The sequence below is a fragment of the Amycolatopsis sp. QT-25 genome (assembly GCF_029369745.1).
Classification (GTDB): domain Bacteria; phylum Actinomycetota; class Actinomycetes; order Mycobacteriales; family Pseudonocardiaceae; genus Amycolatopsis.
In genome coordinates, this window is sequence record NZ_CP120210.1 from 3,543,957 (window position 1) to 3,772,873 (window position 228,917).

At 69.6% G+C, this 228,917-nt stretch carries 214 protein-coding genes, 1 tRNA gene, 12 pseudogenes and 1 riboswitch (2 of these 228 cut by a window edge); of the genes and pseudogenes, 130 read left to right on the forward strand and 97 right to left on the reverse strand.

Translation table 11 applies throughout. The annotated features are described in order from the left end of the window. A protein-coding gene (locus P3102_RS16405; protein ID WP_276370271.1) for a hydroxyacid dehydrogenase crosses the window boundary here: on the forward strand, positions 1–871 show its 3' portion. 137 nt of this gene lie to the left of the window's left edge; only the last 871 of its 1,008 coding nucleotides appear in the window; its start codon lies beyond the left edge, outside the window; it ends in the stop codon at positions 869–871. 243 nt (positions 872–1,114) lie between these two features. On the opposite strand, the gene P3102_RS16410 is transcribed toward P3102_RS16405, so the two are convergent. Then, a complete protein-coding gene (locus P3102_RS16410) occupies positions 1,115–2,278 on the reverse strand; it encodes an epoxide hydrolase family protein (protein WP_276370272.1) in 1,164 nt (387 codons plus the stop codon). An 82-nt stretch (positions 2,279–2,360) separates the two neighbouring features. Here P3102_RS16410 and P3102_RS16415 point away from each other — a divergent pair, with 82 nt between their 5' ends. Together P3102_RS16415 and P3102_RS16420 are read left to right on the forward strand one after the other, a co-directional pair. Then, positions 2,361–2,927, forward strand: a complete 567-nt coding sequence (locus tag P3102_RS16415; protein WP_276370274.1) for a CGNR zinc finger domain-containing protein — start codon at positions 2,361–2,363, stop codon at positions 2,925–2,927. A 1,548-nt stretch (positions 2,928–4,475) separates the two neighbouring features. Next, positions 4,476–4,721, forward strand: coding sequence for a hypothetical protein (locus P3102_RS16420; RefSeq protein ID WP_276370275.1), 246 nt, complete (start codon positions 4,476–4,478; stop codon positions 4,719–4,721). Between the two features lie 6 nt (positions 4,722–4,727). Here the strand turns inward: P3102_RS16420 and P3102_RS16425 are convergent, their stop codons facing one another. From P3102_RS16425 to P3102_RS16440, 4 genes are all read right to left on the reverse strand, one after another. Next, positions 4,728–5,729 (reverse strand): LysR family transcriptional regulator, encoded by a 1,002-nt coding sequence (locus P3102_RS16425; RefSeq protein ID WP_276370277.1) that lies wholly within the window; start codon positions 5,727–5,729, stop codon positions 4,728–4,730. Next, positions 5,726–6,367 carry a sigma-70 family RNA polymerase sigma factor gene (locus P3102_RS16430; protein WP_276370278.1) on the reverse strand — a complete coding sequence of 214 codons (642 nt, stop codon included), beginning with the start codon at positions 6,365–6,367 and terminating at the stop codon, positions 5,726–5,728. Before P3102_RS16430 ends, P3102_RS16425 begins: the two co-directional genes overlap by 4 nt. Beyond that, positions 6,352–7,707 (reverse strand): alpha-lytic protease prodomain-containing protein, encoded by a 1,356-nt coding sequence (locus P3102_RS16435; protein ID WP_276370280.1) that lies wholly within the window; start codon positions 7,705–7,707, stop codon positions 6,352–6,354. Before P3102_RS16435 ends, P3102_RS16430 begins: the two co-directional genes overlap by 16 nt. Positions 7,708–8,107: 400 nt before the next feature. After that, entirely contained in the window at positions 8,108–9,304 is a 1,197-nt protein-coding gene (locus tag P3102_RS16440) for an MFS transporter (RefSeq protein WP_276370281.1), read from the reverse strand. A 55-nt stretch (positions 9,305–9,359) separates the two neighbouring features. On the opposite strand from P3102_RS16440, the gene P3102_RS16445 reads away from it, so the two are divergent. Together P3102_RS16445 and P3102_RS16450 are read left to right on the forward strand one after the other, a co-directional pair. Beyond that, positions 9,360–9,905, forward strand: a complete 546-nt coding sequence (locus P3102_RS16445; RefSeq protein WP_276370283.1) for a hypothetical protein — start codon at positions 9,360–9,362, stop codon at positions 9,903–9,905. Positions 9,906–10,016: 111 nt separating this feature from the next. Further along, positions 10,017–11,402, forward strand: coding sequence for a PepSY-associated TM helix domain-containing protein (locus tag P3102_RS16450; protein WP_276370285.1), 1,386 nt, complete (start codon positions 10,017–10,019; stop codon positions 11,400–11,402). On the opposite strand, the gene P3102_RS16455 is transcribed toward P3102_RS16450, so the two are convergent. Beyond that, positions 11,392–12,288: an SDR family NAD(P)-dependent oxidoreductase gene (locus tag P3102_RS16455; protein ID WP_276370286.1), complete on the reverse strand. Its 897-nt coding sequence runs from the start codon at positions 12,286–12,288 to the stop codon at positions 11,392–11,394. The two genes, P3102_RS16450 and P3102_RS16455, sit on opposite strands and share 11 nt — an antisense overlap. An 82-nt stretch (positions 12,289–12,370) precedes the next feature. Here P3102_RS16455 and P3102_RS16460 point away from each other — a divergent pair, with 82 nt between their 5' ends. Continuing rightward, on the forward strand, positions 12,371–12,946 hold the full coding sequence (locus tag P3102_RS16460; RefSeq protein WP_276370288.1) for a TetR/AcrR family transcriptional regulator: 576 nt from the start codon (positions 12,371–12,373) through the stop codon (positions 12,944–12,946). A 171-nt stretch (positions 12,947–13,117) separates the two neighbouring features. On the opposite strand, the gene P3102_RS16465 is transcribed toward P3102_RS16460, so the two are convergent. Further along, a complete protein-coding gene (locus P3102_RS16465) occupies positions 13,118–13,759 on the reverse strand; it encodes a TetR/AcrR family transcriptional regulator (protein WP_276370290.1) in 642 nt (213 codons plus the stop codon). 363 nt (positions 13,760–14,122) lie between these two features. On the opposite strand from P3102_RS16465, the gene P3102_RS16470 reads away from it, so the two are divergent. Further along, positions 14,123–15,337 carry an HNH endonuclease signature motif containing protein gene (locus P3102_RS16470; protein ID WP_276371200.1) on the forward strand — a complete coding sequence of 405 codons (1,215 nt, stop codon included), beginning with the start codon at positions 14,123–14,125 and terminating at the stop codon, positions 15,335–15,337. A 1,084-nt stretch (positions 15,338–16,421) separates the two neighbouring features. Here the strand turns inward: P3102_RS16470 and P3102_RS16475 are convergent. Genes P3102_RS16475 through P3102_RS16485 form a run of 3 tightly spaced genes read right to left on the reverse strand, consistent with a single transcriptional unit; the run spans position 16,422 to position 19,658 of the window. After that, entirely contained in the window at positions 16,422–17,597 is a 1,176-nt protein-coding gene (locus P3102_RS16475) for a 4-hydroxybenzoate 3-monooxygenase (RefSeq protein ID WP_276370291.1), read from the reverse strand. Positions 17,598–17,629: 32 nt separating this feature from the next. Further along, positions 17,630–18,400, reverse strand: a complete 771-nt coding sequence (locus P3102_RS16480) for an IclR family transcriptional regulator (protein WP_276370293.1) — start codon at positions 18,398–18,400, stop codon at positions 17,630–17,632. A gap of 25 nt (positions 18,401–18,425) precedes the next feature. Continuing rightward, positions 18,426–19,658: an SLC13 family permease gene (locus P3102_RS16485; protein WP_276371202.1), complete on the reverse strand. Its 1,233-nt coding sequence runs from the start codon at positions 19,656–19,658 to the stop codon at positions 18,426–18,428. Between the two features lie 284 nt (positions 19,659–19,942). Between P3102_RS16485 and P3102_RS16490 the strand changes: the two genes are divergently transcribed. After that, complete coding sequence (locus P3102_RS16490; RefSeq protein WP_276370294.1) at positions 19,943–21,109, forward strand: PLP-dependent aminotransferase family protein; 1,167 nt, start codon at positions 19,943–19,945, stop codon at positions 21,107–21,109. A gap of 7 nt (positions 21,110–21,116) precedes the next feature. Here P3102_RS16490 and P3102_RS16495 read toward each other — a convergent pair whose 3' ends face one another. After that, positions 21,117–22,070 carry a helix-turn-helix domain-containing protein gene (locus P3102_RS16495; RefSeq protein ID WP_276370295.1) on the reverse strand — a complete coding sequence of 318 codons (954 nt, stop codon included), beginning with the start codon at positions 22,068–22,070 and terminating at the stop codon, positions 21,117–21,119. Between the two features lie 101 nt (positions 22,071–22,171). Here P3102_RS16495 and P3102_RS16500 point away from each other — a divergent pair, with 101 nt between their 5' ends. Beyond that, positions 22,172–23,173, forward strand: coding sequence for an NAD(P)H-binding protein (locus P3102_RS16500; protein WP_276370297.1), 1,002 nt, complete (start codon positions 22,172–22,174; stop codon positions 23,171–23,173). On the opposite strand, the gene P3102_RS16505 is transcribed toward P3102_RS16500, so the two are convergent. Then, the gene (locus tag P3102_RS16505) at positions 23,163–23,663 is read right to left on the reverse strand and encodes a D-alanyl-D-alanine carboxypeptidase (protein WP_276370299.1); all 501 of its coding nucleotides are present in this window, start codon (positions 23,661–23,663) and stop codon (positions 23,163–23,165) included. The genes P3102_RS16500 and P3102_RS16505 overlap by 11 nt on opposite strands. Positions 23,664–23,816: 153 nt before the next feature. Between P3102_RS16505 and P3102_RS16510 the strand changes: the two genes are divergently transcribed. The 14 genes from P3102_RS16510 (at position 23,817) to P3102_RS16575 (ending at position 45,701) form a co-directional block, all read left to right on the forward strand. Next, entirely contained in the window at positions 23,817–23,996 is a 180-nt protein-coding gene (locus P3102_RS16510; protein ID WP_276370301.1) for a hypothetical protein, read from the forward strand. Positions 23,997–24,029: 33 nt separating this feature from the next. After that, entirely contained in the window at positions 24,030–24,779 is a 750-nt protein-coding gene (dhbA, locus tag P3102_RS16515) for a 2,3-dihydro-2,3-dihydroxybenzoate dehydrogenase (RefSeq protein ID WP_276370303.1), read from the forward strand. Positions 24,780–24,924: 145 nt separating this feature from the next. Further along, entirely contained in the window at positions 24,925–26,118 is a 1,194-nt protein-coding gene (locus P3102_RS16520) for an isochorismate synthase (RefSeq protein WP_276370304.1), read from the forward strand. Next, entirely contained in the window at positions 26,115–27,746 is a 1,632-nt protein-coding gene (locus tag P3102_RS16525) for an AMP-binding protein (protein WP_276370306.1), read from the forward strand. The genes P3102_RS16520 and P3102_RS16525 overlap by 4 nt, the downstream gene beginning before the upstream one ends. Beyond that, positions 27,743–28,414 (forward strand): isochorismatase family protein, encoded by a 672-nt coding sequence (locus tag P3102_RS16530; RefSeq protein WP_276370308.1) that lies wholly within the window; start codon positions 27,743–27,745, stop codon positions 28,412–28,414. The genes P3102_RS16525 and P3102_RS16530 overlap by 4 nt, the downstream gene beginning before the upstream one ends. Further along, positions 28,411–28,644 (forward strand): phosphopantetheine-binding protein, encoded by a 234-nt coding sequence (locus tag P3102_RS16535; RefSeq protein ID WP_276370309.1) that lies wholly within the window; start codon positions 28,411–28,413, stop codon positions 28,642–28,644. The genes P3102_RS16530 and P3102_RS16535 overlap by 4 nt, the downstream gene beginning before the upstream one ends. Next, on the forward strand, positions 28,641–29,495 hold the full coding sequence (locus tag P3102_RS16540) for a siderophore-interacting protein (RefSeq protein ID WP_276370311.1): 855 nt from the start codon (positions 28,641–28,643) through the stop codon (positions 29,493–29,495). Before P3102_RS16535 ends, P3102_RS16540 begins: the two co-directional genes overlap by 4 nt. Positions 29,496–29,544: 49 nt before the next feature. Further along, positions 29,545–30,549, forward strand: coding sequence for an ABC transporter substrate-binding protein (locus tag P3102_RS16545; RefSeq protein ID WP_276370312.1), 1,005 nt, complete (start codon positions 29,545–29,547; stop codon positions 30,547–30,549). Continuing rightward, positions 30,546–31,529: an iron ABC transporter permease gene (locus P3102_RS16550; RefSeq protein WP_276370314.1), complete on the forward strand. Its 984-nt coding sequence runs from the start codon at positions 30,546–30,548 to the stop codon at positions 31,527–31,529. The genes P3102_RS16545 and P3102_RS16550 overlap by 4 nt, the downstream gene beginning before the upstream one ends. A 14-nt stretch (positions 31,530–31,543) precedes the next feature. Then, positions 31,544–32,566, forward strand: coding sequence for an iron chelate uptake ABC transporter family permease subunit (locus P3102_RS16555; protein ID WP_276371204.1), 1,023 nt, complete (start codon positions 31,544–31,546; stop codon positions 32,564–32,566). Beyond that, the gene (locus tag P3102_RS16560; protein ID WP_276370316.1) at positions 32,563–33,339 is read left to right on the forward strand and encodes an ABC transporter ATP-binding protein; all 777 of its coding nucleotides are present in this window, start codon (positions 32,563–32,565) and stop codon (positions 33,337–33,339) included. Before P3102_RS16555 ends, P3102_RS16560 begins: the two co-directional genes overlap by 4 nt. Next, positions 33,333–43,289, forward strand: a complete 9,957-nt coding sequence (locus P3102_RS16565) for a non-ribosomal peptide synthetase (RefSeq protein WP_276370317.1) — start codon at positions 33,333–33,335, stop codon at positions 43,287–43,289. Before P3102_RS16560 ends, P3102_RS16565 begins: the two co-directional genes overlap by 7 nt. Beyond that, the gene (locus tag P3102_RS16570) at positions 43,286–44,692 is read left to right on the forward strand and encodes a DHA2 family efflux MFS transporter permease subunit (protein WP_276370319.1); all 1,407 of its coding nucleotides are present in this window, start codon (positions 43,286–43,288) and stop codon (positions 44,690–44,692) included. Before P3102_RS16565 ends, P3102_RS16570 begins: the two co-directional genes overlap by 4 nt. Then, a complete protein-coding gene (locus tag P3102_RS16575; protein ID WP_276370320.1) occupies positions 44,685–45,701 on the forward strand; it encodes a 3-deoxy-7-phosphoheptulonate synthase in 1,017 nt (338 codons plus the stop codon). Before P3102_RS16570 ends, P3102_RS16575 begins: the two co-directional genes overlap by 8 nt. Before the next feature lie 114 nt (positions 45,702–45,815). Here P3102_RS16575 and P3102_RS16580 read toward each other — a convergent pair whose 3' ends face one another. The 5 genes from P3102_RS16580 to P3102_RS16600 all read right to left on the reverse strand — a co-directional run bounded on the left by P3102_RS16580 (position 45,816) and on the right by P3102_RS16600 (position 49,835). After that, a complete protein-coding gene (locus P3102_RS16580) occupies positions 45,816–46,439 on the reverse strand; it encodes a hypothetical protein (protein ID WP_276370322.1) in 624 nt (207 codons plus the stop codon). A 143-nt stretch (positions 46,440–46,582) separates the two neighbouring features. Further along, entirely contained in the window at positions 46,583–46,933 is a 351-nt protein-coding gene (locus P3102_RS16585) for a hypothetical protein (RefSeq protein ID WP_276370323.1), read from the reverse strand. Positions 46,934–47,033: 100 nt separating this feature from the next. After that, complete coding sequence (locus tag P3102_RS16590) at positions 47,034–47,690, reverse strand: response regulator transcription factor (protein WP_276370325.1); 657 nt, start codon at positions 47,688–47,690, stop codon at positions 47,034–47,036. Continuing rightward, on the reverse strand, positions 47,669–48,739 hold the full coding sequence (locus P3102_RS16595) for a histidine kinase (protein ID WP_276370326.1): 1,071 nt from the start codon (positions 48,737–48,739) through the stop codon (positions 47,669–47,671). The genes P3102_RS16590 and P3102_RS16595 overlap by 22 nt, the downstream gene beginning before the upstream one ends. Continuing rightward, entirely contained in the window at positions 48,732–49,835 is a 1,104-nt protein-coding gene (locus tag P3102_RS16600) for an ATP-binding protein (RefSeq protein WP_276370328.1), read from the reverse strand. The genes P3102_RS16595 and P3102_RS16600 overlap by 8 nt, the downstream gene beginning before the upstream one ends. A gap of 407 nt (positions 49,836–50,242) precedes the next feature. Here P3102_RS16600 and P3102_RS16605 point away from each other — a divergent pair, with 407 nt between their 5' ends. Next, positions 50,243–51,826, forward strand: a complete 1,584-nt coding sequence (locus tag P3102_RS16605; protein WP_276370329.1) for a choice-of-anchor A family protein — start codon at positions 50,243–50,245, stop codon at positions 51,824–51,826. 459 nt (positions 51,827–52,285) lie between these two features. On the opposite strand, the gene P3102_RS16610 is transcribed toward P3102_RS16605, so the two are convergent. Both P3102_RS16610 and P3102_RS16615 read right to left on the reverse strand, forming a co-directional pair. After that, positions 52,286–52,957: a GntR family transcriptional regulator gene (locus P3102_RS16610; RefSeq protein WP_276370331.1), complete on the reverse strand. Its 672-nt coding sequence runs from the start codon at positions 52,955–52,957 to the stop codon at positions 52,286–52,288. Further along, positions 52,954–54,387: an aldehyde dehydrogenase family protein gene (locus P3102_RS16615; RefSeq protein WP_276370333.1), complete on the reverse strand. Its 1,434-nt coding sequence runs from the start codon at positions 54,385–54,387 to the stop codon at positions 52,954–52,956. Before P3102_RS16615 ends, P3102_RS16610 begins: the two co-directional genes overlap by 4 nt. Before the next feature lie 138 nt (positions 54,388–54,525). Here P3102_RS16615 and P3102_RS16620 point away from each other — a divergent pair, with 138 nt between their 5' ends. Continuing rightward, on the forward strand, positions 54,526–55,971 hold the full coding sequence (locus P3102_RS16620; protein WP_276370334.1) for an FAD-dependent oxidoreductase: 1,446 nt from the start codon (positions 54,526–54,528) through the stop codon (positions 55,969–55,971). On the opposite strand, the gene P3102_RS16625 is transcribed toward P3102_RS16620, so the two are convergent. From P3102_RS16625 to P3102_RS16635, 3 genes are read right to left on the reverse strand one after another with little or no spacing between them, the layout of a single operon-like run. Continuing rightward, on the reverse strand, positions 55,955–56,878 hold the full coding sequence (locus P3102_RS16625; RefSeq protein ID WP_276370336.1) for an alpha/beta hydrolase: 924 nt from the start codon (positions 56,876–56,878) through the stop codon (positions 55,955–55,957). The genes P3102_RS16620 and P3102_RS16625 overlap by 17 nt on opposite strands. Beyond that, complete coding sequence (locus tag P3102_RS16630; RefSeq protein WP_276370337.1) at positions 56,875–57,834, reverse strand: aldo/keto reductase; 960 nt, start codon at positions 57,832–57,834, stop codon at positions 56,875–56,877. Before P3102_RS16630 ends, P3102_RS16625 begins: the two co-directional genes overlap by 4 nt. Before the next feature lie 8 nt (positions 57,835–57,842). Continuing rightward, the gene (locus tag P3102_RS16635; protein WP_276370339.1) at positions 57,843–58,946 is read right to left on the reverse strand and encodes a zinc-binding dehydrogenase; all 1,104 of its coding nucleotides are present in this window, start codon (positions 58,944–58,946) and stop codon (positions 57,843–57,845) included. Positions 58,947–58,996: 50 nt separating this feature from the next. Between P3102_RS16635 and P3102_RS16640 the strand changes: the two genes are divergently transcribed. Beyond that, the gene (locus P3102_RS16640) at positions 58,997–60,376 is read left to right on the forward strand and encodes an amidohydrolase family protein (RefSeq protein WP_276370341.1); all 1,380 of its coding nucleotides are present in this window, start codon (positions 58,997–58,999) and stop codon (positions 60,374–60,376) included. On the opposite strand, the gene P3102_RS16645 is transcribed toward P3102_RS16640, so the two are convergent. Continuing rightward, positions 60,293–61,009, reverse strand: coding sequence for an SDR family oxidoreductase (locus tag P3102_RS16645; protein ID WP_276371205.1), 717 nt, complete (start codon positions 61,007–61,009; stop codon positions 60,293–60,295). The genes P3102_RS16640 and P3102_RS16645 overlap by 84 nt on opposite strands. Before the next feature lie 69 nt (positions 61,010–61,078). On the opposite strand from P3102_RS16645, the gene P3102_RS16650 reads away from it, so the two are divergent. Then, the gene (locus tag P3102_RS16650; RefSeq protein ID WP_276370342.1) at positions 61,079–62,020 is read left to right on the forward strand and encodes an aldo/keto reductase; all 942 of its coding nucleotides are present in this window, start codon (positions 61,079–61,081) and stop codon (positions 62,018–62,020) included. Positions 62,021–62,240: 220 nt separating this feature from the next. Here P3102_RS16650 and P3102_RS16655 read toward each other — a convergent pair whose 3' ends face one another. The 5 genes from P3102_RS16655 to P3102_RS16675 form a co-directional block, all read right to left on the reverse strand. Beyond that, on the reverse strand, positions 62,241–62,894 hold the full coding sequence (locus P3102_RS16655) for an alpha/beta fold hydrolase (protein ID WP_276371207.1): 654 nt from the start codon (positions 62,892–62,894) through the stop codon (positions 62,241–62,243). Between the two features lie 75 nt (positions 62,895–62,969). After that, positions 62,970–63,890 (reverse strand): ABC transporter permease, encoded by a 921-nt coding sequence (locus P3102_RS16660; protein WP_276370344.1) that lies wholly within the window; start codon positions 63,888–63,890, stop codon positions 62,970–62,972. After that, entirely contained in the window at positions 63,887–64,831 is a 945-nt protein-coding gene (locus tag P3102_RS16665) for an ABC transporter permease (protein WP_276370346.1), read from the reverse strand. Before P3102_RS16665 ends, P3102_RS16660 begins: the two co-directional genes overlap by 4 nt. After that, a complete protein-coding gene (locus tag P3102_RS16670) occupies positions 64,828–66,408 on the reverse strand; it encodes an ABC transporter substrate-binding protein (protein WP_276370347.1) in 1,581 nt (526 codons plus the stop codon). The genes P3102_RS16665 and P3102_RS16670 overlap by 4 nt, the downstream gene beginning before the upstream one ends. Continuing rightward, on the reverse strand, positions 66,405–68,165 hold the full coding sequence (locus P3102_RS16675; protein WP_276370349.1) for an ABC transporter ATP-binding protein: 1,761 nt from the start codon (positions 68,163–68,165) through the stop codon (positions 66,405–66,407). The genes P3102_RS16670 and P3102_RS16675 overlap by 4 nt, the downstream gene beginning before the upstream one ends. A 234-nt stretch (positions 68,166–68,399) precedes the next feature. Here P3102_RS16675 and P3102_RS16680 point away from each other — a divergent pair, with 234 nt between their 5' ends. Together P3102_RS16680 and P3102_RS16685 are read left to right on the forward strand one after the other, a co-directional pair. After that, on the forward strand, positions 68,400–69,386 hold the full coding sequence (locus P3102_RS16680; RefSeq protein ID WP_276370350.1) for a methyltransferase dimerization domain-containing protein: 987 nt from the start codon (positions 68,400–68,402) through the stop codon (positions 69,384–69,386). After that, positions 69,383–70,318: an alpha/beta hydrolase gene (locus tag P3102_RS16685; protein WP_276370352.1), complete on the forward strand. Its 936-nt coding sequence runs from the start codon at positions 69,383–69,385 to the stop codon at positions 70,316–70,318. Before P3102_RS16680 ends, P3102_RS16685 begins: the two co-directional genes overlap by 4 nt. A 91-nt stretch (positions 70,319–70,409) precedes the next feature. Here the strand turns inward: P3102_RS16685 and P3102_RS16690 are convergent, their stop codons facing one another. Genes P3102_RS16690 through P3102_RS16705 form a run of 4 tightly spaced genes read right to left on the reverse strand, consistent with a single transcriptional unit; the run spans position 70,410 to position 75,445 of the window. After that, complete coding sequence (locus P3102_RS16690) at positions 70,410–70,997, reverse strand: TetR/AcrR family transcriptional regulator (protein WP_276370353.1); 588 nt, start codon at positions 70,995–70,997, stop codon at positions 70,410–70,412. A gap of 41 nt (positions 70,998–71,038) precedes the next feature. Further along, on the reverse strand, positions 71,039–72,673 hold the full coding sequence (locus P3102_RS16695) for an amidohydrolase (protein ID WP_276370355.1): 1,635 nt from the start codon (positions 72,671–72,673) through the stop codon (positions 71,039–71,041). 3 nt (positions 72,674–72,676) lie between these two features. Then, on the reverse strand, positions 72,677–73,468 hold the full coding sequence (locus tag P3102_RS16700) for a molybdenum cofactor biosynthesis F family protein (RefSeq protein WP_276370356.1): 792 nt from the start codon (positions 73,466–73,468) through the stop codon (positions 72,677–72,679). Positions 73,469–73,528: 60 nt separating this feature from the next. Continuing rightward, the gene (locus P3102_RS16705) at positions 73,529–75,445 is read right to left on the reverse strand and encodes a primary-amine oxidase (RefSeq protein WP_276370358.1); all 1,917 of its coding nucleotides are present in this window, start codon (positions 75,443–75,445) and stop codon (positions 73,529–73,531) included. 114 nt (positions 75,446–75,559) lie between these two features. Here P3102_RS16705 and P3102_RS16710 point away from each other — a divergent pair, with 114 nt between their 5' ends. Next, positions 75,560–76,279, forward strand: a complete 720-nt coding sequence (locus P3102_RS16710) for an SDR family oxidoreductase (RefSeq protein WP_276370359.1) — start codon at positions 75,560–75,562, stop codon at positions 76,277–76,279. A gap of 14 nt (positions 76,280–76,293) precedes the next feature. Further along, entirely contained in the window at positions 76,294–77,094 is an 801-nt protein-coding gene (locus P3102_RS16715; RefSeq protein WP_276370361.1) for an SDR family oxidoreductase, read from the forward strand. Between the two features lie 155 nt (positions 77,095–77,249). On the opposite strand, the gene P3102_RS16720 is transcribed toward P3102_RS16715, so the two are convergent. The 10 genes from P3102_RS16720 to P3102_RS16765 all read right to left on the reverse strand — a co-directional run bounded on the left by P3102_RS16720 (position 77,250) and on the right by P3102_RS16765 (position 87,109). After that, entirely contained in the window at positions 77,250–78,446 is a 1,197-nt protein-coding gene (locus P3102_RS16720; protein WP_276370363.1) for an IS30 family transposase, read from the reverse strand. Between the two features lie 102 nt (positions 78,447–78,548). Beyond that, the gene (locus P3102_RS16725; protein WP_276370365.1) at positions 78,549–79,244 is read right to left on the reverse strand and encodes an ATP-binding cassette domain-containing protein; all 696 of its coding nucleotides are present in this window, start codon (positions 79,242–79,244) and stop codon (positions 78,549–78,551) included. Continuing rightward, a complete protein-coding gene (locus tag P3102_RS16730) occupies positions 79,241–80,944 on the reverse strand; it encodes an ATP-binding cassette domain-containing protein (RefSeq protein ID WP_276370367.1) in 1,704 nt (567 codons plus the stop codon). The genes P3102_RS16725 and P3102_RS16730 overlap by 4 nt, the downstream gene beginning before the upstream one ends. Then, positions 80,931–81,791, reverse strand: coding sequence for a branched-chain amino acid ABC transporter permease (locus tag P3102_RS16735; protein WP_276370369.1), 861 nt, complete (start codon positions 81,789–81,791; stop codon positions 80,931–80,933). Before P3102_RS16735 ends, P3102_RS16730 begins: the two co-directional genes overlap by 14 nt. A gap of 124 nt (positions 81,792–81,915) precedes the next feature. Further along, positions 81,916–83,094 (reverse strand): ABC transporter substrate-binding protein, encoded by a 1,179-nt coding sequence (locus tag P3102_RS16740; RefSeq protein WP_276370371.1) that lies wholly within the window; start codon positions 83,092–83,094, stop codon positions 81,916–81,918. Further along, positions 83,091–83,483, reverse strand: coding sequence for a nuclear transport factor 2 family protein (locus P3102_RS16745; protein WP_276370373.1), 393 nt, complete (start codon positions 83,481–83,483; stop codon positions 83,091–83,093). The genes P3102_RS16740 and P3102_RS16745 overlap by 4 nt, the downstream gene beginning before the upstream one ends. Positions 83,484–83,531: 48 nt before the next feature. Continuing rightward, the gene (locus tag P3102_RS16750; protein WP_276370375.1) at positions 83,532–84,299 is read right to left on the reverse strand and encodes a MoaF C-terminal domain-containing protein; all 768 of its coding nucleotides are present in this window, start codon (positions 84,297–84,299) and stop codon (positions 83,532–83,534) included. A gap of 40 nt (positions 84,300–84,339) precedes the next feature. Next, positions 84,340–85,320, reverse strand: a complete 981-nt coding sequence (locus P3102_RS16755) for a helix-turn-helix domain-containing protein (RefSeq protein ID WP_276370377.1) — start codon at positions 85,318–85,320, stop codon at positions 84,340–84,342. A 77-nt stretch (positions 85,321–85,397) separates the two neighbouring features. Then, the gene (locus P3102_RS16760; RefSeq protein ID WP_276370378.1) at positions 85,398–85,553 is read right to left on the reverse strand and encodes a hypothetical protein; all 156 of its coding nucleotides are present in this window, start codon (positions 85,551–85,553) and stop codon (positions 85,398–85,400) included. A gap of 221 nt (positions 85,554–85,774) precedes the next feature. After that, complete coding sequence (locus P3102_RS16765; protein ID WP_276370380.1) at positions 85,775–87,109, reverse strand: cytochrome P450; 1,335 nt, start codon at positions 87,107–87,109, stop codon at positions 85,775–85,777. A 128-nt stretch (positions 87,110–87,237) separates the two neighbouring features. On the opposite strand from P3102_RS16765, the gene P3102_RS16770 reads away from it, so the two are divergent. From P3102_RS16770 to P3102_RS16780, 3 genes are all read left to right on the forward strand, one after another. Next, complete coding sequence (locus P3102_RS16770; RefSeq protein ID WP_276370381.1) at positions 87,238–88,533, forward strand: hemolysin family protein; 1,296 nt, start codon at positions 87,238–87,240, stop codon at positions 88,531–88,533. A gap of 63 nt (positions 88,534–88,596) precedes the next feature. Beyond that, positions 88,597–90,276, forward strand: a complete 1,680-nt coding sequence (gene ilvD / locus P3102_RS16775; RefSeq protein WP_276370383.1) for a dihydroxy-acid dehydratase — start codon at positions 88,597–88,599, stop codon at positions 90,274–90,276. Between the two features lie 239 nt (positions 90,277–90,515). After that, positions 90,516–91,640 (forward strand): helix-turn-helix domain-containing protein, encoded by a 1,125-nt coding sequence (locus P3102_RS16780; protein WP_276370384.1) that lies wholly within the window; start codon positions 90,516–90,518, stop codon positions 91,638–91,640. A 3-nt stretch (positions 91,641–91,643) separates the two neighbouring features. Here P3102_RS16780 and P3102_RS16785 read toward each other — a convergent pair whose 3' ends face one another. Next, on the reverse strand, positions 91,644–93,956 hold the full coding sequence (locus tag P3102_RS16785; RefSeq protein WP_276370386.1) for a LuxR C-terminal-related transcriptional regulator: 2,313 nt from the start codon (positions 93,954–93,956) through the stop codon (positions 91,644–91,646). Positions 93,957–94,336: 380 nt separating this feature from the next. On the opposite strand from P3102_RS16785, the gene P3102_RS16790 reads away from it, so the two are divergent. The 3 genes from P3102_RS16790 (at position 94,337) to P3102_RS16800 (ending at position 96,854) form a co-directional block, all read left to right on the forward strand. Next, positions 94,337–95,521 carry a histidine kinase gene (locus P3102_RS16790; RefSeq protein ID WP_276370387.1) on the forward strand — a complete coding sequence of 395 codons (1,185 nt, stop codon included), beginning with the start codon at positions 94,337–94,339 and terminating at the stop codon, positions 95,519–95,521. Beyond that, positions 95,522–96,193, forward strand: a complete 672-nt coding sequence (locus P3102_RS16795) for a response regulator transcription factor (protein WP_276370389.1) — start codon at positions 95,522–95,524, stop codon at positions 96,191–96,193. A gap of 85 nt (positions 96,194–96,278) precedes the next feature. After that, positions 96,279–96,854, forward strand: a complete 576-nt coding sequence (locus P3102_RS16800) for a dihydrofolate reductase family protein (protein WP_276370391.1) — start codon at positions 96,279–96,281, stop codon at positions 96,852–96,854. A 79-nt stretch (positions 96,855–96,933) separates the two neighbouring features. Here the strand turns inward: P3102_RS16800 and P3102_RS16805 are convergent, their stop codons facing one another. Beyond that, complete coding sequence (locus P3102_RS16805; RefSeq protein WP_276370392.1) at positions 96,934–97,347, reverse strand: ATP-binding protein; 414 nt, start codon at positions 97,345–97,347, stop codon at positions 96,934–96,936. A gap of 154 nt (positions 97,348–97,501) precedes the next feature. Between P3102_RS16805 and P3102_RS16810 the strand changes: the two genes are divergently transcribed. Next, positions 97,502–97,852, forward strand: coding sequence for an STAS domain-containing protein (locus P3102_RS16810; protein WP_276370394.1), 351 nt, complete (start codon positions 97,502–97,504; stop codon positions 97,850–97,852). A gap of 12 nt (positions 97,853–97,864) precedes the next feature. On the opposite strand, the gene P3102_RS16815 is transcribed toward P3102_RS16810, so the two are convergent. Further along, a complete protein-coding gene (locus tag P3102_RS16815; protein ID WP_276370395.1) occupies positions 97,865–98,305 on the reverse strand; it encodes an STAS domain-containing protein in 441 nt (146 codons plus the stop codon). 230 nt (positions 98,306–98,535) lie between these two features. Then, positions 98,536–98,874, reverse strand: a complete 339-nt coding sequence (locus P3102_RS16820; RefSeq protein WP_276370397.1) for a helix-turn-helix domain-containing protein — start codon at positions 98,872–98,874, stop codon at positions 98,536–98,538. A 69-nt stretch (positions 98,875–98,943) separates the two neighbouring features. On the opposite strand from P3102_RS16820, the gene P3102_RS16825 reads away from it, so the two are divergent. After that, complete coding sequence (locus tag P3102_RS16825) at positions 98,944–99,501, forward strand: carboxymuconolactone decarboxylase family protein (protein ID WP_276370398.1); 558 nt, start codon at positions 98,944–98,946, stop codon at positions 99,499–99,501. On the opposite strand, the gene P3102_RS16830 is transcribed toward P3102_RS16825, so the two are convergent. Then, the gene (locus P3102_RS16830) at positions 99,498–99,710 is read right to left on the reverse strand and encodes a hypothetical protein (protein WP_276370400.1); all 213 of its coding nucleotides are present in this window, start codon (positions 99,708–99,710) and stop codon (positions 99,498–99,500) included. The genes P3102_RS16825 and P3102_RS16830 overlap by 4 nt on opposite strands. 357 nt (positions 99,711–100,067) lie before the next feature. On the opposite strand from P3102_RS16830, the gene P3102_RS16835 reads away from it, so the two are divergent. From P3102_RS16835 to P3102_RS16845, 3 genes and pseudogenes are all read left to right on the forward strand, one after another. Further along, positions 100,068–100,667 carry an XRE family transcriptional regulator gene (locus P3102_RS16835; protein WP_276370401.1) on the forward strand — a complete coding sequence of 200 codons (600 nt, stop codon included), beginning with the start codon at positions 100,068–100,070 and terminating at the stop codon, positions 100,665–100,667. A gap of 78 nt (positions 100,668–100,745) precedes the next feature. Continuing rightward, a complete protein-coding gene (locus tag P3102_RS16840; protein WP_276370403.1) occupies positions 100,746–101,918 on the forward strand; it encodes an FAD-dependent oxidoreductase in 1,173 nt (390 codons plus the stop codon). Positions 101,919–101,925: 7 nt separating this feature from the next. After that, a pseudogene (locus P3102_RS16845) lies at positions 101,926–102,825 on the forward strand (proline racemase family protein); the annotation flags it as partial. Between the two features lie 76 nt (positions 102,826–102,901). On the opposite strand, the gene P3102_RS16850 reads toward P3102_RS16845, so the two are convergent. Genes P3102_RS16850 through P3102_RS16860 form a run of 3 tightly spaced genes read right to left on the reverse strand, consistent with a single transcriptional unit; the run spans position 102,902 to position 105,941 of the window. Continuing rightward, entirely contained in the window at positions 102,902–104,116 is a 1,215-nt protein-coding gene (locus P3102_RS16850; RefSeq protein ID WP_276370404.1) for an amidohydrolase family protein, read from the reverse strand. Beyond that, positions 104,113–104,553, reverse strand: coding sequence for a GAF domain-containing protein (locus P3102_RS16855; RefSeq protein ID WP_276370406.1), 441 nt, complete (start codon positions 104,551–104,553; stop codon positions 104,113–104,115). Before P3102_RS16855 ends, P3102_RS16850 begins: the two co-directional genes overlap by 4 nt. Beyond that, positions 104,550–105,941: an MFS transporter gene (locus P3102_RS16860; protein ID WP_276370407.1), complete on the reverse strand. Its 1,392-nt coding sequence runs from the start codon at positions 105,939–105,941 to the stop codon at positions 104,550–104,552. The genes P3102_RS16855 and P3102_RS16860 overlap by 4 nt, the downstream gene beginning before the upstream one ends. 144 nt (positions 105,942–106,085) lie before the next feature. Here P3102_RS16860 and P3102_RS16865 point away from each other — a divergent pair, with 144 nt between their 5' ends. From P3102_RS16865 to P3102_RS16885, 5 genes are all read left to right on the forward strand, one after another. Then, positions 106,086–107,012, forward strand: coding sequence for a MurR/RpiR family transcriptional regulator (locus P3102_RS16865; protein ID WP_276370409.1), 927 nt, complete (start codon positions 106,086–106,088; stop codon positions 107,010–107,012). Positions 107,013–107,092: 80 nt separating this feature from the next. After that, positions 107,093–107,257: a hypothetical protein gene (locus P3102_RS16870; RefSeq protein ID WP_276370410.1), complete on the forward strand. Its 165-nt coding sequence runs from the start codon at positions 107,093–107,095 to the stop codon at positions 107,255–107,257. Positions 107,258–107,352: 95 nt separating this feature from the next. Continuing rightward, positions 107,353–107,646: a hypothetical protein gene (locus tag P3102_RS16875; protein ID WP_276370412.1), complete on the forward strand. Its 294-nt coding sequence runs from the start codon at positions 107,353–107,355 to the stop codon at positions 107,644–107,646. Continuing rightward, positions 107,639–108,730, forward strand: coding sequence for a VanZ family protein (locus tag P3102_RS16880; protein WP_276370413.1), 1,092 nt, complete (start codon positions 107,639–107,641; stop codon positions 108,728–108,730). The genes P3102_RS16875 and P3102_RS16880 overlap by 8 nt, the downstream gene beginning before the upstream one ends. Before the next feature lie 159 nt (positions 108,731–108,889). Continuing rightward, positions 108,890–109,291, forward strand: coding sequence for a hypothetical protein (locus P3102_RS16885; protein ID WP_276370415.1), 402 nt, complete (start codon positions 108,890–108,892; stop codon positions 109,289–109,291). Here P3102_RS16885 and P3102_RS16890 read toward each other — a convergent pair whose 3' ends face one another. Then, a complete protein-coding gene (locus P3102_RS16890) occupies positions 109,292–110,386 on the reverse strand; it encodes a S1 family peptidase (protein WP_276370416.1) in 1,095 nt (364 codons plus the stop codon). It lies immediately after the preceding gene. A 461-nt stretch (positions 110,387–110,847) separates the two neighbouring features. Continuing rightward, entirely contained in the window at positions 110,848–111,159 is a 312-nt protein-coding gene (locus tag P3102_RS16895) for a hypothetical protein (protein ID WP_276370418.1), read from the reverse strand. 314 nt (positions 111,160–111,473) lie between these two features. Here P3102_RS16895 and P3102_RS16900 point away from each other — a divergent pair, with 314 nt between their 5' ends. Then, positions 111,474–111,617: a hypothetical protein gene (locus P3102_RS16900; RefSeq protein WP_276370420.1), complete on the forward strand. Its 144-nt coding sequence runs from the start codon at positions 111,474–111,476 to the stop codon at positions 111,615–111,617. A gap of 384 nt (positions 111,618–112,001) precedes the next feature. Here P3102_RS16900 and P3102_RS16905 read toward each other — a convergent pair whose 3' ends face one another. Further along, positions 112,002–112,277 carry a hypothetical protein gene (locus tag P3102_RS16905; protein WP_276370421.1) on the reverse strand — a complete coding sequence of 92 codons (276 nt, stop codon included), beginning with the start codon at positions 112,275–112,277 and terminating at the stop codon, positions 112,002–112,004. A gap of 257 nt (positions 112,278–112,534) precedes the next feature. Between P3102_RS16905 and P3102_RS16910 the strand changes: the two genes are divergently transcribed. From P3102_RS16910 to P3102_RS16920, 3 genes are all read left to right on the forward strand, one after another. After that, complete coding sequence (locus P3102_RS16910) at positions 112,535–112,972, forward strand: DUF6292 family protein (protein WP_276370423.1); 438 nt, start codon at positions 112,535–112,537, stop codon at positions 112,970–112,972. 235 nt (positions 112,973–113,207) lie between these two features. Continuing rightward, positions 113,208–114,125 (forward strand): diiron oxygenase, encoded by a 918-nt coding sequence (locus tag P3102_RS16915; RefSeq protein ID WP_276370425.1) that lies wholly within the window; start codon positions 113,208–113,210, stop codon positions 114,123–114,125. 1 nt (position 114,126) lies between these two features. Then, positions 114,127–115,626, forward strand: a complete 1,500-nt coding sequence (locus P3102_RS16920) for an FAD-dependent oxidoreductase (protein WP_276370427.1) — start codon at positions 114,127–114,129, stop codon at positions 115,624–115,626. A 369-nt stretch (positions 115,627–115,995) separates the two neighbouring features. On the opposite strand, the gene P3102_RS16925 is transcribed toward P3102_RS16920, so the two are convergent. Next, positions 115,996–116,811: a serine hydrolase gene (locus P3102_RS16925; RefSeq protein ID WP_276370428.1), complete on the reverse strand. Its 816-nt coding sequence runs from the start codon at positions 116,809–116,811 to the stop codon at positions 115,996–115,998. Between the two features lie 105 nt (positions 116,812–116,916). Here P3102_RS16925 and P3102_RS16930 point away from each other — a divergent pair, with 105 nt between their 5' ends. Next, positions 116,917–117,858 carry a serine protease gene (locus tag P3102_RS16930; protein ID WP_276370430.1) on the forward strand — a complete coding sequence of 314 codons (942 nt, stop codon included), beginning with the start codon at positions 116,917–116,919 and terminating at the stop codon, positions 117,856–117,858. 89 nt (positions 117,859–117,947) lie between these two features. On the opposite strand, the gene P3102_RS16935 is transcribed toward P3102_RS16930, so the two are convergent. Next, positions 117,948–118,262 carry a hypothetical protein gene (locus P3102_RS16935; protein ID WP_276370431.1) on the reverse strand — a complete coding sequence of 105 codons (315 nt, stop codon included), beginning with the start codon at positions 118,260–118,262 and terminating at the stop codon, positions 117,948–117,950. A 135-nt stretch (positions 118,263–118,397) separates the two neighbouring features. Between P3102_RS16935 and P3102_RS16940 the strand changes: the two genes are divergently transcribed. From P3102_RS16940 to P3102_RS16960, 5 genes and pseudogenes are all read left to right on the forward strand, one after another. Then, a complete protein-coding gene (locus P3102_RS16940; RefSeq protein WP_276370433.1) occupies positions 118,398–118,508 on the forward strand; it encodes a PhzF family phenazine biosynthesis protein in 111 nt (36 codons plus the stop codon). 50 nt (positions 118,509–118,558) lie between these two features. Further along, positions 118,559–118,612: pseudogene (locus P3102_RS16945) on the forward strand (hypothetical protein); the annotation flags it as partial. 41 nt (positions 118,613–118,653) lie between these two features. Beyond that, positions 118,654–118,863, forward strand: a complete 210-nt coding sequence (locus tag P3102_RS16950) for a hypothetical protein (RefSeq protein ID WP_276370434.1) — start codon at positions 118,654–118,656, stop codon at positions 118,861–118,863. 108 nt (positions 118,864–118,971) lie between these two features. Beyond that, positions 118,972–119,796 carry an SAM-dependent methyltransferase gene (locus P3102_RS16955; RefSeq protein WP_276371208.1) on the forward strand — a complete coding sequence of 275 codons (825 nt, stop codon included), beginning with the start codon at positions 118,972–118,974 and terminating at the stop codon, positions 119,794–119,796. A 1,360-nt stretch (positions 119,797–121,156) separates the two neighbouring features. Continuing rightward, a tRNA-Pro gene (locus P3102_RS16960) sits at positions 121,157–121,230 on the forward strand. Between the two features lie 165 nt (positions 121,231–121,395). Here P3102_RS16960 and P3102_RS16965 read toward each other — a convergent pair. Together P3102_RS16965 and P3102_RS16970 are read right to left on the reverse strand one after the other, a co-directional pair. After that, positions 121,396–121,545: a hypothetical protein gene (locus P3102_RS16965; protein WP_276370436.1), complete on the reverse strand. Its 150-nt coding sequence runs from the start codon at positions 121,543–121,545 to the stop codon at positions 121,396–121,398. An 11-nt stretch (positions 121,546–121,556) separates the two neighbouring features. Next, positions 121,557–123,773, reverse strand: coding sequence for a glycosyl hydrolase family 18 protein (locus tag P3102_RS16970; protein ID WP_276371210.1), 2,217 nt, complete (start codon positions 123,771–123,773; stop codon positions 121,557–121,559). A gap of 221 nt (positions 123,774–123,994) precedes the next feature. Between P3102_RS16970 and P3102_RS16975 the strand changes: the two genes are divergently transcribed. Further along, a complete protein-coding gene (locus tag P3102_RS16975) occupies positions 123,995–124,597 on the forward strand; it encodes an RNA polymerase sigma factor (protein WP_276370438.1) in 603 nt (200 codons plus the stop codon). Then, positions 124,590–125,498, forward strand: a complete 909-nt coding sequence (locus tag P3102_RS16980; RefSeq protein WP_276370439.1) for a CU044_5270 family protein — start codon at positions 124,590–124,592, stop codon at positions 125,496–125,498. The genes P3102_RS16975 and P3102_RS16980 overlap by 8 nt, the downstream gene beginning before the upstream one ends. A 4-nt stretch (positions 125,499–125,502) precedes the next feature. Here the strand turns inward: P3102_RS16980 and P3102_RS16985 are convergent, their stop codons facing one another. Both P3102_RS16985 and P3102_RS16990 read right to left on the reverse strand, forming a co-directional pair. Further along, positions 125,503–126,282, reverse strand: a complete 780-nt coding sequence (locus P3102_RS16985) for an enoyl-CoA hydratase/isomerase family protein (protein ID WP_276370441.1) — start codon at positions 126,280–126,282, stop codon at positions 125,503–125,505. A gap of 35 nt (positions 126,283–126,317) precedes the next feature. Beyond that, entirely contained in the window at positions 126,318–127,208 is an 891-nt protein-coding gene (locus tag P3102_RS16990) for a PaaX family transcriptional regulator C-terminal domain-containing protein (protein ID WP_276370442.1), read from the reverse strand. Positions 127,209–127,354: 146 nt separating this feature from the next. Between P3102_RS16990 and P3102_RS16995 the strand changes: the two genes are divergently transcribed. Continuing rightward, positions 127,355–128,992: an ABC-F family ATP-binding cassette domain-containing protein gene (locus P3102_RS16995; protein ID WP_276370444.1), complete on the forward strand. Its 1,638-nt coding sequence runs from the start codon at positions 127,355–127,357 to the stop codon at positions 128,990–128,992. Positions 128,993–129,369: 377 nt separating this feature from the next. On the opposite strand, the gene P3102_RS17000 is transcribed toward P3102_RS16995, so the two are convergent. The 3 genes from P3102_RS17000 to P3102_RS17010 form a co-directional block, all read right to left on the reverse strand. Beyond that, positions 129,370–129,807 (reverse strand): PPOX class F420-dependent oxidoreductase, encoded by a 438-nt coding sequence (locus tag P3102_RS17000; protein ID WP_276370445.1) that lies wholly within the window; start codon positions 129,805–129,807, stop codon positions 129,370–129,372. Between the two features lie 4 nt (positions 129,808–129,811). Next, entirely contained in the window at positions 129,812–130,774 is a 963-nt protein-coding gene (locus P3102_RS17005; protein WP_276370447.1) for an RNA polymerase subunit sigma-70, read from the reverse strand. Positions 130,775–130,874: 100 nt separating this feature from the next. Beyond that, a complete protein-coding gene (locus P3102_RS17010) occupies positions 130,875–131,822 on the reverse strand; it encodes a methionyl-tRNA formyltransferase (RefSeq protein WP_276370449.1) in 948 nt (315 codons plus the stop codon). A gap of 138 nt (positions 131,823–131,960) precedes the next feature. Here P3102_RS17010 and P3102_RS17015 point away from each other — a divergent pair, with 138 nt between their 5' ends. The 6 genes and pseudogenes from P3102_RS17015 to P3102_RS17040 all read left to right on the forward strand — a co-directional run bounded on the left by P3102_RS17015 (position 131,961) and on the right by P3102_RS17040 (position 136,324). Further along, the gene (locus P3102_RS17015; RefSeq protein ID WP_276370451.1) at positions 131,961–133,304 is read left to right on the forward strand and encodes a SidA/IucD/PvdA family monooxygenase; all 1,344 of its coding nucleotides are present in this window, start codon (positions 131,961–131,963) and stop codon (positions 133,302–133,304) included. Positions 133,305–133,400: 96 nt separating this feature from the next. Continuing rightward, entirely contained in the window at positions 133,401–133,610 is a 210-nt protein-coding gene (locus P3102_RS17020) for an MbtH family protein (RefSeq protein WP_276370452.1), read from the forward strand. Positions 133,611–133,755: 145 nt separating this feature from the next. Next, positions 133,756–134,775 (forward strand): DUF4073 domain-containing protein, encoded by a 1,020-nt coding sequence (locus tag P3102_RS17025; RefSeq protein ID WP_346660194.1) that lies wholly within the window; start codon positions 133,756–133,758, stop codon positions 134,773–134,775. Positions 134,776–134,967: 192 nt separating this feature from the next. Further along, positions 134,968–135,369 (forward strand): annotated as a pseudogene (locus tag P3102_RS17030) (iron chelate uptake ABC transporter family permease subunit); the annotation flags it as partial. Between the two features lie 72 nt (positions 135,370–135,441). Continuing rightward, positions 135,442–135,924, forward strand: a pseudogene (locus tag P3102_RS17035) (iron chelate uptake ABC transporter family permease subunit); the annotation flags it as partial. A 109-nt stretch (positions 135,925–136,033) separates the two neighbouring features. Continuing rightward, positions 136,034–136,324, forward strand: a complete 291-nt coding sequence (locus P3102_RS17040) for an iron chelate uptake ABC transporter family permease subunit (RefSeq protein ID WP_276371212.1) — start codon at positions 136,034–136,036, stop codon at positions 136,322–136,324. Here the strand turns inward: P3102_RS17040 and P3102_RS17045 are convergent. After that, entirely contained in the window at positions 136,260–137,156 is an 897-nt protein-coding gene (locus P3102_RS17045) for a DMT family transporter (protein ID WP_276370456.1), read from the reverse strand. The genes P3102_RS17040 and P3102_RS17045 overlap by 65 nt on opposite strands. Positions 137,157–137,198: 42 nt before the next feature. On the opposite strand from P3102_RS17045, the gene P3102_RS17050 reads away from it, so the two are divergent. From P3102_RS17050 to P3102_RS17060, 3 genes are all read left to right on the forward strand, one after another. Then, on the forward strand, positions 137,199–137,723 hold the full coding sequence (locus tag P3102_RS17050; RefSeq protein WP_276370457.1) for a DinB family protein: 525 nt from the start codon (positions 137,199–137,201) through the stop codon (positions 137,721–137,723). Positions 137,724–137,740: 17 nt separating this feature from the next. After that, a complete protein-coding gene (locus P3102_RS17055; RefSeq protein ID WP_276370459.1) occupies positions 137,741–138,451 on the forward strand; it encodes an MBL fold metallo-hydrolase in 711 nt (236 codons plus the stop codon). 112 nt (positions 138,452–138,563) lie between these two features. After that, positions 138,564–139,667 (forward strand): LLM class flavin-dependent oxidoreductase, encoded by a 1,104-nt coding sequence (locus P3102_RS17060; RefSeq protein ID WP_276370461.1) that lies wholly within the window; start codon positions 138,564–138,566, stop codon positions 139,665–139,667. A 3-nt stretch (positions 139,668–139,670) separates the two neighbouring features. Here P3102_RS17060 and P3102_RS17065 read toward each other — a convergent pair. After that, positions 139,671–140,430 (reverse strand): annotated as a pseudogene (locus P3102_RS17065) (IclR family transcriptional regulator). A gap of 110 nt (positions 140,431–140,540) precedes the next feature. Between P3102_RS17065 and P3102_RS17070 the strand changes: the two are divergent. Continuing rightward, positions 140,541–141,034, forward strand: a pseudogene (locus P3102_RS17070) (4-hydroxy-2-oxovalerate aldolase); the annotation flags it as partial. Here the strand turns inward: P3102_RS17070 and P3102_RS17075 are convergent. After that, a complete protein-coding gene (locus tag P3102_RS17075) occupies positions 141,028–141,621 on the reverse strand; it encodes a TetR family transcriptional regulator (RefSeq protein ID WP_276370463.1) in 594 nt (197 codons plus the stop codon). The pseudogene P3102_RS17070 and the gene P3102_RS17075 overlap by 7 nt on opposite strands. Before the next feature lie 91 nt (positions 141,622–141,712). Between P3102_RS17075 and P3102_RS17080 the strand changes: the two are divergent. The 11 genes and pseudogenes from P3102_RS17080 (at position 141,713) to P3102_RS17130 (ending at position 152,394) form a co-directional block, all read left to right on the forward strand. Continuing rightward, a pseudogene (locus P3102_RS17080) lies at positions 141,713–142,633 on the forward strand (oxygenase MpaB family protein). Between the two features lie 166 nt (positions 142,634–142,799). Then, a pseudogene (locus P3102_RS17085) lies at positions 142,800–143,081 on the forward strand (LLM class flavin-dependent oxidoreductase); the annotation flags it as partial. Between the two features lie 174 nt (positions 143,082–143,255). Further along, positions 143,256–145,271, forward strand: a complete 2,016-nt coding sequence (locus P3102_RS17090) for a neutral/alkaline ceramidase (RefSeq protein ID WP_276370465.1) — start codon at positions 143,256–143,258, stop codon at positions 145,269–145,271. Between the two features lie 17 nt (positions 145,272–145,288). Beyond that, the gene (locus P3102_RS17095) at positions 145,289–146,248 is read left to right on the forward strand and encodes a sphingomyelin phosphodiesterase (RefSeq protein ID WP_276370466.1); all 960 of its coding nucleotides are present in this window, start codon (positions 145,289–145,291) and stop codon (positions 146,246–146,248) included. A gap of 34 nt (positions 146,249–146,282) precedes the next feature. Then, entirely contained in the window at positions 146,283–147,587 is a 1,305-nt protein-coding gene (locus tag P3102_RS17100) for an MFS transporter (protein WP_276370468.1), read from the forward strand. Next, positions 147,584–148,984: an aminotransferase class V-fold PLP-dependent enzyme gene (locus P3102_RS17105; protein ID WP_276370469.1), complete on the forward strand. Its 1,401-nt coding sequence runs from the start codon at positions 147,584–147,586 to the stop codon at positions 148,982–148,984. The genes P3102_RS17100 and P3102_RS17105 overlap by 4 nt, the downstream gene beginning before the upstream one ends. Positions 148,985–149,059: 75 nt before the next feature. Continuing rightward, positions 149,060–149,491: an SRPBCC domain-containing protein gene (locus P3102_RS17110; RefSeq protein WP_276370471.1), complete on the forward strand. Its 432-nt coding sequence runs from the start codon at positions 149,060–149,062 to the stop codon at positions 149,489–149,491. Then, positions 149,481–149,816 carry a metalloregulator ArsR/SmtB family transcription factor gene (locus P3102_RS17115; RefSeq protein ID WP_276370472.1) on the forward strand — a complete coding sequence of 112 codons (336 nt, stop codon included), beginning with the start codon at positions 149,481–149,483 and terminating at the stop codon, positions 149,814–149,816. Before P3102_RS17110 ends, P3102_RS17115 begins: the two co-directional genes overlap by 11 nt. Continuing rightward, the gene (locus P3102_RS17120; protein WP_276370474.1) at positions 149,813–150,262 is read left to right on the forward strand and encodes an SRPBCC domain-containing protein; all 450 of its coding nucleotides are present in this window, start codon (positions 149,813–149,815) and stop codon (positions 150,260–150,262) included. The genes P3102_RS17115 and P3102_RS17120 overlap by 4 nt, the downstream gene beginning before the upstream one ends. Continuing rightward, positions 150,259–150,951 carry a DUF899 domain-containing protein gene (locus P3102_RS17125; protein WP_276370475.1) on the forward strand — a complete coding sequence of 231 codons (693 nt, stop codon included), beginning with the start codon at positions 150,259–150,261 and terminating at the stop codon, positions 150,949–150,951. Before P3102_RS17120 ends, P3102_RS17125 begins: the two co-directional genes overlap by 4 nt. A 21-nt stretch (positions 150,952–150,972) precedes the next feature. Further along, positions 150,973–152,394: an AMP-binding protein gene (locus P3102_RS17130; RefSeq protein WP_276370477.1), complete on the forward strand. Its 1,422-nt coding sequence runs from the start codon at positions 150,973–150,975 to the stop codon at positions 152,392–152,394. Between the two features lie 294 nt (positions 152,395–152,688). Here the strand turns inward: P3102_RS17130 and P3102_RS17135 are convergent, their stop codons facing one another. Genes P3102_RS17135 through P3102_RS17150 form a run of 4 tightly spaced genes read right to left on the reverse strand, consistent with a single transcriptional unit; the run spans position 152,689 to position 155,463 of the window. Beyond that, complete coding sequence (locus tag P3102_RS17135) at positions 152,689–153,786, reverse strand: GTP-binding protein (RefSeq protein ID WP_276370479.1); 1,098 nt, start codon at positions 153,784–153,786, stop codon at positions 152,689–152,691. Beyond that, a complete protein-coding gene (gene rpmF / locus P3102_RS17140; protein WP_276370480.1) occupies positions 153,783–153,956 on the reverse strand; it encodes a 50S ribosomal protein L32 in 174 nt (57 codons plus the stop codon). Before rpmF ends, P3102_RS17135 begins: the two co-directional genes overlap by 4 nt. Further along, positions 153,956–154,213 (reverse strand): type B 50S ribosomal protein L31, encoded by a 258-nt coding sequence (locus P3102_RS17145; protein ID WP_276370482.1) that lies wholly within the window; start codon positions 154,211–154,213, stop codon positions 153,956–153,958. Before P3102_RS17145 ends, rpmF begins: the two co-directional genes overlap by 1 nt. Beyond that, the gene (locus P3102_RS17150; RefSeq protein ID WP_276370483.1) at positions 154,210–155,463 is read right to left on the reverse strand and encodes a GTP-binding protein; all 1,254 of its coding nucleotides are present in this window, start codon (positions 155,461–155,463) and stop codon (positions 154,210–154,212) included. The genes P3102_RS17145 and P3102_RS17150 overlap by 4 nt, the downstream gene beginning before the upstream one ends. Before the next feature lie 84 nt (positions 155,464–155,547). Between P3102_RS17150 and rpmB the strand changes: the two genes are divergently transcribed. The 6 genes from rpmB to cobA all read left to right on the forward strand — a co-directional run bounded on the left by rpmB (position 155,548) and on the right by cobA (position 158,263). Next, positions 155,548–155,784, forward strand: a complete 237-nt coding sequence (gene rpmB, locus P3102_RS17155; protein ID WP_005149951.1) for a 50S ribosomal protein L28 — start codon at positions 155,548–155,550, stop codon at positions 155,782–155,784. Beyond that, positions 155,784–155,951, forward strand: a complete 168-nt coding sequence (gene rpmG, locus P3102_RS17160; protein ID WP_005149953.1) for a 50S ribosomal protein L33 — start codon at positions 155,784–155,786, stop codon at positions 155,949–155,951. The genes rpmB and rpmG overlap by 1 nt, the downstream gene beginning before the upstream one ends. Then, entirely contained in the window at positions 155,951–156,256 is a 306-nt protein-coding gene (gene rpsN / locus P3102_RS17165; RefSeq protein WP_276370496.1) for a 30S ribosomal protein S14, read from the forward strand. The genes rpmG and rpsN overlap by 1 nt, the downstream gene beginning before the upstream one ends. Next, the gene (gene rpsR / locus P3102_RS17170; RefSeq protein WP_276370497.1) at positions 156,253–156,501 is read left to right on the forward strand and encodes a 30S ribosomal protein S18; all 249 of its coding nucleotides are present in this window, start codon (positions 156,253–156,255) and stop codon (positions 156,499–156,501) included. Before rpsN ends, rpsR begins: the two co-directional genes overlap by 4 nt. A 64-nt stretch (positions 156,502–156,565) precedes the next feature. Further along, positions 156,566–156,973, forward strand: coding sequence for an ankyrin repeat domain-containing protein (locus tag P3102_RS17175; RefSeq protein ID WP_276370499.1), 408 nt, complete (start codon positions 156,566–156,568; stop codon positions 156,971–156,973). Between the two features lie 54 nt (positions 156,974–157,027). Continuing rightward, positions 157,028–158,263 carry a uroporphyrinogen-III C-methyltransferase gene (cobA, locus tag P3102_RS17180; protein WP_276370501.1) on the forward strand — a complete coding sequence of 412 codons (1,236 nt, stop codon included), beginning with the start codon at positions 157,028–157,030 and terminating at the stop codon, positions 158,261–158,263. On the opposite strand, the gene P3102_RS17185 is transcribed toward cobA, so the two are convergent. Together P3102_RS17185 and P3102_RS17190 are read right to left on the reverse strand one after the other, a co-directional pair. Next, positions 158,233–158,793, reverse strand: a complete 561-nt coding sequence (locus P3102_RS17185; RefSeq protein ID WP_276370502.1) for a GNAT family N-acetyltransferase — start codon at positions 158,791–158,793, stop codon at positions 158,233–158,235. The two genes, cobA and P3102_RS17185, sit on opposite strands and share 31 nt — an antisense overlap. Continuing rightward, positions 158,783–159,670 carry an alpha/beta fold hydrolase gene (locus P3102_RS17190; RefSeq protein ID WP_276370504.1) on the reverse strand — a complete coding sequence of 296 codons (888 nt, stop codon included), beginning with the start codon at positions 159,668–159,670 and terminating at the stop codon, positions 158,783–158,785. Before P3102_RS17190 ends, P3102_RS17185 begins: the two co-directional genes overlap by 11 nt. A 118-nt stretch (positions 159,671–159,788) precedes the next feature. Between P3102_RS17190 and P3102_RS17195 the strand changes: the two genes are divergently transcribed. From P3102_RS17195 to P3102_RS17205, 3 genes are all read left to right on the forward strand, one after another. Continuing rightward, complete coding sequence (locus tag P3102_RS17195; protein WP_276370506.1) at positions 159,789–160,631, forward strand: crotonase/enoyl-CoA hydratase family protein; 843 nt, start codon at positions 159,789–159,791, stop codon at positions 160,629–160,631. Between the two features lie 37 nt (positions 160,632–160,668). After that, positions 160,669–162,372 (forward strand): AMP-binding protein, encoded by a 1,704-nt coding sequence (locus P3102_RS17200; protein ID WP_276370508.1) that lies wholly within the window; start codon positions 160,669–160,671, stop codon positions 162,370–162,372. Between the two features lie 234 nt (positions 162,373–162,606). After that, a complete protein-coding gene (locus tag P3102_RS17205) occupies positions 162,607–163,365 on the forward strand; it encodes a D-Ala-D-Ala carboxypeptidase family metallohydrolase (RefSeq protein ID WP_276370510.1) in 759 nt (252 codons plus the stop codon). A gap of 5 nt (positions 163,366–163,370) precedes the next feature. Here the strand turns inward: P3102_RS17205 and P3102_RS17210 are convergent, their stop codons facing one another. From P3102_RS17210 to P3102_RS17225, 4 genes are read right to left on the reverse strand one after another with little or no spacing between them, the layout of a single operon-like run. Further along, the gene (locus tag P3102_RS17210) at positions 163,371–164,003 is read right to left on the reverse strand and encodes an NUDIX domain-containing protein (RefSeq protein WP_276370512.1); all 633 of its coding nucleotides are present in this window, start codon (positions 164,001–164,003) and stop codon (positions 163,371–163,373) included. Beyond that, positions 164,000–165,193, reverse strand: coding sequence for an adenylosuccinate synthetase (locus P3102_RS17215; RefSeq protein WP_276370514.1), 1,194 nt, complete (start codon positions 165,191–165,193; stop codon positions 164,000–164,002). The genes P3102_RS17210 and P3102_RS17215 overlap by 4 nt, the downstream gene beginning before the upstream one ends. Next, complete coding sequence (locus P3102_RS17220; RefSeq protein WP_276370516.1) at positions 165,190–166,164, reverse strand: hypothetical protein; 975 nt, start codon at positions 166,162–166,164, stop codon at positions 165,190–165,192. Before P3102_RS17220 ends, P3102_RS17215 begins: the two co-directional genes overlap by 4 nt. A gap of 2 nt (positions 166,165–166,166) precedes the next feature. Further along, positions 166,167–167,135 (reverse strand): adenylate cyclase, encoded by a 969-nt coding sequence (locus tag P3102_RS17225; RefSeq protein ID WP_276370518.1) that lies wholly within the window; start codon positions 167,133–167,135, stop codon positions 166,167–166,169. 110 nt (positions 167,136–167,245) lie between these two features. On the opposite strand from P3102_RS17225, the gene P3102_RS17230 reads away from it, so the two are divergent. Together P3102_RS17230 and P3102_RS17235 are read left to right on the forward strand one after the other, a co-directional pair. Then, positions 167,246–168,181 (forward strand): hypothetical protein, encoded by a 936-nt coding sequence (locus tag P3102_RS17230; RefSeq protein WP_276370520.1) that lies wholly within the window; start codon positions 167,246–167,248, stop codon positions 168,179–168,181. A 17-nt stretch (positions 168,182–168,198) separates the two neighbouring features. Then, on the forward strand, positions 168,199–168,633 hold the full coding sequence (locus P3102_RS17235; protein WP_276370522.1) for a hypothetical protein: 435 nt from the start codon (positions 168,199–168,201) through the stop codon (positions 168,631–168,633). 82 nt (positions 168,634–168,715) lie between these two features. Here the strand turns inward: P3102_RS17235 and P3102_RS17240 are convergent, their stop codons facing one another. Together P3102_RS17240 and P3102_RS17245 are read right to left on the reverse strand one after the other, a co-directional pair. Further along, on the reverse strand, positions 168,716–169,093 hold the full coding sequence (locus tag P3102_RS17240) for a hypothetical protein (RefSeq protein ID WP_276370524.1): 378 nt from the start codon (positions 169,091–169,093) through the stop codon (positions 168,716–168,718). Between the two features lie 23 nt (positions 169,094–169,116). Then, positions 169,117–169,335, reverse strand: coding sequence for a hypothetical protein (locus P3102_RS17245; RefSeq protein WP_276370526.1), 219 nt, complete (start codon positions 169,333–169,335; stop codon positions 169,117–169,119). Here P3102_RS17245 and P3102_RS17250 point away from each other — a divergent pair. The 7 genes from P3102_RS17250 to P3102_RS17280 all read left to right on the forward strand — a co-directional run bounded on the left by P3102_RS17250 (position 169,328) and on the right by P3102_RS17280 (position 173,341). Beyond that, positions 169,328–169,783 carry a hypothetical protein gene (locus P3102_RS17250; protein WP_276370528.1) on the forward strand — a complete coding sequence of 152 codons (456 nt, stop codon included), beginning with the start codon at positions 169,328–169,330 and terminating at the stop codon, positions 169,781–169,783. The genes P3102_RS17245 and P3102_RS17250 overlap by 8 nt on opposite strands. Before the next feature lie 150 nt (positions 169,784–169,933). Beyond that, complete coding sequence (locus P3102_RS17255; protein WP_276370530.1) at positions 169,934–170,167, forward strand: hypothetical protein; 234 nt, start codon at positions 169,934–169,936, stop codon at positions 170,165–170,167. Between the two features lie 62 nt (positions 170,168–170,229). Continuing rightward, the gene (locus tag P3102_RS17260; protein ID WP_276371214.1) at positions 170,230–170,841 is read left to right on the forward strand and encodes a CDP-alcohol phosphatidyltransferase family protein; all 612 of its coding nucleotides are present in this window, start codon (positions 170,230–170,232) and stop codon (positions 170,839–170,841) included. Between the two features lie 62 nt (positions 170,842–170,903). Continuing rightward, positions 170,904–171,287: a glycine cleavage system protein GcvH gene (gene gcvH, locus P3102_RS17265; RefSeq protein ID WP_276370532.1), complete on the forward strand. Its 384-nt coding sequence runs from the start codon at positions 170,904–170,906 to the stop codon at positions 171,285–171,287. 125 nt (positions 171,288–171,412) lie between these two features. Continuing rightward, positions 171,413–171,880 (forward strand): glycogen accumulation regulator GarA, encoded by a 468-nt coding sequence (gene garA, locus P3102_RS17270; RefSeq protein WP_276370534.1) that lies wholly within the window; start codon positions 171,413–171,415, stop codon positions 171,878–171,880. After that, positions 171,877–172,647, forward strand: a complete 771-nt coding sequence (locus tag P3102_RS17275; protein WP_276370536.1) for a MerR family transcriptional regulator — start codon at positions 171,877–171,879, stop codon at positions 172,645–172,647. Before garA ends, P3102_RS17275 begins: the two co-directional genes overlap by 4 nt. A 220-nt stretch (positions 172,648–172,867) precedes the next feature. Further along, on the forward strand, positions 172,868–173,341 hold the full coding sequence (locus P3102_RS17280) for a bifunctional nuclease family protein (protein ID WP_005150031.1): 474 nt from the start codon (positions 172,868–172,870) through the stop codon (positions 173,339–173,341). Between the two features lie 281 nt (positions 173,342–173,622). Here the strand turns inward: P3102_RS17280 and P3102_RS17285 are convergent, their stop codons facing one another. Further along, positions 173,623–174,267, reverse strand: coding sequence for a TetR/AcrR family transcriptional regulator (locus P3102_RS17285; protein ID WP_276370540.1), 645 nt, complete (start codon positions 174,265–174,267; stop codon positions 173,623–173,625). Positions 174,268–174,533: 266 nt separating this feature from the next. On the opposite strand from P3102_RS17285, the gene P3102_RS17290 reads away from it, so the two are divergent. Beyond that, positions 174,534–175,115: a MerR family transcriptional regulator gene (locus tag P3102_RS17290; RefSeq protein WP_276370542.1), complete on the forward strand. Its 582-nt coding sequence runs from the start codon at positions 174,534–174,536 to the stop codon at positions 175,113–175,115. Positions 175,116–175,161: 46 nt separating this feature from the next. After that, positions 175,162–175,263: riboswitch (glycine riboswitch) on the forward strand. Between the two features lie 170 nt (positions 175,264–175,433). Then, positions 175,434–178,313: an aminomethyl-transferring glycine dehydrogenase gene (gcvP, locus tag P3102_RS17295; RefSeq protein WP_276370544.1), complete on the forward strand. Its 2,880-nt coding sequence runs from the start codon at positions 175,434–175,436 to the stop codon at positions 178,311–178,313. A gap of 3 nt (positions 178,314–178,316) precedes the next feature. On the opposite strand, the gene P3102_RS17300 is transcribed toward gcvP, so the two are convergent. Continuing rightward, positions 178,317–178,679 carry a nuclear transport factor 2 family protein gene (locus P3102_RS17300; protein ID WP_276370546.1) on the reverse strand — a complete coding sequence of 121 codons (363 nt, stop codon included), beginning with the start codon at positions 178,677–178,679 and terminating at the stop codon, positions 178,317–178,319. 114 nt (positions 178,680–178,793) lie between these two features. Between P3102_RS17300 and P3102_RS17305 the strand changes: the two genes are divergently transcribed. Next, on the forward strand, positions 178,794–179,621 hold the full coding sequence (locus P3102_RS17305; protein WP_276370547.1) for a helix-turn-helix transcriptional regulator: 828 nt from the start codon (positions 178,794–178,796) through the stop codon (positions 179,619–179,621). A 141-nt stretch (positions 179,622–179,762) separates the two neighbouring features. On the opposite strand, the gene P3102_RS17310 is transcribed toward P3102_RS17305, so the two are convergent. The 5 genes from P3102_RS17310 to P3102_RS17330 all read right to left on the reverse strand — a co-directional run bounded on the left by P3102_RS17310 (position 179,763) and on the right by P3102_RS17330 (position 184,591). Then, positions 179,763–180,449 carry a hypothetical protein gene (locus tag P3102_RS17310; protein WP_276370549.1) on the reverse strand — a complete coding sequence of 229 codons (687 nt, stop codon included), beginning with the start codon at positions 180,447–180,449 and terminating at the stop codon, positions 179,763–179,765. A gap of 93 nt (positions 180,450–180,542) precedes the next feature. Next, a complete protein-coding gene (locus P3102_RS17315; protein ID WP_276370551.1) occupies positions 180,543–181,454 on the reverse strand; it encodes a 3-methyladenine DNA glycosylase in 912 nt (303 codons plus the stop codon). Beyond that, positions 181,451–182,494, reverse strand: coding sequence for a hemolysin family protein (locus tag P3102_RS17320; protein ID WP_276370553.1), 1,044 nt, complete (start codon positions 182,492–182,494; stop codon positions 181,451–181,453). The genes P3102_RS17315 and P3102_RS17320 overlap by 4 nt, the downstream gene beginning before the upstream one ends. Next, positions 182,491–183,837, reverse strand: a complete 1,347-nt coding sequence (locus P3102_RS17325) for a hemolysin family protein (RefSeq protein WP_276370555.1) — start codon at positions 183,835–183,837, stop codon at positions 182,491–182,493. Before P3102_RS17325 ends, P3102_RS17320 begins: the two co-directional genes overlap by 4 nt. A gap of 157 nt (positions 183,838–183,994) precedes the next feature. After that, positions 183,995–184,591 (reverse strand): TetR/AcrR family transcriptional regulator, encoded by a 597-nt coding sequence (locus P3102_RS17330; protein WP_219152136.1) that lies wholly within the window; start codon positions 184,589–184,591, stop codon positions 183,995–183,997. A gap of 202 nt (positions 184,592–184,793) precedes the next feature. On the opposite strand from P3102_RS17330, the gene P3102_RS17335 reads away from it, so the two are divergent. The 5 genes from P3102_RS17335 (at position 184,794) to pip (ending at position 189,108) form a co-directional block, all read left to right on the forward strand. After that, positions 184,794–185,192 carry a hypothetical protein gene (locus tag P3102_RS17335; protein ID WP_276370557.1) on the forward strand — a complete coding sequence of 133 codons (399 nt, stop codon included), beginning with the start codon at positions 184,794–184,796 and terminating at the stop codon, positions 185,190–185,192. A gap of 11 nt (positions 185,193–185,203) precedes the next feature. Then, positions 185,204–185,821: a DUF3558 domain-containing protein gene (locus P3102_RS17340; protein ID WP_276371216.1), complete on the forward strand. Its 618-nt coding sequence runs from the start codon at positions 185,204–185,206 to the stop codon at positions 185,819–185,821. A gap of 2 nt (positions 185,822–185,823) precedes the next feature. Continuing rightward, complete coding sequence (locus P3102_RS17345; protein ID WP_276370559.1) at positions 185,824–187,221, forward strand: hypothetical protein; 1,398 nt, start codon at positions 185,824–185,826, stop codon at positions 187,219–187,221. A 24-nt stretch (positions 187,222–187,245) separates the two neighbouring features. Then, positions 187,246–187,977 carry an ESX secretion-associated protein EspG gene (locus tag P3102_RS17350; RefSeq protein ID WP_276371218.1) on the forward strand — a complete coding sequence of 244 codons (732 nt, stop codon included), beginning with the start codon at positions 187,246–187,248 and terminating at the stop codon, positions 187,975–187,977. Between the two features lie 183 nt (positions 187,978–188,160). Continuing rightward, complete coding sequence (pip, locus tag P3102_RS17355; protein ID WP_276370560.1) at positions 188,161–189,108, forward strand: prolyl aminopeptidase; 948 nt, start codon at positions 188,161–188,163, stop codon at positions 189,106–189,108. A 46-nt stretch (positions 189,109–189,154) separates the two neighbouring features. On the opposite strand, the pseudogene P3102_RS17360 reads toward pip, so the two are convergent. Then, a pseudogene (locus tag P3102_RS17360) lies at positions 189,155–189,856 on the reverse strand (glutamate dehydrogenase); the annotation flags it as partial. Here P3102_RS17360 and P3102_RS17365 point away from each other — a divergent pair. From P3102_RS17365 to P3102_RS17405, 9 genes and pseudogenes are all read left to right on the forward strand, one after another. Then, a pseudogene (locus P3102_RS17365) lies at positions 189,845–190,372 on the forward strand (LysR substrate-binding domain-containing protein); the annotation flags it as partial. The pseudogenes P3102_RS17360 and P3102_RS17365 sit on opposite strands and share 12 nt — an antisense overlap. 130 nt (positions 190,373–190,502) lie before the next feature. Next, the gene (locus P3102_RS17370) at positions 190,503–191,765 is read left to right on the forward strand and encodes a glutamate-cysteine ligase family protein (protein WP_276370562.1); all 1,263 of its coding nucleotides are present in this window, start codon (positions 190,503–190,505) and stop codon (positions 191,763–191,765) included. Next, positions 191,762–193,111 carry an ergothioneine biosynthesis protein EgtB gene (gene egtB / locus P3102_RS17375; RefSeq protein WP_276370564.1) on the forward strand — a complete coding sequence of 450 codons (1,350 nt, stop codon included), beginning with the start codon at positions 191,762–191,764 and terminating at the stop codon, positions 193,109–193,111. Before P3102_RS17370 ends, egtB begins: the two co-directional genes overlap by 4 nt. A gap of 5 nt (positions 193,112–193,116) precedes the next feature. After that, entirely contained in the window at positions 193,117–193,899 is a 783-nt protein-coding gene (gene egtC / locus P3102_RS17380; RefSeq protein ID WP_276370565.1) for an ergothioneine biosynthesis protein EgtC, read from the forward strand. Continuing rightward, a complete protein-coding gene (egtD, locus tag P3102_RS17385) occupies positions 193,896–194,873 on the forward strand; it encodes an L-histidine N(alpha)-methyltransferase (RefSeq protein WP_276370567.1) in 978 nt (325 codons plus the stop codon). Before egtC ends, egtD begins: the two co-directional genes overlap by 4 nt. A gap of 46 nt (positions 194,874–194,919) precedes the next feature. After that, positions 194,920–195,339, forward strand: a pseudogene (locus P3102_RS17390) (nitroreductase/quinone reductase family protein). Positions 195,340–195,498: 159 nt separating this feature from the next. After that, positions 195,499–197,106 carry an alpha/beta hydrolase gene (locus P3102_RS17395; RefSeq protein ID WP_276370569.1) on the forward strand — a complete coding sequence of 536 codons (1,608 nt, stop codon included), beginning with the start codon at positions 195,499–195,501 and terminating at the stop codon, positions 197,104–197,106. A 244-nt stretch (positions 197,107–197,350) separates the two neighbouring features. Continuing rightward, positions 197,351–198,058 carry a nucleotidyltransferase domain-containing protein gene (locus P3102_RS17400; protein ID WP_276370571.1) on the forward strand — a complete coding sequence of 236 codons (708 nt, stop codon included), beginning with the start codon at positions 197,351–197,353 and terminating at the stop codon, positions 198,056–198,058. Positions 198,059–198,365: 307 nt separating this feature from the next. Then, positions 198,366–198,797: pseudogene (locus P3102_RS17405) on the forward strand (MgtC/SapB family protein); the annotation flags it as partial. 289 nt (positions 198,798–199,086) lie between these two features. Here P3102_RS17405 and P3102_RS17410 read toward each other — a convergent pair. Next, entirely contained in the window at positions 199,087–201,897 is a 2,811-nt protein-coding gene (locus tag P3102_RS17410; RefSeq protein WP_276370575.1) for an aconitate hydratase, read from the reverse strand. A 431-nt stretch (positions 201,898–202,328) separates the two neighbouring features. Here P3102_RS17410 and P3102_RS17415 point away from each other — a divergent pair, with 431 nt between their 5' ends. The 5 genes from P3102_RS17415 (at position 202,329) to P3102_RS17435 (ending at position 207,624) form a co-directional block, all read left to right on the forward strand. Then, a complete protein-coding gene (locus P3102_RS17415) occupies positions 202,329–203,684 on the forward strand; it encodes an NlpC/P60 family protein (RefSeq protein WP_276370576.1) in 1,356 nt (451 codons plus the stop codon). Positions 203,685–203,686: 2 nt separating this feature from the next. Continuing rightward, positions 203,687–204,229 (forward strand): NTP transferase domain-containing protein, encoded by a 543-nt coding sequence (locus tag P3102_RS17420; protein WP_276370578.1) that lies wholly within the window; start codon positions 203,687–203,689, stop codon positions 204,227–204,229. Positions 204,230–204,622: 393 nt separating this feature from the next. Continuing rightward, positions 204,623–205,693 (forward strand): MoxR family ATPase, encoded by a 1,071-nt coding sequence (locus tag P3102_RS17425; RefSeq protein ID WP_005150115.1) that lies wholly within the window; start codon positions 204,623–204,625, stop codon positions 205,691–205,693. Positions 205,694–205,762: 69 nt separating this feature from the next. Next, positions 205,763–206,647, forward strand: a complete 885-nt coding sequence (locus P3102_RS17430; protein WP_276371220.1) for a DUF58 domain-containing protein — start codon at positions 205,763–205,765, stop codon at positions 206,645–206,647. Beyond that, positions 206,644–207,624 carry a VWA domain-containing protein gene (locus tag P3102_RS17435; RefSeq protein WP_276370581.1) on the forward strand — a complete coding sequence of 327 codons (981 nt, stop codon included), beginning with the start codon at positions 206,644–206,646 and terminating at the stop codon, positions 207,622–207,624. The genes P3102_RS17430 and P3102_RS17435 overlap by 4 nt, the downstream gene beginning before the upstream one ends. 82 nt (positions 207,625–207,706) lie before the next feature. On the opposite strand, the gene P3102_RS17440 is transcribed toward P3102_RS17435, so the two are convergent. Further along, positions 207,707–208,168: a tRNA (cytidine(34)-2'-O)-methyltransferase gene (locus tag P3102_RS17440; protein WP_276370583.1), complete on the reverse strand. Its 462-nt coding sequence runs from the start codon at positions 208,166–208,168 to the stop codon at positions 207,707–207,709. 111 nt (positions 208,169–208,279) lie between these two features. Here P3102_RS17440 and P3102_RS17445 point away from each other — a divergent pair, with 111 nt between their 5' ends. Further along, positions 208,280–209,875 (forward strand): alkaline phosphatase D family protein, encoded by a 1,596-nt coding sequence (locus P3102_RS17445; RefSeq protein WP_276370585.1) that lies wholly within the window; start codon positions 208,280–208,282, stop codon positions 209,873–209,875. Here the strand turns inward: P3102_RS17445 and P3102_RS17450 are convergent. From P3102_RS17450 to P3102_RS17475, 6 genes are all read right to left on the reverse strand, one after another. After that, complete coding sequence (locus P3102_RS17450) at positions 209,863–210,294, reverse strand: thioesterase family protein (RefSeq protein WP_276370587.1); 432 nt, start codon at positions 210,292–210,294, stop codon at positions 209,863–209,865. The genes P3102_RS17445 and P3102_RS17450 overlap by 13 nt on opposite strands. A 64-nt stretch (positions 210,295–210,358) precedes the next feature. Next, positions 210,359–211,645: a lipase gene (locus P3102_RS17455; protein ID WP_276370589.1), complete on the reverse strand. Its 1,287-nt coding sequence runs from the start codon at positions 211,643–211,645 to the stop codon at positions 210,359–210,361. Positions 211,646–211,744: 99 nt separating this feature from the next. After that, complete coding sequence (locus P3102_RS17460; RefSeq protein WP_276370591.1) at positions 211,745–212,686, reverse strand: TAXI family TRAP transporter solute-binding subunit; 942 nt, start codon at positions 212,684–212,686, stop codon at positions 211,745–211,747. After that, positions 212,683–214,086 carry a HAMP domain-containing sensor histidine kinase gene (locus tag P3102_RS17465; RefSeq protein WP_276370593.1) on the reverse strand — a complete coding sequence of 468 codons (1,404 nt, stop codon included), beginning with the start codon at positions 214,084–214,086 and terminating at the stop codon, positions 212,683–212,685. Before P3102_RS17465 ends, P3102_RS17460 begins: the two co-directional genes overlap by 4 nt. 3 nt (positions 214,087–214,089) lie before the next feature. Beyond that, complete coding sequence (locus P3102_RS17470; protein WP_276370595.1) at positions 214,090–214,752, reverse strand: response regulator transcription factor; 663 nt, start codon at positions 214,750–214,752, stop codon at positions 214,090–214,092. A 16-nt stretch (positions 214,753–214,768) separates the two neighbouring features. Beyond that, complete coding sequence (locus tag P3102_RS17475; protein ID WP_276370596.1) at positions 214,769–216,124, reverse strand: MFS transporter; 1,356 nt, start codon at positions 216,122–216,124, stop codon at positions 214,769–214,771. Positions 216,125–216,316: 192 nt separating this feature from the next. Here P3102_RS17475 and P3102_RS17480 point away from each other — a divergent pair, with 192 nt between their 5' ends. Together P3102_RS17480 and fabI are read left to right on the forward strand one after the other, a co-directional pair. Continuing rightward, positions 216,317–217,021 (forward strand): beta-ketoacyl-ACP reductase, encoded by a 705-nt coding sequence (locus tag P3102_RS17480; protein WP_276370598.1) that lies wholly within the window; start codon positions 216,317–216,319, stop codon positions 217,019–217,021. Between the two features lie 48 nt (positions 217,022–217,069). Further along, positions 217,070–217,837, forward strand: a complete 768-nt coding sequence (gene fabI / locus P3102_RS17485) for an enoyl-ACP reductase FabI (RefSeq protein WP_276370599.1) — start codon at positions 217,070–217,072, stop codon at positions 217,835–217,837. A 326-nt stretch (positions 217,838–218,163) separates the two neighbouring features. Here the strand turns inward: fabI and P3102_RS17490 are convergent, their stop codons facing one another. Continuing rightward, positions 218,164–219,345 (reverse strand): Cmx/CmrA family chloramphenicol efflux MFS transporter, encoded by a 1,182-nt coding sequence (locus tag P3102_RS17490; RefSeq protein WP_276370601.1) that lies wholly within the window; start codon positions 219,343–219,345, stop codon positions 218,164–218,166. 72 nt (positions 219,346–219,417) lie between these two features. Continuing rightward, entirely contained in the window at positions 219,418–220,002 is a 585-nt protein-coding gene (locus tag P3102_RS17495; RefSeq protein WP_276370603.1) for a TetR/AcrR family transcriptional regulator, read from the reverse strand. Between the two features lie 85 nt (positions 220,003–220,087). On the opposite strand from P3102_RS17495, the gene P3102_RS17500 reads away from it, so the two are divergent. Further along, a complete protein-coding gene (locus P3102_RS17500) occupies positions 220,088–221,134 on the forward strand; it encodes a ferrochelatase (protein WP_276370605.1) in 1,047 nt (348 codons plus the stop codon). Positions 221,135–221,356: 222 nt separating this feature from the next. Here the strand turns inward: P3102_RS17500 and P3102_RS17505 are convergent, their stop codons facing one another. Further along, the gene (locus P3102_RS17505; RefSeq protein WP_276370607.1) at positions 221,357–221,926 is read right to left on the reverse strand and encodes a TetR family transcriptional regulator C-terminal domain-containing protein; all 570 of its coding nucleotides are present in this window, start codon (positions 221,924–221,926) and stop codon (positions 221,357–221,359) included. Positions 221,927–222,012: 86 nt separating this feature from the next. Between P3102_RS17505 and P3102_RS17510 the strand changes: the two genes are divergently transcribed. Next, positions 222,013–222,897 (forward strand): alpha/beta hydrolase, encoded by an 885-nt coding sequence (locus tag P3102_RS17510; protein ID WP_276370609.1) that lies wholly within the window; start codon positions 222,013–222,015, stop codon positions 222,895–222,897. Next, positions 222,894–223,514, forward strand: a complete 621-nt coding sequence (locus tag P3102_RS17515; RefSeq protein WP_276370611.1) for a VC0807 family protein — start codon at positions 222,894–222,896, stop codon at positions 223,512–223,514. Before P3102_RS17510 ends, P3102_RS17515 begins: the two co-directional genes overlap by 4 nt. Before the next feature lie 4 nt (positions 223,515–223,518). Here P3102_RS17515 and P3102_RS17520 read toward each other — a convergent pair whose 3' ends face one another. Next, on the reverse strand, positions 223,519–224,316 hold the full coding sequence (locus P3102_RS17520; RefSeq protein ID WP_276370613.1) for a hypothetical protein: 798 nt from the start codon (positions 224,314–224,316) through the stop codon (positions 223,519–223,521). 134 nt (positions 224,317–224,450) lie between these two features. Between P3102_RS17520 and P3102_RS17525 the strand changes: the two genes are divergently transcribed. The 3 genes from P3102_RS17525 to mshC all read left to right on the forward strand — a co-directional run. After that, positions 224,451–225,848: a sigma 54-interacting transcriptional regulator gene (locus P3102_RS17525; RefSeq protein WP_276370615.1), complete on the forward strand. Its 1,398-nt coding sequence runs from the start codon at positions 224,451–224,453 to the stop codon at positions 225,846–225,848. Continuing rightward, positions 225,845–227,803: a VWA domain-containing protein gene (locus P3102_RS17530; RefSeq protein ID WP_276370617.1), complete on the forward strand. Its 1,959-nt coding sequence runs from the start codon at positions 225,845–225,847 to the stop codon at positions 227,801–227,803. Before P3102_RS17525 ends, P3102_RS17530 begins: the two co-directional genes overlap by 4 nt. Positions 227,804–227,905: 102 nt before the next feature. Then, positions 227,906–228,917, forward strand: partial view of a cysteine--1-D-myo-inosityl 2-amino-2-deoxy-alpha-D-glucopyranoside ligase gene (gene mshC, locus P3102_RS17535; RefSeq protein WP_276370619.1) — the 5' portion only. It continues 227 nt past the right edge of the window; only the first 1,012 of its 1,239 coding nucleotides appear in the window; the start codon lies at positions 227,906–227,908; its stop codon lies off the right edge, out of view.

A 228,917-nucleotide genomic window follows, 5' to 3' on the forward strand; every position in this document is an offset into this window, starting at 1 on the left:
GGTGGAGGATCCGGCGGCCATGCTAGGCGTGGAGATCCTGCTGTCCGGCTGGGGTGCCCCGGTGCTGGACTCCGCCCTCTTGGGGCACGCGCCGGACCTGCGCGCGGTGCTCGTCGCCGCCGGATCGGTCCGGCCGCTCACCACGCCCGAGTTCTGGGCGCGCGAGGTGCCGATCGTGTCCGCCGCGGCCGCGAACGCCATGCCGGTCGCCGAGTTCACCCTGGCCCAGGTCCTCTTGGGACTCAAGCAGGTGCACCGGATCTCCCGGGAGATCCGGGAGCGGCGGGCCTATCCGCCGGACCCGAGGGTCGCGGGCGCCTACCGGTCCCGGGTCGGTCTGCTCGGCCTCGGCGAGATCGGTGCTCTCGTCGCGTCGCATTTGCGTGGTTTCGACGTGGACGTGCTCGCGAGCGACCCCGTCGTCGACCCGGCGACCGCCGCCGAACTGGGCGTGCGGCTGGTGGATCTGGACGAACTGTTCGCCACGTGTCCCGTGGTCAGCCTGCACGCGCCGCTGCTTCCGGAGACCGAGGGACTGGTGAACGGGGAGCTGGTGGCCAGGATGGGCATCGGCTCGACCCTGATCAACACCGCCCGCGGCGCGGTCGTCGACGAACCGTCGGTGATCCCGGTGCTGCGCGACCGCCCGGACCTCACGGCCGTCCTCGACGTCACCTGGCCCGAACCGCCCGAGCCGGACTCGCCGTTGTACACATTGCCGAACGTGGTGCTCACCCCGCATCTGGCCGGCGCGCTGAGTGCCGAGCGAGCCCGGATGGGCGAACTCGTCGCGCGAGAGCTGCGGCGCTTCGTCCTCGGGGAGTCGCTTCAGCACGCCGTCGCCCCGGACCGGGCACATTTGCGGGCGTGACGCTCGCTGTTCGAGAGACCGGTCCGCGGGGCGGTGTACCTGTGGTACTGCTCTGCATGCCCCGGGCAGCGAAGCGGGCACTGGGGACGAGTTCGTGCCACGACTGACCGGTCGTCGTGTGCCGGTCGTCGACCTGCCGGGGCGTGTCCGGGGGAGTTCCTCGGGGCGGGATCGGTTTCGCCGGACGCCGACGCCGCTCGTGCCGCGACACGTTGACGGGCGCCCCCCGGTTCGTATAACGCCCTATACCGCGTGCCCGTTGGCGGCCAGCACTGCCGCGAGGCCCTCCTGCAGGTCTTTGACGAAGTACCCCGGCACCTCCAGTGACGGGAAATGCCCCCCGGCCTCGGGTGACCGCCAGCGGACGATCTGCCGGTATCGCTCCTGTGCCCAGGGGCGCGGATACTTCTCGATGTCGCGGGGATAGACGGTGATCGCCGACGGAACGTCGACCCGGAGATCGGGATCGAGCGAGTTGTGACTCTCGTAGTAGATGCGTGCCGACGAGGCGCCGGTCCGGGTCAGCCAATACAGGGTGACGTCGTCGAGGACGCGGTCTCGGGAGATCGTCTCGAACGGGCTGTCTTCGGTGTCGGACCACTCGGCGAACTTATCGAGGATCCAGGCGAGAAGCCCGACCGGTGAGTCGACGAGCGAGTAGCCGATGGTCTGCGGCCGCGTCGCCTGCTGTTTCGCGTACGCCGCCCGGTGATGCCAGAAATGGTGGGTTTCCTCCGCCCACTCTCGCTCGATCGCCGTCAGCCCGTCCGTGGTCAGCCCGGGCGGCCCCTGGGCGAACGTCGTGTGGATGCCGAGCACGTGCGCCGGGAACCGGCCGCCGAGAACCGTGGTGATGTTGCCGCCCCAGTCGCCGCCGTGGGCGGTGAACCGGTCGTAGCCGAGTCTGCCCATCAGCTCCACCCACGCGGCCGCGATCTTCTCGGTGCCCCATCCGGTGGTGGACGGCTTGTCGCTGTAACCGAAGCCGGGTAGCGAGGGAACCACGACGTGGAAAGCCGGCGCGCCCGGGTTTTCGGGAGCCGCCAGCTCGTCCACCACATCGACGAACTCGGCGATGCTGCCCGGCCAGCCGTGCGTCAGGACCAGGGGAACGGCATCCGCGCGCGCGGACCGGCGATGCAGGAAGTGGATGCCCAGACCGTCGATGGTCGTGCGGAACTGGCCGATCCGGTCGAGGCATTCCTCGAAGGATCGCCAGTCGTACCCGGTGCGCCAGTAGTCCACGACATCGACGAGGTCGGCGAGCGGAACGCCCTGTCCCCATCGGCGATCGACCGTCTCGGCCTCCGGTAGGCGCGCCGCGGCCAATCGTGCGCGCAGATCGTCGAGGTCGGCCTCGGACGCGTGGGCTTCGAACGGCCGGACATCGCTGGTCGGCTCGGACATGGGGACCTCCTGTCGAAGTGGAACCGGCTAAGGCGGTTCTAACAGATTTTCCGGCGCGTGTGCAACCGGCTAAGGTGGTTCCATGCCTGCTGGGTTCCCTGACTTCCGCCTCGGCACCGTGCTCGCGACCAGCTTCACCGCGACTCTGACGGAGCGTTGCGGTGACGCGGTGGAACGCATTCCCACGCCGCACCGCCTCGTCGACTGGCTCGCGGTGAACGGCCTCGCCGTGGACTCCTGCACCACCGCCCAGCTCGAACTCGCCCGAGAGCTGAGGGAATCGATCCACGCCGCGGCGACCGGGGCCGCGCTCGGAACCGCGCTCCCCGCTTCCGCCGTCCGAGTCATCAACGACCGCAGCACCGAGGGCAGGGCCGCGGCCGTCCTGACGCCCGAGGGCAAGCGGCGATGGCGGCTCGGCTCGGATTCCCGCGTGGAAGACGCCCTCAGCGTGATCGCCGCCGACGCGGTCAGCGTCGTCGCGGGCGAACGCGACGGGAAGCTGGCCCTGTGCGCATCGCCGACCTGCCGAGCCGCCTTCTTCGACACCAGCCAAAGCCGCACCCGCAAGTGGTGCGACATGAACACTTGCGGGAACCGTCAGAAGAAGGCGCGGTTCGCTGCCAACCAGCGGAAGAAGTCTCTCTGAGGACAATCGCCAATCGGTGCCGCCATCCCGCCTGACGCGGTGATTCTCGGACGGGTGCAGTCAGGCGGCGGGCCGAACCGCGCGGGACCACGTGAGGAGTTGCCGCCGGTGCGCACAACGTTGGCCGTGCCACCTCGGGCTGGGAACTGTCTCACCAGAGGCGAACGATCTCCGCGGACGACGGCTCAGCCGTCGTGAGTGAAGCGTGTCGGCTCGTGGCCGACGCGAATGCCTCGCTTCCGAGTTGCTTCACGTCGAGATGGCCCGAACCAGGATCGTTCGACCACGGGAACCATGATCGATGCCGAGGTTCCCTCGGATATGTGGTCACGGGTTACGTGCTCGAGTTCCCGCTCGTCTCGCTATGGAATTCCTCCGCCCCGAAGCCGGTCTCCGTAAAGTTCGATCCGTGGTCGACCTATGTTGTTGAATGCGGTCAGTCTTGCCGGGAAAAGGCGACAGTGCTCGGAGGCGTTGGTGGCGTGATATGACCGCCCGAGTCGTTGTCGGGAAACGGCGACAAGCCGGGGCGAGGTTGGCTTCGTGACATCGCTGTCTTGGTCGTTGCCGGAATATGACCACGGCTTCGGAGGCAGTGGTGGTGTGAGATGGGTTTCGGCGCGCGGCCGCTCTGCCTGTTGCCGTGGATTGGCGACAAGTCCGCGGCGATGGCGCGAGGTTGTTGAGAGGTAAGTCGACCTGTCGTGTGTAGGGCGCGTGGTCATTCTGTGTAGGCGGTAGTTGGTCGCCTTCGCTATCTTCAGATGTGCTCCCTGGTGGCAGTGGGACGGCTGTGACGCCAGCGCCGGGTTCGCGAGTCCGTGAAGGCCTCCTTGAGGGACCCAGGGTCCCTCAAGGAGGCCTTCACGGACTCGCCACCCGACACGACAGCGTTGCCTTACTCCTCAGTAATGTCGGTGGCATCGCTGTCTGGTTCGTTGCCGGAAAACGGCGAAAGGGCTCAGAAGTGGCGTGAGGTCGGTTCGCGGCGTGGAAGCCGCTCGTACCGAGTGAGATAAGCGCGGTCCGGAACAGACGAGCAGGTAGTACTGATCCGCCATCGTGAAAGAAACTCAAGGGTTCAGAGGTGTCCACGGTGGACGGGCACGGCGAAGTCCGCCGCCTTCTGGTCGAGGATCTTGTGCGTCCGATCGGCGAGACCGCTCCACACCTTGTGTGGCCCCCGCCGGCAGCGACTGGATGATCAGCGGTTCCCCGCTGCCGTCCGCCCGGTGTCACGCCGCGTCGTCGACCGTCACGTGAATGCGGGCGAGACGTCCAGGGCGGCGGGTCCGTAGACCGGCACGATCCGGAGATTTCCGCTCGGTACCGCAGCACGACCAGGCCCATCGCGAGCTGCTCGGGCAAGGACGTGTCCACGACCAGCGACGGCGGCACCACCGGGACGGCCGAGGAGGCCGCCGCGCCCGTCGGACGACGTCACAGGTGTACGTCGCCGTGACACTTTCCGGTGACGGCCCGGTGAGCAGGCCGGATCCGGGGAATACACGGGTGTCGACCCGTCGGGTGGAGGAAAAGGAGAGAACGATGAAGTCACGTATGGCCGCGCTGGCGGCCGCAGTCACGTTCATGGTCTCCGCGGGAGCCGTCACCGCCTCGCCCGCCGGCGCGGACCCGGTGCCGGGCAACCCGCAGCAGTTCTACGTGTCGTGCGCCGTCGACCTGCTGGGTAGCCCGGTGAGTTGCCTGGAGTCCGACGAAGCACACGCGACACACGTCTGCCAGTACGTGTTCACGATGTTCGGGATCGGCCTCGACTGCATTCAACGCTGAGCCGGCTCAGGTACCGAGCCAGCCGGGGTTCGCCGCGGCCCAGCCGGGAAGACGATGGCGGATCGCGCCGGGCTCCGAGATCGCCTGCGTCAGTCCACTTCGGACAGCGGCGACATCGACGGGTGAACCGTCGCGCCACAGCAGAAGATACCGCGTCCTCAACGGAACGCCGCGCAGGGCCACCACCGGACCGGGCATCGTGGTACCGGAATCGAGGGACGGGACCGGCGCGACCGCACGGGGATCGTTCCGGACGGTCTGCCACAACGCCGTCGGTTCCACTTCCCGCACGGTGATCGCACCGAGGCCGGCGCGAGCGCACTGATCGGTCAGGTGAACGCGGAACCCCTCGTCCACCCCCGCCACTGTCCACCAGGCCGAGCCGACCAGTTCGGCCAAGGACACCTCGCCGCGTTCGGCGACGGGATGGTCCGGGGACACGAGCACGAACACCGGCTCCGTTCCGACGGGAAGCAGGTGAACGCCCTCCGGCGGAACGATCTCCTGTCCGGGGTGGTCCACGTACAGCGCCAATTCCACCGTGCCGTCGAGGAGCGCGGTGAACAACGCGGTCCTGCCGGTCATCGTGTCCAGTTCGACCGGACGACCGGGGGCAGTGGCGGCGACCACGCCGCTCAACGTCTCGGTGAAGACGGTCGGGAACGCGCCGATCCGGAGCGGACTTGCAGGCGGTGTGCGGTGGAACCGGCGGATCGCCGATTCGAGTTCGTCCGCCGCGGCCAAGACCCGTTTCGCGTGTTTCAGCAGCACGACGCCGAGCGCGGTGGGGCGGATGCCGTGCCGATCGCGTTCGAACACCGTCCGCTCCAGCGCCCGCTCCACCCGGTGCAGTTGCGCGCTCAGCGCGGGCTGGGAGAGTCCGAGTGCGGTCGCGGCCGTCGCGAGACTGCCCGCCGACGCGATCGCGTCGAGAAGGCGCAGATGCCGGACATCGATCTCCGACGGCCAGGAATGGCCGTCCCCGGGACCGATCAGGGGGCTGATCACAGGTCGTCCTCGTCGATGATCGTGCGGAGCTTGTGCAGCGCGCGGTGCTGGGCGACCCTGACCAGGCCGGGGCTCACCCGCAGGATCGCGCCCGTCTCGGGCGCGGTCATGCCGATCATGATCCGCAACCGGAGGATCTCCTGCTGGATGCCGGGCAGGGTGCTCATCAGGCGCGTCAACCGGTCGTGGCCGTCGGCGGCGAGGGCGTGGCGCTCGGGTTCGTTGGGCTCGGGCGTCGCGCGGTCGGGCGGATCGGACGTGGGCTCCGATCGGTCCCGTGCTCGCCATCGGAAGGCGGCGGTGACCTTCCGGGCGGCGATCCCGAGGACAACGGTGAGGAAGGAGCCGCCGGTGGTCCGGGCGGTGGGCAGCGCGGCGAGCACGGCGAGGCAGGTTTCCTGGGCGACGTCCTCGGCGGCGATCACCCGCGCGTCGGTTCCGTCCATCCGGCTCCGGCAGTAGTTCGCGACCACCGGCTGGACGATGCTCATCAACTCGTCGGTCGCCGCGGGATCACCGCGGCGGGCGCGGGGGACGAGGGATTCGAGCTCCGCCGCCTCCGCGCCGCCGTCAGGGGAAGGAGCCGCCCCCGGCGAGGTGAGTTCGCCGGGGGCGGTCCAGGTCAGGCGAGTTCCCAAAGCGCGGGCACGTTCGGCGGTTCCCAGCCGGGCATGGAGGTGTGCGGCTGGATCACCCGGTAGTTGCTGCCGTCGTAGCTGGCGGTCGCGCCGGAGCCGTAGTAGGTGTACGGCGCCCAGGTGCCGCCCGGCGGGTTCGACGTGGTCGGGCTGGTCGGAGTGGTCGGGGTGGTGGTCCTGGTCGGCGTCGTGGTGGTGCTGGACGGCGGGTTCCCGCTGACCGTCAAACGAAGGTTGTAGACGCTCAGGATCTCCGAGATCGGCTGGAAGTAGATGGTGCCGCCGGAGGTGCAGTTGCCGGAGCCACCGGAGGTGACGCCCTGCGCCTGGTCTCCGGTGAGCCACGAACCGCCGGAGTCACCGGGCTCGGCACAGGCGTTCGTGCGGGTCAGGCCGGTGATGGTGCCCTCGGGATAGGTGACCGAGGTGTTCTTCTGCAGGATGGTGCCGCAGCGCCAGCCGGTGGTGGAGCCGGAGCGGCACACCGAGGAGTTGACCGGGGCCTCGGTCGAACCGGCGACCGGCACGGTGCCGGGGTAGCGGTTCACCAGCGGACGCGGGGTGTTGCCCGCGTCGGTGCGGACCCAGGCGTAGTCGTTGCCGGGGAAGCTGGAGCCGGCGACGGTCCCGCTCGGGTTCGAGGTGCGGGTGCCGGTGGTGCCGCAGTGCCCGGCGGTCACGAAGCCACCGTCGACGGCGAAACCGATGGAGCAGCGGCCCGAGCCGAAGGTGTAGGCGTTGCCGCCGATGATGTCGATCAGCGGGCGCGGGTCTTCGGTGCTGGCTTCGACCCGGACCAGGTCGGACGGCACGCCGGAGTCGGCCGCCCACGACTTCGCGGCGGCTTCCCCGCCGGCGTTGGCGAGCACCACGATCGAGTTGGTGGTGACGTCGGTGAACCAGCCGGGCACGGTGTTCGGTGCCTTGCCGGACTTGGCGTCCAGCCGCAGCTTCGCCGCGTCGAGATCGGTGGCACTGCGGGCGACGGTCTTCGGGATCGCGCCCGCGGCGCGCACCAAGTCGGCCTGGGCGGCGTCGGTGACCGCCACGGTGAGCGTGGCCCCGGTGCCGTCCAGCCACGAACCGGCGTACGACGTGCCGAGCTGCCTCTTCAGCGTGTTGTCGGCGACCGCGGCGCGCTGTTCGCTCGCGAGCCGGAGCTTGGCCTGCTCGGGGCTGATCTTCAGGTCGCGGGCCATCGCGGCCAGCATTTCGGACTGGGCCTGGTCGCCGGCGGTGGCTTGCTGACCGGCGCTCGCACTGGGGGTGAGGGCGATGGCGGTGACCAAGCCTGCCCCGGTTATGGCCGCGGCAGCCGCGGCTAAGATCTTTCTGTTCATGTCGGCGCTTTCCTCGAAACTGGCGGGGGAGGGGGATTCGTCCCCGACCGTACGAGGCGCCTCACTCGACTGGTACATACCATTTGGGTCATATCGCCCGGCTTGAACGTGGGATGATATGGCGGGATTTCCTGGCGATCCGGCCGATGAATCCGTTGCGGTGCAACGGTTCAGTCATCAGCGGAAGAAGCCGGAGCCAGCCGCCCGAGCCGATCCGGCACGGCGTTCCCTGTCGTCAATACCGTACTTTTGAGGGGTAGGGCAAAGGGAAGACCGGAACTTCTCACAGAGTGAGGAAGTGCCCGTCGTGCCGGAAGGGCCGGCCACGCACGGATGCGCGGCCGGATCAGCCGGGTCACCACCGGGCGGTGATCAGGTGCGCGGTCACAGCGGCGGCGAACTAGACATGCTTGATCGGGGCCGCGACCCGGAAATCTCGCGAAGAGGGAACGAGTGCGGCGGCCGCCGGAGCGGCGAAGCAGACGACCGCGCAGACCGCCAGAACCGGCGCCGCCCCGAACCGGTCGATCGCGGGCGCGATGAGGGCCAGCCCGGCGGGCGCCAGGCCGTAGGAGAACAGGAAGTCCAAAGAGGACACCCGGGCGAGCTTGCCCGGCTCGACCTCCCGCTGGGTCGCGGTGAACCAAGGGACGTTGAACAGTTCGATACCCAGCCCGGCGACGGCGTAAGCGGCCACGACGAAGGCCGGATGCACCGGGAACAGCAGGCTCAGGGGCGCGAAGCCGTAACAGCCGAGCCCGATCAGCGCCGCCCAGCCCTGCCGTCCGGGGCGCCAGCGCGCGATGACGACCGCACCCGCGAGCGCGCCGATCGTGTACGCGGTGAGCCCGGCGGCCAGGACGGCTTCGGTGTCGTAGCGGTCGCGGCTGACCAGCGGCAGCACGACGCCGGTGGCGGAATAGCCGGTCGCTATCACGGCGGTCAGCGCGCCGAGCCCGGCCAGGAACCACGGATGACGGCGGGCCTCGCGGAGGCCGTCGGCGAACTCGCCGAAAAAGCGGGCCTTGGTCGTGGCCGGGGCGGGGGCGAAAGACCCTCGCGGCGGGATCAGGGCCGCTCCCAGCCACAGCACCCCGGTCCCGATCACCAGAGCCGGCGTCGGGACGAACCGGGAGAGCAGGGCGGTGAGACCCGGTGCGACCAGGGTCGTGACCCGGACGGCGAGGGTCATCGCGGCGTTGGCCCGCTGCCGCCGATCCTCGGTGATCACCTCCGCGGTCAGCGCCTGGAACGCCGGGCGGCACGCGCCCTGTCCGACGCCGACGACGGCGGCCGCGACGGCCGTCAGCAGGACGGAACGGCCCATGCCCGCCGCGATCGGGGGAGTGGCGACACCCGCGATGAGACCGGCCCAGAGCACGACCCCGCGCCGTGAGTACCGGTCGGCCAGCACCCCCGCCACCGGGACCGCCACGAGGAACCCGGCCGTCCGCGCGGCCAGCACGATGCCCAGGTCCACGGCCGAAAGCGACCGTTCCAGCACGGCCAGTCCGAGGATGAACGGCAGTGCCCAGGTCGCCAGTCCGGAGGCGGTGTTGCCGGTCCAGAGCCGGACGAACGACAGGCTGCGGAGCACCGGGTGACGATAGCAAGGAGAGACAGCGGGCCCGGTCGCGCTCTACTCTGCCTCCGTGCGCACGCCGACCCCGACCCGAGGCCCGGCCCGGCGCCTCCGCGGCGGGGCCGTGGGGGTCCTGACCGGCACCCTGGCGACCGGCGCCCACGTCGGGACCAGCGGACGTGTCCCCGACCTGGGCGTGGTCGTACTGCTCGTCGCCCTGCTGAGCTGGGTGGCGTACGCGTTCGCGGGCCGGCGGCGCGGCCCGCTCGCCATCCTCGGCCTGGTGGCCGGCGGGCAGGTGGCGATGCACGCTTGCCTGACCTTCCTGACCTGGCAGTCGCATTCCCGGCACACCGAAGCCCCGGACAACGGCCTGGCCATGGCGGCCGGGCACGCCGCCGCGACCCTCGTGGTGGTCGTGGTGCTCGCGGGCGCCGAGCAGGTCCTGTTCGCGCTCACGGCGCTGATCGCCTCGGTCCTGCCGCGGCGTCCGGCCCCGCGGCCGGCGACGGCGCCGCTGCGGATCCGCGTCCCGCTCGCGGTGGAGTTCCCCGCGAGCGAGGCGCTGCTGCGTGACGTGCTCTCACGGCGCGGTCCACCGCTGTCGTTCGCCTGATCCCCGAAACCCTGCCGAGCCATGCCCCGGCAGGGCTCAGCACGCGTGCCGTGAACATCCCGGCGCGCGGCGCAGGCGCACGCCTCCCCACCGACGCCTCAGGAGTTCCCCATGGCAACGCAAACCGATCCGACCACGAGTCCACCCCGCACGTCCGGCTGGCGCGGACTGTTCCTCCGGCTCCACTTCTACGCCGGTGTCCTCGTCGGCCCGTTCGTCCTCATCGCCGCGCTCACCGGCGTTCTGTACGCGGCGACCCCGCAGTTGGAGTCCTGGGTCTACGCCGATCAGCTCCGGGCACCCGCGGGGCTGAACCAGGTCTCCCTCGCCGACCAGGTCAAAGCGGCTCAAGCGGCCAACCCCGGCGGTGACCTCGTCGCCGTCCGGCCCGCTCCCGAACCGGGCGACACGACCCGCGTGCTCTTCGCCCAGGACGGGCTCGGCGAGTCCGAACGGCGCGCGATCTTCGTCGACCCCGCCACCGCGCAGGTGCGCGGGGACCTCGTCGCGTACGGCTCGAGCGGCGCCTTGCCGTTCCGGACCACCCTCGACCAATTGCACCGCAACCTGCTGCTCGGCGAACCGGGACGGCTCTACAGCGAGCTCGCCGCCTCCTGGCTGTGGGTCGTCGCGCTGGGCGGTCTCGTGCTGTGGGTGAGCCGCCGCCGCACCCGCCGGAACGAGAAGGCCGAGTCCGCCCGCGGGAAGTCGGTGCGCCGTCACGGATCCGTCGGCCTGTGGGTACTGCTCGGCGCGCTGTTCCTTTCCGCGACAGGGCTGACGTGGTCGACGTACGCGGGTGAGAACGTCTCGGCACTGCGCGAATCCCTCGGCTGGGCCACGCCGGCCTTGCAGGTGACCGGCGCCGATGAACACGCCGGACATGCCGGGCACTCGGGTCACGGTGAAGCGCCCGCCGCGAAGCCCGAGAGCGTGGACGCGATGCTCGCTTCGGCTCGTGCCGCCGGGATCGATGCGCCTTCGGTGGAGATCGGACTGCCGACCGAACCCGGCGCTCCTTGGCAGGTGGCGGAAATCGAACGCGGCTGGCCGACGCAGGTCGACGCCGTCGCGGTCGACGAGACCACCGGGCAGATCCTGGGCGAGGTGCGGTTCGGCGACTACCCGCTGATGGCCAAGCTCGCCCGCTGGGGAATCGACGCGCATATGGGTGTGCTGTTCGGCTGGCCCAACCAGATCCTGCTGCTCCTTCTCGGCGTCGGCCTGGTCACGCTGGTCGTGCTCGGCTACCGGATGTGGTGGCGGCGCAGGCCGACCCGGGCCACCGGGCTGACCTTCGGGCGGCCGATCCCGCGCGGGCAGTGGCGCAAGGCCCCGCTCGCGCTGGTGGTGGGTCTGCTCGTCCTCGCCGCCGCGATCGGCTGGTTCGTGCCGCTGTTCGGCCTCAGCCTGCTGGCGTTCCTGGTGATCGACCTGCTGCTGGGCCTGCGGTCCCGCCGCCGGTCCGCGCCGGAAGCCACCGACGTCACGGTATGAGTTCCGCGCTCGCCGCCCACGACCGGGCGGCGAGCGCGGTGTCGGCCAGCTTGCCCCGAACCGGTTCCCGCCGGGGTGCACCGCGCAGGCCGAACAGCCGGGGGCCGAACATCTCGCCACCGCGCACGGCGGGATCGAGGACGGCCCGGACGGCGGGCCAGGCCCCGGCTTCCTTGCCCTGCAACAGAAGCCCTGCCGGAAACTTCCGCCCGCCCGGCGCCGCGTGCACCGGCCTCGGCGGGGTCAGCGAGTCGAGCGCGCCACCGGGATGGTCGACGACGCTCAGCACCGTGCTGCCTGCGGCGCGCAGCCGCCTGTCGAGTTCGAAGGCGAACAGCATCTGTGCCTGCTTCGACCGTGCATAGGCGCGTTTGGGCTGGTAGTCGCGTTTGCTCTGGAGATCGTCCGGATCGAGCGCCGCGGACTTGCCCACGAAACTGCCCGTGGTGACGACGCGGCCGGCCTCCGCCGCGGCGAGCAAGGGCATCAGTCGGCGCACCAGCACGAAATGGCCGAGGTGGTTGGTGGCGAAGGTCAGTTCGAGACCATCGGTGGTCTCCTGCCTCGGCTGATCCTCCAGGAGCACGCCCGCGTTGCACACGACGGCGTCCAGTCGCTCGATTGCCAGGGTGTCCACAGAGGACTCGATGGACGAGAGATCGGAAAGTTCGAGCCGCAGGTGCCCGAGGTTCGCGTCCGGGACCCGGGACCGGATCGAGGCCATCGCGACGTCGGCCTTGGCGGTGTTCCGGCTGCCGAGGAGCACGGTGGCCCCGGTGCCGGCGAGCTGTTCGGCGACGAAGTAGCCGATCCCCGCGTTGCCGCCGGTGACCAGGAAGGTCTTGCCGTCGGCTCGCGGCAGGTGGTGGACGTCCCAGTGCGTCATGACGGCCTACCTCTCGACGTCGAAGTCACTCCGAATATACACTCACTTCGATTTCGAAGTGATTTCGATGTAGAGTGACCGCATGGGACGGACCGAGCCGAACAGGCGTGAACGCAAGAAGGCGGCGACACGCCAGGCCCTCTCGGAAGCGGCGCGAGAGCTGTTCCTGGAACGGGGATTCGACGACGTCACCGTCGCGGAGATCGCGGAGGCCGCGGACACGGCGGTGTCCACGCTGTTCGCGCACTTCCCCGGCGGCAAAGAGGCGCTGGTCCTCGGCCACGGGCACGAACGCGAGGCGGCACTGGCCGCCGCGGTGCGTGAACGAGCCGAGGGCGTCTCGATCCTGGAGGCTTTGCGAAACTTCCTCGCGACTCGCGGTCCGTTCGCTCCGGATCCCAGCCCGCTGGCACGCCGTGTCGCGGACCTCGTGCTCGCCACCCCGGCATTGCGCGCCTCCGCCAGGACATTGTGGACGGGCTGCGAGGACGCGCTCACGAAGGTCATCGCCGAAGAAGCCGGACAGGACGATTTCTCCGTACGGTTGCTGGCCCGCTATGTCCTGGAGGTCCCGGACCTGGCCGGTGCCGAGCCGGATCCCGCCGCGGCGCTGGAAGCCGCTTTCGTCTTCCTGCGGCGAGGCTGGCCGGGGTTCTGAGCGCGGGGCCGGGTACTCGTTTCTCGCCGCTTCGTGCACCCACGCCGTGCCGCTTCAGCTGTTCTCGGGTGCCGGCGGAAAGAGCTGGTCGAACACGTCAGTGCGGCCTTACGAGGAATTTTTCAAGCGACAAGGGAAGACGGCGTCCCGGGTTGTCGAGAGCGGGGCACTTCAGGCTGTCAGGTACTCGGTCACCAAGTCGCCCAGCATCAGGCGATAGTGGGCACGGCGCGCGGGGTCGAGCATGTCGCGGCCGAAGATCGCCGAGAAGGTGTGCCGGTTCGCGAGGCGGAACACGCAGAACGAGCTGATCACCATGTGCACGTCGAGCGCGTCGACGTCGTCGCGGAACCGGCCTGTCTCACGGCCGCGATCGAGAATGCGGGTGAGTACGTCGAGAGCCGGGTTCGCCATGCCGGACAAGGCTTCGGATCGCGCGATGTGCTCGCCGTGATGGATGTTCTCGATGCTCACGAGGCGAATGAAGTCCGGGTTCGCCTCGTGGTGATCGAAGGTGAGCTCGGCGAGCCGGCGGATCGCGTCCTCGGGTTCGAGGTGATCGACGTCCAGATCTTGCTCAAGGGCGCGGATGGTCGCGTACGCTCGCTCGAGAGCGGCGACGTAGAGCTGTTCCTTGCCGCCGAAGTAGTAGTAGATCATCCGCTTCGTGGTGCTCATGCGATCGGCGATCTCGTCCACTCTCGCGCCGGCGTAGCCCTTGTCGGCGAACTCTCTGGTGGCCACCGCGAGGATTTCGGCGCGAGTGCGTTCCTTGTCGCGCTGGCGCTCGACCTCGGACGACGGTACGGCCACCTGACTCCTTCCGAACCGCTGGCGGAGGCCTCACTCTAGCGCAGCCATCTCGCGTCGGCACCGGTATCGGGCTGTCGCTGAACCCGGCGCTGCGCGAACGGAAGCCGGTGAACCCGGGCTGCGTTGTCTCTGGCGGGTTTGTCTCTGGTGGTGGCTCCGCGAAGGCCTGGTGGCCGGCGGTCGGCGATCGGGACATCCGTTCGACGTTGGACAGTGTCCTGCGCCGAACTGGTCGGGACGCGGCTTTTTCGAGATGGCGCAAGAGATCGGCGAATATCGCTCAGTCCGGCCTTTGAGGCTTGACCCGTTTCTGTCGGTGGCCGGCCGTAGGTTCCTTCCGTGGCTACCACTGGGGCCGAACTCATGGCCGTTCTCGAGGAAATGACCGATTCCGAGCGTTTGGAGAAGATCAACGTGTTGGTGGATTCCCTGGACGACAGGGATTCCTTGCAGTTAGCGAAGAAGGCCAGTATCGCACTGGCCCGCATCGAGGCGCTTCGGTATCGGGCGTTGTCGCGGTTGAGCAAGGTGCGCGGTGGCGTACGGAGTGTGGTGCAGGAGGTGGCGATGGAACTGTCTCTTGTAGACGGTTACGCCGGCTCCCTCGTGGCGACCGGGGTGGCGTCGACGTCGCGATTGCCCCGGACGTTGTCGTTGATGGACCGCGGGAAGGTCGGCGGGTTCGCCGCGCAGAAGGTGGCGGAAGCGACGGCGTGGCTGTCCGATGAGGACTCCCTGGCGGCCGATGCGGCACTGGAGTCACGAATACCGGACAAGAACAGCGAACAGGTCCGGAAGGCCGCGAGCTACGCGGCGACCAGGGCCGACCGCTCCGGTGCCGAGAGACGCGTGGCCGAGCGCAGGGCGGGCCGCCGTCTGTCCATGGCGCAAGGCGAGGCCGGAGTCGCGTCGATCGAGGTAGTGGACGGGCCGGTCGAGAAGGTCGCCGCGGCGTACCGACGAATTCACCGGGAAGCGCATGCGCTCCGAAACCAGGGGGATACGCGGACGATGGACCAACTCCGGGCGGATATCGCCCTCGCCCTGCTCCTCGGTGGGCAGGGCGGCGTCTCCGAGCGTGCCGAGGTGTTCCTGTACATGGACCTCACCACGTACCTGGGTTTGAACGACGATCCCGTGAAGATGGCCGGACACGGCTACCTCCCGGCAGGCCTTGGCCGTCACATCGCCACAGGGCCGGACACTGTTCTCCGGCGCATCATCACCGACCCGCTCAGCGGCCAAGTCCAAGACCTGGGCAGAACGCGATATCGCCCCGATGCGGCGACGGCGGAGTTCGTCCGTGTGCGGGATCGCGAGTGCCGAAGACCCGGCTGCGATCGGGCCGCCCACACCTGCGAACTCGACCACTCGATCCCTTGGCAGTTCCAAGGCGAAACGAACGTGGCCGACCTGGTCACCTACTGTCGTCGTGACCACCGGCTGAAAGACGAACCCGGTTGGATCCACCGCCTCGACCCCGACGGCAGCCTCACCGTCACCACGCCCACCGGGCAGACCCACGTCAGCACACCGCCGCCGTTGCACGAGCCACGGCCGGATTCCCTGCCGTTCTGAGGCATTGCCGGGAAACGGTGACGGGTGGATGGCTGGCTCGCGGTCATGGGTGCGGTCTTGCGGCGGATGGCGGGGTGCGGATCAAGAGTGGGTGGTAGGCCGAGCGTCGCGGTTTGACGTGTTGCCGTCGGGTGCTAGGTGGCCGGGGCGTGGGTGCCGTTTCTGACGGTTAGGGGTTGATCGTTGCCGTGAAACGGCGACGGGGGAGGTGTCGAGTTACCGGCTCGCGGTCACCGGTGTGGCGTTGCCGCGAAATGGCGACGTCGCGAGTCCCGGCTCCGGTCGAGGCTCTCATCCAGGCAGGGTTTCCCGGCCTTGTCCCGGTCGTTGCCGCTCGGAGGTATCTGAGGTGAAGGTGCCATGTCCATAGTGGGTCAGGTCGGTGTCGCCGCGAAAGGGCGAAATCCATGTCGCCACTTGAGACTATTTGAGAGGTAAGCAAGGTGCCCGGACGTCGAAGCCTTTAATGGCGTCATCGCCACAGGGGATTCGGCACGCCCAGGACCGTCCACAGAGGGCTTCGAAGGGTTTTTAGCGCCCGATTCGGCACTTCATGCAGCCTCGCGTCGGGGTCATGAGTGGTGAGGACAGGTTAGGGCCAGAGTGTCTTGGATACCTACTGCATTGCGGCTTCGGCTGATCGCAAGTCACGTACTTCGGAGGGGCAAGGGTCGGCTGCGCCGGTGCATCTGCGGTACATGAAGGCCCCCTTCCTTGCGCTAGACGCAAGGAAGGGGCCTTCATGTACCGCACGAGAGAGAACCTCGACGGGCGGCATAGCAGACACAGGGGTCGTGACGTCCTTTGTGGACTGTTGAAACCACGTCAAGCCCCTTCCGAGATTTCGCGCCCGCCTCCGACTTCAGTACGTCAAGTTGCCTTACCCCTCAATAACTCGCCCGTCCACTTCACCGGCTCGCGGTCGCCACCGTGAGAGGGCGACGTGTCGGGTCCGGCTCACGGCGAGACTCGCCTACGGCAGCGCGTTGCCGTTGCCTGGCAACTGTCCATGGCGGTCAGCGCACGGCCGGGACCAGCCCTCAGCCCCCCGCCTCAGCCCCAGCCCTAGACAGCCGAACCCGGTTCAGAACCCAATCGGCAGTCCCGCGTAGTTCTCCGCCAGCCCCGCCCGCCCCGCCTCGCTCCGTGCCAGCCACCGTAGCTGCGAAAGTTGCAACTGCTGGTCGAACGGATCGTCCGATCGGTGCAGCATCGTCGTCATCCACCACGAGAAATGTGTGCACCGCCAGACCCGGCGCAGTGCGGTGTCGGAGTAGGCGTCGGCGAGGGCGGAGTGTTTGTCCCGCACCAAAGCCGTCAAGGCGGGAGCGAGGAGCGCGACGTCGGCGACGGCGAGGTTGAGGCCTTTGGCGCCGGTGGGCGGCACGATATGGGCGGCGTCACCGGCGAGGAACAGGCGGCCGTGCCGCAGGGGCTGCTGCACGAAGCTGCGCATCGGCAGCACGCTCTTGTCGGTGATCGGCCCCGGCGTGAGCGTCCAGCCGTCCTGGCCGTGGCCGAGCCGGGTCGCGAGGGCCTCCCAGATCCGCTCGTCGGACCAGGTGCCGATGTCGGTGCCGTTGGGTACTTGCAGGTACAGGCGGCTGACGGTGGCCGAACGCATCGAGTGCATCGCGAAACCGTCGGGATGCCAGGCGTAGATGAGCTCGTCGGTCGACGGGGCGACGTCGGCGAGGACGCCGAGCCAGGAGTACGGGTAGGTGCGTTCCCAAGTCTGCTTCGCGACGTCGGGAATCGCGGTGCGGCAAGGCCCGAAGGAGCCGTCGCAGCCGACGATGACGTCGGCGTCGAGCCGCTGCCGCATACCGTCCGCGTCGGTGAAGGTGAGGTGGGGCCGGTCGGTTTCGATGTCGTGGACGGCGGTGTCGGTGACCTCGTAGTGGATCTGCTGCCCGGCGGCCGCTCGCGCCTTGCCCAGGTCCTTCGTCACCTCGGTCTGGCCGTACACGGTGACGCTGCGCCCGACCAGGTCCACGAAGTCGAGATGGTGCCGCTCCTGTGGCCATTGGAGATGGATGCCGCGGTGCTCGTCGCCCTCGCGGTCGAGCCGGTCGGCGAGACCTGCTTCGCGAAGGAGGTCCACGGTGGACTGTTCGAGGATGCCTGCGCGGATCCGGGCCTCGACGTATGCCCGCGAGCGGGTCTCCACGATCACCGATTCGACTCCGGCCAGATCGAGCAGATGTGACAGGAGCAGGCCCGCCGGTCCGGCACCGACGATGGCGACTGGGGTGCGCATGACCGGATTCTGGCCGCGTGGCGGGCGAACCGCTAGCGTCCGCTTCCACTCAGTGAAACCGGCAGGCTCCGTCCGATTCCGGCGGCCGCGACCTGGAGCGCGGAGATCAGCCGTGCCCGGCCGCGGCTCAAATCGGGGACGACCAGGCCGAGCGCCGCGACGACCTCGCCGCCGGACGACCGGATCGGGACGGCGATCGAGCAGGCGCCCCGGCTCATCTCCTCGACGGTCTGCGCGAAACCCTCCCGGCGTACGCGCCGCAACTGCTCGCGGAGCCGTCCGGGCTGAGTGACGGTGTACGGCGTGACGCGGGTCAGCGAGGCGAGCACCTGCCGTCGGAGGTCTTCCGGAGCCCAGGCCAGCAGCACCTTCCCGATCCCGGTGGCGTGCAGCGGCAGCCGTCCGCCGATCCGGCTGACCACCGGCACGGACGCGTTCCCGGAGATCCGGTCGAGGTAGAGCACCTCGGCACCGTCCCGCTCACCGAGATGCACGGTGGCACCGGTCGCGCCGTAGAGATCCTGGAGGAAGGGAGCGGCGACCTGCCGCAGTTCGAACTGGACGGGCGCGAGCAGGCCGAGGTCCCACAGTCGCCTGCCGACGGCGTACCGATCCTCGCGCCGCTCCAGCGCGCCGAGGCCCACGAGTTCGCGGGCGATCCGGTGCGCGGTGGGCAACGGCAAGTCGGCGCGGCCCGCGAGTTCGCTCAGCGACAGCTCACGATGGTCGACGTCGAAGGCGCCCAGCAGCGCGAACGCCCGTGACGTGACACTGGCCCCCGGCGTGGACACATTCCCGGCCATCCGCACATTCTCTCACCGAGCGGAATCAAGGCATCAGGATCAGCCCGGCCCACAGTCCGGCGACGGCGAGCACGAGGGACGCCGGCACCGTGAGCAACCCGAGCCGGGTGAACTCGCCAAGATCGGGCCGGGTGTCGTGCCGGTGCAGGATCCGCCGCCACAGCAGCGTGGCCAGCGAGCCGACATAGGTGAGGTTCGGCCCGAGGTTGACCCCGATCAGCACCGCCAGTACCACGGGGGTGCCGCCCGCGGCGGCGAGCGGCAGCAGGACGAGCACGGCGGGCAGGTTGTTGATCAGGTTGGCCAGGACGGCCGCCACCGTGGCGGCGCCGAGCAGGGCGAGGAACGACGTCGAAGTCGGCACCAGGTGGCTGAGCGCTTCGTCCAGCCCGTTGTCGACGACGGCGCGGACCACGATCGCCAGCGCGAGCACGAACGCGAGGAACGGGATGCTCGCCGACCGCACGATCGAGGACGGCGAGGTCCGCCGCTGCGCGAGGGCGCGGCAGGCCAGGACGGCGGCACCGGCGAACGCGGCCCAGGCGGGGCTGACCTCCAGCGAGGACGTGAGCACGAACCCGGCCAGCGTCAGGCCGAGCACGACCAGGACGAACGCCGGGACCTTCCCGGCCGGGACAGCCTTGCCGCCACGAGGCCGGGCCGCCAGGTCGGCGGCGAAGAACCGGCGGAACACCAGATATTCGGTGAGCACCGCCGCGAGCCAAGGAAGGGTCATCAGCGCGGTGAACCGGAGGAACGAGACACCGGTCGCGGCGACGGCGAGCAGATTGGTCAGATTGGACACCGGCAGCAGCAACGAGGCCGAGTTCGCCAGATGCGCACACGCGTAGGCGTGCGGTTTGGCTCGCGCGCCCATCCGCGCGGCGGTGGCGAACACGACCGGGGTCAGCAGTACGACGGTGGCGTCCAGGCTGAGCACCACCGTGACCGCCGCGGCGACCGCGAACACGGCGGGCAGCAGCCGCTGTGGCCGTCCCCGGCCGAACCGGGCCATCAGCGTCCCGGCCGCCTGGAACAGGCCTTCGTCGTCGCACACCTTGGCCAGGACGAGCACCGCGCCGAGGAAGCCGACGACCGGGGCGAGCCTGGCCACCTCGTCGACGGCGTCGGGGACCGAGATCGCCCCGGCGGCCAGCACGATCCCCGCGGCGGGAACGGCGGCGACCGCCTCCGGAAGGCCGCGTGGCCGGATGACCGCGAAGGCCAGGACGATCAGCAGGAGGGCGATGGACACCATCTCGCCGGGAATGCCCGTCAGCGCGAACCTCCTTCTCATGAAGTCGTACCCGGCAATCTAGCCTGGGCGGATTCGGCGTCCGGACGCCGTGAGGAAACGGGGCTCGCCGGGTTCGACCTCGTGTCCGAACAGGTCACCGCGGGGCGCTGGGAAGCACTCCACCAGAGGCGCGAAAACGAGCCTGGGGCGGCCGGGCTGCTGCTAGGCTGGCGGCAGTTGCTTGCTCGCACGGGAAGATCCCCGGCCGCTGCACCGGAGCCGCACGTTTCTTCCGAGGAGCCTTCATGTCTCTTCCCCTCGCCCGTCGTATGGACGGCGTCACCAGTTCCCCCGTGCGCGATCTGCTCGCGCTCACCGCCCGCCCTGGCGTGCTCTCCTTCGCCGGCGGCATGCCCGCGCCGGAACTGTTCGACAGGGACGGCCTCCGCGCCGCCTTCGACCGGGCGCTCGCCGACAAGGCCGTGTTGCAGTATTCGCCCACCGAAGGGAATCCACGGCTGCGTGAGCTGCTCGCGCAGCGGCTGGCCGGTCGCGGGCTCCCGACCACTGTGGACGATCTTCTGGTCACCACGGGTTCACAGCAGGGTCTTCAGTTGCTGAGCACCGCGTTGCTCGATCCCGGAGCCACCGTGCTGGTGGAGGAACCGGTGTACCTGTCCGCGTTGCAGTGTTTCCAGCTCGCCGAGGCGCGGATCGTGCCCGTTCCCGGCGACTCGGAAGGGATCGATCCGGCCGCGCTGGACGAGATCGCGGCCAGGGAACACCCGTCGCTGCTGTACCTCGTCCCGACGTTCTCGAACCCGTCCGGCCGGACGATCGGTCCCGGCAGGCGTCGCGCGCTCGCGGAAGTCATCGCGCGCCACGGGTGCTGGCTCGTCGAAGACGATCCGTACCACGAACTGCGGTATCGCGGTGAACGCGAAGAACCGATGTCGGCCCGTCCGGAACTCGCCGAGCGCGCGATCCACCTCGGCAGTTTCTCGAAGGTGATCGCCCCGGGGATGCGGCTCAGCTGGCTCCGGGCGCCGAGGGAGCTGGTGCGCCGCGTCGCGATCCTCAAGCAGGCGAGCGATCTGCACACCTCGACGGTCGATCAGGCGGCGGCGGCCGAGTACCTGGCCGCCGCGGATCTCGACGCCCACGTGCGGACACTGTGCGCGGCCTACCGGGTGCGCCGCGACGCGATGCTGGCCGAACTGCCCGCGATCACGCCGCCCGGCACGACCTGGACCGACCCGGACGGCGGGATGTTCGTCTGGGTCACCCTTCCCGGCGGGACGGACACGGACGCGCTGCTTCCCGAAGCGTTGCGCCATGACGTCGCTTTCGTGCCCGGTTCGGCGTTCCAGGTGGGGGAGCCGGACCGGTCGGCCTTGCGGCTCTCGTTCGCCACGCACGCGCCGGAGACGATCGCCGAAGGACTGCGACGGCTGGGCAAAGCCTTGTCCTAGCCTTGTCCTAGCCGCTGGGCGGCTCAGCCGTGCGGAAAGTGCGGCGGTAGCTGTCCGGCGGCACGCCGACCGTCCGGTTGAAATGCCGTCGCAGGGTGGCGGCGGTGCCCATCCCGGTGGCTTCCGCGATCAGGTCGACACTGTCGTCGGTCCGCTCCAGGAGCTCCTGGGCGCGGCGGATGCGCTGGTTCAGCAGCCAGCGCAACGGGGTCGTCCCGGTCACCGACCGGAAATGCCGGGCCAGGTTGCGGGAACTCATGGTGGCCTGGCGGGCGAGGTCCTCGACGGTCAGCGGCCGGTCCAGCCGTTCGCTGATCCAGGGGAGCAGCCCGCCGAGCGGATGGTCGTCCTGTTCGGGCACCGGGGCGGTGACGAACTGGGCCTGCCCGCCCGCTCGGTGCGGCGGGACGACCAGGCGGCGGGCGACGGTGTTCGCGACCGCCGAACCGTGGTCGGAGCGGACCAGGTGCAGGCACAGGTCCATCGCGGCGGCCTTGCCCGCCGAAGTGAGCACGTTGCCGTTGTCGACGTAGAGGACGTCCGGATCGACCTCCACCGACGGATGGCGGGCGGCGAGGACGTCGGTGTGGGCCCAATGCGTCGTGGCTCGACGGCCGTCGAGCAGGCCGGCGGCCGCCAACACGAACGCGCCCGTGCAGAGGGACGCCACCCGTGCGCCCGCTTCGTGGGCGGCCCGCACGGCGTCGACGAGGTCCGGGGGCGGATCGACGCCGACGTCGGCCCAGCCGGGGACGATGACGGTGTCGGCCCGCGCGAGCTGGCCGAGCCCGTGGTCCGGTTCGAGGAGGAAGCGGCCGACCTTCACCGGCTCCGACCCGCAGACGCTGAAGTCGTACCAGGAGCCGGCGAACCCCGGCAGGCCCGTGCCGAAGACCTCGTGGGCGATGGCCAGCTCGAACTGCAGCATGCCGTCGGAGGCGGCGAGGGCGACCGTGCTCATGTCCGAAAGTGTACGCAGGATGGCGTTCCGGACACTGTCGGCGGACGGGAACCGCCGACAGGATGGTCCACAGTGGATCGATCGAGAACGGGAGAACCCTCATGGGTACGTACGACGTCGCGGTGTTCGGGGCTTACGGGCACACCGGGCGCTTCGTGGTGGCGGAGTTGCGCGAGCGCGGTTTCGGTGTGCTGGCGGTGGGACGGGACGAGGTGAAGCTGCGCGGTCTGCCTTGGCCCGATCTCGACATCCGGCAGGCGTCGGTCGACGACGCGGCTTCGCTCGACCGCGCCTTCGAGGGCGCCGACGCGGTGATCAACGCCGCCGGGCCGTTCGCCGACACCGCGGCTCCGGTGATCGATGCGGCACTGCGGGCGGGCGTCCCGTATCTGGACGTGGCGGCGGAGCTCGAAGCGAACATGGACACCTTCGCGCATTTCGCCGACCGCGCCGCGGGAGCGACGGTGATCCCGGCGATGGCGTTCTTCGGCGGGCTCGGCGATCTGATGGTCACCGCCGCGATGGGCGACTGGACGTCCGCCGACGAAGCGCACGTCGCCTACGCGCTGAGCAGCTGGCATCCGACCGAAGGGACCCGCGCGGCGGGCAAGGTGTCACGGGAGCGGCGCGGTGGCCGGCGGATCCGGTTCTCCGGCGGCCGGATCGAGTATCGCGACGACGCGCTGCCGGAACTGGACTGGGACTTCCCCGCGCCGTTCGGGACCCGCGCCGTACTCGGCGAGTTCACGATGGCCGACGTCGTCACCGTCCCGAGGCACCTCGCCATTTCCGAGGTGACCACGTACATGACCGTGAACGCGGCTCGTGAGGTGGTGACGCCCGAGACGCCCCCGCCCGGATCGGACGGCTCCTCCTCGCAGGAGTTCGTGGTCGACGTCGTCGTGCGATCCGGTGGCGTGGAACGGCGGATCGTCGCACGGGGCCGGGACATCTACGCGAGCACGGCACCGCTGGTGGTGGAAGCCGTGCAACGGGTGCTCGACGGCCGGACCGAGGCGACCGGGGTCGTCTCGGCCGGGGAGGTCTTCGACGCGGCCGACTTCCTGGGCGCGCTGGCCCCGCGGATCACCGTCACCGGGTGACACCTTCCCGCCGGCCTGGATGCGGCAGCCGCGCGGGCGGGGCCTCGCCGGGCCGGTACTCGAAATGCCACCACTCGTTGTCGTAGATCCGGTAGAGGGCGAAGCGGGCACCGTGCTCCTCCAGCCACTGCGCGCCTTCGCGCGGCCGGACGTCCAGCGCGGTGCCCCGGACGTGCGCGGAATCTTCCGGTGACAGGACCCGCTTTCGCCCCGCCTCCGCGAGGAAGAGGCGATGCTGTTCGGCGGCGTCACGATGTCCCGAGGTGACGCCGAGAAGTGTGCCGTGCCGCCAGAACGCCTCGGTCCTGGCGGCGGTGAACGCCGCGAGGGTGCCGCCGGTGAGCCCGGCGAGGTTCTCGGCCGGGAACCGCAGCGACAGTGCCCAGCCACAGGCGAGCCGCCGGGCGTGGCGGGGGGACCGCGGCCACGCCGGGATCAGCAGCAGCGCCGCGAGGACACGGGTGATGGTCGCGAGAACGAGTTCTTTCACGCCGTTCAGCGTCGGCGCCGTTTGTCCGAGGCCGATCACGGTGACGTGCGCGGACGTCGACGAAAAGGTCACCGTTCCGTACGAAGCACACGTGACGGAACGAAGACATTCCGCGGACGCTTCGTGGAAACAGGATGGACATCATGGCGTGTCATGGACGAGCCAGTCGTCGGCATGCCCATGCTCACCGCGCGCAACGAGGACATCGACGTGGTGACCGGGCTCTTCGGGGATTGGCTCGGCGGCGGTGCGCGGATCACCCCGCGGGCCCGGAAGTGTCCCGAATCACCGGTGCCGGTCCCTCGCTTTGTCCGGATCCGCCCGCTAGCTTAGGCAAGGCTAAGCATAGGGAACGGGGGTTGTGGCGTGGATGGGATCGAGGGCAAGGTCGCGCTCGTCACCGGAGGCGCGCGCGGGATCGGGGCGGCCGTCGTGGACGGGCTCGTCGGAGCGGGCGCGGTCGTGGCGGCGGTGGACCTGACGGAAGGGCCTTCCCGGGACGGCGTGACCTCGTTCGTCGCGGACGTCGGGGATCCGGCGGCCGTCGCGCGGGTGGTCGACGACGTCGAACGCGAACTCGGGCCGATCGGGATCGGGGTGTCCGTCGCGGGCGTACTGAAGCCGGGGTCGGTCTGCGAGACGAGCGACGAGGATTGGGCGGCGACGTTCGCGGTCAACTCCACCGGAGTCTTCACCGTCCTTCGCGAGCTCTCCCGCCGGATGTCGCCGCGCCGGAGCGGTGTGCTGGTGACGGTCGGATCGAACGCGGCAGGGGTCCCACGGACCGGGATGGCCGCCTACGCCGCCTCGAAAGCCGCGGCGACGATGCTCACCCGCTGTCTCGGTCTCGAACTCGCCGGTTCCGGCATCCGCTGCAACATAGTCTCGCCGGGCTCCACCGACACCGAGATGCAACGTCTACTGTGGACGGACGAGAACGGCGCGGACCGTGTCATCGCGGGGGATTCGGCGCAATACCGCGTCGGCATACCGCTGGGCCGGATAGCCGAACCCGCCGATATCGCCGACGCCGTGCTGTTTCTGGCCTCCGATCGAGCGCGGCACATCACGATGCAGAATCTCTACGTCGACGGCGGCGCCACGCTGCGCGGGTGATCTCGATGACGCAACGAAGACTTCTCGGGCCCCTACGATTAGGTTAGGCTAACCGAAAGGCGTGTCCGGGGGTCGCGTTCCGCGCCGGACGGGGCACCACAGGGTGCCGACCTGGTCAGTAGTATTCGCGAAAGGGAATCCAGTCGTGTCCTCACCTGCACCGGCCCGACCAAGGCCGGTCCACCAGGCGGCCGATCTGCTGGCGGCATACCTGCCCGGATCGTTCTACTACTCGTCCGCTCGAGGGTCGCTTCTCGCCGACGGGGTGTACTCCCCGGTCCACGCGGCGCCGGGCAACCGGGCCCGTGCCGCCGCCGAGATCCTCGACGCCGCCTTGGTGGCGGGAGTGGCGGAACCGGTGGTGGCCGGGGCGATCGGGTTCCGGCCCGACGCGCCGAGCAGCCTGGTGGTGCCCGCCGTGGTCCGCCGGGCGGGAGCACCGGAGAGGGGTGGTCCGGTGGCACCGCTCGGCGGGGCCTGGTCGATCTCGCCGCGGCCCGCGCCGGAGGTCTACACCTCCGCGGTCGCCAGGGCGCTCGACGAGATCCGCGACGGTGACCTGCGCAAGATCGTGCTGGCCCGCTGCCTCGACGTCACCGGCGGAGACCCCGTCGCCGTGCCGCGGTTGCTGGCCCGCCTCGTCCACGCGGACCCGGCCGCCCATGCCTTCGCCGTGGACGTCAGCGCACCGGGTGATCCCGCGCCGCGCACCCTGCTCGGTGCGAGCCCGGAGTTGCTGGTCTCCCGCCGCGGCCGGGTCGTGACGGCCAATCCGCTGGCCGGGTCACGGCCGAGGGTGGCCGACGACGCCGAAAACGCCCGCCGGATCGATGAGTTGCTGGCTTCCGGAAAGGACCGCGACGAGCACGCCCACGTCGCCGCCCAGGTGGCCGAGGTGCTGGGCCGGTTCTGTGTCGACCTCGACGTCCCCGCCGAACCCGAGGTGATCGGCACGCCCACGATGTGGCACCTCTCGACCAGGATCAGCGGACGGCTCGCCGACCCCGGCGACGCCGGTTCCTCCGCGCTGGGGCTGGCGGAAGCACTGCATCCGACACCCGCGGTCTGCGGCGTGCCGACAGCGCTCGCCCGCGACACGATCGCCGCGCTCGAACCCGAGGACCGGGGCTATTACGCGGGCCTCGTCGGCTGGACCGACCAGGACGGTGACGGTGAATGGGTCGTCACCATCCGCTGTGCCGAGGTCCGTGACCGGACGGTGCGGCTCTTCGCCGGCGCGGGCGTGGTGACGGGTTCCGATCCGGAGGCCGAACTCGCCGAGACCGGCGCGAAGTTCGGCACCCTGCTGCGCGCGCTCGGCCTGGAGGGAGCGGCGTGATCCCGGATCACGTGCCCTGGCCACCCGAAACCGCCGCGCGGTACCGGGCTTCGGGACATTGGCGCGGACAGACCTTCGGCAAGCTGCTGACCAGCCTCGCCGAGGCGTACGCCGAACGCCCCGCCGTGATCGGCGAGACCGCCCGCTGGACCTTCGCCGAACTCGACGAGCGGGCGCACCGGCTCGCCGCCGGGTTCGCCGGGGCCGGGATCCAGCCGGGTGACCGGGTCGTCGTGCAACTGCCGAACGTGCCGGAGTTCGCGTCCGTCGTCTTCGGACTGTGGCGGGCCGGCGCGCTGCCGGTCTTCGCGCTTCCTGCGCACCGGGCGAGCGAGTTGCGGCACTTCGCCGAGCAGAGCGGGGCCGCGGCGATCCTGACCGTCGGCGAGCACGAACGGTTCGACCACGCGGTTATGGCGAACGCGGTCGCCGCCGAGATCCCTTCGGTGCGGAACGTCTTCGTCGTCGGCACGGAGGAGTTCGCCGTACTCGAAGCGGCGGCCCCGCGTGCCCTGCCGGATCCGGATCCCGCCGCGGTCGCGTTCCTCCAATTGTCCGGCGGCAGCACCGGCCTGCCCAAGCTGATCCCGCGCACGCACGACGACTACCTCTACAGCGTGCGGGAAAGCGCCCGGATCTGTGGTCTGCGGCCGGAAAGCGTGTACCTGGCCGCGTTGCCGGTCGCCCACAACTTCCCGCTCAGCTCGCCAGGGCTGCTCGGGGCCCTGCACGCGGGCGCCGCCACGGTGTTCGCGCCGCGTCCCGACGCAGACACCGCGTTCCGGCTGATCGAGGCCGAGGGGGTGACGATCACCGGGCTCGTGCCGCCGCTGGCCGCCGCGTGGGCGCAGGCGGCCGCGCGCACCACCCGTGATCTGTCCTCTTTGGACGTCCTGCTGGTCGGGGGCGCCAAATGCGCGCGCGAACTGGCCGAGAAGATCGGGCCCGCGCTGGGCTGCCGTCTGCAGCAGGTGTTCGGCATGGCCGAAGGGCTGGTCTGCTACACCCGGCTCGACGATCCGGACGAGTACGTCCTCGCCACCCAGGGACGGCCGATCTCGCCGGACGACGAGATCCGCGTCGTGCACCCGGACGACCCACTGTCCACTTCGGACGACGTCGTGGCGCCGGGCGAGATCGGCGCGCTGCTGACCCGCGGCCCGTACACGATCCGCGGCTACTACCGCGCCACCGAGCACAACAAGACCGCGTTCACCGAGGACGGCTTCTACCGCACCGGCGATCTCGTGCGGCAGCATCCCTCGGGACACCTCGAAGTCGTCGGCAGGGCCAAGGAACAGATCAACCGCGGCGGCGAGAAAGTGGCCGCGGAAGAGGTCGAGAACCACCTGATGGCCCATCCCGGCGTACTCGACGCCGCCGTCGTCGCGGTGCCGGATCCGTATCTGGGCGAGCGCACCTGCGCCTACGTCGTCGCGGTGCCCGATCCGGATGTCGCCGAACCCGGCGCCGCGGAACTGCGCCGGTTCGTGCGCGAACGCGGGGTGGCGGCGTTCAAGGTGCCCGATCTGGTCCAGGTCGTGCCGGAGTTCCCGGTGACCGGGGTCGGCAAGACCAGCAAACGCGAGCTGCGGGCGGCACTGACCGCCCTGGCGAAGGAGAAGTGAGAGTGTCGCTGCCCAAGATCCAGCCGTACGCCCTGCCGACGAAGGCCGAGCTGCCCGCCGGACGGGTCGGCTGGAAGCCCGACCCCGCCCGCGCCGCGCTGCTGGTGCACGACGCGCAGCGGTACTTCCTCGCGCCGTACGAGGGATCCCCGGTGCCGGAGATGGTGGCGAACATCGCCGCGCTGGCCGACGCCGCCCGAGCCGTGGGCGTTCCGGTGTTCTACACCGCGCAGCCCGGTCACCAGGCCGCCGAGGACCGAGGCCTGCTCACCGAGTTCTGGGGTGAAGGCATCGGCGCGGTCATCGAGGACGACCCCTCGGCCGCGGACGTGGTGCCCGAACTCGCCCCGAAACCGGGTGACACCGTGCTGACGAAGTGGCGCTACAGCGCGTTCCAGCGCAGCACCTTCACCGAACAGCTCGCCGAGGCGGGCCGGGACCAGCTGCTCGTCACCGGCGTCTACGCGCACATCGGCTGCCAGGCCACCGCCGTCGAGGCGTTCATGCGTGACATCCAGCCGTTCCTGGTGGGCGACGCGGTCGCGGACTTCTCCCGCGCACGCCATGACCAGGCCTGCGAGTACGTCGCACAGCGCTGCGGCGCACTGACCACCACGGCCGCCGCGCTCACCGCGCTGGCCCCGATCCACGCCGGAGCACAGCGATGAGCTTGACCGTCGAGAAGATCCACGCCGACGTCGCCGAACTGCTCGGCTGCGACCCGGCCGAGCTGTCGCCGGAAACCGATCTCACCGACCTCGGCCTCGACTCGATGCGGATCATGGGCCTGGTCGAGCAGTGGCGCACCGAGGGGGCGGACACCCTCGAATTCGCCGACCTCGCCGAACAGCCGACCCTCGGGCACTGGACACGGGTCCTCACCGGGAGCGCCGCGTGAACCGCGCCGACCATCGCCACCGGCACCTCGAGCGCATCGCCGAGGTGCGCGGGGGAGCGCACGCGGAGAAGGTGCCCTACCCGATCCGGGTCCGGCAGGCCGAAGTCGTCCGCACCGAGATGATCGGTTCCGGGCTGCTCCGCGTCACCCTGGGCGGTCCCGGAACGGCGGGATTCGAAGCGCATTCACCCGACGAACACGTGAAGGTGCTGTTCCCGGAACTGGATCCCGAGCCGAGGCTCCCGGTCCAGGACGGCGACATGCTGCGCTGGCCGAAGCCGTCGCCGACGTCGCGCGAGTACACGGTCCGCCGGTACGACCAGGCTTCCGGGGAACTCGACCTCGACGTCGCGCTGCACGAAGGCGGGCTCGGCGCCGGCTGGGCCGAGGCGGTCACGCCCGGCACCCCGGTGCACGTCGCCGGTCCGCCGGGCGGGCTGATCGTGCCGCACACCTACGATCGCTACCTGCTCGCCGGTGATCTCACCGCGCTACCCGCGATCGCACGCTGGCTCGAAGAGCTGCCACGCACCGCCGCGGGCTGGGCGTTCATCGAGGTCACCGACGCGGGCGAGGAGATCGAGCTGTCCGCGCCCGAAGACGTCGAGGTGCACTGGCTGCATCGAGGCGACGTCGCACCGGGCGCCTCCGACATGCTCGCCCGCGCGGTCCAGACGATCGAAGTTCCCGCCGGTGAACGGCTCTACGCCTGGGTCGCGGGCGAGGCGGGGCAGATCAAACCGCTGCGCCGCTGGCTCAAGAACGAGCTCGGGCTCGGCAAGGACGACCACGACGTCACCGGTTACTGGAAACGCGGCGTCGCGGACTTCGACGACGACCACGACCACTGATCCCCGCCCACCGAAGAACACCGAAGAACACCGAAGAACGAGGAAAACCATGCGCACCACCAGAACCCGACGCCTCGCCGGAGCGATCGCGCTCGCGTTGACGGTCGCGACCGCGGCCACCGCCTGCGGTTCCGGCGAAGACGGCAAGGCCGCCGAGGGCGGTCAGACCCGGGTGTTCGCCGCCGACAACGGCCAGATCACCATCCCGGTCTCGCCGAAGCGGGTCATCGCCACCGGCTACGCGGTTCCCGCCCTGCTCGAAGCGGGCGCGCCGCTGGTCGGGGTGTCGAGCTGGAAGCGCGGCATCCCGCTGTTCAACGAGCAGGAGCGCAAGAAGTACGACGAACTGGCGAAGGTCGCGGGCGAGTCGGCGGCGGAGACGAACTACGAGGCGATCGCGCAGGCGGATCCGGACCTCATCGTCATCGGCGTGCCGAAGCCGGTGCTCGCCGACATCGACCTCAAGCGGCTCGAAGCGATCGCGCCGGTCGTGGCGATCGGCCCGTCGGTGCCGTCGATGTGGCGCGAACTGTCCCGCAAGCAGGCCGACGCCGCCGGCGCGACCGCCGGGTTCGACGCGATCAAGACCGCGTACGACACCAAGGCCAAGGGACTGGCCGAGAAGTACAAGGCGGTGCTGCCGCAGCTCAAGCTGGGCCACGTCGGTGCCTACGGCGAGGTCGCCAAGGGCAACTTCCAGCGTGAGTTCAGCGGTTCCTGGGGCACCAACATCGCCCAGGACGTCGGCGCCACCTACTACGGCCAGGTGAAGGTCAAGGGCGGCGGCTCCAAGGACGTCAGCGAGTACCCGTCGATCGAAGAGCTGTCGACCGCGTTCACCCAGGCCGACGCGATCACCTACTCGGTCAGCGCCGACGGCTCCGTGCCCGCGCCGGTCAAGTACGTCCTCGACTCGCCGCTGTGGAAGGAACTCCCCGCGGTCAAGGCGGGCAAGATCTACCCGTTCCGCTACACCGAGGCCGCCACCTACCGGGCCGCGACGTCCACCTTGGACGCCGTCGACCAGGCGTTCGCGCCGCTGCTCAAGCAGTGACCGGTACCGGGCGGTCCGCGCTGCTCGGCGCCGCACTGCTCGGGCTCGTCGTGATCGCCGTGCTGAGCGTCGGCATCGGCGCGCACGCCATCGCCCCCGGCGAGGTCGTGCGCGCCCTGCTCGGCGAGGGAAATCCGAGTGACCGGGCCGTGGTCCTGGACATCCGGATGCCGAGGGCGGTGCTCGCGACCGCGGTCGGCGCGGCACTCGCCGTCGGCGGCGTGCTCGTGCAGGCCTTGTCGCGCAACGCCCTGGCCGAACCCGGTGTGCTCGGCGTGACCGCCGGGGCCGGGTTCGCCATCGCGGTGGGTTCGTCGTTCGGCCTCGCCGCGTCGGCACCCGCCGAGCTGGGCCTGGCGGTGCTGGGCGCGCTCGGCGCTTCGGCGCTGGTGTACGCGGTCGGCAGCAGGTCGCCGCTGCGGCTGGTGCTCGCCGGGACCGCGCTGAGCGCCGTGCTGCTGGGGCTCACCCTCGGCCTGCGGCTGCTGTTCCCGGAAACCTTCGACGTCTACCGGTTCTGGTCGGTGGGTTCGCTGGCGGGCCGGGAACAGGCGCCGACGACGGTCCCGCTGCTGATCATCGGCCTGTCCCTGCTGGGCGCGTTCGCGGTGAGCCGTCAGCTGAACGCGATCGCGCTCGGGGAGACGGTCGCGCACACGCTCGGCGCGAACGTCGCCCGCGTCCGGACGGTCACCCTGCTGCTGATCACGCTGCTGGCGGGCGCGGCCACCGCGCTGGCCGGGCCGATCCTGTTCGTCGGGCTGATCGTGCCGCATCTGGCCCGGCGGGTGGCGGGCGCGTCGATCCCGTGGCTGATCGCCTTCGCCGCGCTGCTCGGCCCGGTCCTGATGCTGGCGGCGGACGTCGGCTCCCGGGTCCTGCTGCCGACCGGCGAGGTCCCGGTCGCGATCGTGACCGCCTTCCTCGGCGGCCCGGTGCTGATCTGGGCCGTCCGCAAGTACGGGGCGGCGCCGCTGTGAACTCCGTGCGCACTGTGCGCCCCCTCGTCCTGCGGCGCGGCCGGTTCTCCGCCCGGCTGGAACGCCGCACCCTCTGGTTCTTCGTGGCGATGATCGTGGTCATCGCCGGGCTGACGCTGCTCGGCCTCTGCTACGGCGCGGCGTGGGCGAGTCCCGCCCGCGTGTTCGCCGCGCTCACCGGTTCCGGTGGCGGCCCCGGCGTGGTCATCCGGGAATGGCGCTTGCCGCGAGTGCTGGCCGGGCTGGTGTTCGGGGCCGCGCTCGGGCTGGCGGGCGCGATCTTCCAGAACATCACCCGCAACCCGCTCGGCAGCCCGGACGTGATCGGCCTCGACGCCGGCGCGTACACCGGCGCGCTGTTCGCGATCACCGTGCTTTCGGGGACGTCGACGCAGCTGACCGTCGGCTCGGTGCTCGGTGGCGTACTCACGGCGGCGATCGTGTACGCGTTGTCGCTCGGCGGCGGGCTGTCCGGGCTGCGGCTGATCGTGATCGGGATCGCGATCAACGCGATGCTGACCGCGGTGAACTCGTGGATCGTGCTGCGCGCGGAACTCGAGATCGCGATCGCGGCCGTCGGCTGGAACGCCGGTTCCCTCAACGGGGTCGGCTGGGACGACGTCGCGATCCCGTTCGGGGTGCTCGCGGTGCTGTTCGCCGTGCTGTTCACCAGGGCGCCGGCGTTGCACCAGGCCGCGCTCGGCGGCGCGCTGGCGGTCACCACCGGCGTCCGCTGGGACCGGTTGCGGCTGGTCCTGGTGCTGCTCGGGGTCGGCTGCACGGCCACGGTCACCGCGGTCGCCGGGCCGATCGCGTTCATCGCGCTGGCCGCCCCGCAGATCGGGCGGCGGCTGGCCCGCACCCCCGGCATCTCGCTGCTGCCCGCCGCCCTCACCGGTGCCGTGCTGCTGACCAGCGCCGACCTGGCCGCCCAAATGCTGCTCGCGCCGGAAGCGCTGCCGGTCGGTGTGGTCAGCACCGTGATCGGCGGCGGCTATCTGATCTGGTTGCTCACCAAGGAGGTGCGGCGCACATGAGTGCCCGCTTGACCGCTCGGGACCTGACCCTGCGCTACGGCGACCGGGTGGTGTCGACCCGGCTCACCCTCGACGTGCCCGACCGGGCGTTCACCGCCGTCGTCGGACCGAACGCGTGCGGCAAGTCGACGCTGCTGCGCGCGTTCGTCCGGCTGCTGCGGCCCGCCGAAGGCGAGGTCCTGCTCGACGGCAAGGACGTCGGTTCCTTCCCTGGCAAGGGATTGGCGCGGGAACTCGGTTTCCTGCCACAGGATCCGGTCGCACCGGAGGACGTCCGCGTCCGGCAGCTGATCGCGCGCGGCCGGTTCCCGCATCAGTCGCTGTTCGCGTCGTGGTCCGAAGAGGACGAACGCGCGGTGATCGAGGCGATGACCGCGGCCGGGGTGGCGGGTCTGGCCGACCGGCCGGTGCAGGAGCTTTCGGGCGGACAGCGGCAGCGCGTGTGGGTGGCGCTGGTGCTGGCGCAGAAGACGCCGTACCTGTTGCTCGACGAACCGACGTCGTTCCTCGACATCGCGCACCAGTACCAGTTGCTGGGGTTGCTGGCACGCCTGCGCGACGAGGGCCGCACGGTGATCGCCGTCCTGCACGACATCAACCAGGCCTGCCGGTACGCCGACCACCTCGTCGCGTTGCGCGACGGCCGGATCGTCGCGGAAGGCGCGCCCGCCGACGTCGTCGACGCCGAGCTGATCAAGGAGGTCTTCGATCTCCCCAGTGTCGTCGTGCCCGACCCGGTGACCGGAACCCCGATGGTGGTGCCCTCATGCTGACCCTCACCGGAGCCCAGCTGGGCATCTGGACCGCGCAACGCCTCGAACCCGACTCGCCCTACTACGTCGTCGGTGACGTCGTCGAAATCGACGGCGAGACGGCCGTCGACGTCGACGCGCTGACCGAGGCGATCCGGGCGACCGCCGAGGAGGCCGACAGCCTGCGGTTGCGCGTCTTCGACACGGCGGACGGGCCACGTCAGGTGGTGTCGGACGACGCGGTGCCGTCGCCCGCGGTGGTGGATCTGCGTGGTGAGGCCGATCCGGTGGCCGCGGCGCAGACACGGGTCGACGCCGAACGCCGACGTGTCGCCGAGGCGTGCCGCGACATGGTGGACCGGCCGCTGTTCGCCCATCTCGTACTGCGGCTTTCCGAATCGCACGTGTGGTTCACCCAGCTCGGGCACCATCTGGTGTTCGACGGCTACACCGCGGCGATGCTCGCGCGCCGGACGGCCGCCCGCTACACCGCTTCGGTCCTGGGCAAGGAAGTGCCGCCCTCGACGTTCGCGCGGTTCGCCGATCTCGTCGAGACCGATCGTGACTACCGCACCAGTGAACGCTTCGAGCGGGATCGGGAGTACTGGCGCGAGCGATTCACGCCGTTGCCGGACCTCGACGACGGCAGTGGTGCTTCGGGACCTCCGGAAAACACGGTGACCGCCCGATCGGTCTTGCCCGCTTCCGACCTGGCCCGGTTGCGAGAGCTGGGCAAACGCGCCGGGACGACCTGGGGCGACGCGCTGATCGCGTGCTACGCGGCCTTTCTGCACCGTGTGCTCGGCTGGACCGACGTCGTGTTCGCGATGCCGTTGATGTGCCGGGAAGGCGCGGCGCTCCGGACCCCGGCGATGGCGGTCAACGTGCTCCCCCTGCGGGTCACGGTGCTCCCGGAGGACTCGGCGACCGAGCTGACCGCACGGGTCGCGGGCGCGCTGAAGGAAATGCGTACACACCAGCGGTATCGCGGCGAAGATCTCCCGCAGGACCTGGCGGTGCCCGGTGCCGGGGCGCTGCTGCACGGCCGCGGCATCAACCTCAAGGCGTTCGATCTGAAGCTCGACTTCGCCGGCTCGCACGGCACGATGCGCAACGTCGCCGGGGGACCGCCCGAGGACATGGGCCTGTCGGTGCTCCCGACCTCGGACGGCGGGTTGCTGCTCGGCTTCGAGGTCGACGCGCGGACCCACGACCAGGCCGCCGTCGACGCCAAGCTGACCGCGCTGCGCTGCCTGATCATCGCGCTGACCGAACCGGACGGCCCGGCCGTCGGTGGCGCCGACCTCGTTCCGGCGGGGGAGCGGGGCGCGTTGCTGGAGGCGTGGACGACGCCCGCTCCGGACGCAGACCTTCTCGGCGTACCCGAACTCCTCGCCGAACTCGACCCGGGGCGGACGGCCCTGGTGTCCGGTGACGAACGGCTGACCGCGGGCGAACTCGTCGATCGGGTGCACCGGCTCGCGCGGGCCCTGCGGGCTCGCGGTGTCGGTCCCGACGACGTCGTCGCGCTGGCGCTGCCGCGGTCCGCGGACCTCGTCGTCGCCTTGCTGGCGGTGCTCGACGCCGGGGCCGCGTTCCTGCCACTGGACCTCGCGCATCCGGCCGAGCGGCTGCGGGAACTCGCCACCGAAGCCGGCGCGGTGCTCACGATCGCCCTGGACGCGGAGATCGTGCCCGGGCCGCAGCTGCTGCTCGGCAAAACCGATCTGTCCACTCTGGACTCCTCGCCGCTGGAGATTCCGCGGCATCCCGACCATCTCGCGTACGTCATCTTCACCTCCGGCTCGACCGGGCGCCCCAAGGGTGTGCTCGGCCGGGTCGGCGGGCTGGCGACGCTGCTGCGTCATCACCGCGCGACCACGGTCGCCGAGACCGAACGCGCCGCGGGCAGGCGGCTCCGGGTCGCGCACACCTATTCGTTCGCCTTCGACTCCGCGCTCGACCAGCTGATGTGGCTGCTGTTCGGGCACGAACTCCACGTCTACGGCACCGACGTCGCCCGTGACGCCGACGAACTGCTGGCCGCGTTCGCCCGCGACCGGATCGACGTCGTCGACACCACGCCGTCGATGGCCGCGCCGCTCGTCGACGCCGGCCTGCTCGACGGCCCGCACCGGCCCACGCTGCTCGTCCTCGGCGGCGAGGCGACTCCGCCCGCGCTCTGGCACCGGGTCGTGGCGTCCGGGGTCCGCGCCCGCAACATGTACGGCCCGACCGAGGCCACTGTGGACGGTGCCGGATCCTGGCTGGACACCGGGGAACCGACGATCGGGACCGCGGTCCCCGGTACGGCGGTGCGGGTGCTCGACGCCGCGCTGCGCCCGGCGCCCGCGGGTTCACCGGGCGAGCTGTACCTCGCCGGACCGCATCTGGCCCGCGGTTACCTCGGCCGCCCCGGCGCGACCGCCGAACGGTTCGTCGCCGATCCGTTCGGCGCGCCCGGAGACCGGATGTACCGCACGGGTGACCTCGTCCGCTGGGTGCCCGGCCGGGGGCTGGAGTATCTGGGCCGCCGCGACGGCCAGGTGAAGGTGCGCGGCCACCGCGTCGAACTGGGCGAGGTCGAGGCCGCGCTGGTGGCCGTTCCCGGAGTGCGTGCGGCGGCGGCCGCCGTGCGCGGGCCGAGGCTCGTCGGCTACGTCGTCGGCGAGGTCGACCCGGACGAGGTCCGTGCCGAGCTCGCCGGCCGGGTGCCCGAGCATCTGGTGCCCGCCGCGGTGGTCGTGCTCGACACGCTTCCGTTGACCGCCAACGGCAAGATCGACCGGGCCGCGTTGCCCGCCCCGCGCGCCGCGGCCGGTCGCACCGCGGCCACCGAACGCGAACGACTGCTGTGCGCCACCATCGCCGAGGTGATCGGCGTCGAAGAGGTCGCCGTCGACGACGACTTCTTCGCGCTGGGCGGCGACAGCATCACCGCGATCAGCGTCAGCAGCAGGCTGCGCGCGCACGGTCTCGACCTGCGACCGCGCGACCTGCTGGCCCGCCGCAGTTTCGAAGCGCTGGCCGCGGCGAGCGCGGAGATCGGCGGGCCGGCCGCACCGCCGGACGAACCCGTTGGTGAGGTACCCGCCCCGCCGATCGTCCGCGCCCTGCTCGACCCGCATCCGGACGTCAGGACCGTCGCCGGGTACACGCAATGGACCGCGATCCGGCTCGCCGGGGGTCTCCCTCCCGCTCTGCTGACCGAAGGTGTCCAAACGCTGCTGGACCATCACGACGTCCTCCGGCTGCAAGTGGATGACGAATTGCGGGTCCGGGAACGCGGCGCGGTGAAGGCGTCCGACGTGGTCGTCGAGGCGACCGGCGAACCCGCCGAGGTGGCGGCGCGACTCGCGGGCTCGCTCGATCCCCGAACCGGGGTGCTCAAGGTCGCGTTGCTGCCGGATCACCTCGTCATCGTGCTCCACCACCTCGCGGTCGACGGTGTCTCCTGGCGGATCCTGCTGCCGGACCTGCGCGCCGCGTGCGACGGCGAACCGCTCGCACCGGTCGGGACATCTTGGCGCCGGCACGCGCTTGATCTCGCCGAGCAAGGACATTCCGGTGCCCGGCGCGGCGAACTCGAGCATTGGCGCGGCGCGCTCGACGGCCCGCGTCTCGGCCACCGGCCGCTCGACCGGGCCGTCGACACGGTCGCGACCGCGCGGCGTTCGGTCACCCTCGCCTCGCCGGAGCAGACCGACGCGGTGCTCAACAGCCTGCCCGCGGCCTATCGCGCCGGGCCGGACGACGTCCTGCTCGCCGCGCTCGTGCTCGCGCTCCGAACGTGGCGGCGTGCCCCGGTCGAGGCCGAAAGCGTGTCCCTGGAAGGACACGGCCGGGATCGGCACGGGATGGACCTCTCGCGCACCGTCGGCTGGTTCACCGCCGAACATCCCTTGCGCGTACCGGCCGGAGCGGTGGCGGCCACCACGGACCGCGACAGCGCGCTCGAGGGCGGCGCCGCGGCCGGGAGGCTGCTGCGGGCGGCCAAGGAGGCCAAACGCGCCGTCCCGGACGACGGTGTCGGCTTCGGTGTCCTGCGCTACCTCGACCCGCTCACCCGGGACGAACTCGCCGCCGTTCCGCCGCCGGACGTCGTCCTGAACTACCTCGGCCGGTTCGCCGCGCTGCCCGGCACCGGCTGGCGGCTGCCGGAGGAGGACCCGTTCGCGGTCACCGAACCGGCCGCCAAGTCGCTGGAACAGGTGCTGGCGCTGAACTGCTTCGTCCGTGAGGACGGCCGTCCCCGGCTCGCCGTCGAATGGACCGCGGCAGGCGAGGTCTTGCCGGAGGAAAGCGTCGCGGCGCTTCAGGAAGCCTGGTCGCGGACGCTGGAAGCCCTGGCCGCGCACGCGGCGCGGATCGGACCGGACGGCGGTGGGCTCACGCCGTCGGACCTGCCGCTGGTCGGCCTCGACCAGGCCGACATCGACACGCTCGAACGCCGGGGCCGGGTCGAAGACGTGCTGCCCGCGACCCCGTTGCAGACCGGGCTTTCGTTCCACACCCTGGCGCGGGGCACCGAAGACACCGACGTCTACGTGGTGCAGGCCGTCACCCTGCTCAGCGGCGCGCTCGACGCCGGACGCATGCGGGAGGCCGCGGCGGAGGTGCTGAGGCGGCATCCCGCGTTGCGCGTCCACCTGCACACCACCGACGGGGGCGAAGTCGTCCAGGTCGTCCCCGCCGAGGTCACCCTGGACTGGCGGCACGCGAGCGTGTCACCGGAGCAGGTCGCGGACGAGTGCCGCGCCGAACTCGCGCGGCCGTTCGATCCGGCGGCCCCGCCACTGATCCGGTTCTTGCTGCTGACCCTCGGCCCGGACGAGCACCGCCTGGTGCTCACCAACCATCACGCGCTGCTCGACGGCTGGTCGATGCCGCTGGTCGGGCGCACGCTGCTGGCCACCTACGCCGAACTCGGCGGCGGCCCCGCCGCCCCGGTCGCGCCCCCGCTTTCGGAGTACCACCGGGTGCTCGGCGAACGCGACCCGGACGCGGCGCTGGAAGCGTGGCGCGAGGCGCTGGCCGGGCTCGACGAGGGAACCCGGCTCGCCCCGGCGAGTGCCGAGTCCACTGTGGAGCGCCCGGATCGCGTCACCGTGGAACTGGGCGAGGAGTTCAGCGAGCGACTACGTGCTTTCGCCCGCGAACGCGGGATCACCCCGACGACGGTGTTCCAGACCGCCTGGGGAGTGCTGCTCGCCAGGCTGACCGGCCGCCGCGACGTGGTCTTCGGCTGCCCGGTCTCCGGCCGCCCGGCCGACGTGCCCGGAGTCGAGCGCATGATCGGGCAGCTCGGCAGCACGATCCCGGTGCGAGTGCGCTTCGGCGCCGCGGAAACCGCCGCCACCGTCCTGGAGCGTGTGCACACCGAAAGCGTCCGGCTCACCGATCACCATCACGCCGGACTGCCGGACATCCAGCGCGCGGCCGGCGTCGGCGACCTGTTCGACACGATGCTGGTGATGGAGAACTTCCCGCTCTCCAGCCGCGCCCGCACCACCCTGGCGCCCGGGCTGGATCTCGTCGGGGTCGACATCACCGACGCCACGCACTACCCGCTCACGGTGATCGTGCTGCCCGGCGACGAGTTCACCGTCGGCCTCGGCTACCAGCCCCAGGCGTTCACCCGCGAGGAAGCCGAGTCCTACGGCCGCTGGCTGCGTGCCGTGCTGACCGAGATCGTCACCGATCCGGCCAGGCCGGTCGCCCGGTTGCGCGCACTCGACGCCGACGAAGAACGCGCGATGCTGCGTCTCGGGGAAGGACCGGAACCGAAGCGCCAACGTGGCGGCATGCTGGCGGAGTTCGGCCGCTGGGTCCGGGAGACGCCGGACGCCGAGGCCGTCGTGTGCCGCGACCGGAGCCTGACCTACGCCGAACTGGACCGCCGCGCCAACCGGCTGGCGAACACCCTGATCGACGCCGGCGTGCGGCCGCAGGACCCGGTCGCGGTCCTGCTGCGCCGCGACGTCGACCTCGTGGTCGCGTTGTTCGGCGTGATCAAGGCGGGCGCGGTGCACGTGCCGATGGATCCGGACTACCCGGCCGACCGGCTCGCGTACATGCTCGACGACATCGGACCCGCCGCCGTCGTGTCCACTTCGGACGTCGAGGGTCTTCCGGTGGTGAACCCCGCTTCGCTGTCCGCGAAAGACACGGATCCGGCCGTCCGGCTCGGTGAAGACGCGCTCGCCTACGTCATCTACACCTCCGGCACCACCGGCAAGCCCAAGGGCGTGGCGGTGCCGCACCGCGGCGTCCCGAGCCTGATCGCGTTGCAGGAGGACATCGTCGGGATCGGGATCGCCGAACGGTACCTGCACTTCGCCTCGACGAGTTTCGACGTCGCCTTCTGGCAGTTCATGCTGCCGCTGCTGTCCGGCGGCACCTCGGTGATCGCGCCGGAGGAGGTGCGGATCTCCGGTGACGACCTGCTGGCCTACGCCGCCGAGCATCGCGTCACCGGGCTCAACCTGCTGCCTTCGTTCCTTTCCGCGATGCCCGACGACGCGACCGTCGACCCGGACGTGTTCTTCGTCGTCGGTGCCGAACGGCTCGACCCGGAACTGGCGCGGCGCTGGGGGAACCGGCGGGCGCTGTTCAACGCCTACGGGCCGACCGAGGTCACCATCAACTCGGTCACCTGGCACTACGACCCGGCCGATCCCGGGCCGCTGCCGATCGGCCGTCCCGATCCGGAGGTCCGCGCGTACGTGCTCGACGGCGGCCTGCTCCCGGTCGGGACGAACGTCACCGGCGAGCTGTACCTGGCCGGGCCGAAGCTGGCCCAGGGGTACGTCGGCCGGGCCGCGCTGACCGCCGAACGGTTCGTCGCCGACCCGTTCGGGCCGCCGGGGGAGCGCATGTACCGCACCGGCGACCTGGTCCGCTGGCGGCCGGACGGGCAGATCGTCTTCCTCGGCCGCGCCGACCACCAGGTCAAACTGCGTGGGTTCCGGATCGAACTCGGCGAGATCGAGACCGCGCTGACCGCGCACGACGACGTGCGCGCTTCCGCGGTGATCGTCCGGGAAGACCGGCTGGTCGCCTACTTCGTCCCCGTGGACGGCACCGAACCGGAAGCGGCCGCGCTACGCGAACACCTCGCCGCGGAGCTGCCCGCGTACATGGTGCCGACGGCGTTCGTGGCGCTGGACCGGCTTCCGCTCGGTCCGAGCGGCAAACTCGACCGGGCCGCGCTGCCCGCGCCGGAAGCCCGCTCCGATGGCGGGCGCGAACCCGCCACCCCGGCGGAAGCGGTGCTGCTGCGGGTGGTCCGCGAGCTGCTCGGTCCCGACATCGGCTTGGACGACGGGTTCCTGGACGCGGGCGGGGACAGCATCGCCTCGCTGCGGGTGGTCTCCCGTGCCCGTCGCGCAGGGCTGCACCTGACCGCTCGAGACGTCCTCGAAGGCGGCACGGTCGCCGGGATCGCCGCTCGCTGCGGTGCACCCGAACGCGCCGAGGAGGCGCACGCGGTCGGTGACGCCCCGCTTACGCCGATCATGCGAGATCTGTTGCTGCGTGCGGGAAAGGCGGCCGACGGGTTCTGTCAGTGGACCGAGATCTGCGTGCCTTCCGCGGCCGACGTCCCTCGCTGGCGGTCGGTGCTCGACGCCGTCCTCGCCCGCCACGACGTCCTGCGCGCGCATCTGGTCGAGGACGCGTTGCGCGTCCCGGACGTCGGCGTCGTGACCGGTGCCGACGTGCTCACCGCCGTCCGTGCGTCCGGCGATCCACGTGCGGTGCTGGACGCGCGAGTCGAGCGGATCGTGGCGCGGATGGACCCGCGCACGGGGCCGCTGCTGCGGGCGGTGCTGGTGGACGCGGGGCCGGAGCGGCCAGGACGGTTGCTGCTGGTGGCCCATCACCTGGTCGCCGACGCGGTGACCTGGCGTGTGCTGCTCGACGACGTCGAACAGGCCTTCCACGGCAACACCCTGCACCGGCGCGGGCAGTCGTTCCTCGGCTGGGCGCGGTCGCTGCGTGCCGCCGCTCCGCATCGAGCGGACGAAGTGCCGTACTGGGGGGAGATCGCCGCCGCGCCGGCGACCACGCTCGGCCGCGCCGGACTCGATCCGGCACGCGACACCGTGGCGACCGCGCGGCATCACCGGATCGACATCGGCGAGGACACCACCCACGCCGTGCTCACCGCGCTGCCCGCGGCCTACCGCACCGGCCCGGACACCGTGCTGCTGACCGCGCTCGCCCGGGCGGTCGCCGCCTGGCGGGGGATCGCGGCCGATCTGCTCGTCGCCGTCGAGAGTCACGGCCGGCCGGGGCACATGCCGGACTTCGCGGGCACGGTGGACCTGGCACAGACCGCCGGCTGGTTCACCGCCGTGCATCCCGCGCGGATCGCCCCGCCCGCCGGATCGCTGCCGGAGGCGCTGCGGGCCGTGCGTGACCATCTGCGCGCGGCGGGAGACGGCCTCGGGCACGGAATCCTCGGCGTCGGCGGCCCACGGCCCGAGATCGCCTGGAACTATCTCGGCCGGTTCCCCGAAGCTCCGGTGGAGGAGACCCTGTGGCAGCGCCCGCCGGACGCCGATCCGCTCGGTTCCGGCGGCGGCGCGGAGATGCCGCTGCCGTACGCGCTGACGGTGAACGCGATGGTTCCGGACGGCGGCACCCTCGGCGTCCGCTTCACCTGGCCGTCCGCGTTGTTCACCGAGGACGAGATCGCCGTGCTGGGCGAGCACTTCCGGCGCGAACTGGACGCCCTCGCCGCCGATGTGCCGGGGCCCGGTGAGGTCCTGCCGCTGACGCCGTTGCAGGAAGTGATCCTGCGCGAGTCCCGCGCGGCGGAAGAGGACCCGTATCCGGTGCAGGCCGCGTTCACGTTGTCCGGCGACCTCGACGTCGAGGCGCTGCGGACGGCGGCGACGGCGCTGGTGCGACGGCAGCCGAACCTGGGCGCGGTGTTCCCGGCGTCGCACGAGGTCCAGGTGATTCCGGTCGAGCCGAGGGCCGGTTTCCGGGTCCGTGAAGTGTCCGAATTGGACACCGCGCTGGACGAGGAACTCGCCGAGCCGTTCGACCTGGCCCACGGTCCGCTGTGGCGGGTCGCGGTGCTGCGGCACGGACCCGGCAGCCAGACCCTCGTGCTGACCGGTCACCATCTGCTGTCCGACGGCTGGTCCGCACCACGGATTCTCGGTGAGCTGTTCGCGCTCTACGCGGGAAAGCCGTTGCCCGAGCCGGTCCCGCCGACCCGGTACACCCGCCTGCTCGCCGCGGCCGACCACTCGGCCGACATCCGGGCATGGCGGGTGGAGCTCGACGGCCTGCCCGAAGGCGACCATCTGCCGCGTACCGGCGGATCGGGTGATCCCGCTCTGTTCACCGTGGACGGTCGGCTGGTCGCGGAACTGACCAGGCTGGGTTCGTCGCGCGGCCTCACCGTCAACACCCTGTTGCAGGGTGCCTGGGCGGCCGTGCTCGCCACCCACGCCGGGCGCCCGGACGTCAGTTTCGGTGTGATGACCTCGAACCGGACGTCCGATGTGGACGGTGTCGAAGAGATCATCGGCCTGCTGGCGAACAGCGTCCCGGTGCGGGCCCGGTTCACCGGGACGGTCGCCGAGGCCCTCGCCGATGTGCAGGCACGGCAGCAGGCGATGGCCGCCCACCACCGGATCGGCCTGCCCGAACTCGCGTCGCTCGCCGGCCGTGAGCGGCTGTTCGACAGCCTGCTCGTGTTCGAGAACTACCCGGTGGACCCGGCGAAGCTGCGCGAACCCGCACCCGGCCTGACCGTCTCCGGGACCAGGTTCCGGGAACGGACACACCATCCGGTGAGCGTCACCGTCGTTCCCGGCGAGCACGGCTGGGAAGGTGTCCTGTACGCACGGGACGCCGACGCGCGGTCGCTGGCCGGAGCTCTCGTCGGGTTCCTCCGGGAGCTGCCGTCCTGGCTGGACGGCGACGCCGCCCGGTTCGTGGGCGAACGGTGACCGCGCGCCCGATCGACGCCGCGCTGTGGCGCACGGCGGCCGTCCTGGTGCTCGGCACGTTCATGGCGACCTTGGACAGCACGATCGTCTCGGTCGGCGTCGACACCCTCGCCGACGAGTTCGGCGCGCCGGTCACCGGCGTCCACTGGGTGACGACGGCGTACCTGCTGGCCGTGGTCACGGCGGTGCCGGCGTCGGGCTGGCTCGCCGACCGGTTCGGCGGCCGCCGTGTGTGGCTCGCCGCCGTCGCCGTGTTCCTGCTGGCGTCCCTGTTGTGCGCGCTGGCGCCGACACTGCCCGCGCTCATCGCGTTCCGTGTCCTCCAAGGACTCGCGGGCGGCTTGCTGCCCCCGACCGGGCAGGCGTTGCTGGCGCGGGCCGCCGGAGGAGACCGGATCGGCCGCGTGATCAGCGTCGTCGGTCTCGTGCCGCTGCTGTCTCCGGTGCTCGGCCCGTTGGCGAGTGGCACGATCCTCGCCGTCGCCGACTGGCCGTGGCTGTTCTACGTCAACCTCCCGGTCGGCGTGGTGGCCGTGGTCCTGGCGCGGCGCTGGGTCCCGGCGGGCGAACCCGGCGGCAAGGGCGAGCGCTTCGATTTCCGGGGCGCGCTCCTGCTCTCGCCGGGGCTCGCGGTGCTGGTCTTCGGGCTCACCTGGTTCGACCAGGGCTCGCCGGTGGTCGCCGGGATCGCGGTCGCGGCGGGCGTCGTGATGCTCGCGGCGTTCGTGCGGCACGGTCTGCGGGCCGAAGCACCCCTGCTGGATCCCCGGTTGTTCACGAAGCCACCGTTCGGGGTCGCCGCGCTGGCGCTGGTCCTGCTCGGCGCGTCGGTGTTCGGCACGATGTTCCTGCTGCCGCTCTACCTCCAGCGCGGTGCCGGACTGTCCACCTGGGAAACCGGGCTGCTGCTGGTGCCGCAGGGCATCGGCGCGGCGGCCGGATCGGTGCTGGTGAACCGGCTCGTCGACCGGCTCTCGCCACGCACGCTGGTGCTGAGCGGGATCGGGCTGGTCGCCCTCGGCACCGCACCCTTCACCCAGCTCGGCCCTGGTCTCCCGGACTGGGTGATCGTGGTTTCCCTGCTGCTGCGTGGTTTCGGCGCGGCACTGATCGGCGCGCCGGTGATGACGATCGTCTACCGCCGGGTCGAACCCGCCCGGCTGCCCCGCGCGGCCGGGGCGCTCAACCTGCTCAACACGCTTGGCGGCTCGATCGGCACAGCGGTGCTGGCCGTGGTGCTGCAGGCCCGGCTGGCCGCGCGCGGCGCGGACGTCGCCGCGGCCTTCGCCGACGCCTTCTGGTGTGTTCTCGGCCTCGCCGTCGTGGCGGTCGCCGGTGCGACGCGGCTGCCCCGGACCGGGGTGGCCGCCCCCGACAAGAAGAGAGGTCACGCGGATGCTTGACCAGGACACGCTGCCCAGCCCGGCCGAAGTGGCCACGGGCGGTGTCGTGCCGGACGAAATCGTCCGGCACCGCGAAACCGTCGCGGACGTACTCGCCCGGCGCGACTCCCGGCTGCTCGTCGTCGTGGGCCCGTGTTCCGTGCACGACACCGGCGGCGCGCTCGAATACGCGCACCGGCTCGCCGAGGCGTCCCGCCGGTTCGCCGACGACCTCGTCGTGGTCCTGCGTGCCTACCTGGAGAAACCGCGGACCATCGCGGGATGGACCGGTCTGGTACCGGACCCCGGCCTGGACGGCAAAGGCGATCTCGGCTCCGGTGTCCGAATCGGACGAAGATTCCTCGACGACGCCGCCGCGACCGGCCTGCCGCTGGCGTACGAGTTCGTCGACCCGTTCCTGGCGCCCTACTTCGCCGACACCATCAGCTGGGGCGCGATCGGCGCGCGGACCGTCGCCAGCCAGCCGCACCGGCAGCTGGCGTCCTGGCTGCCGATGCCGATGGGCATGAAGAACTGCGTGTCGGGACGGCTGGACACGGCCATCGCCGCCGTCCGCTCGGCCGCGCTGCCCCACGTGTTCCCGGGCGCCGCGGCCGACGGACGCCCGCGGATCCAGCGCAGCGCCGGGAATCCGGACGCCCACCTCGTCCTGCGCGGCGGTCCGAAACCCAACCACCACGCCCACGCGGTCGCGGACGCCCTCGACGCGCTGACCACCGCGGGGCTGCCGCACCGGCTCGTCGTCGACGCCTCGCACGGCAACAGCGGCAAGGACCACAACCGGCAGCCCGTGGTCGTCGCGGACCTGGCGGACCAGATCTCGGCGGGCAACGACGCGCTGGCCGGGGTGATGATCGAGTCGTACCTCTCCGACGGGCGACAGGACGTGGGCTCGGCACCGCCGCGGCCCGACCTGAGTATCACGGACGCCTGCCTCGGCTGGGAACGGACCGTTCCGCTGCTGGAATCCCTCGCCTGCGCCAACGCGGTGCGGCGCATCGCCTCGTGAGCGATTACCGCTTCGGCTGATCACAGACCTCGGAACACACGCCTCCTCCGAAGTACATGAAGGCCCCCTTCCTTGCGCCAGGCGCAAGGAAGGGGGCCTTCATGTACCGGGGGCTTACTTCTTCCAGACGATCGGGTCGTCCTTGTACGCGTCACCGTCGCTGTAGGTGGCACCGCCGACCTCGCCGCCGTCCCGGACGGCCTGGAGCTCGCAGGTGTCGTAGGTCGCGCCGACGGTCTTGAAGTCCTTCTTCGCCGACTCGGACTGGCAGTTCGGGGTCTCGCCGGTGATGATCACGCCGGTGCTCTTGTCGTTCGGGCCGACCGCGCGCAACCGCACCGTGCTGTAGGTGAGGTCCGTGCCACCGACGTTCTCCACCGTCATCCGGATGTACACCGGCGTCATGCCTTTGGCCTTGTCCCCGTACGCGGCGAGGTCCTCCTTCGGGCCCAGCTCGATGGACTTCACGGTGATCGCGATGGTGCCGGTCTTGTCGGTGCCGTATTTGAACGGGACGACGGCGCGGTCGCCGACCTTCAGTGCGCTGCCGGGCGCGGTGGCGTCCGCGTTCGAGACCGGGACGGTGCCGCTGGTCGCGGGGGAGGACGACGCGGCCGACGTCGGCGCGGGCGACGGGGCGGGGACGGGGCTGCCCGACTCCCCTTTGCCGCCACAGGCGGAAAGCAGCAGCACGGCGGCACAACCGGTGGCGGACAGGGCGATGCGGTCGAACTTCATGGATCTCCTCGGACTCCCCGCCGAATCCTGCTCCGGCGTTCTCGCCACGCACCGTAATCGACGGAGGAGCAGGGCGGTGTGGGCCATTCGCACCACGAATGATCACGAAAGGGTTGCGCTGATCGGGGCAACGCGGGGAGCGGTCACTTCTTCCAGGTGATCGGGTCGTTTTCATCCCCGTCGCCGTCGCCGAACGACACGCCGCCGACCTCGCCACCGTCTTTGACGCCTTCGGTGTCGCAGGTCTCGTAGGTCGCGCCCGGCGTGCTGAAATTCTCCGGCGTGGTCTCGCTCTTGCAGGCCGCGGTGCCACTGGCCATGATCACCTTGGTGCCCTTGCCGCTCGCGTCCACCGCGCGCACCGACACCGAAGTGTCGGCGCGATCCTCCTTCGGCCCGATTTCGACCGACTTGACGGTGATCGCGATCGTGCCGGACTTACCCGCGTCGCCGAACGGGACGACGGCGATCAGGGCGGTGCGGGCGGACTTCATGGATTTCCTCGGACTTCCGCCGAACCTGTACCGGCGTGCTCGTCACGCACCGTAGCCGGAGTCGGGAATAGCGAGTGTGGCCCGTTCGCACCACAGCCGATCACAAATCGCTTACGCCGATCAGGCCGTCCTGGATGGCCCGCGCGACGAGCGCGGCCTTCGTGGGGGCGTCCCGGCCGATCTGGGCGTACTTGACCCGGATCCGCTCGAGATGCGAGTTGACCGTGTTCGGCGAAATCCCCAGCCGGTGCGCGACGAAGTCCTTGGATTCGGACTGGAACCACTCGATGAGCACCTCGGTCTCGCGCGCGGAGAGGGCGGGACGCCGCTCGGAGCGGTCCCCGGCCAGCGCGCCCGCCAGCGAGGGCGGTGTGTACGACCGGTCGGCCGCCGCCGCGCGCACGGCTTCGAGGAGATGCTCGGCGCCCTCGGCCTTGGTGAGATAGCTGAGCGCGCCGAGTTCGAGGCACTGCAGGACGGTCTCGTCGTCGGCCCGCATCGAATAGACGACGACGCGACGGCCCGCCTCGGTGAGCCGGCGCAGGTCGCCCATCGCCGGGGTGGTGCTGTTCAGATGCAGGTCGAGGATGACGACGTCGGCCCGCGCGCCCTCGCCGATCCAGGCGGCCCGCACGTCCTCGCCTTCGGCCACGACGGTGACCGGTGGGCTGCCCGAGGACAGCCAGTGCACGACCCCGGCCCGCACGGCCGGATGATCGTCGACGACCACCGCGGTCAGTTCGGTCGCGAACGCCATTTCGCCTCCATCCACGATCGTTCTCCCAGTGCGTGCCATTCGACGTCGACGGCGCCCGATCCGTTCGCTACCGCCCCGGATTCACCGTCGATGATCGCCGCGACGCGGATCTCGTCACCGGTGCGCAACACGCTGACCCTGGCCCGCGACCGGGCGGCGACCAGCGCGGTCATCAGCGGACCGGTCAGTTCGCGGCGGACGCCGGTCGGGATCGGCGCCGGTTCGCCGCTGACCGCCAGTGTCACCGTCAACCCCCGCCGCTCGGCGAGATCGACGCAGGCCGAGACCTCGTGCAGCAACGGATCGGGCACGTCGTCGTTCTCCGCGAACAGCCGCCGCAGCTGCGTGGCCGCGAGCGCGCAGCGCCGCCGGACCGTTTCGTCGCGCGGGTCCAAGGTGCGATCGGCCAGACCGGCGAGCAGCGGCAGGGTGGCGCCGAGCTGACCGGCGAACCGGCTTCGCTGGTCGGCTTCCCGCTCCTCGGCGAGTGCCTTGCGATGGGCCTGCCGATCGCGTTCCGCCGAGGCTTCCGCGGCTTCGCCCGCCCGCCGGTCGACGACCCCGATCAGCGCCAGCGTCGCGGCCTGGAAGGTGAGCACGCTCAGCCCGACGATCACCAGGCTGCCGATCTCGCCGCGATCGGTGGGTGCCGAACCGAGCTGCCGCGAGAAGGTGATCGTCGTCTGGAGGACGAGCGCGCCCATCGCGAACGCGGGGCGGTCCAGCAGCAGCACCAGCAGATGCCAGCCCGCGAGGCCGGACGCCCAGTCGTCGTCGCCGAGCAGCCGATCCGGTGGCAGCGACCAGATGGCGACCGTCGACGCGGCGAGGACCACCACCGACCCCGCGAGGGCGGCCGGCCAGGGGACCGGTTTCCAGCGCAGCACCCACCACGCCGCCACGACGAGCACCACGGCGAGCGCGGTGAACGCGCTCCGGTCGGCGGTGCCGTCCAGCCGCGGCAGGCTCAGCCCGGCCTGGATCACCGCTGTCGCGAGCAGGACCGCGATCCGGCAGCCGCCGAGTACCCGGTCCGCGATCTCACTCATGCGGCCACACCAGGACCACCGTGGTCCCCGCGCCGGGCGAGGAGGTGACCTCGGCCCGGCCGCCTGCCGCGGCCATGCGTTCGACGAGCGAACCGCGCACCCCTCGCCGCTGCGCCGGGGTCCGTGCCGGGTCGAAACCGCGGCCCTCGTCCCGGACGGTCACCCGAACTCCGCCTTCCACCGTCAGCCTGGCCTCGCCGACACCCGCGTGCCGATCGACGTTCACCAGCGCCTCACGCACGGCCCGCACCAGTGCGAGCGCGGCCGACGCCGGGATCGGTGGCACCGGCGACCAGTGCGCCTCGACCCTCACCGGGCTTTGCGCGAGCACGCCGCGCAACGAGGTCTCGAGATCGACCACGCTGCCGGGGCCGGATTCGCCGGTGAGGATCGCGAGATCGCGGCGGGCGTAGCCGGCGACCTCGGCCGGGTCCGCCGTTTCGCCGCGCTGCGCCACCGTGAGGAAGGTGGCCGCCGCCGTGTCGTGCAGGACGGCCAGATACTCCCGCTCCCGCAGTCGTCGTTCCACGGCAAGGGATTCCTCCCGCGTCAACCGGGCCCGGCGCTCACGGAGGTGGTCGACCCGGCGCGTCGTCCGCGACAGCAAGAGGAAGGCGCCCCGGGCGAGGGTGGCCTCGAGCAGCACTCGCAGTACCACCGAGACACCGCCCTCGAAACCGAGCGGCACCACCTCGATCGCCAGCAGACCGGCGAGGGCGGGCACGGTGATCTTCGGCGGCCACTCCCACTGGAGGGTGATCGCGGTGATGGTGAGGACGTTCAAGGCCCATTGGTTCAGCTCGCCCGTTTGGGGCGCGGTCAGGAACTGTGTTCCGCAGATCGCCGCGGCGCGCACCAAGGCCAGCGCGAACGCCACCGGCCTGCCCCGGCCCGTCCTCCCGGCCAGGTACTCGGCGACGCCGGTGACCAGGGCCAGCGCGAGCAGGCCGAAGGCAAGCGGGAGCGCGCCCGGCGGCGTGGCGAGCACGCCGAAGACGCTGATCACCAGCAACCCGGCGCCCCTGGCCGGACCGGCGAACCGGCCGACCACCCGCAGGAACTCCGCTTCGACGGAGGTCTCACGATCGGACGGCACGGCAGCAGTCAAGCAGACGCCCTGAGCGGCCGCAGGTCCAGTACCGGCCGGTGGCCGGTGCCGTAGAGGGTGTCGTCGACCACGACCGCGTACCGGTCGAGCACCACGACGTCACCGAACGCGGGCACCTGGCGCCAGGACGGCGTGCAGTCGACAAGGTCGACGCTTCGCCCGTCGACTTTGTTCGTACTTCGGCGGCACCGTTCAGGTCGCCGGAACCGCGAGAGCGGGACGGTCCGGAAGGACTTTCGCAGGGAATTTCTTCGGTTTTCGTCTTTCACCTGGAATCTCCCTGTCGGGACGACAGCGGATGTGCACGAATGGGGTGGGTCACCTCTCTCGCCCGGTCGGGGGTATTTCCCGTTTCCGGTTGTGTTCACCCGGTCGACGGGCACAAGAATCGCCCCATGCGCTCAAGGCGGTTCGCCTCTTTTTCTGCCGGTGCCGCCGCCGCGGTGTGCGTGGCGGCCCTCGTGGTCACCGATGGCGCGGTCGCCGCCCCCTTGCCGGGCGGACTGGGACCGTGCGTCGGTTCCGCCTGCCCGGACAAATATCCGCCGGTGAACAACAACGGCTACGCGGGCCGTGACAACGGCATCAACGTCTATGTCGGCGGCGAATTCCGGGTGCGCGAAGCGGCGGCGGAAGCCGAAGGCCGAGTCGTCGTCCTCGGTGATTTCGACATGGCGAAACGAGCGGGCGCGTCCTCCGTCTACAACGTCGGCATCGCCGGTGTCGGATCACGCGTTCCACCGCCGGACGGCGCGGACTTCCTGAGTACGGGCGGAAACGTCACCGTCGCGGCGGGTCAGCGGCTGCTCGCCGAGGGCGGTGTCGTCCGGCACGCCGGAACCGTCACCGGGACGGTGGCCGGCGACGTCGAAAAGGACCCCGACGCGGTGAAACCCTATGTGGGCCTGCGTGAGGATCTCCGGGTGGCCAGCAAGTGCTACGCACGGGAAGGCACCACGCCGCGCCCGGCCACGGGCACGGCGACCAACCAGGGATATCGCACCCTGTTCACCGGCGACGGCAAATCCGCGCTGCAGGTGTTCACCGTGGACTTCGACCTGACCGGCCGCACCGGAGGCATGCAAGGGATCGAATTCGAAGGCATCCCGGCGGGGGCGACGATCCTGGTCAACATGGTGGGAGCCGCCCGGACGATCAACACCTACACCGGCGACCTGAACGATCAGGACCCGCTGAACAAACTGCGGGAACGGCTCCTGTGGAACTTCCCGGACGCCACCAAGGTGAAGATCGCCGGTGGCGCCCAGTTCCAGGGAAGTGTGCTGATCGGTGAGCCGGAAAGCACCACGACCGTCACCGCGTCCGGAATGAACGGCCGCTTCTTCACCACGGGCTCGCTCGTGCACACCTCCGAAGCGACCGGTGGGGGCGGACAGGAGTTCCACGCCTACCCGTTCGACGGCGACCTGCCCGAATGCGGCAGCACACCGACCACGACGCCGAGCAATTCCACGTCCTCGTCGAGCTCTGCGAGCCCGACGAGCAGCAGTTCGGCCACGTCGACTTCGACCACGTCTCCTTCCACCTCGACGACGCCGACTTCGTCCCCGTCCACGCCGAGTCAGACGAGCACCACCTCCACGTCCACCACCACGACCAGCAGCAGTTCGGCGACGAGCAGCAGTTCCTCCGGCAGTACTACGTCATCGAGTCCGACGAGCAGCGGCACCGCCACGTCGTCGAGTCCGACGAGCAGCGGCGCCACGTCTTCGAGTTCGAGTAGCACGGCATCGACGACCAGCAGTTCGTCGAGCACGACACCGGGGCCCGAGGTGACCGGTAGCACCACGCCGGGGCAGCCGGGAGCGACCACCCCCGGCGGTGGGCCGACCGACAATGGACCGCTGGGTTCGACCGGTAGCGAGCTTCGGGGACTGCTGGTCGCCGGTCTGTTCCTGCTGCTCCTCGGTGGCGTGCTGGTAGTGCTCACCATCAGGTCGAGGCGCCGCGAGTCCTAGTGGGGAGGATCCCGTTTCCGATGAGGGCGAACGAAGGACTGTCCCCTAAAGAGATCCCAGACTCCAACCGGCCGACAAGGTCGGTCGCGCGCGAATGTCCACAAGGGACAGCTACGTGGCGCTTCGGGCGCGAGGCCGTCTCGGTGTAGGGATGCCGCCAGGCCGGAAACGGACGATGTGTGGTGAAAGGTAAGGCAAGTGTGGCCGGAGTGAGCCTCTGCCCTGCAGTGTCCACAAGGGACACCACACCCCCTGCGCCGCTAGGCCGCCGCCGTGGTTGTACCCCGGTCGCCCTAGGCGCACCGATGCAGCCGACAAATCCCGACCCTCATCCCTTGTGGACGGTCGAGGATAAGCTAAAGCTCCTCGGCGAGGTCACTTCCGCCTCCAGCGCCAGCGTGCACGTTGTCTTACCACTCCCGAAGCGATCACCCGAAACGATCGCCTCCGTCACGACACCTACGGATGCCGCCAGGCCAAGAAGGTCTCCAGCGTGGTCAGCCGGTGTTCCCGTACGGCCAGTTCGATCTCCCCGGCCGGGGCGTTCCGATCGAACAGGTCCAGGATGTTCTGGTGCTCCCGCACGGATTCGTGCGCGCGACCGGGGACGAAGCTGAACGTCGACGTGCGCAGTCCGGCCAGCCGGTTCCAGCCGCGGTTGACCAGATCGAGCACCTGGGGGTTGGGGCAGGTGCCGAGCAGGACGCGGTGGAAGTCGCGGTTCAGCGCGGTGAACCGCGAGGGTTCGAAGTTGTCCAGGCAAGCGGTCAGTTCCGCGTTGAGTCCCTTGGCCTCGTCCAGTGCCTTGCCGGGCAGCGTCGGCGCCGCCAGCGCGGCGGCGTATCCCTCGACCAGCGCGAGTGTCTGCATGGTGTGCTGGTAGTCGCGTTCATCGGCCATCGCCACCTGCGCGCCGACGTTGTGCTCGTAGGTCACCAGCCCTTCGGCCTCCAGCCGCCGGACGGCCTCGCGCACGGGCACGGTGCTGACCCCGAGTTCCTGCGCGATCTGCCCGAACACGAGGCGGTAACCGGGGGAGAAGGTGCCGTCGTCGATTCTCGCCTTGATCCAGTGGTAGGCGATCTGCGACTTGCTCTTCGCGGCCGAGTTCACCGCGTCGCCGGCGGTCACGAGTAGTGCAGCCAGACTGACTTGATCTCGGTGTAGGCGTCGATGGCCCACGGCCCCATCTCGCGGCCCCAGCCCGACGCCTTGTAGCCGCCCCACGGCGCGGCCATGTCCGGGATCGGCGGCATGTTGACGAACACCGCCCCCGCCCGGATGCCGTTGGCGAACCGCTGCGCGACGCCGAGGTCGCGGGTCCACACGGTGGCCGCGAGCCCGTACTCGGTGTCGTTCGCCCGCGCGAGCAGCTCGTCCTGATCGTCGTAGGCGGTGACGGCGAGGACCGGGCCGAAGATTTCTTCGCGCATGATCGTCATGTCATCGGCGACACCGGCGAACAGCGTCGGCGAGTAGAAGTAGCCTTCGCGGTCGATGCTCTGGCCGCCGGTGACCAGCTCGGCGCCCTGTTCGCGGCCGGTCGAGACGAGGAAGTCCACGTGCTCGCGGTGCTTCGCGGACACGAGGGGCCCGAGCTGGGTCGACTCGTCCAGGCCCGGTCCGAGCTTGAGGCCCTCCAGCCCGGCGGCGAGTTTCGTGACGAACTCCTGCTCGCGCTTGCGTTCGACGAAGAACCGGGTGTACGCGGCACAGACCTGCCCGCTGTTCAGCGTCGCGCCCGCGAGGTTGCCCGCGACGGCGGCGTCGATGTCGGCGTCCCCGGCGATGATGCTGGGTGCCTTGCCGCCGAGTTCGAGCGTGAGCCGCTTGAGGTTGGACTCCGCGCTGGCGGTCGTGATCAGCTTCCCGACGGCGGTCGACCCGGTGTAGGACAGGTGGTCGACGTCGCCGTGCTTGCTCAGGAGCGCGCCCACCGCGCCGTCACCGGTGACCAGGTTGACCACCCCCGGCGGGAACCCGGCCTCGTGCACCAGCTCCACCAGCCGGATGCTGGTCAGCGGTGTGACCTCGCTCGGCTTGATCACCACGGTGTTGCCGGTGGCCAACGCGGGCGCGAGCTTCCACACCAGGATCATCAGCGGGAAGTTCCACGGCGTGATCAGCGCGTTCACCCCGACCGGCTCGCGGCGGGTGTAGTGCAGCGTGTCCGGGAAGGACACCGGGTTGGTGGTGCCCTGGATCTTGGTCACCCAGCCCGCGAAGTACCGCAGGTGCTCGGCCGCGCCGGTGACGCTGACCTGACGGGAGATGCCGATCGGCTGCCCCTGGTCGCGGGTCTCGAGCGCGGCCAGCTCCTCGTGGTGCTCGTCGACCAGCGATGCCAGCTTGAACAGCAGCGCGGCCCGCTGGACCGGCAGCAGACCCGCCCAGGCCGGGTCGGTCAAGGCCTTCCGTGCGGCGCCGACGGCCGCGTCCACGTCGGCGGCCGACGCGGTGCCGACGTCCTCGATCACCTGGCCGGTGGCCGGATCGTACGTCGGCAGGGACCCGCCTCCCGCGGTGGTCCACTGTCCGTCGATGAACAGGCGTGTGGCCATGGCTAGCTCCTCCTCGACCGGTGTGTGATCGAGTATCGGGCGCCGTGCGGTCCCCGGTCTTGCCCGCCAGGGCACGCCGATTGTCGGCCAGCGAAGCGAATCCGCCGGGCGGGGCCACGCCTTGCGAGGGTGAGGGACATGGACGTCATCGTGGTGGGAGCGGGTTCGGCCGGTTCGGTGGTCGCCAGGAGGCTGGCCGACTCCGGAGCGTGGGTCACCCTGCTCGAAGCGGGCGGGCCGGACACCAACCCGGCCATCCACGACCCCTCGCGGGCGGGGGAGCTGTGGCACGGCCCGGAGGACTGGGACTACTACACGGTGCCGCAGCCGCACGCGGCGAACCGGCGGCTGCATCTGCCACGCGGCAAGGTGCTCGGCGGATCGCATTCGCTCAACGCGATGATCTGGGTGCGCGGCGCCCCGGCCGACTACGACGGCTGGGAGCTGCCCGGCTGGCGGTGGGACGACGTGCGCCCGGTGTTCGAACGGATCGAGAAGGATCTGCTCGAAATCGTGCCGAACGAGCCGCTGCACCCGATTCAGCGGTCCATCGTGGACGCCGCCGTGCAGACCGGCCTGCCGTTCAACCCCGACTACAACGGCGACGAGCTCGACGGTGTCTCGGTGCAGCGTGTCACCACGCGCGACGGCAAACGGCTCAACACCTGGCTCGCCTACGGACTGCCCGCCGCCGAGCGGATGACCGTCCACACGGGAGCGCTCGTCCACCGGCTGTTGTTCGAGGGCGACAAGGTGACCGGCGTGCTGGCCGAGGTCGACGGCGAACTGCGCAAGGTCTTCGCCGACGAGGTCGTGCTCGCCGCCGGCGCGCTGGCGTCACCGGCGATCCTGCTCCGCAGTGGTGTCGGTCCGGCGGACGAACTGGCCGTTCACGGCATCGACGTCGTGGCGGATCTGCCGGGAGTGGGGAAGAACCTGCACGATCACCTGCTCTCGCCGGTCATCTTCGCGACCGACCGCCGTCAGGTCGACCCGCCCGCGCCCGGTCGTTCGGTCACGCAGACGCATCTGTTCTGGCGCAGCCGTCCCGGCTTGGCGGTGCCCGACACCCAGCCGATCCACTTCAGCGTACCGATGTACGAGTCGTGGATGACCGGCCCGGAGACCGGGTTCTCGCTGATGGCGGGCATGGTGACGCCGCGCAGCCGGGGCAGTCTGCGGCTTTCGGGGCCGGGTCCGCTCGACGTGCCGCTGATCGACCTCGCCGCGCTGGAAGACCCGGCCGATTTCGAGAGCCTGGTCGCGTCGGTGGAGCAGTGCCGGGAGATCGGCCGGGCGGCCGCGCTGGCGGAGGACTGGGGGGCCCGCGAGCTGTATCCGGGACCGGGCGCCGACGTCGGTGCGTACGTCCGGCGGACCGCGATCACCTACCACCACCAGGTCGGGACCTGCCGGATGGGCACCGACGCCGGATCCGTGGTCGATCCGGAGCTCGCCGTCCACGGCTTGAGCGGACTCCGGATCGCCGACGCGTCGGTGCTGCCGCGGGTGACCACGGGCAACACCAACGCGCCGGCGGTGCTGGTCGGCGAGCAGGCCGCCCGGTTCATGCTCGGCCGATAGTGCGGCGCAACCAGGAGGCCCGGGCGGCGAGCGCGGCCCTGGTCACCTCGCTGTCCGGGGCGATCCGGTCGAAACCGTGGTACGCGCCCGCCCAGACGTGCAGTTCCGTGGGCACACCCGCCTGCCAGAGGCGCCGCGCGTAGTCGACGTCTTCGTCGCGGAAGATCTCGGCCGCCCCGACCTCGATGAAGGCGGGCGGCAGGCCGGTGAGGTCCTCCGCGGTCGCCGGGACCGCGTACGGCGAGGTCTGCCCGTTCAGGAGGGATCGCCAGCCGAACTCGTTGGCCTCCCGGCTCCACACGCCGCGTTCGGCGAATTCCACCGTGGACGCGGAGTCGTTGCGGCTGTCGATCATCGGGCACAGCAGCAGCTGACCGGCCGGCGCCGGCCCACCGCGATCCCTGGCGAGCAAGGCGAGTCCGGCGCTGAGCCCACCGCCCGCGCTGCCGCCGCCGACGATCAGACGGCCGGGGTCGAAACCGAGCTCGTCCGCGTGCTCGACCATCCACGTCAAGCCCGCATAGCAGTCTTCCAGCGGCGCCGGGTGCGGATGCTCGGGAGCCAGCCGGTAGTCCACGGTCACCGCGACGAAACCGAACTCCTCGACCAGCCCGACCATCCGGGGCAGGTCGGCGAACCGGTCGTCCAGCACCATGCCGCCGCCGTGGATGTTGTAGAACCCCGGCGCGCCCCGGGCGTCCCGTGGTTTGACGACGGTGACGACCACGCCGGTACCGGGCACCTCCCGGTCTTCCCAGACCAGGTCCCGGTCGCCGATCGCCTCGGCACAACCGAGGTTTCCCTCGGCCAGCGCCCGCCGGATGCCCGCCAGCGAGCCGGTGCCCAGCGGCGGTCCGGCAGGCAGGCCATCGAGAGCCGCGGCGAGTTCGGGATCGAAGGCCGTCACGGTCCCTCCGGATCGACGACGCCGCGGTCGGCCCAGTACGGCTCGACGAGTTCGCGGAGCCGGTCCGCGCCCACCCGCTCGACGAGGTCCACCGCGCCCAGGTTGTCCTTGAGCTGCTCGGTGCTCGTCGCGCCGAAGAGGGTGGTCGTGTTGGCCGGATGGGTGAGGGTGAACGCGAGGCACAGCTGCGCCGGGGTGGCTCCCAGCTCGGTCGCGATCTTCGCCAGTTCCGGAGCGGAGGCGGCGATTCGTTCGCGGATGTCGCCGGGATCGCGGCCGACCTGGCGCGCGCCGCTGTTCTTGCCCAGCAGGATGCCGCCTTCGAAGATGTCCGAGGACTGGAGCGTGACCCCGAGTTCGCCGAAGATCTTCTCGAAGGGTTCACCGTCCGGAATGGACCGTCGAGCGACGCTGTACTTCAGCTGCGCGATGGCGGGCCCGGGCACGTTCTCCGCCGCGGCGAAGTCGTGCAGGGCCTGGATCGTGGTGGCGGACCAGTTGTTCACGCCCCATTGCCGGAGGAGCCCGGCTTCCCGGAGCTCGTTCAGGTCCAGCACCAGCCGGTGCAGGTCGGTGTCGGCACGCCGGAGATCGCCCAGCACCACCAGATCGGCGTGTTCGACCCCGGCGCGGAACAGCGCGTTGTCCAGCTGTTCGCGGAGATTCCGCTCCGGATAGCCCTCCAGCCAGAGCTTGGCCGAAAGCAGGTAGTCGTCGCGGCGGAGGCCGGCCGCGCGGACCATGGCGGAGAACAAGACGTCGGTGAAGACCGGGGTGGCGCCGGGAAAACCGTAGACGCCGACGTCGAAGAGCGTGATCCCGGAATCGACCGCGGTGCGGACCAGGTCCACCGCCTCGCGGAAGTCCATCCGGTCGTAGGTGTGCCAGGAGCCGAGCGAGAGCACGCCGGTGAGCGGCCCGTCACGGCCGATCCGGCGCTGGGGGATGACGGACATGGAATCTCCTAGGGGAGGCGGGGATCGATGACGGCCTTGAGCTCGCCGAGCCGCGACATCGACTCGACGCTCCGGGACGCTTGGGAAAGACCGACGGGCGCGCTGAACAGCTCGTCCCACGGCAACCGCTCGGCGAACGTGCGGAAGAAGTCCACCGAGCGGTGGTAGTCGGCGATGTCTCCGTTGAGCGAGCCGACGACCGTGAGTTCCTTGCCCATCACGGTGCCCAGCGCCACGGGGGAGGGCGCGGGACCGGTGGAACCGACGATCGCGACCGTGCCGCGCTGGGCGGCGAACGCCACCGCCTCCTCGCCGATGGTCGGCCCGCCGGCGAAGTCGAAGACGTGGTCGGCGCCGCGGCCGCCGGTGAGTTCCTTGACCCGCTCGATGCGGTCTTCCGTGCCGCCGCCGACCGGAATCGTCGCGGTGGCCCCGAAGCTCTCGGCCGTCTTCAGCCGGTCGGCGGGACCGCCGATGGTGATCACGTCGCCCGCGCCGGAGATCCGCGCGACGGCGGTGGCGAACACGCCCAGCGCCCCCGCGCCCTGCACCACGACCGTCGCGCCGGGCCGGATCCCGCCCGCCCGTGACACCGCACGCAGCACGGTTTTGCCCGCGCAGCCGGACATCGAAGCCCAGGTGTCCTTGACGTCGTCCGGCAGAAGGAGTTTGGCCGCGCCGGGAGTCACGTAGCAGTAGCGCACGAGGCCCCCGGTCGCGTACGGGAAGACGTCGGAGCGCTGGAGGAAACCGTATCCGCGCTTCTCACAGGCGACCGGTTCGCGCAGGATCGTGCAGCCGTGACACTTTCCGCACGTCGACTCGGACCAGCCGATGCGGTCGCCCTCGGCGATCTCGCGGCCGAGGGTGTCGGTGGTGCCCGGTCCGACGGCCACCACCTCACCGACCATTTCGTGCCCCAGCACCATCGGGAGCATGCCGGGGAAGGTCATCTGGCCGGACCAGAGGTGCACGTCGGTGCCGCACAGCGTGGTGCAGGTGATCCGGACCAGCGCGGCGCCCGGTTCCGGCTCCTCGGGCAGCGGGAGTTCCCGCAAGGTGAGCGCGGAGCCGTGTTCGGTGAGCACCGCCGCTTCGGTTCTGTTGACCATCTTTTTAGTCTACAGTCGTAGGAGAAAAAGTCCAGATCCTGGAGGAAACCATGCCGTCGCAACGTATTCGTCCCGCATCACTCGTGGTCCGCGGCGGTCCGATCCTCACCTTCGACCCGGCGGGCACGGTCGTGCGGGCGATGGCCGTGCGCGACGACCGGATCGTCGCTCTCGGCGACGTCGCGCTGGACCACATCGGCCCGGAGACCGAGGTGATCGATCTTGCGGGCAGAACCGCTTTGCCCGGTATCAACGATTCGCACCTCCACGCGACCTGGCTCGGTGCCCGGTGGCCGGACACGCTCATCGGTGGCGCCGGATTCACCGGGGGAGAAGAGAAAACGGTCCGGACCGCGGCCGAGCGGCGGGCCGCGATCCTGCGCGCGGGCGAGCTGTGCGCGTCACTGGGCATCACGAGCTACACCGAACCGGGGCTCGGCCCGGGCGAGACGGGATGCTTCGGCGCCGAGGTGCTGGAGGAATACGCGGCGCTGGCCGCGGAAGGACGTCTGCGCGCGAGGGTCACCGCGCTGCGGCTCTTCGGCCTGCTCGACGGCGCGAGTTCGCTCGCGGCCTTCCGGCGCGGGCTGGCGACGCCGTCACCGGCCGCGGATCCGTTGTGGCTCACCGTTCCCGGCGTGAAGATCTTCGCCGACGGCATCCCGCCGATGCGTTCCGCGTGGACCCATCACTGTTACGCCGACGGTTCGCACGGTGCGCTGCTCGTCGACGGCGACGACGATCCGGATCGCGCGGGCAACCTCGCCGCGATGATCCGGCTGGCGCACGACGCCGGAATGACGGTCGCCGTGCACGCCACGGGGGACCGCAGCATCGAGGCGGCGCTCGGGTCGCTTCGCCGCGGTGACCACCTGGTGCACGGTGATCTGGTGACAGTGGATCAGCTGGCGCGGATGGCGTCGGCGGGGATCGGCCTGACCACGCAGCCCGCGATCGCGGTCGCCATGCGGGGCATGCTCTCGGACGCGCTCGGTGCCGAGGCCGGTGCCCGTGCCTGGCCGCTGGCGGACATGCTGAGCTCGGGTGTCCCGCTGACCTTGAGCAGTGACGCGCCGGTGGTCACTCCTGACTGGCGGGTGCACATCGCGGCGGCGGCACGGATGCTGAACGTGTCCGAAGTGGACGGGAAACTGATGGCCCGGTTGCTGCGCTGCTACACGGTCGCGGCGGCCGGACAGGACGGGGCGGCGGACTGGAAGGGCTCGCTGACCGTGGGCCGGGTCGCCGACTTCTGCGTGCTGGCGGCGAATCCGCTCGAGGTCGCGTGCGCGGACCTGCCGGACGTCGGTGTCGAACTCACCGTGTCCGGCGGCCGCGTCGTGTACTCAGGTGAGCAGTTGCCCGCCGTCGACCTGGAGGCTCACCCCGGTGAGATGGCGGGCGTCGGCGGAGGCGAGGAACAGGACTGACGGCACCACGTCGGCGACGGAAGCGATGGTGCCCAGCGGGATCCTCGCTTCCCACGCCGCGCGGGCGGCGCTGTCCGAGGCGAAACCGGCGGTCATCGGGGTGAGCACCGGGCCGGGCGCGACGGCGTTGACGCGGATGCCGTGCGGTGCCAGTTCGAGCGCGGCCGAACGGGTGAGTGCCTCGACGGCGGCCTTGGTGGCCTCGTAGTGACCGAGTCCGGGGGTCGGCTGACGGGCGCCGATGGAGGTGATGTTGACGATGGCGCCTCGCGTGCCGGCTTCCAGCATGTGCGCGCCGACCGCGCGGGTCATCAGGAACGTGCCGCGGAAGTTCACCCGCGTGCACAGATCGAAGATGCCGATGTCGAGCCCCACCAACGGTCCGCCGCCGCCGGCGAGACCCGCGTTGTTGACCAGGACCTCCACCGGGCCGAACCGATCGGTGATCAACGCCAGCGCCGCGTCGACCGAGCCGGGGTCGGAAATGTCGAGTTCGACGTGTTCCGCGCCGAGCTCGCCCGCCAGCTCGTGGGCCGCGCGGGCGTCGACGTCGGCGATGACGACACGGTCACCCGCGGACTGGAAGGCTTCGGCGACTCCACGGCCGATGCCACTGGCGCCGCCGGTCACCACTACGAGTCTCTTGTTCATTCTACGATCGTAGACTAAAACTTGTTTCCGTTGCCAGCGAAAGGAATTCTCGTGTTCGAGAAACAAAACGGACTGGGCTTCACCACTTCGGCACTGAGCCTGGGATCGTGGAACACCTGGGACCGCATGGACTTCGACGACGCGGTGCGCCTCATCCGGTACGCGATCGACGCCGGGGTCACGCTGTTCGACGTGGCCCACTACGACATGGGGCCGCATGCCGAACAATCGCGCACGGATCTTCTTTTCGGTGAGGCCGTGCGGGCGGCCGGGATCGACCGCGACGAGTACCAGCTGTGCGGGAAACTCTGGCTCTGGGACTACCCGAACACCGGTTTCGCCGAGCAGCTCGCGACCTCGTTCGACCGCGTCGGTGTCGACCGCGCGGAAGCCGTCGTGGTCGGCGACTACTTCGAGCGCCCGGACATCCCTCGGATCGTCACCGAGGTGGCCGAACAGATCCGGCTCGGCCGCTTCGACGTCTGGGGCGTGAACAACTGGCAGGCCGCGGACCTCGACCGGGCACTGGACTTCGCTTCCCGCGAAGGGCTTCCGGCACCTGCTTTCGCCCAGCTGAAGTACAGCGTCGCACGGCGTTCCATGGCGGAAGGTCCTTTCTACGGCGCGCATTTCGAGGCCGGTCGGTTGACGTTGCAGGCGTCGGACGTGTTCGAAGGCGGTGTGCTGCTCGGCAAGACCCCGTCGCGGAAGATCGGCGCCGATCCGGGGGGAATCCGGGACGCGATCCGTGCCGCCGCTTCGCGGGTCGCTGCCGTGGCCGCGGATTTCGGCGTCAGTCCTTCGCAGCTGAGTGTCGCGTTCTGCCTGGCCTACGAGCCGGTGGCCAACGTTCTGTTCGGAGTGAGCCGGATGGCTCAGCTCGAAGACAACTTGGGCGCTGTCGCGTTGGCCGCTTCGCGGGGCGCCGAGGTGCGGGCGGCTCTGGAGGATCTCTGGCTGGACCGGGACGTGGCGGCGGACGGAACTTTCTGAACCCCTTTCGCGACTGCGTTGAAGGACGCTTTCCTGGCAAAATTCGCCAGGAAAGCGTCCTTCAACGCAGCGGTGAGCGCACCGGACCCGGATCTCGCCGCTCCTCGCGACGCGGCCGGAACCGGAGTCGCCTGCCAGCCTCCGGATACCGGCAAAGGGTCGTTCAGGACAAAGCTGTCCTGAACGACCCTTTCATGACACACGCGGAAGCCGAAGGACCTCAGCCGAGGAACTCCAGCACAGCGGCCTTGAACTCCGGACTCCGCAATGCCCCGCCATGATCGCCGGGTACTCGCACCAGCGAGGCTCCCGGCACCAAATCGACCAACGTCTCGATGCCCTGGCTCACCGGATCCTCGACACCCGCCACGAACCGGGTGGGCACGGACACGGCCCCGGAAACCGGCGCGAAAGGCTCCGCCCGCAGGTCTTCGATGCACCGCGCGAGCGCGGCGGGGTTCCGTCCCGGCGCGGTGATCATGTGCGCGATCATCCCGGTCAGGGGATCCGACGGCACCTTGCCACCGTCGGCGAACGCCAGCGCGGCCGCGACGTCGACCGCGCCGAAGGGTTCGAACGGGCTCACTCCCGCGAGCACGAGCCGCCGGACCGGCGCTTTCCCCGGCAGTTCCCAAGCCAGCCGCGCGCCGAGCGAGTAGCCGACGACGTCCACTTCGGACAGCTCGGCGACGAGCCGGGTCAGCTCGGCGGTGATCGCGGCGGCACCCAGCGAGCCGGAGGGAGCGGGGCTGGAGCCGTGCGCGGGAAGATCGGGCACGAGCACCTCACGTCCCGCCGCGGTGAGTGCGGCCGGCCACCCGGTGGTGATCCAGTCGGTGTGCCCGTCGGAGGCGAAACCGTGCACCAGCAGCACAGGCGGCCCTGAAGCGGCCTCGGGGGCGAAACGACGTACGGCAAGGGAAGTAGTGGCAGACAACGGAATCCTTTCTCAGCTGCCGGAGGGGCGGCGGGTGCGCAGGCGCTGCATCTCGCTCAGCGTCCGCGCGCGGGCGTCGACGGCGATCCGCAGCGACGAGCCGATGAGGTTCAGCAGGAACACGCACACCATGATCATGACGCCGGGCGCGATCACCAGCCAGGGCGCCTGCACCAGGTACGACCGGCCTTCGGCGATCATGTTCCCCCAGGTCGGGGTCGGGGGCGCGATACCGAGGCCGAGGAAGCTCATCGCCCCGTCCACCAGCATCGCCGCCGCGGACAGGATCACCACCTGCACCAGCGCCAGCGGCAGCACGTTCGGGAAGACGTGCACGAGGAGGATCTTCCCCTTGCTCATCCCCGAGACCCGCGCGGCGCCGATGTAGGCGCGGCCGGCGATGCCGAGCACCCGGCTGCGGATGACGCGTGCGGTGAACGGCGTGAAGATCACCGTCAGCGCGATGAGCTCGGTCCAGATGCTCGCGCCGAGCGAGATCGCCAGCGCCATCGCGAGGATGATCGCCGGGAACGACATCCAGGCGTCCATCACCCGCATCAGCACCGCGTCGACGGCGCGGAAGAAGCCGCTGATCAGGCCGATCACCAGGCCGGTGAAGGCCGCGCACAGGGTGATCAGCGCGGACAGCCCGAGCGACGCCCGGCCGCCGGAGACCAGCCGGGAGAGCACGTCACGGCCGAACGAGTCGGTCCCGAGCGGATGTGCGGCCGACGGCGGCAGGAGCCGGTTGACCGGGTCGGTCGCGCTGACGCTCGGCAGGAAGAACGGCAGCACGACCACCATCAGGACGATCACCGCCAGCAACGCGGTGGTGATCACCAGCATCCGGTTGCGCCGGAACATCCTGGCCGCCCGGCCGGACGGCGGCGTTTCGCGTACCGGCGACGTCTTTTCCACCAGTGCCACGCTCACGAGACACGCACCTTCGGGTCGAGCAGCGCGTACGACAGGTCCACCAGCAGGTTGACCAGCACGAACAGCACCGCGACGAACAACGTCACCCCCTGGATCAGCGGGAAGTCGCGAGTGGACACCGCGCCCATCAGCAGATGGCCCAGCCCCGGCACGACGAAGATGGACTCGATGATCACGATCCCGCCGACCAGCATGGCGAAGTTGCTGCCCAGCTGGGTGATCAGCGGCATCAGGGCATTCGGCAGGACATGCTTGGTCATCACCTGCCGCTCCGACAATCCCTTGACTCGCGCGGTACGCAGATACGCCAGCGGCAGTTCACCGAGCAGGCTTTCGCGCAGGGTGAGCACGAACAACGCCGTCTGCCCGATGACCAGCACGGTCAGCGGCAGCACCAGCGCGGGCACCGCCGTCGCGGGATCGGTGAACAGGTTCTCGTAACCGCTGGAGGGGAACCAGCGCAGCGTCACCGAAAACACCAGCACGAGCATCAGCGAGATCCAGAAGTCCGGCATCGCCATGCCGAGCGCGGACAACCGGTCCAGCGCCCGCGCCACCGGGTTGCGCGGTGACACCGCCTGCCACGAGGTGATCGCGACCGAGAGGAAGAAGCTGATGACCGTGGACAGCACGGCCAGGGTCAGCGTCGGCAGGATGTGGTCGGCGACGACGCCGAGCACGGGCGCGTGATAGGTGATCGAGGTCCCGAAGTCACCGTGCAGCACGTTCCCGGCCCAGCTGAGGTACTGCTCCCACAGCGGCCCGTTCAGCCCCATGCTCTCCCGTAGGGCATCGACGTCGGAGGGTCGCGCGGTCGGGCCGAGGATGGCCTGCGCCGGGTCGCCGGGGATCAGCCGGATGACGAAGAACATCATCGTCCCGACGATCGCCAGGATGATCACCAGATCGCGCAGCCTGCGCAGCAGCAGACCGGTCATGACGCCAGCCAGGTGTTCCAGAAGACGCGGTAGAAGTCGCCGTAGCCCTTGAGCTTGGGGGAGTAGGCTGCGTAGAGCTTCGACTGGCTCAGGGTGATCACCGACAGCTGCTTCCAGGTGAACGCCTGCAGCTTGTCCACCACCGCCTTCGCCTGCTCAGGTGTCGTCGAGGCGTTGAATTCGGCCATGAGCCCGTCCAGCTCGGGCGAGGACGAACCGTTCAGCGTGCCGAGGGTGAGCGCGGGCATCTGGGCAGGCGAGGTCAGCGCCGAGTCGAAGAACAGCGTGGTGATGTCCCAGCCGCCCGGTTCCTTGGTCAGCGTGCCGAGCATGGTGGCGAAGTCGAAGGTGTCGATCTTGGTGTTGATGCCGATCTTCGACAGGCTGTCCTGGATCAGCACCGCCCACTTGCCGAACTCCGGGTACGAGTTCGTGGTGACGATGCGGATCGTGGCACCGGCCGTGATCCCGACCTCGGCCAGCAGTTGCTTGGCCTTCTCCGGGTCGTGCCGCTTGTAGACCTCTTCGCCCGCGGTCGAATAGAACTGCTTGTTGTCCGGTGAGGCGAACGCGCCGGTCTCGATGGTGAGGTCCTTGCTGCCGCCGGTCGCCGCGTTGATCGCCGGCTTGTCCAGCAAAAGGTTCAGCGCCTCGCGGGCGCGGGGGTCGGCGAACTTCGAACCGGTGTTGAAGTTCGGGATCACCACGTTGTCGTTGCCGCCGGGCAGGTTGTGCACGACCACGGCCGGGTTGTCGCGCAGCGGCTCGTACTGGTCGTTCGTGGGCATGATGTGGTCCCACTGGCCGGTCTGGAGGCCGTTGATCAGCGCGTCCTGGTCGGAGACCACCTTGTAGGTCACGGTGTCCAGGTACGCGTGCTTGGCGCCCGCCTGCCCGCCCCAGTCCTCTTCGGACCGGGACTTGTAGCCGGAGTACCGCTCCAGCACCAGTTCACGGCCGATGTCCCAGCTCTTGAGCTTGTACGGCCCGGTCCCGATCGCCTTGTCCTGGGCGAAGCCGGTCGGCGCGACACCGGTGAGGTTCTTCGCCTCGTAGATCTCCGTGCCCGCGCCGGCGAGTTCGTTGATCAGCGGATACCGTGGCTGCTTGAGCTTGATGGTCACCGTCGCCGGGTCGGCGGGCGTGATCGCCTCGATGTCCGGCGTGACCAGTTGTCCGGTGCGGTGCACCTGCTGCCATCGTTTGAGGCTCGCCACGACGTCCTCGGACGTCAGCGGGCTGCCGTCGTGGAAGGTGACGCCCTGGCGCAGCTTGAAGGTGTACGTGAGCCTGTCCGGGCTGGTGGTGTAGTCCTCGACCAGCATGGGCCGGGTGGTGAACCCGCGGTCCACCTCGAACAGCTTCTCGTACATCATGTTGCCGATGTGCGCGGTCACCTGACCGGGGTTCGCGACCATGTCGAGGGACTGCGGGTCGGTGGGCACGGCGACGTCGAGGTTGCCCCCGCGGACCGGGGGACCATCGGCGGCCCCGCCGCCCGCCTGGCTCCCCATGCACGAGCTGATCAGCAGGACGGTCGCCAGGCCCAACGCGGCCTTGGTCAAGGTTCGTCTCATGGGTTCCGCACTCCAGTGTGGGGGTGGGCGGGCAGTTCGGGATTCGCCGCGAGGAGACGGCGGGTGTACTCGTGCCGGGCGCGAAGCCGGATCTCGTCCGGGTCGCCGATCTCGATCAGTTCGCCCCGGTACATCACGCCGACGCGATCGGCGACCGAGAGCACCAGGCTGAGGTTGTGCGTGATGAACAGGAAGCTGAGCGCGCGGGTGCGCCGCAGTTCCAGCAGCAGGTTCATCACCTGGCCCTGCACCGAGACGTCGAGCGCGGAAGTGGGCTCGTCGGCGACGATGAGGTCGGGTTCGGCGGCGATCGCGCGGGCGATCGAAACGCGCTGCCGCTGCCCGCCGGACAGTTGCGAGGGCAGTTTCTTCGCGGTGTCGGACGGGAGGCCGACCTCGTCGATCAGTTCGGTGACGCGGCGGTCCAGTTCGGCGCCGCGGAGGCCGGTGAGTTCCCGCAACGGTTCGGCGATGATCCGGGCGGCGGAGTGCCGGGGATCGAGCGAGCTCTGCGGGTCCTGGAAGATGAGCTGGGCGCGGCGGCGGAACGCGCGCTCGTCGCCGTCGAGGCCGGACGGCGTGCACCGGTGCTCGCCGAAGGTGATGGTGCCTCCGGTGGGTGTCTCCAGCGCGCTCACCAGCCTGCCGAGCGTGGTCTTGCCCGAACCGGATTCCCCGACCAGGCCGAAGAACTCGCCGGGCGCGATCTCCAGCGACACGTCTTTGACCGCGTGCACTCCGGGTTCGCGGCTCAGCGAGAAGCGGCCGCGTCGTCCGTACACTTTGGACACCGCGTCGATGACGAGGGCGGTGCCCTCGCCGGCGCCTTCGGTTTTCACGCGGCTCAACGACCTGGTTTCGGTCGCCACCGCCGATTCACCGTTCATCGCGGCTTCGAGCAGCGCTTCGGAGATGGTGGGGAAACCGTCGCGCCTGCTCACGCCGAGCTGGGGGACGCAGTCGAGCAACGCCTTCGTGTAGGGATGTTTCGGCGCGTGCAAAATGTCCTTTGTGGACCCGATCTCGACGAGTTCGCCGCGGTACATCACCGCGATCCGGTCGGCGACCTGCGCGGCCACCCCCATGTCGTGCGTGATGAAGACGCAGGCGGTGCCGTGATCGCGGCGGACACGGTCGAACAGGGTGAGGATCTCCGCCTGCGTGGTCACGTCCAGGGCGGTGGTCGGCTCGTCCGCGATCAGGAGGGCCGGGTCGGCCATCAGTGCCAGCGCGATCATCACCCGCTGCTGCATCCCGCCCGACATCTGGTGCGGGTACAAGGAAAGCACCCGGTCGGTGTCGGTGAGCCCGACCTCCTTCAGCAGGCCGCGTGCTTTCGCCTCGGCCTCACGGTGCAGCGGAGTGCCCTTGCGCGCGGCCTGGCGCGGCAGGGAGCCGGGCTTCCGGTACGCCTCGATCAGCTGCTTGCCGACCCGCTGGCTCGGGTTCAGTGAATCCAGCGCCTCCTGGAAGATCATGCCGATCCGCGGGCCGCGGTAGGCGCGCATCTCGTCGGGCGAAAGCCGTGTGACGTCCACGCCGTCGACGGTGATCGCGCCGCGGGTGAACACCGGTGCGACGAACTCCAGCAACCGGATGACCGACAAGGCCGTCACCGTTTTACCGCTGCCGGATTCGCCGACCACGCAGAGTGTCCGGCCTTGTTCGAGGTCGAACGAGAGTTCGCGGACCAGTTCGCGTTCGGTTTCGTCGGCGATCACGCCGACGGTCAGTTCTCGTAATTCGAGCAGGGTCATGAATCCCCTTTCCCGAGCCCGCCCGAAGCGGACCGCACTGCCGGGGAACGGGCCTCCGGCGGGGGTAGTTCTACGCATGTTGACACTGGGCGGGGGTGCTGTCAATGGGTATATTCTACGAATGTAGGAAGTTGATATCCGGCAGGTTTTTCCTGGTGGTAGGCGAAAACTTGCACTGGATTCTTTTGTCTACACCTGTAGACTCTCGGCGGAAACGAGCTAAGGAGGGCACCCGTGAGCGGGTCGACCAAGACTGCCGGTCCCGAGCGGATCGTGGACATCGCCGTGGGCTACATGGCGGCCAAGCAACTCTTCGCGGCGAGCCGGATCGGCCTGTTCACCGCGCTCGCCGACGGGCCGCTGACGGCCGCGGAACTGGCGGGGAAGACCGGCAAGCCGGAGAAGATCACCCGCATCCTCGGTGACGCCATGTCATCACTCGGCCTGCTGTCCCGTGTGGACGGACGGTACGAGCTCGCCGCCGACGCGGCGGAGTACCTCGGTGGCGGCGACCTCGACCTGGCGCCGTTCCTGACCTTCCTGGACTCGATCAGCTACCCGCATTGGCTGCAATTCGGGCACACGGCCGACAGTGGCGAACCCGGGAAGCTGGAGATGGACGACGCGCGCTGGGGCACCTTCATGTCCGGCGTCATGACGTACAACGCCCTGCACGCCAAGATGCTGGCCGGCGCGTTCGATTTCGGCTCCCATCGCAAGCTGCTGGACCTGGGTGGCCTCTCGAGCGCGTTCGCGGTCGAGGCCATGAAGACCACCGCGGAACTGCACACCACGTTCGTCTTCGCTCCTGGCTTCACCGAGTCGGTCACCACCGCGGTGGCCGACGCGGGCCTGGCGGACCGGGCGACCGTCGTCGGCGCGGAAACACCCACCGCGCGCCCCGAAGGCGAGTTCGACCTGGTGATGGTCAACCACGTCGTCCACCGGTTCGACGCGAAGCAGAACGCGGACATCCTGCGCAACGCCCGCGCCGCGGCGGCGCCGGGGGCGACTTTGCTGCTGCTCGATTTCTTCCTCGACGACGACGCGGTCCAGCGGTCGATCGACGCGCTGCACGCGGGGGAGTACCTGGTGATCGACGGGACGGTCGTCTACCCGGAGGCAGAGGTCCGCGCATGGCTGAGCGGGGCGGGCTGGCGGGTCACCGACCGGCTCGCGCTGCCGGGCAGCCCGCGGGTGCTCGTCGCGGAAGCGGTGTGACCGTGACCCTCGATCCGGCCGTCAAGGAACTGCTCGCCCGCAGCGCCCCCTCGGAGGCGCCGGTCGGGCCGCTGACGGCTCCCGAGTTGCGTGCCGCCTTCGCCGCTTCGTGGCGACGCCCGGATTCCGTCGAAGAGGTCGCCTCGGTCACCGACCACGTCCTGCCCTCCGGCGTGCGCGTGCGGCTCTACCTGCCCGAGTCGGCCGGTCCGGTGCCCGCGTTCGTCTGGATCCACGGCGGCGGGTGGACGATCGGTTCGATCGACGAGAACGAGGTCGCGTCGCGGGCGGTGTGCAACGTGGCCAGGGTCGCCGTCGTCGCGGTGGACTACCGGCTCGCGCCCGAGCATCCGTTCCCGGCGGCCCCGGACGACTGCTACGCCGTCGTCGAATGGCTCGCCTCGGGTGGTGCGGGCCCTGCGGTCGATGCCGGGCGGATCGCGATCGGCGGGGAGAGCGCCGGAGGCAACCTGTCGACGGTGGTCTCGATGATGTCCCGTGACCGGGGCGGCCCGCCGCTGGCCGCGCAGGTGCTGATCTGCCCGGTCTACGGTCATCCGGACGACGGTTTCCGGTCCTATGCGGACTTCGCCGAAGGTTTCGGCATGACCGCCGGGGCGATGCGGTTCTTCTTCGAGCAGTACGTGTCGGATCCGGCTCAGCTGAACGATCCGTATCTGCTGCCGCTGCGGGCCTCCGACCTGACGAGGCTCCCGCCGGCGCTGGTGCTCACGGCCGAGTACGACGTCCTGCGGGACGAGGGGGAAGAGTTCGCGCGGCGGCTGACCGACGCCGGGACACAGGTCGAGCTGACGCGGTATTCGGGCCAGATCCACGGGTTCTACGGCCTCTACACGGATCTTCCGGCTTCGCCGCGCTCGCACCGGCACGTGGCGAGCTTCCTCACCCGGGTCTTCGACCTCCGCAATTAGTCACCTACTTGCGGTATCGGCAGGAACGCCCCTTTCGGGACCGAAAGTGTCCTGAAAGGGGCGTTCACGACATCCAGCGGCGGCCAAGGCGTCAGGGGCGGGTGAGGCGCTCGAAGAACGACTCCAGGTGCTGCCGCTGCAAAGCGATCGTCGAGAACTCCCCGGCGACCAGGCTCATCACGTTCGCCCCGGCGTTGATCAGCACGATCTCGTCGACCAGTTGCTCGTCGGGGGTCTCGGAGACGATGTCGCCGTCCTCCCGGCCCTCGGTGAGATACCGGTGCAGCAGCCCCCGCCACGAGCGGACGTGCTCGAGGTACTTGTCCTGCAGTTTGGGGTTGGTCAGCGAAAGCTGCCAGAAGGTGAGCAGGACGCGCCCCGCGGCGATGCGGTCCTCGTCGATGGGCATCGACGAGACGCACAGCTCGCGGAGCGCGGTGAGGCCACGCAGCTCGTCCAGCTCCACGTACTCGCGCATCATGCCGAGCGCGCGTTCGTAGGTGGCCTGGATGATGTCTTCCTTGCTCGGGAAGTACAGCTTGAGCGCGCCGTTGGCGAAGCCGGCGGCCGCCGCGATCTCACGCATGGTGGCGGCCTCGATCCCGCCCTGGGTGATCAACTCCCAGGTGACGTCGACGATATGGCTACGCCGCTCGTCGTGGTCGATGATCTTCGGCATCGGCAGACCTCCCGCACTGGTTCTTCTACCAGTGTAGGAGATCAGGCACGGTGATACACGCGGTGCCCGGCGAACCACGTTTGTGTCACCTTTGTCTTGACGAGCGCGGCCGCGTCGGTCCGGAACGGATCACGGTCGAGGACGACGAAATCCGCCGACTTCCCGGGGACCAGCGAACCGGTGACGTCGCCCAGCCCCATCGCACGGGCGGCCGCGAGTGTGAAGACCTCGACCGCTTCGGCCAGGGTGATCGCCTGCTCCGGCCACAGCGCTCCGGGGAAGGTGCCGGTCGGGTCCTGCCGGGTGACGAGACCGTGGATGCCCTCCCAAGCGTTCGGGGATTCGCTGACCGGCCAGTCCGAACCGCCCGCGACCAGCGCGCCCTCGTCCAGCAGCGACCGGTTCGGCTGCATCCGCCCCGCCCGGTCGCCGGGCAGCACCTCGGCGATGGCCGCCGGGATGACGCCGGGCACCCACAAGAACGGCGAGATGTCCGCGGCGACGCCGAGCGCGGCGAAGCGAGGAAGGTCGTCGGGGTGGACGAACTGCCCGTGCGCGACCTGGAACCGCGCTTCGGTGAAGCCCTCGGCGCGCAGCTTCTCGACGGCGTCGAGCGTCGCGCGCACCGACGCGTCCCCGGTGCAGTGGACCTTGGCCGAGAGCCCGGCCGCGGCCGCGGTGCGCAGCCAGCCCACGAGTTCTTCGCCCGGCATGGTGGTGGCGCCGTGGTGACAGGCTCCGTGGGCGGCGTCGGGCAGATACGGTTCCAGGAACGCGGCGGTCCTGGTCGGCGGCACACCGTCGAGGAAGATCTTCACGAAGTCCGGCCGGTGATGCTCGCTCCGGTACTGCCCGGCGACCTCCAGCAGCGGTGCCCCGATCGGGTCGAAACCGAAGATCGGGTCGTTGATCAGCAGCGACGACACGACCCACGCGCGCAGTTCACCCGCGTCGTCGAGCGACTTCAGCGCACGCAGGATGTCCGAGGAGACACCGGCGTCCTGAAACGCGGTCACGCCGTAGGAGTGCAGGGTGCCGATGCCGTGCCGTGACGCGGCCACGTGCTGGGCCGCGGTGAGTGTCCGGGTCTCGCTGAGCGCCCGCTCGACGGCGACCCCCGCCGCCTCGAGCAGGACGCCGACGGGCTCGCCGGTGGAAGGATCGCGGACGATCTCCCCGCCCGCCGGGTCGGACGTCGAGGCGGTGATCCCCGCCAGTTCCAGCGCCCGGCTGCTCACCCAGCGGTTGTGCCTGCTGTCGTCCGAGAGCATGACCGGCCGCCCGCCGGCGGCCTCGTCGAGCGCGTGCCGGGCCGAAGACCGTGAAAGGGCGCTGACCAAAGTGGACGCCCAGGCACCCCCGACCACCCACTCGTCCGGCCCGAGCCCGGCGGCCCGCGAGCGGACGGCCGCGAGGATGTCGTCCAGTCCGGCGTCCGGTCCGAAGTTCAGTTCGAACAGGGCGGCGCGACCGGCGAGGGCGTGGTGGTTGTGCACGTCGACCAGGCCGGGCATCACGAAAGCGCCTTCGAGGTCGACGACCTCGGTGTTCGGCCCGCGTTCGATGTCCTCCAGGGCCAGCACCTTGCCGTCCTTGATCGCCAGCGAGGAGGCCCAGGGCCTGCCACCGTCCACTGTGTACACGGTGGCGTTGGTGAAGACGATGTCGGCGGTCAAGGCTCAGCTCCCGGCGGGGTCGTACGCCTCGGGGTGCACGGTGGTGCTCAGCAGCTTGCCGTGCGCGCCGAAGGTGAAGTGGGTGGGAGTGTTCCCGGTGGCGTCCAGTCCGAAAAGGACGCCGTGCGAGCGCAGCCGTTTCGCGTCGCGGTGGTCGGCGACGGTCACCGAAGCGCACGGGATCACTTTCTCCCGCCAGGCGAAGACGTAGATCCCCGGCCGCAGTTCGTAGACCGAGTTCTCGTCGGTGTCCGCGAGCCCCCTCTCCGGACCGGCGAGGCACTGCCACGTGTACCAGTGCGGGCTGAGGTACACGTGCTCGTAGGCGTGCTCGGTGCTGTACACCCACAGCACCCGGCGCCCGACCAGCGACGTGGTCGGGGCGAGCGGCTCCCCGGTCGGTTCGACGCCGCCGATCGTGGCGGCCACGAAGGACTGAGTGACCCGGGGCGAGGTGTCGCCGATCTTGCTCAGCACCAGGAGGGCGCGGCCGCGGCGCAGGTCCAGCAGCAGCGTGAACGCCTCGTCCTGCCGCGCCTGCGGGTGGAACTGGACGTAGTACAGGTCGTCGTCGACCAGGAACGTCTCGCAGCGGTCGGTACCCGTGCCGTGGTAGCTCCATTCGATCCGGGTGCCCGAGAAGGCCGCGGAGAAGGCCGTGCCGTCTTCACAGGCGAGCTCGAAGGCGCGGCCGTGCAGGTCCCCGACCGTGGGGGCCTTGTTCGCGTCGAAACCGGGGGCCAGACCGTCCAGCGGCAGCCAGGTGGAGGTGTCGGACAGGGTCAGTTCGGGCATCGATGAGTCCTAGTGTCTGGTGATGAACCCGCGTCCGCGATCGACGTCGGCAGGGCGGGTTCACGCATTGGTCGCTTTTCGGGGTAGATCTTCGGCTCCGCCGACAGGTTCCTGATGCTCGTGGGCGGAACAGTGCTCGCCGGAGGCGCCGGAAGGCAGGTCGAGGGCCGGGTTGCGGTCCAGGAAGCCGTAGGGACGCAGGGAGAAACCGGAGTAGTCGACCGGCATGACCGGCCAGTCCTCCGGACGCGGGATGTGGGTCGGGCCGAAGACGTGCCACAGCACGAGATCGGTGTCGACGAGGTCGCGGTCGGCGGCGGTCCAGGCGGGCAGGCCCGCTCCGCCCGGATGCGCGTTCGGCCGGTCGCCGGCCGGGAACCGTTCGTCCGCGCGGTACGGCGTCGCCCACAGGTGCCGGGAGGCGAACGTCGCCCGTTGGTGGACGGTCGATTCCGGCTGCGCCATCAGGGTCGCGGACGGCCTCGGCACGAGCTGGTACGCCGTCGGCGAGCCGAGCCGGTTGGTCCGGTCCGCGCTGCGGATCTCCCACACCCGTGCCTTGGCCGGATCCGCGTGCCGCCGCGCCTCCCGTTCGGTGCGCAGCGGGGTCTCCTTCCAGGTGAAGGCGTTCCCGTACGGATTCCGCTCGCCCATCGGCACCCGTTCGACGTCGACCTCGACGAGCGAGTTGCGTTCGCCGTCGATCGCCACGTCCAGCCGCGCGCAGAACAGGTGCTGGTGCACCGGCGCGAACAGGCCGGGCGCGATCTCGTTGGCGTGCGGATGTTCCGTGCCGGGGTGCGCGGCGCCGGCGAAGACGATGCCGGTGGCCTTCGCCTCCAGTTCCACGGTGCCGTCGAGGTAGAGGTACCAGAAGAAGCCGTAATCGTAGTTGCCGATGGTGGAGATCGACGAGATCACCAGCCGCCGTGACCGGCGCACCTCGGCGCGGCCGGCGAGATCCGTGTGCTTCCACAGGATCCCGTAGTCCTCCTCGTGGAGGCAGATCGCGCGCGGGATCTCGACCGGGTGACCGTGGTCGTCGGCGACGAAGGCGGGGAAGTAGTGGATGACGCCGAGGCAGTCGCAGCCCAGCCGCAGGTCGTTGCCGTTCTTGCCGAGCAGGTACTCACCCGCGTCGAAGTAGCTGATCCAGAACCGGCCGGGTGCGGTGTCGCCGTAGGGCACCACCATTTCCGGCACCGAGGCCCGGTGGAGCACCGAGCGGTCCTGGAACGAGATCCCGTGCAGGGTCAGGCCCTCCCTGGCGTTGAAGCCGACCCGGAGCTTCCAGCCCTCCCAGCTGACCTCGTTGCCGTCGATGGTGAAGCTCGGGCCCTCCGGCTGGGTGATTTCGATCGGCTTGAGGGTGGTGCGGGCCGGGACGTCGTCGTAGCGGCCGTGCTCCGGCGGGACGGGCACGTCGCCTTCGTCCTCCACCCGGATGACACGCTGCCCGGTCAGGTCGATGTGCACGATCAGACCTTCGACCGGATGTGCCCAGGGGCTGTCGGATTCGTCGTCGCGCAGGAACGTCAGCGAGCGGATGACCCGGCCGGTCTCGTCGGCCCTGCCGAAGAAGCCGGGCGCCAGGGGAGCGCAGAAGGCGTGCCCGATCCGGTCGCCGAGCCCGCGCCGCTCCATCGCGGCCTGCCACTGCGGCGACGCCTTGGTGATCGACGCGGCGAGGTCGTATTCCTCGAACAGGTACGCGGGCTGGCCTTCGCCGCAGTCCTCGGTGGAGACCACTTCGCGTTTCGCCAGCGAAACGACCACGTCGCGGGCCTGGCCGGTCGCGGTGTCCAGCAGCGTGTACTGGACGCGGCGGTCGGGGGCGGCGTCGCCCTTTTCCGGCTCCACCGGCAGCACGGCCGGGAACCGCGTGGTCTCGGTGAGCAGGCCCTCGCCGTCCAGGATCGCGCGGCCTGCGGTGAGTTCGTCGGCGGTCAACGGGTCGAGCGGATGCGGCCTGGTCATGCTTCGCAGTCTTGCCGGTCCGCCCCCGGCTGAAAAGGCCGCCGTGCGGCTGCGGACAAGAAGGGTGCACTGATGGCCAAGCCCCGGTCGCGGCCCGGACCGGAGGATGGCGCCATGCGACTGGATCTCGCGGGCAAGGCCGTGCTGGTGACCGGCGCGGCGTCCGGTATCGGCCTTGCCTGCGTCGATGCCTTCCTCGCCGAGGGCGCGCGGGTCGGCGCCCTCGACCGGGCACCGGTGCCCACCCTCGCCGACGGCCTCCTGGCGGTCCAGGCCGACGTGACCGACGAGTCGTCGGTGGCCGCCGCCGTCGGTGCCGTCGCCGACCGGTTCGGCGGGCTCGACGTCGTCGTCGGCTGCGCCGGCATCTCCGGCCCGGTGGGGACACCGGTCACCGAAACCTCGGCGGCGGACTTCGCCGCGCTCCTGGCGGTCAACGTCACCGGCCAGTTCCTGCTGGTCAAACACGCCGCGCCGTGGCTCACCGCGTCGGGTGGTTCGGTGGTCCTGCTGGCGAGCGACTCGGCGTTCACCAGCGCGCCCGGCATGGTGCCGTACTGCGCTTCGAAGGGGGCCGTGGTGGCGATGACCAGGGCCCTGGCGGTCGACCTTCCCGGCGTCCGGGTGAACTGTGTCTGTCCCTCGGTGGTCGACACCCCGATGGCGCGCGGCGATCTCGGCGAAGCGCTCGACGATCCCGCGTTCCCGGTGCAGGCTCCGGAGGAAGTCGCCTGGCAGGTGCTCCATCTCGCGTCCGCGCGTTCGCGGACGGTCAACGGCCAGGCCGTGCTCGCCGATTTCGGCGTCTCGGCCCGTTCCGGTTTTCCCGCTTAGAAAGGACTCCGCAAGTGAAGAAGGTTGTCGCGATCACGGGTGGCGGTACCGGTATCGGTGCCGCGGTGGCCCGCCGGTACGCCGACGAGGGTGCCCAGGTGGTGGTGCTCGGACGGCGGCGCGAGCCGCTGGAAAAGGTGGCGGCGGAAACCGGGGCGTACGTCGTCACCTGTGACGCCAGCGAACGCGAAGCCACCGAGAACGCCGTGGCCGAGATCGTCGGCAGGTTCGGCAGGCTGGACGTCGTGGTGGCCAACGCCGGCGGGCACGGCCTGTCTTCGGTGGTCGACACCGGCGACGAGGAGTGGGAACTGGCCCTGCGCTCGAACCTCTCCAGCGCGTTCGTGTTCTGCCGGGCGACGCTGCCGTCGCTGGTCGAAACCGGTGGTCAGGTGGTCATCGTGTCCTCGCTGGCCGGACTGTTCGCCGGGCCGAACGTCGCGGGCTACACCGTCGCCAAGCACGCGCTGATCGGCCTGACGCGCTCGATCGCCCGCGACTACGGGCCGAAGGGCGTCCGCGCGAACGCGGTCTGCCCCGGTTGGGTGCGCACGCCGATGGCGGACGGAGAGATGGACCAGTTCGCCGAGGCCGCGGGCTTCGACGGCGGTCACGCCGAGGGCTACCGGCGGGTCACCGCCGAGGTCCCGCTCCGCCGTCCCGCCGAACCGGAGGAGATCGCCTCCATCGTGCGGTTCCTGGGGTCTTCGGAGTCTTCGTACATCACCGGTGCGGTGATCGTGGCCGACGGCGGCGCCCACGTCGTCGATCTGCCGACGCTGGCCTTCGAACGGGCGGGCATGGGTTCTCATTGAGGGGTGAGGCAACCGTGGCGTACTGAAGCCGGAGGCGGGCGCGAAATCGCCGAAGGGTCTGGCGTGGGCTCAACAACCCACAAGGAGCTTCACGCCTCCTGCACCCGCTATGCCGCCGCCTCACCCCTGCCGAAGTCCGTGAAGGCCTGGCGGATTCACATGGTGGTTGCAACACGCATTGTTTGTTGGTTGGAGAGTAGTGCTTCGAGGGCTTCGGCGGGTGTGTGCCAGTCGAGGGTTTCGCGGGGGCGGCCGTTGAGTTCGGCGGCGACTCGTGCGAGGTCTGCGGCGGTGTGCTGGGACAGGTCGGTGCTTGTGGGGAAGTATTGGCGGAGTAGTCCGTTGGTGTTCTCGTTGGTTCCGCGTTGCCAGGGTGCGTGTGGGTCGCAGAAGTAGATGTCGATCCCGGTGGCCAGGGTGATCTTTTTGTGGTGGGCCATTTCCTTGCCCTGGTCCCAGGTCAAGGATTTCAGCAGCAGCGGCGGCAGCGTCTGGATGGTCTCGGTCATGGCGGCGGCGACGGTGGCGGCGTCGCGTCCGTGGGGCAGGTGCAGCAGCATCACGAACCGGGTCGATCGTTCGACCAGGGTCCCGATCGCGGATTTGTTGTTCTTGCCCAGGATCAGGTCGCCTTCCCAATGCCCGGGGACGGCGCGGTCGGTGACCTCGGCGGGCCGTTCGGAGATGTTGACCATGTCGGGGATCCTGCCCGCGGGCCGGGCCCGGCGGGCCTGGGCCTGCCGGCGGGGCATCCGCAGTGCCCGCCCGGTCCGCAACGCCTGGGTGAGTTCGCGGCGCAGCGCGCCTTTTCCCTGGACATACAGTGCTTGGTAGATCGTTTCGTGGGACACCCGCATCTCCGGCTGGTCGGGGAACTCCAGCACCAGTCTCCGCGCGATCTGACGCGGGGACCATTTACGGTCCAACCTGTCCTGCACCACCTCCCGCAACACGGTGTCCGCGGCCAGCTTCGCGACCTTCGGGCGTTTCGCGCGGTTCTCGGCCGTGTGCTGGGCGCTGACAGCCCGATAGCGGCCGGAGGAACCGGTGTTGCGGGCCAGCTCGCGAGAGACGGTCGAGGCCGGCCGCCCGATCGCCCGCCCGATCGCCCGGGGCCCCTGGCCCGCGGCTTTCAGGCAGGCGATCTCCTCCCGCTCGGCCAGGCTCAACCGGACCGGACCAGGCCGAGCAGGTGCGTTACCGATCACCCCGCCAGCCTGCCGGAACAACCGCACCCCCGTCGTCGGGGACAGCCCCACCGCCCGGGCCGCCGGCTTCGCCGCCACCCCGGCCCGGACCTGATCCCAAAACCCCACCCGCACCGACCGCGGCAACCACCGATAAACCCGCACAACCCCACCCCCCATCAGACGGTGTTGCAACAACCCCATGACTCCGAGCCTCCTTGAGGGACCCAGAGTCCCTCAAGGAGGCCTTCACGGACTTCCGAACGGTCAGGATTCGCCCAGGTAGGCCGAGTGCAGGGTGCCGGGGGAGTCCAGAAGGCCCTGCGCGGAACCCGCATAGGTGACGCGTCCCGAAGACACCACCAGCGCGTCGCTCGCCACCCCGAGGGCCAGATGCGTGAACTGCTCGACGAGCAGGATCGCCGCGCCCTCCTCGGCGAACCGGGTCACCATCGGCAGCAGCCGGGTGAACACCACGGGCGCGAGTCCCAGCGACATCTCGTCGATCAGCAGGAACGACGGCCGCGCGGCGAAGGCACGGGCCAGCACCACCATCTGCTGTTCGCCCCCGCTGAGCAGTGCCGCCGGTGAGTCGCGGCGTTTCTCCAGCTCGGGGAACAGTTCGAAGAGTTCGTCCGCCCGCGCGCGGGTGCGCGCGGTCAGCATCAGGTTCTCCAGCACGGTCAGGCTGCCGAACACCGCGCGGCCCTGCTCGATGTGCGCCAGCCCCCGCCGCGCGCGGGAGACGCGCGACTGCTTCGTGATCTCGTCTGCTCCGATGTGGACGGTGCCTGCCGAGGCGGGCACCACCCCCGAGACGGCCTCCAGCAGACTGGTCTTCCCGGCGCCGTTGGGGCCGACGAGCGCGGTGATCCGGCCCGGTTCCAGGGTCAGGTCGACGCCGGAGATCACCGGCCCGGCGCCGCGGGTGACCGTCAGTCCAGCTATCCGCAACGCGTTCACAACAGCTCCGTTTCACCCATGTACGCCTTGAGCACGGCCGGATCGGCGAGCACTTCGGCCTGCGGGCCGGAGGCCAGGACGCGGCCGAAGTCGAGGACGGTGATCGTCTCGCAGACCGAGCGCACCAGGTCGAGGTCGTGCTCGATGAGCAGCACCGACACCCCGAACCGGGCGGGCACCTGCCGCAGCCGTTCCCCGAACGCGACGTGCTCCTCGTGCGGAAGTCCCGCGGCCGGCTCGTCGAGGAGCAGGACGCGTGGCCTGGCCAGCAGATGTCCGACGACCTCGACCAGCCTGCGCGCGCCGACGTCCACTTGCGACAGTGGAGTGCGGGCGGAGGGGCAGCCGAAGAAGTCCAGTGCCTCGCCGATCTCGCCGTCGGTGGGCCGCCGCCTCGCCAGGAACTTGAGGTACGCCCCGACCGTCAGCCCCGGCGGGACGCGGTCCTGCTGGAACGTCCGGCGCAGGCCGGCGCGGGCCCGGTTCGACGGCGATCCGGTCAGTGGGGCGCCGCCGAGTTCGACCCGGCCCTCGGCGTTCGGGAGGAAGCCACTGATCGCGTCGACCAGCGTCGACTTGCCCGCGCCGTTCGGCCCGATGACGCCGAGCACCCCGTGTTCCGGCACCGCTATGTCCACAGAGGACAGTGCGGCCACGTGCCCGAAGTTCACGCTCAGCCCCCGCACGGTGAGCACCGGTGGGCCGGGCGCCTTGGCCTCGACGTCCGTGGTCTCGGCGGCGAGGTCGAGTTTCGCCGGTTCCCTCTTGGACCGCCGGTACCAGACGTTCCGCACCGTGGTGCCGAGGTTCCCGCCACTGGCCAGCGCCTGGACCCCGAGCACGCCGAACACCACGAAACCCCAGTCCTGCGGGATTCCCCAGCGCTTCAGCAGTTCCGGCACACCGACCCACAGCACCGCGCCGAACACGGCCATGTCGATCAGATGCGCGCCCGACATGATCGCCAGCACGTACAGCGCTAGCGACTGGATCGCGGTGAAACTGGCCGGGAAGGCGAGCCCGACCTGTCCGGTCAGCAGGCCTCCGCTGATCCCGCCGAGGGTGGCGCTCACCGCGAACGCGGTCAGTTTCGACATCCGCACGCTCGTCCCGGCGGCGGCCGTCCCGCGTTCGGAGAACGCCACCGCCTGCCAGGCACTGCCCCAGCGCCCGCGGCGCAGGAAGTAGACGGCCAGGCAGCACAGCACCAGCACGACGATGGCGAGCTGGAAGTAGGACCGGTCGTCGGAGAACGCGTCGGGCCGTTCGACCGAGATCCCGCCGGCGACGCCGGGGAACTGGAGTTGCACCAGCGCGAGGTCGGCCGCGGCGGCGAGCCCCAGGGTGACGACGGCGAGATTGATCCCGCGCAGCCGCAACGCCGGGAGTCCGACGAGCACCCCGACCAGCCCGGCGGCGAGACCGCCGAGCAGCAGCCAAGTGAGGAACCCGCCGGGCGCCTGTGCCTCGTTCAGCGCGGACACCGTCCACGCGCCGACCGCGCCGAAGGTCAGCTGGCACAGGGAGATCATTCCCGCGCTCCCGGTGACCACGCCCAGCCCGAGCAGCGAGATCCCGGCGACCACGGCGCTCATGCCGAGGTACACGAAATACCCGTCGAGCCCGACGCTCAGCCCGTAACCCGCCGCGATCGCCACCAACGCGACGACGAACGGCATTCCTCGTTCAGCGAGCCGCATCCCACACCTCCTTGCGCTGCGACCAGAGCAGCAGCGCGACGATCACTGCGAACGGCAGGAAGTACCGCACCACCGAAAGGCCGTCGACCTGCGCGGCGGCGCCCTGGATCAGACCGAGGCCCAGCCCACCCGCGACGGCGAAGTCGAGACGGCGGAACCCGCCGAGCAGGGCCGCCGCGGCCGCGGGGACCACCAGCATCGCCAGCGAAGTCGCGTCGTTGGACTGCGACGGCGCCACGATCGAGATCACCAGCGTGCTGACCACCCCGGTGACCGCCCAGACCGCGACGCTGAGCCGTTTCGCCGGGATGCCCAGCAGTTCGGCCGTCGTCGGACGTTCCGAAAGCGCCCTGAGCTGGACTCCCGCCGAGGTCCGGCTCAGCACGATCCGGCTGGCCACCGCCACCAGCACCGCCAGCGCGACGGTGACCACGGTGACCTGGCTGATCACCACCCCGCCCACGGTGACCGCCGGTCCGTCGAGAATCGGGTGGAACGGCTGCGGTTTGTTGCCGAACAGGATGAACGACACCGAGATCAGCAGGAGCAGCACCGCCACGGTGACCGCCGAGCGGGTACCGGTGTCCGCCTCGGCGAGCCAGGTGGACACGATCCAGCCGAGCAGCGCGCTGAGCAGCCCGCCGAGCAGGATCCCCGCCACCGTGGCGAGCCACGTCGGCAGTCCCGCGTGGACGGACAGGAACACCGCCACGTAACAGCCGAACATCCCGGTGGCGGACTGGGCGAAGTTCACCACCCGCACCAGGCGCGACATCAGCGTCAGGCAGACCGCCAACACCGCGTACAGTCCGCCGGCGGCCAGGCCGGCCAGCGCTCCCTGCAGCATCATTTCCTCCTGGGTGAGAGGGAGGGGCAAATGGCCGTCCGGTCCAGGTGGTCGTGAGTGGTGATTCGGGTCGGAACCCCGATCACCACTCACGACCCCCGCGACCCGCCACTTACCTCTCCCGTTACTTCTTGGGAATCCGCAGCCAATCGTCGGCGACGAGCTCCCACTTGTTGGAGCCGGAGGCGAGCTTGATCGGCCAGCCCGCGGTGTTGTCGTGGTGGGTCTGGCCGGGACCGAAGACGTACGGTGTGCCGACCATGGGGTCGGTGATCGGCTTCATCTCGCGCAGCGCCTTGGTCACCGACTCACGCGTGACGTCCCCGCTGATCCCCTTGACGACGTCGAGAAAGTACTTCGCCGCCAGGTAACCGCCCTGGCTGAACGAGGTCAGCGGGATGTTGTTCTTGGTCATCAGCTCACGCCAGTCCTTGTTCTGCGGGCTGGTCGAGTCGGTGAACGGGTAGAACTCGGCCGGCACGTACACCCCGGCACCGGCGTTGGTGATGGCCTTGGCGTAGTTCTCGCTGTAGACGCTGGTGAGCAGCAGCCACGTGACGTCGTTCCACCCCTGCGCGGCGGCGGCCTTGAGCTGCCCGATGGAGTCCGGTTCGACCGGGTTCACCGTGATCGCCTTGCAGCCGGCGTTGCGGGCCTTGACGATGTAGGAGGTGTAGTCGGAACCACCGTAGGGCACGGTCGCGTCGAGGTACTTGAGCTTCTTGCCGGTGATGGCCGACCACTCGTCGATGGCCGCCTGGTACGACGGCAGCGTGTTGCCCGCGATCTCCAGCAGTCCGCAGATGTCGTTCAGCTTCAGCGTTTCCGAGCCGTAGAGCAGGGTCAGCGTCATGTCGTGGTACGGGCCGACGTTGACCGGGCCGATGTTGGGGCTGGTGAAGCACGCCGGGTCCACGCCGATGCCCTGCATGGACAGGATCTTCTGCTGCTCGTAGTACTTGTTGTTGATCTCGCACTCGATGAGGCTGGACGAGCCGACGAGCGCCACCGCTTCGTCGCGGCCGACGACCTCACGGGCCGCGGCGGCGGCCGCCGCCGGGTCGCCCTTGTCGTCCAGGGCCTTGTACTCGATCTGCCTGCCGTTCACGCCGCCGCTCGCGTTGGCCGCGTCGAAGACCGCCTTGGCCGCCTGAGAGGCCTCGGGGAAGGTGGCCGCGCCGCTGAGCGCGTTGACCGAACCGACCACGATCGGTCCGCTCGAACCGCTCTCGGCCCCGGCGCAGCCCGCCGTGGCGAGCAGGACGGCGGCGGCGAGGGCGACGAGGCGCCGCGCGGGTCTCACCGGTTCTCCAAGGCGTCCACGACGGGCACGGAGTCGACGATCTGCTCGAACGAGAGCACCTTGCCGCCGTCGAACCGCCACACGTGCGCGACCCGGGCGGTGAACGAGCGACCGGTCTCGCGGTGCTTGCCCTGATAGGTCCCGAGGCCGATCACCGTGTCACCGGCGTCGAACAGGTCGCCGAGGGTGAAGGTGTAGCCGTCCCAGTCCTTCGCGATCGCGCCGAAGACGTTGTCGCGCACTTCCTCCGGGCCGGTGTAGGTGCCGGCGTAAGGGAAACCGGCCGCCTCCGTCCAGGTGGTGTCGGGGCCGAGCGGGGCCAGCATGCCCGCCAGGTCGCCGCGGTCGCTCGCGGCGTAATGCGCGGCGATGATGTCTGCATTGGACATTCGAGCTCCTTGAGGTCTTTGGTGAACCGCTGCCGCGATCGAGGGCGCTCAGACCGGTTGCGCGTCGGGGTAGGAGACGGCGCCGAGCGGGTAGATGTGCCCGCCCGCGCGGGAGTGTTCCGACCGGCCGTCGCCGGTCAGGCCGAGGAAGACGCCGGTGGTCTTCAGCGCGTAGCCGAGATCGTGCAGCCACACACTCGCCACGGCGATGCGGAATTCGCGGAAGCAGAACAGGTAGAGCCCGTCCTGGAACTTCCACACCGTCGACAGGTCCATGTCCCCGTGGCCGCGCTGCACACCTTCGAGGCATTGCCAGGCATAGCGTTGCGAAGACACGTACACGTGCTCGTAAAGGTGTTCCGGGCTGTAACGATAGATGTTGCGCTTGCCGATCAGATCGCGCGACGGTCCCGGTACCTCGCCGGTCGGCGTGCCCGCGTCGGTCGTGCCGGACCAGAACGTCTGGGAGACACGGGGAACGCCCTCGACGTCGTCGGCGCCGATGACCGAGCGCACGGCGAGCGCGCGATGCGTCGTCGTGGAGAAGACGACGGTGAGCGCTTCACCCTCCACGCTGGTGTGTGGGAGATTGACGAAGAAAACGTCTTCCCGGACGGCGACCGCGTCGTACGGATCCTTGATGCCGTTGCAGGAAACGGTTTCGGCGTCCTCGAATCGCAGCGCGAGCGTCGTTCCGTCATCGAGGGTGACGGTGAGCGCACGTCCTGACAGGTCCGCGTTCGGCAGGCGGTAGGTGGCTATTCCGGCGGCGAACTCGTCATAGGTGCGCCACTGTTCCTCTGGTGCTTCGGGCATGCGGTCATCGTCGAGGTGACCGCCCCGGAAGGGCCAGCCCTCACGCGCTGGGTGGCAACAACCGATCGCTCACGGTCAAGCCGCGGCGCAGTTCGCTCGGCGAGCAGCCGAATTCCGTCTTGAACACCCGGCTGAAGTGCGGTGCGTCGACGAAACCCCACTTCGCCGCGATGGTCGCGACGGGCCGGGAAGTGTGCACGGGGTCCAGCAATTCGCGGCGGCAGTGTTCCAGCCGCCGGGTGCGGATCCAGCTCGAGACGGTCGTGCCCTGTTCGTGGAAGAGGCCGTGCAGATGCCGGGTGGAGATGTAGTGCTCGGCGGCGATCTGGGCGGGGCCGAGGTCGGTGGAGGAGAGGTTCGTGTCGATGTAGGCGAGGACACGGCGCATCAGTTCGTGGTGCGGTCCGGCCGTCGAGCGGGCGAGGTCGAGTTCGCTGGCGAACAGGGTGGCGAGCAGATCGACCGCCGTATGCGCGAGCCGGACGCCCGCCGGCCCGCCGAGCTGGTCGAGGTTGCTGCCCAGTTGCGCGAGGAAGGGCACCACCACGTTGCCCATGCCCCGTTTGCCCGACATCGGCACCGCGGTCAGCTGGCCGACCAGGTCGCGGGGGAGATCGATGAGCCGCTGCGGGAACATCACCACGAGCGTGCGGAAGTCCTCTTCGAACGCCAGGGTGTACGGCCGGTGCGTGTCGTACAACGCCACGTCACCGGGGCGCAGCATCGCCTCGCGGTCGTCCTGCACCAGCAGGCCGGTCCCGGCCAGGATCAGGCTCAGCTTGTAGTAGTGCCGGTCCGCCCTGGCGATGAGCTCCGGTGTCCGCTCGACCACGTGCGCCGACGCGGTCACCTCGGTGAGCTGGACGTCGTCGGCGCCGCAGGTGCGGATACGGCCGCGGAACTGGTCGCGGTGCTCGCTCGTCACGTGCAGCGGCACGAAGGATTGCGACACCACCGTGCGGAAATCGGTGAAATCTCGCGCGACCGTGGTGGTCGTCGGATCGGCGGTGGCGGTGGTCACGAGGTCACCTCGCAGCATCGGGGGGTGAATTTCATATACGATAAGCGATACGATGCTGTCGGGCAATGATCCCGAGGTCAGTCGGCGAGGCGGAACAGGAAGGTCCTCAGGACGACGTCGGCGGGTACCACCGTGCCCGTTGCGTGACGGCCGACGTCTTCGGTGAGCACTCGCGCACTGAACGGAGTCATACCGGGACCGGTGACCACGAGGTCGACGACTTCGGCGCGCACCCGGTATCGGCGAAGGCGGGCACATCCGGGGCTTTCTTGCCTTCACGGTCCGTCGTCACGCGTGTGACGTCACAGCGTCGATCACCCGTGAACGGATTTCGCCGTCCTTTGTGGAGCTTCGCCGGTCGCCACCGGCAGCGTGCCGTGGATCGGTGGGGCACTGGTACTGCCGGCGGTTCCGGTGGTGTGGCGGCGAAGAAGTTGAGCGAACACCGATCCCTTCACGCGAGCGCGGCGGGGAGTGTCTCGAATCCGCGCAGGATCCGGGTCTGCCGCCGCCGCGCCCCGTCGAGCAGCCGGAGGTCGGGGAAGCGTGCGAAGATCGACCGCAGCCCGATTTCCCCTTCCATCCTCGCCAGCGAAGCGCCGAGACAGTAATGCCGCCCGGCACCGAACGACACGTGGTCGCGCGCGTTCGCGCGCTCGACGTCGAAGGTGGCCGGGTCGTCGAAGATCTCCGGGTCCCGGTTGGCGCCCGCGAGCACGGTGCTCACGATCGCCCCGCGGGCGACGCGTGTCCCGCCGATCTCGGTGTCGCGCGCGCAGAGCCTGCCGGTGAGCAGGACGGGCGGGTCGTAGCGCAGGATCTCGTCGACGGCGTTGCTCCACAGATCCGGGTCCGCGCGCAGTTTCGCGAGTTCGCCCGGATGCCGGGTGAGCAGGGCGATGCCGTTGCCGAGGAGGTTGACGGTCGTTTCGAAGCCGGCCGCCAGCACCAGTCCCGCGGTGGCCTTGAGTTCCCGCTCGGTCAGGCCCACCCCGTCCTCACGGGCGGCGATGAGCTTGCTGAGCAGGTTGTCGCCTGGGTTCGCCCGCAGTTTCTCCAGATGCAGGGTGAGCCACGAGTCGAACTCGGCCAGGGTCGCTTCCACGGTGCGGAAAGTCCGCCACGGCAGGCCGAGGTCGAGACTCGGGGCCGCGGCACCGCCCAGCGCCAGCACCTTGTCGCGTTCTTCGAGCGGGACGCCGAGGATCTGGCTGATCACGGTGACCGGCAAGAGGCCGCAGTACCGCTCGATGAGGTCGACGGGATTCTCGGGGTCGAGTCCGTCGAGCAGTTCGTCGGTGATCGCCTGCGTGCGATGCCGTAGCTGCTCGACGGCGCGGGCGGTGAAGACCCGCGTGACCAGCTTCCGGTAGCGCGTGTGGTCGGGCGGTTCGCTCGCGAGCAGCGACGGCGGCTCTATCGGATGGATCAGGCCGGACGACGACCAGGCGACGAGCCGGTTGAGCAGCGGGTTGTCCGGGACGAATCGCACGGTTTTGAACGCGTCGTCGGTCAGGATCTCCTTGCACGCCCCATGCCGGGTGCTCACGTGCCCGACCCGGGTGGTGGCGATGGCGCCGTGCGAGCGGATCTCGTCGAACAGCCCGGTGAGGTCCGCTCCGCCGCTCGCCTCGACCGAAAGCCTGCCCTGGAGATCACCCCGGCGCGCCGCGGCCCGAAGCGCGACGCGGGGGAGCGCGTGGCCGATGCTCCAGCGGGTGACCGGTTTGGCGATCTTCTCCGCCCGGCGCCGGAAGGTTCGTGCGGGAGCGGTCTTGAGAGTGAACATCAGGACTCCGTCCGTGCGGGTCCTTCGAAGGTATCGGAACGACGTGTCAGTAGCGAGCCGCTCCGATGGCTGCGGACGCGCTTCCCCCTCGGTAAAGTTCTGCACTTCCGGCGGGCCGGGGAGTGCTTGTGGGCGGCTACGGGTTCGACATCGCGCTGGTCGCGGTGCTGGTGGTGCTCAACGCGGTGTTCGCGGGCAGCGAGATGGCGCTGATCTCGCTGCGCGAGGGGCAAGTGCGGGCATTGGAACGGGACGGCCGCGCCTCGGCCCGGACGCTGGTGCGGCTCGCCCGCGATCCGAATCGCTTCCTGGCGACGATCCAGATCGGCATCACGCTCGCCGGGTTCCTCGCCTCGGCGACGGCGGCGGTGTCCCTCGCCCAGCCCCTGGTGCCGCTGCTGAATTTCCTCGGTGACGCCGCCGGGGCGGTGGCCGTCGCGCTGGTGACCATGGTCCTCACCTTCCTGACGCTGGTGCTCGGTGAGCTGGCGCCCAAACGGCTGGCCATGCAGAACGCGCTGCGGTGGGCGTTGCTGGTCGCGCGCCCGCTGAACCTGTTGTCGGCGATTTCGCGGCCCGTGGTGTGGGCGCTGAGCGTGTCGACGAATTTCGTCGTACGGACGCTGGGCGGCCGGGCGGAAGCCGATCCGGAGCAGATGTCACCCGAGGAGCTGCGGGAGCTGGTCTCGGCACAACGCGGCCTGAACGCCGAGCAGCGCATGATCATCAACGGCGCCTTGGAGATTCACGAACGACGGCTGCGGGAAGTACTCGTCCCCCGCCGGATGGTGCTGACGCTCGCGGCCGAGCTGGATCTCGAGTCGGCGCGCAGGGAGCTGGCCGAGTCCGGCCATTCCCGGGCACCGGTCGCCCGCGGCGGCCATCTGGACGACGTCGTCGGGGTCGTGCAGTTGCGCGACCTGCTCGGTGACCACGAAGACCTCGCCGAGGCCGTCAGGCCGGCGGTGGTGTTCCCCGATTCGCTGCGGGTGTCGGACGCGCTGCGGAGTTTCAAGGCCGAGCGGGAGCAGATGGCGCTCGTCGTCGACGAGCACGGCGCCGTCGCGGGCATGGTCACCCTGGAGGACCTGCTGGAGGAGATCGTCGGTGAGATCTACGACGAGACCGACCGCGACGTGCTGGCCGTCCGCGACGGCAACGACGGTTCACTGGTCCTGCCCGGCACCTTCCCGGTGCACGACCTCGTCGACGTCGGGGTCGAACTGCGGGACACGCCGCCGGGGGAGTACGCCACGATCGCGGGACTGATCCTCGTGCTCCTCGGCCGGATCCCGGAGAAACCGGGCGACCGGGTGGCGCTCTCCGGCTGGACGGCCGAGGTGCTCGGCGTGGAGCATCACGCGATCACGCGGGTGGCGCTGCACCGGGGAGCGACCCACCGCGGACCGAATGCGGAGCGGTGAGTTGCGCCGGGCGCGTCCGGTTGGCAGCGTGCCCGGTGTCCCGCCACGAAGAAAGGTGTTCCGATGCCGCAAGACCAGCCGGATTTGAAACCCCGTTCGCGTGATGTGACCGACGGTCTGGAGCGCGCGGCGGCCCGCGGGATGCTTCGCGCGGTCGGGATGGGCGACGACGACTTCGCCAAACCGCAGATCGGGGTGGCGTCCTCGTGGAACGAGATCACCCCGTGCAACCTCTCGCTCGACCGGCTGGCCAAGGCCGTCAAGAACGGCGTGCACGCGGCGGGCGGCTACCCGCTGGAGTTCGGCACGATCTCGGTGTCCGACGGGATCTCCATGGGACACGAGGGAATGCACTTCTCGCTGGTGTCCCGCGAGGTGATCGCCGACTCGGTGGAAACGGTGATGATGGCCGAGCGGCTCGACGGCTCCGTACTGCTGGCGGGCTGCGACAAATCGCTGCCGGGCATGCTGATGGCCGCGGCGCGCCTCGACCTCGCCTCCGTCTTCCTCTACGCGGGTTCGATCATGCCCGGTCAGGTCGACGGCCGGGACGTCACGATCATCGACGCCTTCGAGGCCGTCGGCGCCTGCCTGGCAGGCAGGATCACCCGCGCCGAAGTCGACAAGATCGAACGCGCGATCTGCCCCGGTGAAGGGGCCTGCGGCGGCATGTACACCGCCAACACGATGGCGTCGGTGGCCGAGGCCCTCGGCATGTCGCTGCCCGGATCGGCCGCCCCGCCCGCCGTCGACCGGCGCCGTGACGGGTTCGCCCACCGCTCGGGGGAGGCCGTCGTCGGGATGCTCCGCCAGGGCATCACCGCGCGGCAGATCATGACGATGGAGGCGTTCGAGAACGCGATCGCCGTCGTGATGGCGCTGGGCGGTTCGACCAACGCCGTCCTCCACCTGCTCGCGATCGCCCGCGAGGCGGAGGTCGACCTGCGCATCGACGACTTCAACCGCATCGGCGACAAGGTCCCGCACCTCGGCGACCTCAAACCGTTCGGTAAGTACGTGATGAACGACGTCGACAAGGTCGGCGGCATCCCCGTGGTGATGAAGGCGCTGCTCGACGCGGGGCTCATGCACGGCGACGTGCCCACCGTGACCGGCAAGACCCTGGCCGAGAACCTCGAAGGCATCGCGCCCGCCGGGATCGACGGGGAGATCATCCGCCCGCTCGACCGCCCGATCCACCAGACCGGCGGGCTGACCATCCTCAAGGGATCACTGGCGCCCGAAGGTGCCGTCGTGAAATCCGCGGGCTTCGACGAATCGACGTTCACCGGCACCGCGCGGGTGTTCGACGGCGAACGCGCCGCACTCGACGCGCTCACCGAGGGCCGCATCGTCGCGGGGGACGTCGTGGTCATCCGGTACGAAGGCCCGAAGGGCGGGCCCGGGATGCGCGAGATGCTCGCCATCACCGGCGCGATCAAGGGTGCCGGGCTCGGGAAGGACGTCCTGCTCATCACCGACGGCCGGTTCAGCGGCGGCACGACCGGCCTCTGCGTCGGCCACATCGCGCCGGAAGCCGTCGACGCCGGGCCGATCGCGTTCGTGCGCGACGGCGACCCGATCACCCTCGACGTCGCGAACCGGACACTCGAGGTCGAGATCGACGACATCGCGTCCCGCCGGGAGGGCTGGGCGCCCAAGCCTCCGGCATACACGCGCGGCGTGCTCGGCAAGTACGCCAAGGTCGTCCGCAGCGCGGCGCACGGAGCCGTTTGCGAGTAGGCCGGCCGTGCGGCGGACGACGGTCTCGCGTGTCTGGATGGACGACACGCGTGAGGGGGGCGGACGACACGCTTCGGACCTTCGTGCTTGGGAGGTGCCCGCGTAAAGGACACCGGTGACCACCACGAACGGGTGACGTGCAGGCCGAGTGGACGCGAGTACGTAATTCACCCGATGTGCCCCGCTACTCCGCGGTAGCAGACTCGGCGGCCCGATTCCCGCCGCTCCGGAGGTCGATGATGACCCTGACCGCGTCCCCTGCCCCGGCCCGTTCCGCCGCCCTCGTGATCGCCCGCGTGGTCGTGGACGGGATCCGGCATTCGCTGCCCGAGCACGCGTCGCTGTTCGACGCGCGGGCGACGGAGTTCGTCGCCTCCGTACTGGAGCACGACAGGAAGTACGCCGCGCTGGGCATCGCCGCCGGTGCGGACGCCTTCCGCCAGGTCGGTGTCGCCGAGTACGCGGCGGGCAAGGGGCTGGAGCGGCTCTCCCGGGCGTTCCATTCGGCGGGCCGGGCCGCGCTGCCCGTGCTGGCCTCGCTGTCCCGGCTGCCGGGGGCGGGCTCGTCCGTGATGGACAGCGGGGTGGAGGCCCTGCTCCGCTGCGCCGACGTCCTGATCCGGCTGTCGACCGCGGCCTACCGCGCCGCGCACACGCCTTCGGTGGCCGAGCTGCGCCAAGACCTGCTGAAGGAGCTGTTGGGCGGCCGTCCGCCGGCGAAGTGGGCGGCGCTGGCGGCCGAGGCGGGCTGGATACCGCCCGCCAGGGTGGTGGCCGTCGCCGCCGAACCCGGCGCGGTCCGTGCCTCGTTCGGCCCGGAGGTGCTGGCCGACCTCACGGGCGAGTACCCGCATCTGCTCGTGCCGGACGACCTGGAGATCGGCGGTGTCCTCGCGGGGACACGGGCGGCGGTCGGACCCGCGGTGGCACCCGCCGAAGCCGCGGTGTCCCTGCGCTGGGCCCGGCGGACGCTGGAACTGGTCCGCCGCGAGGTGATCGAGGACGGCCCCCTCGTGCGCTGGTCGGACCACCTGACCACGCACTGGCTGTTCGCCGACGAGGTGCTCACCTCCGCGCTCGTCACGCGCAGCCTGGCGCCGATCGCCGATCTGCCCGCGAACGAACGCACCAAACTCGCCGAGACCCTGGACGCCATGCTCGCCGCTCGCGGCGGGGCCCCCGAGATCGCGGAGAACCTCGGCGTCCACCCGCAGACGGTGCGCAACCGCCTGCGCCGCCTCCGGGTCCTGTTCGGCTCGCGGCTCGACGACCCGCAGGCCCGGCTGGACTTGCGGATCGCCTTGCGCGTCGAGCTGCTCACGCCGGAACCGGCCGGGACGGCCACCCCGATCAGGGCGGCGTGAGGCTCACCCCGGGTCGGCCGACCGGGTCACCCAGGTGGCGACCTGCACGCGGTTGGAGTAGCCGAGTTTGGTGAGGATGTGGTCGATGTGGGTGTCCACCGTGCGCCGCGCGATGCCGAGCCGGTCGGCGATCTCCTGGTTCGTCAGCCCCTCGGCGACCACGTGCGCGATCTCGGTCTCGCGTCTGGTGAGCACCTGCGCGGCCGGTGCCCGCGGTTCGGGGGCCCGTTCCTCGAGGGCGTACGCGATGGCGTCGACGACGGGCATCGCGGCGCCGTCGGTGAACTCCTTGACGGCGACCTCCCAGCCCAGCGCCGCCGTCACGACCTCGGTGTCGGCCTGCAACGGCTCGGAGAACGCGGCGTACCGCGTCGGCCACGCGCCGACCGTGCGCCAGACGTCCATCGCGGCGCCCTGGAGGATCGCGGCCCGGTTGGGGCGGCCGGTGCGGGCCGCGCAGCCGGCCATGACGGTGAGCGTGAACCCGACGACGACCCGGTCGTCCACCCGCTCGTGCAGGCGCAGGACCTGCTCACAGCACCGGCTCGCCACGGCGAGGTCGCCTTGGAGGTATTCGGCGGCGGCGAGCGACCACAGGGCCCAGCCCCGCCAGAAGACCTCGCCCCGCCGCTCGCAGCGCTCGACGGCTTCGGCGAGCACCGCCCGCCCCCGCTCCATGTCGCCTTCGAGCGCGACGGCCAGCCCGTGGTTGTAGCTCGCCCACAGGTCCGCGCCTTCGTCGCCGTGGGCCCGGAACAGGTCGATGGCCGTGCCGAACAGCCGGGCGGCCTCGGACATGTCGTCGCCGATCAGCGCGGCGTAGGCACGCACGTGGAGTACATACGCGGCGGCGAGTTCGTCGCCGCTCGTCTCGGCTTCGGCGGCCGCCCTGTCCAGCATGTACCGATGGGCGGGCATGTCTCCCTGCACCACCGCGAGGAAACCGGACAGCCACAGCCCGTGCGCCCGCTCCGGGACACCCGGTGCGGCGACCTCGTCGAGGCGGCGGACCCACATCCGGCCTTCGGTGTTCAGCCCGCGGACGATCCAGAACTCCTTGACGTCACGCAACATCCGCAGCCCGACGACCGCGTCCTCCGGATCGCCGGTGCAGTAGTCGAGGGCGACGCGCAGGTTCGCGTGCTCGCGGCGGAGCCGTCCGATCCAGGCGAGCTGGTCGGTCTCCAGCCATTCGGCGGCGTACCGGCCGGCGAGTTCGGCGAACCAGTCCCGGTGCCGTTTCCGGAACTCCGCCGTCCCGCGCGTCTCGCCGAGCCTGTCGACGCCGTACTCGCGCACCGATTCCAGCATGCGGTACCGCACGCCGCCGGGGTATTCCTCACGCAGCAGGATGGACTTGTCGAGCAGTCCGTCGACGACTTCGAGGACCCGCTCGCGCGGCAGTTCGCCGCCGGAACACACCTGTTCGGCCGCGTCGAGGTCGAAGCTGCCGGAAAACACCGACGCGCGCGCCCACAGCAGGCGTTCGGGCCCGGTGCACAGGTCGTGGCTCCAGTCGATCAGGGCGCGCATGGTCTCGTGCCGCTCCGGCCGCCCCCGCCGGTCCTTGGTGAGCACGGAGAACTGCCGGTCGAGCCGGTCGGCCAGCTGGCGCAAGGACAACGCCCGCGCGCGGACGGCGGCCAGTTCGATGGCCAGCGGCAGCCCGTCGAGCCTGCGGCACAACCGGATCAGCGGCTCGGTGTCCTCCTCGGTGAGCCGGAACGACGGCGCGACCGCGGTCGCGCGGTCGACGAACAGCCGCACGGACTCGTCGTTCATCGCGTGTTCGAAGGAATCGCCCGGTACCGGGATGGCCAGCGGCGGCACCGGCAACACCCGTTCGCCCGCGACGCCGAGGGATTGCCTGCTCGTGGCCAGCACCTTCACCCGCGGGCAAGAGCGGACCACGGTGTCGGCGAACCAGGCGCAGCTGTCGACCAGGTGCTCGCAGTTGTCCAGCACCAGTAGCAACCGGCTCGCCTGGAGCGCCTCGACGACCACTTCGATGGCCGGTCTCGCCGAGCGGTCACCGAAGCCGAGGACGTTCGCCACGGTCGGCACCAGCAGCGCGGGTTCCCGCAGCTCGGCGAGCGAGACGAAGGCGACCTCGTCCGCGGTCGCCTCCCGGTGGGCCGCGGCGACCCGCCACGCCAGCCTGGTCTTGCCGACACCACCCGGCCCGGTCAGCGTGACCAGTGACGACGTCTCCAGCAGGCGCCGCGCCTCGCCGGTTTCGGCGTCTCGGCCGACGTAGCTGGTCGCTTCGGCGGGATCGGCGGGCCACCCCGGAAGCGAGCCGACTCCGTCCGCCATGCACTCTCCCGCCATCGACCGGACCCGCGATTCCGTCCGATGTAGACGGAATCGCCCGGCTGCGGATACTAGCGGACCGGCGTCCTCCCAGCGGGACGCTTGATCACCGGGATCGCGCGTCCGGCCCGCCGTCACCGTTCCGGCGGCCACGAGCAGCAGGAACAGGAACGATCGGCCACCCCGCTCACCGGGAATCGCAGGCAGCCCCTACCTCTTGATTCGCGTCGCGCCCAGCGTCGCCGTCACGGGGCCGGGAGCACATCGGCAGCGTGTCGCGCTTCGCGTCCTACCAAAGTCGAGTCCGGTCGCGACCGAGGTCGGGGCTCGGATCGTCCTGGATCCGGCTGCGCCACGCCGGCCGGGTCGACGATGATGGGCCGGTGATCACCGACCCCGGCGCCCAGCCGCTCCTCCGTCCGTGGGGGCAGGTTTGGCGCCTGCTCGCGGCGGCAGCGCTGGGCGTGCTGCTCTGGCTGCTCACGGCGTCGCAACTGCCGGTGGGCGCGGCGGGGCCGAGGGTCACCTGGCTGATCACCGGCGATCCGCTGATCGCGATCGCCTGCCTGATCGCCCTGCTGTGGCGCCGTCGCTTCCCGGTCGTGATCACGATCGCGGTCATCCTCGCCTCGACGGTTTCGGTACTGGCGGCCGGCGCGGCCTTGCTCGTGCTCTGTTCGCTGGCCGCCCGGCGGCGACCGGCCGAAACGGCGGTCGCGGCGGTGTTGTCCGTGGTCACGGGGCTGCTGATCGTCGACCTCTATCCCCAGCGGGAGGTGCCGGGACCGCTGTGGCTGCTGATCAGCGTGCCCGCCTTGCTGGTGGGCATCGTGGTGGCCGTGGGCGCGGCGATCGGCGCGCGGCGGGAGGAGCTGCGCTCCCTGCGGGAACGGGTCGAAAGCGCGGAACGCGAGCAGGCCGCGCGGGCGGCCGAGGCGCGGATCGTGGAGCGGCACCGGATCGCCCGCGAAATGCACGACGTCCTCGCACACCGGGTCTCGCTGGTCGCCATGCAGGCCGGGGTGCTGGGGCACCGCCCGGATCTGCCCGCCGACCAGATCGCGGAACTGGCCCGGGGGATCGCCGAAGGCTCCCATCAGGCGCTGGAGGAACTGCGCGACGTTCTCGGCGTGCTGCGGGCGAGCCCGGAGGAACTGGAGCCACCGCAGCCGTCGCTCGCCGACCTGCCCGCGCTCGTCGCGGACGCGCGGGCGCTGGGACTGGACGTCACCTTGACGGTCACGACGTCGGGCGAACCACCCGACTCGATCGCGAGGACCGTCTACCGGATCGTGCAGGAAGGGCTGACCAACGCCGGCAAACACGCGCCAGGGGCCGAAGTGGTCGTCACGGTCGAGGGAAGAGCGGGGGCCGGCCTGCGGGCGACGGTCCGGGATTCCGGTGCGGCGCGGGCGATCACGGGCGCGCCCGCGTCCGGATACGGCCTGCTCGGCCTCTCCGAGCGGGTCGGGCTGGCGGGTGGCGAACTGGACCACCGCCCGGAACCCGGCGGCGGATTCGTCCTCACCGCGCGGTTGCCGTGGCCGGTCCGCGAAGGGAGCGACTGAATGGACGACGAGCGGGTACGGGTCGTGCTCGTCGACGACGAACACCTGGTGCGGATGGCGCTGCGGCTCATCGTCGACGGCGAACCCGACCTCATCGTGGTCGGCGAGGCCGCCGACGGCGACACCGCGATCACCGTGGTGGGCGAGCAGCGGCCCGACGTCGTCCTGATGGACGTCCGGATGCCCGGTCGCGACGGGCTGAGCGCGACCGAGGAGATCCTCCGCCGCCCGGGTCCGCCGCGGGTCCTGGTGCTGACCACCTTCGACTCGGACGAGATGGTGCTGGGCGCGCTGCGCGTCGGCGCGCTGGGCTTCGTCCTCAAGGACACCCCGCCGCCCCGGATACTGGCGGCGATCCGGACGGTCGCGACCGGGGAACCCGCGCTTTCACCCGCCGCCACGGCCCGCCTGATCGCCGCGGCCACCGGACCGCATTCGTCCGACGCGCGTCGGGCGGCCCGCGAGACCGCTCGCGCGCTGCTGGCCACCCTGACCGACCGTGAACGCGAGACCGCGAGCGCCATCGCCGAAGGGCTGTCCAACACCGACGTCGCGCGGCGGCTGGACATCACCGTCGCGACGGTGAAGGCCCACACCAGCAGCATGCTCGCGAAACTCCGCGTCGAGAACCGGGTCCAGATCGCCCTCCTGGTCCGCGACGCCGAAGGCTGAAACTTTCTCCGGCTCGGTGTCGAATCCGGCGTTCCCCGGTCGACGCAGTGTCGAAAGCAGTGCTGAACGACCAAGGAGAACCCAGATGCGCACCCTGATCGCCACCGCCTTCGTCTCGCTCGACGGCGTCGTCGAGGCGCCCGGCGGGGAGCCGGGCTACCGCAATTCCGGCTGGACCTTCGACGGCATCCAATTCGACGAAGCGGCGTACGAACTCAAGGGCCGCGAGCAGGAGGAAGCCACGGCGATGATGCTGGGCCGGGTCAGCTACCAGGCGTTCGCGCCGGTGTGGCCCACCATGACGGAGGAATTCGCCGGCTACGACGCGATGCCGAAGTACGTCGTTTCGACCACGCTGCGGGAGGAGGATCTCGTCGGCGACTGGGGCGAGACCACGATCCTGCGGTCGCTCGACGACGTCGCGAAGCTGAAGGAGACCGAGGGCGGGCCGATCATCCTCCACAGCAGCGCGGAACTGGACCGCGACCTCGCCGACGCCGGACTGATCGATCGTTACCACCTGCTCCTGTTCCCGGTGCTGCTCGGCGCGGGCAAGAAACTCTTCAGCGACACCGACAAGGACAAGCAGAACCTCGAACTCGTCGAGAGCGAGGCCTACTCCAACGGCGTCCAGAAGCTGGTCTACGACGTCGTCCGCTGATCGGACGCGCCGCCGCCGCGACGGACCGAGGCGCTCAGCACGGACTGGCCGTCCGGGTCGCCGGCGCCGCCTCAGGCGGTCAGGTGGCGGGGCAGGGCCAAGCGAGCCGGACCCTGGTCCCGGTGGGCGTGCTCGTCACCGAGACCTCCGGCGCGAAGGCACGGATGATCGGCAAGCCACGGCCGCCTTCCGCGCGGCGTCCGTCGCGCCAGCGGCCCTCGTCGGCGACGGTGATCTCGAGTCGGCCGTCCTCGTGGGCGGCGGTGATCGTCATGAGGTTGGCGTCGGTGCCGTCCGGGTACGCGTGCCGGACGACGTTCGTCATCGCCTCGTAGGCCGTGAGCTTGAGATCGTCGGCCAGTTCCCGGGGGAGACCGTGGTCGAGGGCCCATTTGGCCAGAAGGTCCCGTAGCGCGGCCGCCTGCGCGGGGACGGCGGCCACCTCGAGGGTCAGTTCGTCGGCGGTCTGGCGTACCGGCTCGTCGATCGGCATCACGAAATTTCTCCTCGTCGCCCGCCGCGGTCCACGACCACCGGATCCGGTGACCAGATCAGGGCACCGGCCGGATCGGGACACGAGTGCCGCGCGACCCGGTGTCGCCATCCGATATGTTCGAAAGCAGCGGGATGCCGATCGTAAGGGGTGGATGACGGTGACGAGCGGAGACGGTGACAACCGGGAGATCCCGTTCTCGGTGACCGTCGTCAGGCCAGCGGGCACCGAGGTCGTCATCGCGGTGGCGGGGGAGATCGACCTGACGACCTCCGAAGACCTGAGGGAGACCTTCGAGGCGGCGCTGGAGCCGGCGCCCGGCAGGCTCGTCGTGGACCTCGAAGGGGTGGACTTCTGCGACTCCACCGGTCTGGCGACCCTGGTCAGGATCAACGACCGGTGCGGCACCCAGGGGGTCGACCTGAGTTTCCTGCCGTCACCGACGATCCGGCGGCTGGCTTCGAAGACCGGCCTCTCGACGCTTCTGCCGCTCGCCGGGTCCTGAGTGCCGGGGCGGTCAGCGGTTCGTCACTTCGCGGATCGCCTGGTCGAGATGCCGGTACACGGCGATGCGGGCGTCGACCCTGAACAGCTGCAGCAACCGCAACACGGGCCGGGTGTCGGCGACGAGCCCGGTGGTGCGGTGTTCGGACTGGGCGCGCGCCGCGGCGGATTCGATGACCCGCAACCCGGCGACGCCGAGGAAGCTCACCTGGGTGAGATCGAGCACCGTGGTCGCGGGGAGACGGCCGGCCAGTGCGAGTTCCAGTTTCCCGGCGGTGGCGAGGTCGATCTCCCCGGACGCGGCGACGACGAGGAGGTCTTGGCTCCACCGGATGCGGCGGACCTGCAACAACTCCTCGTCCGACGGACGCGGTGCGGGAACGCCTTGGCGGATGACGGTGCGGAGGAGGGGGCCATCGCGGCTGCCTCGAGTGGACGGAATACGTTCGGTCATGATGCTGATCTCCCGGATAACCGGGGATGAGACGGACAACGGGCAAGCCTGCACAACAGCTGCGCAAGTCAACTCGCCGCCGCGTCGCCCCGGGAAAATTCTGGGCCGCGGACATGCGGGTCGTTCCAGCGGGCTGGTGGACTCAACCGCACATACTGCTCACCGTACGCTGCTCACCACGTCTGGCAATACCACGTGCGGTTAACGGTGGGATTCATCTCGGCGCACGATCAATTCCGTAACGCCTTTTCCCAGGTATGGACCCACTTTTCCAGGGGATTCAACGCGTCGAGAAGCTGTTCACCCAGTGGGGTCAGGCGGTAGCCGTCTCCGCCCGTTTCGGCGATGCGCGCTTCGGTGAGCTCGGCGAGCCGTGTGGAGAGCACGCTCGACGACATGAATTCGCAGCGCCGCTGGAGTTCCCGGAAGCCGACTTCGCCTTGGCGCAGTTCCCAAATCACCCGAAGGGTCCACCGGCGCCCCAGCAGATCGAGTGCGGCCATGAGCGGGCGGCCGGTTTCGGAGCCGCGGACCGGCCGCCCGGGCCGCGGGATCGGGTGATCGGGCATGGACGTCCCCTTGCGCTTCGACTTTCGAAGCAGCATAGTGGTTCGAAAGTCGAAGCACACGAGGTGGTCATGGCACGTATCGCCCCATTCGCCCCGCCTTACGAGGCGGACGTCGAGCAAGCCCTTCGGAAATGGATGCCGCCCGGTGTGACACGGGAGCCGCTGGCGCTGTTCCGGGTGCTGCAGCGCCATCCGGGACTGGCCGCACGAATGCGCGTCCTGGGCGCCGGCCTGTTGACGCACGGGGAAGTGCCCGCGCTGGACCGGGAGATCGTCATCGCGCGGGTCACCGCCCGATGCGGATGCCGCTACGAATGGGGTGTCCACGCCGCGGTCTACGCGGCGACGGTGGGTTTGACGCCGGATCGGCTCGAAGCCACCGTTTCCGGCGATTCCGGACATCCCGCCTGGTCCGCGCGGCATCGCGCGCTGATCCGCGCCGTCGACGAACTCCACGACACGGCAACGGTTTCCGATGGGGCGTGGGCCGCACTCGCCGAGCACTATCCGGCCTCGCAACTGCTGGAGCTGCTCGTGCTCGCGGGCTGGTACCGGACGATCGCGTACGTCGCCAACGGAGTCCGTCTCGAAGAAGAGTCTTGGGCGGCCCCGTATCCCGGCCGCTAGGGCCGGCGCGAGTCGATTTCCCCGGTTTCGTCCCGTTCCTGCTTCGAGGCCTTCCACGAGGCGAGCACGCACAGGAGTGCCGCCACGAAGCCGGCCGCGGTGAGTGTCCCGGCCCAGGCCGTACCGGTGGTGGCGAGAAGGTGGAGCTGGACCACGGCGGTGCACGTGTGGACGACCGCCAGGCCGAGCCACAACCGTTGCGTCGTCATCGCCCTGCCTCCGCTCGCCCGGTACGGGGTCGATCGCGGCGGGGCGTGATCGGGTCACCTCGTGACACAGAGCCGAGCCGTAGCACACGGCGGAGTCGCCTTACCCCGCAAGAGCGCGATCGTGCGACTTCGGTTCCCGCCGCGTCCGGCCCGCCCGGCGCCCACCGGTCCAATAGCGACGAGCCGACCCGGCCCTGCGCGGTGTCGCCGTCGTCCTGCCAGGCGTCGAAGCACCGTTCTCGAAACCGTAGGAGCTGCCTCCCCGTCGGAGGCGTGTCATGATATCCGCGAACTTGATCGGCAAAGCGAACGATTCGTTCTTCGATCGTACGATATGGCGAACGACAAGGGGAAGCGGTGGAGGACGACACGCCCTCGATCCGGGACATGCTGGCGGTCAATCTGCGCGCGGCCAGGGCGGCGAGGGGTCTCTCGCTCTCGGAGCTCTCGCGACGGTCGGGTATCGGCAAGGCGACGCTGTCACAACTGGAGTCCGGCGCCGGCAATCCGACCATCGAGACCGTGTTCAGCCTGTCCAGGGTGCTGGAGGTGGCGATCTCGGATCTGCTCGACCACCGGGCGGGCGGTGGGCTCACCGTGGTGCGCGGCGCCGACGTCGAAGTGCTCAGCGGGGAGGGAGTGGATCTCCGGTCACTGCGGCGGATCGAGACCGGAGACGGCGTCTTCGAGGTGTACGACCAGGTGGTGCGCGGGGACGCGCCGCAGCGCTCCCAGGGCCACTTCGGGGTCGAGCACACCATCGTGCAGTCGGGTTCGCTGCGGGTCGAGGTGGCGGGCCGGGCAGTCGAGATCGGCCCGGGGGATTACGTCGCCTTCGACGCCCGCGAGCCGCACTGCTACACCGCTTCGAAGGGACCGGTGCACTCGGTCCTGCTCCTGCAGTACCGCGCCGACGAACGGCTCGACGGCCGGCCGCATCCCGTGCTGAAGGGCTGACCGGGGCCAAGGTCTTGACACCTTTTCAGAGGCGAACTTACGCTTCGATCGTTCGCTTTACCGAACGACGGAGGGTCGATGAACCGAACGCGCGTGGTCGTGGCCGGTGCGGGCATCGTCGGCGCCGCGTGTGCCCGTGAGCTGAGCCGGGCGGGTTTCGACGTCGTGGTCGTGGACCGCGGCCGTCCCGCCGGGGGCGCCACCTCGCACGGCGAGGGCAACATCCTCGTCTCGGACAAGGGGCCCGGCGCCGAACTCGAACTCGCGAAACTCTCGATCGCGCTGTGGCCGCGGCTCGTCGCCGAGATCGTCGACGAGGACCCGCGTGCCGCTTCGGCGATCGAGTACGACCCCAAGGGCGGTATCGTGGTCGCCACCACGGACGACGGCGCTCGCGCTCTCCCGGCGTTCGCCGCGTCGCAATCCGGTGTCCGCGCGGAGCCGTTGTCTCCCGGGGAACTCGCCGAAGCGGAACCCGCGCTGACCCCTGCGGTGACCGCCGCGTTCCACTACCCGGAAGACGCCCAGGTCCAGCCCGCGGGCGCGGCGCTGGCGCTGCTGGGCTCGGCGCTGCGTCACGGCGCCCGGCTGCGCTCCGACACCGAGGTACTGGGCGCGTCCGTCCACAACGGACGGATCACCGGCGTCCGCGTGCCCGGCGAGGTCGTCGAAGCCGACATCGTCGTGAACGCCGCGAGCCCGTGGGCCGGGCAGGTGTCGGCGCGCCTCGGCGCCCCGATCGCGGTCCGCCCTCGCCGGGGCGAGGTGCTGGTGACCACCCCGATGCCCGGTGTCGTCCGGCACAAGGTCTACGACGCCGATTACGTCGGCGCGGTCGGTGCCGATTCGGGGGAGTTGCAGACCTCCGCCGTCGTCGAGTCGACCTGGGGCGGCACCGTGCTGATCGGTTCGTCACGCCGCCGGGTGGACTTCGACGACGCGATCCGCCCGGACGTGCTGAGTGCCATCGCGGGCAAGGCGCTGCGGCTGTTCCCGGCACTCGCCGACGTCGCCATCATGCGTGCGTACGGCGGTTTCCGGCCCTACGTGGACGACCACCTTCCGGTGCTGGGCGAGGATCCGCGGCTGGCCAACCTCTGGCACGCCACCGGGCACGAAGGTGCCGGGATCGGGCTGAGCGTCGGTACCGCCCGGTTGCTGCGCGAACTGCTGACCGGGACGGAGCCCGCGATGGGCGTCGGAGAGTTCACCGTGGACCGTCCGGCGGTAGTGGCGGAGGTGGCCGCGTGAGCGGAGGGCCGAACGGCGCCGGTACTTCGTGGCGCACCTGGACCACCTGCGGCGGTTTCTGATGAACGAGCCGCGCGGCCATTCGGCGATGAGCGGCGCGATCCTGCAGCCGTCGACCACGCCGGACGCCGACTGGGGCGTGGTGTACATCGAGGTGTCCGGCTGCCTGCCGATGTGCGGGCACGGCACGATCGGCGTGGCGACCGTGCTGGTGGAGACCGGCATGGTCGAGGTGACCGAACCGAAGACCTTGGTACGCCTGGACACCCCGGCCGGGCTGGTGCACGCCGAGGTCGAGGTCCGGGACGGCCGCGCCGAACGCGTCAAGCTCCGCAACGTCGCGTCGTTCCTCGCCGAACGGGACGCGGTCGTCGAGGTGCCCGGCCTCGGCGAGGTGCGTTACGACCTGGCCTACGGCGGAAACTTCTACGCCATCCTCGGACTGTCCCAAGTGGACATCCCGTTCGACCGGGCGGGGAAGGACCGGATACTGGCCGCGGGGCTGGACATCATGGCGGCGATCAACGGGCAGCGCCCGCCGAGACATCCGGCGGACCCGCTGATCGGCGGCTGCAAGCACGTCCAGTTCCTCGCTCCGGGGTCGGACGCCCGGGTCTCGCGGAACGCGATGGCGATCCATCCCGGCTGGATCGACCGGTCGCCGTGCGGCACCGGTACCTCGGCCCGGATGGCCCAGCTCCACGCCCGCGGCGAACTGCCGCTGCACACGCCGTTCGAAAACAGCTCGTTCATCGGCACCACGTTCACCGGCGAACTGGTCGCCGAGACCACCGTCGGCGGCGTCCCCGCCGTGGTGCCGGAGTTCTCCGGGCGCGCGTGGATCACCGGCAACGCCACCTATCTGCTCGATCCGGACGACCCGTTCCCCGCAGGCTTCGTCCTCTGAGCGACAGTGCGGTCCGGAGCCGCAATTCGTCACCTGCTTGCGACGGAAGGACACCGCAAGCAGGTGACGAATTGCGTCAGGGGGAGACCACGATGCCGGCCTGCACGATGTGCCGGAACTTCTCCGGCTCGGCGAGGACGCCGATGTCCGCCAGCGGATCCCGGTCCACGACCAGCAGATCCGCGTGCGCGCCGGGGGCCAGCGTGCCGATCTCGCCGGTGAGGTTCAGCAGGTCCGCCGCGGTCGAGGTCGCGGAACGGAGCACCGCCAGCGGGGACTGGACCTCGGCACGCAACCGGAACTCGTGATTCTGGTGCCGGTGCATCCCGCCGAGCAGGTCGGTGCCGTACACCAGTTTCACCCCGCCCACGGCCGCCCGCTCGAGTGCGGCCATGCCCGCGCCGAGCACCTCGTCGACCTTGCGCCAGCTGGATTCCGGCAACCCGTGCTCACGTCCTTCCTCCTTCAGCGCCCAGTACGTGACCAGGGTCGGCACCAGGTACGCGTCGTGCCGGAGGAACAGCTCGACGCTGCGGTCGTCGATCAGGTTGCCGTGCTCGATCGACCGCACACCCAGTTCCAGCGCACGGTTCACCGCGCGGGCGGTGTAGGCGTGCGCGGCGACGTACCGGTTGGCCGCTTCCGCCTCCTCGACGATCGCGCGCAGTTCCTCGGCGGAGTACTGCGTCGAGTCGATCCGGTCGGTGGGGGAGGCGACGCCGCCGGAGGCCATCACCTTGATGTGGTGCGCCCCCTTGCGCAGTTCGTCGCGCGCGGCCGCGCGGACCGCGTCGACCCCGTCGGCGACCCGGCCCAGACCGGCGCAGCACGGGTGGTCTTCACTGGCGTTGGCGCCTCGGGTCCGGCTGTCGCCGTGCCCGCCCGTCTGGCTCAGCGCGCGTCCGCAGAACAGCAGGCGCGGACCGCGGAACAGGCCCTCGGCCTGCGCGTCGGCGAGACCGTAGTCGGCGCCGGAGGCGTCACGGACGGTGGTGAAGCCCCGGTCCAGCATCCGGCTCATCGTACGGGCGCTGTGCGCGGCCACGTACGACGGCGACGACGTCGGCAGCGACCCCAGGTCCGCGGTCGAGGCGGTGACGTGCACGTGGGCGTCGACGAGACCGGGGAGCACGAACGCGCCGCGCAGATCCTCGGTCCGCGCGTCACCGGCGGTGAGACCCACGCCGATCTCGGCGATCCGGCCGTCGGCGCACCGGAGGTCGCCCTCGGTGTACTCGCCCTCGACCGGGTCGAGCAGGCGGGCGTTGCGCAGCAGCAGCGATCCGGTCATCGGGTCTCCTCCAGGAGTTCACGCAGGGCCGGGGCCGCCAACGGCGCCAGGGAACGGGCGACCGCGACGGAATCGTCGTCGTAGCTGCCTTCGGCGTCGAGGATGTTGAGGACGCCGAGGGTGCGGCCGTCGGCCACCACCGGCACGTTGATCACCGCACCGCAGCCGAGCCGGTCGATGAGTTCGTGGTCGGCGAAGATCTCCCGCACCGCCGCGCTGTCCGGGCCGAAGTAGGGCTCCTGCCCGGTGATGCACCGCTCCAGCCAGCCCGCCGCCACCTCGACGGTCTTCTCACCGCCCACCGGGTACTCGACCGGATGACTGCTGTGCACGCGCCGCAGCGCCCGCCGTTCGGGCACCCAGGCCAGCACGGTGAACAGCCGTACGCCGATCGAGGCCCGGGCCTTGTCCTCCACAGTGGACAGTGACACCGTCACTTCGTCATCTCCTTCGCGGTTTTCACGGGTGCGCCGTGTTCGGTCAGTTCTTCCAGGGAACGGCCGGCGGTGGACAGGCCGAACACGACCACGCACACCACCCCGGCCGCCAGGACGGCGGTGGTGAGGCCGAAGACGCCCGCGAAGCCGAGGCTCGCCGCGGACAGGCCGATGATCGTCGGGGCCAGGATGCTGCCGACCCGGCCGAACGCGCTGGACAGCCCGGTGCCGCTGGCGCGGATCCAGGTCGGGAACACTTCGGGGGTGTAGGAGTACACGCCGGCGTAGGTGCCGTTGAGGAAGAACGACAGCACCGCCCCGGCCAAGGTGATCGACCACGGCGCGTCCATCTGGCTCAGCCAGAACGCGCTCACCGCCGAACCCGCGAGGTACAACGCGATGGTGTGCTTGCGGTCGAGCCGTTCCGACAGCCACGCGGCGGAGAAGTACCCGGGGATCTGCGCCAGGTAGATGATGATGGAGAACTCGAAGCTCTTCGTCACGGTGATGCCCCGCTCGACGAGCAGCGTGGGGATCCAGGAGAAGAAACCGTAGTAGGAGAACGTGATCACGAACCACACGGTCCAGATCACCGCGGTGCGGCGGGCCATCGCCGGGCTCCACAGGAACCTCAGCGCACTGAGGAGATTGACCTTGGGGGTCTCCGTCGCGGGCTTGACGTCGGTCTCCGCGACGGCCGGGAGTTCCCGTCCCGTCGCCTTTTCGACGTCCCGCTCCAGTTTCGCGACGATCTTCTCCGCCTCGGCGTGCCGTCCGTTCGCGACGAGGAACCGCGGTGATTCCGGCAGGGAACGGCGCCACCACAGCAACATGAGGATCGGCAGCGCGGTGATCAGCTGGGCGACCCGCCAGCCTTCCGGCACCGTCGGGACGACGAACCGCCCGATCAGCGCGGCGGCGACGAAACCGAACGAGAAGAACCCGGCCAGCGCGCCGACGAACCAGCCACGTCGTCTGGCGGGCACGAATTCCGACAGGAACGGCGCGATGATCGCGCTTTCGGCGCCCGCGCCCGCCCCGGCGAGCACCCGGGCGCCCAGGAAGACCTCGTAGTCGGGGGAGAACGCGGCGAGTACCGAGAACACCGCGTAGAAGGCCAGCGCGTACATCATGACCTTCTTGCGGCCGATGCGGTCGCCCAGCAGACCGGCCGCGATCGCGCCGAACAGGAAGCCGAACGGCGTCGCCGAACCGATCAGCCCGAGCTGCCCGTTGTCGAGGCCCCACACGGCTTTCGCGCTCGGCAGGAGGAAGGCGACGACGGCGGAGTCCATCCCGTCGAAGGTGTAGCCGAGTCCGCCGATGAGCAGGAGTTTGTAGTGGGGACGGCTCAACGGAAGCCGGTCGAGTCGGGCCAGAAGCGTCATGGGGAACGCCTTCCGTGGTTCGGGCGACTGGGGGTGAGGAGAGTGCGGACAACGTATACTGCGTTTCGCGCAAACTGCAATGGTTGTTGCAGGGTGGTCCGGCGGGCACGATGCGTTACCGTGACGCGGTCGAGGAGGGCGTGCGTGACAGAAACGGAAACCGACGACGGTTTCGAGGCGTGGCTTCGGGCTCGGACGCCGGAACGCGGCCTGCGGCCGAAGTCGGCCGCCGTGCTGGAAGTGCTGGTCTCGCAACCACGCCGGGCCTCGTTCGGCTCCACGGCGGAGCTCGCCCAGCTCGCCGGGGTCAACGTCGCCACCGTCACCCGCACGGCGCAGGCACTGGGGTTCGCCGGTTGGCCGGCGCTGCAACAGGAGTTGCGGGCGCGATACCTGTCGTCGCTGAGCGCGCCGCAGGTCGCCGAGGAGCACCGGGACGTCGACTCGCCGGGGTCGGCCTCGCTGCGGCGCGACCTCGACAGCCTCGCTCTGCTCAACCGGCGATTCGCCGAGGACGAGATCCGCGACGTCGCGCAGGCCGTCGCCGCCGCACGCCGCACGGTCGTGATCGCCGACGGCAGTTACGCCGCCGTCGGGATCGCCTTCGCGCACAACGCCCGCCTCGCCGGCTACGACGTCCACGCGATCACCGCGGGCGACGCCGAACTCGCCAACGCCACGGCAAGACTGACCTCCGAAGACGTTCTCATCGCGATCAGCTTCTGGCGGCTGTACGAGAGCACTGTGCTCGCCGCGAACGAGGCCAAAGCCAGGGGAGCACGCGCCTTCGCCATCACCGACGCGGCCAGTCCCGCGCTGGCGGGCGCCGTCGAGCAGGTGCTGATGGTGCCGGCCGAGGGGGTGACCTTCTTTCCGTCGCTGACCGCGGGGATGAGCCTGGTGCAGGCGATCGTCGCGCAGCTCGCCGCCGTCGATCCCGCCCGCACCGGGGACTCCATCGAGGCGGCCGAGGCCATGTGGTCGCGGTTCGACCTGCTGCACCGCCGTCCTGGATCGGCCGATCGGACAGTGCCGAAAAGGCCGACCGGACGAGGCGCGTCCGCCGGATGACCGATCCGCCGCCCCCTGCCGGGAGGTGATCCTGGTTCCAGGCCGCCGGAACAGGTGGCACGGGAATCGAGGAGGCCGAAATGACGATCATCGCGACCGTGGGTGCTTACGCCGGGCTCGCGCTCCTGGGACTGATGGCGGCGACCCCGCTGCTGGTCGAACTCGACCAGCGCTTCCCGGTCACCCGCCAGGCGAAGGCGGCCGAACGGGAACGCCGCCTGCCCACCCGACTCGCTTCGGCGTGACGCAGAGCACAGATTCGCGCGACGACTACCTCACGTGAGTGATTCACGCGCTGCCAGCTCGTGACGTTGCGTCGTGCTATGGAACGCTGAGTGACGTGACCGTGGACTTCTGCACCAACGCCGAACCCGCCGACGCCTTCGCGGAGTTCCGGAGGAACATCGACGAACTGACCCAGGCGTTCATCGACGCCTGCCGTCAGGGGCGCACGCCGGGCGACGCCACCCTCGACCTGTTGCAGCGGGTGCACGGCGAAGACCGCAACTGGGTCGTCGTCCACCTGACGTTCGCCATCGCCGCGCTCGCGCATCAGCGAGCCCTCGCCGTCGCTCGCCCAGGTGGCGCGACGGGTGCGCCGGAGCGCGCGTTACTGGCTTCCGCGAGTGACTGATCCGACCATCTCCGCGGTCATCGCCGTGCTCGCGGGTTTTGTGCTCGCGGGCCTCCTGGCCGTCCCGTACATCGCCGCGAGCTACCGGCGCCGCGGCGAACTCGGGCTCTGGCAGGTCCTGCTGGTGTTCGGGTTCTTGGTCTACACCATGTCCCTGTGGACGTACACGTTGCTCCCCGTCCCGGAGACGACGACGGCGTGGTGCGCCGAACACGCGGCCGGTCATCTGCAACCGCGACCGTTCCGGTTCCTCGCCGACATCCGCCGTGAACAGGCCGGGACGGGCGTCCGGGCGGTCCTGCGCAATCCCGCCGTCCAGCAGGCGGTGTTCAACGTCGCCTTGTTCGTGCCACTGGGGATGTTCGTGCGGCACCTGTTCCGGCGAAGTTTCCCGGCCACCGTGGCGATCGGGTGCGCGGTCTCCCTGTTCATCGAAGGTACCCAGCTCACCGGGGTCTGGTTCCTGTTCGAGTGCCCGTACCGGCTCGCCGACGTCGACGACCTGCTGACCAACACCCTCGGCGCCGCCGTCGGCTTCGGGCTCGCCCCGTTGCTGCGGCTGCTGCCGGGGAACGAACCGTCCGCGCCCCCTGGTGTACCGCGGCCGGTCACCGCGCGCCGCCGTCTGCTCGGGATGGCCGTCGACGTCGTGTCGGTCGTCCTGCTCGGCACCACCGTCGCGCTCGTCACGACGCTGCTGCTGGGCGAGCCGGACACCGTGGTCACGGCGCTGATCGGCACGCTGCTGCCCGCCCTGCTGCTGTTGTTCGTCATTCCCGTCGCGGGTAACGGCGCCAGCTTCGGCCAGCGGATCGTCTTGCTGCGCCCCGCCGGACCGGACGGCGGGAAGCCCGCCCCGTGGCGGATGGCGGTGCGATTCCTCGCCGGATCGGGCGGCTACTTCACCTTGCTGACCCTGGCTGAGGCGGTCAACGGCGGGTTCGAGCTCGTCGCGAATCTGCTGTTCTTCGTCAGCGGCGTGCTCGCGATCCGGCCTCAAGGTCACCAAGGACTGTCGGGACTGATCGCCGGGCTGCGAGTCGTCGATGTGCGTGCCCGTGAAGTCGGGAACGCCGGTCCGTGAAGGCCTCCTTGAGGGACCCAGAGTCCCTCAAGGAGGCCTTCACGAACCGGCCACCCGACGCGACGACGCGCGCTCGCCAACCCACCCGATCGGGTCGACCCCGCCGATCCCGCGAGTCATTGCGCCGGGTGGCGGGTGCGAGCGGGAACACTCCCGGCGGTGGACGTGGAGTCGATGGACGAGGTGGCCGACTGCCTGCTCTCGGTGGCGTGGCACATCTTCCCGCTGATGGGCAGACCACCCGCCAGTCCGGGGGACCGGCCGGAGGAGATCCGCACCCTTCTTGTCGACGCCTGTCACGACGCCGGGATGCGCGCTCGTGAGTGGGCGGCGGCGCACGGAGCGGGAACCGAGGACGACCGGCGGCCCTTCCTGCGGCTCGCGGAAGTCGGGACGGACGCGAATCTGTTCCTGGGCATGGTTTCCGGCACGCTGGTCGCCGATCGCGAGCGGGTCCGCCGCCGCTGGGCCGAGATCGAGGCGCTGGTCCGGGAGGCGGGCGAACTCGCCGAACAGGTCAAGGGGCGGCCGGTGAGCAGGCCACCCCTTTCCCTGTGGTGATCAATCCTTCTCGAGTGTCAGGTCGTAGCGGTTGAGCACCTCCTTGACGGGTTGGAAGAACGTGGTGCCGCCTTCGTCGCAGTTCCCGGAGCCGCCCGAGGTCATCCCCTGCGCCTGCACCAGTTTCGTGCCGGAACCCGAAGCGGGACGGCTGACGAACGAACCGCCGGAGTCACCGGGTTCGGCGCAGGCGTCGGTCCGGGTGAGGCCGTGCACGATGTTCCCGTTGCCGTAGTTCACCGTCTGGTCCAGTGCTTCGACCCGTCCGCAGTGCCAGTGGGTGGTGATCCCGGACCGGCAGATCCGGCCGCCGACACCGACCACGTCCGCACCCTCGATCCGCACGTCGGATCCGTCCTCGTAGCGGTCGACCCGAGGCGGCGTCGAGACGTCGGAGTGGGTCACCTTGACCGTGCCGTAGTCGTTGCCGGGGAAGGACGACCGCTCGACCCTGCCGATCGTGCCGTCGACGCCGCGAACGGTGCCACCCAGTTCGGTGCAGTGGCCCGCGGTGATCACGTAACGATCATCGTCGTCGTAGGCGTTGAACCCGACCGAGCAGGCGCCACCGCTGAAGTAGAGACCCTGCCCGCCGATCACGCTCCACAACGGCCGCGGCGCGCTCTTCACCTGCTCCATTCGCACCGGGACACCGGCGGCCGCGGCCCAGGCCCGACCGGCGGGATCGCCGCCCACCACGCTGACCACGACCTCGTTCGCGGGCGCGTCGACGTACCAGCCGGCGACCGTGTCCGGCACGCCCTGGGTCCTGCCGTCCAATGTGGACTGGATCTTCTTCAGGTCGGTGGCGCTGTGCCGGAGTACCTTCGGGATCGCGCCCGTGGCACGGATCCGGGCCGCCTGGCTCGCGTCGGTGGTACCGGCGACCAGTTCGCCGGTCGTGGCGTCCAGCCAGGAACCGGCGAAGGCGGCACCGAGCGCGGTGCCGAGTTTCTGCTGCGCGGCGGCCAACGCGGCCGGGCCCGCCGCCTCGCTCAGCACCGAGGTCGCCGCCGATGCCGGGGTCGCGAACGCGGTGACGGCTGCCGCGGCGCCGATCAGGACGGTCATGGTGCGCAGAGGACGTCGAATCACGAAAACCTCCGTGGGATCGTGGAATTCGGTGCAGGGTGTGGATCGGGAATCGACGTTACGACAGCACCGCGTCGGCGAACGCCGCCATTTGAGTAGCGCTCACAATTCCCCTTTCCGGCGCAAACGAACGCGCCATCGCCGGGTACCCCTCACTCTTGTGAGTGGAGCACGCCCGAATTACCGTCCCCGATGTGCTGGCGGAATCGCGACAATCCGCGACGGGTCGCGGCATTCGGGAAAGCGATCTTGCGGTGTTCGTCACCCGATGGTGTGCGACTGACCCCGTTTGCCCGTATCGGTGACGAACAGGTCTCGTCCGGATTCACGCCGTTCCGGCCACGGTGCGCCGAACTTGCTGCTTGTATGACGCGGGTCGCGCACCCGCTGACTGATCCGTCGGTCGGTTCGACGAGATCCAGAACCCGCGGCCGTGGCCGGAGGTACACGAGGGGATCAGGTTCTCAGGCGATCGAGCGAGCCGTCCTCACCGAGGAGCTGGGTTGCCACTGTTGGTGGCAGGTCGACCACCACGGGGCGGGTGAGTTCAGCCTGTCGCCCGCGCCCGAGCTGAGGTTGGCCGCGCAGCGCACCACCCGGATCCGGCTCACCCATGAGACGCGTGGCGTTGCCCGCGGCGGTTCGCCGATGGTCCGATTTCGTTCGTGATCGACACTGGAGGGAAAACCGTGAACAATTGAAGCGAATGCCACGTGACTCAAGTCAATCGACCCGTTGACCTGAGCTTTCTCGTCGGTGAGCGACAGCTTGCGCACCTCGGCTCATGGTGTCCATCTGGACTGTTGCCGGTGCGGCGCCAGGGGTACGCGGGTACAAGGTCGTGAGTAGCGCTTCGTGTTCTCACGCCTGCACCACTGCGGGGCACCGGGGGAGCCCAATCCGGCCGACGAGCCGCGATTCCGGGATTTCGTGGAACTGCCTCACCGAAGCGAGTCGGCTTCCGCAGGAGCATCCGCCCCCGGAACGGGGAGCTGGAGCGGAATTCAAGATGATTGATCTCCGGATCGCCGGGTAATCGCCTCCTGCCGGCCCCTACCCGCCGGATGGAGCCCAAACGGAGTTGAGGATTATGGCGAACGCCTACGAAGAGAAGACGATCGATCTTCAGTCACCGGCCGACCGGTTGACCGTGCCGAAGCCGCGCGGCGAGTCCGACGCCATGGACGAGTGGGCCCTCGATCTCGAGCCCACGATCGTGCTCGGCCGGGAGTGAGGATCGACAAAGGGCGGGAAGCCGGTTCCTTCGGCGACGGCCGAATGAACCGGCCCGTTCTCGTATAAGCCGCTTCTTGTCCTTCCGGGCGCGGCCGGCCTTCTCGACCAGTTCGCGCTTCGACATGCGGGCACGCCGGGGTCCTGAGTTCGCGGGCCCGTGGGTGCGCTTCTTGCGCCGCCCGCGCTTCTCCTTCACTCGCGGATCACTGCCGGAGCGTCCTGAAACCCGCCCGCCGCCGAGGCCGATCAGGGGCGCCACGAGACGCAGGGCCGGGGACCGCCGCCGCGGTCTCCTCGAGCCGTCGGGCGTGCTGGACCTTCGCTTCGAAAGCGGGACGGCGGGCGGGTTCAGGGCGGGCATCACCTGCCCTTCCACGTTCGCTCACGGATCAGGAAGAGCGGTGATCGGCGGAGGGGACCGTTGCCGGTGTCGAGGCTTTCCCGTGGGCAGGCCGCCCACGAGGTCGTCGGCTCGAACCGGGAAGCCGGAACGACGCGGGCCGGTGGAGCGTGAAGGTGGCTTCAGCGAAGCAGGGGGAGAGATGTCGAAGCCGGCGGCCACGATCTCGTCGAAGTCGGCACGTAGCCAAGCCACGTCGGCGTAGATCAGCTCGGCGAAAGCGCTGGTCACCGACGTATCACGCAAGGTGTCCGGCATTTCGATCACTTCCCCGGCAACGTTCGTCGTCCGACACCAGGTCATGTACCGCTTTGCTCAATATCTATAGTAAACGCTACATATTATGCCAAGGCGGCACTGTAAGTATTCTGTGGCGGCGAGGGGAAAGCCGGAGTGTCGTGGCTGGTCGATTCGCGTTTCGCCCACGGTGTGGGTGGAACCCTCCGAGTGGCGGAGTGAACCTCATTGCCGCGTCGAGCAGCCGGCGCCGCAGTGCCGGCGAGGACGAGCACTAGGTGGCGATCGGCATGGAACCGCACTTCGACGGAGTGATCCTGAAGGGCTTGCATCGGTATGTGAGCCTGGTGATCGAGGCGCTGGGGTTGCACGGAGACGCCTGCTGCGTGCAGCTCGAACCGATCGCGAGCGCTTACATCGCCCTCGAACGAAGACTTCCGAGCAGACCGGACCGCGATGCCGCCTTGCTGTGGGACGAGCGACACGGGTGGGCCATGGCCGCGGAGACCAGCAGCGGTGCGGACCTGATCGTCGTCGGGTACCACGGTCTCGAACTGCTGCCGCCGCCGCGGGTGGTCGCCAGGTTCGCGGAAAGCATCTACTCGGACGAGGCCACGGCGTTGCTCGACCCACCGCCGCTCGGGGAGGCCGAGGCGGGAGACGGGCTCGCTCTCCGTCTGGCCACATACACGGGCCTCTCACCACACGTGCGGTGATCGACTCGACCGGGCGGTATCGCCACGACCGACACGATCGGCGGGATGGTGTGACGCTGTTCGGCATCGGAGGTGCCCGCTCCGCCGTGGCCCGGTGCCGCCCGAGTATCCGAGCGCTGCCGCGATCACTGACGCTGCCGGGCAGGCGCTTCGGAGATCCCCCTCGCGGCGCTGCCAGCTAGCTGTTACCTTGGGTAACAGTGAACTCCGGTAACGCCTAGTCAGGGAGGTCCGTATGACCAGCACCGATGTGCCACGCACCGTGGAAGCGGCCGGTGCCGGCCGCCACGAGACCGCGCGGCGGCTCCTCGATTCCTCCGCGATGCTGTCCTACGACCCCGCCACCGAGGTGGACTGGGAGACGCCGTTGGACAAGGACTTCCACGGTGCCAGCCCGGAGTGGAGCACCCTCTACGGCACGAGTTACTGGGCGGAGATGACCTCGGAGCAGCAGAAGGAGCTCACGCGCCAGGAGGCCGCCTCGGTTGCGAGCACCGGCATCTGGTTCGAGATGATCCTGCAGCAGATGGTGCTGCGTGATTTCTACGCCAAAGACCCGACCGACCCGGCGTTCCAGTGGGCCCTGACCGAGATCGCGGACGAATGCCGGCATTCGATCATGTTCGCCCGCGGGGCGGAGAAGCTCGGCGCACCCCCGTACCGTCCGCGCAGGATCGCCGTCGAGCTCGGCCGCGTCTTCAAGGCGACGGCCCGCGGCGAAGCGGCGTACGCGGCGATCCTGGTCGCCGAAGAAGTCCTCGACGTGATGCAGCGCGACTGGATGCGCGACGAGCGGGTGGTCCCGTTCGTGCGGACCATCAACAACATCCACGTCGTCGAAGAGTCGCGGCACATGAAGTTCGCCCGTGAGGAGACGCGGGAGCAGCTCAAGGGCGCGGGCTTCCTGCGCCGCCGGATCAACGCGCTGGTCATCGCGATCGCGTCGTACTTCATCGTCAGCAGCATGATCAACCGGGACGTCTACCGGAACGCGGGACTCGACGCCCGGCGCGCGCTGCGTGAGGCGAAGGCCAATGAGCACCACAAGGCGATGATGCGCTCCAGCTGTGCCGGGCTGATGGAATTCCTCGGCTCGTGCGGGCTGCTCACTCGGCAGGCCCTGGTGTTCTACAAGCGGGCGAACCTGATCTGACATGGCCTTCGCGATCACCCAGACCTGTTGCAACGACGCCACTTGCGTGTCGGTCTGCCCGGTCAACTGCATCCACCCGACACCGGACGAGCCCGATTTCGGCACCACGGAGATGCTTTACGTCGATCCGGCCTCGTGCATCGACTGCGGAGCCTGCGCGGACGCCTGTCCGGTGGACGCGATCTTCCCGGTCGATCTGCTGACCGATTCGCTGCGGGTCTACGCGGGGCTCAACGCGGAGTACTACGCCGGCCGCGAGACCGCGGCCGATCCCGCGCCGAACTTCCACCGCTGGAGTCCTCCGACCTTCGACCGGGCCATCCCGAGCGACTTCGCGCCGCCGGACATCGCCGTCGTCGGCACCGGGCCTGCCGGCATGTACGCCGTCGAGGACCTGCTCCTGCACACGAACGCGCGGGTCACCCTCATCGACCGGCTGCCGGTCGCGGGCGGGCTCATCCGCTTCGGGGTGGCTCCGGATCACCCTGCCACGAAACGGATCGGTGAAACCTTCTCCCGGTTCCACGAACACCCTCGGCTGCGGATGCGCCTGGGCACCGAGGTCGGCCGCCACGTCACCATCGACGAGCTGGCCGAGCGCCACGACGCGGTGGTCTACGCCGTCGGCGCCTCGTCCGCACGTGGTCTCGGCCTCGACGGTGAAGACCTGACGGGCAGTGTCGCCGCGACCACCGTCGTCGGCTGGTACAACGGCCACCCGGACGTACCGGCGAACGCGGTGGACCTCTCCGCGGAACGGGTCGTGCTGATCGGCACCGGCAACGTCGCCTTGGACGTGGCCCGGATCCTCACCGCCGATCCCGCCGCGCTCGCCGGCACCACGATCGCCCCGCACGCCCTGGAACGATTGCGTACGAGCAAGGTCCGTGAGGTCGTCCTGCTCGCCCGTCGCGGGCCGGAGGACGCCGCCTACACCTCCCCGGAACTGCTCGCGCTCGCACAGCGGGCCGGCGTGCCGCTCGTCGTCGACGACGCGGACCCGCGCACCGTGGCCGCGATCGAGGCGGGCACCGGCAAGGCGTCGCTGCTGCGCGAACTCGGCCGCGAGACCGTCGACTGGACCGCGCCGCCGGTCGCGGACGCACGCCGGATCGTCCTGCGCTTCCACTCCGCTCCCACCGAGCTCGTCGGCGACACACAGGTGCGCGGTCTTCGGGTCACCGGTCCGGACGGGCCGGTCGAGATCGCCGCGGGGCAGGTCGTCCGCGCGGTCGGCTACCGCGGAATCCCGGTGCCCGGCCTGCCGTTCGACGAGGCCCGTGGCACGATCCCGAACACCGCGGGCCGCGTCGACGGCCGCAGCGGCGCTTATGTGGTCGGCTGGATCAAACGCGGTCCTTCGGGTGGAATCGGCGCGAACCGCACCTGTGCCGGGGAAACCGTCGCGACCCTGCTGGAGGACATCACGTCCGGACGGCTTCCGGTGCGGGCACGACGGTCACCGATCGCCGCACTGGCCGCCCGCTTCCGCGGCCGGTGAAACCGGTCTGGGCGTGCCGCTCCGGCCCTTGACGTCTCGACGGTGAAAATCCGGGGGAAGAATCCCCGCAAACGACGTCGAGGCGGTCGTACGGGCAGGAACAGTGTCTGTGGCCGAGGAATGCGCTGACCACCCCTCGGCCCGGCAGGTGCTCAAGGCTCACTCGACTGCCGCGGTCGATCACCTGGAAGCGCAGAAGCGGGGCGGCGGACGTCCCGGCGCCGCCCGATCAGCCGGCGATCCGGCCCACAGGCCTCGCCGGCCGGGTACGCAATGCGCAAAGATCCGCGGCCACCCCCGGCGCGGCGCGCGGCAATCCATTGGAGCGTTCGGGCCCGGCGAGGTCCACCGGGCCCGAACGTCGCCCGATCAGCTCTTGAAGTACCCGTTGAACAGGATTTCGCTGATCTTGGTGGTCGTTTCCTGTCCGGTCTCGTAACCGTTCTGGATGACCTTGGTGTTGTTCATGAGCGAGAGGGTGTAGCGCTCGTGCGGCCCGACGAAGCCGACCGAGTTCATGATCCAGGAGCCGTCGTCGTTGTCGTCGGACCAGCCGTTCTTGTTGCCAGGGCGGGCGGCGGGACCGGCGCCCCAGACACCCCACTGCTGGTTGACGTCGACGGTGCGCATCTCGCGGACGATGTAGTCGCGGTGCTGCCGGGGCAGCTTCGTCAGGACGTGGTTGATCAGCCGGTCCAGGTCGTTCGCGGTGGTCAGGATCCAGCCCCAATGATGCGGGTGCTGGTCGGTGAACCGCATGTCCGTCATCCCGTACGACGGGAAGCGCTTGGCGAACTCGGCCTCCCCGCCGTAGCGGGTCCACAACGTGTGGGCGGCGGCGTCGTCGCTGGAATTGAGCATCCGGTGCATGAGGTCCCGGTCTTCGGCGGTCAGCTGGACAGCCCCGGAATCATTGCGCAGCAACAGATCGACGACCATCGCCAACTTCGGGGTGGAGCAGGCCCAGATGAGGGTCCCGGCGGCCTGGCTCCGGTAGACGGCCCCGGTCCACCGGTCCCGGAGGACGATCCCGGTGTCGCCGGGCCTGCTGTCGGCGTAGGCCTGCGCCCGCGCGATGCGTACCTGGAGTTCCCGGTCGAAGCGGGTCGTCGCCCCGGCGGGCGCGGCGGATGTCAACGCGACGACCGCCAGTATCGCGGTCAGCATGACGAAAAGTCTCTTCATGTGCTCCCCAGGTTCCGATATCGGTTGTTCCTGAGCTTGAAGGCGTTCATCGGTACCGGAGGTTGCCACAACCTGTCGAATAGTGACACCGGTCACATTCGGAGGATGCCGTCCACTATGGACGACGGTGGCGCGGGCACCACCACGGATCAGCGGGTCGACCCGATGGTGAAGGCCGCGGCGGACCGCGATGCTGGAGCCGAACGATCCGAAGTCCTCGAACGAAGGAAAAGTATGTCGAGAGTGAATTCCGTGCGCCGTCACCTGATCCGTGCCGCCAGTGTCGCGTTGGCAGGGGTCTTCTGTGCGATCGCCCTGCCCGGCAGTGCCGACGCCGTGGTGAACGGGAAGAACTCCACCGAGCGCTATGAGTTCATGGCCTCGATCCCGGAGATCGTGCCGGAGCTGAACAACGCCGAAGGGGTGTGCGGGGCCGTGCTGGTCCACCCGCAATGGGTGGTGACCGCGGCGCACTGTGTCGACCCGGGGAACAACCCGGCTCGGCCGGAGGGAACGGTGCGCATCGGCAGCCAGTCCCGGACCTCCGGCGGTACCGTGCGCACGATCGACCGCATGGTGCGCCACCCCGGCTACCAGCCGGGTGAGCCGAACAAGAACGACATCGCGCTGGTTCGCCTGGACCGCCCGGTCGCACAGAAGCCGATCCGCATCGCCGACCGTCCCGGCAAGCCCGGCACGCCGACCCGCCTGATGGGCTTCGGCACCACGGTCGACACCGCCGATATCGCCAAGGCGGTGTTCCCCGAGCGGCTCCAGCAGCTCGACACCCGCCGCGGAGCGGTGTCGGAATGCTCGCCCGATTACGCGGACTCGACCCGGCTCTGCACGATCAGCCGCAAGCGCGGCGCGATGGCCTGCATGGGCGACTCCGGCGGCCCGCAGGTCCAGCGCGGGAAGGGAGGCCGGTGGGAGCTGATCGGCGTCACCTCCGGCCCTGGCGACGACGACGTGCCCTGCGCCAACGGGCCCGGCCTCTACACCAGCGTGCCCGCCTACGCCGACTGGATCCACCGCACCATCCGCTGATACCGCCTGGACCCGGTCAGCGTGACCGGCTCTTCGGGGCCGGTCACGCTGACCGAAGTCGGCTGTGCGGGTCGTGCCTTCGGCAGGGTTCAGCAGGCCCTGACGATGACCGAGTGCGCCTTGCTGCCGTAGTCGAGGATCTTCACGTCCTTGTTCCCCGCGGGCACGCGCACCTGATAGGTGCCGGGATCGACCGGGTAACCGAAGTAGCTTCCGGCCGGGGCGGCCCCGGTACCCGCGATCATCAAGCCACCGCGGTGGATCGTGGTGGGGACCGCTTTGCCGCAGTTGTTGGAGATGTAGATCTTGCCCTTGGTCGCGGCGGAGGCGGGTCCTGCGCCGAAGACCGAGATGGCCAGACCTGCGGTGGCCAGAACGGTGAGAGCGCGCCGGGCGGTCGTCATGGTGCTCCTCTGGATGGTGGTCGGACTCGGCCACAAGATATCGGCGGGGACGTCCGTGCCTTGTCGGTCGAACGGACCACATCCCCTCGTCTGGCCGGGTGAGGTGAGTCTCGTCCGGTCGGTGACTTCGACGGCATGCGAGTGTTCACCGACGAGTTCCTGTCCGGTGATCCCGTCGCCGTGGTCCACGACGCCGGCGACCTCACCGCCGAACAGAGGGCGGCGTTCGCTCGCTGGACGAACTGAGTGAGACCACATTTCCGCTCTCGCCGACCGACCCGGCTGTCGGCTACCGACTGCGGATCTTCGCCACCGGCTACCGACTGCGGATCTTCACCACGAGCCGCGAGTCGCCTTGCGCGGGCCACCCGACGCTCGGATCCGCTCGTGCGTGGCTGAAGCGCGGCGGAGACGGCAGGTCGCCTGGTGCAGGAGTGCGGCGCCGGTCTGGGTCGCGATGCAGTTCGCCTCGGCCGCATATGTCGCCGCGCAGGGCACGAAACTGCACTGCTGCGGGCGCGTGTGCGTCGAGCAGTCCGACGGCGAGATCCGGGTCGGTGGCGGCACGGTCGTGGATGTCACCGGTCACGTCGCACTTTGAATCGGTCGAAAGTGTCCGGCGCCCTCGTGGCAGCACACTTCGTGACCGGCTAGTGTGCGGTCGTCGATGCGTTGCCCTGCACGAAGGTCTTGGGGGATCGGGATGAGCATGGATGAGGCCGCACGGGTGGCCGCGTCGGTGGACAAGGTATCGGTGGGGCGGGTGTACGACTACCTGCTCGGTGGGACGCACAACTACGCCGTCGACCAGGCGTTCGCCGAGAAGCAGCTCGCCGTGCTGCCGGAAATCCGGGATTTCGCCCGCGCGAACCGGGCCTTCCTCGGTCGTGCTGTCCGTTTCATGGTGGGGCAGGGGATCCGGCAGTTCGTGGACATCGGGTCCGGGCTGCCGACGCAGGGCAACGTGCACGAGGTCGCCGATGAGGTGGCACCGGGTGAATGCCGCGTGGTGTACATCGACAACGAGCCGATCGCCCAGGCACACGCGCAGATTCTGCTCGAAGAGACGGCGGACCCGGCCCGGCATGCCGCGTTGGATGCCGATTTCTTCGACCGGCGGCTGCTGTGGGACCGCGTGCTGGACACCGGTCTGATCGATCGGAGCGAGCCCATCGGGCTGCTTCTGGTCGCGCTGTTGCATTTCATGCCCGACGAGCGGAATCCGCACGCCGCGCTCGGTTTTCACCGCGCGATGCTGCCGCCGGGCAGCTTCCTGGCGGTGTCGCACATTCACGTGGCGCCCGAGGACGTCGAGACGCAGGACGCGGGCAAGCGGGTGGCGCAGGAGTACGGGCGCCGGACCAATCACGCCGCGATCATGCGCTCACGAGAGCAGATCGCCGAGTTCTTCGGAGACCTGGAGTTGGTCGAGCCCGGTCTGGTGTGGCTGCCTCGATGGCGCCCCGACATCGCGGGCGCCGACAAGGACGCCCCTCGTTCGCGCGGCTTGGCGGGCGTGGCACGCACGCCTTGAAACCTGTAAGGCTTCGAGGTGGGCGGACCTCGCTTGGCAGGGAGGCAGGCGTAGTGGGGAGATGCCACGACTCCTGTCCGATCGACAGGCGAAGCGTCGCCCAACGAGGATGGTCCTTCAGCAGCGGGTGCTCATCATCTCTGTGACCGTCGTGTTCATGCTCATCTCATATTCAGCGTCTGGGAGAAGTAGGCGTCGCGCACAGGTAGCCGTCCGGGTCGCCGAAGTAGCCGCACCTGGCGGTGGCCGTCTTCTGGACCACGCTGCCGCGGCTGCCAGGGCGTTGTGGATGGTTTCGTCCACCACTTCCTGGAGCCGGGGTCGACGTGGAACTAGGCGTCGCGAAAGCCGGATGCGTCTGCGGCCACCGACGTCGCGCGCCGCTGCCTCCATTCGTAGAGAGTCAGCCGCAGGAATTCTTCGCCAAGGCTGAACGTCGAGGAGTCGCAAAGGTTACTTTTCGAGGCGAAGCTGCCCGTTTTGCATTATTGCGGCGTTCCGCGACGGGGTCGTGAGTGGTGAAGAGCGTTTATTTGAGGGGGAAGGCAAACGTGTCGTGTGGGGTGGCAAGTCCGTGAAGGCCTCCTTGAGGGACCCAGGGTCTCTCAAGGAGGCCTTCACGGACTTCAAGAACCGGCACTGGCGTCACAGTCGTCCCATTGTCATCAGGGAGCACATCTGAAGGTAGTGAAGGCGACCGGCAAAGCGCTGCGCAGAGCGACCACATGCCCTGCACACGACTAGTCGACTTGCCTCTCGATAACGCAGTGCACATGGGTCACGATGGCATCGACATCAGGAAAAGTCCTTGGTGGAGGGCAAAGGAGCGTCAGGAATCGCCTGCGGGTCCGCTGCGCCGCCGATCCCTGCATGTCATGTTGCCTTACCCCAATAACCCCTTTTGCGATTCAGGATCCCGCACACAACCGTACATACAGTCAGCAACCGGACATTCGATCGCCGAGGGCTGACCTTGGGAGCACGGCCCCATCGGCTGGTCCTGAAAGCCGCTTACACGCGAAGTACCAGATGGGCGAAGCCGTCCCGTCGTGGCTTGCGGCAGTAGCCTGAAGTTCCTGACCTCCTCGTGGAGACCTTTCGCAACCGCCTCAGTGACCATGGGCGACTTCGAGGCCCTCACTCTGCGCCAGCGCTCGGCCGATAACCGGCAACCTGTTCGTCTCCTGGCAGGCCACTCATCCACGCCTGCGACCCACAGTGACCCCGTGGGGCCACCCGAATGCGGCAAGGTGGCCCTCACGGAGTGTTTTCCCAGTTCAGACATACAGTGACCCCTGGTTGTGAGCACCTGTTCGGGACCCGCTAAAGTACTCACATCGCACTCCACGGAGCGCGGGTCCGGGCTGTGGCGCAGTTTGGTAGCGCACTTGACTGGGGGTCAAGGGGTCGCAGGTTCGAATCCTGTCAGCCCGACCGGACGAAGCGGGTCTCCGCAGCTCACCAGCTGCGGAGACCCGTTTTTTCTGTGGTCGGAGCGGTAGCTCCGGCGCGGTGCGGTGCTCGACGACACCCGAGGACGACGTGTGGCGCTCCGAAGTCGAGGAGCGGCACCGCATCGTCTGGATGACCGACGCACGTTCAGTGTCCGCCACGCTGCACGAGTACGGCCGAGGCGGTAGCTGCGAACTCCTCGGTGCCCCGGTCGACCGCCCCGCCCAGCGTGGTCGACCACGGCCAGGCGGTATCGGAATCCGGCGGTGCCGGGGTGCCGGTGACGAACACCGGCACCCCGGGAACCGTTACTTCAGCGAGTTGTCCACGGTGGTCATGAGGGATCCGGTGTCACCCGACATCTCCCAGGCCATGACTCCGAGCAGTCCTCTGGTCTTGAGCCAGGCGACCTTCTGCTGGATGGACCAGGCGTCGTCGAAGGTCCACCATTGCCCGCCGTTGCCGGTGTAGCACGACGTGGCCACTGCCGCGGTGTCGTGCTGGACGGCGCAGTTGGGGACACTGGCCAGGAGATTCGCGTAGCCACGAGTACCTGCTTCCTCGGGGAACTGGCCTGGCGCGGCTCCTGTCGCGCTCTGCCATTCGCCCTTCTTGCCGCCGTCGGCGACCCCTTGCCAGCCTCTCCCGTAGAAGGCGAGCCCGAGGGTCAGTTTCCGTGGATTGGCCCCGGCCTCGGTGTAGGCGTTGATCGCCGATTCGACGCTGAACTTGAAGTTGTACGGATCGTCCGCGTCGGCGTAGAGGTTGCCCTGATGACCGGTGCGGTTCGGCTCCCACGAGTTGTCGCTGCCCGAGCCGTGGAAGTCGTAGCCCTGCACGTTCGCGACGTCGAGGTAGTCGAAGATCTTCGGGATCTCCCAGCCACCCTTCACCTTCGCCGGGTCGGCGGGGGTGAACGCCTGTAGTTCGTACCGCTTGCCGGTGGTGGCGCCGTAGGCGTCCATCTGCGTGCGGAACTCGGCGAGGAGGGCGGTCAGGTTCGTCTTGTCGTTGGCGCTCCAGTGGTTACCGGGGTGCCCGTCGGGGCTGCCCGGCCATTCCCAGTCGATGTCGATGCCGTCGAAGATGCCCGCGGCCGTTCCCGGCCCGCCGGCTCCGCCGTACGCCTTGACGTTGCCCTTCAGGTACGTGTCGATGCACGACGCGACGAACTTCTGCCGCGACGCGGCGGTGGCCGCGACATCGGAGAAGTACTTCGAGTAGGTCCAGCCGCCCAAGGAGATGAGGATCTTCAGGTTGGGATACTTGGCCTTGAGTTTCTTGAGCTGGTTGAAGTTGCCGCGCAGCGTTTCCCAGCCGGTGTCGCCGACACCGTCGACGGACTGCGCCGCGGACATCGGCCGCGAGTAGTCGGCTTCCGCGTCGCCCGCGCCGTCGCCCTGGTTCGGGTCCTGGGGATTGGACGTCGTTCCCTTGGTGACGCCGGACAGACAGGTGTGGTTGACCGGGTCGATGTTCCCGAAGGCGTAGAGCAGATGGGTCAGTTTGGCGGCCGATCCATTGGTCACCATGTTCTTCACGAAGAACTGGCGGCCGTAGATGCCCCACTGGACGAAGTAGCCGACCCGGGCGTACCCGTTCACGATGTCGCCGGTGCGAGCGCTGACGGCCGCGCTCGCCGCCGACACGTTGTCGTACCCGTCGCGGGCTTTGACCGTGAAGGAGTATGAAGTGGACGGTGAAAGGCCGCTCACCGTCGCGGTCGTCCCGGTCACCGTGGTGGCGAGCGTCGTGCCGCGGTAGACGTCGTAGGAGACGACCCCGGTGTTGTCCGTGGACGCGTTCCACGCCAGTGCGACGGAGCTCGACGTGACCGCGGTCGAGCGGAGGTTCGACGGCGCTGTCGGCGCCTGGGTGTCGTCACCCGGGTCGTTGGTGGTCACCGCGAGCGCCGGGGTGGGCGGTGACTTGGTGTCCTTGCGGTCCTTGGCGACGACGGTGAAGCTGTAGGCCGTGTTCGGTGTCAGCCCGGTGATCCTCGCTTCGGTACCGGTGACCGAGGCCGCCAGGGTGGTGCCCTGGTAGACGTCGTAGCCGGCGACGGGCAGCGAGCCCGGTGCCGACGCGTTCCAGGCCAGCGCGGCGGTCGTAGTCGTCTTCGCCACGAGTCGCAGGTTGGCCGGGGTCGACGGCGGTGTGTCGCCCGAACCGTCGCAGTTCGCGTCGTCGATCCGGCACGTGGTCGGGGCGACCGCCGAGCTGAGCCGGAAGGAGGGGCTGTAGGGATACGTCGAACGGCTCGGCGCGAGCGATTTGATGTAGAACGCCGGGGTGAGGGTGACCTGGTCGCCCGACTGGGAGACCGTGGCGTGGGAGCCGCTCGTGGCGGTGACGCCGGCGGGGACGGTGAAGGTGATGGACCAGTCGGCGACGGTTTCGCTGCTGGGGTTGGTGACGGTGTATTCGCCGGTGGTTCCGGTCAGGGTGAAGGCGGCGCGGAGGCGGCCCGCCGCTAGTGCCGGAGTACCCGCGGCCACCAAGAGCCCGGCGGCGAGGAGTGTCACGGTGAGTGCGCTGAGTAGTCGTTTTCGGGTGCGTCTCATGGCGGTTCTCTCCAAAAGAGGCGGCGAGACTGACCTGCTCTGAAAGTGGCGCATGTGGTCTAGACCACATTCGAATGTAGCGCGAGATACGTAAAAGGTCTAGACCGATTCGGCCGTCGTGAACCCGTTCGGCCGCGAGCGCGGATAGCAGGTGACACTGAACGAACAGCGAAGGGCGGTTCATGAGCTCATCTGGAGCGGATCCGGGCGATCTCGAAGACGCGGAACTGATCGCGAGATCGGTGACCAGGCCGGACTGGTTCTCCGCGATCTTCGACCGGCATGCCGCGCACATCCACCGCTACCTGGTGAGGCGCATCGGGCCCGCCGCCGCCGAGGACGCGCTGGGCGAGGCGTTCCTGGTGGCCTTCCGCAAACGCGAGGGCTACGACACCGAGCGCCGCGACGCCCGGCCGTGGCTTTACGGCATCGCCACCAACCTCGTGGCGCAGCGGCGTCGTGAGGAGGCCAAAGAGCTGAAACTGCGGGAAGCCCTCGGCCCGCCGGTTCACGAGGAAGGACACGCCGAGCGGATCGCGGAGCAGGTGACCGCCGCGTCGATGGGGAAACTGCTGGACTCCGCGCTGGCGGAACTGAGCGACGGCGACCGCGACGCGCTCACGTTGTTCGCCGGAGAAAACCTGAGCTACGGGGAAGTGGCCTCGGCGCTGGGCATTCCGCTCGGCACCGTCCGCTCGCGGCTCAACCGCGCCCGCCGGAAGGTCCGCGAGACGCTGGGGCACCCGGAAATCACGACTTCGAAGGAGATCGCCTCCCATGGATGAGCTGAAGCTGATCGCCGAGCGGACCGCATCGGTGCCCCTCGCGGAATCCGACGCGCTCGGCTCGGCACGCGCGCGATTGATGGCCGAAATCGCCGCCGCCGGGACGGAGAACGTCGTGCCGCTGAAGAACCGGCGGCGCTGGGTCTGGACCGGGGTGGGGGCGGCGGGCCTGGCCGCGGCCATCACCGCCGTCGTGGCGCTCGCCCCCGCAGGACTGGAACCGCCCACGGCCACCGCGGATCCCGTGGCCGTCCTGCGCGGCGCCGCCGCGGCCGCGCTGAAGACACCGGACACACCGCCGAAACCGGACCAGTTCATCTACACGAAGACCAAGCAGCCCGACGGTGAGCGGGAATCGTGGATTTCGGCGGACGGCACCCACGACGGGCTGATCAAAATGGCGGACGGAAAGTCCTTCCCGCTTCCGGGCTGCCGGAACGGGCGGGCGCAGGCGTACAAGGGCGAAGAGCCGCTCAAGGGCGTCATGGAGCCGTGCACGCCACGGCCCGGCTACCGGGTGGATCTCCCCACCGACGCCGACGCGATGTTCGCCTACCTCAACGCCGACAATGCCGACCACAGCGGCGAAAAGAACGACTACAACGCGATGGGCAAGGATGTCGTCGCGCTGGCGAACGAGACCTACCTTCCGCCCGCCGTCCGGGCGGCCCTGTTCGGCGCGGCGGCCAAGGTGCCCGGCCTGCGCGCCGTCGACAACGCCAAGGACGGGGCGGGCAGGCCCGGTGTGGGCATCACCTGGCCGCTCAAGCCGGAGGACGACCCCAAAATGGCGAAACCGGAAATGATCGTCTTCGCCGCTGACACGTTCCTGTACCTGGGCGGGAACGGGACGGCGGTGACCGCGTCCGGTGTGGTGGACGCGGTCGGCCAGCGGCCTTAGCGGATCAGCGGCCGGTGAAGGTCGCCTTGCCGGGGCCGTCGGCGAGGAACGACTTCACCGCGCCGCGCAGGTCCTCGGTGTCGAAGAGCCCGGCGGCGATCGTCGTGATGTGCTCGTTCGCCTCGGCGACGCCGCCGTGCTCGTAGTGCTCGAGAACCTTTTTGGTGGCCGCGTGCGCCCTGGTCGGCCCCTGCGCGAGGTCGTTCGTGAAAACGCGGACGGCCTCGTCGAAGCCGTCGATCGGGAAGACCCGGTTGACCACGTTCCAGCGTTCGAGGGTCGCGGCGTCGTAGGTCGCGCCGGTCATCACGAACTCCTTGGCGCGGCCGACACCGGCGCGGGCGGCGAGCCGCTGCGTGCCGCCCATGGTCGGGGTCAGGCCGACGACGCGTTCGACCAGGCCGAATTTGGCCTTCTCGCTGGCGAGGATGATGTCGCAGGCGACAGCCACCTCGAAGGCCCAGGTCAGGCACAGGCCGTGGGCGGCGAACACGGTGGGGAACGGGAGTGCGGCGATCCGGTCGGGGATCGCCAGCATCTCGTCGAAGAGCACCTTCGCATCGGCCGCGCTCGACTGGGCGTCGAACAGGGAGACGTCGACGCCACCGCTGACGATCTTCCCCTCGGCCCGGATCAGCGCCGCGCGCGGCGGCGTGGCCTCCAGTTCGCCGATCGCCTCGCCCAGTTCCTGCTGGAGTTCCGCGGTGTAGAGGTTCAGCGGCGGCGAAGCGATGGTGAGGACGGCGATATCGCCCTCGCGGTCGAGGCGGATCGAGGTGGCCAAGACGAGTTCCCTCCGCTGGATCGGTTTCCGTGACCCTAGCCGGAAGAGTCCGCGAGTTCGTCCCATTGCGCCTGTGCTTCTGGTCGCCATTCGACGTGCTTGCGGTGGAAGAGGTCCGCCGCGCGCACGCCGCTCCAACCGTCGGGGAGGAGTTTCAGCGGAAGACGCGGATCGAGGAACGGGAAGCTGCGCCATTCGTGGACGAGCTCGGTCTGCGCGCGCAGGACGCCACGCTCACCTGAAGGCCGCAAACCGGTGAAGCGGTCGATGAAGTCTTCGTAACGGTCCTTCAAGTCGCTGAGGTCCCAGGATCGCGCGACCATCGTCTCCTGGTCGCCGACGTCGCCATAGGCGGCGGTGAACGACATCGCCTGCGCGTCGAGGCCGAGTTCCTGCACGATCTGCTGAGCCTCCCGCTGGCGGCTGAGGTCCGGGCTGACCCAGACGCCCGCCACCGGCGAGCCGAAGCCTGCCCACGTCAGACGGGTGCGCAGCCGGTGCCGGAGGTCCCGCTTCGCTTCGGGGACCGACACGATCAACATCAGCCAGCGGCCGTCCCAGGCCTTCTCCTCGTTGCCGAAGGCGTAGATCCGTTCCGCGCCTTCGGTCAGCAGGCGTCTTCCTGGCGGGGTGAGCGACCAGCGCACTCTTCGTCCGACGCGTTCGGAGACGACCCAGCCCTCGGCGGAGGAGCGGGCCAGTGCCTGCCGTGCGGACTTTTCCTCGATGTCCAGCACGCGCAGCGCCTCGACCAGCGTCGACGTCCAGATCGGCCGGTCACGGGGCAGGACGTACTCGCCGAGGATCGTCATCAACAGGGATCGCGCGCTGGCATGACTGACTTCTCGCCGCCTGCTCAACGTGGGCCTGCGAGTACCGCCTTTCTGCTGGTGGACGACGGGGACCTGGGTGGCGGAATCCGCCATTTGCTGTCACCGACCTCAATGCTCAGGGGTTCGTTCGGGTCCAGAAGAACAACCAGGTTACCCACGTTGCGTGATCGCTTGGATACTTGCCACTCTTCCGAGGGACCACGAGCTGTTCATTCGGTCCCCGTAGACTTACCGATCTCATGAGCGCCACACTCGTTGCCAAAAATCTCGCCGCCGGCCACGGCGACCGTGTTCTGTTCTCCGGTCTCGACCTGGTCGTCTCCCCGGGTGAGGTGATCGGTCTCGTCGGCGTCAACGGCGCGGGCAAGTCGACCCTGCTGAAAACCCTCGGCGGTCTCGTGCCGCCGGAAGAGGGAAGTGTCCGGCTGAACCCGCCGACAGCCACCGTCGGTCATCTCCCGCAGGAGCCGGAACGCCGCGCGGGTGAGTCCGTCCGCGCGTTCCTCTCGCGCCGCACCGGAGTGACCGCCGCGCAAGCCGAACTCGACGCCGCCACCGAAGCGCTCACCGCGGGTGAACCCGGCGCGGACGATGCCTACGGGCTGGCCCTCGACCGGTGGCTCGCGCTCGGCGGCGCCGACTTGGACGACCGGGCGGGCGAGGTCGTCGCGGACGTCGGGCTCACCGTCCACCTCGACCAGCCGATGATGTCGCTCTCCGGCGGGCAGGCGGCCCGGGCGGGGATGGCGTCGCTGCTGCTGAGCCGGTACGACATCTTCCTGCTCGACGAGCCGACCAACGACCTCGACCTCGACGGTCTGGAACGGCTCGAGCGGTTCGTGACCGGGCTGCGCGCCGGGACCGTGCTGGTCAGCCACGACCGGGAGTTCCTCGCCCGCACCGTGGACCGCGTCGTCGAACTCGACTACGCGCAGCAGCAGGTGCGGACCTACGGCGGTGGTTACGAGTCGTATCTGGAGGAACGCGCCGTCGCGCGGCGGCACGCCCGCGAGGAGTACGAGGAGTTCGCGAACACCAAGGCCTCGCTCGAAGCGCGCGGCGCGATGCAGCGTTCGTGGATGGAAAAGGGTGTCAAGAACGCCCGCCGCAAGGCCACCGACAACGACAAGGTGGGCCGCAAGTTCCGGAGCGAGGCGACGGAAAAGCAGGCTTCGAAGGCCCGCCAGACCGACCGCATGATCGAGCGGCTCGACGTCGTGGAGGAGCCCCGCAAGGAGTGGGAACTGCGGATGGAGATCGCCGCGGCGCCTCGGGCGGGTGCGGTCGTGGCGACCTTGCGCGGTGCGGTGGTGCGGCGGGGTGAGTTCACCCTCGGACCGCTGGACCTGCAGATCGACTGGGCGGACAAGGTCGCGATCACCGGGGCCAACGGCGCCGGGAAGTCGATGCTGCTCGCCGCCCTGCTCGGGCGGGTCCCGGTCGACGAAGGAGCCGCGTCGCTCGGCTCCGGTGTCGTGGTCGGCGAGGTCGACCAGGCACGGAAGCTGTTCCTCGGCGACCTTCCGCTCGTCGAGGCGTTCGCCCGTGCGGTACCGGAACTCGCCGACGCCGACGTCCGGACACTGCTGGCGAAGTTCGGGCTCAAGGCCGCGCACGTCCTGCGGTCGGCGGCCACGCTGTCGCCGGGGGAGCGGACCCGGTCGGCGCTGGCGCTGTTGCAGGCGCGCGGGGTGAACCTGCTGGTGCTCGACGAGCCGACCAACCACCTCGACCTGCCCGCGATCGAGCAACTGGAGTCGGCGCTGGCGGAATACCCGGGGACGCTGCTGCTGGTGACGCACGACCGGCGGATGCTGGACGCGGTGGCGACGACGCGGCGGCTGGAAGTCGCCGACGGGAAGGTCACCGAGCTCTGAGCACGAAGTACAGCGCACGAAGAGATCGCGCTCACCAGGATCACCACGGCCATCGCGGACGCGTAGCCGACGTGGTTCGCGTCGAGGACGTCGAAAGCGATGGTGGCGGTGGTGCCCGATCCGGCCCGCCGTTGGTGACCACCTCGACGTGGTCGTAGGTCTTGAACGCCGAGATCAGCAGGACGACGGTGTTGATCGTCAGTGCCGGGGCGAGCAGGTGGTGGGCGTCGTGAGTGTTGGAAGTACGTGAAGGCCCCCTTCCTGTACTTAGGCGCAAGGAAGGGGGCCTTCATGTACTGGGGATGGGTTTCCGCGCTGTCGTCGCGGCTGGCGCCGAGCGGCGCTAAAACGCGATCGGTACCAGCGGCTGGAAGTCCTCAGTCACCGACCTTCGCGATCGCCACGATGTTCTCCGGCCGCACACGCACGATCACCTTCCCCGGTGACGTCGCATAGGGCAGCCAGCCCTCGATCGCCTCCGGCCCGGCCTCCCCGAGGTACCGCTGAGCGATCCGCGCCGAACCCTCACGAACCCCCTCGGGCTCGGTGACGATTTCCGCGACCCCCTCCACGCTCACGAACGAATAGGGCGGGACGGGGTCGTCGACGACCACCGACACGCGCGGATTCTCTTTGAGTGCCCTGCCTTTGACGGTGTCGGCGCCCAGATTGACCAGGATGTCGTCCCCGTCGGGGGCGAACCAGACCGGGACCGCGTGCGGCCTGCCGTCCGGGCGGACCGTCGCGAAGACGGCGGTGCGGGTGCCTTCGGCGAGAAAGACGCGGCGCTGTTCGGCGGTCATCTTCTCCGGCATCGCTTCATCCCTCCAGGGTGGCGTCCAGGCCGAAGGCCGGGAACAGGTGGCTGTCGAACGTGGTGAACTCCGCGGCCTTGCCCTCGACGACGCGGACGAGATCGAGTTTGAACGCGCGGAAGACGGTGTCGCCGGGACGCCGCAGGTACGAGGCGAACGCGGGCATGCGGTTCGCGTCGACCGCGACGGCGCGCCATTCGCCCATCTCCTCGGCGATCCTGCCGTGCCGGGCGAGGTGTTCGAGCCCGATGTAGCAGTGGGGTTCCGGCGGCATGGTCACGCGGACGTCATCGCGGACCAGACTGCCCAGCGTGCCGAAGTCGCCGCTGTCGTGAGCCTCGACGAGTCGCCGGACCAGCGCCCGTTCCTCTTCGGAGGGCGCGGCGGCGGACCATTCCCCGCGCCGCTGCGGGAGGCGTTCCCGCAGGGTGGCGCGGCCGCGTTGCAGGGCGCTGTTCGCGGCCGGGACGGAAAGGTCGAGCAGGGTCGCGGTCTCGGCGGCCCGCCAGCCGAGCACGTCGCGCAGGATCAGCACCGCGCGCTGCTGCGGTGGCAGCAACTGCAGGGCCGCGAGGAAGGCGAGTTCGATGGTCTCCCTGGCGACGGCGAGCGCGTCCGGTTCGGCCTCGGACGGCGCGATCTCGTCCAGCAGCCGGTCCGGATACGGCTGGATCCACGGGACTTCGGCGAACGAGCGCAGCGACGGCATCCGTCGCTCGCTCTTGCGGATCGCGTCGAGGCAGGCGTTGGTGGCGATCCGGTACAGCCACGCGCGGAAGTTGCCGCCGTCGAACGTGTCCAGCCCGCGCCACGCGTTGAGCAGCGCCTCCTGGACGACGTCCTCCGCCTCGTCGAAGGAGCCGAGCATCCGGTAGCAGTGGACGTGCAGTTCCCGCCGGTGTCGTCCGGTGAGCGCGGCGAAGGCGGTTTCGTCGCCCGCCTTCGCCGCGGTGATCGTGTCGGTCATGGCGCCTCCCATCGAGTGTTCCTACCCGATGTAACGGCGCCCTTCGCGGGAACTCATCGGTCCCGCGACGACTTTTTTCGCGGGACGGTGCAGGGGCAGGTCAGGGCCGGCTGGTGAGGTAGCCGCCCAGAGTGCGGAAGTAGTCGTTCGCGGCCAGTTCGGTGCCGTCCTCGGTCCGCACCCGCTCGATCACGAGACCGTGGGAACGGCCGCGGCGTGCTTCCGGCCCGGCGACGATGACGACACCTTCACCTTCACGGATGAAGATTCGCCCGGGAGTTCCGCCGTAGTTCCCCGCCGACACCGAGGAACGCACGACGCGCAGTTGCTTGCCGCGGTGGTAGGTGAAGGCGTTGGGGTACGGGTCGGACTGCGCGCGCACCAGCCGCTCGATCTCCTCGGCGGGCCATGACCAGTCGATGAGGCTGTCTTCGAGGGCGCGCTTGTGGAAGAAGCTGGCCTTCGACCTGTCCTGTTCGACCGGCGTGTAGTCCCCGCTCGCGATGAGCTCGATCGCCTCGGTGGTGATCGGGGCGATGAGGTCGACCGTCCGGTGGAAGAGATCGGTCGTCGTGTCCTTCGGGCCGACCGGGACGGACCGCTGCAGCACGATGTCGCCCGCGTCGAGGTCGGCGTCCATCAGGTGGGCGGTCAGGCCCACTTCCTTCTCGCCGTTGATGAGCGCCCAGATCAGCGGCGAGAAGCCGGCGTAGGCGGGCAGCAGCGAGTCGTGGACGTTCAGTGTGCCGTGACGCGGCATTTGGAAGATCTCGGGCGGCAGCCAGGTGCGCCAGTTGTTGGCGACGATCAGGTCGAGATCGGCTTCCTTCAGCTCCGCGAGCAGTTCCGCGTCGTCCGGACGCTGGCGCAGCAGCGCGCGGATCCCGTTGGCCTCGGCGAGGTCCGCGACCGAATCGGACCAGATCTTCTCGTAGGCGTGTTCACTTTTCGGGTGGGTGACGACGAGGGCGACATCGTGCCCCGCGTCGATCAACGCACGCAAGGTGCGGTGTCCCCAGGTCTGGTATCCGAACATGGCGACCCGCATGGGACCGGCCTCCTCCTGGTCGAGGGATGAACATCACCACTGAAAGTACTAGTTGAGCCTCACCTTACTTAGGTTAGGGTTCCCTGGTCTTTTGTTGCGAAGTACCGAGATGCGGCTGAGCCGCGCTAGGGGTTCAAGATGGCACGAGCAGTGGCCGGTGAACGGGTTCCGGTCTACGACGTGGTCGGGGTCGGGTTCGGGCCTTCCAACCTGGCGCTCGCCATCGCCGTCACCGAGCACAACGGCGCGTCCGGAACGGAGACGGTCACCGCCCACTTCCTCGAGCGGCAGCCCTGTTTCGGCTGGCATCGCGGGATGTTGATCGACAACGCCACCATGCAGGTGTCCTTCCTCAAGGATCTGGTGACGATGCGCAACCCGACGAGTTCGTTCAGCTTCCTGTCGTATCTGCACGACAAGGACCGGCTGGTCGATTTCATCAACCACAAGAACCTGTTCCCGCTGCGGATCGAGTTCCACGACTACTTCGAATGGGCGGCGGAGAGGGTCGACGATCTGGTTTCCTATGGCACCGAAGTACTTTCGGTGACGCCTGTCTTCGACGGCGACGAGATCGTGTTCTTCGACGTCCACGCCCGCACCGGCGGCGAACTGGTGAACCTGCGCGCCCGCAATCTGGTGATGGGCACCGGGCTGCGACCGAACCTCCCCGTGGGGGTGACGCCGGGCACCCGGATCTGGCACAACAGCGAACTGCTGCACCGGCTCGAGGGCATGGCCGCCGAGGAACCGAGCCGGTTCGTCGTCGTCGGCGCCGGTCAGAGCGCGGCCGAGGTCAGCGCACTGCTGCACGATCGCTTCCCCCTGGCCGAGGTGTGCGCGGTGTTCGCGCGGTACGGCTACAGCCCGGCCGACGACAGCGCGTTCGCCAACCGCATCTTCGATCCCGAGGCGGTCGGGCGGTTCTACGAGGCGCCGGAAGCGGTCAAGGAGCGCTTGATGCGCTACCACGGCGCGACCAACTACTCGGCCGTCGACATCGAACTCATCGACGACCTGTACCGGCGTGTCTACCGCGAGAAGGTGCAGGGGATCGAACGGCTGAAGCTGATCAACGTCTCCCGTCCCACCGAGGTCATCGACACCGGTTCCGAAGTGCGGGTCACCGTCGAGGCGCTGGAGACCGGCGAGCGGACCGGTATCGACGCCGATTTCGTCGTGTACGCCACCGGGTACAGCCCGGCGGATCCGACGCCGCTGCTCGGTGAGCTCGCCTCCGCCTGCATGCGCGACGCCGGGGGCAGGCTCCGCGTCGAACGCGACTACCGGATCGTCACCGAACCGCCGCTGGACGGCGGGATCTACCTGCAAGGCGGCACGGAGCACACGCACGGCATCACGTCGTCGCTGCTGTCCAACACCGCGGTCCGGGTCGGGGAGATTCTTCAGTCCATTGTGGACAGGCGGGGTGCCGGCGTGTCCCGGCCCGACTACGCGGTCAGCGGGACCGGACCCGCCTGACCCGCTGACGACGTGGCACGCCTGGCAGGAGGCCGTGCTGACCGAAGAGCCCGCCCGCCGGGCCGATTCACCGGCCGTACAGAAGAGGAACAAGGAATGACGAACCCGTTCGAGAACCCCGACGGTACGTACCTGGTGCTGGCCAACGACGAGGGTCAGCACAGCCTGTGGCCCGAGTTCGTCGAGGTCCCGGCGGGCTGGACCACGAAGTTCGGCCCGGCCTCGCGCTCGGAGTGCCTCGAGTACGTCGAGCACAACTGGACCGACCTGCGTCCCACGTCGCTCGTCGAGGTCATGGAGTCCTGACCCGCTTCGGTCCGTGAAGGCCCCTGGCCGGTTCACGCGTGTTCGTCCCTCAAGGGGGCCTTCACGGACTTGTGCTGTTCAGAATCGCGACGGACTTCGTCCATAAAACGTGAGTAGCGTTCGGGTTATGGATCGAAGAGCGTTCATGGTGGCCGCCGGTGGCGCGGCGGCAGGGGCAGCGATGCTGCCTGGTCAGGCGGAGGCGCGACCCCAGGGGCAAGCGAAGTGGGGACCGCACTGGCCGGTCGTCCGCTTCAACATCCTCAGCGACATCCAGGGGGACCTCGCCGACTTCGGCAAGGCGCTCGACGACCTGCACGCGATCAACCCGGGCAGCGCGGGACTCGGTATCGCGGGGGATCTCACCCCGCGCGGCTACGACTTCGAGTACGCCCAGCTTCGTTCGACCTTCGACAAGCACCCGCATCCGCGTGAGGTCGCGTGGGCCATCGGCAACCACGAGTTCTACGTCCCGAAATGGCGGGATCCCGACACCCTGGCCCAGGAGACCTGGCCCAACGGGACGACCGAGGACTCCCTTTTCCGCAGCTTCTACCGGTTCGCGGGCCGCAACACCGTCTACTCCGAGACGTCGTTCGGCGGTGTTCCGGTGCTCTGCCTCGGAACCGAGCGGTACGCGAAGTACCACGACCCCAAACTGTGGGACGAGGTCTGGATGAGCGACCGGCAGTTCACCTGGCTAGAACAGCGCCTCCGGTACTGGTCGAACCGGCGCAGCCCGGTGATGGTGCTGACCCATCATCCGCTGCCCAACACCGTTTCCGGGACGCACAACAAGCTCTACCGGTCCGACTACCTCCAGCCCGACAGGCTGCTTTCGATCCTCGGCCGTCACCGGGACGTGTTCCTCTTCTCCGGGCACACGCACTGGGATCTGAACCTTTCGGACTGGGTCGTCCGCCGCGTGGTGCCGGGCACCGGCAATCTCGAAGGGTTCACCGTCGTCAACACCGCCGCCGTGCAGACCGGCTGGACGGATGACGGCAAGGGCGGTGAAGTGTCCCTCGGCGGCGCGTTCAACCAGGGGCTGCAGGTCGAGGTCTCACCGGGCTCGGTGGTCATCAAGGCCCGGGACTTCACCACGAAGACCTGGCTGAAGCAGATCACCGTTCCGCTGCACGACTCCTGGGGATTCCCGCACTGACCGTCCCCGCACGGGAGGGTTCGCGCGCCACCGGATCAGTCGGGTCCTGCGGAGTGGCAAGGAGGCCTTCGCGGATCGGTGGGCGTCGTCACCAACGCGACACCCGCCGTTCCCGAGCCGAGCACGGAACGGGGCCGCGAGCGAAGAAGCTCGCGGCCCCGTTCTCGCCGGTCGACGGTTTAGTTCGTCGAGGTCACCGGTGTGCTCGGCTACATCTGGTTCGCCTTCGCCGGGGCGGCGATCGCGTCGGTCGTGGTGTACGTCCTCGGCTCGGCGGGCCGCAGCGCCACCCCGGACCGGCTCGTGCTCGCCGGTTCGGCCGTGATGGCGGTGCTCCAGGCCTACATCGTCGGGATCCTGCTGCTGCTGCCCGAGACGTTCGACCAGTTCCGCTTCTGGAACGTCGGTTCGCTCAGCGGCCGCAGAGGGGACGTGTTCTGGCAAGTCTCGCCGTTCGTGGCGGTGGGCGCGGTGATCGCGCTGCTGCTCGCCCGGCCGCTCGACATCCTCGCGCTCGGCGACCAGACCGGCAAGGCGCTCGGCGCCCACGTCGGCCGCACCCGCGTGCTGGGCGCGATCGTCGTGACCCTGCTCGCCGTCGCCGTCTTCCTCGTCGGCGCGGTCAGCATGACCACCGGCGACTCCCCGTTGTCCGTCGGCGAGGTCATCCGGACGTTGTTCGGCTTCGGGGACCGGAGCACCGAATTCATCGTGACCACCCTGCGGCTGCCGCGGCTGCTGACCGCCTTGCTGGTCGGCGGCGCGCTCGCGGTCAGTGGCGCGATCTTGCAAAGCCTGTCCGGAAACCCCCTGGGCAGCCCGGATTTCCCCGGCTTCACCGAAGGCGCCGCCGCGGGCGCGCTGCTGACGATCATCGTCGTGCACGGCGGCATGCTCCAGGTGTCGTTGGGCGCGCTGGTCGGCGGCGTCGTCACCGCGGCCTTGATCGCGTTGCTCGCGCTGAAAGGTGGTGTGCACACGTTCCGGCTGATCCTGGTCGGCATCGGGGTGAACGCGATGCTCATCGCCTTCGACTCGTACCTGATCACCAGGGTCGCTTGGCAGGACGGCCTGGCGGCGCAGGCCTGGCTGGTCGGCGGGCTGAACGGACGCGGCTGGGAACACGTCGGCCCGGTCGCGATCGCCATCGCCGTCCTGCTGCCGCCCGCCTTGGTCTACGGCAGAAGGCTTTCCCTGCTGGAGATGGGTGGACGACTCGGCCAAGGGGCTCGGCGTGCCGGTGCAGCGGAGCCGGCTCGTGCTCCTCGGGATCAGTGTGGGGCTGTGTTCGATCGCCACGGCCGCCGCCGGCGCGATCGCGTTCCTGGCGCTCACCGCGCCTCAACTGGCGAAGCGGCTCACGCGGTCTTCGGGCCCGGGGCTCGCCGCGGCGGCGCTGATGGGCATGCTCCTGCTGGTGACGAGCGATCTGATCACCCAGCAGTTCCTCGCCGGCCTGCCCGTCGGGCTGGTGACCGGGGCGATCAGCGGCCTGTATCTGGCCTGGCTCCTGGTTTCCCGGCGCGGGGTCGGCCGGGTTGCGCGCTGACCGGCTCGATCGGCGCCGGTTCGCCGAAGCGGGTCAGCGCCAGCGCCGCCGACACCGCGAGCACGAACCCGACCGCCGCCACGGCCGTGAACCCCGGTCGCGTGGTGTCGCCCAGCACGACAACCCCGATGAGCGAAGGGAAGACGGTCTCGCCGATCACCATCATCGCGGTCGAGGTGGTGACACTGCCGCGGTGCAACGCGGTGGCGTAGAACAACATCGCCAGCGCGCCCGCCACGCCCAGGGTGTAGACGGCGGGGTCGGTCAGCAGATCCGGCGGGGCGAGACTGGTGAGCACTCGGCCGGAAAGGGCGACCACACCGAAGCACAGGCCCGCGATCAGACCCAGCGCCGGCGTCCGGATCCGCCGCGGCGCGCGGCCGGCGAACATTCCCGCCGTGCCGAGTACGACCACCGCGCCGATCAGCACGAGCCGGAAACCCGGCCCGGTCGCCGACGAGCCCTCGCTCTCCGCCGACATGCCGAGCAACGCGAGCCCGGCGCAGACGACGGCGACCGCCGTCCACTCGCGACGTCCCAACCGGACGCCGAGTGTCCTCGCCGCGACCGCGGTCACGGCGAGGCTTCCCGCCAGCGCCGCTTGGACCACGAACAGCGGCAGCACGCGCAGAGCGGCGAGCTGGGCGACGAACCCGAGCACGTCCAGCGCCAGCCCCGCGACGAACTTCCACTGCCGCAACACCCGCACGAGCAGCCGGGGATCGACGCGGTCCTCGGTGCCCGAGGTCGCTTTCGCGGCGATCGCCTGCAGCACCGAAGCGACGCCGTACGCACAGGCCGCGAAGAACGCGCAAACCAATCCCCACCACATGGATCATCAGCCTAGACCCGTTCCGCTGTGTACAGTGGCCATATGTCGAACACGAGTTCGAGTGCCGCCGAGCCGGTGGCGCGAGCCTGGCCGGACGGGGTCGCCGAGGACGAAGCCGGGATCCAGTGGGACTTCCTGCGCTTTCTCCGCGCCACCGCGGTGAACAAGGTCGCCGGGCTGACCAGGGAGCAGGCGGCCGCGACGCCGCTGCCGGCGTCCCAGCGGATGAGCGCGCTGGGACTGGTCAAGCATTTGACCGCCGTGGAGCGCTGGTGGCTCTCCATCGAAGCGGGCGGTGCCGAGCTGCCTTCGCTGTGGGACGGCTCACCGGATCCGAGCTGGGACCTGACCGAGGACGACGACCCGCGTTCGGTCGTCGAGGCGTACCGCGCGGAGTGGATGCTCTCGGAGTCGTCGCTGGCCGGGATCTCGCCGGACGACCGCGCGCGCCGGTCGGGGAAGTTCACCGTCCGGTGGGTGCTCGCGCACGTCGTTCAGGAAACGGCGCGGCACGTCGGGCACCTGGACATCTTGCGAGAGCTGGCCGACGGGACCACGGGGGAGTAGCGCCGTAAGGTGTGCACATGGCTGACAGGCTGTACTTCCGGCAATTGCTCGCGGGCCGTGACTTCGCGGTGGGGGATCCGGTCGCGACGCAGATGGTCAACTTCGCCTATCTGATCGGCGACCGGGAGACGAACGAGGCCGTCGTCGTCGACCCGGCGTACGCGGTCGGTGATCTGCTCGATCTGCTGGAAGCCGACGGCATGCGGCTGACCGGAGTCCTCGCGACACACCACCACCCCGACCACGTCGGCGGCGAGATGATGGGATTTTCGCTGCCGGGGATCGCGGAGTTGCTGGAGCGCGTCCAGGTACCGATCCACGTCAACACCGCCGAAGCCGAATGGGTCCGCCGGATCACCGGTGTCTCGGGGACCGACCTGCGCTCGCACGAACACGACGAGGTGCTGGAGGTCGGCGCGGTGCCGATCCGGCTGCTGCACACGCCGGGACACACGCCCGGCAGCCAGTGCTTCCTGGTCGACGGGCGGCTCGTCTCCGGGGACACGCTGTTCCTCGAAGGCTGCGGCCGGACCGATTTCCCCGGCGGTGACGCGGACGCGATCTTCCGGAGCCTGCACTGGCTCGCCGGGCTGGACGGGGATCCGGTCGTCTACCCGGGTCACCAGTACTCCGCCGAGCCGTCGGCGAACCTTTCGCGGGTGAAGGACACGAACTTCGTGTACCGGCCGAAATCGCTGGAGGAATGGCGGTCGATGTTCGGCGGCTGACCGCGTCCCGTTTCCGCAATCAGGTGACCAATTGCGGGAGAAGGCGTCCGGATCGCGGGACGCGGGGCTCGCTGGTTGACCAGTCCGGCTCCGGGAGCCGAAGCTCGGAACCGTGACGCTCAAGCTGCATTGGTTCCTGCCCACCACCGGTGACGGCCGGACGATCGTGGAGCATTTCCACGCCAGCCGCGCCGCCGGGGCGTCCGCCGCCCGCGAGCCGAGCCTCGACTACCTCGCGCAGGTCGCCCGCGCCGCCGAGGCCAACGGCTTCGAGGGCGTGCTGACGCCGACCGGGACCTGGTGCGAGGACGCGTGGCTGACGACGGCCGCGCTCATCCGCGAGACGAGCACCCTCAAGTTCCTCGTCGCGTTCCGGCCGGGAACGGTGTCGCCGACGCTGGCCGCGCAGATGGCCGGAACGTTCCAGCGAATCTCGCGAGGACGCGTGCTGCTCAACGTCGTCACCGGCGGCGACGCGGTCGAGCAGCGCCGTTTCGGTGACTGGCACGGCCACGACCAGCGTTACGCGCGCACCGGCGAGTTCCTCGAAATCGTGCGCGGTGTGTGGAGCGGCAAGCCGTTCGACTACGCGGGCGAGCATCTCGAAGTCGAGGGCGCGACCACGCGAGCGGTGCCCGATCCGGTACCGCCGATCTACTTCGGTGGCTCGTCCGCGGCCGCGCTCCCGGTCGCGGCGAGACACGCCGACGTCTACCTGACCTGGGGCGAGCCGCCCGCGCAGGTCGCGGAAAAGATCGCCAAGGTCCGCGAACTCGCCGACGAGCAAGGACGGAAACTCCGGTTCGGCATCCGGCTGCACACCCTTTCCCGTGACACGTCGGCGGAAGCCTGGGCGGAGGCGGGAAAGCTGCTGGAGGCGATCGATCCCGAGCGGATCGCCCACACGCAGGAACAGTTGTCCGCCAGCGAATCCGTGGGCCAGCAGCGGATGGCCGCGCTGCACGGCGGGAAGACCGACGGCGGTGTCCGCGGTCTGGAGATCCACCCGAACCTGTGGGCCGGGATCGGCCTGGTGCGCGGCGGCGCGGGCACCGCCCTCGTCGGCAGTCACGGGGAGGTCGCCGACCTCATCGAGGAGTACCACGCGCACGGCATCGAGGAGTTCGTCCTCTCCGGGTACCCGCACCTGGAAGAGGCGTACTGGTTCGGAGAAGGCGTGCGGCCGGAACTGCTCCGGCGAGGGCTCGTCGCGTAGCCGTCAGAGCGTGCGGGACAACGCCAAAGCGGCGGTCCGTACCGCGGGCGCGACCCGGTTGGTGTGCATGCGATTCGCCCAGCCGGAGATCGACAACGCCGCACCCCTTGCGCGTCGAGCAGTGGGCTCGCCGCACAGACGACCCGACGCCGGATTCCTCGCGTTTGAACGCGATTCCTTCGCCGTGGATCTTGGCGAGCTGACGGCGCAGCAGGCCGGCGGCGGTGATCGTCCGCACGCTGATCCGCGGCAACCCGGCGTCGATCACTTGTGTCACCACGGATTCCGGGGAAAACGCGAGGATCGCCTTGCCGACGCCGGTGGCGTGCGCGGGAAACCGGCCGCCGATCCGGGACGGCAGCGATGGCGCGTCGGGTCCCCGCAGGATGTCGAGGTAGACGACCTCGGTGCCCTCCAGGACCGCCAGGTGCACGGTGTTCCTGGTCGCCTCGCGGAGATCGGCGAGATACGGCCGCGCCGCCTCGACCGGTCCACGGCGCCGCACCGCGAGCTGGCCGATTTCGAACAGTTCCAGCCCGAGCCGCAGGGTGGCGTCCTCGCGTTCGAGCAGCCCGGTCGCGACCAGCCGCCCGGTGAGCCGGTGGACGGTCGACTTCGCCGGTCCGGTCCGCCGCGTCGGCTCGGAAACGCCGAGCGCCTCGTCGCCGGGACGGAAGGCCGAAAGCAGCGCGGAGATCCGGGCGGCGCCGAGGCCGTCCGCTCCGGTTCGTTCCGGGTCGTCGTTCCGCTCAGCGGCACGCATGGGTCGAGTGTGCCCCCTCCGCTCGGGGAGCGTCACCTGGCATGGGGCAACGGAAAGCGGTGGCCGCGATCGTCGGTCCCGGGAACATCGGCACCGACCTGCTCGCGAAGCTCCTGGAGGACGCGGGTGAACGCGTCACCGCGCTGGTGGCGGAATTCGGGGACCAGGCCCAGGTCGGCTACCACGGACACCAGAATCTGAGCTTCGGCGTCGCGAACTTCGCCGTCGCCTACCGGGCGGGTGCGCGGCGGATCGACGGTTCGCTCGTGGCGCTCGGCGCGGGCGCGGGCAACTCGCCGACCGAGGTCCTCGCGGCGACGTTCGAGCGGCTCGGAATCCGCACCGGCGTCGACAAGGACGTGCTGATGGACCCGGCCGAAAACGTCGTGAAGCCTTACATCACGCGGCTCCGGTGATGGACCGCTCGTCGATCGTGCAGGGATTCGCCGGGGTGTATTCGAGTTTCCTGCTGCGCGCCGCCGAGCGCTACGACGTTCCGGCGCACGAAATCCTTTATCGCGTCGGTGCCGCGAAATACGTGGGCGGCCAGGAGGACATGATCATCGACATCGCCCTGCGGTTGGCCGCCGAACGCGGTCAGGGTCGACGGTCGGCCCCGAGGACGAGGCGGACGCAGTGGTCGATCAGGCGCTCGCGGCTGACCTTGAGCGAGCCGTCGAGGTAGGCGATGAACACGTTGCTCAGCGCGCCGACCAGCCCGATCGACGTCATCCGCCGCTCGGCCGCGTCACCGTGGGACAGCTGCCCGCTGACCAGCTCGGCGAAGGAGGGGAGGAGTGCGATCCCGCGGGTGGTCAGCGCGGGATCGGTGATCGGCGCGAGCAGGAGCACGCGGCCTTTGCGCGGATCGTCGAGCATCAATTCGACGAAGGCGCGGACGGCGGCCTTCGCCCGTTCGGCGGGTTCGGCCGTGTCGCTGACGGCGTCGACGAGCGCTTGCCGCGCCTGCTCGCCGATGTGCTCGTAGACCGCGACGACCAGTTCCTCGCGGTCGGTGAAACTCTCGTAGAAGTACCGCTCCGTCAGCTTGGCGTGACGGCACACCGCGCGGACGCTCATCCCGGCACTGCCTTGGGTACCGAGCAGGTCGAGGCCCGCGTCGACGAGTTGTCCCCGTCGCGCGGCCCTGCGGTCGTCCAGGGTCGTGCCTGCCCAGCTCCGGCCGGCCATGATCGGCTCCTCTTGTTGACTACGACCGTTGTCAAATTCTGACCTGACAACAGTTGTCGTCGATTTAACCAGCTCAGTCAGAAGACCGGGGATGACACCACCGCGGCCACTCGGACCGGATTCGCTGACCTGGAAGTAACTTCGGCGACTGGCGCGGGGTGCTCATCGCGCTCTGGGCCGGATCCATGCAGAACATGCACCCCGGCCTGGGCGCGGGTGTGGCGGAGCATTCGCGGTTCTTCGAGGAGCGCTGGCAGCGGCTGTTCCGCTCGCTGTACCCGATCGGGGGAGTGGTCTACGACGGCCCGCGCGCCCGGCAGACCGCGCTGGAGGAGCACGGCTACCACGATCGGATCAAGGGCGTCGACGAACACGGGCGGCGCTATCACGCGCTCGACCCGGACACGTTCTATTGGGCGCATTCGACGTTCTTCGTGAGCGCCATCCGCATCGCCGACAACTTCTGCGGCGGGATCGGCGAGGCCGGGAAGCGGAAGCTGTTCGACGAGCACGTCCAGTGGTACGAGATGTACGGCATGAGCATGCGCCCGGTGCCGGAATCGTGGGAGGACTTCCAGCTCTACTGGAAACGCATGTGCGAGGACGTCCTGGAGGACAACAAGGCGCCCCGCCACGTCCTCGAGATCCAGGCCCTCGCCAAACCGCATTTCCTGCCCTGGCTGCCGGGTTTCGCTTGGAATCTCGTCCGCGGGCAGGTGGCGCGGAATTTCGTCTGGCTGACGATCGGCCTGTGCGACCCGACGATCCGCGAGCGGCTCGGCCACCCCTGGACCGAACGCGACGAGCGACGCCATCGCCGCGTGGGAAAGCTGATCAACGCGTGTTCACACTGGTCCCGCGCGATCGCCGCTACCACCCGCGTGCCAGGGCGGTCTGGCGCCGGGAGCGTGGCGAACCGGCCCCGGACGCGCCGGTGGTCGAGACCCCCGCGAGGAACCTTCCGCCGCTTTCGGAGCGGGGCAAACCCGAGCACTACTCACCGAACGTCTGACGGGAGCCGAGGGGTGGTCCGTGAAGGCCTTCTTGAGGGACTCTTGGTCCCTCAAGGAGGCCTTCACGGAATTCAAGACCGGTGCCCGTCGCGGTCAGGGAGCGACCACCTCGCCTCAACGGCAATACGTCGATCACCACCTACCAGGGATTCTCGATGAAGCTTGGTCGGTGGCATGGGCGCGAAATCGGTCAACTTCCACCACGACGTCTTCGCCCGGATGGGGTACGAGGACGTCGCGGACCGGGTCCAGGAGCTGTACCTGGCCGGGCGCGAAGACGAGGCGATCGCCGCGATCCCGACGTCGCTCGTGGAGGACATCTCGCTGATCGGGACGGCGGAGAAAATTCGCGACGAGGTCGCCGCGTGGGAGGAGACCGTGATGACGACGCTGCTTCTGCGAGGCGATGCCGCCACGCTCACGAAGGTCGCGGAGTCCCTGTCGTAATCGCGGCTGAAAGCTACGCGGTACCCGCGCCCTGCCTGCCTCAAGAAGGAACCCTGCGCCGAATCGCGCACGAAGTGGCCCGGCCTTTGGCGGGTTGCGACAGTGAGGCCCATCACGTAGCGTCCCCGCCACGAACATGAAGTCGGTTCATGTTCGTCGCGGGAGGTGCGACTCATGACGGTGAGCCGGAGGCGGGTTCTGGCGGGCGCGGCGGCGGTGCCGCTCGCGGCGGGCGTGCTCGGCGCCCGAAGCGCCGCAGCCGCACCACAGCAGGGTTTCCGCGTCGGCGTCGGTCTCGCCGACGTCACCGGTCCGGCGGCCGAGAACGGCATGATGGGCTACTCGATGCCGCAGCAGCAGACCGCCGGCATCCACCTCCGCACCCGCGCGCGGGCTTTCGTAATCGACGACGGCGCCAAGCGGATCGCCTTCGTCACCGCCGACCTCGGCGCGCTGTTCCAGTCCGTCCACCAGGGCGTGCTGCGCAAGCTCCAGGCCGCGTACGGCGACCTGTACACCGCGCAGAACGTGCTCCTCAACGCCACGCACACCCATTCGGCGTGTGGCGGGGATTCCCATTACGCCGCTTACGATCTGGCGATCCTCGGCTTCCAGCAGCAGGTGTACGACGCGCACGTCGACGGGATCTTCGAAGCGATCGGCCGGGCGCACGCGAACCTCGCTCCCGGGTCGATCCGGCTCGGTCGCGCCGAACTGACCAAGGCGAGCGTCAACCGCTCCCGCGAAGCCTTCGACCTGAACCCGAAGGCGGACAAAGACCACTTCCCGCAGGCGATCGACCCGGCCGTCACGGTGCTGCGGTTCAGCCAGAACGGTGTCGACGTCGGCGCGATCGGCTGGTTCGCCACGCACGGTACGTCGATGAGCAACGGCAACCGGCTGATCAGCGGCGACAACAAGGGTTACGCCGCCTACGCATGGGAGCACGACCACGCCGGCGTGCGTTATCTCGACGGGAACCCGCGGTTCGTCGCCGCGTTCCCGCAGACCAACACCGGCGACATGAGCCCGAACCTGAACCTCGGACCCGGCACATCCGAAACCGAGTTCGAGAACACCCGCACCATCGGCGACCTCCAGTTCCGCGCGGCCAAGAGCGCTTTCGACGCGGCCCCCGAAGCCGTGACGGGGGGAGTCGACCACCGGATGTGCTACGTGGACATGTCCGACGTCGCCGTCGACGCGAAGTACACGCCGAACGGGCGGCCGCAGCGCACGTGCACGGCCGCGATCGGCGTGTCGATGCTGGCGGGGAGCCGCGAGGACGGCCCCGGCCTCCCGCTCCCGGAAGGCGTGAAGAACCCGTTCGTCGACTGGCTCGGCGGCATCGACGCGCCGATCCCGCAGGCGCTCGCCGACGCGCACGCGCCGAAGGTGATCGCGGTGCCGTTCGGCGCGATGAAGCCGTATCCGTGGACGCCGGAGGTCCTGCCGCTGCAGCTCGTCCGGATCGGGCAACTGCACCTCGTGGCCGTGCCCGCCGAGCCGACCATCGTCGCGGGGCTGCGCCTGCGCCGGACCGTCGCCGCCGAACTCGGTGTCCCGCTGGAGAACGTGCTCGTCCAGGGGTACGCGAACGCGTACAGCCAGTACGTCACCACACCCGAGGAGTACGACTCGCAGCAGTACGAGGGCGCGTCCACCCTGTACGGCCGCTACACGCTTCCCGCCTATCAGCAGGAATTCGCCAGGCTCGCGGCCGCGATGAAGGCGGGGACGACGGTTCCGCACGGGCCGGTGCCGCGAGATCTGCGCGGCAAGCTGATCAACTTCCAGCCCGGGGTCGTGTTCGACAGCGCGCCCGCGTTCAAGGGCTTCGGAGACGTCCTGGCCGACGCGAAGAGCACCTACGCGCGCGGTGAACAGGTCGCGGTCGAGTTCGTCACCGGGCATCCGAAGAACGACCTGCGGCGCGGTGGCACGTTCCTGGAGATCCAGCGGCTGGTCGAGGGCAAGTGGACCAGGTACGCCGACGACGGCGACTGGGACACGAAGTACCACTGGGCGCGTACCTTCGTCGCCGAATCGAAAGCCGTCGTCCACTGGAAGATCCCCGCGAACGCCCCGATCGGCAAATATCGCGTGGTCCACTTCGGCGATTGGAAAAACGGCTGGAACGGGGCGATCTCCGCGTTCAGCGGAATCTCGCGGACGTTCGTCGTCTCCTGACCCGGGAAGGATCCTTCGTGCGGAAGCTCGCCGTACTCGCCATCGCCGCCGTGATGTTCGCCGGAACCGCCGTGCCCGCCCAGGCCGCGGTCTCGGTGAAGGTCATGGCGTTCAACATCTGGCAACTGCCCTGGATCGCCGGTCCGAACACGGCGGACAGACAGGCCAGGGCTCGTGCGGCCGAGGACGTCATCCGCGCGAACGACGCCGACGTCGTCGTCCTGGACGAGGCTTTCAGCGCCCAGGCGGAGGAAATGCGGAACCGGCTGAAGGATGTCTGGCCGCATCAGACCCCGCTCGTCGGCCAGTACTGTGGCACCTCGCCGGGCTGGACCACGGTGAACGGGAACTGCTCGAATTCCCCCGTCGTGGTCAACGGCGGGGTCACCGTGCTGAGCAAGGCACCGGTGACCCACCAGCACCAGCTGGTCTTCCGCCATTCCCACTCCGGCACCGCGGACCACCTGTCCAACAAGGGTGCCGCGCTCGCCCGGCTGGTGGTCGCCGGCAAGCCGCTCTGGGTCGCCGGCACCCACCTGCAGGCCGACGAGGGGCCGGAGACGCTGCCGAAGGCGCACGACGTCCGGATGGCGCAGCTCGGCGAGATCCGGGACCTGGTCACGAAGTACGCGCCCGCGGCCGAACCGGTCGTCGTCGCCGGCGACCTGAACATCGAGTACCGGGCGGGACAAGCGCGCAAGGACTCGCTCGGCCGGACACAGGTCCAGCAGGGTGAAGCCTTCCTGGGCGGCGTCCTCCGCACGACGGGCGAAGGCTCGTACACCTTCGACGCGGTCACGAACCCGAACGCGGCGAAATCCGTTCCGGCGACCTACCGTGACTCGCTGGACTACGTCGGCGCCGTACGCGCGGGCGGCCGTCCACTCGCCGCTGTCGGCCCGGTACGGCTCGTGCATTACGACGGTGGCACGATTCCCTCCGACCACTACCCGGTGGTGGCCAAGATCCAATACTGAGGCCTGCATCGGGTGAATCGCCTCGAGGAGGATCATGGCATCGCTGCCAGCACGGACGAGGTACCGCTACTCGCTCGGCTCGTTCGTCACCGGCGCTTTCGGCACCGTTCCCGGCCTGCTCCTCCTCAAGTACCTCACCGACACGATGGGCGTCGCGGCGGGGGTGGCCGGTCTGATCGTGTTCGTTCCCAAAGCGTGGGACGTGCTCTTCAACCCGATCGCGGGGCGGTTGTCGGACGCGGACATGGTCCGCACGGGCAGCCGTCGCCGGTTCCTGCTCTACGGCGGCATCGGCGTCTCGATTCTGTTCGCGGCCCTGTTCGCGCACCCGGGACTCGGGGGCCCGGTACCCGACGCGATCTACGTGATCGTCGTGTTCCTGTTGTGCGCCACCGCGTACGCGTTCTTCCAGGTGCCGTTCAACGCCCTGCCCGCCGAGCTGACGGACTCGGCCGAAGAGCGCACGAAGCTGACCAGCGTCCGGATCGGCTTCCTCGCGGTCGCCATCCTGGTCTCCGGCGGGGGCGCACCCGCGATCACCGAGCTCATCGGCGGTGTCGCCGGATACCGCTTCATGGGCCTGTTCATCGCCGTGGTCATTTTGCTCGCGACGCTCGGCGTGTACTTCGGCCTGAAAGACGCCCCCGTCGGCGCGCTGCGGCCGAACACGGTGAGCCCGCGTGCACTGCTCCGGACGCTCGCGGGATGGCGGCCGTTCCGCTGGCTGCTCGGGGTGTACTTCATCCAAGCGCTCGGCATCGGCACGGTGCTGGCCGCGATCCCGTACTTCGCGGAGCGGATCCTCGGCAGTTCGGGTTATTCGACGGTGCTGTTCGTCGGGTTCGTCGGCCCGGCACTGCTCACCATGCCGCTGTGGCCGCGACTCGGGGCGAGCGTCGGGAAGCTGGCCGGGTTCCGGATTGCCACCGCCGCGTTCGGCGTCGGCCTGCTCGGGCTCCTCGGCGCCGAGGTGTTCCCGTTCGCCGTCACGATGGTGTTCGTCGCCTTCTGCGGTGTCGGCTACGCGGGGATTTCGGTGTTCCCGCTGGCGATCCTGCCGGATCTGATCAGTGATGAGGAGGGACGGACCGGCGAGACCAGGGCCGGGGTCGCGGCCGGCGTCTGGACGGCCTCGGAGACGCTGGGGCTCGCGCTCGGACCGGGCCTGTGGGGGGTCGTGCTGCAGTTCGGTGGGTACCAGTCCGGCCTCGACGCCAAGACCGCGCAGCCGGACAGCGCGCTCACGGCGATCCTGCTCGGCGCGTCGATCCTCCCGGCCGTGCTGATCGTGCTGGGCATCCCGCTGCTGCGCAGGTCGGTGCTGGAGCGCCGGTCGTGACTGCCGAGGACGTGCTGAAGGAGCTGCGGGAACTGCGCGCGGGCGACCTGCCCACGCACGGGGGCCGGACGCTCGCGTACGTCTACGACAGCGGTCTGTCCGAAGTGGACCGACTCGGCGCGGCGGCGCACGCGCTGGCCTCGTCGGCCAACGGCCTGGATCCGACCGCTTTTCCCAGCCTGCTGCGGATGGAGAACGACCTCGTCGGCACCGCCGCGCGCCTGCTGGGCGGCACGGCGGAGACGGCGGGCTCGGTGACCTCAGGTGGCACCGAGTCGTGCATGCTCGCGGTCCTGGCCGCCCGCGACGCGCGTCCGGACGTGTCTTCGCCGAACATCGTGCTGCCCACGACCGCGCATGCCGCGTTTCACAAGGCGGCGCATTTCTTCGGTGTCCGCGTGGTTTCGGTACCGGTCGATCCGGTGACCTTCCGCGCCGTTCCCGAGGCGATGGCCGCCGCCGTCGACGACAACACGGTCCTCGTCGTCGCGAGCGCTCCGTCGTACGCCCACGGCGTGCTGGACCCGATCCCGGAGATCGCCGCGCTGCTCGACGGTGTCCGCTTCCATGTCGACGCCTGCATCGGCGGCTGGGTGCTGCCGTACCTGGGATCCGGCCCGTTCGGCTTCGGCGTTCCCGGCGTCACCAGTGTCTCGGTGGACCTGCACAAGTACGCCTACTGTCCGAAAGGCGTGTCGGTTCTCTTGCACGCCAACGCCGGCCTTCGCCGTCCGCAGTACTTCGCCAGCGCCGACTGGCCCGGCTACACGATGCTGAACACCACGCTGCAGAGCACACGGTCCGGTGGCCCGCTCGCCGCGGCGTGGGCGGTCGTGCGCCATGTCGGCGACGAGGGTTACGCGAAGCTGGCCTCGGCGGCACGCGACGCGGCCGTGGAAATCCGTGCCGGGATCGAGGCGCTCGACGGCTTGCGCGTCCTCGGCGATCCGGTCTCGACCCTGCTTTCGTTCACCGTGACGGACGGTGCCGGCTTCGACCTGTTCACCGTCGCGGACGAGATGCGGGAGCGGGGCTGGTACGTCCAGCCGCAGTTCGCCCACGAATGCTCGCCCGCGAATCTGCACCTGACCGTTACGGCCGCGAACCGGGGGAGCGAGAAGGACTTCCTGACCGATCTCGCCGCTTCGGTCGTGGCTGCCCGGGAGGCCGGGCCGGTCGTCGTCGACCCGCGCGTGGCCGAGTTCGTCGCCGCGCTGGACCCGGCGACGTTGACGCCGGAACAGTTCGCCGGGCTGCTGGCGGCCGCGGGTCTCGGCGGTGCAACGGGCCTGCCCACCCGGATGGCGGAGATCAACACCTTGCTGGCCACCGCGTCCGGTCCGTTGCGCGAGCGGCTGTTGCTGGAGTTCCTCGGCGCGCTGTACACGGCTTCCTGATCCGCCCTTGACGCAATCATTCGGTTGCTATACAAAGATATAGCAACCGAATGATTGCTACTTGAGGAGGCCGTCGTGGGATTCCCCGACCGGATCGAACGCACTGTCGAGATCGCCCATCCGCCCGCGAAGGTCTGGGCCGCGCTGACCACGGCCGAGGGCCTGGGCACCTGGTTCGGGAACCAGGCGAGCATCGATCTGCGGCCCGGTGGTGAGGCCGAGATGAACTGGGACGAAGGGCACAAAGCACAGATGCGCGTCGAGCGTGTCGAAGAGCCGAAGATCTTCGGCTTCACCTGGAACATCTACGGTCTCCCCGACGACGACCCTCGCCGCACCTACGTCGAGTTCACCCTCGAACCGGCCGGCGCGGGCACCCGGCTCACCGTCGTCGAGTCCGGCTTCTCCCAGCTGCCGGACGAGGCGCACCGGGTCGCGGTCGACGGGAACACGAAGGGGTGGGCGGCCGAACTGGGTGAACTGATCGAATACCTCGATGCCGCCTGACACCGAAGCGATCGCCGAACAGGTCTTCGTCGCACTGGCCGACCCGAGCAGGCGGAGCGTTCTCGCCGTCCTCGCCGCGGACGGCCCGGCCACGGCGACCGATCTGGCCGACCGGCTGCCGATCACGCGGCAGGCCATCGCCAAGCACCTCGCACTGCTCACCGACGCCGGGCTGGTGATCCCGGAGCAGGGGGAGCGGCGTCGCGTCCGCTATCGGCTGCACTCGGCGCCGATGCAGGTCGCCCAGCAGTTCCTCGCCGCGCTCGCCCGCGACTGGGACGGGCCGCTCGCGGCACTCAAAGACCATCTGGAGGGAACATCATGAGTTTCACGATCGGTTTCACCGTGGACCGGACACCACAACAGGTCTTCGACGCCTTCACCGACGTCCGCGGGTGGTGGTCGGAGGAGGTCGTGTACGCCGGCGACGAGTTCGAGTACCACTACGAGGAGCTCCACCACTGCCGGATGCGGATCACGGAGTCCGTGCCGGGCCGCAAGGTCTCCTGGCTGGTCCTCGAGAACCACTTCGGCTTCACCCGCGACGAGACGGAGTGGCTCGGCACCACGATCACGTTCGAGATCGCCGAGAAGGACGGCAAGACCGAAGCACGCTTCACCCACCACGGGCTGGTCCCGGAGTACGAATGCTTCGACGTCTGCCGCAAGGCATGGACCTTCTCCGTCGGCACCAGCCTGCGGGAACTGATCACGACCGGCGAAGGACAGCCGAACCGGCGAAGTGTCCTGCCCGCGGAGCTGGCCGGATGAACATCGTCTCGCCGGCGGAATGGGAAGAGGCGCGGCTTCGCCTGCTGGTGAAGGAAAAGGAACTGACCCACGCCCGTGACGCACTCGCGGCCGAACGGCGGCGCATGCCGTGGGTCGCGATCGGGAAACCGTACGAGTTCGACGGTCCATCCGGCACGGTGGACCTGCTCGACCTGTTCGAAGGACGCCGCCAGCTGATCGTCTACCGGGCCTTCTTCGATCCCGGTGTCGAGGGTTTTCCCGAGCACGCCTGCAAAGGCTGCTCACTGGTGGCCGACCAGGTCGCGCACGTCGCGCACCTGAACGCCCGCGACACCACCTTGGCCTTCGCCTCGCGGGGCACGCAACCGGACATCGCGCGGCTGAAGGCGCGGATGGGCTGGACGATGCCGTGGTACACGATCACCGGCGACTTCGACGTCGACTTCGGGGTCGGCGAATGGCACGGCACCAACGCCTTCATCCGCGAAGGCGACCAGGTGTTCCGCACGTACTTCGTCAACGATCGCGGCGACGAGGCGATGGGGAGCACGTGGAGCTACCTCGACATCACCGCGCTGGGACGGCAGGAGGAGTGGGAGGACTCGCCGGTGGGACATCCGCAGACGCCGCCGTACGAGTGGTGGAACTGGCATGACGCCTACGAGGATGCCGCTTCGTCCGGCGGCGGGTGCTGCTCGGGGTCTTGACCTCGGACTAGGGTCCGACCGGTGGAGAGCCTGTTTCTGACCCGGGTGCTGGACGCGCTGCGTGCGGGGGGCGACGAGGTGCTGTTCCTCCAGGATGGCCGGGAGACCGGCTATGCGCGGGCACTCGGCCTGGTACGCCGGATGTACGCGGGGCTGCCGGAACGCGGAGTGGTCGCCATCGACGCCGGCAACCGGCCGGAAACCGTCCTCCTGCAGATCGCCGCACAGCTACGGGGTTCTACAGTGCTGCTCGTCGCCGCCTCGGCGAGTTCGCCGGATCGCTTGGCCGCGGTCGAGGCCGCCGGGGTCACGACCCTGGTGACCGAGCAGCCGGCGGACTGGCCCGCCGGCGACGCGCGGGTGAGCACACTCGACGAACTGGTGGACCGCGACGGTACCGACCCGGTGGCACTGCCGGCGTCGGTCTCGGTCATCTTCCCCACCGGCGGTACCACCGGGACGCCGAAACTCATCCGGCACAGCGGGATCTACGACGGGATGGCGCAGATCTTCGCGCCGGATCCGGCGGGGCCGGGACGCACGCTGCTGATCGCGCCGATGACGCACATGACCGGCAACGCCACCGTGCTCGGGGCGATCCTGCGGCGGGAGAGTGTCGTGCTGCTGCGGGGCTTCGACGCGGGCGCGGTGCTGGACGCGATCGCGGAACACCGGATCACCACGCTGTCCCTCACGCCAGCGCGCCTGGCCGAGGTGCTCGACCATCCGGCCATGACGTCCACCGACGTCAGCAGTGTGCGGCAGCTTTCGCTGGGAGCCGCACCGCTTCCGCCGAGACGGCTGGCCCAGGCCCTCGAGGTGTTCGGACCCGTGGTCGGGCAGGGATACGGGCTCACCGAGGCGCCGATGATCGCGAGCATCTCCGCGGCGGAGCTCGGCGGGCGGCCGGAGCGGCTCGAGTCCGTGGGCCGGATCGTGCCGGGGATGGAAGCCAGGATCGACGACGGGGAGGTCCTGGTGCGTGGCCTGGCCATGATGGTCGGCTACCACGGGTCGGCGCCGATCGGGGACGGCTGGCTGCGGACCGGTGATCTCGGGCGGTTCGACCACGAGGGGTACCTCTACCTGCTGGACCGGGCGAACGACGTCATCATCACCGGCGAGCACGGCACCAAGGTGTACTCGACCGTGGTCGAGAACGCCCTCGCGCGGCATCCGCTGATCCGTTCCGTGGCCGTTTTCGGTGTGCCCGGTGACGGCGGCGAGGGCGAGCGGGTCCACGCCGTGGTGGTGCCCGTCGTCCCGGGAGCGCTGACGGCCGAAGAAGTCCGGGCGCACGCCAGGGAGTTTTTCGGACGAGAGCATTTCGTACCGTCCGATGTGGATTTCGCCGACGCGCTGCCGCTGACGGCGATCGGCAAGGTCGACAAGCGGGCGCTCCGGGCGCCGTTCTGGTCCGGGCACCGCCGCCACATCGCCTGACCGCGCCGCACACGCGTGTCGTCCGTCCCGGCACGTGTGTCGTCCCACCGAGCACGCGAAACCGCCACTCGCGCCCAGGCGGCACTCATCCGATCCCTTACTGAACCTGGTCGCTGAAGCGGCTTCGGCCGATCGCAGGCCTTCACGCACTTCCACAGGGTGAGGTCCGGTTTCGTCGGCTGTACCCCTCACGAGAGAAAACCAAGGCGGCGGCCCAGCGGACACTCGTTCACCGAGAAGTGTCCCGAATGGACACTCGCACCCAGTCCGCTCGCCGCCAGGCCGACTCCTGCCTCAGTGGACGTGCACCGCTTCCCACTCCGGGAACGGATCCGCGCCGCCCGAACCGGCGGCCAGGCAGGACCGGAGCGAGTCCAGCAGGGCGTCCTCCTCCAGCCCGACCCCGATGAACACGAGTTCCTGCCGCGGCGCCTCTTCGACACCCTGTGGCTCGAACCGGGCGACCGACCCGGCCTGCGACCACAACCCGGTCACCCCCGGCCGCGACGTCAGCGAGAAGAACCCCTTCGACCGCAGGACCGTTCCGAACTCCCCGGAATCGAGCCTGCCGACGAAGTCCCACAGCCGTTCCGGATCGAACGCCCGCCCGGCACGGAAGACCACGCTCGAAATCCCGTACTCCTCCGTCTCCGGAACGTGATCACCGTTGAGTTCGGCCACCCAGCCGGGTGCCTCCTGCGCGCGCTCGACGTCGTAGCGCCCGGTGCCGAGCAACCTGTCGAGAGGGACCCGGCCGTGGGTCGAGACGATGACCTCGGCGGCCGGGTTGAGTCGCCGGAGCACCGCCGTCAGCCGGTCGAGGGAGCCGGGCGGGACCAGATCCGCCTTGTTCAGCAAGAGCACGTCCGCGAACTCGATCTGGTCCATCAGCAGGTCGCTGACCGTCCGCTCGTCCCCGTCGTACTGGTCGAGTCCGCGTTCGGTCAGCGCGTCGCCGGTCGCCAGTTCCCGCTCGAAGTTCACCGCGTCGACCACGGTCACCATCGTGTCGAGCCGCGCGGAGTCCAGCAGGGTGGCGCCGTCCTCACGGGCGAAGGAGAACGTCGCCGCCACGGGCATCGGCTCGGAGATCCCGCTCGATTCGATGAGCAGGTAGTCGAACCGGTCGTCTTCGCACAACCGCGAGACCTCGTCCAACAGGTCGTCGCGCAAAGTGCAGCAGATGCAGCCGTTGGTCATCTCGACGAGCCGTTCCTCGGTGCGGGACAGGCTGTTCCCGTCCCGCACCAGCGTGGCGTCGATGTTGACCTCGCTCATGTCGTTCACGATCACCGCCACCCGCAGCCCTTCGCGGTTGGCGAGGACGTGGTTGAGCACGGTCGTCTTGCCCGCACCGAGGAATCCGGACAGCACCGTGACCGGCGTCTTCACTCTCCACCCTGATGGCCGTGTTCGCTGAAGAAGTGTTTCATGAGCTTGCGCGGCACGAGCTTGGTCTCGCCGTTCAGCTTGATCGGCACGAGATCGGGCACGGCCGCCTTCCACCGCGAACGCCGGGACCGGGTGTTGCTGCGCGACATCTTCCGCTTCGGGACGGCCATTACTTCGACCCTCCGCGCCGTCCGTAGCGGCGATGGAACTTCTCCACCTGTCCGGCGCTGTCCATGATCCGCTGGGTGCCGGTCCAGAACGGGTGCGACGACGAGCTGATCTCGACGTTCACCACCGGATAGGTGTTGCCGTCGCTCCACTCGATGGTCTGCTCCGAGGTGGCGGTGGAGCGGGTCAGGAAGGCGTCCCCGGTGGAGAGGTCCTTGAACACCACTGGGTGGTAATCGGGGTGGATTCCCGGTTTCACTCTGTTTCGTCCTTTCGGTTCGACACGTTCACGTCGTGCTTTTCGGGGTCGATTTCCGTGTCTTCACACGGTTCTTCGTGCCACTCGCCGAACGGATCGGGGTAGCGGAGCCATTCCTGCTCCCCGGCGGCGAGTTCCTCTTCGGTCAGCAGCGCCTCGTTCAGGGCGGCTTCGATCTCCTCCGGGGTGGCCTGATCGGTGACGACGACCAGTTCCTGCGCGCGGTCACCGAACAGCGGGTCCCAGCGCAGGGAAGCGAGGGTGCGGCGTTCGGGGGAGACGTCGGCCCAGTCCGGACCGTCCGGGGCGGCGAGCCAGGCCCCGGCGTGCCCGACACCGAGACCACCGCCCGCGGATTCGATCCACAGCGCCATGTCGAGCTGACTCGCCACCCAGAGCCGTCCCCGGGTGCGAACGACGCCGTCCAGCAGGACGTCGATGGCGTCGTGGAGCCGCTCCGGGTGGAAGGGGCGCTGTGCGGTGAAGGTCAGCAGGCCGATACCGCAGTCGGTGTGCAACGGTGGCTCGCCGCGCAGCAGCGGTCCGTGCATGTCGGTGACCTCGCCGCGCCGGGCATCGGAGGGGACGGCGTCGAGAACGGTCTTCCCATCCACAGTGGACAGTTCGACGCGGGGGATCGACGGTGCGACCCGGTCGAGCACAGCCGAAGCCTTCGCCGCGGACCAGGCATCGGTCGCCGCGCCGGCGAGGACGAGCAGGTCGGCGAATTCGACTTGGGACAGCGCGACCTGGGCGACGGTGCGTTCGTCCTCGGGGCTGGCCCGCAGGTTCCGTTCCGCCAGCGTGTCGTCGCCGGTGCTGTCGGCCAGCCAGCCCGCGCAGTCGACGACGGTCAGCACGGCCCGCAGGTCGACGTCCTCGATCACCGGCCGCTCGCCGACGAGGACGTTGTGCAGCGCCCAGCTGACCGGTTCGGGCTCCATCGCCTCGTCGAGCCGCACCACGATGCGCCGCACCCGAGGCATCCGGGAGAGCTTGCGCAGCAGCGGGAGCAGGTCTTCGCGCACCGTGCACGAGACGCAGCCGTGCGCCAGTTCGAGGACGGTCAGCTGGTCGCGGTCACCGAGCCGGATCCGCCGCCGCACCACTCCGGAGTGAATCCGCCTCAGGTCGTGATGCACGACGGCGGTGCCGGGCTCGGCGAGGCGCAGCCGCTCGGCGAGGTCGGCGTTCGGTCCCGGTGCGAGGCCACTGATCAGGACGAGGGGCACGCGGGGGTTGTCGGTCACTGAAGCTCCGGGGCGTCGAGGGCGTTCTGGTTCGGCTGTGTAGAGTAAATGAAAACGACAACCGATATCAACTTGGGAGGGTGTATGTCCGCCGTGTGCCAGGTCACCGGCCGCAAACCGGGCTACGGGAAGCAGGTGTCGCATTCGCATCGGCGCACGTCCCGGCGCTGGGAGCCGAACCTGCAGGCCAAGCGGTATTTCGTGCCGAGCGAAGGGCGCTGGGTCCGGCTGCGGGTCTCGGTGAAGGGCATGAAGACCATCGACAAGCGGGGGATCGAGGCCGTCGTGGCCGAGCTCCGCGCGAAAGGGGTGAAGCTCTGATGGCCAAGAGCACCGACATCCGGCCGATCATCAAGCTCCGTTCGACCGCCGGCACCGGCTACACCTACGTCACCAAGAAGAACCGCCGGAACGACCCGGACCGCATGGTGCTGCGCAAATACGACCCGGTGGCGCGCAAACACGTCGAGTTCAAGGAGGAACGCTGATGGCCAAGAAGTCGAAGATCGCCAAGAACGACCAGCGCAAGGTGATCGCCGCGCGCCACGTCGAGCGCCGTCGCGAGCTGAAGGCCACCATCGCTTCGCCGTCCGCGTCACCGGAGGAGAAGGCCCTCGCGGTCTCGGCCCTGCAGGCGATGCCGCGCGACGCCAGCGCGACCCGGATCCGCAATCGTGACACCGCCGACGGCCGCCCGCGCGGCTACCTGCGGAAATTCGGGCTTTCGCGGGTCCGGATGCGGCAGATGGCGCACAACGGCGAACTGCCCGGCGTCACCAAGTCGAGCTGGTGAGCGCGATGGGCAAGCCGAACCGTGACCGTCCCGTCAAGCGCAAGACGAACCTGTTGCGTGCCGCCAAGATCACCGAGGTCGACTGGAAGGACGCCGATCTGCTGCGGAAGTTCGTCTCCGACCGCGGCAAGATCCGCGCCCGCCGGGTCACCGGGCTGACCCCGTGGCAGCAGAAACAGGTCGCCACGGCGATCAAGAACGCCCGCGAGATGGCGTTGCTGCCCTATCCCCGCGCGGGACGCTGACATCGCCGGTCCGGGCGGTGCGACACCCCGCCCGGACCGCGGCCGCTATGGGAGAATCGGCCCCATGACGGAGAACCCCGGACAGGCCGAAGAATTCGATCCCGAACTGCTGGAGCTGTGGGCGAAGGTCTTCGGCTTCGCCCGTTCGGGGGCGACCGCGGAGCTCGCCGCGTACGTCGACGCGGGTGTCTCGGCGAATCTGACCAACGACCGGGGCGACACGCTGGTCATGCTCGCCGCCTACCACGGTCACGCGGACACCGTCGCGGCGCTGATCGAACGCGGTGCCGACCCGAACCGCGAGAACGACCGCGGCCAGAGCCCGCTGGCCGGCGCGGTCTTCAAGAACGAACCCGAAGTCGTGAAGGCACTTCTCCAGGGCGGCGCGGACGCGACGGCGGGGGAACCGTCGGCGATCGACGCGGCCAGGATGTTCGGCAACACCGAGCTGCTCGAGTTGCTCCAGGGCTGAGGCGGTGCTCACTTGGATCGCGGTCCGGGCCACTGAATCCTTACACTGCCCCGCATGGATGACCCGCATTACCTTTCCGGCCTCGACCTGGCCGGCCGTCGTGTCGTGCTGATCGGTGGCGGGACGGTCGCCCAGCGCCGCCTGCCGCGGTTGATCGGCGCCGGCGCGCGGGTCGAACTGGTCTCGCCGAACACCACGCCGTCGGTGAGCGCCATGGCCGACGCCGGGGAGATCGTCTGGCACGAGCGCCGCTACACCGAAGGCGACCTCGCCGACGCCTGGTACGCGCTGGCGTGCACGGACGACCCCGAGGTCAACGCCGCCGTCTGCGCCGAGGCCGAACGCGCACGGGTGTTCTGCGTCCGCGCCGACGACGGAGATCTCGGCAGCGCGGTCACGCCGGCTTCGGGCAGGCACGGTGGCCTGCTGGTCGGCGTTCTCTCCGGTGGTGAGCCGCTGCGGTCGGCCACCGTGCGGGACAGCATCCTCGACGGCCTCCGCGCCGGCACCGTCGCCGACGGCCGCGTGCCGGACGTCCATGACGACCTGCCCGGCGTCGCCCTGGTGGGGGGTGGCCCCGGTGACCCGGAACTGATCACCGTCCGCGGCCGCCGTCTCCTCGCCAGGGCCGACGTCGTCGTCGCCGACAGGCTGGCGCCGCGCGAACTGCTCGACGAACTCTCGCCCCACGTCGAGATCGTCGACGCGGCGAAGATCCCGTACGGCCGCGCCGCGAGCCAGGAGGTGATCAACTCGACCCTGATCGACCGGGCCAAGGCGGGCAAGTTCGTCGTGCGGCTCAAGGGCGGCGACCCGTATCTGTTCGGCCGCGGCTTCGAAGAGGTCCTCGCCTGTGCCGAAGCGGGCATCCCGGTGACGATGGTCCCCGGCATCACGAGCGCGTTCTCCGTCCCCGCCGCGGCGGACGTCCCGGTGACCCATCGCGGTGTCGCGCACGAGGTCGTGGTGGTGTCCGGTCACGTCGCACCGGACGACGAGAAGTCGCTGGTGGACTGGGAACTGCTGGCGCGAATGCGAGGCACGATCGTGCTGATGATGGGCGTCGAGCGCCTTCCGCTGTTCGCCAAGGCGCTGCTGGCGGGGCGGCCGGGCGACACGCCGGTGGCGATCGTCGAGGACGGCACCATGCGCACGCAGCGGGTGCTTCGCTCCACTTTGGACAAGGTGGTCGACGACGCCGCCTCGGCCGGGGTGCGCCCGCCCGCGGTGATCGTGTTCGGTCCGGTGGCGGGGCTGGCTCAGCCCTCGCCGGCACCCTTCGAAACGTAGAACCAGTCGGTCCCGTCGTCGCCGGGCGAGTCGAGGTGGGCCGCCCGGACAAGGCCTGCTCGCAGCGCCACCCGCTGTGACGCCACGTTCTCCGGCCGGACACGGGCGATCACCAGGTCGTCCGGCCGGTGGACGCGGGCCCAGCCCACCACCGCGGTGGCGGCCTCGCCGGCGTATCCGGCACCCCACGAGGACGGGAAGAACCGGTAGAAGAGGTTCAGGACCGCGCGGTGCCGGAAGCCGACGATCTTCACCCCGCAGAATCCCAGCGTCTCCGCTGAGCCGTGCGGCCGGACCGTCCAGTACCCGAAGCCGTACCGGTTCCACTGGTGCGACCAGCGAAGTAGCAGCAGCTCCGCGTCTTTGCGCGTCTCCAGCAGATCCGAGGGGTTGTGCGCGCAAGCCTCCGGATCGGTGTGGAGGGCGAAGATCGCGTCGAGGTCTTCGGGGCCGGGCCGGCGCAGGAGCAGACGCGCGGTCCGCAGCTCCTCCACCCCCGTGTCCGGGGCCGGCGCCGCGTCACCGGTCATGGCAGCGCGCCGAGAAGCCGGTGATCGACTCGGTCAGGCGGGTCGGGTCGAGGCGCAGTTCGACCGGGCTGCGAGCCTGGACGAACTCGGCCGCCGGCATGTCCGCGGCCAGCGTGTCGGCGTCGCCGAAGGGGTGGATCGGGTCGCGCTCGTGGCCGATGACCAGTGCGGGGGTCTCGATCTTCCGCCGGACCGATTTGGGCGGCGCGATCCGGCCGAACAACACGCCGTGCAGGAGGGCGGCCATCGGCGCGGGCTCTTGGGACAGCGTGTCGGTGACGACGTCGACCCACTGGTTGCCGTGTGGCACGAGTCTCGCCGCGAGCGCGACTCCCCGCACGGTCACCGGCAGGAACCGGGCGGCCATGAGCAGCGGTGCGAACGTGATCAGCCCCGCGACGATCGCGTTGTCCAGCACGGGCATCTCGACGATCAGCCCGAGCGCGCGGTCCGGCGCGGCGACCCCCACTTCGAGCGCGACGTTGGCACCCAGCGAAGTCCCGCCGACGACCGCGGCGTCGATCTCGAGATGGTCGAGCAGCGCGACGGTCTGCTCCGCGAACGCGGGCATCGAGTACAGCCACGAATCGGTGGGCCGATCCGAATCGCCGTGCCCGAGCAGGTCGAGTGTCACCACCCGGAAACCGGCCCGCGCCAGCTTGCGGGCGAGCGGGGCGTGCATCCGCCTCGTGAGCATGATGCCGTGGGTGAGCACCACCACCCGGTCGCCGGAGCCGAACTCGGTGTAGGCGAGCCGGTGACCCGCGTAGGTGAAGGATCCCGACAGCTCGATGGGCCGGGAGGAGCGTCCGCGTCCGCGCGCGGTGCCGGGCGCGGGCGGGTCGGCGACCGCGATGGCGCTGCTGGCCGGGCTCATATCCCACCGTCCTTCGTCGATCGTCGGTACTGACCGGTAGTACCAGGAAAGCATCTCCGGGGTGGCCGGGCACAGTGGCCGTTGGCAACCTGTCGATCACATGAGTCAAGATGACCTCATGACCGCTACAGCCGACAGTCTTCCCGATCTCGTTTCGCTCGGGGTGGAGATCGACGGGCACGTCGCCGAAGTGACGCTGCTCGGTCCGTCCAAGGGCAACGCGATGGGCCCCGATTTCTGGCGTGAGCTGCCGATCGTCTTCCGTGCGCTCGACGCGGACTCCCGGGTCAGGGCGGTCGTGCTGACCGGCAGTGGCAAGCATTTCTCCTACGGCCTCGACCTGCCCGCGATGATGCCCGGCTGGGGCGAAATGCTCGGTGGCGACGCGCTCGCGGGCCCGCGGACGAAATTCCTCGACGAGGTCAAGTCCCTCCAGGCGAGCGTGTCCTCGGTCGCCGAATGCCGCAAACCGGTCATCGCGGCCATTTCCGGCTGGTGCATCGGCGGTGGCGTCGACGTGATCGCGGCCGCGGACATCCGCCTGGCGAGCGCGGAGGCGAAGTTCAGTGTGCGCGAGGTCAAGGTCGCCATCGTGGCCGATCTCGGCAGCCTGCAGCGGCTCGCGCCGATCATCGGCGAGGGACACCTGCGCGAACTGGCCCTGACCGGCAAGGACGTCGACGCCGCCCGCGCGGAAAAGATCGGCCTGGTCAACGACGTCTACGCCGATCAGGAGACGCTGCTCGCCGAGGCTCGCAAGCTGGCGCGGGAGATCGCGGCGAACCCGCCGCTGGTCGTGCAGGGCACGAAGAACGTGCTGTCGGCCAACACCGAACGGCAGGTCGCGGACGGCCTGCGTTACGTCTCGGCCTGGAACGCGGCGTTCCTGCCCAGCAAGGACCTCGGCGAGGCAGTCCAGGCCTTCCTCGAGCGCCGCGCGCCCGAGTTCACGGGAGAGTAGAAAGAACCGGCGGCCAACCAGGACCAGGAGGACGATCGTGAGCGCTTCGGAGGCCTACCGCACGTTCCGCGAGGCACGGGACTATCTGCTGGCCCATCGCGAGGACTACGAGACCGCCTATCGAGACTTCACCTGGCCCCGGCCCGCCGAGTTCAACTGGGCGCTGGACTGGTTCGACGTCGTCGCGGCCGACCCGGCCAACCAGGACCGGTACGCGCTGTGGATCGTCGAAGAGGACGGCATCGAGAACCGCTGGACCTATCCGGAGATGGCGCGGCGGTCGAACCAGGTCGCGAACTGGCTGCGCTCGCTCGGCGTGGCGAGGGGCGACCGGCTGATCCTGATGCTCGGCAACCAGGGCGAGCTGTGGCAGACGATCCTCGCCGCGATCAAACTGGGCGCGGTCATCATCCCCGCTTCGACCCTGCTCGGCCCGGCGGACCTCACCGACCGGGTCGAGCGGGGCGCGGCGAAACACGTGGTGATCCGGTCCGCCGACGCGCACAAGTTCGAGAACGTCGAGGGCGACTACACCCGCATCGCCGTCGGGGAACCGGTCGAGGGCTGGCAGTCCTTCGTGGACGCCTACGAGGAAACGGGCACTTTCACCCCCGACGGCCCGACTGCCGCGGAGGACCCGCTGCTGCTGTACTTCACCTCGGGGACCACCGCGAAGCCGAAACTCGTGCAGCACACGCAGGTCTCGTACCCGGTCGGACATCTGTCCACCATGTACTGGATCGGCCTCGAACCGGGTGACGTCCACCTCAACATCTCGTCGCCGGGCTGGGCGAAACACGCGTGGAGCAACGTCTTCGCACCCTGGAACGCCGAGGCGACGGTGTTCCTTTACAACTACGCCCGTTTCGACGCGGTTTCCCTGATGACGCAGATGGAACGGTGCGGCATCACCAGCTTCTGCGCCCCGCCGACGGTGTGGCGGATGCTCATCCAAGCGGAGCTGACCGTGCTGAAGACGCCGCCGCGCAAGGTGGTCGGGGCGGGCGAACCGCTCAACCCCGAAGTGATCGACCAGGTCGAAAAAGCTTGGGGTGTCACGATTCGCGACGGTTTCGGGCAGACCGAGAGCAGTGTCCAGATCGCCAACACCCCCGGGCAGGAGGTCGTGCCGGGTTCGATGGGCCGTCCGCTGCCGGGATTCACCGTGGCGCTCGTGGACCCCGTCACCGGCGAGCGCGCGCAGGAAGGCGAGATCTGCCTCGACCTCGAGAAGCGGCCGGTCGGGCTCATGGCCGGATACGCGGACGACGAAGAGCGCTCCGCCGCGGCCTTCGCGAACGGCTTCTACCACACCGGGGACGTGGGTTCGGTCGACGAACGCGGTTACCTCACCTACGTGGGCCGGACCGACGACGTCTTCAAGGCATCGGACTACCGGATCTCGCCGTTCGAACTGGAAAGTGTCCTGCTGGAACACGAGGCGGTCGCCGAAGCGGCCGTCGTCCCCGCGCCCGACCCGATCCGGCTCGCGGTACCGAAGGCGTACGTCGTCCTCACGAACGGACACGAGCCCACGGCCGGCACCGCGCTGTCCATCCTGGCCTTCTGCCGGGAACATTTGGCCCCGTACAAGCGAATCCGGCGGCTGGAGTTCGCCGAGCTGCCGAAGACCATTTCCGGCAAGATTCGGCGGGTCGAACTCCGGGGACGCGAAAACGACGCCGCCGAACGGCAGGCGGGGGAGTTCCGCGAAGAGGACTTCCCGCAGCTGAAAGGCTGACCGCTCGGCCGGGTCTACCACGACCACGTTCCGTGAAGGCCTCCTTGAGGGACCCAGAGTCCCTCAAGGAGGCCTTCACGGACTCGCCGAGACACAGCCCCTTGACAGGGCCGTGTGGGTCGAACGACCCACAGCGCGGTAACCGGAACCGGGCTAGCATCCCGTGCGGTGAATCGTTGACAACCCGTGGGGGTCACGGGTCTCACCTTCCCTGTCTCGAAAGGTGTTCCTGTCATGCGCATTCGTTTCCTCCTGCCGATGCTCGCCCTCGTGGCCGGGCTCGGTACCGCGGTCGCCACCCCGGCGGCCGCCGATCCAGGCCCGGTGGCGGCGGGCGAAGTGTCCGTCGCGGACGCCTGTTACTCCTGGGGCCGCACGTTGGCCGAGGGCGCGTCCGGTGAGGACGTCCGGCAGTTGCAGATCAGGGTCGCCGGATATCCCGGTTACGGGGGTGTGCTCGCCATCGACGGCCAGTTCGGCGCGGGCACCAAGGCCGCCGTCACCCGCTTCCAGCAGGCGTACGGGCTGGCCGCGGACGGCATCGCCGGATCGGCCACGTTCACCAAGCTCTACGCGTTGCAGGACGACGACTGCACGCCGGTCAACTTCACCTATGCCGAACTGAACCGGTGCAACTCCGACTGGTCGGGCGGCAACGTCTCGGCGGCGACGGCGAAGGCCAACGCGCTGGTCTCGATGTGGAAGCTGCAGGCGATGCGGCACGCCATGGGCGACCGGCCGATCGACGTCAACGGCGGCTTCCGCAGCGTCGCCTGCAACAACGCCGTCGGCGGGGCGACCAACAGCCGTCACCTCTACGGCGACGCGGTCGACCTCGGAGCGGGCTCGCAGGGCTTCTGCGGGCTGGCCAAGCAGGCCCGCAACCACGGCTTCAGTGAGATCCTCGGCCCGGGCTACCCCGGCCACGACGATCACACGCACGTGGCACACCGCTCTTCCCGTTTCTGGTCGGCGTCCTCCTGCGGGATCTGACCTCGTCACTCCCAGCGCCACAACGACGGCGGCCGTCCTCCCTTGGGGAGGGCGGCCGCGTGTTCGGTGGTGCGCCGCAGCCCGGGGACCCGTTCCATGGTCCGGCCGAGATTGGCCGGATAGGGGCGATCCCCGGTCAGCGCCTCGGTCGCGTCCAACGCCTGCGCCGTCGTGAAGATCGGGCCCAGAAGCCCGGCGGTGAACGCGACGTCCCGCCACAGCTGTTCGGCCAGCATCGGACGGCAGTCCGCCACGATCCGGTCGTGGTCGAAAGCCAGCGGCGGGACCTCGTCCAGCGGCGCCCAGACCACGTTCCCCGGGTCGTCGAGCGCGGGTTTCATGGTGGCCCACAAGGCGACGGAAAGGGTGGGACCGCGAGGATCACGGTTCGGCTCGTCGAAGGTGGCGAGCTGTCCCGTCGCCGAGAGCGCCTCCGGTGGCAACCCGAGTTTGGTGACCACCGCTCGGAGCGCCGCCTCCCGCAACCGCTCGCCGAGCCCGAGCAATACCCCGGGCAGGGCGAGTTCGCCTTCGAACGGCTCGGCGGCACGCGGCGCGATTCCCAGCAGCACGGTCCGCGTGCCGGGGGCGAACCGCACCACGAGCACGTCAACGGACACCGGAGTCGACTCGATCACGCGTCGATTGTCGACCTCGCCGCCGCGACCCGGTAACCGGCCCTGTCCGGGCCGTGTCCGGTGACGGCCACCGGCAGCCGTTCGCCGAACCACGCCAGCGGATCCGGCAGGTCGACGGCGGGGGAGCCGTCACCGGTCACGACCTTCAGCCCTGTCGCGTCGAGATGGGTCACCGCGAGCGCGTCCACGCCGTCGCAGGCCGCGATCGCGTGATCGAGCAGGGCAGCGTCGAGATGGCCCGCCCGCCACGCGCCCTGGAAGTCGCCGGTTTCGTTGTGCGCTTCGGGAAAACGGGCGAGCACGGCGGCGGACTCGGTCGGCAGCGGCCCCGCGCCGTGCCGGGTGAGATAGGTCCGCGTGACCCCCACCACCGTGTGCGGGCGCCCGCCCAGCAAGGCGCGGGCGTTGTGCGGGGTGGTGGTCGACCAGGTCGTATGCGGGTGGAACCCGTGGTGCTGGTCGAGGAGAACCCCCTGCGCTCCCTCGAAGACCAGCCGCCCGGCGTCCGCCAGCCGTCCTGTCTCGCCGCCGTCGGTGACCCGCACCGCGTCCGCGAAAGCGCGGTACAGCGCCACCAGTTCGTCCACCGTGTGCGGTGGCGTGGCGAGCGGGGCGTAGAACCGCGCGAGCGCGTCCAGTTTGCGCCGCAACACCGACGGGGTGGCGCAGTCGGCGACCGTGGGTGCTTCCCCCGGCGTCCCGATCACCTCCTGGCCCTCCACCACCGCACCCGGCACGGCTCCCGGCAGCAGCGAGTACCAGACGGTCTCGCCGATGCCTTTCCCGCACGAACCGTGCCGGTTCGCGCCCCGGGCCTCCTCCCTGGCGCGGTTCGCGTGGATGTGGAACGGAGTCGTGAGCAGGGCGCTCCCGTCCACGCTCAGCAGCGAGAGCGGGTTCCGGACGCCTGCCGCTTCGAGCCGCCGCGCTTCGGCGGCCAGCGCGAACGGCTCGACGAGCACGAACCGCGACAGATGGGTGGGCACACCGGCGAACGTGCCCGCCCCGAACTGACTGAACGTGTGGTGCCGACCGTCCACGACGACGTTGTGCGCGGCCTGTGCGCCTCCGTTGAACCGGACGACGGCGGTGGTGGGGCGGGCGGCGCACAGGGCGTCGACCACGGCACCCTTGCCTTCGTCGCCGAAGCCGAGCCCGACCACCACCACGTGGCCGTCCAGGAGACTCATCGCAGCACCACGTCGCTCGGGCCGCCGGCGTCGGGCACCGCCGAGGTGACGACCGACTTGGTGCCCAGTTTCGCCAGCGCCTTGCCCACGGCCGCGCTCTCGGCGACCGAGCCGACGTCCGCGAGATCGGCGAGCGCCCGGTCGACGTCGACGACCCGTTCCTCCAGCCCGATGGTGGCCGCGATCAGCTCGCACACCGCGCCGGGATCGTCGAGCTTGAGGAAGTTCTGGCCGAGCAGACCGCTCCAGTGCTCACCGATCTCCGGGTCGTGGTAGTACGACGACTGGTTCGGCAGCACGAAGTAGACGTGCCACTTGCGGGCGAGCTCCCGGTACACCGAGGCCGGGTCGATGTCCTCCCGCACGTCGTCCCCGATCACGTGGCGGAGGTGGCGTGCCTCCAGCACGGGCTTGTTCAGCTCGTCGCCGATGATGAACAGATAGCCCTTGCGGCCGCGGTTCTGCCAGGCGTCGGTGACCACGTGCCTGGCCATGAAGTAGGCGGCCAGTTCGTAGGATTCGCTCTTCTGCCCCCCGCCACCACCTTCGAGGAAGATCGTGCGCAGCTGCTCGTCCATCCGGTTGTCCGATTCGAACTGCCCGATCTGCAACGGGACCCGGTCGCTGTCGGCGTCGCCGATCGCCCCGAACAGCACCTGCGGGTCGGCCAGGTAGCCCCGGCGCTTGAGCAGGCCGTGCAGTTTGCCGAGCTTGCCCTGCATGATCCGCGGCACGCGGCGCATCGAGCCGGTGACGTCGAACAGCACCGCGATCGGTGTCGAATCGGCGTGGTCGGCCGAATCCCGGCATTCCCGGACGGCGTTCAGCGGGTCGAGCGCGGGCGCGACCTTCCACTCTCTCGCGGGTTTGGCGCGGAGATCGGCCGTGTAGCCGAAATCGTCCTCGCCCTTGGCCGCGCGGAAGGTCTTCGCGGCGGCGTAGGCGTTGTCGTCCCAGTGTCCGTGTCCCATGGTCAGGCTCCTGTCTCGGGGATGGTGAAGGGTCGGAAAGTGCGGGGGCCGTACAGGTCGTCGAGCAGTTCGTCGTACTCGTCCAGCAGATCGGCGGCGTCGGGTCGTTGTGCCGGGACGTCCTGGGTGCACCACGTCGCGAACTCGCGTTGGCGGGTTTCGTCCGGGGCCAGCAGGTCCAGCATCATGCGGTGGAGCAGGTGGACGTCCGTCGCCGCGGTCATCGGGAGTCCTTTGCGGACTTCCGGCGGATAGTCGATGGAGTTGTCCGTCGCCAGCGGGAGCACACCGTCTTCGACGGCGAAGGACCAGCCGGCGAGGACGATGCCGTGCTGTCCCGGATGGACGAGCACGTTGTCCGCGGTGAGGTGACCGTGGACGACACCCGCGCGGTGCGCGCCCGCCACGGCGCGCAGCAGGCGGCGGTGCATCCAGGCGTAGTCGCGGCCGTCGAGCCCGCCGGGGAAGGCCTTCCCGATATCGGCGAGGGTGACGAAGCCGTCGACGAGTGGATCGAGGACGCTGAACGCGCGGTCGCCCCTGGCCACCGGCCCCGAGGTGTCGAGCAGCCGGGGGTAGTAGGGGCGCAGCCACCGGTGCCGTTCGGTGAAGCCGTCGAGGGTGCGCAGTGCCGCCCATTCGGCGTGGATCAGCGGGTTGAGCGCCGGGTCGCGGACGAGTTTGACCAAATGGGGGCCCGTGGTCCGGTAGATGGTCGCGACACTGCCCACCGCGTGCGGCTCGGTGAGGGTGTAGGCGGAGGTCGCGGTGGTGACCGTCTGGCGCCGGGCGCGTTTCCACTCGTCGTGGAGGCGGTTGAGGGTGGCCGCGGCCCGGTGGGCGCGCTCGTCGCCGGGGTTGCGGTCGGGATGGAGCAGGGCCGCCAGCTCGCGGTGGCGATGGCGGGTGAACAGGGCGGCCGCGTCGACCGTGTTCTCGATCATCGTCATGGCGTCTTCCCTGGTGAGCATAGTTTGAGTCTATACGACTCTTACCTTCGTGGGCAAGGGGGTGGGTACAATTCCCGTTCCTCCCGGCGGCTTCGGGCAATAGAATGGGCGAGCCGAACAGGGGGGTGTTGGTGGTCTTCCGCGAACCGGATCGGAAAGACGGGCAGCGCACGAACACGATGATCATCGCGTTCGTGCTCGGGATCGTCTGGGGAACCGTCGCCGCCTTCGTCGGGCGGTGGACCGTCGAAGGGCTGGCCGGCACGTACGACGTGCGAGCGGTGATCTCCGAGTGGAATTCCACCACCACCGAAGGACAGCACGGTCCGCGTACCGGCTACGAGGTGCTGGCGATCGCCGAAGACGGCCGCGCGATCGAACTGCCGACACGAGATGCGTTCGGCCTCGCGGATCCGGTGGTCGCTCGGCTTTCTTCCGTGACGGACCGGGTTCTGTCCGTGCGCGGGGCCGCCGACGTCGTGGAAGCCCACCATCCGTGGGAGAAGATCACGGCGATGTCCCTCGGCTGGGTGCTCCTGGCGCTCGCGGCCATCTTGCTGTTCAGAGTGGCGAGACCAGGGGCCGCGCGGAAGGCGCTGTTGTTCCTGGCCGGGCTGGCCTCCGCCGCGTTCGTGGTGCTTACCCCGGACGGGTTCGGCGACCCGGCCTATCGTGAGGCGGCCGACCCCGTCCCGAATTTCTGGGAACTCCGTCGCGACCTATGGGGACCGCCGCCGGTGTTCGCCCGTGGACAGACCGCCGTATCCGGGGAAGCGGCCGTGCGTGTGCTCGACAGCAGGCCCGGACCGCCCGGTGGAGCCGAGGCGTGGTTGAGCGGATTCCACGTCCTCACCTTGCGGATCGAGGCGTCCCGCCTCGGTGACACAGCACTGGAGTTGTCGGCCGACGAACACGGTGAGCCTGAGCGGGTCAAGGACTGTGCGGGCGCTCCCGGCTCTTTCGACGGCACCACGGGTCTCGTCTGTTTCGTGGTCCCGCCGGGATATCGGCCCGGGTACCTGCTCGTCGGCGAACTCGACCGGGAAGTCCTGCTGAAGCTCCAGTGATCGACGAAAGGACTCCGATGTCGGAAAAAGCGCGGAAGTCCGGAGTTCTTTCCCTGGTTTTTTCGATCGTTCTCCCTTTTCTGGTGTTCATCGGCATCGTCGGGGCTCTTCTCGGTTCCAGCATCGGCGAATTGAGCACCGGTGAGGACGTCACGGTCACCGAGATCTCCGGGTGCACCGCGGAGGGTTCCGCGGTGAACGGCCGGCCCCCTTACTGCTCCGGGAAATGGCGCTTCGCCGATGGTCGTCCCGGAAGCGGCCGGATCCTCGGCGAGGAGATCGCGGCGGGGGACACGGTCTTCGCCGGGGACGGATTCGCCTACCGGACGAGATCGCCGTTGATCTGGAAGATCTCGGCGGGTGGCGCGCTGGGTCTGTTCCTCGCGGGAATGGTGATGGTGGGCGGCGTCATGTACCGGCTGGACGTGGGCAAGCGGCGTTGCGAAGACTGAGCGTGCGCGACCTTGTGTCCGGCCACAGTGGACTGTGGGGTGACGCCTGCCGCGAGCCCCGATCGTCCGGGGCGGCTGAGGCTCAGGAACGGATCGCTTCGATCTGCCGCTCGTCCTCGGTCGAGCAACTCGTCACCGGTTCGTTCGGCCCGCTCCCGCACGTCCAAGCACCGATCACCACCGGACCGGGGCCCTGCGGTGAAGCCGCTTCGGCGGGTGTCAGCTTGGCGAAGTAGTCCGTGAACACCTGGGTCGCTTCGGCACAGTCGGTCTTGCCGTTCGCGACGACCTTGTTCTTCGCGCCCTGGAGCCCGGCGACCTCGCCGCAGGGTGTCCCTGCGGGCACCGAGGCGGCGGCGGGGGAGGACGGCGCCGGCGCGGCGGCGGGAGCGGGATCGGCGCCGCACCCGCTCAGCAGGGCGACGGCGAACGCGGCGGGAACTACGGCGAGGCTCTTCATGGGCCCTTCTTCTCGGGGATGGTTCATTCGACGGGGACGACGGCGGCGAACACGTTCTGTTCGCCCTTGCTGCAACTGGTGCCGCCTTGCGCGGCGGGAGCGCCGGAGACGCACAGCCATCCGGCCACGGCCTCGCTGACGGGTTCGTCCGAGCCCGCGGACTGACGTCCGGCGATTGTCCTGTGGAACGAACCGACGATCCCGGTCGCGTCCGTGCAGGAGACCCCGGGCCCGTTGAGCACCTGCAGGATCAACCCGCTGGCCGCGGTGACCGTGCCGCACGAACCCTGTACCGGTTCGGCGGGTTTCGGCTGGGAAGCGGAATTCGGTGCAGCGGAGGAATTCGGCGCGGTCTGCGATGGGATCGGCGGCACCGACACGCTGGACACGCCCGTGGGGAGCGAGGGCGGCGAGGCCGACATCGAGGTGACGGACGGTGGCGGATCTTCGCCCGAACAGGCGGCGAGCGTTCCGGCGACGGCGCAGGCCGCGAACAGGCGCCACCACGTTCCCGTGGTCGTCGAGACGGGCAAGGCGATCCTTTCGTCGGCCGGTGGTGGCCGGCCCATTCTGACCCGGCCGGGCCCGATGCCGTGGCAGTGCGCCACGTTCGATTCGCGGGAGGCTATCGCGCCCGCGGCGCCACGGTACGCGAGGACCGCGCAACGACTGTCCATTGTGGATGATTAACATGCCGTTCACAGCGCGACAACACCCCGCTGTCGTCGCGAACCGATCGGACGAATCCACGCCGGATCCGTTAACGCGCGGCCCCGTTCTGCCGAAAACAAAGGTAGCGCTCCGGCGTGTCCCAGTCCCCGCCACGAAACCGTGAGAGTGATGAAGACCGACGAACAGACCGACCCCGCGTCACCCCTGGCCATCGCACCGGCGAGCGCGGAGCTGCCACCGACGGCACCGTGCACCGTCGTCTGGTGCGGGGGCCGCCCGTACGTCCTCGAGAGCTCGGCCGGCCACAACCGCTGGGTGGGCACCGATCACCGGGGCAGGCCCGTGGCACTGACCAGCGCGGATCTGCAACGCCGCGGCTGGACGCACACCCGGGCCAGCTGACGCGGGAGGGCGTGCGCCCCACCGACTAGGCTGAGCGGGTGAGTACGCCCCCCGAACCGAGCATGACCGGCGAAGAGCCTTCCCTGCTGCGGCAGGCCCTGAACGTCCCCAACATGCTTTCGATCCTCCGGCTCGCCGGGGTGCCGGTCTTCCTGTGGCTGCTTCTCGGCCCGAAGGAGGACGGCTGGGCGCTGGGGCTGCTCGTGTTCAGCGCGCTCACCGACTGGCTCGACGGCAAACTCGCCCGCTGGCTCAACCAGATGTCCCGGCTCGGCAGGCTGCTGGACCCCGCCGCCGACCGGCTCTACATCCTCGCGACCCTCATCGCCTTCCTGATCCGCGACATCGTCCCCTGGTGGCTGGTGGTCCCGCTGGTCGTCCGCGAGGCCGTGCTGGGCGTCTGCGTGCTGCTGCTCCGGCACCGCGGCTTCGCCCCGCCGGAGGTCACCTACATCGGCAAGGGCGCCACCTTCGTGCTGATGTACGCCTTCCCGCTCCTGCTGCTCACCCAGGGCGGATCCGACCTCGCCGCGATCGCCCGGCCGATCGGATACGCCTTCACGGCCTGGGGTGCGGTCCTGTACGTCTATTCAGGCGTGTTGTACGTCGTCCAGACCGCGCGGGCGCTGCGAACGGCCGAACCCGGCGAGTTGCGGGAGGCGGCGGGCGCGTGACCCGGCGGGATGCGAAACTGCGCGCGTCGGTTTCGAGTGCGGGCTGAGAAAGGGGAGCGGCGTTGTCCACTCCAGAAGAACTGCGGTACACCGAGGAACACGAGTGGGTCTCCGTGCGCGACGGCGGGCTCGTGCGCGTGGGCATCACGGAGTACGCCCAAGACCAGCTCGGTGACGTGGTGTTCGTCGAACTTCCCGAGGTCGGCAAGCAGGTCGGCGCGGGGGACACGTTCGGCGAGGTCGAGTCGACCAAGAGCGTTTCGGAGCTGTTCGCCCCGCTCGACGGCGAGGTGGTCGCGGTCAACGACGCGGTGACCGAGTCACCCGAGCTGATCAACAGCGACCCCTACGGCGAGGGCTGGCTCATCGAGCTCCGGCTGGACGACGCGAGCTCGGTGGAATCCCTCCTGGAGGCCGAGGCCTATCAGGCACTGATCAAGGAATAGCCGCAGGCCGCGGCCCTTCGGGAAGAGTAGGGGGAGCCGCGGGCCGGAGATTCGATCAGGCACGGTACGTTTGACCTCCACACGTTCTTGAGTAGTGGCAACACACATGCGTTAGGAGAGCTCAGGTGAGCACGAACGACGGGCCCGGCGTTCCCCCGGAGCAGTCTCCGGAGCGGACTTCTGTCTTCCGGGCCGACTTCCTGGCCGACGTCGAAGGCACTGAGGCTCCTCCGGCTGCCGAGGCCCCTGTCCAGGGTGTGGACGCGCTGCCCGCGGGTTCCGCGCTGCTGGTCGTCAAGCGGGGCCCGAACGCGGGTTCGCGCTTCCTGCTGGACCGCGACACCACCAGCGCGGGACGGCACCCGGACAGCGACATCTTCCTCGACGACGTCACGGTCTCCCGTCGGCACGCGGAGTTCCGCCGTGAGGGTGGCGAATTCGTCGTCATCGACGTCGGCAGCCTCAACGGCACCTACGTCAACCGCGAGCCGGTCGACCAGGCCGTCCTCGCCGGTGGCGACGAGGTCCAGATCGGCAAGTTCCGCCTGGTCTTCCTGACCGGCCAGGGGCACGGGGGCCAGGGGGCACGGTGACGGCGGCCGGGCGGCCTGATCGGGATGCGTCGCAGCGCGATGGGTTGAGCATCGGGGCCGTGCTGGCACAGCTGCGCGGCGATTTTCCCGATGTCACCATCTCCAAGATCCGGTTCCTCGAGGCGGAGGGTCTGGTCCAGCCGGGCCGGACCCCGTCGGGGTACCGGCAGTTCGCCCCGGCGGACGTGGAGCGCCTGCGGTTCGTCCTGTCCGCCCAGCGGGACCACTACCTCCCGCTGAAGGTCATCAAGGAACAGCTCGACGCGGCGGATCAGGGCGCCGCGTCCGCCGAGCACACCGCGGCGATGCCGCGGCTGCCGCGGAAACTCGTTTCACTCGACGCCCCCGGGGAGAACGGCGGACTGCCGTCCCCCGGGGACTTCGAGGCCGATCGCGAGATCAGGCTGACCGAGGAAGATCTGCTCCGCCAGGCGGGCATCGACGCCGCCACCCTGGCTGAGCTGCGGCAATACGGTCTCGTCCGCCCGGGTGCGGCGGGGTTCTTCGACCCTGACGCGGTCCTCGTCGCGAAGACCGTGAAAGCGATGACCGAATTCGGTATAGAGCCGAGACATCTGCGTGCCTTCCGGGCCGCGGCCGACCGAGAGGTCGGCTTGCTGGAGCAGATCGTGACCCCGGTGTATCGGCATCGTGACGAGGACGCCCGGGCTAGGGGTGACGAGGTCGTCCGGGAGCTCGCCGCGTTGACCGTGGCGTTGCACACGCTTTTGGTGAAGGCCGGAATACGGGCGGTCACCGGCGGGTGAACAGCCCCAGAGGACCGGGAGCCGTTACACGGCCACATGTCAATGACTGAATGTTCGGCACCCTATGCCGTACCGTGAGAGTTGGGTTTGCCACGGGCGAACCGAGAATGTCGGAGACAGCGAGCACAGCGCTCGGAAGACGGGTAGCGTCGGGGGTGCCGTCGCTTGATCGTCGAGACAAGCGTTGCAGCCCGTGCGCACGAGAGGGAGGCGAAGCCCGATGAGCGAGATGCGCGTCGTCGGCGTGCGGGTGGAGTTGCCCGCGAATCAGCCGATCTTGTTGCTACGGGAAACCGAAGGCGAGCGTTACTTGCCGATCTGGATCGGCTCGGTCGAGGCCACCGCCATCGCCTTGGAGCAGCAGGGAGTCCGTCCGGCCCGTCCGCTCACCCATGACCTGCTCAAGGAGGTCATCGGAGCGCTGGGCCGCGAACTGGAGCAGGTCGTCATCACCGACCTGAAGGAAGGCACGTTCTTCGCGGAACTGGTCTTCGACGGGGACATCCGCGTCTCGGCGCGACCGAGCGACTCGGTGGCGCTGGCACTGCGGGTGGGGGTCCCCATCCACGCCGTGGACGCGGTGCTGGAGGAAGCGGGCCTCATCATCCCCGACGAGCAGGAGGACGAGGTCGAGAAGTTCCGCGAATTCCTCGACTCGGTCTCGCCGGAGGACTTCCGCGGCGCGGACACCTGATTCTGGAATCTTGACGACGGGGCGGCGCCGGTGGCGCCCCCCCGTCGTCGTGGTCGTGAGGTTCGCGGCGTGCGTCGGCGACGGCCGACTGGCCGCGCTTGAAGTACATGATGGCCCCCTTCCTTGCGTCAGGCGCAAGGAAGGGGGCCATCATGTACTTCGGCGTGGGTGCGGCGTGGGTGTGACGGCCGCTGTGACCGCCGGTGCAGCTGGGGCCAACGTCCGGCTCCGGCGTCCGTGAGGGACTCTTTCACCCCCTTCAGGGCAAGCAGGGAGGCGGTTCAGGCGGCGGTCGCCTTGACGAACAGGTCCGCCAGCTCCCGGCCGTACCGCTGCAGGTCCAGCTTCGGGTCCGCCGCGAACTTCGCCGCGACACCGTCGATGGCCTGGGCGATCGACAGCGCCATCACGTCCGGCGCGAATCCGCCGAAAGCCCCTTCCTGTTGTCCCTGCCGTAGCTGCCGTTCGAGCCGGCCGGTCCGGAACTCCTCGACGAGCGGCGCCGACATGAACCAGCCCTCGGCGTCCGAGCCGCTCGAAGCCATCTCGACCATCACCCGCACCAGCTCCGGATACGAGCCGAGGAAGGCGATTTCCGACTCGATGTAGCCGCGCAGCAGTCCAGCCCGGTCGGTCGTGCCCTGGATCCGCTCCTCGAGGAACTTGTCCTTCATCCCGGTCGCGGTGGTGACCACGGCCTGCATCAGGCCCGCCTTGTTGGTGAAGTGGTACGAGATGATCCGGGTGCTGGACAGCCCGGCCCGCTCCTTGATCTTCGCGAACGACGTCTTGTGATAGCCGAGGTCGGAGATCGTCGCGATGGTGGCCCCGATGATCTGGGCCCGGCGGGCCGCCTCGGTGACCGACAGCCCCAGCTCCGCCTGGACCTCTTGAAGGGCACTCTGGGTGGAGGAATTTACTTGCATGAGTAAAAATTAACACGGGTGAGTAAAAGTGGCAAGCAGGCGACCGGGGAGGTGCCGTGCTCGACAAGCCTCAAGAAGAGCTTGAGGCCGACCGCGCGTCGCGTTGACCGGTTTGCCGGACGCGCTTACCGTCAATGAGGGTGAATCGCCAAGGTGTGATTCGGATGTCTGGGGCATTCGTCTTGACGAGGAACTCCGGTGCGGGCTCACCCGGGTCCGCGCGGCTTTGTTCGCCGGCCGCCAGGTCGGGCGAGGGGAGGCATGGCGTGGTCGAGGCTGGTAGCCCTCAAGAGCCGCTCGTTCCGGTCGCTGACGGCGAGCAGGGCGAGCTGTTCCCCGACTCTTCCCTCCCGGACGAACTCGTCGGTTACCGCGGTCCCGCAGCTTGCCAGATCGCCGGGATCACCTACCGGCAGCTCGACTACTGGGCCCGCACGAAGCTGGTCGCGCCGAGCATCCGCACGGCGCACGGTTCCGGTTCGCAGCGGCTCTACTCGTTCAAGGACATCCTCGTCCTGAAGGTCGTCAAGCGGCTGCTGGACACCGGTGTCTCTTTGCAGAACATCCGCGTCGCCGTCGACCACCTGCGCCTGCGCGGAGTCCGCGACCTCGCCAAGGTCACCTTGTTCTCCGACGGCACCACCGTCTACGAGTGCACCTCGCCCGAAGAGATCGTCGATTTACTGCAGGGCGGGCAGGGTGTCTTCGGGATCGCGGTCAGTGGCGCGATGCAGGAGATCAGCGGAACCATCCACGACTTCCCGGCCGAACGGGCCGACGGCGGCGTGATCGAAACGGCCACTCCGGACGAGCTCACGCAGCGCCGTAACGCACGTCGCACCGGCTGATCATGAAGCCGCGCGGGCGGCAGGGTAGGCTCACTTCCGCGGTCGACGAATCCGCGCGGGAGAGACCGAGCCGATAACCGTTGAGCTCGGCGCCGAAGGAGCAAGTCCTCCCCGGAACCTCTCAGGCACCCTGGACCGCGCGGAAGAGACGCCTCTGGAAAGTGGTTCGCCAGGTCACAGCCTGGCGGCCCCGCCGACGGTGCAAGCCCGGCGCAACACTCGGGCGAAACTCTCAGGCGCCCCCTCGGGGGTACGGACAGAGTGGGGAGGGCCAGGACGATCCGTCCCGGCCCCACCCCGCGTCTTGGGAGGTCCCCGATGGAGCCTGTCTCACTGGCCGCTCTCGAATCCGGAACCCCTTTCGCGGACCGGCACATCGGTCCCGGCACCGAAGAACTCGCGCGCATCCTCGACGTCGTCGGCGTCGCCTCCCTGGACGAGCTCGCCGAGCGGGCCGTCCCCGCCTCGCTGCGGGAATCCGCGACGCCGCCGGAGCTGCCGCCTCCCGCCACCGAGACCGGCGCGCTCACCGAACTCCGCGCGCTGGCCGCGCGCAACCGGCCGATGGTCCAGATGATCGGGCTCGGCTACCACGACACCGTGACCCCGCCGGTGATCCGCCGGAACGTGCTGGAGAGCCCGGCCTGGTACACCGCGTACACGCCGTATCAGCCGGAGATCTCGCAGGGCCGCCTCGAAGCGCTGCTCAACTTCCAGACCATGGTCGCCGAGCTGACCGGCCTGCCGATCGCCAACGCGTCGATGCTGGACGAGGCGACCGCCGCGGCGGAGGCGATGACGCTGGTCCGCCGGGCGGGCAAGGCGAAGTCGGCCCGGTTCGTCGTCGACGAGGACACCCTTCCGCAGACCATCGAGGTTCTGCGCACCCGCGCCGAACCGCTCGGTATCGAGCTGGTGACCGCGGATCTGTCCCAGGGCATCACCGGACTCGGCCTCGGCGGCGACTTCTTCGGGGTGCTGCTGTCGTATCCGGGCGCGTCGGGTGTCCTCCGCGAATGGGACCACACCATCGCCGAGGCCAAGGCGCTGGGCGCGGCGGTGGTGATGGCCGCGGATCCGCTGGCACTGACCCTGCTGCGGCCGCCCGGTGAACTCGGTGCCGACGTCGCGATCGGGTCGACGCAGCGGTTCGGTGTTCCGATGGGCTTCGGCGGGCCGCACGCGGCGTACCTCGCCGTCCGGCGAGGGCTCGAACGGCAGCTGCCCGGCCGGCTGGTCGGGTTGTCGAAGGACGCCGACGGCGCGCCCGCCTACCGGCTCGCGTTGCAGACCCGCGAGCAGCACATCCGCCGTGAGAAGGCGACGAGCAACATCTGCACCGCCCAGGTGCTCTTGGCGGTCATCGCGTCGATGTACGCGGTGTACCACGGTCCCGAAGGGCTGCGCGCCATCGCGAACCGCGCGCACCGGATGGCCACCGTGCTCGCGGCGGGGCTCGCCGAAAGTGGTGTCGACGTCGTGCACGGCGAGTTCTTCGACACCGTGATGGTCGCCGTCCCCGGCCGCGCGACCGGGATCGTCGCCATCGCCAGGGAACTCGGGGTCAACCTTCGGCTCGTCGACGCGGACCACGTCGCCATCGCCTGCGACGAGACGACGACCCGCGACCATCTCTGCCTGGTGTGGAAGGCGTTCGGGGTCGCGGTGTCCGATGTGGACTCCCTCGACGCGGACACCGCCGACGGCTTCCCGCCGGATCTGCGCCGCACCAGTGCTTACCTGGCGCATCCGGTCTTCCACACGCACCGCTCGGAGACGGCGCTGCTCCGGTACCTGAGGGCGTTGTCCGACAAGGACGTCGCGCTCGACCGGAGCATGATCCCGCTCGGCTCCTGCACGATGAAGCTCAACGCCACGGCCGAGATGGAGCCGATCACCTGGCCCGAGTTCGCCGGTCTGCACCCCTTCGCGCCCGCCGAGGACGCGGCCGGGCTGCTCACCGTCGTGAAGGATCTGGAGCGGTGGCTCGCCGGCATCACCGGTTACGACGCGGTCTCCCTGCAGCCGAACGCCGGGAGCCAGGGTGAGTTCGCCGGGCTGCTGGCGATTCGCGCGTATCACCGCGAACGCGGGAACGCGGCACGTGACGTCTGCCTTATCCCGTCCAGCGCGCACGGGACGAACGCGGCCAGCGCGGTCATGGCGGGGATGCGCGTGGTCGTGGTGAAATGCGACGACGAGGGCAACATCGACCTCGGCCACCTCAAGTCCACCGTGGACGAGCACGCGGACGACCTCGCCGCGATCATGATCACCTATCCCTCGACGCACGGCGTCTACGAGGACACCGTCCGCGAGGTCTGCGCGCTGGTGCACGACGCGGGCGGCCAGGTGTACGTCGACGGCGCGAACCTGAACGCGCTGATCGGGGTGGCGCAGTACGGGAAGTTCGGCGCCGACGTCTCCCATCTCAACCTGCACAAGACCTTCTGCATCCCGCACGGTGGTGGCGGGCCGGGCGTCGGCCCGATCGGCGTGCGCGCGCATCTGGCGCCGTACCTGCCGAACCATCCGCTGCAACCGGACGCCGGCCCGGCCACCGGCGTGGGCCCGATCAGTGCCGCGCCGTGGGGGAGCGCCTCGATCCTGCCGATCTCCTGGGCCTACGTCCGGATGATGGGGGCCGAGGGCCTGCGGCGCGCGACCCTGACCGCGGTCGCGAACGCCAACTACGTCGCCGAACGTCTCGCCGCGCACTATCCGGTGCTGTACTCCGGGCACGAGGGACTCGTGGCGCACGAATGCATTCTCGATCTCCGCGCGATCACCAAACGGACCGGCGTCACCGTCGACGACGTGGCGAAACGCCTGGCCGACTACGGCCTCCACGCGCCGACGATGTCGTTCCCGGTCGCGGGAACACTCATGGTGGAGCCCACGGAGAGCGAGGATCTCGGCGAACTCGACCGCTTCTGTGCCGCGATGATCGCGATCCGCGGCGAGATCGAAAAGGTCGCCGAGGGGGAGTGGCCGGTGGCCGAAAGCCCGCTGCGCAACGCCCCGCACACCGCGCGCTGTCTCGCCGGGGAGTGGAATCGTCCCTACAGCAGGGAGATCGCGGTCTTCCCCGCCGGTTTCACCGCCGCGAAGATCTGGCCTCCGGTGCGGCGGATCGACGGGGCCGCGGGCGACCGTGACCTCGTCTGCTCCTGCCCGCCGCCGGAGGCCTTCGCCTGAAGCTCAGCCGGGCATCTTGTCGAGAAAGCCCAGCACCTGCTTGATCCGCCCGTCCTCGACGGTGATGACGTCGAAGCCGATCGCCAGCGGTTCTTCCGCGCCTTCCGGCGCGAGGTACCACTGGAACCGCGCGATGTCGTGGTGCGCGTCGGGAACGGCAGGCAGGCTGAACTTCAGACCGGCGAACTGGGCCTGCGCGCCGGCGATGAAGCCGTCGACACCGTCGTGGCCGGTGACGGCGCCGAGCGGGTCGGTGTAGGTGGTGTCCTCGGTGAACACTTCGGCGATGAGCGCGCGGCGCTTGTCCGCGTCGGTCTCGTTCCACACGGCGATGTACTGCTCGGCGACGCGCTGGATGTCCGACATGGTGTCTCCTCGTTTTCTCGGGATTTGTCCGATGCCGCAACGATGTCGGCTGTCGGTGGGTCCCGTCGATTACGCGGGAGGTAATGGCGGCCCTTCGCCGGTGGCCGTAGGTTCGTGCTCGTGACGACCACAGTGACCGTGAGCCGCGCGGGCCGCCCCGTCGGCGAACTCCTCCGCGAATGGCGCGACCGCCGCCGGATCAGCCAGCTGGATCTCGCCATCTCGGCGGACATCTCCACCCGCCACCTGAGCTTCGTGGAGACCGGCCGTTCCCAGCCCAGCCGCGACATGGTGCTGCGGCTCGGCGAACATCTGGAGGTGCCGTTGCGGGAACGCAATCAGCTGCTGCTGGCCGCGGGTTACGCGCCCGCGTACGCGGAAAGCGGCCTCGGTGCCCCGGAAATGGCGGCGGTCCGCAAGGCGGTCCGCCAGCTCATGACCGGGCACGAGCCGTATCCGGCCGCCGTCGCCGACCGCTGGTGGAACCTGGTCGACGCCAACTCGAGCATCTCGATCATGACCGGTCTGGTCTCGCCCGTCTTGCTGACGCCACCGGTCAACGTCCTGCGGGTGACACTGCATCCGGAGGGGATGGCGCCCCATGTACTGAACCTGGGGGAGTGGCGGGCGCACCTGCTGGGCAGGCTGCGGCGGCAGGTGACCCAGACGGCGGATCCGGTCCTCACCGATCTCCTCGAAGAGCTGCTCGGCTACCCGTGTGCGGATCCCGTCCCCGAAGTGGAGGTCCCCGGCCCGGGCGACATCTTCGTCCCGTTGCGGTTGCGGCACGAGGGCACCGAGCTCACTTTCTTCAGCACGGTCTCCACCTTCGGGACGCCGTTGGACATCACGGTCGCCGAGCTGGTGATCGAATCCTTCTTCCCCGCCGACGCGGACACGGCGGAGTATTTGCGCGCGTACGCCGCGCGCGGGGAGCATTGACGCGGCCGATCACGCGAGTTACGTGTGCAAGCACGCGAGTTACGCCTTCGCCCCGGCCGGACCCGTTCTCTTCACGAGCTTGCAGGAACGGGAAAGGCCCCTCCCGAGCGGTGAAGGGGCCTTTCCCGTAAGTCCGAGGCCTCAGGTGGCCTTGATGCCCGCGGCGGCGAAGTCGGCCTGCTGGGCGGGCTGCTGCAGGAACTGCCGGAACGTCTGCGAGGCGCGCATCTGGACCTCGTCGATGTTCTTCCCGGCGAGCCCGACGAGCGGGTAGTCGGCCGAACGCGCCGTCGCGACCGACTGGGCGGGCGATCCGATCAACTCGGGCTTGGCGGTGTTCAGCTCGGTCACCCAGTAGGAGGACTCGGGGATCCAAGCGGCGGGAAGACCGCCGATGGCGTCCAGGTTGGTCCGGCCGACGAGGCCGTCGAGCACGGAGGCGGAGGGCAGCGCGTCGATCTGGATGAGCACACAGTGGTCGCGGACCACGGTCGCGGCGTTGTTCCACCGCTCGGCCGCCGCCCGGACCGGCTTCTCGATGCTGGGGGTGACGATGACCCGCATGGGGGTGTCGCCGGCGCTGCAGGCCTTGGCCTGGGCTTCGGCGCGGGTGTTGAGCTCCCCGTCCGCCCAGTTCCAGCCGAAGACGCCGATCGCGACCAGGACCAGGAGGACCAGGCAGGCGATGGGCCACTTGGCGATCCGTCGCCGCGGGGCCTTCTTCCCGACGATCCGGTGCGAACCGGTCGCCTCACCGCGACCTTGAAGCCGCTTCGGCGGATCGAGGGGATGCGGCACCGGCTCTTCGGCCACGCTGTGTCGCCCCATCGTTGTCCTTTCGAAACGTGCGCGCTCGCGCTGCGTATGCAACCAAACCGTTATCACTCTAACAGGGGAGGATGTTACGGGGAATGCGGCAACTCACAGTTGTTTTCCGCGTGTCGCGGGTGCCTTTTTCAACTCGGTCAGGAGTCGTTGGCAATGCGCTATCAGCTGCTCACGCAGCGGCGCGGCCCGGCGGGCGAAACCGGCCTGGGCGCGGGCGTACTCGGCCCGGCCCTCCGGGGTCTCGATGCGCACAGGTGAATACCCGAACTCGGCCAGATCGTACGGGCTGGCCCGCATGTCCAGCTCACGGATGTCCGCTGCCAGCGCGAAGCAGTCCCCGACCAGCTCGGCGGGCACGAACGGGTCGAGTTTGTACGCCCATTTGAAGAGGTCCATGTTGGCGTGCAGGCAGCCCGGCTGCTCGAACTCGATCTGGTTTTCTCGCTCCGGCCGCAGCGTGTTGCGTGGCCGGGCGGGTTCGGTGAAGAACCGAAAAGCGTCGAAATGTCCGCACCGGATCTCCAACGACTCCACGACGCCGTCGGTTCCGGTGGAGCCGAGCCGGAGCGGAAGTTGTGAGTGACGAACCTCATCCGCTGATTCCCGGTAAACCATTGCCCATTCGTGCAAGCCGAAACAACTGAGTCTCGGCGAGCGGGACGCCGTCGCGGAAAGCAGCCCGAGGACGAATTCGGCGGTCCTGGCCCGGCCCTCGGTGAAGCCCGCCGGATCCAGCATGACCCCGTCCGGTGTCTCCAGGTAACCCTTCCGCTCCAGGAACCGGCGCGCGGACGCGCCTTCGAGCAGGACATTCGGGCCCGGCTGCCAGCGTTCGACATGCCCGGGCCGGTGCGAGTAGTAGGTGAAGAGGAAGTCGAGCACCGGATGCTTCTCGCCCCGCGAGCGGCGGCGCTGGTGCGGGGTCGTCCAGCGCCGCATCCGCGTCACGTGCTCGTCCTCCCGTGCTCGCCACACGGGCTCGGGAAGAACGATCGGACCGGTCACGACATGACGTGGGTACCGTCGCGGACGGTTCCCACGTACTCCTCGACGAGGTCTTCCAGCGTGACGACGCCCACGGCGGTCCCCGCCGGGCTCAGCGCCCGCGCCAGATGACTGCCTTCCTTGCGCATCGCCGACAGCGCCTCGTCCAGCCGGGCGTCGGCGTGCAGTTCGGTCAGCGTCCGCGTCTTGTCCGACGGCACCACGGTGCTCGGGTCCTCGCCCACGAGGTCGAGGATGTCCTTCACGTGGATGTAGCCGGTCAGTGTCCCGTCCTCGGTGCATACCGGGAAGCGGGAGAACCCGGTCGAGGACACCGCACGCTCGACGTCGCCCAGCGTGGGCGAGCAGGGCAGTGTCGTCAGTTGTGCCTTCGGAACCAGGACGTCCGCCACCGTCTTCTCCACCGAAGAGAGCGTCTTGCTCAGCCGCTGGTGCTCGGAGTGCTCCAACAGCCCTTCGCGCCGCGACTCGCTGAGCAGTTCGGCGAGTTCGTCGGAGGTGTAGGCGGTTTCGAGTTCGTCCTTCGGCTCGACCTTGACCAACCGCAGCAGCGAGTTCGCCACGAAGTTCAGCAGCCAGATGAACGGGTTGGCGACCTTCACCCAGGCCACGTGGACCGGGACCAGCCACAGCGCCAGCCGCTCGGGCTCGGCGATCGCGAGGTTCTTCGGCACCATTTCGCCGACGAGGACGTGCAGGACGGTGATGAACGCCAGCGCGATCGCGAAGGAGATCGGGTGCAGCAGCACCTCCGGAATCCCGAACAGTTCGAAGAAGCCGGCCAGCCGGTGGGCGATGGCGGGTTCGCCGAGCCGCCCCAGCAACAGCGAGCAGATCGTGATGCCGAGCTGCGCGCCCGCGAGCATCAGGGAGACGTTCTTGCTCGCGTTGATGACGATTTGGGCACGGGTCTTTCCCTGCTCCAGCAGGGCTTCCAGCCTGTCGCGCCGCGAGGAGATCAGCGCGAATTCGGCACCGACGAAGAACGCGTTGGCCAGCAGCAGGACCACGACGAGGAAGATGTTGAACCAGTCGCTCATCGGGCGGGCTCCTGTTCGAAGGAGGTGGCGGTCTCGCTGACCCGGCGGACTTCGACCTCGGCGATGCGGAGACGGTCCATTTTGGTCACCGTGAGCCGCCAGGCGTCGAGCTCGGTGGCGTCGCCGGGGGAGGGGATCCGGCCGAGTTGCTCGAGAATCAGCCCGGCGATGGTCTCGTAGTCGCCGTCGGGCATCCGGAATCCGGTCTCGTCGGTGACCTCGTCGGCCCGAAGCTGTCCCGAAACGAGCCAGCTATCGGTGCCGACCCGCTGGGAAGACGGCGCTTCACGCTCGTCGTGTTCGTCGCGGACGTCGCCGATGATCTCTTCGACGACGTCCTCCAGCGTCACCAGCCCCGCGGTGCCGCCGTACTCGTCGACGACGATCGCGAGCTGGAACCGGGAATCACGCAGCCGGTTGAGCAGCGAGTCGCCCGGCAGCGATTCGGGCACCGTCGGGATCGGCCGCATGACCGAACCGATCCGCACGGTGGCACGCTGGGCGGCCGGGACGGTGAACGCCTGCTTGATGTGCACCGCGCCCTGTACGTCGTCGAGATCCTCGGTGTAGACCGGGAACCGCGAAAAGCCGGTGCGGCTCGAGATCTCGATGAGGTCCTTGATCGTGTCGTTCACGGTCAGCGATTCGAGTTGCACGCGCGGGGTCATCAGCTCGTCGGCCGTCCGCTCGCCGAAGCGCAGGGACTTGTCCAGCAGTTCGGCGGTCGACGTGTCGAGCGTGCCGCTTTCCGCGCTGGAGCGCACGATCGAGCCCAGTTCTTGCGGCGAACGAGCCGAACGCAGTTCCTCCTGCGGTTCGACGCCGAACTTGCGGACGAGGAAGTTGGCGCTGTTGTTCATCAGCGTGATGAGCCAGCGGAACAGCGACGAGAACCGCGAGTGGTACCCCGCGACGGCCCGCGCGGTCTGCAACGGCCGGGCGATCGCGAGGTTCTTCGGCATCATCTCGCCGAGGATCATCGACAGCGACGTCGCCAGCACCAGCGCCACGGCCAGCGACACGCCGTTCGCCACGCCTTCGGAGAACCCGATGGCGGTGAACAGCGGGTGCAGCAGGTCGCCGATCACCGGTTCCGCGAGATACCCGGTGATCAGGGTGGTGATGGTGATCGCCACCTGCGCGCCGGAGAGCTGGAACGAGAGCGTGCGGTGTGCCTTCTGCACGGTGAGCGCGCGCCGGTCGCCGACCTGGCGGACGTTCGCGTCGACCGTGCTGCGCTCGAGCGCGGTGAGGGAGAACTCGGCGGCGACCGCGAGACCGGTGCCGACGGTGAGCAGGAGGAACAGGAGAATGCCGAGCACGGCGAGCAGGACTTCCATCATTTCCTGCCGGCGGGATCGGCGGGAGAATCCGCGGAACAGCCGGGTGTGCCACCCGGCTCGATACTGTCACCAGGTGACTGCGCGTCGCGCACGAAAAGAGTCACTCCTCGATCGAAACCAGCGAATACCACCGCTGTACTGCGGCGATAGGACAATCTTAACGCGTTCCCCCGGCCGCGTGGGCGCGGTGCCGCCGCACGCTCTCCTCGACCAGGTCGAGCACCGGGCCGAGATCGTCCCCGGGCTGGCCCATCGCGAGGTGCGAGACGAGCCCTTCCAGGACGAGTTCGAGATACGCGGTCAGGACGTCGACGTCGACGTCGTCGCGCAGGATCCCGGCGTCGCGCTGGCGCAGCAGACGGCGGCGGGTCGCGGCGGTCAGCTGATGGGACCGCTCGGCCCAGCGGGCGCGGAACTCGGGGTCGGTACGCAGCCGCCGGGAGACCTCCAGCCGCGTGCCGAGCCAGTCGGCGGGATGCTCGCTGCGGTTCGTCAGCAGCTCACGCATCACCTGGACGAGGCCCTGCTCGGCGACGACGTCGGCCATGCGGACCGCGTCGTCCTCGGCCAAGGCCAGGAAGAGGGACTCCTTGTCGCGGAAATGGTGGAAGATCGCACCGCGGGAAAGACCCGTGGCTTCTTCCAACCGCCGGACAGTGGCCCCCTCGTAGCCATAACGTGCGAAACACACGCGAGAGCCGTCGAGGATCTGGCGCCGGCGTGCGTCGAGGTGATCCTGGCTGACCCGTGGCATCCTGGAATCCTGTCACCGGGAACCCGGTCAATGCAATCCGTACGTACGTACTGTGACCAGTTCGCGGGATGTTCGGCCGATCGGGGAACCGGCCGGGTTCGCAACACGTCCGACTACTCGGCCGGATCGGCTGACACGCCGTCCGCCGCTTGGCTACGCTTTGTCCGTCACGGTGCGTGAATGCTGAGGGGAAGGTGCGGGCGTGAACATCATCGACGACGCCGCGAGCGCGATCAAGGCCGTCTGGGGTGACCTCACCACGCCGAAGGAACCCACCGTTTACGGCGGTGGCGGCGGTGGTGGCGGCGGGTTCGAGATGAGCCCGGAGGAGCTGAAGACCGTCATCGGGCTGTGGCAGGACGAGCTGAAGAAGGTCGTCGACGACGGCGACAAAATCGGATTCATCTTGGATGACCTGATGCCGCCGGGACAGGACGAGGCCAGCGCCAGTTATGTGAACTCCGGTGTGGACTCCCTGTTGTCCCTGCAAAAGCAGAACGATTCGATGAAGGCTTACATCGAGGGCTACATCGAGAAGCTGGAGATCGCCCGCACGAAGACGATGGCGACCGACCAGGCCAACACTCTGCGTACGACCTGAGGATGCCGAACATGTTGAGGAATCGCGCCGCAGTGGCGGCGCTCGTGTTCGTTTCCGCCGCGGTCGCTGGTTGTACCGGGGAGACTTCTGGTACAGCTACGCCGACCCCGGGAACCTCGCCGTCATCGGCGTCTTCGGCTGCACCGGAGGATCCGAACGTCCCGAAGGTGGCCGATCCGCTGGACGCCTCGGCGTTCGTCGGCAACGTGTGCAAACTGCTTCCGCCCGCCGCAGTGACGGAACTGGGGTTCGCCGGGTCCGGTGATTCGAAGGGTGAAGGCAGCAATCCTGGTTGCAGCTGGCAGATTCGTGGCAAGGCCGACAGCCTGCTGATCATCCTCGGCAGCGGGAACCGGGAAAAGGGCATGGGCGGTCTGGCGGGCCTGCGCAAGGCCAAGGAAGCCGGACAACTGAGGTTCCTCGAGCCTGGCCCCGAAGTCGACGGCTATCCGACCGTTTATTACGGACTCCAGGACCGGCGAGCGGGCGGCAACTGCGATCTCGCGGTCGGCGTCGCCGACGACCTGGCGATCAGTGCGCATGCCGGGGGCTACGACAATGAACAGGAATCCTGCGGGAACGCGCAGAAGGCCGTGTCGGCCATGATCAAGACACTCAAGGTGGCATGAGGATGGACGGCAAACAGATCTACGAGAACTTCACCCAGGGCGACACCCGCAACCTGCGTTCCGCGGCCGATCGCGTCGCGGAACTCGCTGATGCCTATATCGAGCGCGGCATGGCCATCAAGTCCCTGCAGTCGCGGATGTCCTCCTCCTGGACCGGATCCGCCGCCGACGCGGCGAACGCCGGTGCGGGCCCGCTCGAGCAGGCCTTCAAGGAGACAGCGAGTCCGCTGTTCACCACGAAGGCTTCGGTCACCACGCAGGCCGACAGCTTCGACGATTCGGGGTCGTCCGTCGTCCCTGTGCCGCCGAAGCCGGACAAGCCCAATCCCTGGACCACCGGCCTGAAGGGCGCGATCCCGATCGCCGGGCCGTTCATGGTCAACAACGACATCAAGAACTACCAAGAAGGCGTCGCGAAGCACGAGGCGGCGAACCAGACCAACGTCCGTGTGATGGACCAGTACGATTCGGTCACCAGCAGCACGAGCTCCAGCCTGCCGACCGATTACGGCGTGCTGGAGAACGACGGCGCGAACGTCAGCGTGAAGACCCCTGGTGGACATCCTCCGATCGACCCCCCGCCGGTCATCCCGGTGAAGCCCGGCAGGAACGGCGGCGGTGACGACAACGACGGCACCGACACCAGCGGCACGGACGACAACGGCACCAGCCAAGGCCAGAACCAGAATCAGAACCAGAACAAGCCCGGTGCCGACCAGAACCAGGTCAAGCCGGGTGGCAATGACGATCGTCCGGTGAACCCGCGGGACAAGCCCGGCGGTGACACCAACATCACGACGCCGACCCGGAAGCCGGGTACGGGGGACACGACGCTCCCGTCCGGCGGTGGCCGGGGCAGGCCCGGGCCGACGACCGAGCTGCCGGGCAGGAACCCCGGAGGCGGACCCGGTGATTCGGACAACGTCATCGGCCTCCCCAACGGACCGGGCCAGAACCACAACCCCGGCGGCACCGGGCAGAACCCGCCCGGAGGCACCAGCGGGCGCAATGTTCCCGGGCCCAACAGCGCGGCGGGCAGGCTCCTCGGTGGCGAGGGCGGCACCGGTGGCCGCGCGGGTGGTCCTGGTGGACTTGGTGCTCCTGGTGCTCCTGGTGCTCCTGGTGCACCGAATTCCGGCGGTCTCGGCGCGGGCAAGGGTTCCGGCATGGGCTCCGGCATGGGCGGGCTCGGTGGTCTGGGTGGCGCCGACGTGGCCGGTGGCCGTGGTGGCGCTGGCCGCGGTGGCGCGGGCCAAATGGGCCCGATGGGGGCAGGTGGCAGGCGTGCCGACGGTGACGAAGACGACGAGCACCAGCGTCCCGACTACCTGATCGAGGCCGACCCCGACGCGATCTTCGGCACCGACCAGCGGACCAGTCCGCCGGTCATCGGCGAGTAGCGGATGACCGTCAGAACAGGCCGGGTGGACGTCCCGGTCGAAGCCTTGGCGGTGCTCGCCGAACGCGAACGCGTCGGCGACCTGCACATCACACTGCGCCCCGAGCCGCGCTGGCTGTCCAGGACGGCCCGCGCGGAGGCGGACAAGCGAGTGCAAGCGGCGTTGGCGCAAGCCGGGCTGCTGGATTCGAGCGGCCGCGCGTCGGTCGACTTCCTGGATTGGCTTCCGGTGCTCACGAAACCGGCCATCGAGTACTACGGCTGGGTGAACACCGGAGGCGAGACCTACGGCGTTCTCGCCGCTTCGCTGGGCCTGCAAGCGGTCCTGGCGGTGGCGTCCGGCGACTGGGTCGGGCTCCAGGAGATCGATCGACGGCGGCTGCCCGAAACGCTGATCGAGCAGTTGCCGCCCGTGCCCGCGGGCGGCGGCAGGCTTCGGACGGTCCGCGCGTACGAGCTCGAAGAGGCGGCCCGGCGCGGCCCGGACACGCATTCGCTGCCGCCGGTGATCGCGGACATCGTCAGCCTCGTGCAGCGGCCGGTCGAGGGGAGCGGCGAGCTCTACGTCGGCAAGCGGGACGAAGTCGGCAGGCATGTGGCGGTCGAGGATCCGCTCCACTTCGCCGACACCGACTGGGGCCGGTACCTCAGCTACACGACCGGGCAGGGCAAGGACGCGGTGGTCCATATCGGACCGGCCGGCCCGTCGGAACTGGCCGACGCGCTCCGGCACGTCTCGGGAACCCTGCCCGGCTAGGAGTCAGTCCTGTAAGACCGCTCCCGCACGCCCAGCCACAGCCAAGTACCTGAAGGCCCCTTTCCTTGCGTCTAGCACAAGGAAGGGGGCCTTCACGTACTTGAAGCACGCGCGCCCAGGCGCCCATCCCGGCTATTGTGACAGCGCTGTTGTATTTTCGGCGAGGTTTGGGAGGACGAGAAAGTGACACGGCTGTATCCGGAAATCGAACCGTACGACCACGGGATGCTCGACGTCGGGGACGGGCACCTCGTGTACTGGGAGGTCTGTGGGAACCCCGGCGGCAAACCCGCCGTCACGCTGCACGGCGGCCCGGGAACGGGGTGCGGTCCCGGACTGCGCCGCTACTTCGACCCGGCCAAGTACCGCGTCGTGCTGTTCGACCAGCGTGGCTGCGGCCGGAGCACGCCCCACGCGGGCGAGCCGGAGGCCGACCTTTCCGCCAACACCACCGACCACCTCCTCGCCGACATGGAGCGGCTTCGGGAGCATCTGGGCATCGAGAAGTGGCTGCTCTTCGGTGGTTCCTGGGGCTCGGTGCTCGCGCTCGTGTACGCCGAGCGGTATCCGGACCGGGTCTCGGAGATGGTCCTGATGGGCCTGGCCACCGGACGCCGGAGCGAGACCGATCTGCTCACCCGCGGCCTCGGTGGCGTTTTCCCCGAGGCCTGGGCCAAGTTCCGCGACGGTGTGCCCGAAAAGGACCGTGACGGCGACCTGGCGGCGGCGTACCTCGAGTTGCTGATGGACCCGGATCCGGCGGTGCACGGGAAGGCCGCGGCCGACTGGTGTGCCTGGGAGGACGCGATCGTCCCGACTTCCCCGCCGTACCAGAGTTTCGAGACGCCGGAGTTCCGGCTCGCGTTCGCCAGGCTGGTCACCCACTACTGGAGCCAAGGGTCCTTTTTGGACGAAGGCGTGGTCCTGCGGGAGGCCGGAAAACTGGCCCATATCCCGGCCGTGCTCGCCGAAGGAAGCCTCGACCTGGGCAACCTCATCGGCACCCCGTGGGAATTGGCGCACGCGTGGCCCGGCAGTGAGCTGGTGCTCATCGACGAGGTCGGCCACAGTACTCAGGACGAGCCGATGCGCGAAGTCCTCATCGGCGCGACGGACCGCTTCGCCTCCTGATCCACGTGAAGGTTCCTTCCCTCGGCTCATCCGAGGGAAGGAACCTTCAGGGGATCACGAGGGCGGTGGCGGCTTCCGGAACCCCGGCGGCGTCCGGATGGGTGGTCCCAGCGAGCCGCAGGCCGGTGGTGCGCGGGGCGATCCGGTCGAGGTTCCAGGAACTCAGCAGCAGTGCCACCTTCGCCCGCATCTCGGTCCGCAACCGCAGGAACGAATCGGCGGGATCGGCGCCGACCTTGCCGAGCAGCAGCCACCAGCCCACGCGGCCGCGCCGGCGTTGGCGACGAAGTCCGGGATCACCGGAATGCCACGAACCGCTAGAGCGGCTTCGGCGTCGGGTGTGGTCGCCACGTTGGCCACCTCGATGACGACCTTCGCCTTGACCAGGCCCTGGTTCCCGGCACGCAGCGCGTAGGAGATCGCCGCCGGGACGAAGATGTCGGCTTCCGTCGCCACGATCTCGTCGCGGGGTAGCAGGTGGACGTCGGCGGGGAGGCGGCCGCGGTCGATCTCGCCGTAGGAGTCACGCAACTCCAGCAGCGCGGGGATGTCGAGGCCCCCGGGCCGGTACAGCGTCCCGGCGGCGTCGGCGACCGCGACGACGGTTGCCGGCTTCGTGCGGATACCAGGCCGCGCGACCGCCCATCGTGCCGATGCCCTGCACAGCGACCGTGGTCTTCCCGACCGGCCACTCCCATGCGTCGGCGACACCCAGGCAGGCCTGTGCGACGCCGTAGACACCGCGGACGCGGTCCGGGACGGCGAGCTGGACCTGTCCTTCGTGATCGACTACTCCGACGCGCCGATGCCCTGGGACGCGGGTTTGGAGCGCGCGGTGATCGCGGTCGAACGGCTGCACGCCGCGGTACCCGCCGGCGCCGTCCCCACGGGCAGCGCCTCCCTGCTCGACCTGGCCGAACATCCGTGGATCCTCGCCGGCCCGAAGAGTCACTTCAGCCGTGCCGTGCGCGCCGCCTGCCATCGACACGGGTTCGAACCCAAGATCGACCACGAGGTCGAAGAACAGCCCACGGCGATGGCGATGGTCCGCGCCGGACTCGGGGTGACCCTCGTTTCGGATCTCGGGCTGGGCCTCCGGCCGCCGGGGCTCGACGTGGTCGCGTTGACCACACCGTTGCTCCGGACGGTTTCGATCGCCTACCGGACGACTTCGAAGCTGCGGCCCGCCTTGCGGCTGGTGGTCGAGGCGGTCCGCGACGCGGCTGCGGCGCTGGGGCTGGGCACCGAGCCCGCTTTGCCCTGATTCGTCCCGTCCTGAGAGGTGGGCCGCCGATCCTGCCCGGCGAGAACCGGCCTGAATTTGTCGGACCTCGCGTGTAGCGTCCGAAGTCGAGGTTCCTCATTGATCGGACAACCGACTGGACGGCGGAAAGATGACTACTGTTCATGATTTCCCCGAGAAGTCCGGGAGCGCGTCGAACGCGACGGCGAAGGTCCTCGCGGACCGCGCCGAGGGCGAGGCGTATGTGGCTTCCGTGTGCTTCAAGCACGGGCCACCGAGACTTCTCGGCGTAGAGCTGGAATTCATCGTGCACTACGCCGACGAGCCCGCCCGGCCGCTCGACCCCGACGATCTCGCCACCGCGCTCGGCCCGCACACCCCGCGGACACTGCGCCCCGACAGCCCCGCCCTCCCGCTTCCGGCAGGTTCACCACTGAGCCTCGAGCCCGGATGTCAGGTGGAGATCTCCGCTCAACCACAGACCACGCTGCGCCACCTGGACGCCGTCGTCTCGGCCGATCTGGCCCACCTCGAAAATCTTCTCGCCGCCCGCGGCCTGTACCTGGGGAACTCCGGGATAGACAGGTATCGCGCCCCCGCCCGCAAACTGGGCACACCGCGCTACGCCGCGATGGAACGCCGCTTCGCCCCCATGGGCCCCGGGGGCGTGACCATGATGTGCAGTACCGCCGGCCTGCAGGTCTGTGTGGACACCGGGGAAGCAGGCGACCTGGCCGGCCGCTGGGCCGCCGTCCACGCGCTGGGTCCGCCGTTGCTGGCCGCCTTCGCCAATTCCCGGGTCCACGCCGGACGCGACACCGGACACGCGTCCGCGCGCTGGCTGGCCGTGATGGGAACGGAAGACGTCCGCACCCGCTCGGCGGAACCGACCAGGGATCCGGCCGGGGAGTGGGCACGCAGGATCCTGGACACCCCGCTGATGGTCCTGCCCGGTCGCGACGGCCGCTGGGACGCGCCGGATTCCCTGACCTTCGCCGACTGGATCGACGGACGGGGCGAGGGGGCCCGGCTCGGCAGGCCGACCGAGGACGACCTGGCCTATCACCTGACGACTTTCTTCACCCCGGTCCGTCCACAAGGGTATCTGGAGATCCGCTACCTGGACGCCCAGCCCGCCGCCAAGTGGCTGCATCCGGTGGCGCTGGTGGCCGCACTTCTCGCACGTCCGTCCACCGTGGACAGAGTGCTCGAACTGTGCGAGCCCGTCGCGGGCCGATGGGAGTGCGCGGCCCGGTTCGGCCTGGCCGACCGGGCGATCGCCGCCGTGGCGAGCGAGGTGGTGGATCTCGGCTGTGCCGAACTCGGCACGACCGGTCTGCCGCCGGAGACCATCACAGAGATCAGCGAGGGTGTCCAGTCCCTCGTGCACGGTTCGAGGAGCCACCAGTCATGAGCGTGGAAAGCACCGAGACCGACCCGCTTCGCGCGCTGAGCCCGCAAGACCTGCGGGTCCACGCGGCCGAGGCGCTCACCAGGGCCCGCGAGCGCAGTGTCGCGTTGACGGACGTCGACGACGAAGAGCTGGTCCGCCAGCATTCGAAGCTGATGTCGCCGCTGGTCTGGGACCTCGCGCACATCGGCAGCCAGGAAGAGCTCTGGCTGGTGCGCGACGTCGGTGGCCGCGAGGCGCTCCGGCCCGACATCGACGACATCTACGACGCGTTCCAGCACGCTCGCGCGGATCGCCCGGAGCTGCCGTTGCTGGGCCCGCAGGAAGCCCGCAAGTACGTCCGCGAGGTCAGGGAGAAGTCCTTCGACATCCTGGAAACCGTTCCGCTGCAAGGCAGGCGGCTCACCCAGGACGCCTTCGCCTTCGGCATGATCACCCAGCACGAGCAGCAGCACGACGAGACGATGCTGGCCACGCATCAGCTCCGCACGGGTGATCCGGTGCTGCACGCGCCCGCCCCGCCGCCGTCGCGGTCCGGGCCGCTGCCCGCGGAGGTGCTCGTGCCCGGTGGCGCCTTCACCATGGGCACCTCCGCCGAGCCGTGGGCGCTGGACAACGAACGTCCCGCGCACGAGGTCGCGGTGGCGGCGTTCTTCATCGACACCACGCCGGTCACCTGCGGGGCGTACGCCGAGTTCCTCGACTCCGGGGGTTACGGAGATCCGAAGTGGTGGAGCGAACGAGGCTGGGCGTACCGCAGCGAGCACGGCATCGGCGCGCCGCGCTTCTGGAAGCGGGAACAGGACGGCTGGTGGCGGACGCGGTTCGGCGTCTACGAGAAGGTGCCCGCCGCGGAACCCGTCGTCCACGTTTCCTTCCACGAGGCCGAGGCGTACGCGGCTTGGGCCGGGCGGCGCCTGCCGACGGAGCAGGAATGGGAGAAGGCCGCCCGGTTCGATCCGGCGACCGGCCGTTCGCGCCGGTTCCCCTGGGGCGACGAGGAACCCACCGCCGAGCACGCCAACCTCGGGCAACGGCACCTGCGGCCCGCGGAGGTCGGCGCGTATCCGGCGGGTGTCTCGCCGCTGGGCGTGCACCAGCTGATCGGTGATGTCTGGGAATGGACCAGCAGCGGATTGGAGGCGTATCCGGGATTCGCCGCGTTCCCGTACAAGGAGTACTCGGAGGTGTTCTTCGGCGGGGACTACCGGATCCTGCGCGGTGGCTCGTTCGGCACGGACGCGGCGGCCATCCGCGGTACGTTCCGCAACTGGGATCATCCGATCCGGCGGCAGATCTTCTCCGGTTTCCGCTGTGCCCGGGACGCGCGGCCGAGCGAGGTGGGCTGAGCGGCATGTGCCGTCACCTCGCGTATCTCGGTGAGCCGCGTTCGCCTGCCGGGACGCTCTTCCACGTCCCGCATTCGCTGCTCGTGCAGTCCTACGCCCCCGACGACATGCGGGGCGGTGGCTCCGTCAACGCGGACGGGTACGGCCTCGGCTGGTACGCCGAAGGTTCCGAGCCGCTGAGGCTCCGCCGGTCCGCTCCCTTGTGGACGGACGGGGATCTGCCCGCGCTGGCCGGATCGGTTCGGTCGCACGCCTTCATGGCGGCGGTCCGGAACGGGACCACGGGGATGCCCGTGGTCGAGGCGGCGAACGCACCGTTCACCGGCGGTGGTTACCTCTTCAGCCACAACGGGCTGGTGCGGGGCTGGCCGGATTCGATGGCCGAGCTCGCCGCGAAACTGCCGATCACCCGTCTGCTCACCCTGGAGGCGACCACGGATTCGGTACTGCTGTGGGCGTTGCTGCGTGAGCGGCTCGAAGCGGGTGAAGACCCGCTCGCGGCCCTCACGTGGCTGACCGGAGTGGTCGAAGAGGCAGGGCCGGGTTCGCGGCTCAACCTCCTGCTGACCGACGGCCGGACGCTCATCGGGACCGCGTGGACGCATTCCCTGTCCTATCGGGACATGGGCGACGGTGTGCTCGTCGCCTCGGAACCGTGCGACGACGATCCCGGCTGGACTCCCGTTCCCGACCACCACGCCGTCCGGGTGACCGGCGCGGGCGTGGAAATCATCGCCCTGCAAGAAGACGCCGCCCTCGAAGCCGATCGGAGCCCTGAGGCACGATGACCGAAATCGACCTCGACGTACACCACAGCGAATCGGACATCACCGAGCAGTTGCGCGCGGACGTGCGCGCCGGCCTGGAGGCGGACCAGAAATGGCTGTCGCCCAAATGGTTCTACGACGCGCGTGGCAGCGACCTGTTCGAGAAGATCACCGCCCTTCCCGAGTACTACCCGACTCGCAGCGAACGGGAGGTGCTCGCCGCGCGCGGCGGCGAAATAGCCGAAAGCTCGGGCGCGCACACCTTGGTCGAACTCGGTTCCGGATCGAGTGAGAAGACCAGGCTCCTGCTCGACGCGCTGACGAACCACGGCACCTTGAAGGAGTTCGTCCCGCTCGACGTCTCCGAAACCGCGCTCGCCGAAGCCGCGGAAGCCATCACGGCCGACTACCCGTCCCTCGAAGTCCGCGGCGTGGTCGGCGATTTCACCCGGCATCTGGCGTTGCTGCCGGGTGACCGGCCGCGACTGGTGGTCTTCCTCGGCGGCACGATCGGCAACTTCCTGCCCGCCGACCGCGCCACCTTCCTGCGCTCGGTGCGCGAAGTGCTCGACGAAGGGGAGTGGCTCCTGCTCGGGACGGATCTGGTGAAGGACCGGGAAACGCTGGAGCGTGCCTATGACGACGCGGCCGGGGTCACCGCCGAGTTCAACCGCAACATGCTCCACGTGCTCAACAACGGCCTCGGCGCGAACTTCGACCCGGCCGCGTTCGACCACGTCTCGTATTGGGACGAGGAGAACGAATGGATCGAAATGCGCCTGCGTGCCCGTGCCCCGCTGACCATCGACATCCCCGGTGCGGATCTGCGGGTGAAGTTCGCCGAGGGCGAGTACGTGCGCACGGAGATCTCCGCGAAGTTCCGGCGGGAGGGAATCGCCGCGGAACTGGCCGAAGCCGGTTTCTCGGTGGAGAAATGGTGGACGGACTCGGAATCGCGGTTCGGCGTGAGCCTGGCGAAATCTGTCCGCGGCTGACCCTCTCACGGCGCCCGCCCGCGTGCTCGGCACGAAACGGTGGCCGATGAAGCTCGCGGGCGGGATCATCCGGTTGGACAAGAGACTCCACCGTCTGTTCCAGGGGAAGGTGAGCCTGGTCGCGCTGGCCGGGTTCACCTTTCCTTCGGCTGACCACCACCGGCCGTGAGAGCGGGCTTTCCCGCGCTACCAACCTCCTTCACTTCCCGCACGGGAGAGGTTCGTGCTCGTCGGCTTCAGTCGGGGGAGGCCGAAGGATTCCGCGTGGACACACCACCCGCGCGCGTGTCCCGACGCGGTCGTCGCGGTGGCGGGCAAGGAGATCCCGGTCAGGGCCAGGGAACTCCTCGGCAGCGAGTACGAAGCGAGGGGGAAACCGTTGCTGGACTTCTGGCCCGGTTACTCCATGGCGGAGCGGACCGCTCGCCGTGTGTCGCCGAATTTCGAGTTGAAGGCCACCAACTGACCGGCTCGTACCATCCTTTCGGCCGGTGACTGGATTACCGGCTTGTGCGAGGCTCGCTTGGTGTCACGCGCCGTGACGTCGGTGGCGCACCGCGCGACGTGATCCGTCACGTCGCCAGCCGAGGGAGGAGTCGTTTTGCCGAGATCCACAAGGAGGCCGGTGCGCGGTTTCGCACTGGTAGGGGCACTCGTGGCCGGCGCCGCGTTGACCGGTGCGGCCGGGACGGCGGTCGCCGCACCGGAAGCCGGGCCGCCCGCGGCCCAGGTCGGCGTGACGGCGCCGGTCGACTGGGGTGCCTGCACGGCGGACCAGCTCCGCGGTGTTCCCGCCGACCAGGTCAAGTTCTACAGCTGCGCGCGGTATCGCGTGCCGATCGACCACGACAACGCGGCGCTCGGCACCATCGACATCGCGATGCTGAAGCGGGCGGCGAAGACGCCCGACAAGAAGGTCGGCTCGCTGTTCCTCAACCCGGGCGGCCCAGGTGGCTCCGGATTCCGGATGCCGATCGGCGCGGCGAACTACTTCCAGCCACAGGTGCTGGACCGGTTCGACCTGATCGGGTTCGACCCGCGCGGGGTCGGCGCCAGCAACCCGCTCAAATGCTTCACCACGCAGGAGGACGCGAACGACGTCTTCGCCGCGCAGATTCCCGTGCCGTTGTCGCGGCAGGAGATCTCCGGCACGCTCGCGTCGTACCGCGACTACGGCCGGTTCTGCAAGAACAACGCCGGTGCGTTGCTGAACCACATGTCCACCAAGGACGTCGTGCGTGACCTCGACAAGATGCGGGCCGCCGTCGGCGACCGGAAGCTGACCTTCGTCGGCTTCTCGTACGGCACCTTGATCGGATCGACGTACACGTCGATGTTCCCGAAGCAGAGCCGCGCGATCGTCATCGACGGCAACGTCGACCCGGCACTGCGCACCAGCGACGGCGTGCAGTACGACCGCGAGCGTGCTCGCGGGTTCGAGATCGCGCTGGACGCCTTCCTGCGCAAGTGCGCGCAGGTCGGGCCGAAGTGCTCCTTCAGCTCGGGCACGCCGCGGGAGAAGTTCGACGAGATCCGTGATCACCTGCGCCGGCAGCCGATCAAACTGCCGGACGGGAGCAGCTACGACATCAACGCCTTCACCGGCACGGTGGCCGGGGTGCTGTATTCGCCGACGTCGTTCCCGCCGCTGGCCGACGACCTGCAGGCGCTGTACAACGTCGTTCACCCGCCCGCGGTGCAGACGCAGACGGCGCAGGCCGTCGAGCTGAAGGTGCTGCGGTCGGGAGCGAGCGGACGCGCGGACGTGAACCCGGACAGCCCGTATGTCGGCGACGACTCCTACTTCGCCGTGAACTGCTCGGACAAGAAGATCACGATCAAGCAGGACAAGGTCCCGGCCATCGCCGCGAAGTGGGAGAAGGAATCACCCACTTTCGGTCGCTACCAGGCGTTCTCGGACGTGGCGGGCTGCCCGGTGTGGCCGGTGAAGAAGCCGGACGTCTACCGTGGCCCGTGGCAGGCCAAGACCGACACCCCGGTCCTGGTCGTCGGCAACTACTACGACCCGGCGACCCAGTACCTGTTCTCGAAGCGGATGGCCGACCAGCTGGGGAACGCCCGGCTGCTTTCGGTCGACGCCTTCGGGCACTGCATCCTGGGCGACTCGCTCGGGGTGGACAAGGCGACGGCCGACTACCTGATCGACCTGAAGGTCCCGGCCAACGGCCAGGTGTTCCAGCCGAACGTCCAGCCGTTCGAAACCACTGCCTGATTCCCGGCTCGTGAACCCGAAGGCCACCGTCGCGACGGTGGCCTTCGTGGTGTCCGGGGACCGGTCCCGGACACCTCGTCCTAGGGTTTCCGACGGGGAGGCCGGATCCCCCGGACGGGATTCCGGTTCGGGTGCCCGGGTGGGTAACCAGGGCACCGGCTACGGCCGAGTCGCGGCGCCGGTGTGCCTGGCTCGCCCCGCTCCGACCGGCGCCGGAAGCCGCCCGCTGGGGCATGCTGGTCGAATGGATCCCGTTCGCACCGCCCGCGATCTCGTCACCGCTCGCTTTCCCGGCGCACGCGCCGCGATTCTGGGCGGAAGCGCGAACACCGTGCGCCGCACACCGTTCTCGGATCTCGACATCGTCGTGTTTCTCGACGGCCCGCCCGCGCCGTACCGCGAGACGACCGAGCACGAGGGCCTGCCGGTGGAGTGGTTCTGCCACACCACGGACTCCTACGCCGAGTTCGTCGAGTGGGAGACGGCGAACCGGCGTTCGCCCTTACTGCACATGTGCGGCGAAGGTGTCGTGCTGCTCGACAGGAACGGCTCGGGTCACCGGACGCGCGAGGACGCCCTGGCGCGGTTGAGCGCCGGGCCTCCTCCGCTTTCCCGCGCCGAGCTGGAAGATCGCCGTTACGGGCTCACCGGTCAGCTGGACGATCTCGCCGGCGCGGACGATCCCGACGAACTGCTCTTCATCGCCGACAGGCTGCTGATCACGGTGGCCGAGTTGATCCTCGTCGCGGGAGGACGGTGGCGCTCACACGGCAAGTGGTTGCTCAGACGCCTCCGGGAAGCCGAGCCGGAGATCAGCCGCCGCCTTCTGCGTGGATACCGGCAGGTGGTGTGCCAGGGCGAACCCGCACTGCTCCAGCAGGTCGCCACCGGTGTCCTCGACGATCTCGGCGGCCGTCTCCACCCGGGCTATCGCCGAGCCGCTTCCCGCTAGGTCGAGTGTCGACGTTCGCGTAGCTGTCCAGACCGTCGTCCGTGGCGTACGCGTCCTCGACGCCGACCCGGCCCAGCGCCGGCTACGTGACACGATCCACGCCGCGTTCGGGTCGCCCGGTGGTAGAGTCCCGAAGGTTGATCAACACCGATCGAGTACGAAAGCGAGGTGAGCGGCACATGCCGGAAGACAGTTCTGGATCGACCGGAAGTGGTCGCCGTTCACCCGCGCCCGCGGTGCGCTGACCTTCTCCGGTCTCCTTCCCCTGTCTGGCTTTGTGTACGCACGCCAGAAAAGAGCCGGAATCATGAACACCTTCGAAATGCTGCTCAGGGTCGGCACCGGCGTCGGCCTCGGCGCCGTCATCGGCATCGAGCGCCAATACCGCGCCCGGATGGCCGGACTCCGCACCAACGCCCTCGTCGCCGTCGGCGCGACCCTCTTCGTCCTGTTGTCCGCCCACGGCTTCGGCGGGCTGAACACCAGCGGCGACGTCGACCCGACGCGCGTCGCCGCCCAGATCGTCTCCGGTATCGGCTTCCTCGGCGCCGGGGTGATCCTGCGGGACGGGCTGAACGTGCGCGGACTCAACACCGCGGCCACACTGTGGTGCTCGGCGGCCGTCGGTTCCCTCGCGGGAGCGGGACTTTACGTCGTCGCGCTGGCCGGGACGGTGGTGATCGTCGGGGTCAACGTGTTGTTGCGCCCGCTCGGCGGCGTCGTCGACCGCCGGCCGGAGCACCGGGCGGAATGCGCGGAGCGGGAAGACCGCGAGACCGCCGAAAATCGGCCGGGGTAAGCCGCGAAAGCGACTCTGACAATTCTTCACCTGGCGAAAGTGGTTATCGCAACGTCTCCTCCGGCCGATCCGCACAGGGCAGCGGATGGAAGGACATGAAGGCCCCCTTCCTGTACCTAGGCGCAAGGAAGGGGGCCTTCATGTCCTGGGGAAGGTGTGGTGCGGTACCGGAGAATGCGAAAGGCCCCTTTCCCCGAAGTGCGGGGAAAGGGGCCAGCGCGGAAAGTGCCTACGCCTGGGTCATCTTGCGCAGGACGTACTGCAGGATGCCGCCGTTGCGGTAGTAGTCCGCCTCACCAGGGGTGTCGATGCGGACGTCCGCGTCGAACTCCACCTGGGTGCCGTCGGTCTTCGTCGCGGTGACGTGAACCGTGCGCGGGGTTTCGCCGTCGTTCAGCTTCGTGATGCCCGAGATGTCGAACGTCTCGGTGCCGTCGAGGCCGAGCGACGAGGCCGACTCGCCCGCCGGGAACTGCAGCGGGATGACGCCCATGCCGATCAGGTTCGACCGGTGGATGCGCTCGAACGACTCGGTGATCACCGCACGCACACCCAGCAGCGAGGTGCCCTTGGCCGCCCAGTCACGGGAGGAACCGGAGCCGTACTCCTTGCCGCCGAGGACGACGAGCGGGATGTTCCGCTCCGCGTAGTTCTGCGCCGCGTCGTAGATGAACGCCTGCGGGGCGTCGTCCTGGGTGAAGTCGCGGGTGTAGCCACCCTGCACGTCGTCCAGCAGCTGGTTGCGCAGCCGGATGTTCGCGAAGGTGCCGCGGATCATGACCTCGTGGTTACCACGACGCGAGCCGTAGGAGTTGAAGTCCTTCTTCTCCACGCCGTGCTCGGTCAGATACTGCGCGGCCGGGGTGCCCGGCTTGATCGCGCCGGCGGGGGAGATGTGGTCGGTGGTGACCGAGTCGCCCAGCTTCGCCAGCACGCGCGCGCCGGAGATGTCGGTGACCGGGGTGGGCTCCGCCTGCATGCCCTCGAAGTACGGGGGCTTCCGGACGTAGGTGGACTCCGCGTCCCAGTCGAAGGTCTTGCCCTCGGGGGTCGGCAGCGACTTCCACCGCTCGCCACCGTCGAAGACGTCGGCGTAGTCCTTGGTGAACATCTCCTGCGTGATCGCGTAGTCGATGGTCTCCTGGATTTCCTGGGCCGACGGCCAGATGTCCTTCAGGAAGACGTCGGTGCCGTCGGTGTCCTGGCCGAGCGGCTGGTTCTCGAAGTCGAAGTCCATCGTGCCGGCGAGCGCGTAGGCGATGACCAGCGGCGGCGACGCGAGGTAGTTCATCTTCACGTCCGGGTTGATGCGGCCTTCGAAGTTCCGGTTGCCCGAGAGCACCGAAACCGCGGTGAGGTCGTTGTCCTGGATCGCCGCGGAGATCTCGTCCGAGAGCGGGCCCGAGTTGCCGATGCACGTGGTGCAGCCGTAGCCGACCAGGTGGTAGCCCAGCTTCTCCAGGTACGGCCAGAGGCCGGCCTTGTCGTAGTAGTCGGTGACGACCTGCGAACCCGGCGCCATCGAGGTCTTGACCCACGGCTTGACCGCGAGGCCCTTGTCGACCGCGTTCCGCGCGAGCAGCGCCGCGCCGAGCATGACCGACGGGTTGGAGGTGTTGGTGCAGGAGGTGATCGAGGCGATCACCACGGCGCCGTGATCGAGGACGAACTCGCCGCGGTCCGGGGTGCTGACCTTGACCGGGTTGGTCGGGCGGCCGCTGTGCCCGTTCGCCGCCGACTGGAGGTCGACCGCGCCCTCGTCCTTGAAGGAAAGGGCGGCCGGGTCGCTGGCCGGGAAGGACTCCTCCACGGCTTCGTCGAGGTTGGTGTGCGGGGCGTCCTTGTCGCCGCCGACGTAGTCGTGGATGGACTTGCGGAACGAGTTCTTCGCGTCGGTGAGCTCGATGCGGTCCTGCGGGCGTTTCGGGCCGGCGATCGACGGGACGACCGTCGACAGGTCCAGCTCGATGTACTCGGAGTACTCCGGCTCGTGCGACGGGTCGTGCCAGAGGCCCTGCTCCTTGGCGTAGGCCTCGACGAGCGCGACCTGCTCCTCGGAGCGGCCGGTGAGCTTGAGGTAGCGGACGGTCTCCTCGTCGATCGGGAAGATCGCCGCGGTGGAGCCGAACTCCGGGCTCATGTTGCCGATGGTGGCGCGGTTGGCCAGCGGCACCGCGCCGACGCTCTCGCCGTAGAACTCGACGAACTTGCTGACCACACCGTGCTTGCGCAGCATCTCGGTGATGGTGAGCACGACGTCGGTGGCGGTCACCCCGGTCGGGATCTCGCCGGTGAGCTTGAAGCCCACGACGCGCGGGATGAGCATGGAGACCGGCTGGCCCAGCATGGCGGCCTCGGCTTCGATGCCGCCGACACCCCAGCCCAGCACGCCCAGGCCGTTGACCATGGTGGTGTGCGAGTCGGTGCCGACGCAGGAGTCGGGGTACGCCTGGCCGTTGCGGGCCATCACCGTGCGCGCGAGGTGCTCGATGTTGACCTGGTGCACGATGCCGGTGCCCGGCGGGACGACCTTGAACTCGTCGAAGGCGCCCTGGCCCCAGCGCAGGAACTGGTAGCGCTCGCGGTTGCGCTCGTACTCGATCTCGACGTTGCGCTCGAAAGCGTCGGCGCGGCCGAAGACGTCGATGATGACCGAGTGGTCGATGACCAGCTCGGCGGGGGCGAGGGGGTTGACCTTGTCCGGGTCGCCGCCGAGGTCGGTGACGGCCTCGCGCATGGTGGCGAGGTCGACGACGCAGGGCACGCCGGTGAAGTCCTGCATGATCACGCGGGCGGGCGTGAACTGGATCTCGATGGACGGGTCGGCCTTGGCGTCCCAGTCGCCGAGCGCGCGGATGTGGTCGGCGGTGATGTTCGCGCCGTCCTCGGTCCGCAGCAGGTTCTCGAGCAGGATCTTCAAGCTGTAGGGAAGGCGCTGGGAGCCCTCGACCTTGTTCAGGCGGAACACCTCGTAGGAGGCGTCGCCCACCTTCAGCGTGTCTTTGGCGCCGAAGCTGTCCTTGCTGGCGGGTGCGGTCACTTCTAACTCCAGTGGCGGGTCAGTTCGGTGAGTTCTCCAGGCCGTTCGGGCCGGCCGGGAGCGAGTCTTGCGCACCCCCACCGTAGGTCCGGCCGCGGGATGGCACACCTCGTTCGTCCTTTCAAACAGTACGCCTGTCCTTTTTGACATTCAAGTCGCCCCCGGGGTGGGGTCTTTTTCCGCTCACTTTGACATTCAAGTCGCCCCCGGAGTTCCGGTTCCCTTCCGCTCCCTCCGGGAAGCAAGCCAGCACGCGGGTCGTGAAGGTCTCACCGACCTGCGGCCGTTCGAGTGGCGAAACGTTCGTCTGTTCGTCCCCCGTTGAGGGGAATTGGTGCCTACGGTGTGTAAGTTTCCGGTGGTGCTTCTGGTATAGCTGTGACGGCAGGGGCACAGTGAGTCATCGATCAAGATCAGGAGGCGGGCGAATCGTGCGTGGTGAAGCCGGGTTCGGGACGCGTGCCCGCCGTGGCATGACCATCGGCGTGCTCGCCGCCGCCCTGTTGCTGGGGGTGACGGGCACGGGGCTCGCGGTTCCCCCGCCCCCGCCGAACCCCAGCGACTCCCAGATCGACTCCAGCAAGGCCGAGGCCAACGCCAAGGCCGGTGACGTCGGCAGGCTCACGAACCAGCTGGCCCAGGCCGAGTCCAAGCTCGCCCAGCTCAACGACGCCGTCGAGCTGAAGATGGAAGAGGCCAACAAGGCGAGGGTCGACGCGGAGAGCGCGCAGGACGAAGCCGCCCAGGCCGATCGTGAGGCACAGTCCGCGCGCACCGAATCCGACGCCGCGCAGGCGACCATCGACAAGGCCCGCGCCGACCTCGACAGTTTCGCCGCAGCCAGCTTCCAGCAGGGCAGCACGGTCGGCTCGGTGTCGGCGTACCTGACCGCCAACAGCCCGAAGGAACTCCTCGGCCGCGCCCAGATGCTCGACGCGGTCGGCGGCAGCAGGCTCAACGCGCTCGACACGATGAAGCGCGCGCAGACGGACAAGTCCAACAAGGACGCGACCGCCCGCAAGAAGCTGGAGATCGCGCAGGAGCGCAAGCGCGCGGCCGACGCGGCCGAACGCGAGGCCGACAACGCGCGGAGCGCCGCGCAGCACGCGCAGGACACCCAAGCCACACAGAACCAGAAGCTCGAAGCCGACAAGGCGAGCGTCGAGAAGCAGCTCTTCGAAGCGCAGCAGAAGGTCAGCGGCCTGCAGGGGCAGCGGCAGCGTTACGAGGACTGGAAGGCGCAGAAGGCCCGCGAAGACGAGGAACGCGCCCGTCAGGCAGCGCTCGCCGCGTCGAGGCCTGGCCCCAGCGAGGGCGGGGACGGCCGTCCGACGGCCAGGCCCGTCCAGTCGGCGCCCGCCGGGGCGAGCGTCGAAGCCGTCATCCGGCGGGCACTGTCGCAGCTCGGCGTGGTCTACGCCTGGGGCGGTGGCAACACCGGCGGTCCGACGCGTGGTATCCGCGACGGTGGCACGGCCGACCGTTACGGCGACTACAACAAGATCGGCTTCGACTGCTCGGGCCTGATGATCTACGCCTTCGCCGGAGTGCGGTCGCTCCCGCACTACAGCGGCTACCAGTACAACACCGGGCGGAAGGTGCCGCTCTCGCAGATGCGCCGCGGCGACCTGCTCTTCTGGGGCGGCAGCGCGCGAGGCATCCACCACGTCGCGATGTACCTCGGGAACGGGCAGATGGTCGAGGCACCGCAGTCGGGCCTGCGGGTCCGCGTCGCGCCGGTGCGCTACGGCGGCATCATGCCGTACGCGATCCGCTTGATCGGCTGAGCGTGTCTCACGCGGGGATCGTGCTGGCGGGCGGCGCCGCGCGCCGTCTGTCCGGGGTGGACAAACCCGCGCTTCCCGTCGGGGGGAAACCGTTGCTGGCCAGGGCGCTGGCCGCGCTCGAGGACGCGGATCCGGTGATCGTCGTCGGCCCCGAACGGCCGGGTTTCGGCGACGTCGTCTGGACTCGGGAAGCTTCGCCCGGCACCGGACCGGTGGCCGCGCTGGCCGCGGGACTCGCGTTGGTGCGCACGGAGATCGTCGTGGTGCTCGCCGGTGACCTCGCGGGTGTCCGGAAGTCCACTGTGGATCGACTGGTGGCCTCGCTCGGTGGCGCCTCGGGCGCGGTTCTTCTCGACGGTTCGGGGGAACGTCAGTGGCTGCTCGGCGCCTGGCGTGCGGAGGCGCTGCGCGCGGTGTTGCCGGAGACGGTGGAGAACGCCTCGCTGCGCCGGACGTTGGGTGGGCTGAACATCGTCGAGGTGCCCGAGGAGCCGGGCGAGAGCGACGACATCGACACCCCGGAGGATCTGGACCGGTTCTCTTAGCGGCCGGTGAGCCCGCAAGGTCGGTGAAGGCGAGGGCGGTAGGGCCGCGGCGTACGAAGTACATGAAGGCCCGTACCCGTACCCAGTCGGGCACGAGGGGGTGCCGGGTTCGGTGGTGGATCGGTCGCGCCGCCGACACCGGCCATGCCTGCAACTCCTTCAACACCGGCATGGACTCCCGACGCGAACACACTCGGCACAAGCAAAGGGTCTTCCTGTGCTGGGGAAGTGGTGCCCGGCCACCCGGTCGCCTCACCGCCAGCAGGCGTCGCCGAGGCCTTCACAGCCGTCATACCGCTGATCGGGTTGGCTACCTTCACGAACGGCTGTGTCACCGACCACTACGGTCACATCCGGACGCAGAACCGCAAGCGGGGAACACAGGAGGCACGAGTGACCGAGCCCGGCTACGCCGACGGCGCGCAGCAGCAGCCCGGAACGCCGGCGCGGGACGCCCAGTTGCTGGAGCGGACCGTGTTCGAGGTCAAGCGGATCATCGTCGGCCAGGACAGGCTGGTCGAACGGATGCTGGTCGGCCTGCTGGCCAGGGGGCACCTCCTGCTCGAAGGCGTCCCCGGTGTCGCGAAGACCCTCGCCGTCGAAACCTTCGCGCGAGTGGTCGGCGGCTCGTTCTCGCGCGTGCAGTTCACCCCGGACCTGGTCCCCGCCGACATCCTCGGTACCCGGATCTATAGGCAGGGCGCCGAGCGGTTCGACGTCGAACTCGGCCCGGTGGTGGCGAACTTCGTACTCGCCGACGAGATCAACCGCGCGCCGGCGAAGGTGCAGTCGGCGATGCTCGAGGTGATGGCCGAGCGGCACGTGTCGATCGGCGGCCAGACCTTCCCGATGCCCGACCCGTTCCTCGTGCTCGCCACGCAGAACCCGATCGAGAACGAGGGCGTGTACCCGCTGCCCGAGGCGCAGCGCGACCGCTTCCTGTTCAAGATCGTCGTCGAGTACCCGACCGCCGAGGAAGAGCGCGAGATCATCTACCGGATGGGCGTCACCCCGCCCACCCCGCAGGAGGTGCTGAGCCCGGCCGAGCTGGTCCGGCTGCAGAACGTCGCTTCGCAGGTCTTCGTGCACCACGCGCTGGTCGACTACGTCGTCCGTCTCGTCCTCACCACCCGGACGCCGAACGACCACGGCCTCGCCGACGTCGCGGGCTGGGTGTCCTACGGTGCCTCGCCCCGTGCCAGCCTCGGCATCATCGCCGCCTCGCGAGCGCTGGCGCTGGTCCGCGGCCGCGACTACGTGTTGCCGCAAGACGTCGTCGACGTCGTTCCCGACGTGCTGCGCCACCGGCTCGTGCTGTCCTACGACGCGCTGGCCGACGGCGTCCCCATCGACCACATCATCACGCGGGTGCTGCAGACCGTGCCGTTGCCGCAGGTTTCGGCCCGTCCGCAGGGCGGCGCCGGGCAGGGTGGCCCGGTTCCGGCCGGCGCACCCGTCAGGTAAGGAACTCGCGTGAAGAACGAGAAGGGCGAACGTCCTTCCTGGGCACCGCCGGTACTCCGCGGGGAGCGGATGGAGGCGGGCCTGCGCACGCTCGAACTCGACGTGCGCCGCCGTCTCGACGGTCTGCTGCAGGGCAATCACCTCGGCCTGGTGCCGGGGCCCGGTTCGGAACCGGGAGAGGCCCGGCCGTACCAGCCCGGTGACGACGTCCGCCGGATGGACTGGGCGGTCACCGCGCGGACGACGAGCCCGCACATCCGGGAGACCGTCGCCGACCGCGAGCTGGAGACATGGCTGGTGGCGGACGTGTCCGCGAGCCTCGACTTCGGCACGGCGCTGTGCGAGAAACGCGACCTGGTCGTCTGCGCGACGGCCGCCGTCGCCCACCTGACCGGCGGTGGCGGCAACCGCATCGGCGCGCTCGTCTCCAACGGGGCCGGCAGCATCACGCGCATCCCGGCGCGCGGCGGGCTCCCGCACGCGCGGGGACTGGTCCGCAAGATCGCCGAGACCCCGCGAGCCGAAGAAGGTGTCCGCGGAGATCTAGCCGCGGCACTGGAGAAACTGCGCCGCCCGCCCCGCCGTCGCGGGCTGGCTGTCGTGATCTCCGACTTCCTCGGTGACCTGGAATGGCAGCGCCCGTTGCGCGCGCTCGGCGGGCACCACGACCTCATCGCCATCGAAGTCCTCGACCCGCGCGACCTCGACCTGCCCGACGTGGGCACCGTCGTGCTGGCCGACCCGGAGACAGGGAAACAGCGCGAAGTGCACGCTTCGGCCTTGCTGCGCAAGGAATTCGGCGCCGCGGCGCATGCTCACCGGCAGGAGGTCGCGGCCGCGTTGCGCCGGGCCGGTGCCGCGCATCTGGTGCTGCGCACCGATTCGGACTGGATCGCGGACATGGTCCGGTTCGTGGTGGCCCGCAAGCGCCGCTGGTCCGGTGGTGTCGCGTGAGCCTGACCGGATTCGCGTCGCCGTGGTGGTTCCTGCTCCTGCTGGCGGTCGCCGCGGTGGCCGTCGGCTACGTGCTCTCCCAGCGCGCGCGGCGCAAGCGCACCATGCGGTTCGCCAACTTGGAACTGCTGGAGAAGGTCGCGCCGAAGAGCCAGGGATGGGTGCGGCACGTTCCCGCCATGCTGATCGTGCTTGCGCTGCTGGTGCTCACCGTCGCCCTCGCCGGGCCGACGGCCGAGCAGAAGGTGCCCCGCAACCGGGCGACCGTGGTGCTGGTGATCGACACCTCGCTGTCGATGGAAGCGACCGACGTCGCCCCGACCCGGCTGAAGGCGGCCCAAGAGTCGGCGCGTTCGTTCGCGCAGAACATGACTCCCGGGGTGAACCTCGGGCTGATCTCCTTTGCCGGGACGGCGACCGTGCTGGTCGCGCCGACCACCGACCGCGGTGGCGTGGTGAAGGCGATCGACAACCTCAAGCTGGCGCAGTCGACGGCCACCGGTGAGGGGATCTTCGCCGCGTTGCAGTCGATCGAGAGCTTTTCGGCGATCGTCGGCGGCGCGAAAGGCCCGCCGCCCGCCCGCATCGTCCTGATGAGTGACGGCAAGCAGACGGTCCCGGACGATCTGTACGCCCCGCGAGGCGGCTACACGGCCGCGCAGGCGGCGAAGCAGGCCCAGGTGCCGATCTCGTCGATCTCGTTCGGGACCACGCACGGTTCGGTCGACATCGACGGCAAGCCGCAGGACGTGAAGGTCGATGACGAATCGCTGGAGGAGATCGCCCGGCTTTCGGGTGGCGATTTCTACAAGGCGGCGAGCGCGGACGAACTGAAGCGGGTGTACGACGACCTCGGCGAGCAGATCGGGTACGAGCTGAAGGACGCCGACGCGAGCCGTCCTTGGGTGATTCTGGGGACGCTGGTCTTGATGATCGGGGCCGCGGCTTCGCTCTTCCTGGGGCAGCGACTGCCCTGATCCGGCTCTCGAGAGTGCTATGAAAGGTCCTTTCCTTGCAAATTTGGCAAGGAAAGGACCTTTCATAGCATGAGGGAGAGCCTCAGGGAGTCGCGAAGCCGTTCTGCCGCCAAGCTTCGTAGACGGCGATCGCCGCGGTGTTCGACAGGTTCAGCGACCGGCTCGTCGGCAGCATCGGCAGCCGCACCCGGTCGGTCACCTGGGCGGACTCCTGCACCTCCGCGGGCAGCCCCGCCGACTCCGGCCCGAACATCAGCACGTCTCCGGGCGCGTACGCGACGTCGGTGTGCAGCCGGGTCGCCGAGGCGCTGAACGCGTGGACCCGGGCGGGAAGCAGCGCGGCCCACGCGGCGTCGAGATCCGCGTGGACGTGGACGCGCGCGAGGTCGTGGTAGTCGAGCCCGGCGCGGCGCAACTGCTTGTCCTCCAGGGTGAAGCCGAGCGGCTCGACCAGGTGGAGTTCGCAGCCGGTGTTCGCGGTCAAGCGGATCGCGTTACCCGTGTTGGGCGGGATTTCCGGGCGGTAGAACAGGATGCGGAACACGAGGGTTGATCGTCTTTCGTTCACGGGCGCTTCGCCTGAGCGCGGCCGGGTGGCCATCAAGCCGGACGAGCATGAGGCCCGCCCGTGACCATCCCACCACAGGAGGGCTTCATGCCTTCGCTCCCACACCCCCTGTCGCGGCGTCGCTTCCTCGGTTATGGCTCCGCCGGTGCGGCCGCCGTCCTGCTGGGAACCGGTGCCTGGAACGCCGCCGGCGCGATGCCGCTCGCTCGCGGTGCCGGAAACCCCTTCACCCTCGGTGTCGCGTCGGGTGACCCGTTGCCCGGCGGTGTCGTGCTCTGGACGCGGCTCGCGCCGAAGCCCTACGAAGCCGACGGCTTCGGCGGTATGCCGCGGACGCCGGTCCGCGTCGAGTACGAGGTGTCGCTCGACGAGCGCTTCCGCGCCGTGCTCCGCCGCGGATCCGTGGTCGCCACGCCCGAACTCGGCCACTCCGTGCACCCGGAGATCCACGGCCTGGCACCGGACCACGAGTACTTCTACCGCTTCCGCACCGGGGGAGAGGTCTCGCCGGTCGGCCGCACCCGGACCGCGCCCGTCGCGTGGTCGTCGCCACGCGAGCTGAACTTCGCGTTCGCGTCCTGCCAGAACTGGGAGGCCGGGCACTTCACCGCGTACGAGCACATGGCGGCCGAGGATCTCGACCTGGTCGTGCACCTGGGCGACTACCTGTACGAAAGCGGCGTCACGGGCGTCGGCCGCGGCACCCCGGTGGGATCGCAGTTCAAGGGCGAGACCTTCGACCTGGCCCGCTACCGGCTCCAGTACGCGCTCTACAAGTCCGAAGCGCCGCTGATGGCCGCGCACGCCGCCTTCCCGTGGATCCACGTCAACGACGACCACGAGGTGGAGAACAACTGGGCGGGTGACATCTCGCAGATCGACAAGGAACCGGACCAGGACCGCGCGGTGTTCCGCCGGCGGCGCGCCGAGGCGTTCCAGGCGATGTACGAGCACCTGCCGTACCGCATCGCCCAGCTGCCGAAGGGGCCGGACGCACGGCTTCACCGGCGGTTGAGCTACGGCACGCTGGCCGACTTCACCATGCTGGACACCCGCCAGTACCGCGACGACCAGCCGTGCGGCGACGGCCAGTCGGCGAACTGCACCGAGCGGTTCGACCAGGAGCGCACGTTGCTCGGCTCGGAACAGCGGAAATGGCTGCTCGACGGCTTCTCCCGATCGCGCGCGCGGTGGCAGATCCTCGGCAACCAGGCACCGATGGGGCAGACCGACACCGACGCGGGCGAGGCCACGAACGTCCACCTCGACCCGTGGGACGGCTACGTCGCCGACCGCGACCGCGTACTCGCCGCCGCGCAGGACCGCGGGGTGCGGAACCTGGTGGTCATCACCGGCGACCGGCACCAGAACTACGCCTGGGACCTCAAACGCGACTTCGCCGACCCGGGTTCGCCCACCGTCGCGAGCGAATTCGTCGGGACGTCGATCACCAGCGGCGGCAACGGCGCCGACATGACGCCCGCCGGTGAGAACCTGCTGAAGGCCAATCCGCACATGAAGTTCTTCAACAACCAGCGCGGGTACGTCCGGGTCAACGTCGACCGGCGGCGCTGGCGGAGCGACTTCCGGGTGGTGCCGTTCGTCAACACCCCCGGCGCGCCGGTCAGCACGCGGGCCAGCTACGTCGTGGAGGACCGGCGCCCCGGCGTTCAGTCCGCCTGAGCGGGAAGGAGGGCGGCGTACACCTCGCGTACCGACGCGGGTGGCGCCGCCTTCTTCAGCGTCTTCGAATCGACGAAGACATAGCGTGTCTTCACTTCCGTGCACAGGTCGCCGCCGCGGGTGATCTCGAAGTCGATGATCAGCGACGTCGTGCCGAGGTGGTCCAGGTACACGGCCACGACCAGTTCGTCGTCGTAGCGGCAGGGCGCGCGGTAACGGAGGTTCGATTCGGCGACCACGACGTCGACGCCGTGGTCCAAGGCCGCTTGGTGGGAGCCGAAGAGGACTCTCTCCACCTCGAACATGGCCATGTCGATGTAGGCGAGGTAGTTCGCGTTGAACACGATGCCCTGCGCGTCGCATTCGTGGTAGCGCACGCGCAGCGGCATTTCGACGATCGGTTTCCGTGGCTCTGGCACGGTTTCCAACGTACGCGAAGGACTCCTTCCCCTGGCTGCCGAGGGAAGGAGTCCTTCACGGGGCTCAGTCGATGAAGTCGATGTTCGGATGGCGCGGCGATTCACCGTGGAACAGGTGCCGGTCGCGGCCCTTCAGGTGCAGATCGAAGAACGCGCCGATGTACTCCCGTTGCGCCGCCAGCGAGCGGCGGGGATCGATGGTGCCGATGACCGCCTCACGCTTCTCCGGCGCCACGCGCGAGCCGAGTTGCGGCACGACGACCTGAAGATCGCTGTAGGCCATGTGCGTGCTACCGCCGCGCAACAGCAGATCCCGCTTCCAGCCTCGCTGGTTGGCCCAGAAGTCCGCCCAGCTGCGGTCGAAATCGGGCTGCTTGTGCGTGTGCTCCAACGCCTTTCCGTTCTCGTCGACGCCCTCGGCGCCCATCAGCAGGAACGGCCGGTCCAGACCGCGTTTCGTGACCTCGCCGGGCACGTAGGCACTGCCCGGTGGGTAGCCGAACGCGGTCGCCATCGCGCCGTCCAGGTTGATCCCGGCGTCGATCCGGCGGTCGTGCACCATCGTCTCGCCGGAGGTGAACCCGCCGTAGGAATGCCCGTAGGCGCCGACCCGGGACAGGTCGAGCGACCAGCCGAGGCCGCGGGGGAGCTGCCGCTTCTCCGCGTCGGGATTCTCGCCACGGGCGATCTTCGCGAGCTGGTCCAGAACGAATCGGAAGTCACCGACCCGTGCGTCGAGCGCTTTCTTCATGAATTCGGGCCCCTCACCCGGTGGAAGGGCCGGTTCGAGCCGCCCGCCGGGGAATTCGACCGCCGCGCTCTCGTAGGTGTGCGAGAGCGAGACGACCACGTAGCCGCGACTCGCCAGATCGTCGACGATCGCCGAGTACGTCTCCCGAGGGCCGCCGAAACCGGGGGAGAAGAGCGCGACCGGCTTGGGCGCGCCGTGCGCCGCGGGAACGCCGAGCTCGGCCCGCCGCTTCGCCGACGCCCAGTCGATGGAGCCGGCCGGGAGGCCGAGGTAGTCCTCGCCGGACAGCGCCTGGTCGATGACGCCGCTCATCCCCGGCGTGAGCCACGGCGCGCGCGGCCCGTCGGCGAACCGGTCCGCCGGATAGGTGACGGTGACCATGAGTTCCCGGCGCCGTTCCGGTTTCCACGGATCGGGCCGGGAGCCGTCGACGAGGTGGAGGTCGGTGGTGCCGATGTCGTAGTGGCCGGTGAGGGCCGGTGCGGTGAGCTTGGCCTGATCGGCCGCGACGGCGGGGGCCGCCGTGGCGAGCCCGCCCGCGAGCGCGAGGCCCGCGATCAGCGCCGAACCCCGCGCCACCCTGGTGTGTCTCGATGACACTGCTGGAGTCCTTCCGGATCGGGGCGGCCCGGTGGCCGCCTGCCCCGACCCTGGCAGCGCTCCACGTCGGCGCGCATCCCTCTGAAGATGGAGTGCGGGTCACCCGTGCAGGGCACGATAGGCCGACGCGGCCCCAGGGTGCAGCGGGACCTTGCCGGTGCCGATCAGGGTCCGGACGTCGAGGAACTGGGTCCCGACGGCGGGGGCCGGGACGAGGTCGGCGGCATGCCCGGCCAGCACGCGTGTGACGGCGGCCGCGACGTCGTCGGGCAGCGAAGGCGCGGCCAGCAACAGGTTCGCCACGCCGATCGTCCGAAGTTCGCCGACGCCCTGGTATGCCTGTGCCGGGACGTGGACCTGGTCGTACACCGGCCCGTAGCCCGCCCGCAGTGCCGGCAACTGGGCGTCGAGGGGGAGCAGGGTGATCGCGGTGGTCCGGTTCAGTTCGGTGAGCGCGGGCGTCGGGATCCCGCCGGACCAGAGCAGCGCGTCGACCTCGTGCGCCGCCAACGCGTTGATCGCTGCACCCAGCAGCAGGTTCTTCGCCCGCACCGGCACTTGGGCGCGGGCGAACAGCCGCGCGCTGAACACCGCCACGCCGGAACCGCTCGCGCCCATCGCCACCGGCCGTCCGGCCAGATCGGCGAGCGAGCGCACGCGGCCGTCCGCGCGGACCACGAGCTGGTGGTAGTTCTCGTAGACGCGGCCGATGGCCGAAAAACCGATCGGGACGGAGAACGGTTCCGAGCCGGTGAAGGCGGCCTCGGCCACGTCGCCGAGGACAAGCCCGAGATCGGCCCGGCCGTCCCGCAGCCGTCGCAGGTTCTCGACACTGGCCTCGGTGGCGACGGCGGTCGCGTGCAGCCGGGGCTCCGCGCGGTTCAGCTGCTGGGCCAGCAGTTCGGCGAAGGCGAGATAGAAACCGCCGCTCTCACCGGCCGAAATGACGACCTCCCGCGCCGGCCCCCGGTAGCCCGTCGTGGAACAGCCCCCGAGGGTTGCCAGGCCGGCGAGGATCGCCGTACGCCGGGTGACGGTCATGGCGTCCCTCCCGTGGCGAGAAGGAGTTCGACGCGGACTTCGAGCCCGTGCGGTTCGGCTTGGCGCAGCTCGAGTTTCCCGCCACGGGCGAGCACATGCTGGTTCGCGATCGAGAGGCCGAGTCCCGTCCCGCGCGGCGCTCCGTCGCCGCCTGCCCGCCAAAAGCGTTCGGTCGCCCGTTCGCGGTCCTCTGTGGACAGTCCAGGACCGTTGTCGGACACGAAGACGGTGGCGGTCGTGTCACCGGTCTCGTAGCCGGTGGTGATCGTGGCGCCGCGGCCCGCGTAGCGCACCGCGTTGTCCAGCAGGACGTCCAGCACCTGGGCAAGATCGCCTTCCGGGCACCGCACGGGCACCGGCTCGTCGTGGCCTGCCGACGCCGCGAGCCGGACTCCCGCGTCGTCCGCCGAGGGACGCCACGCGTCGACCCGTTCGGCCAGTACGGCCGGGAGGTCGCAGGGTTCGTCGCCGGCTTCACCCGCGGCGAGCCGGGTCGCGGCGCTTTCGGCGAGCGCCAGCGCGAGCAGCCCGTCGAGCAGGGACTCCAGGCGCTCGACCTCCGCGACGGTCGCCCGATAGGCCCGCTGGCCGTCCCCGCCGACCCGCGCGGCCAGCGAATCCACCCGCAGCCGCAAGGCGGCCATGGGATTCCGCAGCTGATGCGACGCGTCCGCGACGAGCCGCCGCTGCTGTGCGGACGCCTCGACGACGGCGTCGGACATCCGGTTGAACGACGTCGCGAGCGAACGCAGCTCGCGGGGTCCGGCCCGGTCGGGGACCTGTGCGCGATGCCCTTCGGTCACCGCTTGCACGCCGTTCTCCAGTTCGTGCAACGGCCGCACCATCCAGCGGGCCAGCAGGACCGCGAGCAGCACGAACACCGCCGCGACCAGCGCCGCGCCCGCGACGATCGTGGCCCAGCGGGTGGCGACGCCGGCCGCCGCCGCGGTCACCGACGCGCGAAGGACGACCACACCGGCCACCCTGGTCCCGGTACCCACCGGCCGGGCGAAATAGACCGGATCCACCGACCACGGGCTCAGCTGTTCGGGGCCTTTGGCCGGCTGGTTGCGCAGTGCGGCCTCGACGAGCGAGCGGACCACCGGTTCCGAGGCGGTCATCCCGCCGGTCTCGACGAGCGGGCCTCCGCGCGCGTCGACCACCACGACGGCCTCGCCGTACAACGACGAATACCGCTCGGCGTCGACCGCCAGCACGGTCGGGTCGGCGGCGTCGACGGCCTGCTGCGCCAGGACGACGAACCGGTCGACGTCGGCGTGGCGGGCGATCACCAGCTGCTGGGTCCGCTGCGCGGCGGTCGACCCGAGCAACGGGATCGCGAACGCGGCGACCACGGTCAGCGCGAGCGCGACGAGGACGACCAGCAGCCGGGTGCGCACCGGTCAGTCCCGGCCCAGCCGGTAGCCGAAACCCCGGATGGTGGTCAGCAGACCCGGGCGGTCGAGCTTCGCGCGTAGCTGGGTCAGGTGCACGTCGAGGGAACGGGAGACGGCGAGGTAGGCGTCACCCCAGACCTCGTCCATCAGCTGCTGGCGGCTCACCGCGGTTCCCGGCCGGGCGGCGAGCACCGCCAGGACGGCGAACTCCTTGGCGGTGAGCCCGATGTCGTGCCCGTCGACCAGCACACGGCGCGCGCCGAGGTCGATCTCGACGTCCTCGACGCGGACGACGCCGTCCCGCGGCGTGACCGAGACCGCGGCACGCCGGACGACCGCGTCCATCCTCGCCAGCAGTTCGGCCAGGCGGACCGGTTTGGTCAGGTAGTCGTCGGCGCCGAGCCGCAGCCCGCGCACCACCGACCGTTCGTCCCCGCTCGCGGTGAGCACGAGCACCGGCACCGGGGAGACCTGCCGGACCTTCCTGAGCACGTCGAGCCCGTCCATGTCGGGCAGGTTGAGGTCCAGCAGGATCACGTCGGCCGCGCGATGGCGATGCAGCGCGTCGCTGCCGCGGATCGCGTGGGAGACGGTGTGCCCGCGCGTCTGCAGTGCTTCGACGAGCGCGTCGGCGACACCGGCGTCGTCCTCGACGAGCAGCACCCGCACGGCCACACCTTCCCGCCTAGCCTTCGCGGCCGGACACGAGCTCGGGCTCGGGCTTCTTCTTGTCCAGCTCCGAGGTCTTCGAGGTTTCCCGCATTGTGCCGTACACGATGAGCGACACCAGGACACAGCCCGCGACGTAGAAGAAGAACACCGATTCGTGACCGGCCCCCTTCAACGCCTGCGCGATGAGCTCGGCCGTGCCGCCGAAGATCGCCACGGTGAGCGCGTAGGGGAGACCGACACCGATGGCGCGGATCTTCGTCGGGAACAGCTCGGCCTTCACGATCGCGTTGATCGAGGTGTAGCCGGTGACGATCACCAAGCCGGCCAGCATCAGCAGGAAGGCGAGCACCGGCTCCTTCGTCCCGCCCATCAGCGTCATGATCGGGACGGTCAGCAGCGTGCCGGCGATACCGAAGAACAGCAGCAGCGGACGGCGGCCGATGCGGTCGGAGAGTTTGCCCGCGAACGGCTGCAGGATCGCGGCGACGAGGATCGCGCAGAACAGGATCAGGGTGACCGTCCGGCGCGGGATGCCCGCGGTGTTCTCCATGAACTTCTGGCTGTAGGTGGCGAAGGTGTAGAACGACACCGTGCCACCGAGGGTGAGGCCGACGACGAGCGCGATCTCCTTGGGGTACTTGACGAGCGCGCGCAGCGTGCCCTTGTCGCCCGCCTTCTTGCCGGTGCCGGACGCCTTGGCCTCCTCGAAGCTGGCCGACTCGTCCATCCCGCGGCGCAGGAACATCACCACGACCGCGGCGAGCGCGCCGACGACGAACGCGATCCGCCAGCCCCACGACGTCAGCTGCTGCTCGGTCAGGATGGCCTGCAACAGCAACTGGAGACCGAGCGCCAGCAACTGGCCGCCGTACAGCGTCACGTACTGGAAGCTGGAGTAGAAGCCGCGCTTGCCCGGAGTGGCCACTTCGGACAGATAGGTCGCGGAGGTCGAATACTCACCGCCGACCGAGAGCCCCTGGATGAGCCGGGCCACCAGCAGCAGGATCGGCGCGGCGATGCCGATCGTGGCGTAGGTCGGCGTAAGCGCGATCATCAACGACCCCGCCGCCATCAACGTGACGGAAAGCACGAGTGCGCTTCGCCGTCCGAAGCGATCGGCGAACCGGCCCAGCATCCAGCCGCCGAGCGGTCGCATGAGGAATCCGACGGCGAAGACCGCCGCGGTGCCGAGGAAGGCCGCCGTCGTGTCCTTGGTGGGGAAGAAGGACTTGGCGAAGTACGTGGTGAAGGCGGCGTAGGCGTACCAGTCGTACCACTCGACCAAGTTGCCGATCGAGCCGCGCAGCACGTTGCCGACGACTCGTTTCTCGTTTACGGGCGGCGACGCTTCGCCGATCCGGGTTGTCATCTTCGACCTCCTGTGTTCCGGCTCACGGTGAACAATCCACGACCGCCGGGCAAGGTTTCGGCGCGGTTCCTAACATCCGCTTAGGACGGTCGCGGTTACCCGGAGGTAGGGGTGGCGCGGCTCCGGCGGACACCGGGTGAGCCGATAGCCTCAGTGCCGTCAGCGCGACAGGACGAGGCGAGGAGAGCTGAAGTGGGACGGTCGGTACTGGTCACCGGCGGCAACCGCGGCATCGGTTTGGCGATCGCGAAGGACCTCGCAGCGCAGGGGCACGAGGTCGCGATCACGCACCGCGGTTCCGGAGCGCCCGAAGGTCTCTTCGGGGTGCAGGCCGACGTCACCAACGCCGAGCAGATCGACGCCGCCTTCAAGCTCGTCGAGGAGCACCAGGGCCCGGTCGAGGTCCTCGTCGCGAACGCGGGCATGACCGACGACACCCTTCTCATGCGGATGAGCGAGGAGCAGTTCACCCGCGTGGTGGACGCCAACCTCACCGGCGCCTACCGGGTCGCCAAACGCGCCTCGCGCGGCATGCTGCGCGGCAAGTGGGGCCGCTACATCTTCATCTCCTCCGTCGTCGGCCTCACCGGCTCGGCCGGTCAGGTCAACTACGCGGCGAGCAAGGCCGGTCTCGTCGGTCTCGCCCGTTCGCTCGCGCGTGAGCTGGGATCGCGCAACATCACCTCGAACGTCATCGCGCCGGGCTTCGTCGCCACGGACATGACCGGCGAACTGGGCGAGGACCGCAAGCAGGAGATCCTCGCCCAGATCCCCTCCGGCCGGTACGCCGAGCCGTCGGAGATCGCCGCCGCCGTCCGTTACCTCGCCTCCGAAGAGGCCGGCTACGTCAACGGCGCGGTGCTGCCGGTCGACGGCGGCCTCGGCATGGGCCACTGACGTCCCCGTTTCCCCGTATCGATCGAAACCATCCGGACTGGAGGTCCCGTGCCAGGACTGCTCGAAGGCAAGCGCCTGCTGATCACCGGCGTCATCACCGACGCCTCGCTCGCGTTCCACGCGGCCAAGATCGCGCAGCAGGAGGGCGCGAAGGTCGTGCTCACCGGCTTCGGCAGGCTGTCGCTCGTCGAGCGCATCGCCAAGCGCCTCCCCGAGGCGGCGCCGGTGCTGGAGCTGGACGTCACGAACCAGGAGCACCTCGACTCGCTCGCCGGCCGCGTCCGTGAGCACGTCGACGGCCTGGACGGGGTGCTGCACTCGATCGGGTTCGCCCCGCAGTCCTGCCTCGGCGCGCCGTTCCTGGACGCCCCCAGCGAGGACGTGAAGGTGGCCGTCGACGTCTCGGCGTACTCCTTCAAGGCACTCGCGGTCGCGACCCTGCCGCTGCTGTCGCGTGGTTCGTCGATCGTCGGCATGGACTTCGACGCGCGCGTCGCGTGGCCCGCCTACAACTGGATGGGCGTCGCGAAGGCCGCGCTCGAGTCGGTCAACCGCTACCTGGCCCGCGACCTGGGCCCGCAGGGCATCCGGGTCAACCTGGTCAGCGCCGGCCCGATGAAGACCATGGCCGCGAAGTCGATCCCCGGCTTCGCGGATCTGGAGAACGGCTGGGGCGATCGGGCCCCGCTCGGCTGGGACAGCTCCGACCCGGACCCGACGGCGAAGTCGGTCTGCGCCGTGCTGTCGGACTGGCTGCCCGCCACCACCGGCTCGATGATCATGGTCGACGGCGGTCTGCACGCCACCGGATTCTGAGGTCTCGACGCGCCGGCTTCTGAGGTACATGAAGGCCCCCTTCCTTGCGCCAGGCGCAAGGAAGGGGGCCTTCATGTACTTCCGGCGTCAAGGGAGAAACGCCTGAGCCACGTGCCACGAGTCCTCTTGTCGAGCAGTGCGTAGAACTCGCGGATCTTCGCCCGGCTCCGGCGCGGGCCGATCCACGGGACCAGCCCGGTCGCCCCGGGGATGTCCCACGCGACGCTGTCGGCGGCTAGTTTCGCAGGCTCGGCCGGTGTCCCCTGTGGACATTCGGCGGAAAAGCTCGGCAAGGGTGGCTCGGGTTCGTTCGGGAATGATTCTCCCTACCGTATAACGGGTTCGCGCGGCAGGCGGGTGTCGTCGGTGCGCTGGACACCGGCGGCGAAGGTGAGCACGACGACGGTGACGACGCCGAGGCCGACGCTCACCCACGCGACGCTGGGATAGCCGAGACCGGCGTCGATCGACTCGCCGCCGAGCCAGGGGCCGACGGTGTTGCCGACGTTGAACGCGGCGGTCGTACTCGCGCCGACCAGCGTGGGCGCGTTGCCCGCCACGGCGAAGGCACGGACGTTCAAAGCGGGATTGACGCCGAATCCGGCGACACCGAACAGGAAGACGGCGAAGATCGCGACCGGCGTCGCCGGGCCGGACAGCGCGAGCAGCACCAAGGCGAACAGGGCGACGGCGAGGCCGCCGTAGAGGGTCGCGAACGGCCTCGCGTCGGCGAGCCGTCCGCCGACGGTGATACCGATCAGCGCGCCGAGCCCGAAGAGCGAGAGCACGCCCGGCACCCAGCTTTCCGGTAGCCCGGCGACTTCGGTGAGCAAGGGCGCGAGGTAGCTGAAGGTCGCGAAGATCATCGCCTGCGCGAACGCGATGACGCCGAGTGCCAGCCAGAACCGGCCGCCGCGGTAGAGCCGCAATTCGGTCGCCACGTCGGTCTTGGTTTCACCGTCCTGCGTTTCCGGGACCAAGGCGAAGACCCCGATCAACGCGACGACGGTCAGTGCGGTGACCGCCCAGAACGCGGCCCGCCAGCCCGCGTGCTGGCCGAGGAAGGTGCCCGCCGGAACGCCCGCGATGTTCGCGATGGTCAGCCCGCCCACCAGGATGGCCAGTACGCGGCCGCGGCGTTCGACCGGGACCAGTGCGACGGCGGTGGCCGCCGCGACCGCCCAGAACCCGGCGCAGGCGACGGCGCTGAGCACACGGGTCGCGAAGAGGAGGGCGTATCCCGAGCCCAGCGCGCCGACGACGTGCGAGACGCTGAAAACGACGAGCAGGGCCATGAGGGTGACGCGCCTCGGCACCCGCAGCGTCGCGATCGCGAGCAGGGGAGCGCCGACGACCATGCCGATCGCGAAAGCCGAAATGAGCAGCCCGGCCTCCGGGATGCCGACGTCCAGGTCGGCCGCCATCCCGGGCAGCAGGCCGGTGATCATGAACTCGGACGTGCCGAGCGCGAACACGCTCAGCCCGAGGACGAAAACTGCCAAAGGCACGGGGCTTTCCCTCCAGTTTTGTATTGATCAGTACAAAATATGGGCAGCGTCGCGCATGAGGTGGTCCGGGTGTCACTTCGCGGCGATCGCGTCCAGCGCGATGGCGGCGACGGCTTCCATGGTCGCCCGTCCGGCGCCACGACGGGACATCAGCCGCAGTCCGGCGACGGTGCTGTGCGCGAACTCGGCGAGGGCGCCGGGCTCCCGGTCGCCGTCGATCGTCCCGTCGAGCTGGCCTTCCCTGGCGCAGGCCGAGAGCAGGGCGAGATGCCGTCCGGTGTCGGCGTCGATCCGCGCCTTGACCTCGGGATCGCGATCGCCGAATTCGGCCACCGTGTTGACCACGAGGCAACCTCGGCCGTGGTTCGCGACTTCCTCGTCGATCGTGTGCGCGAACAGGGTGCGGAATCGCTCGAGGCCGGTTCCGGACTCCTCCAGCAAGGCCGTTCTGGTCGCGATCCCGCGTTCGGCGTAGTGGTCGAGCGCGCGCAGGAACAGTTCGTGCTTGCTGGTGAAGGTGTTGTAGATGCTGCTGCGGCCCAGGCCGGTGGCTTCGCAGAGGGCCTGCGTCGACGTGCCTTCGTAGCCGCGAAGCCAGAACGCGGCCATGGCGTGCCCGACCGTGGCGCGTTCGTCGAATTCCTTGGGCCTGGCCATGCGGGTGACCGTATCAGATTTTGGATCGATTGGTTCAAAATGGGCCGGGTCAGCGTGCGGGGCGCCACAAGAGCAAGATGGCAGGGTGGGTTACGACGCGCTGCTTTGGCTTTCGTTCGGTGGTCCCGAGGGACCTGACGAAGTGATGCCGTTCCTGGAGAACGTCACGCGGGGCCGTGGGGTGCCCCGGGAACGGCTGCTCGAGGTCTCCGAGCACTACCAGCACTTCGGCGGGGTTTCGCCGATCAACCGGCTGAACCGGGACGCGATCTCCGCGGTGGAGAAGCAGCTCGCGGCCGCCGGGATCGAGCTGCCCGTCCACTTCGGCAACCGCAACTGGCGGCCGATGGTCGAGGACACCCTCGCCGAGATCACCGAGGCGGGCGCCCGGCGCGTGCTGGTCTTCCCCACGAGCGCGTACGGCGGCTACTCCGCCTGCCGTCAGTACGACGAGGACATCGAGCGTGCCCGTGCGTCGGTCGGCGACGGTGCGCCGGAACTGGTGAAGCTGCGGCAGTTCTTCGACCACCCGCTGTTCGTCGCCGCGTTCGCCGACGCCGTTCGCGCCGCGCACGCGAAGCTGGGGAACCAGCCGGGGACCAGGACCGTCTTTTGCGCCCACTCGGTGCCCGAGTCCGCCGACACCGCGTCCGGGCCGCCCTCGGAAGGCGGCCGGCGCTACTCGCGGCAGATCGCCGAGGCCGCGCGCCTCGTCGCGGCCGAAGCGGGAATCGAGACCTACGACGTGGTGTGGCAGTCGCGCTCCGGCCCGCCGCAGGTGCCGTGGCTGGAGCCGGACATCGTCGACCACATCGACGCGCTGCACGCGGAAGGCGTCACCTCGGTGGTCGTCTGTCCCGTGGGTTTCGTGTCCGACCACCTCGAAGTGATCTGGGATCTCGACAACGAAGCCGCCGAACGGGCCGCGGAGCACGGCATAGGCTTCGCGCGGGCCGCGACGCCGGACGCCGACCCGCGTTTCGCCGAGCTCGTCGTGGAGCTGATCCGGGAGCACATCGACGGAGCGCCCGCGCGGAAGCTGTCGCCGTTCCCGTCGGCCGGGTGCACGGTCAACGGTGCGCCTTGCGCGATCGGATGCTGCGAGCCCGCGAAAAGGCCCGCACGTTCTTGAAGGGCCCAGGCCTGGTGAGTGGCAAGGACGGTTCCAACCGTCTTGCCACTCACGAGGTCCAGCACCGGCGATGTCCCGTGATCCGACGGACGACACGCGTGACTGGATGGACGACACGACGGTGGCCGGGTTCCGCCACGAGTCGTCCGCCCGATCACGTGTGTCGTCCGTCGGATCACGCGAAACCGCCACCCGCGCACCGGCTCGCGAGGTCGATCGTCGTCAGGCGGTGATCCTCGACAGGTGGAGGTCGATCAGGGCGATAGCCTCTTCGCCGGTCTGATAGCCGAGCAGCACCGCGTCGCCGAGGCCGGAGACCAGCGCCAGCAGGAGCGCGGCCTCGCTGACCGGGTCCAGGGTGGCCACGAATTCGCCGTCGTCCCGTGCGGCGGCGAGCATGGCCGTCACCGCGTCGCGGAGCCGGCCATGGCCGGTCCGGAAGTGACCGGCGATCTCCGGATCCTTGAGCGCGCGCATCAGGAAGGCGTTGGCGACCAGCGCGTCGTCCCTGGCGGCCTCGTCCAGGGGAAGCAACGCGATGAGCAGCTCCCGGACGTGAGGTTCTGACGGGGTGGCGATGCGCTCCTCGAGTCCGCTTCGCAAGGTGGTCGTCGCGAAGCGAAGCATGTCGTCTCTCGACGCGAAGTAGTGCTGGACGAACCCTTTGGAGATGCCGGCTTCGGCCGCGACTTCGTTCAGGCTGACTCCTTCGAGTCCCCGGTCGGCCGCGATGCGCCGGACGGCCGCGGCGATCTGCTGCCGCCGGTGCTCGTGATCGACTCGTTTGGGCACCCGTTCCTCCTTTTGGCAGTCCGATCGGATTGCCAACTTCTCGCCCATCTTTTACAATCTTATCGTACTGTAAAGGAGGGGTGGTCATGAAGGTGGGCGGATTCGCCTCGTCGGAGGCGCGGGCCGAGTACGAGGCCGTCTACGAACGGGGTCTGGCGGCGTTGCCCGCGCCGGCCGGGATCCACGACGTCGAAACGGCGTTCGGGGTGGCGCGCGTGTACCGGTTCGGGCAGCCGGGTGGAACGCCGATCATGCTGGTGCCCGGCCGCGCCGGGACCGCGGTGATGTGGGAACCCAACCTCACCGCGCTGCTCCGGCACGGCGAGGTCCACGCGGTGGACCTCATCGGCGAACCCGGCCGCAGTGCACAGACCGCCCCGATCCGGAACGGGGTGGACCAAGCCGCTTGGCTGAGCACCGTGCTCGCCGAACTCGACCTGGCGACGGTGCATCTGATCGGGTACTCGTTCGGTGGCTGGCTCGCGGCCAATCTCGCCGCGCGGGCGCCGGAGCGGCTGAGGACACTCACCCTGATCGACCCGGTGCTGACCTTCGGCGGCCTGACCGCGGGACTGGTCGTCCGCGCCACGCTCGCCGCGATCCCCGGCGTCGGCCGCTGGGCCCGGCCGTCGTTCCTGCACTGGATCTCCGGCGGTGCGGAGGTCGACACCACGGATCCGGTCGCGCGGGTGATCGACGAAGGCATGCGGACCTACCGCATCGCCCTGCCGTCGCCCAGGTTGATCACCGACGCGCAGTTGCGCTCACTGCGGATGCCGGTGCTGGCCCTGATCGCCGGACGGAGCGTCATCCACCACCCGGACCGCGCGGCCGCGCGGGCTCGCGAGCTTCTGCCGCGGGGACAGGTCGAACTGTGGCCGTCGGCGACCCACGCCATCGCGGGCGAGGCGGCGGACGAGGTCAACGCGCGGATCCTGAGGTTCCTGGCAGCAGAGGAAACACCGTCGTGACCGCGCACGGCAGGAACCCGACGCTGTCCTTGCTGCTCTGGGACGTCGCGCTCCCGTTGGCCGTGTACTACGGCCTCCGGCTCGCCGGGCAGAACGAGCAGGTCTCCTTGCTGGCCGGGGCGGTGGTGGCCGGGGCCCGGATCGCGTGGGTCGCCGTCCGCGAACGGTCCTTCGACGGCTTCGCCGCGTTGCTGGCAGGCGTGCTCGGGGCCGGGCTCGTGCTTTCGCTGGCCAGCGGTGACGCGAAATTTCTGTTGCTCAAAGAATCCTTCGCCACCGCGACCGCCGCGATCGTGCTGCTGGTGAGCTGCTTCAGCCGCACGCCCATGGTGCTCGTCGCCGTGCGGGCCGGTTCCAACGCGGCCAAACGCACCGAGATCGACCGCCTCGGCGACGAGGTGCCCGCTTTCCGCCGGGCGTTCACCCGGATGTCGGCGGTGTGGGGAGTGGCTCTGCTCCTGGAGGCCGCAGTCCGGGTGCCGCTGGTCTACACCTTGTCCGCCGATGTGATGAACGCGCTCAGCGTGGCCTTGCTGATCGCCGTCATCGGCGGGCTCTCGCTGTGGTCCGTCCGGTATGCGGAGAAGATCCAGAAAAGGCACTCCGTGACCACGTGAAGGGCTACGGGTGCCGGTCCGCCTGCTCGGCGAACACCCGCACCGCTTCGTTGATCGCCGCGGACCGGGCGTTGCGGACGGCCTCGGTCAGCGGTCGCAAGGCCTCCGCCCGCCGAAGCGCCGCCGACGCGGAGAGCGCGCCGCCCGGATCGTCGGATTCGGCGATGGCGAGGATCGCCGCGATCTCCTGGGATCGCTGAAGCACCCGTAGCGCCCGGCCGGGCATCCCGGCGGGCCAGGGCGCGTCGGTGGCCGCCCGCAGCCGGGCCGAGAGTTCCGCCCGCACGCCGGGTCGTTCACTGGCGACGTCCAGCGTCTGGAGCGCGCCCGCGCTCGACCGGATCGCGTCGGTCAGGCCGTGCTCGGCCTCGCCCAGCGGGCGGTATTCGAGGACACCCGGCGTGGGCACCGAGTACACGGTCCATCGCATGAGCCCTTCGGCGATGGCTTCGGGGACGACGCCGTAACCGAGATCCGGCAACAGGACGGCCTCGCCGGTCCGCAGAGCGGCCTCGGTGAACTGCCCGCCACCACCCAGCCCCCGCACGTCACCGGGCACCGGGAGCAGCAACTGCATGCTTTTGGCGCCCTGTGCGCGCAGGGCGAGCAGCAGCTGGACGGGGGTCGCCGCCCGGTTGAACGCGAGCGGCAGGTCGAACGCCTCGGCGGCCGCCGCGTCGGCGGCGACGAAGTCGTGGGCGTCGGCCCAGACCTGAAGGGCGTCAAGGACGTCGTCGGCGGCGGCGGCTCCGTTCAGCCACGCCGAAGACCAGACCGCGAGGGTCGCACTAGGACGGCACACCGGACTGATTTTAGTCGTGCTTCCGGCGAAACCCGGAAACGGGCGCGTTATCGAGGGGGAGGACACGGACACGTCCCGGAGCTGGAGTTGCTTCACGTCGACAGGGGCCACGGTCGCGACGTAGCGTCGAACGGGTGAACGATGTTCCCGCAAACCTGCCCCGCACCGCCGGGGACCTCCGCGCGGCGGGTCACCTGCCGCGGTCGATCAACCAAGAACTGCACGACAACCTGCTCGCCAAGCTTCGCGCCGGGGAAGACGCCTGGCCCGGGATCGTCGGCTTCTCGCGCACGGTGCTGCCGCAGCTGGAACGCGCGTTGCTGGCCGGGCACGACGTCGTCCTCCTCGGCGAACGCGGCCAAGGCAAGACCCGGTTGCTGCGCACCCTCACGGGACTTCTCGACGAATGGACACCCGTCATCGAGGGTGCCGAGCTGGCCGAGCATCCACTCGATCCGATCACCCCGGAATCGCGCCGGCGCGCCGCCGAGCTCGGCGACGCCCTGCCGGTGACCTGGCGCCACCGCGACGAGCGGTACACGGAGAAACTGGCCACACCGGACACCTCGGTCGGTGACCTGATCGGCGACGTCGACCCGGTGAAGGTCGCCGAAGGCCGCAGCCTCGGTGATCCCGAGACCATCCACTTCGGACTCGTCCCGCGCGCCCACCGCGGGATCGTGGCGATCAACGAGCTGCCGGACCTCGCCGAGCGCATCCAGGTCGCGTTGCTGAACGTGATGGAGGAGCGCGACATCCAGGTGCGCGGCTACACCCTGCGCCTGCCGCTGGACGTGCTGCTGGTGTCGACGGCCAACCCGGAGGACTACACCAACCGCGGCCGCATCATCACGCCGCTCAAGGACCGGTTCGGCGCCGAGATCCGGACCCACTACCCGCTCGACGTGGAGTCGGAGATGGCCGTCGTCCGGCAGGAGGCACATCTGGTCGCCGAGGTCGGCGAGCCGCTGCTGGAGGTGCTGGCCCGGTTCGTGCGGAACCTGCGCGAATCACCGGTGATCGACCAGCGGTCCGGCGTCTCGGCGCGGTTCGCCGTCGCCGCGGCGGAAACGGTCGGCGCGGCGGCACTGCGCCGGTCCGCGCTGACCGGCGAGGAACCCGCCGTGGCACGTCCGGTCGACCTCGACGCGGTGCCCGCCGTCCTGCGCGGCAAGCTCGAATTCGAACCGGGGGAGGAGGGCCGCGAGACCGAGCACCTCGTGCACCTGCTCCGTCGGGCGGTCGCGGAGACGGCCCGTTCGCGGTTCGCCGGACTGGACCTGCTGCCGCTGGCCGACGCCGTCGAGTCCGGGCATCTGGTCACCACCGGGGAACGCGTGCCCGGCAAGGACATCCTCGCCGCGCTGCCGGAGCTACCCGTGCTCCACGACGTCGCCGCGCGCGCCGGCGTCGGCCCGGACGAACCGCCGGGGCGGATCGCGGCCGCGGTCGAACTGGCGCTGGAATCCCTCTTCCTGTCGAGGAAACTCGCCAAGGACTCCGACGACGGCACCACCGTCTACGGCCGATGAGCGCCGTCCCGGAGGGCTACTCGTACGGGCCGTGGCACGACGGCCCCGATCCGCTGGCGCCACCGGCGGATCTGCGGGACGCGCTCGACGAGATCGGCCGCGACGTCATGGCGGGTGCCTCGCCCCGGTCCGCGCTGGAAGAGCTGTTGCGGCGCGGCACTCCGCGCACCGCCGGACTCGACGAACTGACCAGGCGGCTGTGGCAGCGCCGGTCGGAGATCCAGCGGCGGCACCGGCTGGACGGCACGCTTCAGGAAGTTCAGCGGCTGCTCGACCAGGCACTGGAAGCCGAACGGCGCGCGCTGTTCCCCGATCCGGACGACGACGCCCGCTTCCGTGAGGCTCGGCTGGACGCGTTGCCACCGGGGACGGCGGCGGCCGTGGGCGAACTCGCCGGGTACGACTGGCGTTCGCGGGAGGGCAGAGAGCACTACGAGAAGATCCGAGACCTGCTCGGCCGTGAGCTGCTGGATTCCCGCTTCGAGGGGATGAAGGAGGCGCTGCGGAACGCCGGGCCGGAAGAGGCCGAGCGGGCCAACCGGATGCTCGCCGAGCTCAACGGCCTGCTGGCCGCGCACGCGCAGGGCGACGAGAACGTCCCGGAGCGGTTCGCGGAGTTCATGCGCGAGCACGGCGAATTCTTCCCGGAGAACCCGAAGAACGTCGAGGAGCTCATCGACGTCCTCGCCGCGCGCGCCGCGGCCGCGCAGCGGATGCTCAACTCGATGACCCCGGAGCAGCGGGCCGAACTGGCCGAACTGTCGCAGCAGGCGTTCGGCGATCCCCGGCTCGCGCAGCAATTGTCCACTTTGGACGCTCAGTTGCGCGCGCTGCGGCCCGGCGAGGACTGGACTTCTTCGGAACGGTTCCGGGGCAACGATCCCTTGGGCCTCGGTGAGGGTGCCCGTGCGATGGCCGATCTCGCCGAACTGGACGCGCTGGCCGAACAGCTCGGCCAGTCCTATCCCGGCGCGCGGCTGGAGGACATCGACGTCGACGCGCTCGAACGCCAGCTCGGGCCGGAGGCCGGCGTGGACGCGCGGCGGCTGTCCGAACTGGAACGCGAGCTCCGGCGGCAAGGTCTCTTCGAACGCGCCCCTGACGGCACGCTTCGCTTGTCTCCCAAGGCTTTGCGTCGACTCGGGGAGACGGCGCTCGCCGACGTCGTGCACGCGCTGCGCGGCAAGACGGGCCGGCGGGAGACCGAATCGGCCGGAGCCGCGGGCGAGCCGACCGGCGCGACCAGGCCGTGGCGGTTCGGGGACATGCAGCCGTGGGACGTCTCCAGGACGGTCCGCAACTCCGTCCTGCGTTCGGTTTCGGTAGGTGAGCGGTCGGTCCGGCTGGACGTCTCCGACGTCGAGGTGATCGAGACCGAGCACCGGTCGCGGGCGGCGGTGGCGTTGCTCGTGGACACGTCGTGGTCGATGGTGCAGGAGGGCCGCTGGCTGCCGATGAAGCGGACGGCGCTCGCCCTGCACCAGCTGATCAGCACCCGGTTCCGCAACGACGCCCTCCAGCTGATCACCTTCGGCCGCTACGCGACGGCGATGGAACCGGCCGAACTCGTCGGGCTGGAGGGCGCTTGGGAACAGGGCACCAACGCCCAGCACGCCCTGCTGCTGGCCGGACGGCACCTGCGGCGGCATCCCGACGCGCAACCGGTGGTCCTGATGGTCACCGACGGCGAGCCGACGGCGCATCTGGAACCGGACGGCACCGCGGAGTTCGACTATCCGCCTCAGCCCAGGACGTTGCTCAAGACGCTGTCCGAAGTGGACCGGATGGCGAAACTGGGCGCGTCGGTGACGGTGTTCCGGCTGGGGGACGATCCGCGCCTGACGGCGTTCGTCGACCTCGTCGCCCGGCGCTCGGGTGGCCGTGTCGTCGCTCCGGATCCGGACGGGCTCGGTGCCGCCGTGGTCGGCGACTATCTGCGTACGAGGAGGCGCTGAGTTCACCGCGGCCGGGCCGCGGAACAGCCGGTTCGGCTACTCCGGTCGTGTCCGGCTCCCACCGGACGGGAACGGCGCGGCGGCTCCGCTTACAGTCGGGGTATGCAGACTTGGTCATCGGTCGACGTGCCCCGTATCCCCGGCACCCCCCGTCCGCTGCGGCTCCACGACACGGCGACGGGGCAGCTCCGCCCCACGGCGCCCGGGTCGACCGCCCGGATGTACGTCTGCGGCATCACGCCGTACGACGCGACCCATCTGGGGCACGCCGCCACGTATCTGACGTTCGACCTGGTGAACCGCCTGTGGCGGGACGCCGGGCACGACGTCCACTACGTGCAGAACGTCACGGACATCGACGAGCCCTTGTTGGAGCGCGCGGAGCGGGACAAAGACGACTGGGTCGTCCTCGGCATGCGCGAGACGGCGCTGTTCCGTGAGGACATGACCGCGTTGCGGGTGCTGCCGCCGCGGCAGTTCGTCGGTGCCGTCGAGAGCATCCCGGAGATCGTCGAGGTCATCGCCAAGCTGCTGGCGAACGGCAGCGCGTACCGAGCCGACGACGCGGAGTATCCGGACATCTACTTCGCCCACAACGCGACCGGGCACTTCGGTTCGGAGTCGAACTACGACGCCGAGACCATGGCCGAGTTCTTCGCCGAACGCGGCGGCGACCCGGACCGCCCCGGCAAGCAGCATCCCCTCGACGCGTTGCTGTGGCGGATGGCGCGGCCGGGCGAGCCGTCGTGGGAGTCCGAACTGGGCGCGGGGCGACCCGGCTGGCACATCGAATGCAGCGCGATCGCGGTCAACCGGCTCGGCCTCGGCTTCGACGTCCAGGGCGGCGGCTCGGACCTGATCTTCCCCCACCACGAGTACAGCGCCGCGCACGCGGAGGCCGTCGCGGGGGACCGGCCGTTCGCGCGGCACTACGTGCACGCCGGGATGATCGGCCTCGACGGCGAAAAGATGTCCAAGTCGCGCGGGAACCTCGTGTTCGTCTCCCGGCTGCGCGCCGACAAGGTCGACCCCGGCGTGATCCGGCTCGCGCTGTTCGCCGGTCACTACCGCGAGGACCGGCCGTGGACCGAGCAGTTGCGCACGGACGCCGAAG

Bases quoted from the DNA above. Each gene is read 5' to 3' on its own strand.
- P3102_RS16410 (WP_276370272.1), bottom strand. From the start codon at position 2,278: ATGTCCGAGCCGACCAGCGATGTCCGGCCGTTCGAAGCCCACGCGTCC.
- P3102_RS16415 (WP_276370274.1), top strand. From the start codon at position 2,361: ATGCCTGCTGGGTTCCCTGACTTCCGCCTCGGCACCGTGCTCGCGACC.
- P3102_RS16420 (WP_276370275.1), top strand. From the start codon at position 4,476: ATGAAGTCACGTATGGCCGCGCTGGCGGCCGCAGTCACGTTCATGGTC.
- P3102_RS16435 (WP_276370280.1), bottom strand. From the start codon at position 7,707: ATGAACAGAAAGATCTTAGCCGCGGCTGCCGCGGCCATAACCGGGGCA.
- P3102_RS16450 (WP_276370285.1), top strand. From the start codon at position 10,017: ATGGCAACGCAAACCGATCCGACCACGAGTCCACCCCGCACGTCCGGC.
- P3102_RS16455 (WP_276370286.1), bottom strand. From the start codon at position 12,288: ATGACGCACTGGGACGTCCACCACCTGCCGCGAGCCGACGGCAAGACC.
- P3102_RS16460 (WP_276370288.1), top strand. From the start codon at position 12,371: ATGGGACGGACCGAGCCGAACAGGCGTGAACGCAAGAAGGCGGCGACA.
- P3102_RS16470 (WP_276371200.1), top strand. From the start codon at position 14,123: ATGGCCGTTCTCGAGGAAATGACCGATTCCGAGCGTTTGGAGAAGATC.
- P3102_RS16475 (WP_276370291.1), bottom strand. From the start codon at position 17,597: ATGCGCACCCCAGTCGCCATCGTCGGTGCCGGACCGGCGGGCCTGCTC.
- P3102_RS16480 (WP_276370293.1), bottom strand. From the start codon at position 18,400: ATGGCCGGGAATGTGTCCACGCCGGGGGCCAGTGTCACGTCACGGGCG.
- P3102_RS16485 (WP_276371202.1), bottom strand. From the start codon at position 19,658: ATGGTGTCCATCGCCCTCCTGCTGATCGTCCTGGCCTTCGCGGTCATC.
- P3102_RS16490 (WP_276370294.1), top strand. From the start codon at position 19,943: ATGTCTCTTCCCCTCGCCCGTCGTATGGACGGCGTCACCAGTTCCCCC.
- P3102_RS16495 (WP_276370295.1), bottom strand. From the start codon at position 22,070: ATGAGCACGGTCGCCCTCGCCGCCTCCGACGGCATGCTGCAGTTCGAG.
- P3102_RS16500 (WP_276370297.1), top strand. From the start codon at position 22,172: ATGGGTACGTACGACGTCGCGGTGTTCGGGGCTTACGGGCACACCGGG.
- P3102_RS16510 (WP_276370301.1), top strand. From the start codon at position 23,817: ATGGACGAGCCAGTCGTCGGCATGCCCATGCTCACCGCGCGCAACGAG.
- P3102_RS16535 (WP_276370309.1), top strand. From the start codon at position 28,411: ATGAGCTTGACCGTCGAGAAGATCCACGCCGACGTCGCCGAACTGCTC.
- P3102_RS16545 (WP_276370312.1), top strand. From the start codon at position 29,545: ATGCGCACCACCAGAACCCGACGCCTCGCCGGAGCGATCGCGCTCGCG.
- P3102_RS16560 (WP_276370316.1), top strand. From the start codon at position 32,563: ATGAGTGCCCGCTTGACCGCTCGGGACCTGACCCTGCGCTACGGCGAC.
- P3102_RS16565 (WP_276370317.1), top strand. From the start codon at position 33,333: ATGCTGACCCTCACCGGAGCCCAGCTGGGCATCTGGACCGCGCAACGC.
- P3102_RS16575 (WP_276370320.1), top strand. From the start codon at position 44,685: ATGCTTGACCAGGACACGCTGCCCAGCCCGGCCGAAGTGGCCACGGGC.
- P3102_RS16580 (WP_276370322.1), bottom strand. From the start codon at position 46,439: ATGAAGTTCGACCGCATCGCCCTGTCCGCCACCGGTTGTGCCGCCGTG.
- P3102_RS16585 (WP_276370323.1), bottom strand. From the start codon at position 46,933: ATGAAGTCCGCCCGCACCGCCCTGATCGCCGTCGTCCCGTTCGGCGAC.
- P3102_RS16590 (WP_276370325.1), bottom strand. From the start codon at position 47,690: ATGGCGTTCGCGACCGAACTGACCGCGGTGGTCGTCGACGATCATCCG.
- P3102_RS16595 (WP_276370326.1), bottom strand. From the start codon at position 48,739: ATGAGTGAGATCGCGGACCGGGTACTCGGCGGCTGCCGGATCGCGGTC.
- P3102_RS16605 (WP_276370329.1), top strand. From the start codon at position 50,243: ATGCGCTCAAGGCGGTTCGCCTCTTTTTCTGCCGGTGCCGCCGCCGCG.
- P3102_RS16615 (WP_276370333.1), bottom strand. From the start codon at position 54,387: ATGGCCACACGCCTGTTCATCGACGGACAGTGGACCACCGCGGGAGGC.
- P3102_RS16620 (WP_276370334.1), top strand. From the start codon at position 54,526: ATGGACGTCATCGTGGTGGGAGCGGGTTCGGCCGGTTCGGTGGTCGCC.
- P3102_RS16630 (WP_276370337.1), bottom strand. From the start codon at position 57,834: ATGTCCGTCATCCCCCAGCGCCGGATCGGCCGTGACGGGCCGCTCACC.
- P3102_RS16635 (WP_276370339.1), bottom strand. From the start codon at position 58,946: ATGGTCAACAGAACCGAAGCGGCGGTGCTCACCGAACACGGCTCCGCG.
- P3102_RS16640 (WP_276370341.1), top strand. From the start codon at position 58,997: ATGCCGTCGCAACGTATTCGTCCCGCATCACTCGTGGTCCGCGGCGGT.
- P3102_RS16665 (WP_276370346.1), bottom strand. From the start codon at position 64,831: ATGACCGGTCTGCTGCTGCGCAGGCTGCGCGATCTGGTGATCATCCTG.
- P3102_RS16670 (WP_276370347.1), bottom strand. From the start codon at position 66,408: ATGAGACGAACCTTGACCAAGGCCGCGTTGGGCCTGGCGACCGTCCTG.
- P3102_RS16675 (WP_276370349.1), bottom strand. From the start codon at position 68,165: ATGACCCTGCTCGAATTACGAGAACTGACCGTCGGCGTGATCGCCGAC.
- P3102_RS16690 (WP_276370353.1), bottom strand. From the start codon at position 70,997: ATGCCGAAGATCATCGACCACGACGAGCGGCGTAGCCATATCGTCGAC.
- P3102_RS16700 (WP_276370356.1), bottom strand. From the start codon at position 73,468: ATGCCCGAACTGACCCTGTCCGACACCTCCACCTGGCTGCCGCTGGAC.
- P3102_RS16705 (WP_276370358.1), bottom strand. From the start codon at position 75,445: ATGACCAGGCCGCATCCGCTCGACCCGTTGACCGCCGACGAACTCACC.
- P3102_RS16710 (WP_276370359.1), top strand. From the start codon at position 75,560: ATGCGACTGGATCTCGCGGGCAAGGCCGTGCTGGTGACCGGCGCGGCG.
- P3102_RS16730 (WP_276370367.1), bottom strand. From the start codon at position 80,944: ATGCGGCTCGCTGAACGAGGAATGCCGTTCGTCGTCGCGTTGGTGGCG.
- P3102_RS16735 (WP_276370369.1), bottom strand. From the start codon at position 81,791: ATGCTGCAGGGAGCGCTGGCCGGCCTGGCCGCCGGCGGACTGTACGCG.
- P3102_RS16745 (WP_276370373.1), bottom strand. From the start codon at position 83,483: ATGTCCAATGCAGACATCATCGCCGCGCATTACGCCGCGAGCGACCGC.
- P3102_RS16750 (WP_276370375.1), bottom strand. From the start codon at position 84,299: ATGCCCGAAGCACCAGAGGAACAGTGGCGCACCTATGACGAGTTCGCC.
- P3102_RS16765 (WP_276370380.1), bottom strand. From the start codon at position 87,109: ATGTTCACTCTCAAGACCGCTCCCGCACGAACCTTCCGGCGCCGGGCG.
- ilvD (WP_276370383.1), top strand. From the start codon at position 88,597: ATGCCGCAAGACCAGCCGGATTTGAAACCCCGTTCGCGTGATGTGACC.
- P3102_RS16780 (WP_276370384.1), top strand. From the start codon at position 90,516: ATGACCCTGACCGCGTCCCCTGCCCCGGCCCGTTCCGCCGCCCTCGTG.
- P3102_RS16785 (WP_276370386.1), bottom strand. From the start codon at position 93,956: ATGGCGGACGGAGTCGGCTCGCTTCCGGGGTGGCCCGCCGATCCCGCC.
- P3102_RS16795 (WP_276370389.1), top strand. From the start codon at position 95,522: ATGGACGACGAGCGGGTACGGGTCGTGCTCGTCGACGACGAACACCTG.
- P3102_RS16800 (WP_276370391.1), top strand. From the start codon at position 96,279: ATGCGCACCCTGATCGCCACCGCCTTCGTCTCGCTCGACGGCGTCGTC.
- P3102_RS16805 (WP_276370392.1), bottom strand. From the start codon at position 97,347: ATGCCGATCGACGAGCCGGTACGCCAGACCGCCGACGAACTGACCCTC.
- P3102_RS16810 (WP_276370394.1), top strand. From the start codon at position 97,502: ATGACGGTGACGAGCGGAGACGGTGACAACCGGGAGATCCCGTTCTCG.
- P3102_RS16815 (WP_276370395.1), bottom strand. From the start codon at position 98,305: ATGACCGAACGTATTCCGTCCACTCGAGGCAGCCGCGATGGCCCCCTC.
- P3102_RS16820 (WP_276370397.1), bottom strand. From the start codon at position 98,874: ATGCCCGATCACCCGATCCCGCGGCCCGGGCGGCCGGTCCGCGGCTCC.
- P3102_RS16825 (WP_276370398.1), top strand. From the start codon at position 98,944: ATGGCACGTATCGCCCCATTCGCCCCGCCTTACGAGGCGGACGTCGAG.
- P3102_RS16830 (WP_276370400.1), bottom strand. From the start codon at position 99,710: ATGACGACGCAACGGTTGTGGCTCGGCCTGGCGGTCGTCCACACGTGC.
- P3102_RS16840 (WP_276370403.1), top strand. From the start codon at position 100,746: ATGAACCGAACGCGCGTGGTCGTGGCCGGTGCGGGCATCGTCGGCGCC.
- P3102_RS16850 (WP_276370404.1), bottom strand. From the start codon at position 104,116: ATGACCGGATCGCTGCTGCTGCGCAACGCCCGCCTGCTCGACCCGGTC.
- P3102_RS16860 (WP_276370407.1), bottom strand. From the start codon at position 105,941: ATGACGCTTCTGGCCCGACTCGACCGGCTTCCGTTGAGCCGTCCCCAC.
- P3102_RS16870 (WP_276370410.1), top strand. From the start codon at position 107,093: ATGACGATCATCGCGACCGTGGGTGCTTACGCCGGGCTCGCGCTCCTG.
- P3102_RS16900 (WP_276370420.1), top strand. From the start codon at position 111,474: ATGGCGAACGCCTACGAAGAGAAGACGATCGATCTTCAGTCACCGGCC.
- P3102_RS16905 (WP_276370421.1), bottom strand. From the start codon at position 112,277: ATGCCGGACACCTTGCGTGATACGTCGGTGACCAGCGCTTTCGCCGAG.
- P3102_RS16915 (WP_276370425.1), top strand. From the start codon at position 113,208: ATGACCAGCACCGATGTGCCACGCACCGTGGAAGCGGCCGGTGCCGGC.
- P3102_RS16920 (WP_276370427.1), top strand. From the start codon at position 114,127: ATGGCCTTCGCGATCACCCAGACCTGTTGCAACGACGCCACTTGCGTG.
- P3102_RS16925 (WP_276370428.1), bottom strand. From the start codon at position 116,811: ATGAAGAGACTTTTCGTCATGCTGACCGCGATACTGGCGGTCGTCGCG.
- P3102_RS16930 (WP_276370430.1), top strand. From the start codon at position 116,917: ATGCCGTCCACTATGGACGACGGTGGCGCGGGCACCACCACGGATCAG.
- P3102_RS16935 (WP_276370431.1), bottom strand. From the start codon at position 118,262: ATGACGACCGCCCGGCGCGCTCTCACCGTTCTGGCCACCGCAGGTCTG.
- P3102_RS16940 (WP_276370433.1), top strand. From the start codon at position 118,398: ATGCGAGTGTTCACCGACGAGTTCCTGTCCGGTGATCCCGTCGCCGTG.
- P3102_RS16955 (WP_276371208.1), top strand. From the start codon at position 118,972: ATGGATGAGGCCGCACGGGTGGCCGCGTCGGTGGACAAGGTATCGGTG.
- P3102_RS16975 (WP_276370438.1), top strand. From the start codon at position 123,995: ATGAGCTCATCTGGAGCGGATCCGGGCGATCTCGAAGACGCGGAACTG.
- P3102_RS16980 (WP_276370439.1), top strand. From the start codon at position 124,590: ATGGATGAGCTGAAGCTGATCGCCGAGCGGACCGCATCGGTGCCCCTC.
- P3102_RS16990 (WP_276370442.1), bottom strand. From the start codon at position 127,208: ATGGCGGATTCCGCCACCCAGGTCCCCGTCGTCCACCAGCAGAAAGGC.
- P3102_RS16995 (WP_276370444.1), top strand. From the start codon at position 127,355: ATGAGCGCCACACTCGTTGCCAAAAATCTCGCCGCCGGCCACGGCGAC.
- P3102_RS17000 (WP_276370445.1), bottom strand. From the start codon at position 129,807: ATGCCGGAGAAGATGACCGCCGAACAGCGCCGCGTCTTTCTCGCCGAA.
- P3102_RS17005 (WP_276370447.1), bottom strand. From the start codon at position 130,774: ATGACCGACACGATCACCGCGGCGAAGGCGGGCGACGAAACCGCCTTC.
- P3102_RS17010 (WP_276370449.1), bottom strand. From the start codon at position 131,822: ATGCGGGTCGCCATGTTCGGATACCAGACCTGGGGACACCGCACCTTG.
- P3102_RS17015 (WP_276370451.1), top strand. From the start codon at position 131,961: ATGGCACGAGCAGTGGCCGGTGAACGGGTTCCGGTCTACGACGTGGTC.
- P3102_RS17020 (WP_276370452.1), top strand. From the start codon at position 133,401: ATGACGAACCCGTTCGAGAACCCCGACGGTACGTACCTGGTGCTGGCC.
- P3102_RS17025 (WP_346660194.1), top strand. From the start codon at position 133,756: ATGGTGGCCGCCGGTGGCGCGGCGGCAGGGGCAGCGATGCTGCCTGGT.
- P3102_RS17045 (WP_276370456.1), bottom strand. From the start codon at position 137,156: ATGTGGTGGGGATTGGTTTGCGCGTTCTTCGCGGCCTGTGCGTACGGC.
- P3102_RS17050 (WP_276370457.1), top strand. From the start codon at position 137,199: ATGTCGAACACGAGTTCGAGTGCCGCCGAGCCGGTGGCGCGAGCCTGG.
- P3102_RS17055 (WP_276370459.1), top strand. From the start codon at position 137,741: ATGGCTGACAGGCTGTACTTCCGGCAATTGCTCGCGGGCCGTGACTTC.
- P3102_RS17075 (WP_276370463.1), bottom strand. From the start codon at position 141,621: ATGGCCGGCCGGAGCTGGGCAGGCACGACCCTGGACGACCGCAGGGCC.
- P3102_RS17090 (WP_276370465.1), top strand. From the start codon at position 143,256: ATGACGGTGAGCCGGAGGCGGGTTCTGGCGGGCGCGGCGGCGGTGCCG.
- P3102_RS17100 (WP_276370468.1), top strand. From the start codon at position 146,283: ATGGCATCGCTGCCAGCACGGACGAGGTACCGCTACTCGCTCGGCTCG.
- P3102_RS17115 (WP_276370472.1), top strand. From the start codon at position 149,481: ATGCCGCCTGACACCGAAGCGATCGCCGAACAGGTCTTCGTCGCACTG.
- P3102_RS17120 (WP_276370474.1), top strand. From the start codon at position 149,813: ATGAGTTTCACGATCGGTTTCACCGTGGACCGGACACCACAACAGGTC.
- P3102_RS17125 (WP_276370475.1), top strand. From the start codon at position 150,259: ATGAACATCGTCTCGCCGGCGGAATGGGAAGAGGCGCGGCTTCGCCTG.
- rpmF (WP_276370480.1), bottom strand. From the start codon at position 153,956: ATGGCCGTCCCGAAGCGGAAGATGTCGCGCAGCAACACCCGGTCCCGG.
- rpmB (WP_005149951.1), top strand. From the start codon at position 155,548: ATGTCCGCCGTGTGCCAGGTCACCGGCCGCAAACCGGGCTACGGGAAG.
- rpmG (WP_005149953.1), top strand. From the start codon at position 155,784: ATGGCCAAGAGCACCGACATCCGGCCGATCATCAAGCTCCGTTCGACC.
- rpsN (WP_276370496.1), top strand. From the start codon at position 155,951: ATGGCCAAGAAGTCGAAGATCGCCAAGAACGACCAGCGCAAGGTGATC.
- P3102_RS17175 (WP_276370499.1), top strand. From the start codon at position 156,566: ATGACGGAGAACCCCGGACAGGCCGAAGAATTCGATCCCGAACTGCTG.
- cobA (WP_276370501.1), top strand. From the start codon at position 157,028: ATGGATGACCCGCATTACCTTTCCGGCCTCGACCTGGCCGGCCGTCGT.
- P3102_RS17185 (WP_276370502.1), bottom strand. From the start codon at position 158,793: ATGACCGGTGACGCGGCGCCGGCCCCGGACACGGGGGTGGAGGAGCTG.
- P3102_RS17190 (WP_276370504.1), bottom strand. From the start codon at position 159,670: ATGAGCCCGGCCAGCAGCGCCATCGCGGTCGCCGACCCGCCCGCGCCC.
- P3102_RS17195 (WP_276370506.1), top strand. From the start codon at position 159,789: ATGACCGCTACAGCCGACAGTCTTCCCGATCTCGTTTCGCTCGGGGTG.
- P3102_RS17205 (WP_276370510.1), top strand. From the start codon at position 162,607: ATGCGCATTCGTTTCCTCCTGCCGATGCTCGCCCTCGTGGCCGGGCTC.
- P3102_RS17215 (WP_276370514.1), bottom strand. From the start codon at position 165,193: ATGAGTCTCCTGGACGGCCACGTGGTGGTGGTCGGGCTCGGCTTCGGC.
- P3102_RS17220 (WP_276370516.1), bottom strand. From the start codon at position 166,164: ATGGGACACGGACACTGGGACGACAACGCCTACGCCGCCGCGAAGACC.
- P3102_RS17225 (WP_276370518.1), bottom strand. From the start codon at position 167,135: ATGCTCACCAGGGAAGACGCCATGACGATGATCGAGAACACGGTCGAC.
- P3102_RS17235 (WP_276370522.1), top strand. From the start codon at position 168,199: ATGTCGGAAAAAGCGCGGAAGTCCGGAGTTCTTTCCCTGGTTTTTTCG.
- P3102_RS17240 (WP_276370524.1), bottom strand. From the start codon at position 169,093: ATGAAGAGCCTCGCCGTAGTTCCCGCCGCGTTCGCCGTCGCCCTGCTG.
- P3102_RS17255 (WP_276370530.1), top strand. From the start codon at position 169,934: ATGAAGACCGACGAACAGACCGACCCCGCGTCACCCCTGGCCATCGCA.
- P3102_RS17260 (WP_276371214.1), top strand. From the start codon at position 170,230: ATGACCGGCGAAGAGCCTTCCCTGCTGCGGCAGGCCCTGAACGTCCCC.
- P3102_RS17280 (WP_005150031.1), top strand. From the start codon at position 172,868: ATGAGCGAGATGCGCGTCGTCGGCGTGCGGGTGGAGTTGCCCGCGAAT.
- P3102_RS17285 (WP_276370540.1), bottom strand. From the start codon at position 174,267: ATGCAAGTAAATTCCTCCACCCAGAGTGCCCTTCAAGAGGTCCAGGCG.
- gcvP (WP_276370544.1), top strand. From the start codon at position 175,434: ATGGAGCCTGTCTCACTGGCCGCTCTCGAATCCGGAACCCCTTTCGCG.
- P3102_RS17300 (WP_276370546.1), bottom strand. From the start codon at position 178,679: ATGTCGGACATCCAGCGCGTCGCCGAGCAGTACATCGCCGTGTGGAAC.
- P3102_RS17310 (WP_276370549.1), bottom strand. From the start codon at position 180,449: ATGGGGCGACACAGCGTGGCCGAAGAGCCGGTGCCGCATCCCCTCGAT.
- P3102_RS17320 (WP_276370553.1), bottom strand. From the start codon at position 182,494: ATGAGCGACTGGTTCAACATCTTCCTCGTCGTGGTCCTGCTGCTGGCC.
- P3102_RS17325 (WP_276370555.1), bottom strand. From the start codon at position 183,837: ATGATGGAAGTCCTGCTCGCCGTGCTCGGCATTCTCCTGTTCCTCCTG.
- P3102_RS17330 (WP_219152136.1), bottom strand. From the start codon at position 184,591: ATGCCACGGGTCAGCCAGGATCACCTCGACGCACGCCGGCGCCAGATC.
- P3102_RS17340 (WP_276371216.1), top strand. From the start codon at position 185,204: ATGTTGAGGAATCGCGCCGCAGTGGCGGCGCTCGTGTTCGTTTCCGCC.
- P3102_RS17345 (WP_276370559.1), top strand. From the start codon at position 185,824: ATGGACGGCAAACAGATCTACGAGAACTTCACCCAGGGCGACACCCGC.
- P3102_RS17370 (WP_276370562.1), top strand. From the start codon at position 190,503: ATGACTACTGTTCATGATTTCCCCGAGAAGTCCGGGAGCGCGTCGAAC.
- egtB (WP_276370564.1), top strand. From the start codon at position 191,762: ATGAGCGTGGAAAGCACCGAGACCGACCCGCTTCGCGCGCTGAGCCCG.
- egtC (WP_276370565.1), top strand. From the start codon at position 193,117: ATGTGCCGTCACCTCGCGTATCTCGGTGAGCCGCGTTCGCCTGCCGGG.
- egtD (WP_276370567.1), top strand. From the start codon at position 193,896: ATGACCGAAATCGACCTCGACGTACACCACAGCGAATCGGACATCACC.
- P3102_RS17400 (WP_276370571.1), top strand. From the start codon at position 197,351: ATGGATCCCGTTCGCACCGCCCGCGATCTCGTCACCGCTCGCTTTCCC.
- P3102_RS17430 (WP_276371220.1), top strand. From the start codon at position 205,763: ATGGAGGCGGGCCTGCGCACGCTCGAACTCGACGTGCGCCGCCGTCTC.
- P3102_RS17445 (WP_276370585.1), top strand. From the start codon at position 208,280: ATGCCTTCGCTCCCACACCCCCTGTCGCGGCGTCGCTTCCTCGGTTAT.
- P3102_RS17460 (WP_276370591.1), bottom strand. From the start codon at position 212,686: ATGACCGTCACCCGGCGTACGGCGATCCTCGCCGGCCTGGCAACCCTC.
- P3102_RS17475 (WP_276370596.1), bottom strand. From the start codon at position 216,124: ATGACAACCCGGATCGGCGAAGCGTCGCCGCCCGTAAACGAGAAACGA.
- P3102_RS17495 (WP_276370603.1), bottom strand. From the start codon at position 220,002: ATGGCCAGGCCCAAGGAATTCGACGAACGCGCCACGGTCGGGCACGCC.
- P3102_RS17510 (WP_276370609.1), top strand. From the start codon at position 222,013: ATGAAGGTGGGCGGATTCGCCTCGTCGGAGGCGCGGGCCGAGTACGAG.
- P3102_RS17530 (WP_276370617.1), top strand. From the start codon at position 225,845: ATGAGCGCCGTCCCGGAGGGCTACTCGTACGGGCCGTGGCACGACGGC.